Origin of the sequence: Seminibacterium arietis (assembly GCF_042675725.1) — a bacterium.
Lineage (GTDB): Bacteria > Pseudomonadota > Gammaproteobacteria > Enterobacterales > Pasteurellaceae > Seminibacterium > Seminibacterium arietis.
Map to the genome: position 1 here is coordinate 1 of NZ_JBHTJN010000009.1, position 230,686 is coordinate 230,686.

218 protein-coding genes, 4 pseudogenes and 1 riboswitch (1 of these 223 cut by a window edge) are annotated in these 230,686 nt (G+C 35.5%); of the genes and pseudogenes, 95 read left to right on the forward strand and 127 right to left on the reverse strand.

From position 1 onward, the window contains the following. Positions 1-300 precede the first annotated feature (300 nt). The 7 genes and pseudogenes from ACFQ02_RS03930 to ACFQ02_RS03960 form a co-directional block, all read right to left on the reverse strand. Positions 301-2,255, reverse strand: a pseudogene (locus tag ACFQ02_RS03930) (LTA synthase family protein). A 225-nt stretch (positions 2,256-2,480) separates the two neighbouring features. Beyond that, positions 2,481-3,164 (reverse strand): arginine ABC transporter permease ArtM, encoded by a 684-nt coding sequence (artM, locus tag ACFQ02_RS03935; protein ID WP_380819602.1) that lies wholly within the window; start codon positions 3,162-3,164, stop codon positions 2,481-2,483. Then, complete coding sequence (gene artQ, locus ACFQ02_RS03940; protein WP_380819605.1) at positions 3,161-3,838, reverse strand: arginine ABC transporter permease ArtQ; 678 nt, start codon at positions 3,836-3,838, stop codon at positions 3,161-3,163. Before artQ ends, artM begins: the two co-directional genes overlap by 4 nt. Before the next feature lie 5 nt (positions 3,839-3,843). Then, entirely contained in the window at positions 3,844-4,569 is a 726-nt protein-coding gene (locus ACFQ02_RS03945; protein ID WP_380819607.1) for a transporter substrate-binding domain-containing protein, read from the reverse strand. A 9-nt stretch (positions 4,570-4,578) separates the two neighbouring features. After that, the gene (gene artP / locus ACFQ02_RS03950) at positions 4,579-5,316 is read right to left on the reverse strand and encodes an arginine ABC transporter ATP-binding protein ArtP (protein ID WP_380819610.1); all 738 of its coding nucleotides are present in this window, start codon (positions 5,314-5,316) and stop codon (positions 4,579-4,581) included. A 177-nt stretch (positions 5,317-5,493) separates the two neighbouring features. Beyond that, complete coding sequence (locus tag ACFQ02_RS03955) at positions 5,494-6,903, reverse strand: multicopper oxidase domain-containing protein (RefSeq protein WP_380819612.1); 1,410 nt, start codon at positions 6,901-6,903, stop codon at positions 5,494-5,496. Between the two features lie 17 nt (positions 6,904-6,920). After that, complete coding sequence (locus ACFQ02_RS03960; protein WP_380819615.1) at positions 6,921-7,649, reverse strand: 1-acylglycerol-3-phosphate O-acyltransferase; 729 nt, start codon at positions 7,647-7,649, stop codon at positions 6,921-6,923. A 102-nt stretch (positions 7,650-7,751) separates the two neighbouring features. On the opposite strand from ACFQ02_RS03960, the gene lpxH reads away from it, so the two are divergent. After that, positions 7,752-8,459 (forward strand): UDP-2,3-diacylglucosamine diphosphatase, encoded by a 708-nt coding sequence (gene lpxH / locus ACFQ02_RS03965; protein WP_380820163.1) that lies wholly within the window; start codon positions 7,752-7,754, stop codon positions 8,457-8,459. A gap of 58 nt (positions 8,460-8,517) precedes the next feature. Here lpxH and ybgE read toward each other — a convergent pair. The 4 genes and pseudogenes from ybgE to ACFQ02_RS03985 form a co-directional block, all read right to left on the reverse strand. Then, positions 8,518-8,801, reverse strand: a pseudogene (gene ybgE, locus ACFQ02_RS03970) (cyd operon protein YbgE). 4 nt (positions 8,802-8,805) lie between these two features. Further along, entirely contained in the window at positions 8,806-8,904 is a 99-nt protein-coding gene (locus ACFQ02_RS03975) for a cytochrome bd oxidase small subunit, CydX/CbdX family (protein WP_078218325.1), read from the reverse strand. Between the two features lie 11 nt (positions 8,905-8,915). Then, positions 8,916-10,052, reverse strand: coding sequence for a cytochrome d ubiquinol oxidase subunit II (gene cydB, locus ACFQ02_RS03980; RefSeq protein WP_380819621.1), 1,137 nt, complete (start codon positions 10,050-10,052; stop codon positions 8,916-8,918). 14 nt (positions 10,053-10,066) lie between these two features. After that, positions 10,067-11,632: a cytochrome ubiquinol oxidase subunit I gene (locus ACFQ02_RS03985; RefSeq protein WP_380819624.1), complete on the reverse strand. Its 1,566-nt coding sequence runs from the start codon at positions 11,630-11,632 to the stop codon at positions 10,067-10,069. Positions 11,633-12,085: 453 nt separating this feature from the next. Between ACFQ02_RS03985 and ACFQ02_RS03990 the strand changes: the two genes are divergently transcribed. Further along, positions 12,086-12,403 (forward strand): DUF5339 domain-containing protein, encoded by a 318-nt coding sequence (locus tag ACFQ02_RS03990; RefSeq protein ID WP_380820166.1) that lies wholly within the window; start codon positions 12,086-12,088, stop codon positions 12,401-12,403. 205 nt (positions 12,404-12,608) lie between these two features. Here ACFQ02_RS03990 and ACFQ02_RS03995 read toward each other — a convergent pair whose 3' ends face one another. The 22 genes from ACFQ02_RS03995 to ACFQ02_RS04100 all read right to left on the reverse strand — a co-directional run bounded on the left by ACFQ02_RS03995 (position 12,609) and on the right by ACFQ02_RS04100 (position 37,579). Then, positions 12,609-14,141 (reverse strand): pyridoxal phosphate-dependent decarboxylase family protein, encoded by a 1,533-nt coding sequence (locus ACFQ02_RS03995; RefSeq protein ID WP_380819627.1) that lies wholly within the window; start codon positions 14,139-14,141, stop codon positions 12,609-12,611. A gap of 87 nt (positions 14,142-14,228) precedes the next feature. Beyond that, positions 14,229-15,593 (reverse strand): diaminobutyrate--2-oxoglutarate transaminase, encoded by a 1,365-nt coding sequence (locus ACFQ02_RS04000; protein ID WP_380819630.1) that lies wholly within the window; start codon positions 15,591-15,593, stop codon positions 14,229-14,231. A gap of 363 nt (positions 15,594-15,956) precedes the next feature. Then, entirely contained in the window at positions 15,957-16,802 is an 846-nt protein-coding gene (gene rpoH, locus ACFQ02_RS04005; RefSeq protein ID WP_380819632.1) for an RNA polymerase sigma factor RpoH, read from the reverse strand. A 201-nt stretch (positions 16,803-17,003) separates the two neighbouring features. Beyond that, positions 17,004-17,468: a tRNA adenosine(34) deaminase TadA gene (gene tadA / locus ACFQ02_RS04010; RefSeq protein WP_380820168.1), complete on the reverse strand. Its 465-nt coding sequence runs from the start codon at positions 17,466-17,468 to the stop codon at positions 17,004-17,006. An 84-nt stretch (positions 17,469-17,552) separates the two neighbouring features. Beyond that, positions 17,553-18,404 (reverse strand): thymidylate synthase, encoded by an 852-nt coding sequence (locus tag ACFQ02_RS04015; protein ID WP_380819635.1) that lies wholly within the window; start codon positions 18,402-18,404, stop codon positions 17,553-17,555. 14 nt (positions 18,405-18,418) lie between these two features. Beyond that, positions 18,419-19,228 (reverse strand): prolipoprotein diacylglyceryl transferase, encoded by an 810-nt coding sequence (gene lgt / locus ACFQ02_RS04020; protein WP_380819638.1) that lies wholly within the window; start codon positions 19,226-19,228, stop codon positions 18,419-18,421. Between the two features lie 8 nt (positions 19,229-19,236). Further along, positions 19,237-20,028: a sulfite exporter TauE/SafE family protein gene (locus ACFQ02_RS04025; protein ID WP_380819640.1), complete on the reverse strand. Its 792-nt coding sequence runs from the start codon at positions 20,026-20,028 to the stop codon at positions 19,237-19,239. A 2-nt stretch (positions 20,029-20,030) separates the two neighbouring features. Further along, positions 20,031-20,618 (reverse strand): RNA pyrophosphohydrolase, encoded by a 588-nt coding sequence (gene rppH, locus ACFQ02_RS04030; protein ID WP_380819642.1) that lies wholly within the window; start codon positions 20,616-20,618, stop codon positions 20,031-20,033. Between the two features lie 137 nt (positions 20,619-20,755). Then, the gene (purL, locus tag ACFQ02_RS04035) at positions 20,756-24,649 is read right to left on the reverse strand and encodes a phosphoribosylformylglycinamidine synthase (protein ID WP_380819644.1); all 3,894 of its coding nucleotides are present in this window, start codon (positions 24,647-24,649) and stop codon (positions 20,756-20,758) included. A gap of 321 nt (positions 24,650-24,970) precedes the next feature. Next, the gene (gene fis, locus ACFQ02_RS04040) at positions 24,971-25,270 is read right to left on the reverse strand and encodes a DNA-binding transcriptional regulator Fis (protein ID WP_380819646.1); all 300 of its coding nucleotides are present in this window, start codon (positions 25,268-25,270) and stop codon (positions 24,971-24,973) included. Beyond that, the gene (gene dusB, locus ACFQ02_RS04045; protein WP_380819648.1) at positions 25,251-26,246 is read right to left on the reverse strand and encodes a tRNA dihydrouridine synthase DusB; all 996 of its coding nucleotides are present in this window, start codon (positions 26,244-26,246) and stop codon (positions 25,251-25,253) included. The genes fis and dusB overlap by 20 nt, the downstream gene beginning before the upstream one ends. Before the next feature lie 221 nt (positions 26,247-26,467). After that, positions 26,468-27,352, reverse strand: coding sequence for a 50S ribosomal protein L11 methyltransferase (gene prmA / locus ACFQ02_RS04050; protein ID WP_380819651.1), 885 nt, complete (start codon positions 27,350-27,352; stop codon positions 26,468-26,470). Between the two features lie 15 nt (positions 27,353-27,367). After that, positions 27,368-28,801 carry a sodium/pantothenate symporter gene (gene panF, locus ACFQ02_RS04055; protein ID WP_380819654.1) on the reverse strand — a complete coding sequence of 478 codons (1,434 nt, stop codon included), beginning with the start codon at positions 28,799-28,801 and terminating at the stop codon, positions 27,368-27,370. Next, positions 28,801-29,049 (reverse strand): YhdT family protein, encoded by a 249-nt coding sequence (locus tag ACFQ02_RS04060; RefSeq protein WP_380819657.1) that lies wholly within the window; start codon positions 29,047-29,049, stop codon positions 28,801-28,803. The genes panF and ACFQ02_RS04060 overlap by 1 nt, the downstream gene beginning before the upstream one ends. A gap of 70 nt (positions 29,050-29,119) precedes the next feature. Continuing rightward, positions 29,120-30,466, reverse strand: a complete 1,347-nt coding sequence (gene accC / locus ACFQ02_RS04065) for an acetyl-CoA carboxylase biotin carboxylase subunit (protein WP_380819660.1) — start codon at positions 30,464-30,466, stop codon at positions 29,120-29,122. Between the two features lie 50 nt (positions 30,467-30,516). Then, the gene (gene accB / locus ACFQ02_RS04070) at positions 30,517-30,981 is read right to left on the reverse strand and encodes an acetyl-CoA carboxylase biotin carboxyl carrier protein (RefSeq protein ID WP_380819662.1); all 465 of its coding nucleotides are present in this window, start codon (positions 30,979-30,981) and stop codon (positions 30,517-30,519) included. 159 nt (positions 30,982-31,140) lie between these two features. Continuing rightward, entirely contained in the window at positions 31,141-31,587 is a 447-nt protein-coding gene (gene aroQ / locus ACFQ02_RS04075; protein WP_380819665.1) for a type II 3-dehydroquinate dehydratase, read from the reverse strand. Positions 31,588-31,765: 178 nt separating this feature from the next. Then, a complete protein-coding gene (gene menC, locus ACFQ02_RS04080; RefSeq protein WP_380819668.1) occupies positions 31,766-32,761 on the reverse strand; it encodes an o-succinylbenzoate synthase in 996 nt (331 codons plus the stop codon). Continuing rightward, complete coding sequence (locus tag ACFQ02_RS04085) at positions 32,761-32,901, reverse strand: hypothetical protein (protein ID WP_158216623.1); 141 nt, start codon at positions 32,899-32,901, stop codon at positions 32,761-32,763. Before ACFQ02_RS04085 ends, menC begins: the two co-directional genes overlap by 1 nt. Positions 32,902-32,974: 73 nt before the next feature. Further along, complete coding sequence (menB, locus tag ACFQ02_RS04090) at positions 32,975-33,832, reverse strand: 1,4-dihydroxy-2-naphthoyl-CoA synthase (protein ID WP_380819671.1); 858 nt, start codon at positions 33,830-33,832, stop codon at positions 32,975-32,977. Between the two features lie 112 nt (positions 33,833-33,944). Beyond that, entirely contained in the window at positions 33,945-35,258 is a 1,314-nt protein-coding gene (gene brnQ, locus ACFQ02_RS04095; RefSeq protein WP_380819673.1) for a branched-chain amino acid transport system II carrier protein, read from the reverse strand. Positions 35,259-35,272: 14 nt separating this feature from the next. Further along, positions 35,273-37,579, reverse strand: coding sequence for a Tex family protein (locus ACFQ02_RS04100; protein ID WP_380819674.1), 2,307 nt, complete (start codon positions 37,577-37,579; stop codon positions 35,273-35,275). A 147-nt stretch (positions 37,580-37,726) separates the two neighbouring features. On the opposite strand from ACFQ02_RS04100, the gene greB reads away from it, so the two are divergent. The 3 genes from greB (at position 37,727) to ACFQ02_RS04115 (ending at position 42,078) form a co-directional block, all read left to right on the forward strand. Beyond that, on the forward strand, positions 37,727-38,203 hold the full coding sequence (greB, locus tag ACFQ02_RS04105) for a transcription elongation factor GreB (RefSeq protein WP_380819677.1): 477 nt from the start codon (positions 37,727-37,729) through the stop codon (positions 38,201-38,203). Between the two features lie 223 nt (positions 38,204-38,426). Further along, a complete protein-coding gene (gene adhE / locus ACFQ02_RS04110) occupies positions 38,427-41,051 on the forward strand; it encodes a bifunctional acetaldehyde-CoA/alcohol dehydrogenase (RefSeq protein ID WP_380819679.1) in 2,625 nt (874 codons plus the stop codon). A 172-nt stretch (positions 41,052-41,223) separates the two neighbouring features. Beyond that, positions 41,224-42,078: a class II glutamine amidotransferase gene (locus ACFQ02_RS04115; RefSeq protein WP_380819681.1), complete on the forward strand. Its 855-nt coding sequence runs from the start codon at positions 41,224-41,226 to the stop codon at positions 42,076-42,078. Positions 42,079-42,398: 320 nt separating this feature from the next. Here ACFQ02_RS04115 and dnaE read toward each other — a convergent pair whose 3' ends face one another. Both dnaE and ACFQ02_RS04125 read right to left on the reverse strand, forming a co-directional pair. Further along, complete coding sequence (dnaE, locus tag ACFQ02_RS04120) at positions 42,399-45,878, reverse strand: DNA polymerase III subunit alpha (RefSeq protein WP_380819684.1); 3,480 nt, start codon at positions 45,876-45,878, stop codon at positions 42,399-42,401. A gap of 120 nt (positions 45,879-45,998) precedes the next feature. Further along, a complete protein-coding gene (locus ACFQ02_RS04125; RefSeq protein WP_380819686.1) occupies positions 45,999-47,390 on the reverse strand; it encodes a cytochrome-c peroxidase in 1,392 nt (463 codons plus the stop codon). A gap of 262 nt (positions 47,391-47,652) precedes the next feature. Here ACFQ02_RS04125 and lldD point away from each other — a divergent pair, with 262 nt between their 5' ends. Beyond that, the gene (gene lldD, locus ACFQ02_RS04130; RefSeq protein ID WP_380819689.1) at positions 47,653-48,798 is read left to right on the forward strand and encodes an FMN-dependent L-lactate dehydrogenase LldD; all 1,146 of its coding nucleotides are present in this window, start codon (positions 47,653-47,655) and stop codon (positions 48,796-48,798) included. 93 nt (positions 48,799-48,891) lie between these two features. On the opposite strand, the gene ACFQ02_RS04135 is transcribed toward lldD, so the two are convergent. Continuing rightward, the gene (locus tag ACFQ02_RS04135) at positions 48,892-50,343 is read right to left on the reverse strand and encodes a catalase (RefSeq protein WP_380819692.1); all 1,452 of its coding nucleotides are present in this window, start codon (positions 50,341-50,343) and stop codon (positions 48,892-48,894) included. Between the two features lie 237 nt (positions 50,344-50,580). On the opposite strand from ACFQ02_RS04135, the gene ACFQ02_RS04140 reads away from it, so the two are divergent. Beyond that, the gene (locus ACFQ02_RS04140; RefSeq protein ID WP_380819695.1) at positions 50,581-51,297 is read left to right on the forward strand and encodes a CPBP family intramembrane glutamic endopeptidase; all 717 of its coding nucleotides are present in this window, start codon (positions 50,581-50,583) and stop codon (positions 51,295-51,297) included. Between the two features lie 59 nt (positions 51,298-51,356). Here the strand turns inward: ACFQ02_RS04140 and ACFQ02_RS04145 are convergent, their stop codons facing one another. The 3 genes from ACFQ02_RS04145 to ispB all read right to left on the reverse strand — a co-directional run bounded on the left by ACFQ02_RS04145 (position 51,357) and on the right by ispB (position 54,355). Beyond that, the gene (locus ACFQ02_RS04145) at positions 51,357-52,562 is read right to left on the reverse strand and encodes a BaiN/RdsA family NAD(P)/FAD-dependent oxidoreductase (RefSeq protein WP_380819697.1); all 1,206 of its coding nucleotides are present in this window, start codon (positions 52,560-52,562) and stop codon (positions 51,357-51,359) included. 84 nt (positions 52,563-52,646) lie between these two features. Further along, the gene (locus tag ACFQ02_RS04150; protein WP_380819699.1) at positions 52,647-53,369 is read right to left on the reverse strand and encodes an epoxyqueuosine reductase QueH; all 723 of its coding nucleotides are present in this window, start codon (positions 53,367-53,369) and stop codon (positions 52,647-52,649) included. A 14-nt stretch (positions 53,370-53,383) separates the two neighbouring features. Then, positions 53,384-54,355 (reverse strand): octaprenyl diphosphate synthase, encoded by a 972-nt coding sequence (ispB, locus tag ACFQ02_RS04155; RefSeq protein ID WP_380819701.1) that lies wholly within the window; start codon positions 54,353-54,355, stop codon positions 53,384-53,386. 238 nt (positions 54,356-54,593) lie between these two features. On the opposite strand from ispB, the gene rplU reads away from it, so the two are divergent. From rplU to cgtA, 4 genes are all read left to right on the forward strand, one after another. After that, complete coding sequence (gene rplU / locus ACFQ02_RS04160) at positions 54,594-54,905, forward strand: 50S ribosomal protein L21 (RefSeq protein ID WP_380819703.1); 312 nt, start codon at positions 54,594-54,596, stop codon at positions 54,903-54,905. A gap of 20 nt (positions 54,906-54,925) precedes the next feature. Further along, on the forward strand, positions 54,926-55,183 hold the full coding sequence (rpmA, locus tag ACFQ02_RS04165) for a 50S ribosomal protein L27 (protein ID WP_380819705.1): 258 nt from the start codon (positions 54,926-54,928) through the stop codon (positions 55,181-55,183). A gap of 116 nt (positions 55,184-55,299) precedes the next feature. After that, a complete protein-coding gene (locus ACFQ02_RS04170; RefSeq protein WP_380819708.1) occupies positions 55,300-56,223 on the forward strand; it encodes a DMT family transporter in 924 nt (307 codons plus the stop codon). An 8-nt stretch (positions 56,224-56,231) separates the two neighbouring features. Next, entirely contained in the window at positions 56,232-57,410 is a 1,179-nt protein-coding gene (cgtA, locus tag ACFQ02_RS04175; protein ID WP_380819711.1) for an Obg family GTPase CgtA, read from the forward strand. A 57-nt stretch (positions 57,411-57,467) separates the two neighbouring features. Here cgtA and recN read toward each other — a convergent pair whose 3' ends face one another. Beyond that, the gene (recN, locus tag ACFQ02_RS04180) at positions 57,468-59,144 is read right to left on the reverse strand and encodes a DNA repair protein RecN (protein ID WP_380819714.1); all 1,677 of its coding nucleotides are present in this window, start codon (positions 59,142-59,144) and stop codon (positions 57,468-57,470) included. A gap of 72 nt (positions 59,145-59,216) precedes the next feature. Next, positions 59,217-60,134 (reverse strand): NAD(+) kinase, encoded by a 918-nt coding sequence (locus tag ACFQ02_RS04185; RefSeq protein WP_380819716.1) that lies wholly within the window; start codon positions 60,132-60,134, stop codon positions 59,217-59,219. A 155-nt stretch (positions 60,135-60,289) separates the two neighbouring features. On the opposite strand from ACFQ02_RS04185, the gene grpE reads away from it, so the two are divergent. Further along, positions 60,290-60,877 carry a nucleotide exchange factor GrpE gene (gene grpE / locus ACFQ02_RS04190; protein ID WP_380819719.1) on the forward strand — a complete coding sequence of 196 codons (588 nt, stop codon included), beginning with the start codon at positions 60,290-60,292 and terminating at the stop codon, positions 60,875-60,877. Between the two features lie 87 nt (positions 60,878-60,964). Here grpE and purM read toward each other — a convergent pair whose 3' ends face one another. From purM to ACFQ02_RS04220, 6 genes are all read right to left on the reverse strand, one after another. Next, positions 60,965-62,002 (reverse strand): phosphoribosylformylglycinamidine cyclo-ligase, encoded by a 1,038-nt coding sequence (purM, locus tag ACFQ02_RS04195; RefSeq protein ID WP_380819722.1) that lies wholly within the window; start codon positions 62,000-62,002, stop codon positions 60,965-60,967. 139 nt (positions 62,003-62,141) lie between these two features. Next, complete coding sequence (locus ACFQ02_RS04200; RefSeq protein WP_380819725.1) at positions 62,142-62,864, reverse strand: TerC family protein; 723 nt, start codon at positions 62,862-62,864, stop codon at positions 62,142-62,144. A gap of 67 nt (positions 62,865-62,931) precedes the next feature. Next, complete coding sequence (gene mutH / locus ACFQ02_RS04205; RefSeq protein WP_380819728.1) at positions 62,932-63,597, reverse strand: DNA mismatch repair endonuclease MutH; 666 nt, start codon at positions 63,595-63,597, stop codon at positions 62,932-62,934. Further along, positions 63,594-64,145, reverse strand: coding sequence for a methylated-DNA--[protein]-cysteine S-methyltransferase (locus ACFQ02_RS04210; RefSeq protein ID WP_380819731.1), 552 nt, complete (start codon positions 64,143-64,145; stop codon positions 63,594-63,596). The genes mutH and ACFQ02_RS04210 overlap by 4 nt, the downstream gene beginning before the upstream one ends. An 88-nt stretch (positions 64,146-64,233) precedes the next feature. Continuing rightward, entirely contained in the window at positions 64,234-65,760 is a 1,527-nt protein-coding gene (locus ACFQ02_RS04215; protein ID WP_380819733.1) for a porin, read from the reverse strand. 226 nt (positions 65,761-65,986) lie between these two features. Next, positions 65,987-67,645, reverse strand: a complete 1,659-nt coding sequence (locus tag ACFQ02_RS04220; RefSeq protein WP_380819736.1) for a putative transporter — start codon at positions 67,643-67,645, stop codon at positions 65,987-65,989. Positions 67,646-67,838: 193 nt separating this feature from the next. On the opposite strand from ACFQ02_RS04220, the gene ACFQ02_RS04225 reads away from it, so the two are divergent. Then, positions 67,839-69,626: an ABC transporter ATP-binding protein/permease gene (locus ACFQ02_RS04225; protein ID WP_380819737.1), complete on the forward strand. Its 1,788-nt coding sequence runs from the start codon at positions 67,839-67,841 to the stop codon at positions 69,624-69,626. A gap of 69 nt (positions 69,627-69,695) precedes the next feature. Here the strand turns inward: ACFQ02_RS04225 and ilvC are convergent, their stop codons facing one another. Beyond that, on the reverse strand, positions 69,696-71,177 hold the full coding sequence (ilvC, locus tag ACFQ02_RS04230) for a ketol-acid reductoisomerase (RefSeq protein ID WP_380819739.1): 1,482 nt from the start codon (positions 71,175-71,177) through the stop codon (positions 69,696-69,698). A 269-nt stretch (positions 71,178-71,446) separates the two neighbouring features. Here ilvC and torC point away from each other — a divergent pair, with 269 nt between their 5' ends. From torC to trmL, 6 genes are all read left to right on the forward strand, one after another. After that, positions 71,447-72,616, forward strand: a complete 1,170-nt coding sequence (torC, locus tag ACFQ02_RS04235; RefSeq protein WP_380819741.1) for a pentaheme c-type cytochrome TorC — start codon at positions 71,447-71,449, stop codon at positions 72,614-72,616. Positions 72,617-72,634: 18 nt separating this feature from the next. Next, a complete protein-coding gene (torA, locus tag ACFQ02_RS04240) occupies positions 72,635-75,103 on the forward strand; it encodes a trimethylamine-N-oxide reductase TorA (protein WP_380819742.1) in 2,469 nt (822 codons plus the stop codon). Further along, positions 75,100-75,690 (forward strand): molecular chaperone TorD, encoded by a 591-nt coding sequence (gene torD / locus ACFQ02_RS04245; RefSeq protein WP_380819745.1) that lies wholly within the window; start codon positions 75,100-75,102, stop codon positions 75,688-75,690. Before torA ends, torD begins: the two co-directional genes overlap by 4 nt. A 223-nt stretch (positions 75,691-75,913) precedes the next feature. Then, positions 75,914-76,792: an HTH-type transcriptional activator IlvY gene (gene ilvY, locus ACFQ02_RS04250; RefSeq protein WP_380819747.1), complete on the forward strand. Its 879-nt coding sequence runs from the start codon at positions 75,914-75,916 to the stop codon at positions 76,790-76,792. Positions 76,793-76,826: 34 nt separating this feature from the next. Continuing rightward, on the forward strand, positions 76,827-77,711 hold the full coding sequence (rarD, locus tag ACFQ02_RS04255; RefSeq protein WP_380819749.1) for an EamA family transporter RarD: 885 nt from the start codon (positions 76,827-76,829) through the stop codon (positions 77,709-77,711). A gap of 97 nt (positions 77,712-77,808) precedes the next feature. Next, complete coding sequence (trmL, locus tag ACFQ02_RS04260; protein ID WP_380819750.1) at positions 77,809-78,288, forward strand: tRNA (uridine(34)/cytosine(34)/5-carboxymethylaminomethyluridine(34)-2'-O)-methyltransferase TrmL; 480 nt, start codon at positions 77,809-77,811, stop codon at positions 78,286-78,288. A gap of 35 nt (positions 78,289-78,323) precedes the next feature. Here trmL and ACFQ02_RS04265 read toward each other — a convergent pair whose 3' ends face one another. Continuing rightward, a complete protein-coding gene (locus ACFQ02_RS04265) occupies positions 78,324-79,193 on the reverse strand; it encodes a VirK/YbjX family protein (RefSeq protein ID WP_380819752.1) in 870 nt (289 codons plus the stop codon). A gap of 129 nt (positions 79,194-79,322) precedes the next feature. Between ACFQ02_RS04265 and yihA the strand changes: the two genes are divergently transcribed. Continuing rightward, positions 79,323-79,958, forward strand: a complete 636-nt coding sequence (gene yihA, locus ACFQ02_RS04270; protein WP_380819754.1) for a ribosome biogenesis GTP-binding protein YihA/YsxC — start codon at positions 79,323-79,325, stop codon at positions 79,956-79,958. A gap of 117 nt (positions 79,959-80,075) precedes the next feature. Here the strand turns inward: yihA and iolB are convergent, their stop codons facing one another. Beyond that, positions 80,076-80,900, reverse strand: coding sequence for a 5-deoxy-glucuronate isomerase (gene iolB, locus ACFQ02_RS04275; RefSeq protein ID WP_380819756.1), 825 nt, complete (start codon positions 80,898-80,900; stop codon positions 80,076-80,078). 219 nt (positions 80,901-81,119) lie between these two features. Between iolB and ACFQ02_RS04280 the strand changes: the two genes are divergently transcribed. The 5 genes from ACFQ02_RS04280 to ACFQ02_RS04300 all read left to right on the forward strand — a co-directional run bounded on the left by ACFQ02_RS04280 (position 81,120) and on the right by ACFQ02_RS04300 (position 87,712). After that, positions 81,120-82,631 carry a CoA-acylating methylmalonate-semialdehyde dehydrogenase gene (locus ACFQ02_RS04280; protein WP_380819758.1) on the forward strand — a complete coding sequence of 504 codons (1,512 nt, stop codon included), beginning with the start codon at positions 81,120-81,122 and terminating at the stop codon, positions 82,629-82,631. A gap of 302 nt (positions 82,632-82,933) precedes the next feature. Beyond that, positions 82,934-83,872, forward strand: coding sequence for a sugar ABC transporter substrate-binding protein (locus tag ACFQ02_RS04285; RefSeq protein WP_380819761.1), 939 nt, complete (start codon positions 82,934-82,936; stop codon positions 83,870-83,872). Between the two features lie 50 nt (positions 83,873-83,922). Then, positions 83,923-85,467: a sugar ABC transporter ATP-binding protein gene (locus ACFQ02_RS04290; RefSeq protein ID WP_380819764.1), complete on the forward strand. Its 1,545-nt coding sequence runs from the start codon at positions 83,923-83,925 to the stop codon at positions 85,465-85,467. Between the two features lie 11 nt (positions 85,468-85,478). Continuing rightward, on the forward strand, positions 85,479-86,507 hold the full coding sequence (locus ACFQ02_RS04295; RefSeq protein ID WP_380819765.1) for an ABC transporter permease: 1,029 nt from the start codon (positions 85,479-85,481) through the stop codon (positions 86,505-86,507). 71 nt (positions 86,508-86,578) lie between these two features. Beyond that, positions 86,579-87,712 carry a Gfo/Idh/MocA family protein gene (locus tag ACFQ02_RS04300; protein ID WP_380819767.1) on the forward strand — a complete coding sequence of 378 codons (1,134 nt, stop codon included), beginning with the start codon at positions 86,579-86,581 and terminating at the stop codon, positions 87,710-87,712. 108 nt (positions 87,713-87,820) lie between these two features. Here the strand turns inward: ACFQ02_RS04300 and iolG are convergent, their stop codons facing one another. The 3 genes from iolG to iolD all read right to left on the reverse strand — a co-directional run bounded on the left by iolG (position 87,821) and on the right by iolD (position 91,838). Next, positions 87,821-88,831: an inositol 2-dehydrogenase gene (gene iolG, locus ACFQ02_RS04305; protein WP_380819769.1), complete on the reverse strand. Its 1,011-nt coding sequence runs from the start codon at positions 88,829-88,831 to the stop codon at positions 87,821-87,823. A gap of 1 nt (position 88,832) precedes the next feature. Next, on the reverse strand, positions 88,833-89,729 hold the full coding sequence (gene iolE, locus ACFQ02_RS04310; RefSeq protein WP_380819772.1) for a myo-inosose-2 dehydratase: 897 nt from the start codon (positions 89,727-89,729) through the stop codon (positions 88,833-88,835). Positions 89,730-89,903: 174 nt separating this feature from the next. Beyond that, positions 89,904-91,838, reverse strand: a complete 1,935-nt coding sequence (gene iolD / locus ACFQ02_RS04315; RefSeq protein WP_380819775.1) for a 3D-(3,5/4)-trihydroxycyclohexane-1,2-dione acylhydrolase (decyclizing) — start codon at positions 91,836-91,838, stop codon at positions 89,904-89,906. Positions 91,839-92,094: 256 nt separating this feature from the next. On the opposite strand from iolD, the gene ACFQ02_RS04320 reads away from it, so the two are divergent. Both ACFQ02_RS04320 and ACFQ02_RS04325 read left to right on the forward strand, forming a co-directional pair. Beyond that, on the forward strand, positions 92,095-94,011 hold the full coding sequence (locus ACFQ02_RS04320; RefSeq protein ID WP_380819778.1) for a bifunctional 5-dehydro-2-deoxygluconokinase/5-dehydro-2-deoxyphosphogluconate aldolase: 1,917 nt from the start codon (positions 92,095-92,097) through the stop codon (positions 94,009-94,011). Positions 94,012-94,142: 131 nt separating this feature from the next. Then, positions 94,143-94,967: a MurR/RpiR family transcriptional regulator gene (locus tag ACFQ02_RS04325; protein WP_380819781.1), complete on the forward strand. Its 825-nt coding sequence runs from the start codon at positions 94,143-94,145 to the stop codon at positions 94,965-94,967. Between the two features lie 32 nt (positions 94,968-94,999). Here ACFQ02_RS04325 and ACFQ02_RS04330 read toward each other — a convergent pair whose 3' ends face one another. Next, positions 95,000-95,218 (reverse strand): tetratricopeptide repeat protein, encoded by a 219-nt coding sequence (locus ACFQ02_RS04330; RefSeq protein WP_380819784.1) that lies wholly within the window; start codon positions 95,216-95,218, stop codon positions 95,000-95,002. 215 nt (positions 95,219-95,433) lie between these two features. After that, the gene (locus ACFQ02_RS04335) at positions 95,434-95,673 is read right to left on the reverse strand and encodes a glucose PTS transporter subunit EIIB (protein ID WP_380819786.1); all 240 of its coding nucleotides are present in this window, start codon (positions 95,671-95,673) and stop codon (positions 95,434-95,436) included. 189 nt (positions 95,674-95,862) lie between these two features. Here ACFQ02_RS04335 and ACFQ02_RS04340 point away from each other — a divergent pair. Next, positions 95,863-97,404 (forward strand): annotated as a pseudogene (locus ACFQ02_RS04340) (YifB family Mg chelatase-like AAA ATPase). A gap of 15 nt (positions 97,405-97,419) precedes the next feature. Here ACFQ02_RS04340 and ACFQ02_RS04345 read toward each other — a convergent pair. Together ACFQ02_RS04345 and envC are read right to left on the reverse strand one after the other, a co-directional pair. Continuing rightward, the gene (locus tag ACFQ02_RS04345; RefSeq protein ID WP_380819789.1) at positions 97,420-98,259 is read right to left on the reverse strand and encodes a divergent polysaccharide deacetylase family protein; all 840 of its coding nucleotides are present in this window, start codon (positions 98,257-98,259) and stop codon (positions 97,420-97,422) included. Beyond that, positions 98,256-99,479 carry a murein hydrolase activator EnvC gene (gene envC, locus ACFQ02_RS04350; RefSeq protein WP_380819791.1) on the reverse strand — a complete coding sequence of 408 codons (1,224 nt, stop codon included), beginning with the start codon at positions 99,477-99,479 and terminating at the stop codon, positions 98,256-98,258. Before envC ends, ACFQ02_RS04345 begins: the two co-directional genes overlap by 4 nt. 228 nt (positions 99,480-99,707) lie before the next feature. On the opposite strand from envC, the gene ACFQ02_RS04355 reads away from it, so the two are divergent. Then, positions 99,708-100,391 (forward strand): 2,3-diphosphoglycerate-dependent phosphoglycerate mutase, encoded by a 684-nt coding sequence (locus tag ACFQ02_RS04355; protein ID WP_380819794.1) that lies wholly within the window; start codon positions 99,708-99,710, stop codon positions 100,389-100,391. A gap of 58 nt (positions 100,392-100,449) precedes the next feature. On the opposite strand, the gene ACFQ02_RS04360 is transcribed toward ACFQ02_RS04355, so the two are convergent. Beyond that, positions 100,450-101,454 carry a YeiH family protein gene (locus ACFQ02_RS04360; protein WP_380819797.1) on the reverse strand — a complete coding sequence of 335 codons (1,005 nt, stop codon included), beginning with the start codon at positions 101,452-101,454 and terminating at the stop codon, positions 100,450-100,452. Positions 101,455-101,616: 162 nt separating this feature from the next. Here ACFQ02_RS04360 and ispF point away from each other — a divergent pair, with 162 nt between their 5' ends. From ispF to nlpD, 4 genes are read left to right on the forward strand one after another with little or no spacing between them, the layout of a single operon-like run. After that, positions 101,617-102,096: a 2-C-methyl-D-erythritol 2,4-cyclodiphosphate synthase gene (gene ispF, locus ACFQ02_RS04365; protein ID WP_380819800.1), complete on the forward strand. Its 480-nt coding sequence runs from the start codon at positions 101,617-101,619 to the stop codon at positions 102,094-102,096. 59 nt (positions 102,097-102,155) lie between these two features. Further along, on the forward strand, positions 102,156-102,896 hold the full coding sequence (gene surE / locus ACFQ02_RS04370; RefSeq protein WP_380819803.1) for a 5'/3'-nucleotidase SurE: 741 nt from the start codon (positions 102,156-102,158) through the stop codon (positions 102,894-102,896). A gap of 45 nt (positions 102,897-102,941) precedes the next feature. Continuing rightward, a complete protein-coding gene (locus ACFQ02_RS04375) occupies positions 102,942-103,517 on the forward strand; it encodes a YqaA family protein (protein WP_380819806.1) in 576 nt (191 codons plus the stop codon). A gap of 49 nt (positions 103,518-103,566) precedes the next feature. Further along, positions 103,567-104,691: a murein hydrolase activator NlpD gene (gene nlpD / locus ACFQ02_RS04380; protein ID WP_380819809.1), complete on the forward strand. Its 1,125-nt coding sequence runs from the start codon at positions 103,567-103,569 to the stop codon at positions 104,689-104,691. 57 nt (positions 104,692-104,748) lie between these two features. On the opposite strand, the gene ACFQ02_RS04385 is transcribed toward nlpD, so the two are convergent. Both ACFQ02_RS04385 and ACFQ02_RS04390 read right to left on the reverse strand, forming a co-directional pair. Beyond that, entirely contained in the window at positions 104,749-106,017 is a 1,269-nt protein-coding gene (locus tag ACFQ02_RS04385) for an HlyC/CorC family transporter (protein WP_380819811.1), read from the reverse strand. A 45-nt stretch (positions 106,018-106,062) separates the two neighbouring features. Further along, positions 106,063-106,866 carry a cytochrome C assembly family protein gene (locus ACFQ02_RS04390; protein ID WP_380819813.1) on the reverse strand — a complete coding sequence of 268 codons (804 nt, stop codon included), beginning with the start codon at positions 106,864-106,866 and terminating at the stop codon, positions 106,063-106,065. A gap of 140 nt (positions 106,867-107,006) precedes the next feature. On the opposite strand from ACFQ02_RS04390, the gene ffh reads away from it, so the two are divergent. Continuing rightward, positions 107,007-108,383, forward strand: coding sequence for a signal recognition particle protein (ffh, locus tag ACFQ02_RS04395; protein ID WP_380819816.1), 1,377 nt, complete (start codon positions 107,007-107,009; stop codon positions 108,381-108,383). Between the two features lie 44 nt (positions 108,384-108,427). Here the strand turns inward: ffh and ligA are convergent, their stop codons facing one another. Further along, positions 108,428-110,449, reverse strand: coding sequence for an NAD-dependent DNA ligase LigA (gene ligA / locus ACFQ02_RS04400; protein WP_380819819.1), 2,022 nt, complete (start codon positions 110,447-110,449; stop codon positions 108,428-108,430). Positions 110,450-110,525: 76 nt separating this feature from the next. After that, a complete protein-coding gene (gene zipA / locus ACFQ02_RS04405; RefSeq protein WP_380819822.1) occupies positions 110,526-111,524 on the reverse strand; it encodes a cell division protein ZipA in 999 nt (332 codons plus the stop codon). A 148-nt stretch (positions 111,525-111,672) separates the two neighbouring features. Here zipA and cysZ point away from each other — a divergent pair, with 148 nt between their 5' ends. Both cysZ and cysK read left to right on the forward strand, forming a co-directional pair. After that, positions 111,673-112,461, forward strand: coding sequence for a sulfate transporter CysZ (gene cysZ / locus ACFQ02_RS04410; protein ID WP_380819825.1), 789 nt, complete (start codon positions 111,673-111,675; stop codon positions 112,459-112,461). Between the two features lie 93 nt (positions 112,462-112,554). Further along, positions 112,555-113,502 carry a cysteine synthase A gene (gene cysK / locus ACFQ02_RS04415; RefSeq protein WP_380819829.1) on the forward strand — a complete coding sequence of 316 codons (948 nt, stop codon included), beginning with the start codon at positions 112,555-112,557 and terminating at the stop codon, positions 113,500-113,502. Between the two features lie 77 nt (positions 113,503-113,579). On the opposite strand, the gene fucP is transcribed toward cysK, so the two are convergent. From fucP to deoC, 8 genes are all read right to left on the reverse strand, one after another. Continuing rightward, positions 113,580-114,869 carry an L-fucose:H+ symporter permease gene (gene fucP, locus ACFQ02_RS04420; protein WP_380820170.1) on the reverse strand — a complete coding sequence of 430 codons (1,290 nt, stop codon included), beginning with the start codon at positions 114,867-114,869 and terminating at the stop codon, positions 113,580-113,582. 47 nt (positions 114,870-114,916) lie between these two features. Beyond that, positions 114,917-115,567: an L-fuculose-phosphate aldolase gene (gene fucA / locus ACFQ02_RS04425; RefSeq protein WP_380819832.1), complete on the reverse strand. Its 651-nt coding sequence runs from the start codon at positions 115,565-115,567 to the stop codon at positions 114,917-114,919. 23 nt (positions 115,568-115,590) lie between these two features. Then, positions 115,591-116,025 (reverse strand): L-fucose mutarotase, encoded by a 435-nt coding sequence (gene fucU, locus ACFQ02_RS04430; RefSeq protein ID WP_380819835.1) that lies wholly within the window; start codon positions 116,023-116,025, stop codon positions 115,591-115,593. 9 nt (positions 116,026-116,034) lie between these two features. Next, positions 116,035-117,492, reverse strand: coding sequence for an L-fuculokinase (gene fucK / locus ACFQ02_RS04435; RefSeq protein ID WP_380819837.1), 1,458 nt, complete (start codon positions 117,490-117,492; stop codon positions 116,035-116,037). A gap of 67 nt (positions 117,493-117,559) precedes the next feature. Beyond that, entirely contained in the window at positions 117,560-119,323 is a 1,764-nt protein-coding gene (fucI, locus tag ACFQ02_RS04440; protein WP_380819840.1) for an L-fucose isomerase, read from the reverse strand. Positions 119,324-119,526: 203 nt separating this feature from the next. Continuing rightward, positions 119,527-120,279: a DeoR/GlpR family DNA-binding transcription regulator gene (locus ACFQ02_RS04445; RefSeq protein ID WP_380819843.1), complete on the reverse strand. Its 753-nt coding sequence runs from the start codon at positions 120,277-120,279 to the stop codon at positions 119,527-119,529. Positions 120,280-120,375: 96 nt separating this feature from the next. Then, complete coding sequence (deoR, locus tag ACFQ02_RS04450; RefSeq protein ID WP_380820172.1) at positions 120,376-121,128, reverse strand: DNA-binding transcriptional repressor DeoR; 753 nt, start codon at positions 121,126-121,128, stop codon at positions 120,376-120,378. A gap of 21 nt (positions 121,129-121,149) precedes the next feature. Beyond that, positions 121,150-121,821, reverse strand: a complete 672-nt coding sequence (gene deoC, locus ACFQ02_RS04455; protein ID WP_380819846.1) for a deoxyribose-phosphate aldolase — start codon at positions 121,819-121,821, stop codon at positions 121,150-121,152. Positions 121,822-122,163: 342 nt separating this feature from the next. Here deoC and rfaD point away from each other — a divergent pair, with 342 nt between their 5' ends. The 3 genes from rfaD (at position 122,164) to rfaC (ending at position 125,391) form a co-directional block, all read left to right on the forward strand. Beyond that, complete coding sequence (rfaD, locus tag ACFQ02_RS04460) at positions 122,164-123,090, forward strand: ADP-glyceromanno-heptose 6-epimerase (protein ID WP_380819849.1); 927 nt, start codon at positions 122,164-122,166, stop codon at positions 123,088-123,090. A 310-nt stretch (positions 123,091-123,400) separates the two neighbouring features. Then, positions 123,401-124,441, forward strand: a complete 1,041-nt coding sequence (gene waaF, locus ACFQ02_RS04465; protein ID WP_380819852.1) for a lipopolysaccharide heptosyltransferase II — start codon at positions 123,401-123,403, stop codon at positions 124,439-124,441. Beyond that, positions 124,438-125,391 (forward strand): lipopolysaccharide heptosyltransferase RfaC, encoded by a 954-nt coding sequence (gene rfaC / locus ACFQ02_RS04470; RefSeq protein ID WP_380819855.1) that lies wholly within the window; start codon positions 124,438-124,440, stop codon positions 125,389-125,391. Before waaF ends, rfaC begins: the two co-directional genes overlap by 4 nt. A 10-nt stretch (positions 125,392-125,401) precedes the next feature. On the opposite strand, the gene nfuA is transcribed toward rfaC, so the two are convergent. Both nfuA and ACFQ02_RS04480 read right to left on the reverse strand, forming a co-directional pair. Continuing rightward, complete coding sequence (gene nfuA, locus ACFQ02_RS04475; RefSeq protein ID WP_380819858.1) at positions 125,402-125,986, reverse strand: Fe-S biogenesis protein NfuA; 585 nt, start codon at positions 125,984-125,986, stop codon at positions 125,402-125,404. A gap of 110 nt (positions 125,987-126,096) precedes the next feature. Further along, on the reverse strand, positions 126,097-126,783 hold the full coding sequence (locus ACFQ02_RS04480) for a phosphoribosyltransferase family protein (RefSeq protein ID WP_380819861.1): 687 nt from the start codon (positions 126,781-126,783) through the stop codon (positions 126,097-126,099). A 125-nt stretch (positions 126,784-126,908) separates the two neighbouring features. On the opposite strand from ACFQ02_RS04480, the gene ACFQ02_RS04485 reads away from it, so the two are divergent. Further along, positions 126,909-127,721: a Cof-type HAD-IIB family hydrolase gene (locus tag ACFQ02_RS04485; RefSeq protein ID WP_380819864.1), complete on the forward strand. Its 813-nt coding sequence runs from the start codon at positions 126,909-126,911 to the stop codon at positions 127,719-127,721. Here ACFQ02_RS04485 and ACFQ02_RS04490 read toward each other — a convergent pair. Beyond that, complete coding sequence (locus tag ACFQ02_RS04490; RefSeq protein ID WP_380819866.1) at positions 127,718-128,425, reverse strand: tRNA1(Val) (adenine(37)-N6)-methyltransferase; 708 nt, start codon at positions 128,423-128,425, stop codon at positions 127,718-127,720. The two genes, ACFQ02_RS04485 and ACFQ02_RS04490, sit on opposite strands and share 4 nt — an antisense overlap. A gap of 83 nt (positions 128,426-128,508) precedes the next feature. Between ACFQ02_RS04490 and srmB the strand changes: the two genes are divergently transcribed. Continuing rightward, entirely contained in the window at positions 128,509-129,825 is a 1,317-nt protein-coding gene (gene srmB, locus ACFQ02_RS04495; protein ID WP_380819869.1) for an ATP-dependent RNA helicase SrmB, read from the forward strand. Between the two features lie 6 nt (positions 129,826-129,831). On the opposite strand, the gene folB is transcribed toward srmB, so the two are convergent. Beyond that, positions 129,832-130,185 (reverse strand): dihydroneopterin aldolase, encoded by a 354-nt coding sequence (gene folB, locus ACFQ02_RS04500; protein ID WP_380819872.1) that lies wholly within the window; start codon positions 130,183-130,185, stop codon positions 129,832-129,834. Between the two features lie 89 nt (positions 130,186-130,274). Between folB and plsY the strand changes: the two genes are divergently transcribed. The 5 genes from plsY to rplS all read left to right on the forward strand — a co-directional run bounded on the left by plsY (position 130,275) and on the right by rplS (position 133,026). Beyond that, positions 130,275-130,874: a glycerol-3-phosphate 1-O-acyltransferase PlsY gene (gene plsY / locus ACFQ02_RS04505; protein WP_380819875.1), complete on the forward strand. Its 600-nt coding sequence runs from the start codon at positions 130,275-130,277 to the stop codon at positions 130,872-130,874. Positions 130,875-131,022: 148 nt separating this feature from the next. Continuing rightward, on the forward strand, positions 131,023-131,274 hold the full coding sequence (rpsP, locus tag ACFQ02_RS04510; protein WP_380819877.1) for a 30S ribosomal protein S16: 252 nt from the start codon (positions 131,023-131,025) through the stop codon (positions 131,272-131,274). 43 nt (positions 131,275-131,317) lie between these two features. Then, complete coding sequence (gene rimM / locus ACFQ02_RS04515) at positions 131,318-131,845, forward strand: ribosome maturation factor RimM (RefSeq protein WP_380819880.1); 528 nt, start codon at positions 131,318-131,320, stop codon at positions 131,843-131,845. A gap of 57 nt (positions 131,846-131,902) precedes the next feature. After that, the gene (gene trmD / locus ACFQ02_RS04520) at positions 131,903-132,649 is read left to right on the forward strand and encodes a tRNA (guanosine(37)-N1)-methyltransferase TrmD (protein WP_380819883.1); all 747 of its coding nucleotides are present in this window, start codon (positions 131,903-131,905) and stop codon (positions 132,647-132,649) included. Positions 132,650-132,675: 26 nt separating this feature from the next. Next, positions 132,676-133,026: a 50S ribosomal protein L19 gene (gene rplS / locus ACFQ02_RS04525; protein ID WP_380819885.1), complete on the forward strand. Its 351-nt coding sequence runs from the start codon at positions 132,676-132,678 to the stop codon at positions 133,024-133,026. Between the two features lie 79 nt (positions 133,027-133,105). On the opposite strand, the gene pnuC is transcribed toward rplS, so the two are convergent. Continuing rightward, complete coding sequence (gene pnuC, locus ACFQ02_RS04530) at positions 133,106-133,798, reverse strand: nicotinamide riboside transporter PnuC (RefSeq protein ID WP_380819887.1); 693 nt, start codon at positions 133,796-133,798, stop codon at positions 133,106-133,108. 182 nt (positions 133,799-133,980) lie between these two features. Between pnuC and rapA the strand changes: the two genes are divergently transcribed. From rapA to ACFQ02_RS04580, 10 genes are all read left to right on the forward strand, one after another. Beyond that, positions 133,981-136,911: an RNA polymerase-associated protein RapA gene (gene rapA, locus ACFQ02_RS04535; RefSeq protein ID WP_380819889.1), complete on the forward strand. Its 2,931-nt coding sequence runs from the start codon at positions 133,981-133,983 to the stop codon at positions 136,909-136,911. Positions 136,912-136,913: 2 nt separating this feature from the next. Further along, the gene (gene rluA / locus ACFQ02_RS04540; protein WP_380819891.1) at positions 136,914-137,573 is read left to right on the forward strand and encodes a bifunctional tRNA pseudouridine(32) synthase/23S rRNA pseudouridine(746) synthase RluA; all 660 of its coding nucleotides are present in this window, start codon (positions 136,914-136,916) and stop codon (positions 137,571-137,573) included. A 99-nt stretch (positions 137,574-137,672) separates the two neighbouring features. Beyond that, on the forward strand, positions 137,673-138,251 hold the full coding sequence (gene yihI / locus ACFQ02_RS04545) for a Der GTPase-activating protein YihI (RefSeq protein ID WP_380819893.1): 579 nt from the start codon (positions 137,673-137,675) through the stop codon (positions 138,249-138,251). Positions 138,252-138,253: 2 nt separating this feature from the next. Next, entirely contained in the window at positions 138,254-138,688 is a 435-nt protein-coding gene (locus ACFQ02_RS04550) for a DUF2489 domain-containing protein (RefSeq protein WP_380819895.1), read from the forward strand. A gap of 8 nt (positions 138,689-138,696) precedes the next feature. Continuing rightward, positions 138,697-140,064 (forward strand): oxygen-independent coproporphyrinogen III oxidase, encoded by a 1,368-nt coding sequence (gene hemN, locus ACFQ02_RS04555; protein WP_380819897.1) that lies wholly within the window; start codon positions 138,697-138,699, stop codon positions 140,062-140,064. Between the two features lie 168 nt (positions 140,065-140,232). Then, positions 140,233-142,602, forward strand: a complete 2,370-nt coding sequence (hsdR, locus tag ACFQ02_RS04560) for an EcoAI/FtnUII family type I restriction enzme subunit R (protein ID WP_380819899.1) — start codon at positions 140,233-140,235, stop codon at positions 142,600-142,602. Positions 142,603-142,605: 3 nt separating this feature from the next. After that, the gene (locus ACFQ02_RS04565) at positions 142,606-144,078 is read left to right on the forward strand and encodes an RNA-binding domain-containing protein (protein ID WP_380819901.1); all 1,473 of its coding nucleotides are present in this window, start codon (positions 142,606-142,608) and stop codon (positions 144,076-144,078) included. Positions 144,079-144,250: 172 nt separating this feature from the next. Further along, on the forward strand, positions 144,251-145,720 hold the full coding sequence (locus ACFQ02_RS04570; RefSeq protein ID WP_380819903.1) for a class I SAM-dependent DNA methyltransferase: 1,470 nt from the start codon (positions 144,251-144,253) through the stop codon (positions 145,718-145,720). Positions 145,721-145,728: 8 nt separating this feature from the next. Beyond that, positions 145,729-146,724, forward strand: a complete 996-nt coding sequence (locus tag ACFQ02_RS04575; RefSeq protein WP_380819905.1) for a virulence RhuM family protein — start codon at positions 145,729-145,731, stop codon at positions 146,722-146,724. Next, positions 146,721-147,422, forward strand: coding sequence for a restriction endonuclease subunit S (locus tag ACFQ02_RS04580; RefSeq protein WP_380819907.1), 702 nt, complete (start codon positions 146,721-146,723; stop codon positions 147,420-147,422). Before ACFQ02_RS04575 ends, ACFQ02_RS04580 begins: the two co-directional genes overlap by 4 nt. A 42-nt stretch (positions 147,423-147,464) precedes the next feature. On the opposite strand, the gene pgeF is transcribed toward ACFQ02_RS04580, so the two are convergent. Then, positions 147,465-148,199, reverse strand: coding sequence for a peptidoglycan editing factor PgeF (gene pgeF / locus ACFQ02_RS04585; RefSeq protein ID WP_380819910.1), 735 nt, complete (start codon positions 148,197-148,199; stop codon positions 147,465-147,467). A gap of 8 nt (positions 148,200-148,207) precedes the next feature. Further along, a complete protein-coding gene (rluD, locus tag ACFQ02_RS04590) occupies positions 148,208-149,182 on the reverse strand; it encodes a 23S rRNA pseudouridine(1911/1915/1917) synthase RluD (protein ID WP_380819912.1) in 975 nt (324 codons plus the stop codon). 98 nt (positions 149,183-149,280) lie between these two features. Between rluD and ACFQ02_RS04595 the strand changes: the two genes are divergently transcribed. Then, positions 149,281-150,066 (forward strand): outer membrane protein assembly factor BamD, encoded by a 786-nt coding sequence (locus ACFQ02_RS04595; protein WP_380819914.1) that lies wholly within the window; start codon positions 149,281-149,283, stop codon positions 150,064-150,066. 86 nt (positions 150,067-150,152) lie between these two features. Next, positions 150,153-151,208: a glycosyltransferase family 9 protein gene (locus tag ACFQ02_RS04600; RefSeq protein ID WP_380819915.1), complete on the forward strand. Its 1,056-nt coding sequence runs from the start codon at positions 150,153-150,155 to the stop codon at positions 151,206-151,208. A 69-nt stretch (positions 151,209-151,277) separates the two neighbouring features. Here the strand turns inward: ACFQ02_RS04600 and ACFQ02_RS04605 are convergent, their stop codons facing one another. Both ACFQ02_RS04605 and ribB read right to left on the reverse strand, forming a co-directional pair. Continuing rightward, positions 151,278-151,562: a hypothetical protein gene (locus ACFQ02_RS04605; protein WP_380819918.1), complete on the reverse strand. Its 285-nt coding sequence runs from the start codon at positions 151,560-151,562 to the stop codon at positions 151,278-151,280. Between the two features lie 62 nt (positions 151,563-151,624). Continuing rightward, on the reverse strand, positions 151,625-152,269 hold the full coding sequence (gene ribB, locus ACFQ02_RS04610) for a 3,4-dihydroxy-2-butanone-4-phosphate synthase (protein WP_380819920.1): 645 nt from the start codon (positions 152,267-152,269) through the stop codon (positions 151,625-151,627). A 106-nt stretch (positions 152,270-152,375) separates the two neighbouring features. Next, positions 152,376-152,514, reverse strand: a riboswitch (FMN riboswitch). Between the two features lie 94 nt (positions 152,515-152,608). On the opposite strand from ribB, the gene ubiK reads away from it, so the two are divergent. Genes ubiK through dusC form a run of 4 tightly spaced genes read left to right on the forward strand, consistent with a single transcriptional unit; the run spans position 152,609 to position 155,839 of the window. After that, complete coding sequence (gene ubiK, locus ACFQ02_RS04615) at positions 152,609-152,860, forward strand: ubiquinone biosynthesis accessory factor UbiK (RefSeq protein ID WP_380819924.1); 252 nt, start codon at positions 152,609-152,611, stop codon at positions 152,858-152,860. Positions 152,861-152,920: 60 nt separating this feature from the next. Further along, positions 152,921-154,204 (forward strand): multifunctional transcriptional regulator/nicotinamide-nucleotide adenylyltransferase/ribosylnicotinamide kinase NadR, encoded by a 1,284-nt coding sequence (nadR, locus tag ACFQ02_RS04620; RefSeq protein WP_380819925.1) that lies wholly within the window; start codon positions 152,921-152,923, stop codon positions 154,202-154,204. Between the two features lie 6 nt (positions 154,205-154,210). Next, positions 154,211-154,897, forward strand: coding sequence for a metallophosphoesterase family protein (locus tag ACFQ02_RS04625; protein ID WP_380819928.1), 687 nt, complete (start codon positions 154,211-154,213; stop codon positions 154,895-154,897). Between the two features lie 3 nt (positions 154,898-154,900). Beyond that, positions 154,901-155,839: a tRNA dihydrouridine(16) synthase DusC gene (gene dusC / locus ACFQ02_RS04630; RefSeq protein WP_380819931.1), complete on the forward strand. Its 939-nt coding sequence runs from the start codon at positions 154,901-154,903 to the stop codon at positions 155,837-155,839. Here the strand turns inward: dusC and ACFQ02_RS04635 are convergent. From ACFQ02_RS04635 to ACFQ02_RS04650, 4 genes are all read right to left on the reverse strand, one after another. After that, positions 155,831-156,817, reverse strand: coding sequence for an amidohydrolase family protein (locus ACFQ02_RS04635; RefSeq protein ID WP_380819934.1), 987 nt, complete (start codon positions 156,815-156,817; stop codon positions 155,831-155,833). The genes dusC and ACFQ02_RS04635 overlap by 9 nt on opposite strands. Positions 156,818-157,137: 320 nt before the next feature. Further along, on the reverse strand, positions 157,138-159,015 hold the full coding sequence (locus tag ACFQ02_RS04640; protein ID WP_380819936.1) for an acyltransferase family protein: 1,878 nt from the start codon (positions 159,013-159,015) through the stop codon (positions 157,138-157,140). Between the two features lie 111 nt (positions 159,016-159,126). Continuing rightward, positions 159,127-160,878 (reverse strand): DUF3413 domain-containing protein, encoded by a 1,752-nt coding sequence (locus tag ACFQ02_RS04645; protein WP_380819938.1) that lies wholly within the window; start codon positions 160,876-160,878, stop codon positions 159,127-159,129. A gap of 2 nt (positions 160,879-160,880) precedes the next feature. Further along, positions 160,881-161,102 (reverse strand): YejL family protein, encoded by a 222-nt coding sequence (locus tag ACFQ02_RS04650; protein ID WP_380819940.1) that lies wholly within the window; start codon positions 161,100-161,102, stop codon positions 160,881-160,883. Between the two features lie 143 nt (positions 161,103-161,245). Between ACFQ02_RS04650 and yejK the strand changes: the two genes are divergently transcribed. The 5 genes from yejK to uriH all read left to right on the forward strand — a co-directional run bounded on the left by yejK (position 161,246) and on the right by uriH (position 165,952). After that, on the forward strand, positions 161,246-162,259 hold the full coding sequence (gene yejK / locus ACFQ02_RS04655) for a nucleoid-associated protein YejK (RefSeq protein ID WP_380819943.1): 1,014 nt from the start codon (positions 161,246-161,248) through the stop codon (positions 162,257-162,259). A 78-nt stretch (positions 162,260-162,337) separates the two neighbouring features. Next, positions 162,338-162,751: an outer membrane protein assembly factor BamE gene (gene bamE, locus ACFQ02_RS04660; RefSeq protein ID WP_380819945.1), complete on the forward strand. Its 414-nt coding sequence runs from the start codon at positions 162,338-162,340 to the stop codon at positions 162,749-162,751. A gap of 77 nt (positions 162,752-162,828) precedes the next feature. Then, positions 162,829-163,539 (forward strand): response regulator, encoded by a 711-nt coding sequence (locus ACFQ02_RS04665; protein WP_380819946.1) that lies wholly within the window; start codon positions 162,829-162,831, stop codon positions 163,537-163,539. A 65-nt stretch (positions 163,540-163,604) separates the two neighbouring features. Then, positions 163,605-165,005, forward strand: a complete 1,401-nt coding sequence (cpxA, locus tag ACFQ02_RS04670) for an envelope stress sensor histidine kinase CpxA (RefSeq protein ID WP_380819948.1) — start codon at positions 163,605-163,607, stop codon at positions 165,003-165,005. Between the two features lie 14 nt (positions 165,006-165,019). Next, positions 165,020-165,952: a uridine-preferring nucleoside hydrolase UriH gene (gene uriH, locus ACFQ02_RS04675; protein WP_380819950.1), complete on the forward strand. Its 933-nt coding sequence runs from the start codon at positions 165,020-165,022 to the stop codon at positions 165,950-165,952. On the opposite strand, the gene ACFQ02_RS04680 is transcribed toward uriH, so the two are convergent. The 11 genes from ACFQ02_RS04680 to ACFQ02_RS04730 all read right to left on the reverse strand — a co-directional run bounded on the left by ACFQ02_RS04680 (position 165,949) and on the right by ACFQ02_RS04730 (position 176,401). Further along, the gene (locus ACFQ02_RS04680; protein ID WP_380819952.1) at positions 165,949-166,947 is read right to left on the reverse strand and encodes a substrate-binding domain-containing protein; all 999 of its coding nucleotides are present in this window, start codon (positions 166,945-166,947) and stop codon (positions 165,949-165,951) included. The two genes, uriH and ACFQ02_RS04680, sit on opposite strands and share 4 nt — an antisense overlap. 16 nt (positions 166,948-166,963) lie before the next feature. Next, positions 166,964-167,884, reverse strand: coding sequence for a ribokinase (gene rbsK / locus ACFQ02_RS04685; RefSeq protein WP_380819954.1), 921 nt, complete (start codon positions 167,882-167,884; stop codon positions 166,964-166,966). Positions 167,885-167,944: 60 nt separating this feature from the next. After that, the gene (gene rbsB / locus ACFQ02_RS04690; RefSeq protein WP_380819956.1) at positions 167,945-168,823 is read right to left on the reverse strand and encodes a ribose ABC transporter substrate-binding protein RbsB; all 879 of its coding nucleotides are present in this window, start codon (positions 168,821-168,823) and stop codon (positions 167,945-167,947) included. Positions 168,824-168,862: 39 nt separating this feature from the next. Beyond that, positions 168,863-169,834: a ribose ABC transporter permease gene (rbsC, locus tag ACFQ02_RS04695; RefSeq protein WP_380819957.1), complete on the reverse strand. Its 972-nt coding sequence runs from the start codon at positions 169,832-169,834 to the stop codon at positions 168,863-168,865. Between the two features lie 20 nt (positions 169,835-169,854). After that, entirely contained in the window at positions 169,855-171,348 is a 1,494-nt protein-coding gene (rbsA, locus tag ACFQ02_RS04700) for a ribose ABC transporter ATP-binding protein RbsA (RefSeq protein WP_380819960.1), read from the reverse strand. 8 nt (positions 171,349-171,356) lie between these two features. Then, positions 171,357-171,776, reverse strand: coding sequence for a D-ribose pyranase (rbsD, locus tag ACFQ02_RS04705; protein WP_380819962.1), 420 nt, complete (start codon positions 171,774-171,776; stop codon positions 171,357-171,359). Positions 171,777-172,017: 241 nt separating this feature from the next. Beyond that, a complete protein-coding gene (locus ACFQ02_RS04710; protein WP_380819965.1) occupies positions 172,018-172,731 on the reverse strand; it encodes a 7-cyano-7-deazaguanine/7-aminomethyl-7-deazaguanine transporter in 714 nt (237 codons plus the stop codon). A 186-nt stretch (positions 172,732-172,917) separates the two neighbouring features. Then, positions 172,918-173,241 carry a glycosyltransferase family 25 protein gene (locus tag ACFQ02_RS04715; protein WP_380819967.1) on the reverse strand — a complete coding sequence of 108 codons (324 nt, stop codon included), beginning with the start codon at positions 173,239-173,241 and terminating at the stop codon, positions 172,918-172,920. 222 nt (positions 173,242-173,463) lie between these two features. After that, complete coding sequence (locus tag ACFQ02_RS04720; RefSeq protein ID WP_380819970.1) at positions 173,464-174,582, reverse strand: IS1595 family transposase; 1,119 nt, start codon at positions 174,580-174,582, stop codon at positions 173,464-173,466. Between the two features lie 211 nt (positions 174,583-174,793). Next, on the reverse strand, positions 174,794-175,171 hold the full coding sequence (locus ACFQ02_RS04725) for a hypothetical protein (protein WP_380819972.1): 378 nt from the start codon (positions 175,169-175,171) through the stop codon (positions 174,794-174,796). An 861-nt stretch (positions 175,172-176,032) separates the two neighbouring features. Continuing rightward, positions 176,033-176,401 (reverse strand): helix-turn-helix domain-containing protein, encoded by a 369-nt coding sequence (locus tag ACFQ02_RS04730; RefSeq protein ID WP_380819975.1) that lies wholly within the window; start codon positions 176,399-176,401, stop codon positions 176,033-176,035. 125 nt (positions 176,402-176,526) lie between these two features. Between ACFQ02_RS04730 and ACFQ02_RS04735 the strand changes: the two genes are divergently transcribed. Both ACFQ02_RS04735 and ACFQ02_RS04740 read left to right on the forward strand, forming a co-directional pair. Further along, entirely contained in the window at positions 176,527-177,075 is a 549-nt protein-coding gene (locus tag ACFQ02_RS04735) for a DUF4013 domain-containing protein (RefSeq protein WP_380819978.1), read from the forward strand. A gap of 114 nt (positions 177,076-177,189) precedes the next feature. Further along, positions 177,190-177,558, forward strand: a complete 369-nt coding sequence (locus ACFQ02_RS04740; RefSeq protein WP_380820174.1) for a DUF805 domain-containing protein — start codon at positions 177,190-177,192, stop codon at positions 177,556-177,558. A 24-nt stretch (positions 177,559-177,582) separates the two neighbouring features. On the opposite strand, the pseudogene ACFQ02_RS04745 reads toward ACFQ02_RS04740, so the two are convergent. The 6 genes and pseudogenes from ACFQ02_RS04745 to ACFQ02_RS04770 all read right to left on the reverse strand — a co-directional run. Then, positions 177,583-177,771: pseudogene (locus ACFQ02_RS04745) on the reverse strand (transposase); the annotation flags it as partial. Beyond that, on the reverse strand, positions 177,737-178,621 hold the full coding sequence (locus tag ACFQ02_RS04750; protein WP_380820176.1) for a VENN motif pre-toxin domain-containing protein: 885 nt from the start codon (positions 178,619-178,621) through the stop codon (positions 177,737-177,739). The pseudogene ACFQ02_RS04745 and the gene ACFQ02_RS04750, both read right to left, overlap by 35 nt. Before the next feature lie 161 nt (positions 178,622-178,782). Further along, on the reverse strand, positions 178,783-179,289 hold the full coding sequence (locus ACFQ02_RS04755) for an Imm42 family immunity protein (RefSeq protein ID WP_380819979.1): 507 nt from the start codon (positions 179,287-179,289) through the stop codon (positions 178,783-178,785). Next, positions 179,286-181,382: a VENN motif pre-toxin domain-containing protein gene (locus tag ACFQ02_RS04760; RefSeq protein ID WP_380819981.1), complete on the reverse strand. Its 2,097-nt coding sequence runs from the start codon at positions 181,380-181,382 to the stop codon at positions 179,286-179,288. The genes ACFQ02_RS04755 and ACFQ02_RS04760 overlap by 4 nt, the downstream gene beginning before the upstream one ends. Continuing rightward, positions 181,312-181,896: a glycosyltransferase family 2 protein gene (locus ACFQ02_RS04765; RefSeq protein ID WP_380819982.1), complete on the reverse strand. Its 585-nt coding sequence runs from the start codon at positions 181,894-181,896 to the stop codon at positions 181,312-181,314. The genes ACFQ02_RS04760 and ACFQ02_RS04765 overlap by 71 nt, the downstream gene beginning before the upstream one ends. Before the next feature lie 15 nt (positions 181,897-181,911). Continuing rightward, a complete protein-coding gene (locus tag ACFQ02_RS04770) occupies positions 181,912-182,727 on the reverse strand; it encodes a glycosyltransferase family 25 protein (protein ID WP_380819985.1) in 816 nt (271 codons plus the stop codon). 136 nt (positions 182,728-182,863) lie between these two features. Between ACFQ02_RS04770 and ACFQ02_RS04775 the strand changes: the two genes are divergently transcribed. The 4 genes from ACFQ02_RS04775 (at position 182,864) to ACFQ02_RS04790 (ending at position 186,590) form a co-directional block, all read left to right on the forward strand. Further along, the gene (locus tag ACFQ02_RS04775; protein WP_380819987.1) at positions 182,864-183,628 is read left to right on the forward strand and encodes a glycosyltransferase family 25 protein; all 765 of its coding nucleotides are present in this window, start codon (positions 182,864-182,866) and stop codon (positions 183,626-183,628) included. 124 nt (positions 183,629-183,752) lie between these two features. Next, the gene (locus tag ACFQ02_RS04780) at positions 183,753-184,700 is read left to right on the forward strand and encodes an alpha-2,3-sialyltransferase (RefSeq protein ID WP_380819989.1); all 948 of its coding nucleotides are present in this window, start codon (positions 183,753-183,755) and stop codon (positions 184,698-184,700) included. Between the two features lie 79 nt (positions 184,701-184,779). Beyond that, entirely contained in the window at positions 184,780-185,451 is a 672-nt protein-coding gene (locus ACFQ02_RS04785; RefSeq protein ID WP_380819991.1) for an acylneuraminate cytidylyltransferase family protein, read from the forward strand. Between the two features lie 242 nt (positions 185,452-185,693). Next, positions 185,694-186,590 (forward strand): glycosyltransferase family 25 protein, encoded by an 897-nt coding sequence (locus ACFQ02_RS04790; protein ID WP_449329121.1) that lies wholly within the window; start codon positions 185,694-185,696, stop codon positions 186,588-186,590. Positions 186,591-186,617: 27 nt separating this feature from the next. Here the strand turns inward: ACFQ02_RS04790 and recF are convergent, their stop codons facing one another. The 3 genes from recF to dnaA are packed head-to-tail and all read right to left on the reverse strand — an operon-like array spanning position 186,618 to position 190,167. Then, entirely contained in the window at positions 186,618-187,688 is a 1,071-nt protein-coding gene (gene recF, locus ACFQ02_RS04795) for a DNA replication/repair protein RecF (RefSeq protein ID WP_380819996.1), read from the reverse strand. Positions 187,689-187,693: 5 nt separating this feature from the next. After that, positions 187,694-188,794 carry a DNA polymerase III subunit beta gene (gene dnaN / locus ACFQ02_RS04800; protein WP_380819999.1) on the reverse strand — a complete coding sequence of 367 codons (1,101 nt, stop codon included), beginning with the start codon at positions 188,792-188,794 and terminating at the stop codon, positions 187,694-187,696. Positions 188,795-188,805: 11 nt separating this feature from the next. After that, complete coding sequence (gene dnaA, locus ACFQ02_RS04805; RefSeq protein WP_380820001.1) at positions 188,806-190,167, reverse strand: chromosomal replication initiator protein DnaA; 1,362 nt, start codon at positions 190,165-190,167, stop codon at positions 188,806-188,808. A gap of 363 nt (positions 190,168-190,530) precedes the next feature. Here dnaA and rpmH point away from each other — a divergent pair, with 363 nt between their 5' ends. From rpmH to ribF, 6 genes are all read left to right on the forward strand, one after another. Further along, on the forward strand, positions 190,531-190,665 hold the full coding sequence (rpmH, locus tag ACFQ02_RS04810) for a 50S ribosomal protein L34 (RefSeq protein ID WP_005539760.1): 135 nt from the start codon (positions 190,531-190,533) through the stop codon (positions 190,663-190,665). Between the two features lie 21 nt (positions 190,666-190,686). Further along, positions 190,687-191,049: a ribonuclease P protein component gene (gene rnpA / locus ACFQ02_RS04815; protein WP_380820004.1), complete on the forward strand. Its 363-nt coding sequence runs from the start codon at positions 190,687-190,689 to the stop codon at positions 191,047-191,049. Then, positions 191,004-191,264, forward strand: a complete 261-nt coding sequence (gene yidD, locus ACFQ02_RS04820; protein ID WP_380820006.1) for a membrane protein insertion efficiency factor YidD — start codon at positions 191,004-191,006, stop codon at positions 191,262-191,264. Before rnpA ends, yidD begins: the two co-directional genes overlap by 46 nt. After that, on the forward strand, positions 191,264-192,886 hold the full coding sequence (gene yidC / locus ACFQ02_RS04825) for a membrane protein insertase YidC (RefSeq protein ID WP_380820008.1): 1,623 nt from the start codon (positions 191,264-191,266) through the stop codon (positions 192,884-192,886). The genes yidD and yidC overlap by 1 nt, the downstream gene beginning before the upstream one ends. Positions 192,887-192,980: 94 nt before the next feature. Continuing rightward, a complete protein-coding gene (gene mnmE / locus ACFQ02_RS04830; RefSeq protein WP_380820010.1) occupies positions 192,981-194,336 on the forward strand; it encodes a tRNA uridine-5-carboxymethylaminomethyl(34) synthesis GTPase MnmE in 1,356 nt (451 codons plus the stop codon). Positions 194,337-194,363: 27 nt separating this feature from the next. Further along, a complete protein-coding gene (ribF, locus tag ACFQ02_RS04835) occupies positions 194,364-195,296 on the forward strand; it encodes a bifunctional riboflavin kinase/FAD synthetase (RefSeq protein ID WP_380820013.1) in 933 nt (310 codons plus the stop codon). Between the two features lies 1 nt (position 195,297). Here ribF and xerC read toward each other — a convergent pair whose 3' ends face one another. From xerC to ACFQ02_RS04870, 7 genes are all read right to left on the reverse strand, one after another. Further along, positions 195,298-196,185, reverse strand: a complete 888-nt coding sequence (gene xerC, locus ACFQ02_RS04840; RefSeq protein WP_380820016.1) for a tyrosine recombinase XerC — start codon at positions 196,183-196,185, stop codon at positions 195,298-195,300. Positions 196,186-196,221: 36 nt separating this feature from the next. Continuing rightward, positions 196,222-197,046 carry a diaminopimelate epimerase gene (gene dapF / locus ACFQ02_RS04845; protein WP_380820018.1) on the reverse strand — a complete coding sequence of 275 codons (825 nt, stop codon included), beginning with the start codon at positions 197,044-197,046 and terminating at the stop codon, positions 196,222-196,224. Between the two features lie 132 nt (positions 197,047-197,178). Further along, a complete protein-coding gene (gene tusB / locus ACFQ02_RS04850) occupies positions 197,179-197,469 on the reverse strand; it encodes a sulfurtransferase complex subunit TusB (protein ID WP_380820020.1) in 291 nt (96 codons plus the stop codon). Between the two features lie 11 nt (positions 197,470-197,480). Continuing rightward, complete coding sequence (gene tusC, locus ACFQ02_RS04855) at positions 197,481-197,840, reverse strand: sulfurtransferase complex subunit TusC (RefSeq protein ID WP_380820178.1); 360 nt, start codon at positions 197,838-197,840, stop codon at positions 197,481-197,483. Continuing rightward, a complete protein-coding gene (gene tusD, locus ACFQ02_RS04860) occupies positions 197,840-198,220 on the reverse strand; it encodes a sulfurtransferase complex subunit TusD (protein ID WP_380820022.1) in 381 nt (126 codons plus the stop codon). Before tusD ends, tusC begins: the two co-directional genes overlap by 1 nt. Further along, on the reverse strand, positions 198,220-198,894 hold the full coding sequence (locus tag ACFQ02_RS04865; protein ID WP_380820180.1) for a helix-turn-helix transcriptional regulator: 675 nt from the start codon (positions 198,892-198,894) through the stop codon (positions 198,220-198,222). Before ACFQ02_RS04865 ends, tusD begins: the two co-directional genes overlap by 1 nt. Positions 198,895-198,975: 81 nt before the next feature. Next, positions 198,976-199,677 carry an FKBP-type peptidyl-prolyl cis-trans isomerase gene (locus ACFQ02_RS04870; protein WP_380820024.1) on the reverse strand — a complete coding sequence of 234 codons (702 nt, stop codon included), beginning with the start codon at positions 199,675-199,677 and terminating at the stop codon, positions 198,976-198,978. 85 nt (positions 199,678-199,762) lie between these two features. Here ACFQ02_RS04870 and ACFQ02_RS04875 point away from each other — a divergent pair, with 85 nt between their 5' ends. After that, the gene (locus tag ACFQ02_RS04875; RefSeq protein ID WP_380820026.1) at positions 199,763-199,984 is read left to right on the forward strand and encodes a SlyX family protein; all 222 of its coding nucleotides are present in this window, start codon (positions 199,763-199,765) and stop codon (positions 199,982-199,984) included. A 69-nt stretch (positions 199,985-200,053) separates the two neighbouring features. On the opposite strand, the gene ACFQ02_RS04880 is transcribed toward ACFQ02_RS04875, so the two are convergent. Next, positions 200,054-200,782, reverse strand: coding sequence for a glutathione peroxidase (locus ACFQ02_RS04880; protein WP_380820028.1), 729 nt, complete (start codon positions 200,780-200,782; stop codon positions 200,054-200,056). Between the two features lie 136 nt (positions 200,783-200,918). Between ACFQ02_RS04880 and oxyR the strand changes: the two genes are divergently transcribed. Together oxyR and fabR are read left to right on the forward strand one after the other, a co-directional pair. Beyond that, a complete protein-coding gene (gene oxyR / locus ACFQ02_RS04885; RefSeq protein ID WP_380820031.1) occupies positions 200,919-201,815 on the forward strand; it encodes a DNA-binding transcriptional regulator OxyR in 897 nt (298 codons plus the stop codon). Between the two features lie 14 nt (positions 201,816-201,829). Further along, positions 201,830-202,450, forward strand: a complete 621-nt coding sequence (gene fabR, locus ACFQ02_RS04890; RefSeq protein ID WP_380820032.1) for an HTH-type transcriptional repressor FabR — start codon at positions 201,830-201,832, stop codon at positions 202,448-202,450. 32 nt (positions 202,451-202,482) lie between these two features. Here fabR and ACFQ02_RS04895 read toward each other — a convergent pair whose 3' ends face one another. Further along, entirely contained in the window at positions 202,483-203,106 is a 624-nt protein-coding gene (locus ACFQ02_RS04895; RefSeq protein WP_380820034.1) for a pseudouridine synthase, read from the reverse strand. Positions 203,107-203,267: 161 nt separating this feature from the next. Between ACFQ02_RS04895 and icd the strand changes: the two genes are divergently transcribed. Continuing rightward, on the forward strand, positions 203,268-204,527 hold the full coding sequence (gene icd, locus ACFQ02_RS04900; RefSeq protein WP_380820036.1) for an NADP-dependent isocitrate dehydrogenase: 1,260 nt from the start codon (positions 203,268-203,270) through the stop codon (positions 204,525-204,527). 126 nt (positions 204,528-204,653) lie between these two features. On the opposite strand, the gene lysM is transcribed toward icd, so the two are convergent. The 7 genes from lysM to ltnD form a co-directional block, all read right to left on the reverse strand. Continuing rightward, positions 204,654-205,097 (reverse strand): peptidoglycan-binding protein LysM, encoded by a 444-nt coding sequence (gene lysM, locus ACFQ02_RS04905; RefSeq protein ID WP_380820038.1) that lies wholly within the window; start codon positions 205,095-205,097, stop codon positions 204,654-204,656. 144 nt (positions 205,098-205,241) lie between these two features. After that, positions 205,242-206,708: a GntT/GntP/DsdX family permease gene (locus ACFQ02_RS04910; protein WP_380820040.1), complete on the reverse strand. Its 1,467-nt coding sequence runs from the start codon at positions 206,706-206,708 to the stop codon at positions 205,242-205,244. 16 nt (positions 206,709-206,724) lie between these two features. Continuing rightward, positions 206,725-207,672 (reverse strand): D-erythronate dehydrogenase, encoded by a 948-nt coding sequence (gene denD / locus ACFQ02_RS04915; protein ID WP_380820042.1) that lies wholly within the window; start codon positions 207,670-207,672, stop codon positions 206,725-206,727. 13 nt (positions 207,673-207,685) lie between these two features. Further along, positions 207,686-208,462 carry a 2-oxo-tetronate isomerase gene (otnI, locus tag ACFQ02_RS04920; RefSeq protein ID WP_380820044.1) on the reverse strand — a complete coding sequence of 259 codons (777 nt, stop codon included), beginning with the start codon at positions 208,460-208,462 and terminating at the stop codon, positions 207,686-207,688. 1 nt (position 208,463) lies between these two features. Continuing rightward, complete coding sequence (gene otnC, locus ACFQ02_RS04925) at positions 208,464-209,096, reverse strand: 3-oxo-tetronate 4-phosphate decarboxylase (protein WP_380820047.1); 633 nt, start codon at positions 209,094-209,096, stop codon at positions 208,464-208,466. Continuing rightward, positions 209,093-210,334: a 3-oxo-tetronate kinase gene (otnK, locus tag ACFQ02_RS04930; RefSeq protein WP_380820049.1), complete on the reverse strand. Its 1,242-nt coding sequence runs from the start codon at positions 210,332-210,334 to the stop codon at positions 209,093-209,095. Before otnK ends, otnC begins: the two co-directional genes overlap by 4 nt. Beyond that, entirely contained in the window at positions 210,334-211,239 is a 906-nt protein-coding gene (ltnD, locus tag ACFQ02_RS04935; RefSeq protein ID WP_380820052.1) for an L-threonate dehydrogenase, read from the reverse strand. Before ltnD ends, otnK begins: the two co-directional genes overlap by 1 nt. Positions 211,240-211,432: 193 nt before the next feature. On the opposite strand from ltnD, the gene ACFQ02_RS04940 reads away from it, so the two are divergent. Next, positions 211,433-212,191, forward strand: coding sequence for a DeoR family transcriptional regulator (locus ACFQ02_RS04940; protein WP_380820054.1), 759 nt, complete (start codon positions 211,433-211,435; stop codon positions 212,189-212,191). On the opposite strand, the gene mobA is transcribed toward ACFQ02_RS04940, so the two are convergent. After that, positions 212,188-212,781: a molybdenum cofactor guanylyltransferase MobA gene (gene mobA / locus ACFQ02_RS04945; protein WP_380820056.1), complete on the reverse strand. Its 594-nt coding sequence runs from the start codon at positions 212,779-212,781 to the stop codon at positions 212,188-212,190. The genes ACFQ02_RS04940 and mobA overlap by 4 nt on opposite strands. 63 nt (positions 212,782-212,844) lie before the next feature. On the opposite strand from mobA, the gene ACFQ02_RS04950 reads away from it, so the two are divergent. The 5 genes from ACFQ02_RS04950 to ACFQ02_RS04970 all read left to right on the forward strand — a co-directional run bounded on the left by ACFQ02_RS04950 (position 212,845) and on the right by ACFQ02_RS04970 (position 216,085). Further along, positions 212,845-213,111, forward strand: a complete 267-nt coding sequence (locus ACFQ02_RS04950) for a YihD family protein (RefSeq protein WP_380820059.1) — start codon at positions 212,845-212,847, stop codon at positions 213,109-213,111. Positions 213,112-213,124: 13 nt separating this feature from the next. Continuing rightward, positions 213,125-213,757 (forward strand): thiol:disulfide interchange protein DsbA, encoded by a 633-nt coding sequence (gene dsbA / locus ACFQ02_RS04955; RefSeq protein WP_380820060.1) that lies wholly within the window; start codon positions 213,125-213,127, stop codon positions 213,755-213,757. Between the two features lie 73 nt (positions 213,758-213,830). Beyond that, entirely contained in the window at positions 213,831-214,160 is a 330-nt protein-coding gene (locus tag ACFQ02_RS04960) for a DUF413 domain-containing protein (RefSeq protein WP_380820062.1), read from the forward strand. Positions 214,161-214,235: 75 nt separating this feature from the next. After that, positions 214,236-215,330, forward strand: a complete 1,095-nt coding sequence (gene trmA, locus ACFQ02_RS04965) for a tRNA (uridine(54)-C5)-methyltransferase TrmA (protein ID WP_380820064.1) — start codon at positions 214,236-214,238, stop codon at positions 215,328-215,330. Next, positions 215,312-216,085 (forward strand): class I SAM-dependent methyltransferase, encoded by a 774-nt coding sequence (locus ACFQ02_RS04970; RefSeq protein WP_380820066.1) that lies wholly within the window; start codon positions 215,312-215,314, stop codon positions 216,083-216,085. Before trmA ends, ACFQ02_RS04970 begins: the two co-directional genes overlap by 19 nt. 20 nt (positions 216,086-216,105) lie before the next feature. On the opposite strand, the gene lptD is transcribed toward ACFQ02_RS04970, so the two are convergent. Together lptD and ACFQ02_RS04980 are read right to left on the reverse strand one after the other, a co-directional pair. Then, positions 216,106-218,451 carry an LPS assembly protein LptD gene (gene lptD, locus ACFQ02_RS04975; RefSeq protein ID WP_380820069.1) on the reverse strand — a complete coding sequence of 782 codons (2,346 nt, stop codon included), beginning with the start codon at positions 218,449-218,451 and terminating at the stop codon, positions 216,106-216,108. A 70-nt stretch (positions 218,452-218,521) separates the two neighbouring features. Next, entirely contained in the window at positions 218,522-219,079 is a 558-nt protein-coding gene (locus ACFQ02_RS04980; protein ID WP_380820071.1) for a DNA-3-methyladenine glycosylase I, read from the reverse strand. A gap of 177 nt (positions 219,080-219,256) precedes the next feature. Here ACFQ02_RS04980 and tal point away from each other — a divergent pair, with 177 nt between their 5' ends. Further along, positions 219,257-220,210: a transaldolase gene (gene tal, locus ACFQ02_RS04985; RefSeq protein WP_380820073.1), complete on the forward strand. Its 954-nt coding sequence runs from the start codon at positions 219,257-219,259 to the stop codon at positions 220,208-220,210. Positions 220,211-220,303: 93 nt separating this feature from the next. Here tal and djlA read toward each other — a convergent pair whose 3' ends face one another. The 3 genes from djlA to rph form a co-directional block, all read right to left on the reverse strand. Continuing rightward, positions 220,304-221,158, reverse strand: a complete 855-nt coding sequence (djlA, locus tag ACFQ02_RS04990; RefSeq protein WP_380820075.1) for a co-chaperone DjlA — start codon at positions 221,156-221,158, stop codon at positions 220,304-220,306. Between the two features lie 77 nt (positions 221,159-221,235). Beyond that, complete coding sequence (gene pyrE, locus ACFQ02_RS04995) at positions 221,236-221,877, reverse strand: orotate phosphoribosyltransferase (RefSeq protein ID WP_380820077.1); 642 nt, start codon at positions 221,875-221,877, stop codon at positions 221,236-221,238. An 18-nt stretch (positions 221,878-221,895) separates the two neighbouring features. Continuing rightward, the gene (rph, locus tag ACFQ02_RS05000; protein ID WP_380820080.1) at positions 221,896-222,612 is read right to left on the reverse strand and encodes a ribonuclease PH; all 717 of its coding nucleotides are present in this window, start codon (positions 222,610-222,612) and stop codon (positions 221,896-221,898) included. Between the two features lie 156 nt (positions 222,613-222,768). Here rph and ACFQ02_RS05005 point away from each other — a divergent pair, with 156 nt between their 5' ends. Further along, entirely contained in the window at positions 222,769-223,632 is an 864-nt protein-coding gene (locus tag ACFQ02_RS05005) for a YicC/YloC family endoribonuclease (protein WP_380820082.1), read from the forward strand. A 15-nt stretch (positions 223,633-223,647) separates the two neighbouring features. Further along, positions 223,648-224,511 (forward strand): CAF17-like 4Fe-4S cluster assembly/insertion protein YgfZ, encoded by an 864-nt coding sequence (gene ygfZ, locus ACFQ02_RS05010; protein WP_380820083.1) that lies wholly within the window; start codon positions 223,648-223,650, stop codon positions 224,509-224,511. Between the two features lie 96 nt (positions 224,512-224,607). On the opposite strand, the gene ACFQ02_RS05015 is transcribed toward ygfZ, so the two are convergent. Further along, positions 224,608-225,237 carry a response regulator gene (locus ACFQ02_RS05015; protein ID WP_380820085.1) on the reverse strand — a complete coding sequence of 210 codons (630 nt, stop codon included), beginning with the start codon at positions 225,235-225,237 and terminating at the stop codon, positions 224,608-224,610. 11 nt (positions 225,238-225,248) lie between these two features. Then, positions 225,249-227,756, reverse strand: a complete 2,508-nt coding sequence (locus tag ACFQ02_RS05020; RefSeq protein ID WP_380820087.1) for a class I adenylate cyclase — start codon at positions 227,754-227,756, stop codon at positions 225,249-225,251. Positions 227,757-227,982: 226 nt separating this feature from the next. Between ACFQ02_RS05020 and hemC the strand changes: the two genes are divergently transcribed. The 3 genes in view from hemC to ACFQ02_RS05035 are tightly spaced (at most 36 nt apart) and all read left to right on the forward strand, a layout consistent with a single transcriptional unit that may run on beyond the window. Continuing rightward, entirely contained in the window at positions 227,983-228,903 is a 921-nt protein-coding gene (gene hemC / locus ACFQ02_RS05025; protein ID WP_380820089.1) for a hydroxymethylbilane synthase, read from the forward strand. A 20-nt stretch (positions 228,904-228,923) separates the two neighbouring features. Next, positions 228,924-229,670 carry a uroporphyrinogen-III synthase gene (locus ACFQ02_RS05030; protein ID WP_380820091.1) on the forward strand — a complete coding sequence of 249 codons (747 nt, stop codon included), beginning with the start codon at positions 228,924-228,926 and terminating at the stop codon, positions 229,668-229,670. A gap of 36 nt (positions 229,671-229,706) precedes the next feature. Continuing rightward, a protein-coding gene (locus ACFQ02_RS05035; protein WP_380820093.1) for a uroporphyrinogen-III C-methyltransferase crosses the window boundary here: on the forward strand, positions 229,707-230,686 show its 5' portion. 358 nt of this gene lie beyond the right edge of the window; 980 of the gene's 1,338 nt are visible here — the first part of the coding sequence; its start codon is at positions 229,707-229,709; the stop codon falls past the right edge of the window.

Genomic DNA, 230,686 nt, shown 5'->3' on the forward strand with positions numbered 1-230,686 from the left:
AATTCAATATATCAATATACAAAAAAACAAATCTCCAAAGTGCCCACACAGATTGTCTATCAGTTGTTAAAGAACAAAAAAACGACACGGTCATCTACTTACAACGCCGTGTCGTTGTGTGCCCCCCCATTATAGTCAATTCTTAATCCTATGCAACTACTTTTTTACTTTTTTCCAAAAAAAATTACCAATTGACCAAAATAACATCAAAATAACTATTTCATTACCATTTTATGACCATCCCTCTCACTGCATAAAAATCTACACAAAGAACAGAATTCTCTCAAAACTGACCGCTCTTTATTTTGTGGTTGGCTGATTTGCTTCTAACTTGTGTAATTTATATTTATAAGCATAGCTTCCCCATAAGGAATAAGCTAAGGCTTGGCGTTTTATTTCATCGGGAATACTCGCTTTAATCAATTTACCTGATGAATAATCATAACGGAATTCTTGAATTGGCTTACCTTGTTGTAAGACTGCAACTTGATCATTACGCATATAAGCCAGAGTTTTATCAAACTGCATTAATGCCCGATTTGGATCGGCTGATTTTGTTAAATCGTAACCCAACATAGGATTATTGCTATCTACTCCAATAAGAGAGAGTAAAGTTGTTGGCATATCTATCTGACTGACTAAACGAGGATCTCGACGAGGTATAATATCAGCACCTAAAATTAATGCAGGAATGTGGAAATGCTTAATTGGTACTAGCACATCACCATAAACTCTAGAATCATGATCTGCAATAATTAAAAATATGGTATCTTTCCAGTAATCTGCTTGCTTTGCGAGTTTAAAAAAATGACCTAACGCATAATCAGCATACTTTGCTGCGTTATTTCGGGTTTGTTTAGGTTGTTCATATAAATCAATTTTTCCATCTGGAAATTCAAAAGGATCATGGTTACTCGAGCTAAACACTAAGCTAAAAAATGGCTGACCATTTCGATGTAACTGAGTAAAACGCTGATGAGCTTTATCGAACAAATCTTCATCACTCACTCCCCAAGTTGCAGTAAATTTCGGGTCAACGTAGTCTTTTTCATCAATTATTTGTTGAAAACCGTTACCATAAAAAAACTCGCCATATTATCAAAATGTTTTTCTCCACCATAAATAAAAGAAGTGTGATAACCTCGTTGCCCTAATAGCTGTGCAATAGTAAAAAAACCTGATTGACTACCACTCAACTTTACAATAGATCTTGCTGGAGTAGGGGGAAAACCCGCTGTCACAGCTTCAATCCCACGAACAGAACGTGTTCCTGTGGCGTATAAATTTTCAAATAACCAACCTTCTTGTGTTAGCTGGTCAAAATTTGGTGAAATCGGTAAACCACCTAAGACATTGATAAATTGAGCACCTAGACTCTCTTCTAAAATGATTACAAGATTTTTTGGTTTTCCTTGATAAGTTGCGTCATTTTTTGTCAACATAGGCAGTTTAGTAGATATATAGTCAGACTCTGGACGATTTATCGCTTTTTTCAATACTGTTACTACTTCTTCTAATGGCATTTTACCGTAAAGCTCCGCTGCATTTTCCTCATCTTTCATTTGTTGTGCTGCAAATAATAGCGAATATCCTGAATTTAATACTAAAGAATTAACTAAAGGATCTGAAGAAAAAGCAACCATCGAGGGATTAATACCTCTATGCTGAAAAGAACCTCTAGCACCAATAAAAGCAGTTGCCGCAACTACAATAAATAACATTGCTCGCCACTGCCATTTAGGATAATAAAGATTTTTACTTACATGTGTCGCTAATTTCCAAAATAAAATAGCAAAAAGTGCGGTGAGAATTACTGTAAAAGTTAATGCAATTAAATGTCCATTCAATAACATAGTAAAAACTTCTTTTGGACTAACGAGATATTCAATGAATAAACGATTTGGGCGAAAATCATAAGTTTCAATAAAGGCTGGTGTAGCAAGTTCCATAAATACAATGAAAGTACTACCAAAAGTTAGCCAAAGTCTAACAAATCTATTAGCTAACTTACCTAGCGGGTTTTCACTAGCAAAAACACAACTCACAATAATCGCAATAGAATACAACCAGCAAAGTGATGAAATATCAATTCTAATGCTTTGCAAAAAGAGAGTTTGCCATCCATCAACAGCATTAATGCGTTCAAATTGCCACAACGACAGACCTATTCGACTTAGAGATAAAATAACTAAATTGAGGATAAAAAAATACAAAATTGGATAAAGTGGACCAGCAAATTTTTTTGGAAACGACATATTAAAATTTCCTTAGGTAATAGTAACAAAAAGAAACTAAATTACAGTTAGTAACAATTCTTATTTCCAACGAATTTGTTTTGCTACACCGTTATATACGAATGGTCCGATTTCTTAACTTCTTTAATAAAAATATTTCAATATAATTTAAAAAGCGTAAAAATAAAAAATAGGCTTTGCCACTACAGCAAAGCCTATTCATTAATGTTATACGGTCTAACAACATCATAGCCTGTTTTTGTCTAAACGTTCAAAGCACAAAACCCGATTTTCTAATTTACGCAATAATAATGTCGCAATACCAGTAATTACAAGATAGATTACTCCAGCAATACCATAAATAGTCAATGCATCATATTCTGTCCCATAAAGCTGTCGTGCGTAACCCATAATATCCAAAAGTGTTATTGTAGAAGCAAGAGATGTACCTTTAAACACTAATATAATTTCATTGCTATAAGATGGTAATGCTCGTTTTAAAGCGTAGGGAATTAATATTTTAAGTGTTTGCCAACAACTTAATCCTAAAGCTGCACAGCTTTCCCATTGTCCTTTTGGAATCGCCTTAACTGCACCATGAAATAATTGAGTAGAGTAAGCCGCACTATTTAATGCTAAAGTCAACATTGCACAGAACCATGCATTCGATAATAATGACCACAACGGACCACTCACAATCCATTGAAATTGACCTGGCCCATAATAAATCAAGAAGAATTGCACTAATAACGGAGTACCAGTAAAACAAATAAGGAAAATATTTACCGCACTTTTTGCAATTTTATTATCCATAGATAACACAAAAGTCAGGAAAACCGCTAAAACAAAAGCAATTATTAAAGATACAAATGTCAGTACTAAGCTAGTGGGAATACCTTGTGCTATAGTCACAAAATAATCTGAAATCATAATTTTGCCTCCCTGCGTTCAAAATGCGTAAAACGTAATTCTAGTTTACGAATCACAAACTGACTAATAAGCGTAATCGCTAGATACAGTAAAGCAGCTATCCCATACCATGTAAAAGGTTGATGTGTCTGCGTATTAATTAGTTCTGTTTGACGCATTAAATCATCTACACCAATCAATGACACTAGTGCGGTGTCCTTTAGTAAAACAAGCCATTGATTACTCAAACCTGGTAAGGCATGTCGCCACACTTGAGGCATAATAATATTAAAAAAAGTGTAACCACGACTTAAACCGAGTGCAGCTCCTGATTCCCATTGTCCTAAAGGAATTGCTTGAATAGCACCTCTCAAGGACTGTGAAGCATAAGATGCAAAAATAATTGAAAGTGCAATTACACCACATGTAAATGGTCCCAGTTCTGCATAATTACCAGTAATAATTTCAAATATTTCGGGTACACCAAAATAAATGAGGAATACAACTAAAATTTCAGGTAATCCCCGTAACAACGCCACAATCAAGGCAGTAGGTTTGCTGATACTCTGCCATTTCGATTTTTCCATCACAACAAAAATGACAGACAAAATCAGCCCTAAAAATAGAGAACAAACCGCTAACCCAACGGTCATTAAGGTTGCGGTTTTAATTAAAGGGAGATAGTCAAAAAACATTTTGATTATTTAGCCATCCATTTATCATAAATTTTTTGATACTCACCATTTGCTTTAATAGCAGACAGTCCTTTATTCAATTGCTCAACTAAAGCCGTGTTAGATTTTTTCACAGCGATACCTAATCCATTACCAAAATAACGTTTATCTGTCACATTATCGCCAATGAAAGATAATTCTGGATTTTTATCTAACATATCTTTCAATACAGGAGTGTCTCCAAAGATCAAATCGATTCTACCATTTTTCAAGTCAAGAATCGCATCTTGAAGACTTGCGTAAGATTTTTTCTGATATTTTCCTAATTCATTATTAGCATATTGTTGATAAGTTGTTCCATTTTGTACACCAATTACTTTAGCAGTATTTAAATCTTTTTTACCTTTTACGCCAATAAAACTTGCTGAACTATCGTAATAAGAGTCAGTAAACGCTACTTGTTTTGCTCGAGCATCTGTAATATCAATACCTGAAATAGCCGCATCAAAACCTCCGCGACCTTTTATTAAGCTTGGAATTAACGCATCAAAAGCTTGCGATTTATAAGAACAAGTCGCATTAATTTCTTTACAAATCGCATTTGCAATATCCACATCAAATCCAATAATTTGTCCTTTTTCATTAGTTAATTCAAAAGGAGGGTAACTCGGTTCCATTGCAAAAGTAATCTCTTGTGCATTCACGGCGAAGGTAGTACTAGCCAAGATTGTTGCTAATAATAATTTTTTCATATTTGCTCCTTAATGAGAATGATATAAATATTGTTTAAATTGCTCAGTTTGTGGTTTATCAAAAGAAGTAAAGTCACCCTTTTCTATAATCCGACCTTGCTCCATATAAACAACTTTAGTTGCTACTTTTTTTGCCACTGCCACTTCATGTGTAACAATAACTTGTATAATACCTGTTTCTTTTAATTCTTGAATAATTGAAACAATTTGAGCGGTAATTTCAGGATCTAACGCTGCTGTTGGTTCATCGAACAACAATACTTGTGGCTTCATCATTAATGCTCTTGCAATCGCCACACGTTGCTGCTGACCACCAAATAAATGCAGCGGGAAACGATCCTCAAAATCGGCTAAACGTAAACGTTGTAGCAATTCAAGAGCTTGTTGCACAGCACTTTGTTTATCTAGACCTAAAATTTTAACTGGTGCTTCAATTAAATTTTCAAGAACAGTTAAGTGTGGCCATAAGTTATATTGTTGAAAAACCATACCAACATCTTGACGCAATCTACGCATTTGCTTTGGATTCGCTGTTGCGACAGACAAGTCAAATTTATTATTTGCAATGATTAATTCACCAGATTTAGGTACTTCTAGTAAATTTAAAGTACGAATAAGCGTACTTTTTCCTGCTCCACTGGGACCCAATAAAACTAAGACGTCGCCATCTTCTGCTGTTAAATTTATATCAAACAAAGCTTGCGTGGTTCCGTAAAAATAATTTAAGTTTTTAACACTAATAGTCATATTTAAAGTAATCTTGTTTGTTAAAGTGAAATAATATTACATTTTTATGCATAAATATGCAATAAGAAATTTGCATAAATTAAAATCTATGTATCGTATTCACCAAGAAATAGAAAAATTAATATAGTAAATAAAATTGTATTTTCTAACCGCACTTTTAAATACAGAATGTGCTTTTTATTGAACAACAATTAAGCCGATACAGCCTTTATCTGCTAACATTAAATCAGAAGAGCCAAAAAAGAATGGACGATTATTTGAAGATGTATGATCAAATTTAATTAGAATCTGTGCTTTCTTTTTAAATAACAAAGTATCTTTCCATGCAATTTCTTGAACTGTGAGAGCTTGATCATCAATATTTTCAATGATAAATTTTGCTCCCTGAATTCTGAATCCAACAAGCGAAGAAGATGTTAATGTCCAACGTTCTACAGTACCCTTGTTTGGATTAGCGTCAATCCTATGTGGATCAAAACGTTTATTGTTTATTGATGCACTATCTATATCTATGTGAAACTGTCTCTCTCGTGCTACAGGCATTTTTAACATATCAACAGCATCAGTATTAAATTGCCAGCGTGGTTTATTATCAAAGGCTGCAAGCAATCCTTGCGGACGTAATTCAATGACAGTATTATTAACCAGCTGATCGCTGAAACTAAAAAACGAGGTCAATTTACTGAAAAAATTCTGTCTATCGCCAGCAATTAAGGTCGCATTCCCCCCCTTATTTAAATCAACTAATAACTCCAATCGCTCACTAGGTGCCAAAGTGACTTGTTGTACTGTTTTAGCTTCGGATAAAAATCCCTGATCTTGAGCAATAATCTGAAATTGTCTATCGTCATCAAATTTCAATTGATAAATTCGAGAAAGAGAAGCGTTCACTAAACGTAAACGCACCCATCCTCGAGGAACCTCAAAATAGGGAGACACTCGTCCATTGACATAAAGCTGACGACCAAAAAAGTGCGGTTGATTTTTATTAAATAATTGAACTCCCTCTGAATTAACTTCAAGGTCCTGTAAGATCAATGGAATATCATTTATACCATATTTTTCTGGTAATCCTGTTTTACGACTATTCTCATCTTCAATGATCCACATTCCCGCTAACCCGCGATACGTTTGATAAGCTGAAATCGCTGGAGTGCAAGCATGATACCAACAAGTTGCCGCTGGTTGATTAATCGGAACAATGGGAGACCAGCTTGTCTTTGGTAGTAGACAATGCTTTATCCCACCTAGTAGCTCGCCATTGGCTTGTAACCCTTGAATATTAATTGCCATTTTTTGCGATAAATTATTGCGATAATTTAATTTTGCAAACATACCTCGACGAATTTTAATTGTTGGTCCTAAATAATGCCCATTGAATCCCCAAACCTCCGTATGATTTCCATGCATTAACTGCTGTTGTACGGAATCCATGACTAAAAATAAAGGAGTACCACGACTAATATTAACTAAAGGTGGAATATAAAGTAGTTGTCGTTCAGTTGCTAAAGCTGTACTTGGCAAAGCAGAAAAAGCACCTAGCACTAGCGTATCTTTTAAAAACTGTCTCCGAGAATAGTCTTTCATTTTGTTAATATCTAAAATTAGATTTGAGGTTGTCTTGCAATTTCATCATCAAGTTGATTAATACGTTCGCTCATAATTCGTCGGCAATATTCTGCTAATTCACGTACATTTTCTTTTGAATAGCTTGAAGTGTCTACAGGTGGTAACATTTCACAAATTACTTTACCATTTTTCCAGCGATTTAAATCAATTTGATTGTGCGTTGTTGAACAAACAACTGGCACAATGGGTACACCAGCAGAAACAGCAGCATAAAATGCACCTGTTTTAAATGGTAATAATCCCCTTCCTCGACTACGAGTTCCTTCAGGAAACATCCAAATTGATAGATTATCTGAGTTAATTCTATTTGCCAGCTCCGTCATTGTACCGTGTGCTTTAGTGCGATTTTCGCGATCTAAGAAAATATTACCTGTTACCCAGTACAAAATACCAAAAAACGGAATCCAAATTAGACTTTTTTTCCCTACACTAACTGTACGTGGCATAACCATATAAGAAATAGTTACCATGTCATAATTATTTTGGTGATTACCAATATAAATACAACGTCCAATTTTATCTGCTTCTGCAGGGAAACGGTGCTCTACATCTAATCCAAACAGAGGATACAAACGACCAAACCAACGAGCAATTACGCCAACATTACTAGGATTTCTAAAGCGAATTAACGAATAAATTGTTCCTAAAATACAAATTAAAATACAACATAAGGAGACAATAATGACTCTACTAATTTTCAACATAATAAACACTCAAAAAAAATTTCTACAAGTATAACGAAAATCAATAAATAAGTGTAGAAAGAGATAAAAAAATGCTAATCTAAACAAAAACAAGTGAAAGATATTATGACTACTTATTTTATTGCTGATTTACATTTAGCTGAAGATAGACCGCACTTAACACAATTATTTGTGGATTTTATGCAACATAAAGCACCACAAGCAGAACAACTCTATATTTTAGGGGACTTATTTGACTTTTGGATTGGTGACGATGAAAATTCTCTTTTAATTGAGACAGTAAAGACACAAATTCGCAATCTAGTAAAACAAGGAGTACCTTGCTATTTCATTCATGGAAATCGAGATTTTCTAATCGGGAAAAAATTTGCTCAAGATTGCGGTCTGATTTTATTGCCGACTTATCATCTAATTGATTTATATGGACAAAAAACATTACTTTGTCATGGAGATACTCTTTGTACTGACGATGTCAATTACCAACGGTATCGAAAAAAGGTTCATCAGAAATGGAGACAATGGCTGTTTTTACACTTGCCACTAAAAATACGGTTAAAAATTGCAACAAAAATTAGAAAAAAAAGTAAGCAAGATAAATTACAAAAAACTAATGAAATTATGGATGTGACACCTAAAACAGTATTACAAATCTTTCAACAATTTAATGTAAATCAAATAATCCATGGACATACTCATAGACAAAATATTCACAAAATCCCACCGCACTTTACTCGAATTGTTTTGGGTGATTGGGGAGATGACGCTTCTATTTTGGCAGTATCACCCCAAGAAATAAAATTCATTAAATAGAAAATATGACAAAACCGCACGATCACAAAAGTGCGGTTTTATTTTTTAACATTTTTACTCATCTAGCAATCTGGTCAATCAATAATGTAATTACAGTCACATATGCCCAAATAGGATTAAATAATGTTTTCCAAAAAATATGACGAATATCCAAACCAATGCCATGAATCCATAAAATTACTGTACTCCAAATTAACAGCCTCACCCAATAGGCGAAGCTACCCTTAATTGAGATGAAAAATTGTTAATATTTAAAAAGAAGCACAGAGTAAGGATAAGTGCAACAATGAATGAAAGGGTTCTATATGAACCCTTATTAAATAGTTGATACAACAAATTCATTGACTTACTCGTCAAGTTTTCCTGTTTTTTCAAGTCCAATTGTAACAATCGCACTTAACATTACGGCAAACAGCACACCCACGACCCATAACACATAAAACATAATTTATCTCCTTAGTACAATGAGTTGTTGTTATTCTCAATGAAATTGCTGTCAAGACGACCAAACATTTTCACATATGACCAAATAGTATAAGACAATAAGATCACTACGAATATTAGAGCGAAACCTAGCATCAGAGTTAATGTCCATTCGCTTGAGGTTGCATCCCACATTAATAAACTCATTTCAGGATGTGTTATTGATGGCATAACAAATGGAAACATTGCTACACCACAAGTTAAAATAATTCCTGCCATAGTTAATGATGAGAATAAAAATGCCCAACCACAGCGATTTGATTTTGAAGCAACGATATTAAGCAATGCTCCAACAACAGCTAACACTGGGAAGATAAATAAAATTGGGGCATTAAAGTAGTTGTTAAACCATGCTCCCGTTTGCAATACTACTTCTTTACCTAATGGTGATGTTGGTGCATTGTGGTCAATAACGCTTGTTACAACAAAGCCATCAATAAAGTATAACCATACCCCAGCGAGTACAAATGTAATCAAAGTGGCTAGTGCACCAACTTGAGTAATATTTCTTGCTCTCTCACGCAATTCTGCTGTAGTTTTCAATTGCAACCATGCAGCACCTTGTGTAGTAAGCATAAACAAACTTATCAAACCACAGAGCAACGCAAACGGATTCAATAATGCAAAAAATGAACCTGTATAAGTGACTTGCATAATATCATTAAAGTGGAATGGTACACCTTGTAATAAGTTACCGAATGCAACACCAAATACTAATGACGGTACAAAACCACCAACAAATAGTCCCCAATCCCAAGCAGTACGCCATTTCGGATTATCGATCTTAGCACGATATTCCAACCCTACTGGACGGAAGAAAAGTGCGGCTAAAACCAAAATCATAGCAATGTAAAAACCTGAGAATGATGTAGCGTAAACTACAGGCCATGCAGCAAACATTGCACCTCCCGCAGTAAGCAACCAAACTTGGTTTCCATCCCAATGTGGGGCGATAGAGTTGATCATAATGCGTTTTTCTACTTCTTTTTTACCAGCCAAAGGTAATAGAGTTAATACGCCCATATCAAAACCATCAGTGACTGCAAATCCGATAAGCAATACACCAACTAAGACCCACCAAATAAAACGTAGAAATTCATAATCAATCATAGTTAGGCTCCTACTTATCTCGCTGACTGCTCAAAATAATAGCGTCCTGTTTTCAATGAACTTGGACCTAGACGGCTATACTTGAACATTAAATACATTTCCGCAATTAAGAATACTGTATAAAGTGCACAAATTAAGATAATAGATAACCAAAGATCACCTGCTCCTAAATTAGATGCAGCAACGCCCACTGGTAATGTATCGTAAATTGCCCATGGCTGACGTCCATATTCTGCTAAGAACCAGCCACTTTCTGCAGCAATCCACGGAAGTGGAATACCCCATAATAAAAGTTTTAGCAATAAAGGACTACGCCCCACTGTTTTACGAATATTTTGTACAAACGCAGCAATCATTAAGAGTAAAACCAATCCACCAGCAATCATCATTATACGGAATGACCAAAATGTCGGACCTACGTTTGGAATAGTATCTGCAGCAGCCTGTTTTATTTGAGCATCGGTAGCATCAACAACCTTATCAGTATAACGTTTCAATAAAAGACCAAAACCAAGATCCTTTCTAACGGCATTAAATTGAGCTTTTGTTTCTTCTTTTACTTGACCAAGCTCTTTTTTCTCTGCTCTTAACTGTTGGAGTAAATAGTATGCCACCATACCGTTACGTACACGATCTTCATTTACTTTTTGCAAATCATTCACACCTGCAAAAGTTTTATCTAATGAGCGAGTTACGATAATCCCCGCAGCATATGGAATTTGTAAAGCAAAATCATTACGTTTTTCTGCCTCATTAGTTACAACAATTGCATTCCAACTTGCTGGAGCTGGCTGAGTATGCCATTCACCTTCCATCGCAGCCAATTTTACTGGTTGAGTTTGACCAATTTCATATCCTGATTCATCACCCATAATTAATACGGAAACTGTTGCAATGATGCCAAACACAGAAGCAATAGAAAATGAACGTTTAGCAAACCCAATATCACGACCTTTCAGAATATAGTATGAACTAATACCTAGTACAAATAACGAACCTACAACATAGCCCGCAGATAATGTATGTAAAAATTTACTTTGAGCTACTGGATTTAACCATAATTCTAAGAAACTGGTCATTTCCATACGCATAGTTTCGAAGTTGAATTCTGACCCTACTGGATATTGCATCCAACCATTTGCAACTAAAATCCACATTGCAGACAGGTTTGAACCAAACGCAACACAATACGTAGTCAATAAGTGCTTACCTTTTGATAAGCGATCCCAACCAAAGAAGAATAATCCTACAAAGGTTGATTCTAGGAAGAATGCTAATAATGCTTCAACAGCGAGTGGTGCACCAAAAATATCTCCCACATAATGAGAATAATATGACCAGTTTGTACCAAACTGAAATTCCATTGTAATACCTGTGGTAACTCCTAAAGCGAAGTTAATACCAAATAATTTACCCCAGAACTTAGTCATATCCTTGTAAACTTCTTTACCCGTCGCCACATACATGGTTTCCATTATCACAAGGATAAAACTTAAACCTAAGGTCAGTGGTACGAACAAAAAGTGATATAATGCAGTTAACGCAAACTGCAATCGAGAGAGTTCAACAACATCTAACATCTCATCAACTCCTTGCAATGCACAAGTTCTTAATCAAATGATTACCAAGTAATCACCCCATTCTAAAGGCTTTTCCTTTAGTTAAAATACCGAGTTATCTTGACAACTATTGCTAATGTTATTTAAAAATTAATGCAAATTGTATAGCAACGAATCAATCGTTATATAGATAACTCGACTACCTATATTCTACTACTAAAAGTACGGATAAAAAATAGCAAAAATGTTACACAGATCACATTTTTAGATCTAAATCAAAACAAATCAAAATCAATATATTTACATTCATTGATCTAAATCAAATTACATAAATCATTAACATTTAAATAACATTTCAATTAAGCAATTTATTAAATAAATAAAAAACAAACGAAAAGAACTAGACTTTTAAATCATTTTTTGATAATTTCCGATAGGATTGTTTTTAGATTGAAAAATGGAATGAATTATATGATGAGAAAAAATATTCGCTCAATATTGACCGCTCTTTTTATTTTTACTATATCTTATAGTTCGTTATCATTAGCTGAACAACAACCAAAAAATGAACCAAAAGCAGTGTCATTCATTCCTGAACAATGTAAAAAACTCTTTGAAGAAACAGAAAATTTAATTGCTGAAGCAGAAAAGCAGCCTGGTACACACGTACAACTAAGAAAAATAAAAAGTAAGCTCAACCAAAGTAAGCAAAAGATCCTAGAAATGGAACTAGAAACTCAAATAAAGAGTTGTGATATTGGTTTAACAAAATTAAGCTTAAGACAACAATAGTAAATTTATAAAGACCGTAACTACTCGTTGATCTTTGTTATTATCGTTTTTTATTAACAAAGTAAACTCTACTTAAATATTGACTTTCCTCAACATCTAATTAGCAACGTGATTTCAAATCAATATCTTTTCAATAAAAAAACCGCACTTTAGTTTTAGTTAAAGTGCGGTCACTTTTTCGAATTATCTTAAAAAAGATAAAGATCTAATCAATTACTATTTGGTAATTTCCTTCAACTACAGCACCTTTAATTCGATGAGCTTCACTGATTACTTGATTTAATAGAACTTTAACATTATCTAAAGTTGCAATTGGACTCAATGTGGTCATTTTTAAAGCTTGTATTCCGTTAACTTTAGTCACTCCAATATTTGCCTCACCACAAGCAAATAATTCATCCGCTACATGCTGATTTAAGTTATCAATGAATTCTACTGGATAATTTGTTGGCACGACACGAAATAGCACTGAAGCAAATTGTGGCTCAACTAGAAGCTCTAATTCATCATTTTCTTTAATATAATCAGCTACTTCACGAGTCAATTTAATTCCGTGATCGATCATTGAACCATATAATTCCTCACCTAACGCTTCTACTGTAAGCCATAGTTTTAGAGCATCAAAACGACGAGTAGTTTGCAAAGATTTCGATACTAAATTTGGTACGCCATGTTCTTCATCATATTCAGAATTTAAATAATCTGCTTTATAATCAATAAAGCGGAAATTTTTTTCATCTTTTAACAAAAATGCACCACAAGAAATACTTTGAAAGAAATGTTTATGAAAATCTAAAGTAACAGAATCCACTAACTCTAAACCGTCAAGCCAATGGCGATATTCATTAGAAAGCAATAAAGCTCCACCCCAAGCAGCATCAACATGAACCCAAGCTTCGTACTGATCTGCTAACTTGCGAATATCTTTAAGTGAATCAATCGCTCCAGCATCTGTCGTGCCTGCTGTAGAAACAATACAAGCAATCAAATTTCCTTTAGCAGTCAATTCTGTCAACGTTTTTTGTAAAGCGACTATATCCATTTGAGCATTCGCATTACAAGGCACAGTAACTACTGACTGAAAGCCCATTCCCATCATTGCCATATTTTTTTGCACTGAAAAATGAGCATTTTCAGAACAAACTACTTTTACTTTTTTGATCGCATCTGCTGGGATTCCATCTTGCTGAACAGACCACTCTTTGCCTTCAACCGTTTTCCAGTTTTTAGCAATACAAGCATCTCGAGCTAATAATACTCCCATTAGATTAGACTGCGTACCACCTGAAGTAAACACGCCAGCTTGACCTGGTGCAAAACCAACTTTTTGTCGTAACCAGTCAATCAATTGCACTTCCATCAAAGAACCAGCTGGACTTTGATCCCAAGAATCCATAGATTGATTAGTTGCATTAATTAACACTTCTGCAATTTGGCTAGCAACCATCGTTGGGCAATGCAAATGAGCTAAAGAATGTGGGTGATGTACCTTCAAACTCTTGTTTAAAAATAATTCAATTAAACGCTGTAAAGACTTCTCTAGACCAATACCTTGTTTGGAAGGATTAAACGCAATTTCACTGCGTAGTTGTTTAATACTACCACCCGTGTACATTTTTTCATTTTTTAACCATTCTGCAACTGCATTTACTGCAGTTTGCATTAATGTTTTATAATCTGAAATAGATTGAGGATCACGGCATAATAACGCTTGTTGATGTTTAGCAAAATCTACCATATTGTTTCCTTTAATGAAATCGTTAAGTAAGAATACGTTAAACAAAAGTGCGGTAATTTTAACCGCACTTTCCAAAACAGCAATAAGTTAAGCTCGAATGGCTTTGACCGCTTCAGCGACAGATTTGCTGAAACGCTTGATCATCTCTTCACATTCTGTTTGAGTTATAATTAATGGACAAAGAATACGTACTACATTGCCACCACGTCCACCTCTCTCTAGTAATAATTTATTTTCAAAACAAGCTTTTTGAATTGCAGCAGCTAAATCACAATCAGCTGGATACGCACCAATTCGATCTTGAGGTTGACGTTCATCAACAATTTCAATACCAATCATCAGTCCACGACCACGAACATTACCAATACAAGGATAGGTTTCAGACAATTTTTTCAATTCTGTTTGTAAAAATTCACCACAAACTCGAGCATGTTCAGCCAAATTTTGTTCTTTCATCACTTTCAATGTAGCATAACCTGTAGCCATCGCCATTTGATTACCACGAAATGTCCCTGTGTGACCTGCTGGTTTCCACGCATCAAATTCTTTTTTAATTGCTAGCACGGCTAATGGCAAACTACCTCCTACTGCTTTTGACATTACTACTACATCAGGATCAATCCCTGCATGTTCAAATGCAAACATTTTACCTGAACGACAAAAACCAGCTTGAACTTCATCTAAAATTAAAATGATGCCATGTTTTCTTGTTACTTCACGTATTTTTTGCAACCATTTTACAGGAGCGGTCACTACTCCGCCCTCTCCTTGAATAGCTTCAAGAATCACTGCTGCAGGTTTAACAACACCGCTCTCTACATCTTCAATAAAGTTTTCAAAATAATAAGTTAAAGCGTCAACACCCGCTTCTCCACCTAGCCCTAATGGACAACGATATTCATGTGGATAAGGCATAAATTGCACACCAGCCATTAAATTTTGTACAGCATTTTTCGCATTTAAATTGCCAGTCATAGACAACGAACCATGGGTCATTCCATGATAACCACCAGAAAAAGAAATCACGTTACCACGTCCAGTATAAGTTTTCGCTAATTTAATGGCCGCTTCTGTGCCATCTGCCCCAGATGGACCACAAAACTGCAAGCAATACTGATCTTTAGGAAAAAATGACAATAATTCAGCAGTAAAAGCATCTTTTAACGGTGTTGTAATATCTAAAGTGTGTAGCGGTAGACCACTGTCTAAAACGTCTTTAATTGCTTGAATAACCGCAGGGTGATTATGTCCTAATGCTAATGTCCCCGCACCAGCCAAACAATCAAGATATTCATTACCTTCCACATCCGTTACCCAACAACCATGAGCTTTAGCAATAGCTAATGGTAACTTACGAGGATAACTACGAACATTGGATTCCATCTGATCCTGGCGAGTTAAGTAATAGGCATTTGTGGCTTGATTAATTGGATTTACAGGAGTATTTGTCATATCTTAAACGTACCTTCTATTAGAGGTTAAAAAAATAAGTCGGTGCCTTGCGGAAAGCCTAAGCTTTCTTATTTTAAAATAAGAGCCATGGGGCATTTGACTCGCTACTTATTAAAAAAAGCGTTGCAGCTTTTTTATTTCCTGGAATTGGAAAATCTGACTATCAGACGAACTGTCTGATAAGGTCGCACATAGTACACTTTTTTAGCAAAAAATAAAGTATTTTTTAAAATAATTTCACAAAAAATGCTCATACCCCAAAAGAATGCAACAAAAGTGCGGTGTGGCGTTTTACATTTTATGCAAAAAACAGAGGCAAACTTTATAAGTTCGCCCTATCAAAATATTTTAAATTAAAAGGAGTTAAAAATTCACTGCATTTTTTAATTTTTTCAAAGCACTGGCTTCTAGCTGTCTTACACGTTCTGCAGAAATATTGTATTTCACAGCTAAATCCTGCAAAGTAGCCTTATTTTCATCTAACCAGCGAGTTCTAATAATGTCTTGACTACGTTCATCAAGCCCTTCTAAAGCATAAGACAATTGCTCAACAGCTTGATTTTCAAAATTCTCATTTTCTAATTCAGCTGCAAAATTGGAAGACTTATCTTCTAAATATAAAGCGGGTGCATAAGTTTCGTCATCACTATCGTCAGGCAAATCAAAGCCAACGTCAGATCCTGTCATTCGGCTTTCCATTTCGATTACATCCTCTTTAGATACTCCCAACTCTTGAGCGACCATATCTACTTCATTTTCATTAAACCATCCTAAACGTTGTTTCGTTTTTCTTAAATTAAAAAACAATTTGCGTTGAGCTTTAGTAGTAGCAACTTTAACAATTCTCCAATTTCGCAACACATACTCATGAATTTCTGCTTTAATCCAATGCACAGCGAAAGATACTAAGCGTACACCTACCTCAGGATTGAAACGTTTTACTGCTTTCATCAAGCCAATATTACCTTCTTGAATTAAATCTGCTTGCGGTAAACCATAGCCCGAATAACCACGAGCTACATGAATCACGAAACGAAGATGAGATAAAATCAACTTTTTAGCTGCTTCCAAATCTTCTTGATAATACAAACGCTCCGTCAATTCCTTTTCTTCGTCAAGAGTTAGCATTGGATACTCATTCGCTGCACGAATATACCCCTCAAGACTACCTTGTGGAACCAACAACATAGTTTGTGTTTCTCTACTCATCGTTTTCCTTCTTAATTTAAATGGATTAACTGGATAGTTATAGCATAATTTCAGATAAGATCAACTGTTCTCAACAATCTATTCTATCTTCATGCAAACTTAGACATTAACAATTATAAAAAGTTCTTTACAATAAATTACTTTTCTATTACATATTCAATAAAAAGCGAAGTCTCTTTATTAGAAAGGACAATAATATTTCTAATAGGTTGATTTTTCTAGTTTCTTTTGCTCACGTCTTTTTCGAAAAAAATCGCTTAATTTTTGACCACACTCCTGAGCTAAAATACCACTTTCAATTTCAACCGTATGATTCATTTTATAATCATCAAAAAAATGGAAACGAGAGCCAACCGCACCTGTTTTATAATCTGCTGCCCCAAACACTAAACGTTTTATTCTACTATGTAAAATAGCACCCGCACACATTGTACAAGGCTCTAATGTTACGTATAGAGTTGTATTTAATAAACGATAATTTTTTATTTTTTGAGCAGCACGTCTTAAAGCAATAATTTCTGCATGAGCGGTTGGATCTGAATTAGTAATTGATAAATTCCAACCTTCTCCAAGAATATTACCTTTTTCATCAACTAATACCGCACCAACAGGGATTTCCCCTAATCGCTCTGCTTCATCAGCTAAAGACAAAGCTCGTTTCATCATTTTTTCATCAAAATCAAACCGCACTTTAAATGCCTTTTACGTCTTATCCTATACAGCAAATACTATCTTCTTAATTTTTACTCTTTATACAGAAAAAGGATATTTAATAGGTGAATGGCATTGGTAACCAACAACTTTAAAGTCATCTATTGTCACCCATGTTTCTAAATCTTCTAACGTTTTAATATCAGGATTAATTTCAAGTTTAGGCAAAGGTAATGGCTCTCGTTTTAACTGCACATCACGCATTAGCTCAAGTTGATCTTCGTAAATATGAGCATTAACAATTTTATGGAAAGCGTAACCAGGTTTTTTACCTGTGATTTGTGCCATCAAAGCCAAAAAAGTGAAAACTTGAATTTGATTGAAATTCAAACCGAGCGGAACATCACATGAACGCTGATAACTCGTTAAATAGAGCGTATCTCCTAATAGCGAGAATGTATGTGTATGCATACAAGGACGTAAACAACCTAACTCTGTTTCACCTGGATTAAAAAAAGTTATAATTTCACCACGATCATCAATACCATTAGTTAAATTATTCACTACTTTACGTAATTGATCAAATGTGTCGCCATTTGGTTTTCGCCAAGCTCGCCCTTGAACTCCATAAACTCGCCCCATATCATCAACACCTTTACGATGAGGATTATTCAACCAAGCAATGTTATCATTAGCATTAGCATCCCATGTCTTTGTGCCAAGTTTACGGAAATCCGCAGCATTATCATAGCCTCTTATATAGCCTAAAAATTCTGCAATAGCAGCTTTCCAATAACTTTTTCTGGTAGTAATTAATGGAAATTCATTATTAGCTACATTGTAAGTCAAATCTGCATTTACTACAGTGAGACATTTTTTACCAGTACGTTGATTTGCAACCCATGTACCTTGTTCAATAATTCGCTGACATAAATCTAAATATTGATGCATTTGTTACTCTCTTTTTATATAACTTTTTTAACCGCACTTCGACTATATGCATACAACATAATAATTATACCGATAACAATCATCGGTATAGACAAAATTTGCCCCATAGAAATGTGCTGCCCCAAAAACAGTCCCAGTTGTGGATCGGGTTCACGGAAGTATTCAACGATAAAGCGGAAAAATCCGTAACAAACTAAAAACAGCCCCGCAACAGATCCTGTTGGACGTGGTTTGTTAATAAACAAATTTAAAATAATAAATAATACCAATCCTTCCAGAAAGGATTCATAAAGCTGAGAAGGATGACGAGGTAAATAACCACCAGATGGAAACAACACAGCCCAAGAGACATCCGTTACTCGTCCCCATAATTCATCATTGATAAAATTACCAATCCGCCCGATGCCCAAGCCAAATGGAATAAGAGGAGCTACAAAATCGGCTGTTGCCCAAAAACTACGTTTCTGCAATTTAGCAGTAATCAACATAGATAAAATTACTCCAATTAAGCCTCCATGAAAAGACATACCACCTTCCCATACTCGAAATAAATAGCTGGGTTCTTGCAAAAAAGAATCAAATTGATAAAAGAATACATAACCTATTCTTCCACCTAAAAAAACGCCTAAAAAACCATTAAACAATAAATTATCAACTTGTTCGACTGACCAACCACTTTGTGGTTTATTCGCACGGCGAACCGCAAGCCAACGAGCGAAAATAAAACCTAATAAATACATCAGTCCATACCAACGCAAACTAATAGGTCCTAATGAAAAAATGACAGGGTCAAACTGCGGAAAAGTAATAAATTCAGTCTGCATAGTTATCCTTATTTAAGAAACATATCAATAGCAATCGCAATGAGTAATAATGAAAATGCCTTTTTTAATGTTTTTACAGGCAACTTCGTCGTAAGTGTAGCACCGATTTTTGAAGTAAAAAATGAAGTCAAAGTGATACCAAATAATGCAGGAAGATAAACATAGCCAATTGAAAAATCAGGCATATTTTTAGCATTCCAACCACCAATGATAAAACTTAACATACCAGATAAACCCAGTAACATGCCACAAAGTGCAGAGGAGCCTATCGCCTTTTTCATTTCAATACCACGAGAATTTAAGAAAGGGACAATAAAACCACCGCCACCGATACCAGCAGCACTTGAAGCAATACCAATCAAAATACCACCAATTACGGCGGAAAGTGCGGTCAATTTTTTTAGAGTTTCTTTAGGCTTTATAGACAACGCCATTTTAATGGCTAAATAAATAACTAAACAAGCAAAAATTTTACTAGAAACAGTTTTATCTAATTGCCCAATAAATAAACCTGAAATGAACGTGGTTAACATAATAACAGGGGCTAATAATTTAATTTCACGCCACATAACATTACCAAGCTTATGGTGTCGTTGTGCTGAAGAAAATCCAGTAACAACAATAGTAGCGAAAGAAGTTCCCAGAGCCACAGACATCAATAAATGATCAGGTATGCCAACCATCGGTAAAATATACACTAGTGTTGGAACAATAATCATCCCTCCGCCAATACCAAATAAACCAGCTAAAAATCCTGCAATACAACCTAATGCTAAACAGACAAAGAAAAAACTCATCATATTTATTTCCTTAGTTTATTTGTATTAAATAATCGTTTTTGATACTTTCCTGATCCTCCCTTTTTGCTTTGCTGATAAGATTTATTATCATAATGCGTTGCTATAACACTTTCTTTATGAACAAACAATACAGAAGCAAATTCTTTCATCGCCTTACGGTACACCTCTTTTTTAAAAGAAACCACTTGACGAACAGGATACCAAAAACTAACCCAACGCCAGCCATCAAACTCAGGAGATTTATTGTGCTGTACGCTAATATTTTTCTCATCTGAGATAAGCTGTAATAAAAACCATTTTTGTTTCTGACCAATACAAATTGGCTTACTATCATAGCGCAATAGTCTTTTAGGTAATTTGTAACGCAACCATTGTTTTGACGTATAACGGAGTTTGACATCTTTTGGCGTTAATCCTACTTCTTCAAATAACTCACGATACATTGCCTGCTCTGCAGTTTCATTATCGTTAATCCCGCCTTGTGGAAATTGCCATGAATTTTGTCCGTGCCTTTTTGCCCAAAGCACTTGTCCCTGTCGGTTATAAATAACAATTCCTACGTTTGGGCGGTAGCCATCGAAATCGATCACTATCCTTCACCTTGAATTTTTTAAGTAAAATGAATAACCTTGAATTGTTTCATAATCCGACCTGTTTAACAACCCACAATTTCTGATTTTATGCTATAAAAATAAATAGCGTTAACTATTAACACTATTTTTATTAACTATTTAAAAAAAACACGTGCGTTGCGGAATAAACGTAACCAAGCACCATCTTCTTGCCATTGTTCAGGATACCAAGAGTTATTCACTGCACGAAAAACTCGTTCAGGGTGTGGCATCATAATTGCCACTCTACCATTTTGATTACAAAGTGCGGTGATTCCTTCTACAGAACCATTTGGATTAGCTGGGTAAATTTCGGTTGGTTGTAAATTATAATCCACATACTGAGCTACAACTAAATTCTGTGCATGTAAAGCTTGTAATTGTGAATTATGTTTAAATTCGATCCGCCCTTCTCCATGAGATACTGCAATTGGCATATGTGATCCAGCCATACCATCAAACCATGGTGAATTAGTTTGATTAATTCTAACCATAGCAACTCGAGCTTCAAAACGTTCTGATTTATTACGAACAAAACGTCCCCAATTATCTGCACCTGGAATAATTTCGGCTAAATTGGCAATCATTTGACAACCATTACAAATTCCTAAAGCAAGGGTATCTTCTCGTTGAAAAAATTCGGTAAATTGTTCACGAAGTGCGGTATTAAATAAAATAGATTTTGCCCAACCACCACCAGCACCAAGAACATCTCCATAAGAAAAACCACCACAAGCAACTAATGCATTGAAATCATTAAGATTATAATTTTTATTGAGTAAGTCACTCATATGCACATCAATAGCATTAAAACCTGCTCGATCAAAAGCCGCAGCCATTTCATAATGACTATTTACTCCTTGTTCTCGTAGAATTGCGATCTTTGGACGTACGCCTGTGGCAATGTAAGGTGCTGCAATATCTTTATTCACATCATAGCTTAACTGTACAGAAAGTCCTTTATTTTGTGGATCTTTCTTCATCGCAAATTCTTGATCTGCACAATCAGAATTATCACGTAATCGTTGCATTCTATGAGTAAGTTCTGCCCAAATTCCACGTAATTCAGATCTTCTTTCACTTAGCAGTACTTTAGTGCTACGTGTAATTTCAATATGATCATCATTGGTAACGGTACCAAGTTCTTTAGTTATATGAATTAAATTATGTTTAGCTAAAATATCTCGTACTGTATGTAAGTCACCTTCAGCCACTTGAATTACAGCACCCAATTCTTCGCTAAATAAAACACCAAGATCATTATCACCTAACGCACTAATTTCTACAGAAAGCCCACAATTACCAGCAAATGCCATTTCTACAAGGCTAACAATTAAACCACCATCTGAGCGGTCATGGTAAGCAAGTAATTTTTCTTTCTGTACTAATTCTTGCATTGCATTAAAAAAGCCTTTTAGAGTTGACACATTAACTACATCTGCAGGAGTATCACCTAACTGCTTATAAACTTGAGCAAGTGCAGTCGCTCCTAATCGATTTTTACTTTCTCCAAGATCAATCAAAAGTAAACGACTAGCTCCTTTATCTGTCCGTAACTGTGGTGTAACTGTTTTGCGGACATCTTCGACTCGAGCAAAAGCACTAATAATTACTGACATAGGTGCGGTCACTGATTTTTGCTCGCCATTTTCTATCCATGTAGTCTTCATTGACATTGAATCTTTACCTACAGGAATCGTTAAGCCTAACGCTGGGCAAAGCTCTTCACCTACAGCTTTTACCGCTTGATAAAGTCCCGCATCTTCACCACCATGCCCAGCAGCAGCCATCCAATTTGCAGATAATTTAACTCGTTTAATATCACCAATATTAGTAGCAGCAATATTAGTTAAGCTTTCCGCTATAGCTAAGCGTGCTGAAGCGGCAAAATCTAACAATGCAACAGGACTACGTTCCCCAATAGACATTGCTTCGCCATGATAACTATCTAAGCTCGCAGTAGTCACTGCACAATCTGCAACAGGAATCTGCCAAGGTCCTACCATTTGATCTCGAGCTACCATTCCTGTTACTGTTCGATCTCCGATAGTGATCAAAAATGTTTTTTCAGCCACTGCTGGTAAACGTAATACACGATGCAATGCATCTTTAATTAATATCTCGGACTGATCTAGAGGGCTATTATTTACTTGAGAAGATTTTACATTGCGAACCATCTTCGGTGTCTTACCTAATAACACATTCATTGGTAAATCAATCGGATTATTATCAAAATGCGTATCGTGCAAAGTTAAATGCAACTGCTCTGTAGCTTCACCAATGACAGCAAAAGGAGCCCGTTCACGTTCACAAATTGCAGTAAAGTGCGGTAACTTTTCTGTTGAAACCGCTAAAACATAGCGTTCTTGAGATTCATTACACCAAATTTCCAACGGTGACATTTCTCGTTCATCAGTCAAAATTTGACGTAATTCAAATTTACCACCACGTCCACCATCATGTACTAATTCTGGCATTGCATTAGATAATCCACCTGCACCAACATCATGAATAAACAAAATTGGATTTTCCGCTCCTAATTGCCAACAGCGGTCAATCACTTCTTGACAGCGACGTTCCATTTCTGGGTTGTCACGTTGAACAGATGCGAAATCTAAATCTTGTTTTGATTTGCCTGAAGTCATTGAAGAAGCAGCTCCACCGCCTAAACCAATATTCATTGCAGGTCCACCCAAAACTATTAATTTCGCCCCTACAGGTATCTCCTCTTTATTGACATGCTCTGCTCGAATATTACCAATCCCTCCAGCAAGCATAATGGGTTTGTGGTATCCTCGAACTTCTTCTCCATTAAAACTATTCACCTTTTCTTCATAAGTACGGAAATAGCCAAGCAAAGCTGGACGACCAAATTCATTATTAAATGCTGCACCACCAAGCGGTCCTTCAATCATAATATCTAACGCAGATGCAATACGGCTAGGCTTAGAGAGTGGATTCTCCCAAGCTTGAATAAAATTTGGGATACATAAATTAGAAACAGAAAAACCCATTAAGCCCGCTTTAGGCTTAGCTCCCCGACCTGTTGCACCTTCATCTCTAATTTCTCCACCTGAACCTGTTGCAGCTCCAGGGAATGGAGATATTGCCGTTGGATGATTATGAGTTTCTACTTTCATTAAAATATGAGTATCTTCTTGATGATACCGATACTGCCCATCTGAGTCTGGAAAAAATCGTCCCACTCTTGAACCTTCCATTACCGCGGCATTATCCTTATAAGCAGAAAGTACATAATCAGGAGTTTTATCAAAAGTATTTTTTATCATTCTAAACAAGGATTTTTCTTGTTTTTTACCATCAATAATCCAGTCCGCATTAAAAATCTTATGACGACAATGTTCTGAATTAGCTTGCGCAAACATATAAAGTTCTACATCTGTAGGATTACGATCAAGTGCGGTAAAGTTATTGATTAGATAATCGATTTCGTCTTCAGCTAATGCCAAACCTAAGCGACTATTTGCAATCTCTAATGCAACACGTCCGCCTGTTAATATATCAACAGTAGTAAAAGGTTTTGGATCACGTTGTTCAAATAAAATATTAGCTTCTTTCGGGTGATGGATAATGGTTTCCATCATAGGATCATAAATATGAGAAAGTAATTTTTGCTGTTCTTCTAACGTTAAGCTGCGATCAAATTTAAAATAATAACTAATACCACGCTCCAAACGGACTACTTTATCTAAATCACAATTATGTGCAATATCTGTCGCTTTTGATGACCAAGAGGAAATTGTGCCTATACGAGGAATGACAATGAAACATTTTCCATGAGGCTCTTGTGATTCCTGAGCTGGTCCATAATGCAAAAGTTCTTTTAATTTTTCTTTTTCTATATCAGCTAGTGGCTCTATTAAATTAGCAAAATGTAAAAATTCTGCATAACAAGATAGGACTGGCAAATTATCTTGTTCAAAACGAATTGCCAACTGGTTTAAACGAAAATCAGATAACGCAGGAGAACCACGAAAAATTTGTAACATAAAAAAATCCTATCTAAAATAAAAAAACAACTGTATTATAAATGAAATTTGACCAGAACGAAAACGTTTGCCTAAGATAAATAAACAAAATGGATAATAAAAAGCCGATATAACTAAATTCACTATATCGGCTTTATTTTTATGCTAATTTTGAATTTTTTATGTCAATCAAGGATAACTATTTTTTATTACAAAAAATTACAAAGAAAGCACAAATAAAAAATCGGATCTATTCCTAAATCCGATTTTTAACATAAAATGTAATAAAAGTTTGTCTTCAAATGACCGCACTTTTATTTAACAAAAGAATGCTCTCTTTAATCAACCCATTCCGTATTTTTTCAATTTTTTACGTAACGTGCCACGGTTAATACCTAGCATTGTCGCAGCACGAGTTTGATTACCACGTGTATATTGCATAACCATATCCAACATTGGATGTTCAACTTCCGCTAAAACCAATTCATAAAGATCATTCACATCTTGTCCATCTAAATGTGAAAGATAATTTCTCAATGCTTGTTTCACAGAATCACGAAGTGGCTTATTTGTTACTTGAGATTGTGAATTTAATACTGAAACTGTTAATGCTTCAGCAGGATTACGTTGTTGTTCTAACATTTTTTCTATCCAATCGAGTAAAATTTAAAAAATCTTCCAACACATCAAGTTGCTCTGCAGCACTAGATATACTATTGAAAGTCTGTCTAAAATCGGAATTAGGTTGAATTCCCTGTAAATACCACGCTACATGCTTACGAGCGATACGGTATCCTTTTTCTTCCCCATAAAACTGATGAATATCACGGATATGTCGTAATATCACGCTGCATTTTTCATCTAAATCGGGGGCTGAAACTATCGAATCTGACTCCAACAAAGCTTCCATTGATTTAAAAATCCATGGATTCCCTAATGCAGCCCTCCCGATCATTATTGCATCTACTCCAGTATAATCTAACACATCACGTGCTTTCTGCGGTGACGTTATATCACCATTAGCAATGACTGGAATAGAAATTTGTTGTTTTACCGCTTTGATATGCTCATATTCAGCATTACCATCAAACAAACACTGTCGAGTTCGACCATGAATAGTTAATGCTTGAATACCAGCATCTTCAGCGATTTTTGCTATTTCAACACAATTTCGGTTCTTTTGATCCCAACCTGTTCTAATTTTCAAAGTAACAGGAACTGTTACCGCACTCACTACAGCAGTTAAAATGCGTTGCACTAAATCAGGATATTGTAAAAGTGCTGAGCCAGACATTTTACGATTTACTTTTTTAGCTGGACAGCCCATATTAATATCAATAAGCTGTGCACCATACGCAACATTAATCCGTGCAGCTTGAGCCATTTCATCGGGATCAGAACCCGCTATTTGCACTGCATTAATTCCTACATCTTGATGATAGGATAAACGCAATTTTGATTTTTCAGTGTGCCAAACTTGCGGATTAGTAGACATCATTTCAGAAAATGTCAATCCCGCACCATAATCAGAACAAATACGCCTAAAAGGTAAATCTGTAACACCTGCCATAGGTGCCAAAAAAAGACGGTTTTTTAACTTATGATAACCAATCTGCATTTTTTCCCTATAACAAACAATCTGATTAAGATTAAGCACTAACTCCAACTTGCAAGGGGTGCTATCATACGCATTTTTATTGCATTTGAAAAGAATATTTTTTATACAAAATAACTTTTTTTTGCAAAATTTAATCTATATTTAAACCTGATCAAATTTTTTGTACAAATTTGGAACTAAAACTTGACAAAGTTAATTTAAGATAAGTAATTTTATCGCTATTAGAGTTTTAATTTCCCAGTAATTCGGCACCATTCTTCCCGTTCAGTAACGGGATCAAGAAAAAAAGTTTGAGAATAAGTATCACAAACTGACAAAGCTTGACTTTCTAAGATCCCTGATAACCCAAGTAAACCTTGTGGTTTTACTAAACTATCAATTACTGGATATAACTCTTTTAATGGACCAGCTAGAATATTCGCTATTACGATGTCCGCTTTAAGCTCTGGCGGTGTATCTGCAGATAAAAATAGTCGTAAACGTTCGCTTACACCATTTTGTTCCGCATTATTCCGACTTGCTGTGATTGCTTGAGGATCGATGTCAATTCCTACCGCACTTTTTGCACCAAGTTTTAAAGCTGCAATAGCTAAAATTCCAGAACCACAACCAAAATCAATCACTGTTTTTCCTGCTAAATCTAGACTATCAAGCCATTCAAGACAAAGTGCTGTCGTAGGGTGTGTGCCTGTTCCAAAGGCTAATCCAGGATCAAGCAGCACATTCACTGCATTCTTATCAGGGATTTCACGCCAACTTGGACAAATCCACAAACGTTTACCAAATTGCATTGGATGAAAATTATCCATCCATTCTCTTTCCCAGTCCTTATCTTCAATCTGTTCAATTTTATAAGCACTGTCAACGGAAAAATGCCCTTCATTTTTTAGCAAGTTAACAATTTGTTTCATGTCTGTTTTTGCATCAAATAAAGCGATAATATCAGTGTTACCCCATAAACGAGTTTCTCCAGGCAGGGGCTCAAAAATTGGTGTATCTTGGCTATCTACAAAAGTAACAGATACTGCTCCAATTTCTTGTAAATAATCACTAATTTTTTCTGCTTTTTTATCTGTGCTGTTTAGCCGAATTTGTATCCAAGCCATAATTTTTCCTTAATGTTATTTAAAGTGCGGTGAATTTTCACCAAATTTATTACCAATCAAAAAAGCAATTAAACTAATAACTAGCGAAGGAACAATTTGATGGAACTCAAAAATCTTAATACCTGTTACAGTAAAAAATACATATACACCCACTCCAACAATCATTGACGTAATCGCACCATGAGCATTTGCTTTTTCCCAAAACAAGCCTAATACTAAAACCCATAAAAAAGCGGATTCCAAACCTCCAAGTGCGAGCAAATTCAACCAAATTAGCATATCAGGCGGATTATAAGCCATCACTACTACTAGAACAGTTAAAATTAAAGTCATTGCTGTGGAAAAAAGCTTCAATTTTCGCTGATCTTTTATAGCATTTGGATTAATCGATAAATACAAATCTTTGATAAAAATTGAAGACGATTGTAATAAATGTGAATCTAAAGTAGACATAATTGCAGCCATTGGAGTGGCAAGAAAAATACCCGCAACTACAGGATGCAATACATGCAACATCAAAGTTGGAATAACTTTATCAGGTACCGTCAAGTCAGGCAACACTGCTCTCCCTAATGCACCAGCGAGGTGGATTGTCATCATCACTAATGCGACGACTAGAGTACCGATAACAATACCACGATGTAAAGCTTTGCTATCTTTAAAAGCAAAACCGCGGATCGCAGTTTGTGGTAATCCAATAATACCGAAACAAACTAACACCCAAAATGAAGTCATAAAAGTAAAACCGAGTTTATCATTTGGCCCCTGTGGCGTCACTAAATCAGGATCAATTTCTATTAGTTTTGTGACCGCACTTTCTACCCCCCCAGCAGCGTAGATCACTCCTCCTAATAGCAATAATGTACCCAAAATCATTACCGAACCTTGAATAGTATCAGTCAATACAACAGCTCGAAATCCACCGATAAAAGTATAAACACCAACAGTTAATGCAAAGATCAATAATGCTTGTGTATAATTTATACCAATCGTACCTTCTAATAATCTCGCTCCGCCAATAAATTGCACTACCATACCTGCAAATAATGCTGTCAACAGGGACAAACTTGCTACTAATACTAATGTTTTACTTTTATAACGTTGTAACAGCAAATCGCTAATAGTAATTAAATTATGCTCACGAGAAGCTATTGCTAGTTTCTTACCCAATACTCCTAATACAAGTAACAATACTGGCACTTGAATCATGGCAAGTAATACCCAACCAAGTCCATATTTATAAGCTCCACTAGGACCACCGATAATGGAACTCGCCCCAATATAAGTAGCCGCCATTGTCATAGCCAACACAAAACCCTTCATAGTGCGGTTGCCAATGTAGTATTCTGTTAAAAAATCACCCTGTTGACGTTTTGAATAAGCATAAAGTGCGGAGGCAAATACTAAAATTAAATAAATTACAAGAGGAATAATAATACTCAAGTTCATTAGTGCTTCTCCTTATCAAGAGAAATATTCTTATAAATCTTCTTCACTACTAAATAAGTAATAATTACAAAGGCGATTGGTAAATAGATACAAGATAACTCAAACCATAGAGGAAAACCTAACGCACCCATAGTACTGCTTTGCGGTAAATACGCACAAACACACCAACCTATTGCATAAAAAACTGTTAACCAAATTGCCCAACGAGCTTCAATGGCAGTTTGCTTGTAACGCTCATTTACTTTCATTTATTTCCTATCCTAAATAAAAAAACAAAATAAAAGGGTGTATCACAATACAACCCTCTTTAAAAAATAATTAATCGTGCATACCTAGCTTTTTCTCTAAATAATGAATATTTGTGCCTCCATCTTGGAAATTCTCATCTGATAAAATCAAATCATGCAACGGAATGTTCGTTTTTATACCGCTAATAATAGTTTCTGCTAATGCATTTTGCATACGACGAATTGCAACTTCTCGGGTATCGCCATAAGTGATTAACTTAGCGATCATTGAATCGTAATGCGGAGGTACCGTATAGCCCCCATAAATATGAGAATCCCAACGTACTCCTAGTCCACCTGGTGAATGTAAATGATTAACTTTACCTGGCGATGGTAAGAAGGTTTTTGGATCTTCTGCATTGATACGACATTCTATCGCATGACCTCTGACCTTAATATCCTTTTGAGTGCAAGAAAGAGGAAATCCCGCAGCAATTCGTAATTGTTCTTTCACCAAATCAACTCCTGTGATCATCTCAGTAACTGGATGTTCTACCTGAATACGAGTATTCATTTCAATGAAATAAAATTCCCCATTTTCATACAGGAATTCAAATGTTCCTGCTCCACGATAGCCAATTTCTACACATGCTTTTGCACAGCGAGAACCAATGTCATTGCGAACTTTCTCGCTAATTCCTAGTGCTGGAGCTTCTTCTACGACTTTTTGATGGCGTCGTTGCATTGAACAATCTCGCTCAGCAAGATATATCGCATTACCGTGCGTATCTGCAAGCACTTGAATTTCAATATGACGAGGATTTTCCAAATATTTTTCCATATATACCATGTCATTATTAAAAGCAGCTTTAGCTTCAGCTTTAGTCATAGCAATAGATTCAGCGAGGGATTCTTCATCACGAACAACTCTCATACCACGACCACCACCACCTCCTGATGCTTTAATAATAACAGGATAACCTATACGTCTAGCGATTTCTTTATTTTTAGCAATATCTGTTCCGATAGGTCCACCAGATCCTGGTACACAAGGCACGCCTGCTTTTTTCATTGCATCAATCGCTGAAACTTTATCACCCATCAAGCGAATAACTTCCGCAGTTGGACCAATAAAAGTAAAACCTGAACGCTCAACTTGCTCTGCAAAGTCTGCATTTTCTGATAAAAATCCATATCCAGGATGAATAGCATCTGCACCTGTCACTTCTGCAGCAGCAATAATAGCGGGAATATTTAAATAACTTTTAGCAGAAGGTGCTGGACCAATACACACTGTCTGATCTGCTAGTAAGACATGTTTTAATTCACGATCCGCTGTCGAATGAACTGCTACCGTTTTTATGCCTAGCTCCTTACAAGCTCGCAAAATCCGTAATGCAATCTCACCACGGTTAGCAATAACAACTTTTTCTAACATAAGAATGCTCTCTTTAAATAATTGTGAAATGTTCTCACATTGAAAAAAGATTATTCAATAATAATCAATACTTCATCAAATTCTACTGGCTCAGCATTATCAACTAAAATAGCTTTTACTACGCCAGCTTTATCAGACTCAATACGATTCATCATTTTCATTGCTTCTACAATACAAAGAGCATCACCAACTTTTACTGTTTGCCCAACTTCAACAAAAGGTTTTTCATCTGGACTTGGGCTACGATAAAATGTTCCTACCATTGGCGAGCGAACTTTATGCCCACTAATTTCTGCATTCACTATAGGGGTTTCTACTGGAGTTACTGAGGCTGGGGCTGAAGCTGGAACTGCCTGAGCAACTGGAGCAGCTGTTGGTAAACTGTATTGTACAGTTTGAGCAACTGGTGTACCACGATTAATTCGTACAGATTCTTCACCTTCCGAAATTTCAAGCTCCATAATGCCTGACTCTTCAACAAGTTCAATAAGTTTTTTAATTTTACGAATGTCCATAACATTTTCCTAAAGATTAAATTCTAACCACAACTTACCAAAAGTTGCTAAAGTGCGGTAAGTTTGATTCATGTTTTATGTAATCCCGAGAGATTACCTGAAAATATTTCATTTGGCGATAATTTTCTTAAAATTTCGATAAATTAGCGGTTATCTTCTCTATTCTTCTAAATAATTCAATGCAAATTGAAAAGCAAATTCATAACCTTTTGCTCCTAGACCACAAATCACGCCTTCTGCAATATCACTAAAATAGGAGTGATGCCGAAAAGATTCGCGCTTATGGATATTAGATAAGTGAATTTCTACGAAAGGAATAGAGACCGCTAACATTGCATCACGTAAAGCTACGCTAGTATGTGTATAAGCTGCAGGATTAAGTAAAATAAAATCAATCTGCTGAAAACTTTGGTGAATTTTATCAATCAACTTATCTTCGCTATTCGCTTGAAAACAAGTAAGTTTCACATTGTAATGTGTAGCTAACTCTTGCATACGTTGTTCAATATCATTTAAGGATATATGTCCATAATGTTTAGGCTCACGTTTGCCTAACATATTTAAATTTGGACCATTCAACAATAAAATCCGTCTAGATGACAACATAACTTCCTCTTTTAAAATTCGCTTTATTATAACTTTTTTCCTCTACCGCATTGAAAATTACGAAGCTAAGATAATATTTCAACTAATAACACATAAAATATTAGAAAATACTTTATTAAAGTGCGGTCAATTTTTCACAAATTTACTATAGTCTATATTTTTACCTATCGTCTCGAAATTAAAAACTAATTTTGTGAACAAATTCAGAATCTAACCCAAGTAATGGTAATTGAGAACCTTTCCAAGCTCGAAGTAGTTGATAATCCATTAAATTTAACGTATCTAATCCAGGTATCACATTTGGCGTATATTGCTGTGCAATCCGAGCCAGCTGAGTTAAACCTAAGCTACTTTCAATTGAGGAACTAATTACTACTTTTATTCCGTGACGATGAGCTTCTTCAATTAACTGAACACAATATTCAAGCGATCCCATCAAAGTAGGTTTGATGATAATTGCAGCTAAGTGCGGTTCTTTTTGGACAAAAAAATCGAGTTCACGCACAGATTCGTCCCAAGCAATAGCAATATTGTGATGTTCAGCAAAAATTCGACTTTGCTCACGAGTTTTGCAAGGTTCTTCTAAAAATTGAATGCGAGAACGATGTTCAGGCTTTACATATTTGGCAAACAACTGTGCTTTCGACAACGTCCAACTACGATTGGCATCCAAACGTAAATAAAGATCGGGAATTGCTTCTAACAACATATCAGCAATCATACCATCACGATTTGCTTCATACATGCCAACCTTAATTTTAGCTACCTTCTCCCCTGGAATTTGATTTAATACATCATAAAGCTCATCAGGATCGCCGTAACATAACGGGGCGACTTGATAGTTTCCTTCTTGCACCAATTCTCCTTCCATTTCAGCCAAAGCACAACTTAAGCCAAAAGCAACAGACGGATATAGCCCTTGCAATGAAAATTTTTGATTTGCAGATCTTGCCTGCTCCCACTTTTTTAACCATTGAACAGTTTGCTCTTTCGCCTGTTCTAGAGTTTCTTGGCTAAATTCAGGCAACGGGGCAATTTCCCCCCAACCTTCATGCTCACCACATTTTATTTGCACAAACAACCCTTCACGTTTCTTCAAAAAGCGATTGCGCAAAATAAGCTGGCTATCCACAGGAATAGCATATTGGTATAAATGAAAAATTCGATTTGTCATTACTGTTCACATTGTTGTGTATTGTCATTATAACGACCACCATAATCTAAACAGTGATCTTTTGCATCAAAAATAACGAAAGTGGCAAAAATACCTAGCACCACTAAAATCAATAAAAGAAACAAGCATTTTTTCAACATTATTTTCTCCTCAAACAAGACAAAAGTGCGGTCAAATTTTCCACTATTCTTACCACACTTTTACTGATTAAATTTATGGATTTCGCTTAAATTTACTGAAGTCAGGTACACGTTTTTCATTAAACGCATTGCGTCCTTCCTGCCCTTCTTCCGTCATATAAAATAACATAGTTGCATTACCTGCCAGCTCCTGTAAACCTGCTTGACCATCACAGTCCGCATTCAAAGCTGCTTTCAAACAACGCAAGGCAATCGGGCTGTTGCGTAACATTTCACGACACCAACGCACCGTTTCTTTTTCTAAATCAGCGTAAGGTACAACTGTATTGACCAATCCCATTTCCAATGCTTCTTGGGCATTATATTGACGACATAAAAACCAAATTTCACGTGCTTTTTTCTGACCAACTACACGAGCCATGTAAGATGCTCCCCAACCGCCATCAAATGATCCAACTTTTGGTCCTGTTTGACCGAAAATTGCATTATCCGCAGCAACAGTCAAATCACAGAGCATATGCAACACGTGTCCCCCTCCAATTGCATATCCCGCAACCATTGCAACTACTGGCTTAGGACAGCTTCGAATATCCCTTTGAAAATCAAGTACATTTAAATGATGAACTCCTTGCTCATCTTTATAACCACCGTAATCACCACGAACTCGCTGATCCCCTCCTGAACAAAAAGCTTTCTCGCCTTGACCTGTGAGAATAATTACTCCAATTTTTTCATCAAAACGGGCATCAGAAAAAGCGTGGATCATTTCTTTTACTGTCTGTGGACGAAACGCATTTCGAACTTGCGGACGATTAATTGTAATTTTCGCAATTCCATCATTAGATTTATGATATAAAATATCTGTATAACTTTCACTAAAATCAGACCACTCGATTGGGGCGTAAAGTGCCTCATCTTTTGCATTTTGCATATTCTATTCCTTTATTAACAATAAACTGCTTCATTATATATCAATCTATTACTCACTAAAACTACACAAGTAATAAAAAATAAGGGCTTAAAAAAGCCCTTAAATAAAATTATTAGCGAACAATATTTTTCTTCTTGCCTCTAATGCTTTGCAATAAATAACCAATAATTAATCCTATTGCTGCAAATGGCAACCATTCCATCGAATATGATTTCAATGGTAACTGTTCAACAAATTCCATATGCTCTACGCCAAATACAGATAGTATAGAAATGATAGTCACTAATCCTAATGACAAGCGATGAGCAAGTAATGGCAATGGAATAAATAAATTAAGCAATAATAAGAAAATAACTGTCATTGAAATTGGATATAAAATTAATAACACAGGCAATGACATACTGATCACTTGTTTTAAACCTAAATTAGCAAAAACAAAGCTGATAATACAAAATAAAATCACATATGTGCGATAAGAAATTTTTGGATAAACTTCATTGAAATATTCACTAACTGCAACGGCTAATCCAATCGCTGTAGTTAAACACGCTAAAGTAACAATTAACACAAGTAAGCCACGACCGAGTTCACCGAAAGTTAAAAGTGCTGTGTTATTTAAAATGTACGTTCCTAAATCTTGACTATTTTGTTTGATTGTCTCCAATGTAGCACTTTCAATGTGTAAATTATTTCCAATCCAGCCAAGGGCAACATAGATCAAACCTAAAGCAACCGCTGCAATTATAGCTGACAAAATGGTCTGCTTTTTAATCACTGAGCTATCGCTAGTTTTAGATTTTACTGCATTAATTACAATTACAGAGAAAGACAAAGATGCCAATGCATCCATAGTAAAATAGCCTTCAATGATACCATTAAAGAATGCTGAATCTTGAGCTTGATGTGGTTTTATTTCCGCATTACCATTCAATATAAAATAAGCTCGTACAACAAGTGCAATAATAGTAATCAATAGTGCTGGAGTCAAAATAGATCCTACTCGATCAACCATTTTTGATGGATTTAAACTTAACCACAATGAAATGCCAAAGAAAACAAGACTAAAAATTAATTTAGACCAAAATTCAGGCTGTCCAATAAATGGTACAACCGCCATTTCATAAGCTGTAGCTCCCGTGCGAGGTCCAGCAAAAAATGGTCCAATAGATAAATAAATAGCTGCTAAGAAAATTAGCGAAAACCAAGGGTGAATTTGTTTCAGTGCATCTTTATAGCCACCTTTATAAAAAGAACTCACTACAATACCTAACAATGGCAATCCCACACCTGTAGCTACAAATCCTAAAATCGACACCCAAAAATCTGCTCCACTTTCAAACCCTAATTTAGGTGGAAAGATTAAATTTCCTGCGCCAAAAAAGATGGCAAATAGCATAAAGCCAACAACAAAAGTATTTTTAACCATATGATTCCTCTATCTCACTTCTTCCAATTTTTTAATGCATCTGCAAACGCATTTCCCATCACACCTGTCTGTGCTGGACTACATTGTTTTTTCACCGTTTGACCACCAGTTTTTGATGATAAAGTGCGGTGATTTTTTTCTGCATTTCCCAACTGCTCTTCTAAACGCATGGTCAATGCAATTCGCTTACGAGCCACATCAACATCAATCACCTTTACTTTGACGATGTCACCCGTTTTCACGATTTGATGGGGATCCTCAACGAAATTATCTGATAACGCCGAAATATGGACTAAACCATAATGGTGTACACCAATATCGACGAATGCCCCAAAATTAGTAACATTAGCAACTGTTCCTTCTAAAATCATACCTGATTTAAGATCACTAATATCTTCTATACCATCCATAAACACCGCAGTTTTAAATTCACCACGAGGATCTCGACCTGGTTTTTCTAATTCTCTAAAAATATCTTGCACAGTTGGTAAACCAAATTGCTCATCAATAAATTGTGACGCATTTAATTCGCGAATAGCTCGAACATCGCCCATTAAAGTCTGAATAGACTTCTCTGTTGCCTGTAATATTTTCTCTACTACAGGATAAGCTTCAGGATGAACACCTGATGAATCCAACGGATTTGTACCATTTGCAATACGCATAAAACCTGCACATTGCTCAAAAGCTTTTATCCCTAAACGAGGAACTTTTTTAAGTTCCGAACGCGCTTTAAACCGCCCATTCTCATCACGGTAAGTCACAATATTCTGAGCAATTGTTTTACTCATTCCAGCAACTCGAGATAACAGTGCAGATGAAGCTGTATTTAAATCAACACCCACTGCATTTACACAATCCTCCACTACAGCATCGAGTTTACGAGCAAGTTGACTTTGATTAACATCATGTTGATATTGCCCCACTCCAATAGCTTTAGGATCAATTTTAACTAACTCCGCTAAGGGATCTTGTAAACGTCGGGCAATAGATACTGCTCCACGTAAAGATACATCAAGATGAGGAAACTCCAATGCTGCCTGTTCAGAAGCTGAATACACAGATGCTCCTGCCTCACTCACTACTACTGTTTGTGGTTTATTATTAGGCATTTTTTTAATCACTTCTTTGACAAAACGCTCAGTTTCACGAGAAGCTGTACCATTGCCAATAGCAATTAACTCCACATTATGCTTATCAATCAATTGACAGAGAGTAACCATCGCTTTCTCTACTTGACCAGTATGTGGATAAACTGTATCAGTTGACAATAACTTCCCTGTATTATCTACGACAGCAACTTTGACGCCTGTACGTAACCCAGGATCAAGCCCTATCGTTGTTTTCGCACCAGCTGGTGCCGTCATTAAAAGTGCGGTCAAATTACGAGCAAATACATTAATAGACTCTTCTTCTGCTTTTTCACGTAAAGCAGACATTAACTCTGTTTCTAAGTGCAGAGCAACTTTAATCCGCCAAGTCCAACTAATAACTTGCTCACGCCATTTATCTGCTGGCTGACCTGAAAAATGCACATTCAAATATTGACGAATGATTTCTTCACAGTAACTTTGCCGTGTTCCTTCTTGCTCAGGATCAGCATCTAAACTCAATTGCAAAAAGCCTTCTTTACGCCCACGAAACATTGCCAAAGCACGGTGTGACGGTACATTTCGCCATAATTCTCGATGATCAAAATAATCAGCAAATTTTTCGCCTTCTTTTTCTTTACCTTCAATCACTTTCGCAACTATCATCGCATTTTGTTGCAAATAACGGCGAACTTGAGCTAAAAGCTGTGCATCTTCCGCAAATCGCTCCATTAAAATATAACGAGCTGCCTCTAGCACAGATTTAATATCAGTAAACCCTGCATCTTGATTGAGAAATTGCACCGCACTTTGTTCTGGATCTTTCGCTGGGTCTGCCCACAATAAGTCTGCTAACGGTTCAATACCCGCCTCAATAGCAATCTGTCCTTTTGTTCGGCGTTTAGGTTTATAAGGTAAATACAAATCTTCTAATTCAGTTTTACTTTGAGTTTGCTCAATTTTTTCACGTAACTCAGCCGTCAATTTACCTTGCTCTTCAATAGATTTCAGAATACTTTGACGACGATCATCAAGCTCACGCAAATAAATCAAACGAGTTTCAAAGTACCGCAATTGAGTATCATCTAACGCTCCTGTTGCTTCTTTACGATAGCGAGCTATAAATGGAATCGTATTGCCATCATCGAGCAACTGAATAGTCGCAAGAATTTGATTGGACTTAACATTAAGTTCCGTTGCAATAATACTAGCGATTTGTTGATTTAACATTTATCTAACTTTATGACTTAAAAATAAACCCATAGGATACGGTGTTTTATCATAATACTCAAATAATTATTGAATATTTCTTAAATTTCGTAAAAAATAACCGCACTATATTTAAATTTTTGAAAAAGTTATTAAATAAATTAGTCCATGTCTAAATCAAACTATATAACTAGGGCTGGCTGGAAAGCCCTCGATCAAGAACTAAAATATTTATGGAAAAAAGAGCGTCCACAAGTCACTCAAGCAGTCTCTGATGCCGCAGCCTTAGGAGATCGTAGCGAGAATGCAGAATACATTTACGGCAAAAAACGTTTACGTGAGATCGATCGTCGTATTCGTTTTTTATCCAAGCGACTAGATGTACTACAAATTGTAGATTTTCATCCAAAACAGGAAGGCAAAGTATTTTTTGGTGCTTGGGTTGAATTAGAAAATGAAGTTGGAGATATTAATCAATACCGTATTGTCGGGTGTGATGAATTTGATCCAAGTAAAAATTGGATTTCAATTGACAGCCCAGTTGCAAGATCTCTTATCGGTAAACAAGTTGATGATGAAATTCAAGTGATTACCCCATCGGGAAAGGTTCACTTATATATCAATAAAATTTGGTATGAAAAATAACATTTCTTTTAGCAAATTAGCTAATGATGCATTTAACAATTAATACCATCTAATACCATCGTATGACAAATGATGAGAACTTTTGATATAAGTTATTTTCAATTTTGATCCAGATCAGATTTATTACGTTTCTATACAAATTTTCTAGTTTTCCACTACTGCAAATCAGTATAATTCCGCCCAGCGAAATTTTAATTTTTAAAAAACTTTAGGAGAAAATATTATGACTAACACTGTGGAAAATACAGTCAGTGCTGCTCAAGCAGAAGTCAATTCATTAGTTGAAAAAGGCTTAGTAGCATTAGAGCATTTCCGTCATTTAGATCAAAACCAAGTAGATTATATTGTGGCTAAAGCTTCTGTCGCTGCACTTGATCAACATGGCATATTAGCAATGCATGCTTATGAAGAAACTGGTCGAGGCGTATTTGAAGATAAAGCAACTAAAAACTTGTTTGCTTGTGAATATGTCGTCAACAATATGCGAAATCTAAAAACTGTTGGAATAATAAGTGAGGATGAAGTTACTGGTATAACTGAAATAGCCGATCCTGTTGGGGTAATATGTGGTATCACACCAACAACTAACCCAACTTCAACAGCTATCTTTAAATCGCTGATTTCCCTTAAAACTCGTAATCCAATTATTTTTGCTTTTCACCCATCAGCACAACAATCATCTGCTCATGCTGCCCGCATAGTATATGAGGCTGCTGTTGCAGCAGGTGCACCAAAAGACTGTATTCAATGGATTGCTACGCCTTCTATGGAAGGTACATCTGCCTTAATGAAACATCCAGGAATTGCGACTATTCTTGCTACTGGTGGTAATGCTATGGTTGAAGCAGCTCACTCTTGTGGAAAACCTGCTTTAGGTGTAGGCGCTGGTAATGTGCCTGCATATGTAGAAAAAAGTGCGGATATAAAACAAGCTGTTCACGATATTATTATGTCAAAATCTTTTGATAACGGCATGATTTGTGCGTCAGAACAAGCAGTAATTGCTGATAAAGAAATTTATCAAAATTTTGTTGATGAAATGAAATCTTATGGTGCTTACTTCGTTAATAAAAAAGAGAAAGCATTATTAGAAGAATTTATTTTTGGTGTAAAAGCAAGTAGTAATAGCTGTAGTGGAGCAAAGCTTAATCCAAATGTTGTCGGCAAACCTGCTTCATGGATTGCTGAACAAGCAGGTTTCTCTGTTCCTGCAAAAACGAATATTCTAGTAGCGGAATGCAAAGAGGTTGGCGAAAAAGAACCTCTAACTCGTGAAAAACTCTCACCAGTGTTAGCTATTTTAAAATCAAATTCTATAGAAGAAGGTTTTGCTCTTTCTGAAGCAATGGTAAATTTTCATGGTTTAGGTCACTCCGCAGCAATTCATACTAAAGATGAAAAAATTGCTCAAGAATTTGGTGAACGTGTTAAAGCCATTCGTATTATTTGGAATTCACCTTCCACATTCGGTGGAATAGGCGATGTTTACAATGCTTTTCTTCCATCATTAACTTTAGGTTGTGGTTCTTACGGTAAAAACTCTGTAGGTAACAATGTAAGTGCGGTTAATTTATTGAACATAAAACGTGTAGGACGTCGGAGAAATAATATGCAATGGTTTAAAGTTCCTTCAAAAATTTACTTTGAACGTGACTCTATTCAATACTTACAGTCAATGAAAGGAATGGAACGTGTTGTTATTGTTACTGACAGAACAATGGTTGATTTAGGATTTGTCGAAAAGATTGCAAAACAAATTACAGCAAGAGGCAATCATGTCACTTATCAACTCTTTGCTGACGTTGAACCTGATCCTAGCATTGAAACTGTTCGTCGAGGTGTAGAACTCATTCGTAGTTATAAGCCTGACACTATTATTGCTCTAGGTGGAGGTTCTTCAATGGATGCGGCAAAAGTAATGTGGTTATTCTATGAACAGCCAGAAGTCGATTTCCGTGATTTAGTGCAAAAATTTATGGACATCCGCAAACGTGCTTTTAAATTTCCTCAACTTGGACGTAAAGCAAGATTTGTAGGTATTCCAACTACTTCAGGTACAGGGTCTGAAGTCACTCCTTTTGCGGTTATCACTGAAGGTGATAAAAAATATCCAATCGCAGATTATTCTTTGACTCCAACTGTTGCTATTGTTGATCCTGCATTAGTCATGACCGTACCACCACAAGTTGCAGCAGACACAGGGCTTGATGTATTAACTCACGCAACTGAAGCTTATGTTTCAGTACTCGCAAATGATTTTACTGATGGATTAGCATTACAAGCGATCAAACTAGTTTTTGAAAATTTAGTTCAGTCTGTAAAATACAATGATCCACAAGCTCGTGAAAAAATGCATAATGCTTCAACTATTGCTGGCATGGCATTTGCAAATGCATTTTTAGGTATGAATCACTCTCTCGCTCATAAGATTGGAGGACGATTCCATACTCCACATGGTCGTACTAATGCAATCTTAATGCCACACGTTATTCGCTATAATGGTACACGTCCACAAAAAACTGCAACTTGGCCAAAGTATAATTACTACAAAGCTGATATAAAATATCAAGAAATTGCTCGCATGTTAGGATTGCCTTGTGCTACACCAGAAGAGGGCGTCAAAGCTTTTGCTCAAGCCTGCTATGATTTAGCCGTTAGCGTTGGAATTAAAATGAACTTCAAAGATCAACAAATCGACGAAACAACCTGGCTAAATGCTAGACGTGAAATTGCATTACTTGCTTTCGAAGATCAATGTTCTCCTGCGAATCCGCGTTTACCTCTAGTGGAGGATATGGAAACAATTCTTACGAATGCATACTATGGTTATGATGCTAAAAAATATTAATTTCATGTCAAAATAAGCAAAAATATCACCGCACTTCGCTAAAGTGCGGTGTTTATTTTGATATAGCACACAAAATTATTATTTATTACATTTTCTTATAAAATTTATATTGATTTTTTATAAATTACGCTATTAAATTATACTCAATATGTTGTAGATAAATGGGTTTTTTATGTGTCAGCTATTAGGAATGAACTGTAATACGCCAACAGACATTTCTTTTTCTTTTGAAGGGTTTTGTCGTCGTGCTGGATTAACCGATAACCATTCAGACGGTTTTGGTATCGCATTTTTTGAAGGTAAAGGAATTCGAGTATTTCGTGATAATCATGCAGCCTCTTTTTCACCGATGGCGGAGTATGTAAAGAATTACCGTATAAAATCATTTAATGTGATTGCTCATATTCGCAAAGCAACACAAGGCGAAGTAAATATAGAAAATACACATCCTTTTATTCGTGAAGTTTGGGGAGAAAACTGGGTTTTTGCCCATAATGGTAATTTAAAAAAAATTCCAGACTTATCAAATAATTTTTTTCAACCTGTCGGTTCTACTGATTCAGAAGCTGCTTTTTGCTACATGATGAATCGCTTAACACAGAAATTTAAACATAAACCCTCCGAACCAGTGCTTTTTCAGTTTATTCAAGAAATTAGTGCAGAAATCAGCGAGCATGGAACATTTAATTTTATTTTGTCGAATGGTCAATGGATGATCGCACATTGTTCAAGTAACCTTCATTATGTTACTCGAAAAGCACCTTTTGGCAAGGCACAGCGTATTGATGATGATGGAGTAATCGATTTTCGCCAATACACTACCGAAATGGATAAAATAACGATAATTGCAACATTCCCTCTAACAAAAAATGAAAATTGGACAAAAATAGCACATGGCGGTTTTATTTTCTTTAAAGATGGTGAAAAACTCTACGAAATTGAGGGGGTTGAAAAAGAAATAGAGGATGATGGAACATTAGGTGACTGTGGTAATTACGGTAAATACTTTAATACTAAAGTAGCATAATTGCTCGATCATTTCTGTAATTTAATCAATCCAATATAGTTTCTTCTTTACTTCTTAAAGTAAAGAAGATGATTGTAAACTACTCAGATTGAATATCGCTAATACTAATTTCAGCCTCAGTATTTTTTAGTTTGTATCTATAACACTAAGTAGCCATTGTTTGTTTTTTTAGTTTTGTTTTCCCTGTGTTTTATTTCAAAATTCTACGTAAGTTGTAGTAATTAACCTGCTTTAAAACAAGCATTTTACGCTTACAATATTTTATTAAGAGTAAGCCACATTTCCTCAATGACAAAGAAACAAATTAATATATCTGAGCATTATTCGAATTCTAATTCGACCGCACTTGGTCCTAAGATGGTAATGAGTTCATTTAAAACCTCATCTGTAGGGCTTAACGACCACTGCGTATCAAAATTCAACAACGCTCGTCCTTTACTGCTTTGATAATAAGCATGGATTGGCAGTATCCCATTGCAGTAAGGTTGCATAATTTGAGCTAATTGGTGTATAAATAGTGGCGTAATCTGCTCTTCTGTAAGGCTAATTGCTAAGCTTTTAGCATATCGACTACGAGCTTCATCTAATGTCATAATTTCTCTTACAGACATCTTTAAAGCCTGAGAGAAATCGTCAAAACTCACTTGTCCTGTGGCTATAACAATAGTATCTTTTTGAATTTTGTCAGCAAACTTATCTAGTGTCTCACTAAATAAAGTCATTTCTAAACGTCCCGAACGATCATCAATAGTTACAATTCCTAAACGATTGCCTTTTTTAGTAACAACAACTCTAGAATTAATGATCAATCCACAAACTGTACTAGTTTGTCCACGATAATTTGGTACTAAATCTTTTAATCGTAATGAACAGTAATGAGACAATTCTTTTAGATAACGGCTAATTGGATGGCTACTTAAATAAAGCCCTAATGTTTCTCGTTCACCATCAAGAATCTGTTTCTCAGACCAGCGAGGCGTATTAGCATAGGCTTTTTCAACATCTTCAGGAGCTGCCGTTAAAACGCCAAACATATCTACTTGCCCAATAGCGAGATCTTTCGCATGTTGGTCTGAAGCTTTCAACGCATCTTCTAAATTTTTAAATAAACTCGCTCGATGTGGTCCCAATTTATCGAACGCACCTGACATAATTAACCCTTCAAAAGTGCGACGATTAATTTTCTTTAAATCAACTCTCGCACAAAGATCAAACAGGTCAGTAAATATTCCTCCTTTTTCTCTCGCTGCGATTAGGGCTTCAATTGGACCTTCGCCAACACCTTTAATTGCACCAATACCATATACAATTTCACCATTATCATTAACGCTAAAATGGTATCTACCTGTGTTTATATCAGGAGGAGCAACTGTTAATCCCATTCTTAAACATTCGTCATAAAGTCCAACAATTTTATCAGTATTATCCATCTCCGAAGTCATCACCGCTGCCATGAATTCAGCAGGATAATGTGCTTTTAACCAAAGCGTTTGATAAGAAACTAAAGCATAGGCTGCTGAGTGAGACTTATTGAAACCATAACCTGCAAATTTTTCTACTAAGTCAAATATTTTCATAGCTAAGTCGCCGTCAATACCGTTCTTAACAGCACCTTCTTTGAACACTGAACGCTGTTTTGCCATTTCTTCTGGCTTTTTCTTTCCCATTGCTCGACGAAGCAAATCTGCCCCACCTAAAGTATAACCAGCTAGTACTTGAGCTATTTGCATTACTTGCTCTTGATACAAGATAATGCCGTAAGTAGGTTCTAAAATTGGTTTTAAAGAAATATGCTGATACTCTGCATCAGGATAAGAAATTTCTTCTTCACCATGTTTACGGCGAATAAAATTATCTACCATACCTGACTGTAATGGACCAGGACGAAATAATGCTACTAATGCAATAATATCTTCAAAACAGTCTGGTTTTAACCGCTTGATCAGATCTTTCATACCCCGTGACTCTAATTGAAAAACGGCTGTCGTTTCTGCATTAAGCAATACTGCAAAAGAAGCAGGATCATTTAATGGAATGCGATTAATATCAATTAAAGGTTTACCTTCTTTAGCTAAACGGGCATTAATCATATCTAATGCCCATTTAATGATAGTCAGAGTACGCAAACCTAAAAAGTCGAATTTCACTAACCCTGCATATTCCACATCATTCTTATCAAAATGAGTAACGGGGTGTTTCCCTTCGCTGTCGCAATAAAGTGGAGAAAAGTCAGTAATTAGACTTGGTGAAATAACTACACCACCAGCATGCTTTCCTGCATTTCTAGTCACTCCTTCTAGCTTGCGAGCCATATCAATTAATTCTTTTACTTCTTCATCAGATTGATAAACTTCTACAAGTCTTGGCTCTACTTTAAAAGCCTTTTCAAGTGTCATACCAGGATCTGGGGGGATTAATTTTGCAATACGATCAACAAAGCCATAGGGATGTCCTAATACTCTACCCACATCACGAATCACTGCTTTTGCTGCCATAGTACCAAAAGTGATAATTTGCGACACCGCCCCTCTACCATAAGTTTCTGCAACATGCTCAATGACTTGATCTCGACCATCCATACAAAAATCAACATCAAAATCAGGCATAGAGACACGTTCTGGATTTAAGAAACGCTCAAAAAGCAAATCAAATTCCAACGGATCTAAATCAGTAATTTTTAGTGCATAAGCAACTAGTGAACCAGCCCCCGATCCCCGACCTGGTCCAACGGGAATTCCATTGTCTTTTGACCATTGAATAAACTCCATAACAATGAGGAAGTAACCTGGAAAGCCCATCTGATTAATCACATCTAATTCGACCTGTAAACGGTTATCATACTCTGAGCGTTTTTCTAACCGCTCTTTTTCATCGGGAAATAAAAAGTGTAAACGTTCTTCCAACCCTTCACGAGATCTTTTTACTAAATATTCTTCTGTAGTTAAATCACCTGTAGGAAATTTAGGTAAAAAATATTCACCTAAACGAATATTAACATTGCAACGTTGAGCAATTAATACTGAATTCTCAAGTGCGGTTGGAATATCCGCGAATAACTCGCACATTTCCTGTTCTGTTCGAAAATATTGCTGTGGACTATATAGCTTTGGACGTTTTGGATCATCTAAAGTGAAACTATCGTGAATAGCAACTCGAATTTCATGGGCCTCAAAATCATCAATGGATAAAAAGCAAATATCATTAGTTGCGACAACAGGTAATTCATTTTGTGCGGCAAGTTCCAGTGCTGCTTGAATATAATTTTCTTCGTTAATACGCCCTGTTCGTGATAGAGCTAAATAAAAATGATCGGCAAAATATTTTTGATAAAATTGCACCGCACTTTGCACATCAACAAGATTGTTCTTTAGTAATTTCTTACCAATATCTCCATTAGTTCCCCCTGATAAAATAATAATGCCTTCACGATGTTCAACAAGCCACTCTTGATCGATATAGGGCAGATCGGCATAACCTCGCTCATAGGCTTTGGAGAGAAGCAACGTAATATTATGATAACCTTTGTTATTTTTTGCCAACAGCGTTAATTCAAATAATTCATCGCCTAACAATTCACTTTTGACTAATACATCGGCACCAATAATGGGTTTTATACCTGACGATAGTGCTTCACTATAGAAACGGACAAGTCCACAAAAATTAGTAAAATCTGTTAATCCCATTGCAACCATATTATTTTGTGTACAAGTTTTAATTAATGATTTAACTTTCGCTATACCATTGATCATCGAAAAATCACTATGAACACGTAAATGCACAAAACGAGGCTGGGACATCATAAAATACTCACTTGCAAACAAAAAGTGCGGTTATTTTAGCGAGATTTTTTAATGAATTAAAGAATAAAAAACGATCTGCTAAGCAGATCGTTTTTATCTCAGGGTAATTATAAGTTTTAATTATTTTTCAATAGTTAATAATTTGCCATCAAGTTCACCTGTGAGTGATTCCAAGAATGATACTACATCATTAATTTCTTGTTCACTCAAACTTTTACCACTTTGATACACTGCCATAATACGTACAGCTTCTTTTAAGTCTTTTGCTGTAGCATCATGCATATAAGGAGCAGTCAAGGCAACATTACGTAAAGTAGGTACTTTAAACTTATGTTTATCACTTGGATCTTTAGTATGTGAGAAACGACCATCATCTTCAGCTGCTAACGGTTTGTTACGATCTTCAAAATAATTTCCGTATAAACCCATATATTCAAAAGATTGTCCACCCATAGCTATACCAGTATGGCAAGTATCACATTTTGCTGATTGGAAGATCTCATAGCCTCTTTTTTGAGCTGGTGTTAAAGCCTCTTTATCCCCTTTCAAATAGCGGTCAAAAGCACTGTTTGGTGTAATCAAGGTTTTTTCGAACTCTGCAATTGCAGCAGTTAAAGTTTTGTCTGAAATCTCAGGGAATACAGATAAAAACTCTTTTTTAAATTCTTCGTCTTTTTCAAACTTAGCAATGATTTCTTCCCAGTTTTTTGACCCCATTTCAATTGGATTCAACGGTGGTCCTCCAGCTTGATCTGCTAAAGTTTTCGCTCTTCCATCCCAGAATTGCCATGAATTGAATGCAGCATTATAGACAGTTGGTGCATTAATTCCGCCTTTCTGACCAAAAATACCTTCCGAAACAGGTAATCCGTCTACCCCTCCTTTTTTCAATTGATGACAAGTATGACATTGAATCGAGCCATCGCCTGATAAACGTCCATCATGATAAATTTTCCGACCTAATGCTACTTTGCTAGGATCTGTATCTAATTTATCGGGAATCGGTTGGACAAAACGAGTGACATCCGTACCTTCTGTATCTTTTGGTAAAAATGTCGCTCTTTTATTATGAATCCAGTCAATTAATGTTTGTTTTTCTTGATCATCAAGCTTACTTCCCCAATGAAGTGCGGTAAATTTTGCAATTGGCATTTCATCGTTAATAACTACGCGTTCTAATTTAGCTAAATCTGCTTCTGATAATTTAGTAGAATCTTTCAAACTACTGATCATTCTATCAAGACGGAAAAAACGATTACCAACTTCTATATCATTTTCAAGCATATTACTAACAACTGGTACACTTGCATAAAACGGTAATTCTGCATTTGGACTATGACAATATTGACAACCATTGTCATATAAAACTTTCGCTACTTTTTGATCCTCACCTGTTAAGTTAGCTTGAGCTAACAATTTCTCTGATTGTTCTTTGTCAAAAGAATTGACATACCCCACAATCCCCCCAACAGCAATAATTACAATAAGTGCTAATACTGACACTTTTTTCATAAATCCTCCAATATCCAAAAAGACGCTCTAATTATTCCACATAATATGTAGTGTTATTATTGATCTAGAACAATAAATTTAATTTATAAAACCAATGGAATTAATACTTATTTTCTATTAATTATAGTTATTCTCATTTTCTATTAATATAAGTGCAGTATTTTTACAACCAATTTACAACGAAATAATAATAATTATTTTCATTATTTTTTAATTTTGTTAAAATATTGTTCTCACCCATCAGAATAAAAAGAGGTTTATTATGATTATTTCATCTGCAAATGACTATCAAAAAGCCGCTCGTCGCAAAGTTCCCCCATTTATGTTTCACTATGCTGACGGCGGTTCTTATGCAGAGCAAACTCTTCGCCGTAATGTGGCAGATTTAGAAAATATTGCACTTCGTCAGCGTGTATTAAAAGATATGTCCCAATTGGATACTGAAATTGAATTATTTGGTGAAAAATTATCAATGCCCGCAGTGCTTGCACCTGTCGGTGCGTTAGGAATGTATGCTCGGCGTGGAGAAGTACAATCAGCAAAAGCGGCAGAAAACAAAGGAATTCCATTTACACTTTCCACTGTTTCTATTTGTCCAATTGAAGAAGTCACTGCAGCAATCAAACGACCGATGTGGTTTCAATTGTATGTATTAAAAGATCGTGGTTTTATGAAAAACGCCCTTGAAAGAGCAAAAGCTGCGGGCTGTTCAACCCTTGTATTTACTGTAGATATGCCAACACCTGGAGCAAGATATCGTGACATGCACTCAGGAATGAGTGGACCTTATAAAGAAATTCGCCGTGTACTACAAGCAATGTTCCATCCATTTTGGGCATGGGATGTTGGTATTAAAGGTAAACCTCATACGCTTGGTAACGTATCTAAATATTTAGGACGCGAAATAGGTTTAGATGATTATATTGGCTGGCTAACAGAAAATTTCGATCCATCTATTTCATGGAAAGATTTAGAATGGATTCGTGAATTTTGGGATGGTCCAATGGTGATCAAAGGGATCTTAGATCCTGAAGATGCTAAAGATGCCGTTCGTTTTGGAGCTGACGGAATTATCGTTTCTAATCACGGAGGTCGTCAACTTGATGGCGTGTTATCTAGTGCAAGAGCATTACCTCCAATTGCTGACGCAGTAAAAGATGACATTAAAATTTTAGCTGACTCAGGTATTCGTAATGGTTTAGACATAGTAAGAATGATTGCATTAGGGGCTGATGCCTGTATGCTCGGACGTTCTTTTGTGTATGCCTTGGGTGCAGAAGGACAAGCTGGTGTAGAAAATATGCTTGATATTTTCAAGAAAGAAATGCGAGTAGCAATGACGCTGACATCAAACCAAACAATCAAAGACATCAAACCAGATGCTTTAGTTGATTTAACTAAACTTTAATTGTTATTAAACTTAGATAAAAATTAAATAAAAAACCACCGCACTTCAAAAAAGTGCGGTGATTTTTTTACATACTTTGATGTTATTCACCAATTATTTTGCTAATTTTGTACGAACCGCATCAGCTAATTCTTTGCTAATTTTTTCAAAATGAGCAAGCTGTTTTTCTACTGTTTCTTTTGCCGTAACAGCAGATAAACCTGCAGCAAAGTTACCAGCTAAACGATCTTTTTGTTCAGCATCAAACAATGCATAAAGTGCGGCTGGTTGAGAATAATAATCCTCATCATATTCACGGAAATTAAAATGAGCCGCCTCACGTTCAATTTGCATTGATACTTGATCATAAGTTGGTAAATAAGTATCAAAACGATTTGGTGCGTAGTTAGGATGCAATCCACCATTTGTATCAACACGCATAGCACCATCACGATGAGTTGTATGATACGGGCATTTTGGTGCATTTACTGGAATTTGATGATGATTAACGCCTAAACGATAACGCTGTGCATCTTGGTAAGAGAACAAACGACCTTGTAACATACGATCTGGTGAGAAACCAATACCAGGTACATTATTAGACGGTGCGAATGCAGCCTGTTCAACTTCAGCGAAATAATTTTGCGGATTACGGTTTAATTCTAATACACCTAACTCAATCATCGGATAATCTTTATGCGGCCATACTTTGGTTAAATCAAAAGTATAGTTATGATTGTTAGTTTCAGCTTCAGGCATAATTTGAACTTGCACGTTCCAGCGTGGAAATTCGCCTCTTTCAATGGCTTCATATAAATCTTTTTGGCTTGATTCACGATCTTCGCCCACTACTTTTGCCGCTTCTTCATTAGTGAAGAACTTATGACCTTGTTGAGTTTTAAAGTGGAATTTTACCCAAAAACGCTCATTATTTGCATTAACAAAACTATAAGTATGGCTACCATAACCATTCATATGGCGTAATGTTGCTGGAATACCACGATCACTAAATAGAATCATTACTTGGTGTAAAGATTCAGGATGACGAGACCAAAAATCCCAAGCGGCATCAGCATCACGCAAGTTAGTTTGTGGATTACGTTTTTGTGTATGGATAAAATCAGGAAATTTCAATGGATCACGAATAAAAAACACAGGCGTGTTATTACCCACTAAATCCCAGTTACCCTGTTCAGTATAAAATTTTAAAGAAAAACCGCGTACATCACGTTCAGCATCGGCAGCACCACGCTCACCTGCTACAGTAGAAAAACGCAATAACACTTCTGTCTGCTTACCTACTTCGCTAAATAATGCAGCTTTAGTGTACTTAGTTAAGTCATTGGTTACAGTGAATGTACCATAAGCGGCAGAACCTTTAGCATGTACCACACGTTCTGGAATACGTTCACGTGCGAAATGAGCTAATTTTTCTTGAAACCAAACATCTTGTAGTAACAACGGACCTTTCGCACCAGCAGACATTGTATTATCATTATCTGCAACTGGAGATCCTGCTGCATTCGTCAAGGTTTTTGATTGATGATCAAATGGACATTTAGACATAAACACCTCTCTTAAGTAGAATAGAAAGTAATGGGTTCGCTTAGGATTATACGCCTTTTTAAAAAGTTAATACAACACATCAATTTAATCGATATTAACAATCAAAATAAAATAATCAAACACAAATACCTATTAAAAATATTTTTTCTAAGTGGACAGACCTCACACTATGTTTACAATGAAACGCATTTTCTTTACTCTGTATGATATAAACTTAATTTTATAAAAGGAACAATTGTGAAAGCGTTAAAGAAACACCTCACTATGGTCGATTTACTTGTTTTAACTATTATTTTTTGGGGATGGCCAATTACTTCATCAACTTTACATTTTTTTTCACTAGAAGAAGCCCTAGTTGCTACTGCTGATAGTTTTAACTTTGGGGATGATGCTAATATTGGGGGGATTATTGAAGAAATTATTTCTCTTGCTTTAGCTACACTCTACTTACGTTATCGTTACTTCGACTTTAGACAACTTAATTTTTCTATCGATAAAAAAACTATACTATTGACTATAGCAATCATTATTGTTGTCGCTATTTCAACAGAAGTTTTCCTCTACTTTGCATTGCCCACCGATATGTCAATTGAGTTTGCTGAGAATGCAGATATTTCGGAACAATATTCTAGTATTGCCTCAGACTTCTTTGATTCATTGAATTTTTGGTTAGTCGCTTTTTCTTTTTTAAATGGCTTTTTTGAAGAAATTTTCTTTCTAGGACTTATTTTTGCCGTACCCAGAAAATGGCTTATACACGCATTGATTTTTAGCTTACTCGTGCGTTTTTCTTTTCATACCTATCAAGGATTGATTTATGCTGCGAATACTATTTTATTAGGCGTTATATTAATTCTATTTAGATCAAAAATAAAAAGCCTTGTACCTTTCGGACTCGCCCATGCTTTTTTTGATATATTTGGATCTGGCATTCCATTTTGGTTATTTTATTAATTAACACAAAAAAATACCGCACTTTTCGATACAAAAGTGCGGTTAACATCTAACAAATTTTAATATCCATTCACGATACCTTCTGCACAAGCAAAGGCTGAACTCCAAGCCCATTGAAAATTATATCCGCCTAGTTGACCAGTTACATCAACTACCTCACCAATAAAGTACAAACCACGAACTTTTTTACTTTCCATTGTTTTTGATGAAATTTCATTAGTATCCACACCACCAAGCGTTACTTCTGCGGTGCGATAGCCTTCTGTGCCATTAGGGTAAAATTGCCAGTGATGAATAAGATTACTCAAATTTTCTAATTTCACTTTACTTATATTAGCCAGTGTGCCGTCTTGAATAAATTGTTTTTGTAACCAGATTTCGACTAATTTAGTTGGCAGAAATTTCGAAATAGCCGTTTTTAGATGAATTTTAGGTGATTTTTGTTGAAACTTTTGTAAAGTTTCTATGATATTTTGATCAGGCAATAAATCTATTTCAATACTTTCATTAGGTTGCCAATAAGAAGAAATTTGTAGCACTGCGGGACCTGAAATACCGCGATGAGTAAACAATAAATTTCCTTGAAAAGACTTACCACATTTAGCTGTAACAGCAACAGGTAAAGCAATTCCTGAAAGTGCAGTGTAAAATTTATCATTTTCACGCCAAGTAAAAGGCACTAACACTGCTCGTGGAGGGACTACATTTAAACCAAAATTCTCTGCAATTTGATACCCCAAAGGGGTGGCACCTAAAGCAGGCATTGATAATCCACCCGTTGCTACTATCAAATGTTGGCAATGCCAAATTTTTTTATTAATAAGTAAAGAAAATTTTTGCTTTTCAAGCAACTCTATTTTATCAACATGCTGTCGTAAATAAATAGCGGCATTATATTGTTCACATTCATGAGCGAGTAAATTAACAATTTGTTGAGAACCATTATCACAAAATAATTGACCGCACTCTTTTTCGTGATATGTAATGTTATGTTGTGAAATCAAACTGATAAAATCCCATTGGTTGAAACGAGCTAACGCTGATTTCACAAAATGTGGATTCTGACTGAGGTAGTGACTTGCATTGACATCCAAGTTAGTAAAATTACAAAATCCACCACCAGAAATGCGAACTTTACGAGCAATTTGTTTTCCGTTATCGAAAACAGCAACTTGTTTTCCTTTCTTAGCTAGCTGAAATGCACAAAACAAACCCGAAGCACCTGCTCCAATAATAATCACTTCGCAAAAATTACTAGTTGTCATAGTTTGAACCAATCATTGTCGGTTTATATTGATGACTTGATCTTGTTCTCATTAGTCTTAAATTCCGTTCACCTAGTTTATAATTTAATCTAAGCTGTAATATTGTTTACCGATTTCAATCTTATTTCGTCCATTTTCTTGTCGCCATTTATTCACGTCTCGCAAAGAATAAACGCAACCACAATATTCCTGCTTATAGAATTGTTCCTCTTTACGTAATTTATCAGAACGAGCAGAACCACCATTTTTACGCCAATTAAAATCCCAAAATAACACATTGTCATAACGTGCCGCTGCACGGCGACCACAGTCATAAACTTGTTCCATGTTTTTCCATCTTGAAATCCCAAGACTTGTAGCGAATATAGGGAAACCATTTTCATGGGCATAAAGTGCGGTACGTTCTAAACGCATATCAAAGCATATTGTACAACGCTTTCCTCTCTCGGGTTCGTTTTCCATACCCTTTGTCCGCTTAAACCAATCATCTCGATCATAATCTGCATCAATAAATGGAATACCATTTTTATCAGCAAACCGCTTATTTTCATCTTTACGAATTAAATATTCTCGATGAGGATGAATATTTGGATTATAAAAATAAATTGTAAACTCTACATCTGAAGCCATCACAGCCTGAATAATTTCTCCTGAACAGGGAGCACAACAGGTATGTAAAAGAAGCTTTCTATATCCATTTGGTAACTCAAGTTTTGGTCGGATATAAGGAGTATCTACATTACTTTGATCTTTTTTCTGTTTTTTATGCGATAAATTAACCGCACTTTTTTCATTTTCATTAAGCATAAATATCTTACTTATCAATAAGTTCTATTAACAGAAAGAAGTGCTAGAGCGATCAGTGCCTGTTTATAAGGCGTTTCAGGTAAAATTTGAATAGAATCTACTGCTCTTTGAGCTTCTTGTTTTGCTTTATCCATAGCATAGTCTAAAGAGTTACATTCAGACATAATATCTAGAATTTCCTTCAAATTTTCTCGTTTACCACCTTGCTCAATTGAAGTTCTAATCAAATCAGCTTTCTCTGCACTACTTTGCCACATAGCGTGCAACAAAGGCAATGTAGGCTTTCCTTCAGCTAAATCATCACCTACATTTTTTCCTAAAGATTGTGCATTTGCACTGTAATCTAACACATCATCAACGAGTTGAAATACCGTTCCAAGATAACGCCCATAATTTCGTAATGCAAGTTCAATCTCCTGAGAAGCTCCTGCTACTACTGCAGCACATTGCGTTGCTGCCTCAAACAAACGAGCTGTTTTGTTATAAATTACTTGCATGTAGTTTTCTTCTGTAGTATTCGGATCATGAATATTCATGAGCTGTTGCACTTCGCCCTCAGCAATGACATTAGTCGCATCAGACATGATTTTTAGTATTTTCAATGAGTTAGTTTGAGTCATTAATTGAAAAGAACGAGTGTAAATATAATCTCCAACTAATACACTTGCCGCATTACCAAACTTAGTATTTGCTGTTGGTTTTCCTCGTCTCATATCAGACTCATCAACAACATCATCATGTAACAGAGTCGCTGTATGAGTAAACTCAATGAAAGCCGCACAAATAATATGATCATTACCTTGATAACCTAAGGCATTGGCTGCAAGTAATGCGATCATAGGACGAATACGTTTTCCCCCACCTTGCACAATATAATAACCAAGCTGATTAATCAGTGTCACATCAGAATCTAACTGAGCTAAAATTGTCTGATTGACTTTTTGCATATCTTCATCAATTAAAGTTTGAATAGCATTTATATCCATAAGAACTGTCTTTTGTGTCATTGCAAGTGAATATTCAACAAATAAACTAAAATGTGGTTGATTGTAACCGATTTTATCTAATTTCTGAAACTAAACCCCACAATAATCAGATTTTTTGCTTTATTGCAAATAAATTCTTGCTATCAAGTCATTTTTTCCGTAAAATCTGCCACCTATTTAGATGAATTTTAAATGTGCTGAATAAATTATTATGAGCACGATATAAAGCGGAGTATATATGTACGCAGTTTTCCAAAGTGGCGGCAAACAACACCGAGTGAGCGAAGGTCAAGTAGTTCGTTTAGAAAAACTTGAACTTGCAACTGGCGAAAAAGTTGAATTTGACTCAGTGTTAATGGTCGTTAATGGTGAAGATGTTAAAATCGGTGCACCAGTTTTAGCTGGTAGCAAAGTAGTGGCTGAAGTTGTAGCACACGGTCGTGGCGAAAAAATTAAGATCGTTAAATTCCGTCGTCGTAAACATAGCCGTAAACAACAAGGTCATCGTCAGTGGTTTACCGAAGTAAAAATCACTGGGATTCAAGCATAATTTCAGAGGAGATCTAGAAGATGGCAACTAAAAAAGCTGGTGGTTCAACTCGTAACGGTCGTGATTCTGAAGCTAAACGCCTTGGTGTTAAACGTTTCGGTGGTGAATCTGTATTAGCAGGTAGCATTATTGTTCGTCAACGTGGTACAAAATTCCACGCAGGTACGAATGTAGGTATGGGAAGAGATCATACTTTGTTCGCAACTGCCGATGGTAAAGTTAAATTTGAAGTAAAAGGTGATAAAAGCCGTAAATACGTGAGTATTGTTGCTGAATAATTTACTTTGATTGAATAATAGGAGCCTCACTATGCTGTGAGGCTTTTTTTGTGCATTTTGTTTAATAGATATGCTATTATCAATGCTATGTAAGTTGTGAGATCAAAGGAATAAAAATGAAACAACAACCGCTGTTGGGCTTTTTTTTTGCATTGATTACTGCTATGGCATGGGGTTCTTTGTCAATAGCATTAAAACAAGTCCTAACCGCAATGAGTACACAAACAATCGTATGGTATCGCTTTACAATCGCTACTTTAATATTGTTTATTTTATTAGGACTAAGCAAAAAATTACCAAAATTATCGCAATTTAATCGCTACTATATGGGATTGTTAGTATTCGGTGTAATAGGTATGGCATGTAATTTTGCCTTGTTCAATTATTCACTTAAATTTGTGGAACCTTCAGTGACACAAATATTTTCTCATTTATCCTCTTTTGCTATGTTGCTATGTGGCGTAATTATTTTTAAAGAAAAATTAGGGATCCACCAAAAAATTGGCTTGTTGATCGTAATTTTGGGGTTATGCTTGTTCTTCAATGACAATATAGCTGATTTATTGACAGCGGGAAATTACTTGTTTGGTGTAATTTTAAGCATTGGTGCCGCACTAATCTGGGTTGCTTACGGCTTAGCACAGAAATTAATGCTACGTCAATTCAGTTCACAACAAGTGCTATTATTAATGTATTTTTGGTGTGCAGTTGTGTTTACTCCTGTAGCTGATTTTCCACAAATTCAAACTTTAAATGGATTAACATTAATTTGTTTCATTTATTGTTGTTGTAATACATTAATTGGTTATGGAGCTTATGCAGAAGCACTTAATCGTTGGGAAGTTGCAAAAGTCAGTGTGGTAATTACCCTCGTACCATTATTTACAATTATATTCTCACACTTGGCTCATTTTATTCAACCGCACTTTTTTGCTAAACCGCAACTTAATATGATCAGTTACGTGGGAGCAATCATTGTTGTGTTAGGTGCTATTATATCTGCAATTGGACATAAGTTTATAAAGCATAAAAAGATTTAGGAGATGAAATGAAATTTATTGATGAAGCTTTAATCAGAGTTGAAGCAGGTGATGGTGGAAGCGGTTGTATAAGTTTTCGCCGTGAAAAATATATACCGAAAGGTGGACCTGATGGTGGTGATGGTGGCGATGGTGGTGATGTATATTTAGTTGCCGATGAAAACTTAAATACTTTAATTGATTACCGTTTTGAAAAACTATTTACTGCAGAGCGAGGAGAAAATGGTCGAAGCTCAAATTGTACAGGACGACGTGGTAAAGATATTACATTACGAGTACCTGTAGGAACAAGAGCAACAGATAATGATACTAAAGAAATTCTAGGAGATTTAACTAAACATGGTATGAAGATGTTGATTGCAAAAGGTGGCTATCATGGTTTAGGTAATACTAGATTTAAATCCTCTGTAAATCGTGCTCCTCGTCAAAAAACGAATGGAACACCAGGTGAGAAGCGATATCTACAGTTAGAACTAATGTTATTAGCCGATGTTGGAATGCTAGGCTTACCAAATGCGGGGAAATCAACATTTATTCGTGCTGTTTCAGCGGCAAAACCTAAAGTTGCAGATTATCCTTTTACTACTCTTGTCCCTAGTTTAGGCGTAGCGCACATTGACTCAAATCGAAGTTTTGTGTTAGCGGATATACCAGGTCTAATTGAAGGGGCTTCAGAAGGAGCTGGGCTAGGTATTCGTTTTTTAAAACATCTTGAGCGTTGTCGAGTTTTAATTCATTTAGTTGATATTTTTCCTATCGATCAAAGCGATCCAGCAGATAATATTGCTATTATTGAAACAGAATTATTTAAGTATAGTGAAAATCTTGCTAATAAACCACGTTGGTTAGTTTTCAATAAAATTGATACTATGTCTGATGAAGAAGCTCAACAAAGAGCATTAGAAATTGTTGAACGCTTAGGGTATGAAGGTCGTTATTATTTAATTTCAGCAGCAACTAATAAAAATGTTACTGCACTTTGCCGTGATATTATGGATTTTATTGAGCAAAATCCACGTCAGGAAGAACAAGAAGCAGAAACAAAAACTGAGGAAATTAAGTTCAAATGGGATGATTATCACTACCAGCAACTTTCTGAAAATGAATGTAATGAAGAAAAGGATGATGATTGGGAAGATTGGTCCGAAGAAGATGAGGAAGGTATAGAAATTATTTATAAACCTTAGGTTGTAGCTTAAAAATGCTGATAACGACATATCAGCATTTTTTATGGTATTACAAAATCACGCAAGTTGACTTAACATTTCCTGTGCATTTGCAATAGCAGTATCTGTTATTTTACTTCCACCCAGTAACTTAGCTAGAGCGTCAACTCGCCGTTCTTGAGAAAGAGCGGTCATTTTAGTTGTAGTTTTTTCATTTTCAGTGTACTTTTCAACAATAAAATGATGTTCTCCGCAACAAGCTACTTGTGGTAAATGAGTTACACAGATTACTTGGCATTTTTTCCCTAATTTTCTCAATAAGTTACCTACGACACTTGCCGTGGCACCACTAATCCCTACATCAATTTCATCAAAAATCAAAGTAGGTATAGAAGATTTATCTGCTGTTAATGATTGTAATGCTAATGCAATGCGAGATAGTTCTCCTCCTGAAGCGACTTTAACTAAAGGTTGATTTAGTTGTCCTAAATTTGCTTTTAACATGAAAGTAATATTATCAATACCACTGGATGTTACTTTGTTTTGTTCTGATTCTAATATAATAGAAAACTCTGCATTTTCCATTGATAATTTTTTAATAGATTTACTAACCGCTGATGAAAGCCGTTTTGCTCCTTGTTGGCGTCTATCGCTTAAAATCTGTGCTGTCTCTAACATTAAATGATAGGTTTGTTGCTCTTGTTCGATCAATATATCTTCACTTTCAGAAAAATCTATTAACCTCTCAAGTTCCGATTTTAATGTTCTATGCAACTCAACTAATTCGCTTGCTTTAATATGATGTTTTCTCGCCAATTGTAATGCCTGACTCATTCGTTGTTCAATTTCAAACAATAATCCCGAATTTTGTTCTATGTTTGACGACAAAGATTGTATTTCTGAAGTAGCTTCTTGAATTTGAATTAAAGCCTCTTGTAGCATGCTTTGTACTTCTACGTATTTAGGATCAAGTTCACATAATTTATCAACATCTTGATTTGTTTTGTGCAGTAACGAAAATATACTAACATTTTCATCTTCACTCAGTAATCGCAAAGTAGATTGAGAAAGCTCGATCAATTCTTCACTATTAGATAAACGATGATATTCACTTTCCAATTCATTGAATTCTCCTTCTTTCAGATCAAATAGATCCAATTCTTCAATTTGGTATTGCAATAATTGTTTTTTTGCCTCATTTTCTGCACATTTTTTTTGGAAATTAGCTACCTGTTGCTTTAACTTTACCCAAGCATAATAATCTTTATGCATTTTCTTTAGTATTAGATGATTTTCACAAAAATCATCTAATAATTTAAGTTGATAGTCATTCTTTAAAAGCAACTGAGAAGTGTGTTGTCCATTTATTTGAATAAGATACTGTCCGATTTCTTTAAGTTGTGTTACTGAGACAGGTATGCCATTAATAAATGCTTTTGAACGTCCATCTGAATTTATAACGCGACGTAAAATACAATTTTCAGGATTATCTTGATCTTGTAATTCTCGTTGTTCTAACCACTGGTAAGCTGAATTATATTTTTCAATCTGAAATGTTGCACAAACTTCTGTGCGTTCTTTTTCTTCTCTTAGCATACTGATGTCTGCTCGCTGTCCAAGACATAGGTTCAAGGCATCAATAGCAATTGACTTCCCCGCTCCAGTTTCACCAGTAATAACCGTCATTCCTTGAGAAAACTCAATATTTAAACGATGAACAAGCACAAAATTATTAATTCTCAGCTGCTGTAGCATAATAAAACCCAATAAATTGTATATGTATTAGTATACACCTGTTTTTATATACAGTAAAGTTTTTATCGGGATTTATGAACAATTTCTTAACCAACCTAATTTTGCACTTAATACATTATAGTAATTATAATTTTTTAAATGAAGCAAACGTAATCTATGCTTACTTTTATAAACGTGAACTATATCATCGGGAGTAAAAGTAAGAGTAACTTGACTATCACATCCAACCTCTAATTGAGAAGTATTATATTCAGCAAAACGAATTGAAATTTTACTATCACCATCAATCACTAATGGACGAGAAGAAAGTGTGTGTGGGAACATTGGAACTAAAGTAACTGCATTTAACTGAGGGGTAAGAATAGCACCACCAGCAGAAAGTGAATAAGCGGTTGATCCTGTGGGAGTAGAAATAATCAGACCATCTGAACTTTGAGAAAAAGCAAATTTATCATCAATATAAACATGAAAGTCAATCATATGAGCTACTTTAGTTGAGTGAATAATAGCTTCATTTACTGCATTACTACAAGTAATAATCTGACCATCACGCTCAACAGAAGCTTCTAATAAAAACCGCTCTTCTACAAAGAAATCACCATCTTCTAAGCAAGATTCAAGCTGAGCATAAGCATTTTTAGGATCAATGTCAGTTAAAAAACCTAAATGACCACGGTTAATACCAATCAGTGCTATATCATATTTTGCTAAAGCCCTAGCTCTACCTAACATATTTCCATCGCCACCAATCACTATTGCCAACTGAGCTAAATGCCCAATTTCATCAAGATCAGCAAGATAGTGACGAGGGAGTTCTAATTTTTCGCCTATTTCTGTCTCAACTAAAACTTCATAGCCATGTTCAAGAAGCCATTGAAAAATGTTTTTATGCATTTGCAGATTAACATCATTTCTCGGCTTGCCAACTAACCCTATAGTATGGAAAGAAGAGTGTAATATATTACTATCAATTAAATTATGGCTGGACATATTTATTTCGTTAGTATAAAACCGCCTCTATTGAATTTAAAAATAAAATAACCATATTAGAAATGGTGTTATCTTTTATAGTATAGCAGCAAATATATTAATTTTTCTAATTTTTGTTACAATAGGTAAAATCTTTTAATTAAACGGAGTAAAACATGTCAGAAGATCAGAAAGTCGAAAATACAACAGTAGAAACTGAAACTGAATCACAACTACAATCAGAGATCGAAAAAACTATAGAAAAAGACGATAATACGAATGAATTAAAAGAAGCTATAGATCGTATACAAGAGCTTGAAAATCAGCTAACAGAGACAGTGAAAAAAGAACAAGATATTTTGTTAAGAACTCGTGCTGAAATTGATAATATTCGTCGTCGAGCTGAACAAGATGTGGAAAAAGCACATAAATTTGCTTTAGAAAAATTTTCTAAAGACTTGTTAGAGACTATTGACAATTTAGAACGAGCGATCTCAACGCCTGCAAATAAGGAAGATGAAACTGTAAAAGCATTAATTGATGGAGTTGATTTAACGCTAAAAGGTTTATTGGCAACAGTTGCGAGATTCGGTATTGAATCTGTAGGTGAAATTGGGGAGAGCTTTAATCCAGATTTACATCAAGCAATTTCCATGCAACCTACTGAAGGATTTGAAAGCAATCAAATTACTACTGTATTACAAAAGGGCTATTTATTGAATGGCCGAGTAATTCGCCCTGCAATGGTGATGGTTGCAGCTTAAACCAACTCAGATAAAAATAGGTGGATCTCCACCTATTTTTGACAAAAACGAATATGCTGCTATATCTATAATAATTTCAATTTGTTATTAATAAATTACAACTTGATCTTCACCCTCTTGAGCATGCTCAATATGTCCTATCTGCCATACTTCTTCCCCAGCTTGACGTAATAAACCAATTGCTGTTTCTACATCTTCTTGCGGTAGTGCTATCACCATGCCAACACCACAATTAAAAGTGCGGTACATTTCATGCTGTGTTATGTTACCTTTTTCTTGTAACCAACGAAAAATTGGTTGCCATGTCCAGCTTTGTTCTTTAATCACCGCTTTGAGGGAATGAGGTAACACACGTGGAATATTTTCCCAAAAACCACCGCCTGTCAAATGAACAATTCCATGCACATCAGCATGTTTAATTAATTGCAACACGGATTTAACATAAATTTTAGTTGGGGCAAGTACTTGTTCAACAAAGGGTTTTCCTTCTAATTGCATGAGAGAAGGATCAATTCCTGTAATCTCAATTACTTTGCGTATCAGAGAATAGCCATTTGAATGAGGACCACTCGAACCCAATGCTATCAAGGCATCTCCTGCTTTAATCTTTGAACCATCAATAATTTCTGATCTTTCAACTACACCAACACAGAATCCAGCTAGGTCATAATCGCCTAAGTGATACATACCTGGCATTTCTGCTGTTTCGCCGCCAACCAGAGCACAGCCTGCTTGTTCGCAACCATCAGCAATGCCTTTAATGACACTCGCCGCTACATCAACGTTTAATTTTCCAGTCGCATAATAATCAAGGAAAAATAAAGGCTCTGCACCTTGTACAATAAGATCATTTACACACATTGCCACTAAATCTATACCAATAGTGTCATGTTTATTCAAGTCAATAGCAAGACGTAACTTGGTGCCAACTCCATCTGTACCAGATACTAAAATAGGTTCTTTATATTTATTCGGCAACGCACATAACGCCCCAAACCCTCCTAAATTACCAATTACTTCAGGACGATTGGTTCTTTTTACATCAGGTTTGATTCTTTCTACTAACTGATTACCAGCATTGATGTCCACGCCAGCATCTTTATAACTTAATGATTGTTTACTCACCTTTCTTCCTATTTTCTGACAACATTCAATTTCGACATTATACCACTCAAAGCAAACGTTTGCGATTATTTTAACTGTCTATTATTTCTAGTTTGATTATCTTTAACGATATAGAACGAACAGCGATTAAATCGTTCAATTATTTCAGTAAATGTTTTCTCATTTTAATATTGATCATTTCCACTATAACAGAGAATACCATAGCAAAATAAATATACCCTTTAGGGATATGCATATCCATTCCTTCTCCCATTAAAGCAACCCCTACTAAAATTAAAAAAGATAATGCTAACACCTTAAGAGTTGGATGACTTTCAACAAAATCTCCTATAGGTTTTGCTGCCAACATCATAATTAATACAGCAATAATAATAGCAATGACCATTACAGGAACATGACTTGCCATTCCCACAGCAGTAATGACAGAATCCAACGAAAATACAATATCAAGCAAACCTATTTGCACAAGGACGCTGACAAAACTTACTCTTTTCTTTTCGATTTCTTTTCCATTTTCAGTAAACTCTGGTTGCATCGCATGATGAATTTCATGTGTACTTTTAGCGACTAAAAACAGCCCCCCTACTAATAAAATAATATCACGACCAGATATTTCTTGATTAAAGACTGTGAACAGTGGCTCAGTTAACTTCATCATCCATGCCAATGAAATTAATAATAAAATTCGCATTACCATTGCCAAGCTTAGCCCGATAATTATCCCTGGTTGACGTTGTGCGGTAGGCAAACGAGATACTAATATACTAATCAATATAATATTATCTATACCTAATACAATTTCCAAAGCGGTCAGCGTCAACAACGCCACCCACGCTTCAGGATTCATAATCCATTCAAACATAATTTATTTCCTATTAAATAACTGTAATGAAAATATTATCTAGTTATGTAGTAAATTAAAAGAGAAATCAGCCATTTTGCATAAATTGTTGCAAAATTTCGCTGGTAAATTGCTTTCGCAAATAAAACCCCAAAGGCAATGTGTTGATAATTTGACCATTTTTATCAATTCCTTTTGTTAAAGAACGGCTATTTGCTCCTTTAGGACGCAATTGTAGCACTTCACCTAAGTGTGCATTAATTTCCTCAATTTTACCTAACACAATGTAGTCCATTAATTCTTCCCAATCTAATCGCAAGCGTTGCTCTTGATCAGCACTTGGCTGCCATAATATTGGGCAACCGATTCTTCGTTCAGCTAAAGGAATTTGTCGCATACCCTCTACAGGAATCCAAAGCACTTTTGCTAATTTGTGTCTAACATGAGAATTTTCCCAAATAATACCACTATTTTGAGTAAGCGGAGCAAGACTGACAAATGTAGTTTCTAGAGGATAACCTTTTGAATTAATAGGAATCGTTTTTAGTTCTATTCCTAAATGATTGAAATCTTGTTCTGCCTTACTTCCCGCAGTAGCTCCTAATACTGTTTCAATCAACATTCCAACCCACCCCTTATCTCGTTTTAAGTTGGGAGGAATTGCGATATGCCATTGACTGGCTAATTCACTTAACGTCAGCCCTGCGATAGACTCAGCCCTTGCTAACAGTTCTTGTTCATTTTTAGGTCTCATAAAGTGCGGTTAAATTTTATATTTTTTAATGATTTAGGTTTAACAAATTCTACTCTTTTATCAAGGTAAAATATATGCTCAAGATCTAATAGTTGCCTTTTAATAGTCAATCCACCGCCAAATCCCGTTAATGAGCAGTCCTTACCCAATACTCGATGACAAGGAATAATAATGCTAATAGGGTTTCTGCCTACCGCTCCACCCACTGCTTGAAATGCTTTAGGATACCCAATATCCACTGCTAATTTACTATAACTGAAACTCTGTCCATAAGGGATTTTCAATAATGCTTGCCAAACTCGGTGCTGAAAATTTGTCCCATAAGGATTCAATGGAACACCTGAAAAAGTTTCTTTCTCGCCATCAAAATAGCGTTTTAACATCGTTTTCACTTGTAAAAAGAGCGGTAATTCTTCCTTTAAAATCCAATTATCATTAAGTATAGTTTGTTCAGTTTCAAATTTTAGGTAGATCAATTTATTTCGCTGAGCCAACAGCAATAATTTCCCCACTGGGGAATCCTCATAACAATAATAAATGTTCATCATCGTTGATTTTTTTATTTAAATTTAAATTTCTCTTAAACACAAAAAAGCCTGCAATTCGGCAGGCTTATAATACGTAATTTTTTAGTCGTTAGAAACTGTAATTCAGATTCAAACCATAAAGATTAGCTTTTGCTGTTGATTGGTAAGTGGCTTTAATATTAGCAACACCACCAGCGAAAAATTGTTGTTCAATAAAGTTAACTTTCTTACCACGTAAGTGAGCAAACCCTGCATCAACAGATAAATTCGGAGTAATCTTATAAGTTGCCCCTAAACTAAACCAAGTGCGGTCAGTATCTGGAATAGATGCACTTGGATGAGACTCAGCAGCGGCTTCGTCATAAGCAATACCTGCTCGTAATCTTAAATTATCATTAACATCATAACTTACCCCTAATCCTAAACGAGAGTTGTTGCGGTAGTTTTCGTTTTTACTAAATGCTTCTTTGCCATCATCATATTTAGCATGTAATTTCTTGAAACGGTTCCATTGAGTATATTTATAGCTATAACTCACAGCAAACCGATCTGTTAACTGATGAAAACCCGAAATCTCCCAATAAGCAGGTAAATTCAAGGTTAAACCGCCACTACCAATAACAGCGATTCTATGATCTCTTATAAACTCTTCCGTTGTTTTTGTTGCAGAAGGGGCGTAGCTCAGTGCATTTCGATCCCTAAAGTCAATATCAACTTTAGAGTGATATGCTAAACCAACGCGATTTCTTTCATTAAATTCATAAACTAATCCTGCGTTCCAACCAAATCCCCATGCATTTTTATCTTCTAAGCGAGTTACTACATGCTCTTTACCTTGCACTTCTTTAGCTGTATTAATGACGAAGTGTGCGTTCTCAATTCCTTTTTTATATGATTCTAATTGAGCAACCAAGTCTTTTTTACGCTCAACTTCAGTAATCCGATCTAATAATTTAACTTTTTCTTCATACTCTTTTTCAAGTTTTGCTAATTGTTCATATCTTCCATCTCTACCAGCAATTTTTTTATCTTGTAATTTTAATACATCACTCAATATCCCGGCTGTACGTTCTACTTTTGCTCCTGCATATACTGCATTTAAACCTAACCCAAAACTTAATCCCTTGGTAACACGATAGGCTCCACTAATATTAAAATTTACCGTTCCCAATTCAGTTGTACCACCGAATACGCCAGCTGAATAATCTTTCTTATACTCACTTTTTAAACCGAAATTCACGTTCATGCCTGCACCTAATGCAAATCTATCATTAATAGGTGCAACAAAATAGAGATTAGGCACCAATGCTCCAGGTACCACATTATTATTTGAGCCATCTACTTGCATTAGATTTGTGTCAGAGCCTACGCCCAGTTCAACCTTACCTTTCAAATGAATTCTTGAATCAACATAAATGCCACCAACAGAAAATTGCTTATTTTTAAACATGGTCATTAATGCTGGATTTGTCGCGACTACTGAGGCGTTTTCTGCGATAGCTGCTTCCCCTGAGAAAGCTCGACCAAGACCAGAAGAAGACACTTCCGCTAATTGAAATGCTGCTGCACTTGCTCCTCCTGCTACAGAAAACAATGCCGAAGATAAAATTATTTTAGTAAAAATATTGACTTTCATTAGGATACCTTAATTGGGTTGTATAAAATTTATATAAAAATAAAATCGGTGGGAATAGTAAAGAAAGTTACTACATAACACAATGAAATTTAAAAAATAAGTCAAGTGTTCGGACCAGCAACACTTGGCTTTGTGATATTGACGCTACATAATATAAGATTATAAATAAAACTTTACACTATTAAAATATATTAATTACACTCAATTTCGTTCCTATCAATAATCACTATAGAAATGACCAAAGCAAAATTGCAAGCAATTGTGGCGAAATAATCCGTAAAAACATGACTAGAGGATATACTGTCGCATAAGAAAGAGCTGCTGCACCACTATCTTCTTTAATCGCATTAGCAAAAGCTAGTGCTGGTGGGTCAGTCATTGATCCTGCTAACAAGCCACATAGCGTTAAGTAATTCAATTTCAAATATAATCTCGCTATCAACGCAACTAAAATTAACGGAATAAGAGTCATTAAAATTCCATACCCCATCCATTCTAAACCAGGACCATTGACAAGAGTATCCACAAAATGTCCACCTGATTTAAGCCCCACTACAGATAAAAATAGCACAATCCCTATTTCTCGTAGTGCCAAGTTAGCACTTGGTGGCATAAACCAATAAAGTTTGCCAATGCTACCAACTCGAGCCAAAATTAAAGCTATCACCAAAGGACCACCTGCTAACCCTAATTTTAATGCAACAGGAAAACCTGGTACATAAAAAGGGATTGAGCCTAACAGCACGCCTAATCCAATACCAATAAACACAGGTAACATTTGTACTTGCTGAAGCTTTTGTTGCACGTTCCCTAATAAAGCAATAGCATTTCCAATCACATCCTCATGCCCAACAATGTGTAATACGTCACCAAACTGCAAAACAGTATTACCAGTTGGAACAAGCTCTACTCCAGCACGATTTATCCGAGAAATTACTACGCCATATTTTTGGTGAATGCCAAGTGACTTAATACGTTTACCTAATACTTTTTCATTTGTTACAACTATTCGTTCAGAATGCAAATTACCAGTAAAAGTGGATTTTGGTAAATTCATTTCTTCACCAATTATAATTTTCATTTTCCTAACCGCACTTAGCTCACCTACTAAGTGCAATAAATCATTAAGCTGAATGATAGTATCCGCTTGTGGTACAACAACGTCATCTTCTCGACGTAATCGAGAACAAACTATCTCCTCATTATCGAAACCTGGAATATCAATTAAACGCAGTCCTTCTAAATTTTGATTAGTGACTTTAACATCCATTGAATATAGCGTTTCTTTATCTTGACCACTTTCCTTTTGAAAATTACGAGCTTCTTGATCTACTTTTATCTTAAAAAATAACCGCACTAGCCACATAACTAACAAAATACCGCAAATCCCAAAAGGGTATGCTACTGCATATGCCATACCCATATTACTAGTCGTATGTGACATACCTAATTCTGATAGTATCTGTTGACCTGCACCTAAAGCTGGTGTGTTAGTCACTGCACCTGAGTAAATACCGAGTATAATATCTAATGGAATTCCAGAAGTTTTATATAATACAACAACCGTTAATGCCCCTATAAAGACAATTAGCACAGCTAGCCCATTCAATTTTAATCCAGACTCTCTCAAAGATGAGAAAAAACCTGGACCGACTTGAATACCGATAGTATAAACAAATAAAATAAGCCCAAATTCCTGAATAAAATGTAGTGTATGCGAGTCAAGCTGTACGCTGTTTTGTTGCATAAAGTGAGCTACAATAATTCCACCGAATAGTACTCCACCAACACCAAGCCCCACACCACGCACTTTCCAATGACCAATCCACAGACCAATGATAGCTACAATGGCCAAAATTCCAATAGTAATTGCAATATCACTCATAATTGTTTTTCCATAAAAAATTCTCTACTTTTAATTATACCGTCCTAAAAATAAAAAAAATTAACTAAAAACAAAAAGTTGAATATAGATCACATTTTTCTTGATTAATCAGGGATTTTTTTTAACAATATTTGAACAAGATTATTAAATAGTACTACTCAGCAGATAATCTGCTTAATTTGGAATAATAAAAATGAATTGGTTTGAAGAATTACTTGCCTCTCTTTCATGGATTTTTACTAGTTTGCTTATTGCAAGCGTGGCGTTTTCTCTTCTTGTATATATTTTAGCAAGAACAACTCGTTGGGGGCATCAATTTTGGCTGTTAGCACAAGATTACATTTCACCTAAACATAGCATTAAACCTTTGTGTTATTTTTGGGCAATCGTATTGCTTGATTTAGTATCTGTCCGTTTAGACATTTTATTAACTAACTGGCATAGAGCATTGTACAATGCCTTGCAAGAAATGAATGCAACGCATTTTTGGCAACAAATGATCGTTTTTGCTGTTGTTGCAAGTATTCATATTTGTAATGTTCTACTCACTTATTATGTAACTAAGCGGTGTGAAATCCGTTGGCGAACTTGGCTTAATAAACGCATGCTAGATAAATGGACTGCAAACCAAGCTTACTATAAAACACAGTATACAGCTAACCAACTGGATAACCCTGATCAACGAATTCAGCAAGATATTAATTCTTATGTATCTAATTCGCTAAACTTTGCAACAGGAATGATTTCATCGACGGTATCTTTAGTCGCCTTTACTGGTATTCTGTGGAATTTATCAGGACCGATGAATATTATGGGCATTGAAATCCCACATATGATGGTATTTCTCGTCTTTATTTATGTATTAATAACCAGCTTAATTGCATTTAAAATAGGTAAGCCTTTGATTTCTCTTAATTTTGCTAATGAACGACTCAATGCAAACTACCGTTACTCATTAATTCGTCTAAAAGAATATGCAGAGAGTATTGCATTCTACTGCGGTGAAAAAATAGAAAAAAATCTATTATTAAAGCAATTTGATAAAGTCATAAAAAATATTTGGCAAATGGTGTACCGCACTTTGAAATTATCAGGGTTTAATCTTGGTGTAAGTCAAATTTCAATAATTTTCCCTTATTTAATTCAAGCTGGACGGTTTTTTAGTGGTCAAATTAAGTTAGGCGATTTAATCCAAACAGCTTCTGCGTTTGGAAGAGTGCAATCTTCTCTATCTTACTATCGTAATTCATACGACGATTTTGCTGGTTATCGTGCAGTGTTAGATCGTTTAACTGGTTTTCATACTGCTATTAACACTGTTAATGAACCTTCAAAAATACAGATGCAAGATCATGAAGATAAAGTAGAATTCAGCCAATTAGATGTAAACACTCCTAATGGTAAAAATTTGATTAAGGATTTAAATCTTAGTCTAGTTAAAGGTAGTCGACTATTAATACAAGGTCCTTCTGGGATCGGAAAAACTACATTGTTGAGGACTGTTGCTGGATTATGGTCTTACTCAGAGGGTATCGTAACTCGCCCGCAAAATTCTTTGTTTCTCTCACAAAAGCCCTATCTTCCACAGGGGCGTTTAGTTGATGCTATTTACTATCCGCAATCAGTACCTGAAAACGAAGATTTAACTGTAACAAAAGACATTATTAGAAAAGTTAACTTAGGTCATTTAGTAGATAAATTAGAGCAAGAAAATGATTGGACAGCACAACTTTCTTTGGGGGAACAACAGCGTTTGGCATTTGCTCGTTTATTAATATCTAGACCTACTGCGGCTTTTTTAGATGAAGCAACCTCAAGTATGGATGAAGGGTTAGAAGATGCAATGTATCGTTTGTTGGAAAGCGAATTACCAGAAATGACAATTATTAGCGTAGGACATCGTTCCACTCTACTTCAGCATCATAATCAATATTTACAAATTAAGTCCGATCAAAGTTGGGAATTAGTAAAAGCAGCATAGTGAAACAAAAAGAGCGGTCAAAATTTTAAAAAAATTGACCGCTCTTTGCTGATTGGTGATTAAATTCAATTAACCTTGAGATGAAATACGTTTCATGTCTGTCATATAGCCACGCAATTCTTGTCCTACAAGTTCAATAGGATGATTACGAATAGCATCATTTACCTCACGTAATACAATGTTATCAATTTCTATTACTGGGGTTGGTTCACCTAAGTCACCAACTCGAAGACTTGGAATAATTTCTTTAGCTAAAATCGGAGCCGCTACATTGGCAAATAAATAGTTACCGTACTCAGCTGTGTCAGAAATCACTACATTCATTTCATATAAGCGTTTACGTGCAATAGTATTTGCGATTAATGGTAGCTCATGTAACGATTCATAGTATGCTGATTCCTCATAAATACCACTAGCAACCATAGTATCGAAAGCTAATTCAACGCCTGCTTTTACCATAGCAATCATTAGCACACCGTTGTCAAAATATTCCTGTTCAGTGATTTTAATGCCATCGCCTTTAGGTGCATTTTCAAAAGCTGTTTTCCCTGTTGTCTCACGCCAAGTTAATAGATTTACATCATCATTTCCCCAGTCTTCTATCATAATACGTGAAAACTCACCACTAATAATATCATCCATATGTTTTTTAAATAAGAAATCTAATTTTTCTTTAATTTGTTCAGAGAGTTCAAAAGCACGTAACTTTGCACTATTAGACAGACGATCCATCATCAATGTAATACCACCTTGTTTCAATGCTTCAGTTATCACTTCCCAACCATATTGTACTAATTTGGCTGCATACGCAGGTTCTTTACCCTCCGCAACTAATTTATCGTAACAAACGATCGAACCTGCTTGTAACATTCCACAAAGAATCGTCTGTTCTCCCATTAAATCAGATTTCACTTCAGCGACGAAAGAAGACTCCAAGACACCTGCACGATGTCCTCCTGTTGCGGCTGCCCATGCTTTTGCGATAGCTAACCCTTCGCCTTTTGGATCATTTTCAGGGTGAACAGCGATTAGGGTTGGCACGCCGAAACCACGTTTATATTCTTCTCTTACTTCTGTTCCTGGACATTTTGGGGCAACCATTACGACTGTAATATCTTTACGAATTTGTTCTCCCACCTCAACAATATTCAATCCGTGGGAATAACCTAATGCTGCACCTTGTTTCATCAGCCCCATCACATCAGCGATCACTTTGGAATGCTGTTTATCGGGAGTCAAATTAATCACTAAATCTGCCACTGGAATCAATTCTTGGTAAGTTCCAACACTAAATCCATTTTCGCTAGCACGCTTAAATGAGGCTCGTTTTTCAGAAATTGCTTCTGAACGCAGTGCATAGCTAATATCTAGACCAGAATCTCGCATATTTAGCCCTTGATTCAGCCCCTGAGCACCACATCCTATAATCACAATTTTTTTACCTTTCAAAAAATTCGCTTCATCAGCAAATTCATTACGATCCATAAAGCGACAATGCCCTAACTGTTCAAGCTGTTGACGTAAATTTAATGTATTAAAATAATTAGCCATTTTTTTAACCCTCTTTATATAAAAACTATTTTGTTGTATCTGCATTTACTCTAAATTCAATTATACGCCATTTCAATATTGCGTAAATTGATATTATTGGTAATTAATATTGCAATAAATGCAATGATATAAAAAATAAATCTCTTGAATATTTTAACAAATTTGATCTCCAACAAAGATTTTTATCATATTAAAATGTTAAAATGAAAAAATTTGTAGAATATATTTGTTCACGTTAATAAGTTACTTTATTTTCTTTTGGGGGAAAAATGAACATATTCAAAAGCATCAAACGGTTTTTCCTTAAACCATCTGCTAAAATTGGCTTAGGTGTTTTGCTATTCAGTGGAGCTGTAGCTGGCGTTGTTGCTTGGATAGCTTTCAATGCTGTACTAGATCATACGAGCCAAGAAGAGTTTTGTGTTGGCTGTCATTCAATGACTTATCCATTAGAGGAACTAAAACAAACCGCACACTGGTCAAATGAAAAAGGCGTTTCTGCTGGTTGTCCTGATTGCCATTTGCCTCATAGCACAATTCCAAAATATATACGCAAAATTCAAGCCACTAAAGAAATTTGGGTAGAATTAACAGGTGGCATTAAAAATAAATCTGATTTTGAAAAAAAACGCTTAGAAATGGCAGAAAGAGAGTGGGCTAGGATGTCTGCAAATGGTTCAGCCGAATGTAAAGCTTGTCATAGTTATGATCGGATGCAATTTGATAAAATGTCTGAAACAGCTCGTAATGCGATGATGCGTGCAGCTGAAACTGATCAAAGCTGTATTGACTGTCATAAAGGTATTGCTCATCATCTACCAAAATCTTCTAACGAAAATAAAAAGTCAAAAGGTTTATCATCAGATTCTTTAACTGCTGAAAAAACTTACTATACACAAAATAACGTACCGTTTTTCTTCGATGAAGAATTAAAACAAGAAATTGGTTATTTAGAAAGTGGCGTGCCAGTACATTTTGTCAAAACAACACCAAAAGCGGATTTAATTGAGCTAAGAATGTGGCGAAAAGATAAAGGTTTTGGGCGTATTTGGTATAATCAATTTGGTAAAAATATTACAGATGCTGTATTAACTAAAGAATTTATGTCGTTAGACAATGAACCAAAATACCAAGTACTAGAAAGTATTGACGATCCAATCACTGGCTTAACTTGGCAAAAAGTAAAATTACAAGTATGGATTGAGCGTTCACAATTAATTGAGGACATTGATTCGCTTTGGGCGAAAGCTGAAGAAACTTATAAGACTCAATGCAGTACTTGTCATAAACAACCTGATGTTAAACACTTTGATTCTAATACATGGATCGGATTATTCAATGGAATGGTGGGCTTTACTAACATTGATCAACAGACAGGCAAACGTGTATTGCGTTATTTACAAATGCATTCATCTGATTTTGAACCGCATAATCATTAATTAAAAGGGAAATCAAAAATGAAACAATCTCGCCGTCAGTTTTTAAAAAATATGTCTGCTATGGCAGCAACTTTTGCAATGCCAAATTTTTTGATTGCCAAAAGTGCGGTAGCAAAACAAGAAAATTTAACCGAATGGAAAATTTCAGGGTCACATTGGGGAGCAATTCGTGCCAAAGTCATCAATGGACGAGTAGAAGAAATCCGACCGTTTGAATACGACCAATATCCTACTGAAATGATTAAAGGAATCAAAGGGTTAATTTATAGTGAAGCTCGTATACGTTATCCAATGGTACGTTTAGACTGGCTAAAAAATCGTGAAAAAAGCGATAAAACACATCGTGGTGATAATCGTTTTGTACGTGTTACTTGGGATGAAGCTCTTGATCTTTTCTATCAAGAACTTGAACGTATTCAGCAGAACTATGGTCCTTGGGCATTGCACACAGGTAACGTAGGTTGGCGTTCTACAGGTCAATTCCATAGTTGTGGCAATCATATGATTCGAGCAATTGGTATGCACGGACGAAGTGTTAGCACTGCAGGCGACTATTCCACTGGGGCAGGACAAACTATCATGCCTTATGTTTTAGGTTCAACAGAAGTGTATTCTCAAGGCACTTCATGGGAAATCATTCTAAAAGAAAGTGAAAATATTATTTTTTGGGCAAGTGATCCTGTGAAAAATCTACAAGTTGGTTGGAACTGTGAAACTCACGAAGCCTACAAATATTTAGAGCAACTGAAACAAAAAGTGGAGAAAAACGCTATCAATGTAATTAGCGTCGATCCTGTAAAAACTAAAACACAAAATTATTTAGGTTGTAAACATCAATATATTAATCCTCAAACAGACGTACCATTTATGCTAGCAATAGCATATGTACTGTATACTGAAAAACTTTACGATGAAAAATTTATCAAAGTTTATACTGTTGGTTTTGAAAAATTTATCCCTTATTTGTTAGGTAAAACTGAAGATAAAGTCGCAAAAACACCTGAGTGGGCAGAAAAAATTTGTGGTATTTCTGCACAAAAAATCAGTGAATTTGCTCGCATGCTTGCTGGTAAACGTACACAGTTAATTTTCGGTTGGGCAATTCAACGCCAACAACATGGTGAACAACCTTACTGGATGGGTGCAGTTTTAGCAGCAATGCTAGGTCAGATTGGGCTAGCGGGAGGTGGAATTAGCTATGCACACCACTATAGTTCTATTGGTGTGCCTGAATCGGGGGCTGCAATGCCAGGTGCGTTTCCACTCAACGTAGATGAAGGTCAAACACCAAAATACGACAATCATAATTATAACGGTTATAGTGCAATAATTCCTGTGGCAAGAGCTTCAGATTCTTTGCTTCATGCTGGTGAAACCATCAATTTCAATGGTCAAAAAATTGTGTATGCACCTTACAAAATGGCTATTTTTACGGGTTGCAATCAATGGCACCGTCACTCTGAACGCAATAAAATGAAAAAAGCCTTCCAAAAATTAGAAACTATCGTGTCCATCAACTATAGCTGGACTGCAACTTGCCGTTTCTCAGATATAGTATTACCTGCTTGCACCCCTTTTGAACGCAACGATATTGATGCTTACGGTTCATACAGTAACCGAGGGGTAATTGCAATGCAAAAACTAATTGATCCACTATATGACTCCCGTTCTGATTTTGAAATATTCAAAGAACTTTGCCGTCGCTTTGGCAAAGAAAAAGAATATTGTCGTAATATGGACGAAATGGAATGGGTAGAAAAACTTTACGAGGATTGTCGCAAAGAAAATGAAGGTAAATTTGCAATGCCTTCATTCCAAAAATTTTGGCAAATCGGTTATGTACTTTTCCCAGAAGGAAAACCTTGGGTACGCCATGCCGATTTCCGTGATGATCCTGAATTACATGCTCTCGGGACTCCATCAGGCTTCATTGAAATTTATAGTAATAAGATTGCTTCTTTTAACTATGAAAACTGTAAAGGTCACCCTATGTGGTTCGAAAAATCAGAGCGTTCTCACGGTGGTCCTAAATCCGAACAATTCAAATTCTGGCTACAATCTGTTCACCCTGACAAACGCCTACACTCACAACTTTGTGAATCTAAAGAATTGCGTGACACTTACTCTATTCAAGATAGAGAACCGTTGTTTATCAATCCAGACGATGCAAAACAACTTGGCATTGCTCATGGGGATTTAGTTCGTGTTTATAATGACCGTGGTCAAGCTATCGTTGGAGCTCACCTTTCTGATGACTATCCAACAGGTGTAGTTCGTTTACAAGAAGGAGCATGGTATTCCCCATTAGATGAAAAAATTGGCTCAATCGACACTTATGGGGATCCAAACACAATGACGCTAGATATTGGTTCATCTGATTTGGCACAAGCCGTATCAGCTAATACTTGTCTAGTAAACATTGAAAAATTTAATGGCAATGCTCCTAAACCAAATGGTTTTACTGGACCGATAGAAGTCAAAATATGAATTTAAATAGCGAAGAAAAGTGCTTTATTTATGCGTGGCTTAAATCTTTGTTAAGCCACGAATTAACAGCTTGCCAATTAACTTCATATCAAACAGGAGAATTTGATTCTTTATTTGATTTTTTGTCTGAACAAGGATTTGAAGAATCCATTAAACAAATAAGAAGTGAACTGTTGCAACTCAAGCAAATACCTCTTGCTCATTTAGAATTAGCTGCGGATTTTGCTCAACTATTTCTTCTTCATGGCAATAGCAGTGCGTTACCCTATGCTTCCGCCTACTTAGATGAGCATACCATGGCTTCTCATCTTGTTTTTATGGATAATTTACTCGATGAATTTCATTTACAATTGAATTGTCAAATGCATGAACCAAGTGATCATCTTGCTGTTCACCTAGAGTTGTTGATCCAACTTGAAAAAAATGATGAAACTAACCGCATTTTTGATTTTATTCATAACTACTGTCTTATTTGGCTGAAACCTTTTAACCAAAAAGTACAAGGCATTCAAACGAAAACTAAGTTTTATCAAAAAATTACCGAATTACTTGTAAATATCTTAATTGGTCAAAATACTTCAGTGTAGAAAAATCCTACTGAATTAAAGGTGGCATAAAAAATACTCGTTATGTCACTTTTTCTTTTCAACATGTCGTTAACGTGATACTAAATTCTAATACTATTATTTACATTCTCAATTGACGTTAACACTCACATCAAATATAGTATGATTCTATCAATGCTATAATTTAACTTGAAAAATGCTGTTGAAGAAACCACTTGAATAATTATCATCATGATAACAATATATGAATTTCAATGATCTAAAAATATTCACACACCTTGCAGAAAGCAAAAATTTTAGTAAAAGTGCAAGGCAAAATCACATGAGTCCTTCTACTTTCTCTCGACACATTCAACGGCTTGAAGAAGAATTAGGACAAAAGCTATTTTTACGAGATAACCGTCGAGTCACCCTTACTAAGTGCGGTGAAAATTTTCTAGATTTCGCCTATCAAACGCTCAATCAGTGGAAAATATTTCAGCAAACGTTGCAGTCAAACCCAAGAGAATTAACTGGTGAATTAAAGATATTCTGCTCAGTCACTGCTTCATACAGCCATTTACCCCATGTATTAGGCAAATTTCGTAGTCTTTATCCTAACGTGGAAATTCAATTAACTACAGGCGATCCTTCAGCAGCGGTTCATTTAGTGCAAAACCATACTGTAGATATCGCATTAGCTGGGCAACCAACTATTCTACCTAACAATATAATCTTTCATTATATTGATAGTATTTCTCTTTCTCTCATTGCTCCACGTATTACTTGCTTAGCTACACAATTATTACAAAAAAACCCTGTCGATTGGCAAAAAATGCCTTTTATTTTGCCTTTGGAAGGACCTGTACGACAACGTATGGAACAGTGGTTTCGCCAAAAAAATATTAAACACCCAACCATTTATGCTACAGTAGCAGGACATGAAGGGATTGCTTCAATGGTGTCTTTAGGATGTGGATTAGCAATACTGCCAGATGTAGTAATCAAAAATAGTCCAATGAATACACAAATTTCTATCATGGAAGTATCGCCCCCTATTCAACCCTTTGACTTAGGGGTATGTGTACAAAAGAAATCTTTAGAATTACCTTTAGTCCGTGCTTTTTGGGAAATATTAAGGTAAAGTGCGGTATTATTTTTAAAAATTTCGGTGAGCTATGTTAAAAGGTATAGGATTTTCCCTTTTCTCTTCTGTATTATTTGGTTACATTTATTACTTTTCTACTTTTCTTATGCCCTTAAGCGGACAAGATATTTTTGGCTATCGAATTATTTTTACTGTACCTTCTGTATTCCTTGCTATTTTTATATTTAAGCAAAAGCATGTTCTTATATCTCATCTAAAAAGAATATATAGTCAACCTTGGTTTATTTTAATATATCTATTCAATGGATTATTAATGGGATTCCAAATGTGGTTGTTTTTATGGGCACCAAACAATGGTGGAGCATTAAGTGTTTCTTTAGGATATTTGTTACTTCCTTTAGTAATGGTTGCTTTTGGTAAAATCTTTTTTAAAGAATACATTTCCAAAACTAAACTCCTAGCTATTTTCATAGCGGCAGTTGGTGTAGTAATGAATATTATAATTAAAGGTGGGTTATCATGGGAAAGCATCGCTGTAAGCGGATATGCGATTTATTTCACTATACGAAAACATTTTAAAATGACCGATATTGGTGCATTTGCTATTGAAATTATTCTAATTTTGCCAATTTGTATTTACTTCGCAACTCAAGCTAATATAACAGAAGTGCGGTTAGAAAATCATAATATTGTCTGGTTGCTCGTGATTTTAGGCTTACTTAGTGGTATTGCGTTTAATGCCTATATTATTGCGAGCAATCTGCTGCCTGTAAATTTACTTGGATTACTAGGTTATGTCGAACCTATCATGATGTTAATTATATCTCTCTTGATCGGTGAAAATATAGACAAAGAAACTTATCCTTTATTTTTTTGTTTAATCATTGCTATGATCCTCATCATCTTCGATGGAATTAAAAAATCAAAGCAAAAGAAGATTTTACTTAAAAACTAAATACAGTGCTGTTTAAAGTGCGGTTATCCTATAGAATATTTTCTACTTTTTCTATTTTACGGTAAAATCACTAAATTATTTTTAAACTGAAATAACTATGTTAGATATTGTATTGTACGAACCTGAAATCCCACAAAACACAGGGAATATTATCCGTCTATGTGCTAATACTGGATTTCGTTTACATTTAATTGAACCTTTGGGATTTGTATGGGACGATAAGCGTCTACGTCGTTCTGGATTAGATTACCACGAATTTGCTCAAATCAAGAAGCATAAAACATTTACAGATTTCATAGAATCGGAAAAACCATCCCGTTTATTTGCAATGACAACAAAAGGCGGTCCTGCACATAGCGATATTCAATTTGAGTTAGGTGATTACTTAATGTTTGGACCTGAAACTCGTGGTATTCCGCAAGAAATTTTAATGACGTTACCTATCGAGCAAAAAATACGCATACCAATGACAAAAAACAGTCGCAGTATGAATTTATCTAATTCTGTAGCAGTCGCTGTTTACGAAGCGTGGCGTCAACTTGGGTATGAAAATGCTGTAAACCTACAAAAAAAATAATATCTTTCTCATTTTCTAGAGAAAGATATTTATTCTTATTTTTTGAATTTTTCGTGCATTGTTTTTGAGAGTTGCTCTAACATAAAGTATCGTTTTTTATACATCGAACGTTTATTACTCGGAATATCTTCCAACTTTTTGCTTTCGAAGTGTAATGGTAGTTGCCAGTATTCTCCTAGCACTCCAGCACACTCACTAAAAATAGTATCATAGTTAACTACATAACGACTACTTTGCACAAAACGAGATTTATTTTGATATTTTTGTGGAATTCCCAATAACTGTTTATAACCAAGAGCCTGTGTGAGTGCCTTCATTGCTTCTACCATTAGGTATGCAGGTCTCAAACCATGACATTTTTTAGTCAGCAGTTTAACTAATTCTTTAGAACCTTCAATGTTCGGTCCTTGGATCACAGCAATCAACAAAGATTGTTTTATCTTACCAAATGTAAGCAAATAAATAAGCTCATTTGTCTGCTTATAGCGAAGTTCTAATGTCCAATACCCTTCCATTGGCTGATAATTAGTCACGCAAAGACACAACTCAAAATCAGGAATAATTTCACCAAAATTAATTTCTTTTTCCCATAAAGGAGGAAGCCCTAATCTGGTAAGCACTTCAGGTAAAAACAATAAGTTATCACAAATTAAATCAAGCCGTTGCTTCGCATTAAAACGTTTATCTAAAAAACGATGAGCAACAGGATAACTATAATTAGGACGAGCATTTAACAGTTCAATAAGCTGTGGATGCTGGTTAGCAAAATGCTCAAAACCTTTAATGCTACGTTTATGTAAAAAAGAACGTAACTGAAACCGGAAACGTTTTGCTCGATAAGATTTATTTCCACGGTCAGGATAAATAGCAAAAGGACTAGGCCATTGATAAAGTTTACTTGTCATAATTTAAACACTTACTAAAAAATTGCGGTATTGTCGCATAATATAAGAGATTTTGCATTTTTTTATCGATGTGCTTTATTTTATGCTATGCTAGGGCTATTTATTATAGTGAAACAAAAATAGATAGAAATGACTAACACAAAACTTAACTATCATAAAACTCATTTTTTAACTAGTTCGCCTAATATTAAAGCACTACCTGAGGATATAGGTATTGAAATAGCTTTCGCTGGGCGTTCTAATGCTGGAAAATCCACTGCACTTAACGCACTAACGAATCAAAAAAGTTTAGCACGAACGTCTAAAACTCCAGGTCGAACACAATTAATTAATCTCTTTGAAGTCGAACCTAATTGTAAATTAGTTGATTTACCAGGTTATGGTTATGCCGCAGTCCCTGAGCAAATGAAAATTCAATGGCAAAAAGCACTGAGTGAGTATCTACAAAAACGTGAATCTTTGGCAGGATTGGTTGTATTAATGGATATTCGTCATCCACTTAAAGATCTTGATCAACAAATGGTACTATGGGCAGTGTCTGCTAATTTACCAGTTTTAATTTTATTAACTAAGGCGGATAAGCTAAGCCAAAGTGCTAGAAGTAAACAAGTTAAAATGGTAAGAGAAGCCATTTTGCCTTTCCAAGGTGATATTCAAGTCGAGATATTCTCTGCACAAAATAAAATTGGCATTGATCGTTTAGCGACTAAATTAGATATCTGGTTCTCTCCAGCCTTTACTCACATTAATGATCAAGAATCTTAACAAAGTAAAGTGCGGTCAAAATATCAATATCTTTAACCTTTAAACAAGGTTAAAGATATTCCAAAGTCTAGCTAATCAGTCATGACATAAATTAAACTGAAAAATTTTCAAATAATACTATTCAAATTTTTCTTTATAAGATTCGCTATTAATCCAAAAGTGATCTTTCTCCCAAGTGAATTTCCATTTTCTGACAGGTCCTGCCATTACGTTTAAATAATAATTATCATAGCCTGCAATAGTCGCAACTGGATGATAACCTTTTGGTACTTTAACTACATTCTTATCATATACTGGCATGCATTCGTCTAATGAGCGATCATCTGTATAAACTCTTTGAAGTGCAAATCCTTGAGGAGGATTAAAACGATGATAATAAGTTTCCTCCAAATAAGTTTCGTGTTCTGAATTTTTATTATCATGTTTATGACTAGGATAAGAGCTAGTGTTGCCCTCATCAGTAAAAACTTCAACAACTAATAAACTGTCTGCTGGTTCAGTTTCAGGTAAAATATTATGCACTAAACGTTTATTATTACCAAACCCCCGTTTTTCTACTCCTACATCTTCTGGGGTAATTAATCGGACAGGATAGCTTCCCGTAGTACTAGGTGCCTTGCAAACTGCAAGCTCCAACTGCCCATTCGTCTCTACTCTTACTTGTTTATGAGGAGGAATATAAACAGAATAAGGCGGAATTTTCTCAAATGGATTGGTACGATTACCAATATTTTCAAAGCGGTACTCATCAACAAAGACTGAACCTTTGCCCGACACAAATACTAAACAAAGCTCATTATCACCACTATCAAGCTCAACAAATTGATTATTTAGTTGATAAACAGCAAATCCTACATATTCCCAACCTGAATTTTGTGGCGTAATATCTTGAATTAAGCCATTTGGATGTTCAAAATCTGGTTTAGAAAGTAAAAAGCTCATTATATCCCCCTTGTATTTAGCCAATTAAAATATACATGCTTACTATATCGCAGAGTTTATTCTTTTGGGATCAAAAATCTTCAAACTTGTTAGCAAGATCACAAAAATGAAATAAATTTTTCATTTTTATCTTGTTTGTATTGATATTTTCTATTTTTAAGAGTAGCTTATGGGGCATATTTTGTCTATCATCAATTTATCACAGATAAGGAGCTTGCAATGAATCAATTTGTGCAAAATTTTATCAATGGAGCAACAGTTGAAAGCCAAAGCCAACGTATTATCTCCGTATTTAACCCAGCAACAGGTGAAGAAACAAAAAAAGTAAAATTAAGTACGGTTACAGAAGTAGATTCAGCAATTACTGCAGCAGATGTTGCTTTTAAGAGCTGGTCACAACAATCCCCATTACGTCGTGCTAGAATCCTATTCAAATTTAAAGAATTACTTGAAGCTAATTTTGATGAATTAGCTCGTCTAATCAGCACTGAACATGGCAAAGTTTATTCTGATGCTGTAGGTGAGCTAACACGTGGTTTAGAAGTAGTTGAGTTTGCTACTGGCATTCCTCATTTACAAAAAGGTGAGTTTTCATCAAATGCAGGACGGGGGATTGATATTCACTCAATTCAACAGCCACTAGGTGTAGTAGCTGGCATTACTCCATTCAACTTTCCAGCAATGGTTCCGATGTGGATGTTCCCAGTGGCTCTTGCTTGTGGTAATACTTTTGTGTTGAAACCGTCTGAAAAAGATCCAAGTGTGTCTATTCGTTTAGCAGAATTATTAAAAGAGGCAGGATTGCCAGACGGTGTATTCAATGTAGTGCAAGGGGATAAAGAGGCTGTGGATGTCCTTTTAACCGATCCTCGCATTCAAGCAGTCAGTTTCGTCGGTTCAACTGCAATCGCTCAGTATATTTATGAAAAAGGTTCTGCAAACGGTAAAAGAGTTCAAGCATTAGGAGGAGCTAAAAACCATGCTTTAGTTATGCCTGATGCTGATATACAAAATACTGTAAATTCTTTACTTGGAGCTGCATTTGGAGCTGCGGGTGAACGCTGTATGGCTCTCTCTGTAGCGGTTATTATTGGTAATGAACTTGCTGATAAGATTGTCGAACAACTTATCCCTAAAGTGAAAGCATTAAAAATTGGTGCTGGACTATTACCAAAAGAGCAAGTTGAAAATGACATGGGACCTGTCATATCCAAAGAACATAAAGCAAAAATTGAGAATTATATTGAACAAGGTGTGGTACAAGGAGCTAAACTATGTGTAGATGGTCGTGGTTATAAAGTTGAAGGTTATGAGAATGGATATTTCGTTGGCGGAACATTGTTTGATCATGTAACGCCTGAAATGACTATTTGGAAAGATGAAATTTTTGGACCAGTACTCGCTATAGTTCGCGTAAAAAATTATGAAGAAGGAATAGCATTAATTAATAGCCATCAATATGGTAATGGTAGTGCTATTTTTACTAGTGATGGTGACTCTGCTCGTCAATTTTCCCAAGACGTTCAAGCTGGAATGGTTGGTGTAAATATTCCAATTCCAGTACCAATGGCATTCCACTGTTTTGGCGGTTGGAAAGCATCAATTTTTGGTCCACTGAATGTGTACGGTACAGATGGTGTACGTTTTTATACTCGCATGAAAACTATTACAACGCGTTGGCCAAATAGCTCAGTGCGTAGTACTGCAGCATTTAATTTTCCAACTTTATAATCAAATAAAGTATATTCCTTTCATTATGTTAGCGGTGATAAATCACCGCTTTTTTATCCATGAATTACAAACTAACAAACAACAAAAAAATGTATTTACAGCTCAATATAATTCTTCTAAAAATGTGATCTATGTAACAAAAATGAAATAAAGTGTTTGGAGTGAAAAATATAGGGTGTTATATTCTTATTTGAAAAATTTATTTCATTTTAATGAAGGCATGAAATATAGTTTTTCTTTCACAGTTTAAAGTAATAATAGAAATTATTGCCGCCAGTTTCCATCTATCAAGAGGATTTTATATGAAAATGCGTTTTAAATTTGCTTTAAGTGCTTTAACATTAGGATTAGCAATGAATAGTTTTGCAAAAGATGAACTCGTAGTGTTCAGCTTACCTAATTTATCTAGTCCATTTGAAGTCCAACTACAAAAAGTAGCAGTAGAAACTAGTAAGAAATTAGAAATAAAATTACAAGTGTTAGATGGGCAAAGTTCTTCTACTAAACAAGCATCCGATTTAGAAAATGCAATCACTCGCGGTGCAAAAGGCATCATCATTTCGCCAAATGATGTAAATGCAATTTCAGGGGCTGTGGAAGAAATTCTTCAGGAAAAAATTCCAGCCGCAACTCTTGATCGTAAAGTAGAAAGTAGCAAACCTGTACCGCACTTTGGTGCAAATAACTATACTGGCGGTCAAGAAGTAGCAAAAGCAGTAAAAGCTAAATACCCTAATGGTGCTAAAATTATTTTACTCACTGGTCAACCTGGTTCTACCTCTAATATTGAAAGAACTAAAGGTATACGTGATGAATTAGCGGCTGGTGGTGATAAATACAAAATTATAATTGACCAAACTGGTAACTGGTTGCGTTCTGAAGGATTACGCATTATCGAAAGTGTATTACCAACTTTGAAAGAAAAACCAGATGTCATTATCTCAGCAAACGATGATATGGCATTAGGTGCAATTGAAGCATTGCGTAGTCAGGGCTTAAAAGCTGGTGATATTTTAGTGACAGGTTTCGATTCTACACCAGAAGCTCTTGCTAGAGTAAAAGACGGTTGGTTATACCTCACTGCTGATCAACGACCAAGCTTTGCTGTAAGCACGGCATTAGAGCAAGTAATAGGCAATGTTCGCGATAATAAAGAAGTAACAGGTGCAGATTATCCACCAAAAATCATTCTAAAAACTAACCTACAAGAGGCGGAGCGCTTCGCGGAAATTAGTGAATAGTTTTTTGGCCTTCCAGCTAAAATTGGAAGGCTTTTTCTTATGGAGGTTATATGTCAACCCCTTTACTTGAAGTAAAAGATCTGACAAAAAGTTTCTCTGGTGTACTAGCACTAGATAGAGTAACTCTAGCAGTTAGAAAAGGTGAAGTTCATGCTTTGCTAGGAGAAAATGGTGCTGGTAAGTCTACATTACTAAAAGCACTTTCAGGAGCTCAACCACAAACTAGCGGTGAAATTACTTTTAACGGTGAAACTCTGGATATTAATGATTCTCCTTTTGACCGCCAACTCAAAGGTATTGTTACTATTTATCAGGAATTTAATTTACTGCCTAATATGACTGTTGCAGAAAATTTTTTCTTAGGTAGAGAGCCTGTAAAAGGCTTATTTATCAATGAAAAAGCAGTTAATGAAGAAGCACAACTCGTACTAGATAATCTTGGGTTAAATATAAAACCCGATACTCAAGTTTCTCGCCTGAGTGTTGCTCAGCAACAAATGGTGGAGATTGCTAGAGCAATGACTTTAAACGCGAAATTAATCATTATGGATGAACCTTCGGCTGCTCTAAGTGATAAAGAGGTGGAAACTCTACACCAAATTGTTCGAGATTTAAAAAATCGTGGGATAAGTGTTATTTACGTAACTCACCGCTTAAACGAAGTATTTGCTCTATGCGATCGTTTTACTGTATTCCAAGATGGTCGTTATTCTGGTGAAGGTGAAGTGAAAAATGTAACAGTTGATGACATTATTAAAATGATGGTAGGACGTGAAGTTGCTTTTACCCGTCGAGCGGCAGAAGAAACTCACCATACCCATCGACCTATTCGTTTAGCGGTAAAAAATTTACACCGTGAAAAACCTGCCCTCGATCCTCACGGCATCGCATTACATGGTGTCTCTTTTAACATTCATGAAGGTGAAGTATTAGGCATAGCTGGCTTAGTGGGAGCTGGTCGGACTGAAATCGCTAGATGCTTATTTGGAGTAGAAAATTATACAGCAGATGAAATTACTCTAGACGGCAAACCTTATTCAGCAACTTCTCCACTAGATGCTCTAGAAAAAGGCGTAGCTCTAGTTCCAGAAGACCGTAAAAAAGAAGGACTAGTGCTAGGGTTACCAATTAAAACTAATATGACATTACCTATCCTAAGTAACTTATTGAAAGGTAATTTATTTGTCGATAATAAAAAAGAAGATGATTTAATTGAAACCTATCGTCAAGCTTTGAGAATAAAAATGGCAAGTAGTGAGTTAGAAGCTCGCAAACTATCTGGTGGTAATCAACAAAAAGTAATTTTAGCTCGTTGCATGGCATTAAATCCTAAATTATTAATTGTTGATGAGCCAACTAGAGGAATTGATGTAGGTGCTAAATCGGAAGTTCATCAAGTTCTATTTGATATGGCAAAACAAGGTGTTGCTGTATTGGTAATTTCGTCAGATTTACCTGAGATTATGGCGATTTCTGACAGGATTATCACTCTGTCCGAAGGTAGAGTAACTGGTGAAATTCACGGTGATGATGCAACTGAAGAAAAATTAATGTCAATGATGGCTGTGGGCGTTCAACGCAAGCAGATGGAATAAGAGAGGTTTGTATGACAACTCAATTTTTAAAAAATATGGGAATGGTTGATGATAAAGGAAAGATTGATTTTATCGCTTTTTTTGAACGCTTTGGTGTACTTATTTTCTTAATTTTATTAGTGATTTTTTTCACTTTGCAAAATAGTGCATTCTTATCTCAACGCAATATCTATAATGTTTTAACTGAAGTATCAATCTTCGGCATTATGGCTGTTGGTATGACTTTCGTGATTTTAACAGCAGGGATTGATCTTTCTGTCGGATCGATCTTAGCAGTAACAGCCATGTTGGCTGCTTATATAATAAAAGGTGATAATACTGTTACTGTTGAAGTCGGTGCCTGGAATGGAATGAGTTGGCTAATCGGTCTTAGTGTTTGTTTAGGACTAGGAACATTTATTGGCTGGCTACATGGATTAGGAGTAACTAAACTCAAACTTCCTCCTTTTATCATTACACTAGGTGGTATGACAATTTGGCGTGGGGTAACTTTAGTATTAAACAATGGTTCCCCTATCGCTGGTTTTGATCAAGGATACCGTTGGTGGGGACGTGGTGACATCTTCAGTGTTCCTGTACCCGTAGTAATTTTTGCTGTAGTCGCTATTATTGGCTATTTTGCTCTACATAAAACACGGTGGGGACGCTATGTTTACAGTGTAGGAGGAAATCCAGAGGCAGCTAGATTAGCTGGAGTAAATATCAACCGCACTTTAGTTAGTGTTTATGTAGTAATCGGTGCATTATCTGGGTTAGCTGGTTTTATTCTATCTGCTCGGCTTGGCAGTGCTGAATCTGTTGCTGGCGTTGCATTTGAATTACGAGTGATTGCCTCCGTCGTCATCGGAGGTACGTCACTAATGGGTGGATACGGTAGAATCACTGGAACCATTATCGGTTCAATCATTATGGGTGTACTTATTAATGGCTTAGTACTGATGGATGTTTCAGCGTACTATCAACAAATTATTATGGGGTTAATTATTATCCTCGCTGTAGCTTTTGATACTTATGCTAAGAGCCGAAGAGGGGCATTATAACGATACAAGCGGTCTGATTTAGCAAAAAATTTGCAAAAACAGACCGCTCTTTTTTATATAGGGTGCGGACTATGAAAACTATCAAAATTGGCTTAGTTGGTACAGGTTATATTGGACGTTGCCATGCGATTGCCTATGCTCAAACGCCTACACTTTTCCCCCTCAAAGGCAAAATCCAACTGGAATATCTTGCCGAAATTAATCAGGAACTTGCCAACCAAAAAGCCCAAGAGTTTGGTTTTTCCCGTGTGACAGATGATTGGCGAAAATTGGTTTCTGACCCTAATGTGGATGTAGTGGATATTTGTACTCCGAATTTCCTTCACAAAGAAATCGCCCTCGAAGCGATTAAACACGGCAAACACATCTACTCAGAAAAGCCACTTGCTTTAACCGCAGCAGATGCTAAAAAAATGGTTGAAGCGGCCAAAAAAGCAGGGGTAAAAACCTTAGTCGGCTTTAACTACATCAAAAACCCAACCACGCAACTTGCCCGTCAAATTATCCAAAATGGTGAAATTGGCGATATTGTGCATTTTTACGGTACACATAACGAGGACTATCTCGCTAATCCAAACACGCCGATTGATTGGCACTGCTATAAAGATAAAGCGGGCTTGGGGACACTTGGCGATTTAGCCGCTCATATTGTCAGTGTGGCTCATTATCTTGTAGGAGAAGATATTGTCAGCGTGATTGGTGATATGCAAACCGTTATTCCTGAACGTCCAAATCCGAAAAATCCGACTGAAAAAGTCAAGGTAGAAAATGAGGATCAAGCAAGTAGCCTTGTTCATTTTGCCAACGGCATAATGGGAACGATCGAAAGCTCTCGTATTGCCTGCGGTCGCAAAATGGGGCTAACCTATGTAGTTACAGGCACTAAAGGTACGTTGAGTTATACTCAAGAACGAATGGCAGAACTCAAACTCTACCTGCACAATGATGACAAATCCCGTCAGGGCTTCAAAACGATTTTAGTTGGACCTGAACACCCAGATTATGCCGCATTCTGCGTGAGTGCTGGACATGGTATCGGTTTTAATGATCAAAAATCCGTTGAAATCCGAGACTTGATTAACGGCATTGCCGCAGATGAACCAATGTATCCTGATTTTGAAGAAGGCTATAAAATTTCCCGAGTGTTAGAGGCGATAGCTAAGTCAGCAAAAGAGAAAAAATGGGTGGAAGTAGAAGAAATATAGTTGAGATTATCTACTAGTAAAAAGTAATGGTGAGTCCAAATTTAAAATAAACAAGCGGTCGTTTAGAAAAATCCACAATACTGACCGCTTATTCATTCAATAGAAAAATTAAGCCACTTCACTCAATTTCACAGGACGATTTTCTTCCAGAGATTTTTTCGCCGCTAATGCAATCAGAACTGGTTGTAAGCCGTCATTGCCGTTTACCAGTGTTGGTTTGTCGTTTACAACAGAATCGACGAAGCAACTAATTTCATCAGCAAAAGATTGCATATAGCGTTCTAAGAAGAAGTATTTTGGTTTTTCGCCAATCACACCATTTTCACCAGAGAACACCGCAGTTGATCCTGTGTCGTTAGTGATGTGGATAGCCCCTTTTGAACCAAATACTTCTGCTCGTTGGTCATAACCGTAAGCGGCTTTGCGACTGTTATCAATCACGCCAATTGCACCATTTGCTAATTTGAGCGTAATTACCGCAGTATCAATGTCGCCTGCTTTACCAATTTCAGGGTTTACCAGAACGGTACCGACTGCAAATACTTCCTCCACTTCGCTACCTGAAAGGTAACGAATCATATCAAAATCGTGAATAGTCATATCGAAGAACATACCACCAGACACTTTGACATACTCAATTGGTGGTGCTTCTGGATCTCGAGAAGTAACGCGAATTACATGTGGTTGACCAATATCGCCTGCGATAACACGATCTTTGATTGCTTTGAAATTATGATCAAAACGACGGTTAAAGCCCACCTGGAATTTTACACCTGCTTTTTCTACAGCAGCTAATACTTCACGAATTTTTTCAGGGTCCGCATCAACTGGTTTTTCACAGAAAACATGTTTACCTGCTTGGGCTGCTTCAATTGAAATCGGTGCATGAGTATTAGTAGAGGAACATACTAATACAGCATCAATTTCAGGGTCTTGCAGGATCTGTTTGTAATCATCATACACTGTTGGAATATCCATTGATTTTGCCCAAGCGGTCAATTCATCAGTAATTCTGACATCAGAAATCGCTTTGATTTCTGCTCCTTTTACATATTTGCTGATACTTTCGGAGTGAACACGACCTATACGACCCGCACCAATAATACCTACTTTTAACATTTTAAACTCCTGCCACTTCACGGATATATTTTCTGCCTTTTAAGGCGTATTCAAATGGGTTTGCGATTGCTGGATCTTGTTCGGCTTCTACCACCATCCAACCTTTGTAGTCGTATTTTTCGAGAATGTCGAAAATCGGTTTGAAGTCAATTACACCATCACCAGGTACAGTAAACGTGCCTTTTTTCACACCCTCTAGGAAGCTCAAATCTTTTTCTTTCACTTCCGCAACCACCTCATCACGCACATCTTTTAAGTGAACATGAACGATACGGTCAATATATTTTTCCAGTACGCCAAGCATCGCTTTTTGGCAACCTTCAGAATAATAAAGATGACCAGAATCGAACAGTAAATAAACATCATCATTCACTTCTGCCATATAACGATCTACTTCTTCAGGTGTTTGAATACCTGTTCCCATATGGTGATGCAAACAAACTTTCATTCCTTTTTCGGCTGCTATTTTTGCTAGCTCATTATAACCTTCAGCCATTTTCTTCCAATCTTCATCATTAAAAATTGGCTTTTCTTTAAAAATGGATTTAGTTGTACCTTGAATACTACGACTCTGTTCAGAACAGCCAATTACTTTCGCACCCATTGCATATAGAAAGTCTCTATGCTTGATGAATTCTGCGATAGTTTCTTCACGCTTACCATCAACAAAAAAAGTGCTGAACCATGCGTTACAAATTTGGATACCACGCACCTCTAATTTTCGTTTAAGTATTTTTATATCACGCGGATATTTATTACCAACTTCACAGCCTGTGTAGCCTGCTAATGCCATTTCACTAATACACTGCTCAAAAGTATTTTCCGCTCCTAATTCAGGTAGATCATCATTTGTCCAACCAATAGGTGCAATACCAAGCTGAATATTTTCTGCTTTCATAGAAAAACCTCATTTAAATTAGAGATAAATAAATTCATAAACGGTGGGGTTTGCAAAAAATGTTGCAAATCGACCGCTCTTTTTTTTCCCTCTCCTCTAAATCTTCTATCTATTACACGAAATAGATGAATACCTAGTCAGCTTTGAGCTTGTACTCACGGAGAGAAAAAACGATTAATATCGTCTAGCTTTCGCTAATTGTTCTTCTGCTCTTTGTCTCGCTTGTCGAACTCGTTCACTTTCAGATACTTCTGCAACTCCAACATGCCACCAGCTACCATAGCCATGAGCCATTGTTTTAGGTAAAACTTTAACATCAATCAGCGTTGAAACTGTCTGTTGTTTTGCATCTTGCAAAGCGGCTCGTAATTCTGTTTCAGTAGTGACACGATAAGTTTTACAACCATACGCTTCGGCATTTTTTGCGAAATCAATCGGCACTAAACCGCCATTAAGCTGGTTAGCTTCGTTATTACGGAAGCGAAATTCTGTACCAAAGCTGTCCATACCATTGCCAATTTGCAAGTTGTTGATACAACCATTAGCCATATTATCGAACAGTATCACATTAATTTTTTTACTTTCTTGGATTGAAGTAACCAATTCTGAATGAGCCATTAAGTAAGAACCATCACCGAGCAATGCATACACTTCTTGCTCAGGACGAGCAATTTTCACACCAACTGCTGCACTCACTTCGTAGCCCATACAGGAGTAGCCATATTCAAGGTGGTAAGTTTCTTCTCCTTTAGTTAGCCAAGTTCGTTGTAAATCACCTGGTAAACTGCCCGCTGCTGCCACAATAATTCCATCATTTTCAATCAGTTCGTTTACAATCCCTAACACTTGCGATTGAGTAAGCTGTGAGCCTGTCAGTTTAATAAATTCGTTATGTACTGCTTTGTGGTCTAAATCATCGTTGATTTCAGGAGTGAAATTGGCGGTATATTTGATACTGTGCAAGCGTTGAATTTCATCATTAAAATCTGATTTTGCTTGAATAATCTCATTACCCCATTGAGCTTGATAACTACTTGGCAAAGCGTCACTTAATGCTTCTAATGCTGTTTTGGCATCCGCAACCAATTGTACGCCGTCTAATTTATAAGCATCAAAACGAGCAACGTTGATATTTAAAAACTGTACTGTTGGATTTTGGAAAATCCATTTTGACGAAGTAGTGAAATCCGTATATCGAGTCCCAATACCGATCACCAAATCAGCTTCTTTTGCTAAGCGATTTGCAGCCAAACACCCTGTTTCACCGACACCACCGACATTCAATTCATAGTCAGAAATGACCGCACTTTTACCTGCTTGAGTTTCGGCAAACGGAATGCCAAACCGTTTAGCAAACTGCTGTAACATATTGCCAGCCTGTGAATAACGAACTCCACCGCCACAAACAATAAGTGGCTTCTTCTTCGCCTGAATTAACTTCACTGCTTGCTCGATCATTGCCAATGTCGGAGGTGTACGCTCTAAACGATGAACCCGTTTTTGCAGAAAACTATTTGGGAAATCATAGCATTCAGCCTGTACATCCTGTGGTAATGCGATTGTTACCGCACCTGTTTCTGCAGGGTCAGTGAGTACACGAAATGCGTTAATACAGGCACTCATCAATTGTTCTGGACGTTGTATTCTATCCCAATATTTGCTAACTGCTCGAAGGGCATCATTAGTGCTTATACTTAAATCATAAGATTGTTCAATTTGCTGTAACACAGGATCGGGCTGACGAGTTGCAAATACATCACCTGGTAACAATAAAAGCGGAATGCGGTTTGCTGTTGCCGTTGCTGCGGCAGTAACCATATTTGCCGCACCTGGTCCGACAGAAGAAGTACAAGCAATAATTTTTTGACGCAAGTTCTGTTTAGCGAAACCAATAGCTAAATGTGCCATACCCTGCTCATTCCTACCTTGGTAAAGTGTTAATTTACCAGCACATTGTGCTAATGCTTGCCCTACCCCTAATACATTACCATGCCCAAAAATTGCGGCAATACCGTGCACAAATTTAATCTCTTTGCCATCCACTTCTAAGTATTGATTATCTAAAAATTGGACTAGTGCTTGTGCGACAGTTAAACGAGTTGTTTGCATAAAGCCCCCTTGTATGGCAACCACATAAAGCGGTTATATTTTTGTAAAAAAATGCCAAAATGAAAATTTTGTTTCATTATTCTATCAATAAAATTGAAAAAAAGATGTGAACAACCTCACATTTCTATTAATTAATTGCCTTATTTTTCAAAGTGAGAACAAGATCACAGAAATCATAATTTAAAAATTGAAATAAAAATTTCATTTTTGTATGATAGGTTAAGATAAAATTATTTTTCATTGAAAGGAGCATTTTATGGCGACTGTAAATCATCAAGAACGTCCACTTGATCTTATCTGTTTAGGGCGAGTAGCTGTTGATTTCTACGGACAGCAAATCGGTTCTCGTTTAGAAGAAATGACAACATTTTCTAAGTATTTAGGTGGTTCATCAGGGAATGTAGCCTATGGTACAGCAGTACAAGGTTTGCGTTCGTCTATGTTAGCTCGAGTTGGTGATGAACATATGGGACGCTTCCTACGTGAAGAATTAGAAAGTGTCGGTGTGGATACTAGTCACTTGATAACTGACAAGGAACGTTTAACTGCTTTAGTTATTCTAGGCATTAAAGATAAAGAAACTTTTCCATTGATTTTCTACCGTGATAACTGTGCTGACATGGCGATTACTAAAGATGATTTCAGTGAAGATTATATTGCATCTAGTCGTGCATTAGCCATTACAGGTACTCATCTTTCCCATCCTAAAACTCGTGAAGCTGTGTTAACCGCATTAAAATACGCGGGTAGAAATGAAGTGAAACGAGCATTGGATATTGATTATCGCCCAGTGCTTTGGGGCTTAACTTCCCTTGGTGATGGAGAAACTCGTTATATTGATAGTGTAGAAGTAACTAAATCCCTACAAGAAGTATTACATCATTTCGATGTGATTGTCGGCACTGAAGAAGAATTCCATATTGCTGGCGGTTCAACAAATACACTGACCGCATTGAAAAATGTACGAAAAGTATCAAATGCTACATTAGTGTGCAAGCGTGGAGCATTAGGCTGTTCAGTTTTTGAGGGCGAATTACCTGATGATTTAGATGGTGGTTTAAATGTGTATGGCGTGCGTGTTGAAGTGCTAAATGTGCTAGGTGCAGGTGATGCATTTATGTCTGGCTTAATGCGAGGCTACTTAAACAATGAAGGCTGGGAACAAGCTTGTCATTATGCAAATGCTTGTGGTGCATTAGTTGTTTCTCGCCATGGTTGTTCTCCTGCGATGCCAACAAAACGGGAATTGGACGATTATTTAACAAGAGCTAGCAGTGTACCTCGTCCAGATCTAGATGAGCGGTTAAATCATTTACACCGTGTTACAACTCGTAAAAAACAATGGGATAATCTCTGTATTTTTGCATTCGATCACCGTAAACAAATGGTAGAAATGGCAAATAAAGTAGGGGCAAATATCGAACGTTTACCAAAACTTAAACAACTCCTACTAAAAGCGATGGAACAAACTGCCAAATTAGCTGGACTTCCACAAGATCAAGCGGGAATTTTAGCTGACACTACTTTTGGACAAGATGTACTCAATAATATTACAGGTAAACACTATTGGATTGCTCGTCCTATTGAAGAACCGTCGTCCCGACCATTGGAATTGGAATACGGCGATTTAGGTACACAATTATCCTCTTTTCCAAAAGATCACGTGATTAAATGCTTAGCGTTTTATCATCCAGAAGATGACTATAATATAAAATCCGTTCAAGATCGAAAACTTAAAGAAATCTATCAAGCTTGTTGTCGAACAGGTCATGAGCTACTACTAGAAATTATTTTGCCTTCAGATATGCCTCAAAACGAAAAGTTCTATAATCAAGCAATTGAGCACTTCTATCAACTAGGCATTAAACCAGAATGGTGGAAATTACCTAGTGTATCAAATGAACAGTGGCAAATAATCTCCAAAACAATTGACAACTATGATCCTGATTGCCGTGGTATCCTAATATTAGGGCTAGATGCTCCTCTCGATGCCTTTAAAGTCGCTTTTGAGCAGACAAAAGGCTGTGAAAAAGTTAAAGGCTTTGCTGTTGGACGCACTATTTTCGGCAAACCGTCAGAACAATGGCTCGCTGGCAAACTTGATGATCAAGCTCTCATTAAAACTGTGTCAGAAAACTACCGCACTTTAATCGATCTTTGGCAAAATCGTTGATTCATTATTTGTTCCCCCCTCTTAGTCAAGAGGGGTTTATTAAAATTTTGTTGATATGAGCCTATTATTATTAAAAATAGCGTATAATTCAGCACGTTTCCTGTTTTCAAATAAAAATTAAAGAATAAAAAATGAATACACTCACTCAATTAGCTAATTTTCAAGATGAAATCCGAAAGCAGTACAACGGATTAAGCAAACGTCTCAAACAAGTAGCAAAATATATGCTGGATAATGGCAACAATGTTGTCTTTGATACTGTTTCAACTACCGCTGAACGAATTGGTGTCCCTCCTTCCACTTTAATTCGTTTTGCTAACGCTTTTGGGTTTAGTGGTTTTAATGAGATCAAACAACTTTTTCGTCAAGATATGATGGAACGTACTTCCTGTTATACTGAACGCATACAACTTTTCCGACAAATCGAGCATGTTGATGAACAAAGAAGTGAACTGAATCATATTCTGGATCTCTTTATACAAGGCAACACTCAAGCCTTACAACAACTTGCATCACAAGCCAGTCAAGAAAATTTAGATAAAACAATAGAAATTTTAAACCAAGCTAAACGAATTTTTATAGTAGGATTAAAACGCTCATTTAGCATAGCGAACTATCTCAATTATACTTTGCACCATTTAAACTATGATGTATTTATGATCGATGGTTCAGGTGGGATGTTTGATGAGCAGCTCAGTCGCATTCGAGAAAATGATGCTGTCATTGCAATCAGTTTTTCTCCGTACGCAAATGAAACGCTAAACGTTGTAACTGCCACAGCTAAAGCTGGTGTCAAACATATTGCGATTACTGATAGCCAACTTAGCCCATTACTAGCATTCAGTGACGTATCATTTATTGTTAAAGAAGCTCAAGTTAGCGGTTTCCGCTCTCAATGTGCCACGATGACTTTGGCACAGACTATCGCCGTTTACCTAGCGTTAAGTAAAATCTAATAAAAAACCTCAGCATTAGCTGAGGTTTTTTATTAATGTATCATCATTCTCAACATTCCTTGAACTTTAGCATCTCCTTGCTCCGCCGATTTTTGAGACCATTCAAACGCTTGCTGATAATCTTGTTCTACACCTTTTCCATTATAATACATAAGCCCCAACATCCGTTGAGCTTTAGCATCTCCTTGCTCTGCAACTTCTTGATACAATTGAATCATTTGATAATCTGCACTATTTTCATCAAAACACATAATTTATATCTCCTATTACTACCAATATATTGTTTTCCCTGTATCCACAAGATACAGGGAAAATCAAGTATACTTGATTTAAAATTGATGAAATTATAAGCAATTAAACTAATTTTTTTATGAGAATCAAAAAATATAATTGGTGAGTTTAAAGAAAAATTTACAAATGGAAAAACATCAAATAAAAATAGACTTGCTCTTAGCAAGTCTATTTTTTAACTAATTAACGCTTTAATCTGATCACGATATTGTGCTGATTTTATTCCAAAAATAATTTGTTGCGTGTTACTGACTTTTACTACATCAACAGCACCCAGTTTTTTGAGCGTTGATTTATTTAATAATTTATTATCATGTAGTACAACTCTTAAACGAGTTAAACAAGCATCTACTTGATTAATATTTTCTTTACCACCTAACGCATTGATAATATCTAAGATTGTTGTTTCAGACATTTTCCCTCCAATATCAAATTCACTAAACTCTTACATAATAAATTAAAAAGTTTCACGTTTGCTCATTCTACTCTCTTTATCTTGATTAGAAAAATTTTATTTTTACGATAAGGATCGCAAAATAGTGCGGTCAGAATTTTATTTTTTCTGTGTTTTCTTATAGTGAAAGTAAAAATGAAGGAAATAAATATGTCATTAGCTATCGTTTATAGTCGAGCGTCGATGGGCGTTCAAGCTCCTTTAGTCACTATTGAAGTACATTTAAGTAATGGGAAACCAGGCTTTACTCTTGTAGGATTGCCCGAAAAAACTGTAAAAGAAGCACAAGATCGCGTTAGAAGTGCTTTGCTAAATGCTAACTTCAAATATCCTCCTAAACGTATTACTGTCAATCTCGCACCCGCAGATTTACCCAAAGAAGGGGGGAGATTTGATCTTCCTATCGCTATCGGAATATTAGCCGCTTCAGGTCAAATTAATGATAATAAATTAAAGCAATTTGAATTACTTGGCGAACTCGCGTTGACTGAAAATCTACGTGGCGTACATGGCGTTATTCCAGCTATTTTAGCGGCTAAAAAAGCTAAACGTAACCTAATCATAGCCAGTCATAACGCTAATGAGGCAGCTTTAGTTTCTGATCAAACATCTTACTTCGCTGACAATTTACTCAGTGTTGTACAATTTTTAAATGATCAAAAAAATCTTCCTATAGCGACAGTTCTAACTAGAGACAGTACAGTAAATTTTTCCCCTTTCGTACAAAAAGACTTAACTGATATTATTGGGCAACATCATGCAAAACGAGCTTTAATTATTGCCGCTGCTGGGCAACATAATTTATTATTTTTAGGTCCTCCTGGAACGGGGAAAACGATGCTTGCAAGTCGCTTAACTACACTTTTACCTGAAATGTCTGATCAAGAAGCTATTGAAACAGCATGCGTCACAAGTTTAGTGCAAAATGAATTAAATTTTCATAACTGGAAACAACGACCTTTCCGCTCCCCACATCATAGTGCCTCAATGGTAGCATTAGTCGGTGGTGGTACAATTCCTAAACCTGGAGAAATATCCCTTGCTCACAATGGCGTGTTATTTTTAGATGAATTACCTGAATTCGAGCGAAAAGTACTTGACGCTTTACGCCAACCATTAGAAAGCGGTGAAATTATCATTTCAAGGGCAAATGCAAAAATTCGTTTTCCTGCACGTTTTCAGCTAATTGCCGCAATGAACCCAAGTCCTACAGGACACTATACGGGTACGCATAACCGCACTTCACCATAACAAATTATGCGTTATTTAAATCGGTTATCAGGTCCCTTTTTGGATCGCTTTGATCTATCAATTGAGGTACCTTTACTACCTCAAGGAACATTGCAAAATCTCTCTAATTCAGATAATAGGGGCGAAAATTCCGCTCAAGTGCGGTCAAAAATTCTAAAAATTAGAGAAATTCAGTTAGCCAGAGCAGGAAAAATTAACGCTCACTTGAATAGCAAAGAAATTGAACGGGATTGTAAAATCTCAACTCAAAATGCAATTTTCCTAGAAAATACGTTAACTAAATTAGGATTATCTGTACGGGCTTATCATCGTATTTTAAAAGTTTCACGTACTATTGCGGATCTCAATGGGGAAAATCAAATATCTCAACCTCACTTAGCAGAAGCTTTGAGTTATAGAGCAATGGATCGTTTATTGCAAAAATTATCAAAAAATCTGTAAAAAGGATTTTTAATCTTACTTTGGCACGCCCCTTAATAATGGGATTTTTTCAAAAGGAGCCACGGATGTGGATGCAGGTGTATCAGAAAAAGGAATGAGCATAGGTTTCACTGTAGTCATCGTTCCTTTCCATAAACTAGCAATTCCTACTAATTTTATATCTGTAGGTAAATTTTCAATACCATTTTTTAATACATTAAGGGTGTTGCGACGAGGATGCCCTATAACTATAGCGACTCCCTGTTTTCGAGCATAACGAATTGCATTATCGAACTGTGTTCGAATACTATTAACTTGATCACTATTATCTAAAAAAATGTGACGTTCCAGAGTGGGAATTTTATGTTGCCTAGCAATTTTTGCAGCGACAGAACGTCCCGTAGTTTTACTGTCTAAAAATGCTAAATTTTGATCATGAAGTACTACCATTAATTTTTGCATTAAACTAACATCTGAAGTTGCAGCACTCCCCATATGATTATTCATTCCCACAGCATCAGGTAAAATCCTTTTCGCATTAATTACTCGCTGATTCACTTCATTTTGACTTAATCCTAACAGCAAACCACCTTCTTCAATCTTTTGATTATTTATCGGTTGCATTGGCATATGGATTAAAATATCTCGATTTTGCTGCTTGGCTAACTGATTACGTTGTTTGGCGTAAGGTGCTGAAGGGATAATAGCAACTGAGACTTCTCTGGGTAATGAATAAACCTCTGAGTCTAACTTAGCATGATAACCAATATCATCAATAACAATTGATAATTGCCCTGCATTAATAGAAAATGCTTGAAATAAAATCCCTAAAACGAAACTCATTTTTATCAATTTTTGCAAAGTATTCTTTATCATCTCAACCACCCAATAGGATTGACTGCAATGCCTTTACGGCGAATTTCAAAATACAAGTTACTTTGTTGTTGCCCGCCTGACATTCCTACTTCTGCAATTTTTTGCCCCGCTTTAACAAGCTGACCTTCTTTCACCGAAACAGCTTGATTATAACCATAAAGGCTTAAATCATCATTACCATGCTTAATTATAACCATATGTCCATAACCTCGCAGCCAACTAGATAAAATTACTCGTCCATTTGCTATAGCTTTAACTGGTGAACCTGCTTTAGCACTAATTACTATACCTTTCCACTTTATTTCACCAATTTGAGTTGAACCAAACCCATTGAGGATTTTTCCTACAACTGGATAAGCGTATTGTTTCTTAGGATACCCTAAACCCTTTTTACTTACTATCTCTCCTTTCCCTTCAACTTTTGACCGATGAATAGACTGTTCGTGCTGTTGAGATTGTTTTTTCTTATTCGCAAAAACTTCTCGTTCATTTTTTTCTTGTTCACGAGCAAGTTGTTCAGCTTTCGCTATCCGTTTGAGTAATGTATCCTCATTGGCTTTTAAAGTATTCAATTTATCCTGTTCCAGAGATAAATTTTGATTTATACGTTCTAATGTAAGTTGTCGTTCTTTTTGTACTCGTTGAAGTGCTTTTTGTTGGCTTTCTTGATCCTCAAGTTGATCTTGCTGTATTTTCTTTTGTTCTCTTATCCTCTCCTGACTATTCACCAAATTATTCTCTGTTACATTCAGCTCATTAATTAGTGCCAATCTTGTTTGATTTAAATGTTGATAATACGCTTTCATACGCTGTACTTTTTGAGCATCTTGTGAAAATAATTTTTCTAGTAAAGACGGATTAAAATCTAAACGACGTATAAGCTCCAATTGTTTAGCCAACTTGTTTTTTTGTGCTATTTTTTGTTTTCTTAATTGTTTAGTCTGTCTTTCTGTTGCTGAAATATGTTTATTTATTTCTGTCAGATTAGATTTTGTTTCATTTAATTTCCCAATAACTTGACTAATTCTATTCTCTTGATTTTGCAAAGTATCTTGTAGTTTCTTTTGTTCTTGCCTTTTTTCAACGATTTTCTGTTCTTGCTGTTTAATTCGGTTCTGCAATTCAGATAATTCATTTGCATAAGCAAGAAAACTCACGCTTACGTATAAAAAAAGTGCGGTAAGAAATTTGATTTTTTTCAATTTGTGAAATAGCAACATAATTATATTTAGAAGTTTTACACCATTTAACTTAAGGATAAATTTTATACAAAGTATGGTCATTTAAAAATTTACTACTCTAGTATTGCGGTTTATTTTAACTGCACAGTGATGAGTTTACAAAAAATTTGCGAAAAATCAGAAAATCGATGTTTTCCGATTAAAAAAAATAAAATTTTGGTATAAACTATAAAGCAGTTTTTAATAAATTTACTTTAGGAGATAACTATGGAGTTAGTATTTATTCGTCACGGTTTTAGTGAGTGGAATGCAAAAAACCTTTTTACAGGTTGGCGTGATGTAAATTTAACCGAACGTGGTGTTGAAGAAGCAAAAGCTGCAGGTAAAAAATTGCTTGATGCAGGTTATGAATTTGACATTGCTTTTACATCAGTTCTAACTAGAGCCATTAAAACTTGCAACATTGTACTAGAAGAATCAAATCAACTTTGGATTCCACAAGTGAAAAACTGGCGTTTAAATGAACGCCATTATGGAGAATTACAAGGATTAGATAAAAAAGCGACAGCAGAAAAATACGGTGATGAACAAGTCCATATTTGGCGACGTTCTTACGATACATTACCACCACTTTTAGATCCTAAAGATCCGAATTCTGCTCATAATGATCGCCGTTACGCTAATTTACCTGCAGATGTTATTCCAGATGGTGAAAATCTAAAGGTAACGCTAGAACGTGTATTACCATTTTGGGAAGATCAAATCGCACCTGCATTGCTTTCAGGTAAACGTGTGCTAATTACTGCTCATGGTAATTCCTTGCGTGCTTTAGCAAAACACATTATTGGTATTTCTGATGCCGATATTATGGATTTTGAAATTCCTACTGGTCAGCCATTAGTATTGAAGTTAGATGATAAATTAAACTTCGTTGAAAAATTTTATCTTTAATCCAAGCTTAAAATCCACTCATTTGAGTGGATTTTTCACATTTAGTGTTCGTAATACTTTAATTAAAAATTGAGTGAAAAAATAAGTTTATTAAAAATCCTCCCAAAATTAACCAAACACTAACTAACGCACCAAGCAATAATGGCTTTGTACCCGCTTGCTTAATAGACAAAATATTAGTGGTTAAACCTAGAGCTGACATTGACATCATTAATAAAATAGTATCGAGTTCGATTAACCAATCTACTAATTCAGGTTGAATTAAATTAAAAGAATTAACAACCGCAACTAAAATAAAATATAAAGCAAAAAATGGCATTGTTATTTTGCCTTGAGATTCATTTTTATTGACGTAATAAGATAGTGTAAACAGAAATGGAGCCAGCATCATTACACGAATCATTTTAGAAATTACAGCTGTATCAGCTACTGCGGGATTAATCGTACTACCTGCTGCATATACTTGAGCTACTTCATGAATAGTCGAGCCAATATAAATACCAAATTGCTCTGTACCAAGATAATCGATCAGAAACGGATACATCAATGGATATAAGAACATACTGATCGTACCAAAAATTACAATTAATGCTACTGCTACTGATACTTTATAAGGTTGGGCTTTAACTACAGGTTCAGTCGCCATAATTGCTGCAGCACCACAGATACTACATCCAGCTGCTGTCATTTGCACAATTTGTTTATCAATTTTCAACAACTTTATACCAATCCAGCAAGTAACAAAAAAAGTGGCTACTAATAAAACAGCATCAGAAAGCACCGCACTTGCACCAACCTGACCAATATCTTGCAAAGTAATTCGAAAACCATACAAGACAATCCCTGTACGTAATAAAAAGCCTTTTGAAAATGCCACTCCTGATTGAGTATAATGAGATATGTGCTGGTAAAAAGTATTACCACATATAATACCGATTAAAATAGCAATTGTTAAAGCACCGAAATGCCATTGTAACGCAAGTTGTGTTCTGGCTAGAAAAGTCGCCACACCAGCAATAACTAGAGTTAGAATTAGCCCTGGCAAATAGCTTAACTGTTTCATACAAATTCTCAATCCAAATGTAAAAGTTAATAAAATATTTTCTATTATATTACTATATGTTTTCTTTGACATTAAAAATAATTACTAAAATGAAGTGTATTTTTTTAGAAAAATAGTATGGAATGCTATAATCCAACTATAATTAACCAATAAGGAAAAAATATGTTCAAAATAGGTCATGGGTTTGATGTGCATGCTTTTGGTGGTGAAGGTCCAATTATCATTGGCGGAGTAACTATCCCTTATGAACAAGGGTTAGTAGCTCATAGTGACGGAGATGTTGCTCTCCATGCATTAACAGATGCTCTACTTGGTGCAGTGGCATTAGGCGATATTGGTAAATTATTCCCTGATACTGATATGCAATATAAAAATGCTGATAGTCGTGATTTATTGCGTAAAGCTTATTATCAAGTGCAACTAAAAGATTATATAGTAAACAATGTAGATATAACTATTATTGCTCAGGCCCCTAAAATGAGACCATATATTGATAAAATGAGAATGTTAATCGCTCAAGATCTACAGTGCAATATAGAACAAGTCAATGTAAAAGCAACTACAACAGAAAAATTAGGCTTTACTGGGCGTGGCGAAGGCATTGCTTGCGAGGCTGTAGTGTTATTAATTAAAAGTAAATAGAAACAGTACTTATTTACTTACAAATATAAAATTTTTAAATAAATTAACTCGGAGAACTTATGCATATTTTACTTTCCAATGATGACGGCATTCACGCCGAAGGAATTAAAGCATTAGCTGAAGAATTACGCAAAATCGCACAAGTTACTATTGTTGCACCAGATCGAAATCGCAGTGCTGCATCTAGCTCTTTAACCCTAGTAGAGCCTTTACGCCCTATCAAAATTGACAGTGGTGATTATTGCATTAATGGAACACCAGCAGATTGTGTACATTTAGCATTAAATGGTTTTCTATCTGGACGAGTAGACCTTGTAATATCTGGTATTAACGCAGGAGTAAATTTAGGTGATGATGTAATTTATTCTGGTACAGTAGCAGCCGCACTCGAAGGAAGGCATCTTGGCTTACCTGCTATTGCGGTATCTCTAGACGGGCGACAGCACTATGAAACAGCAGCTAAAGTAGTGTGTGAACTAGTGCCAAAATTACATAATCAATTGTTAAAAAGTCGTGAAATTATCAACATTAATGTACCCGATATTCCTTATGAGCAATTAAAAGGTTTCAAAGTCTGTAAATTAGGATACCGTGCAGCCGCATCAGAAATGATTAAACAGCAAGATCCTCGTGGAGAAACGATTTATTGGATCGGTCCATCAGGGTTACCTGAAAATGAAAGTGAAGGAACTGATTTTCATGCCGTAAAAAATGGTTATGTATCAATCACGCCATTACAAGCAGATATGACCGCTTACCACTCGCTCGACGCTTTACAATACTGGTTAAAAAGCGAATAATATGCAACAAATTTTATTTAATTTTTAATAAAAAAGGAAAAAACATTGAATATTTTCGGTGCGATGTACGACAAAACTATGCAATGGTCAAAACATCGATTCGCGGCTTTTTGGCTATCTTTTGTGAGCTTTATTGAAGCTATTTTTTTCCCCATACCGCCAGATGTGATGTTGATTCCAATGTCGATGTCAAAACCTCAAAGTGCAATAAAATTCGCTAGTTATGCGGCTATAGCTTCTGCAATAGGTGGTGTAATTGGATACAGCTTAGGCTACTATGCTTTTGATTTTGTCAAATACTATATTGAACTATGGGGATATCAAGGTCAGTGGCATAAAGCAGTAAGCTGGTTTGAAGAATGGGGAGTATTAGTCGTATTTATTGCGGGATTTTCGCCTATCCCTTATAAGATATTCACTATCTGTGCAGGGGTAATGCAAATGGCATTTTTACCCTTTTTAATTACTGCTCTGATTTCCCGTGCAGCCCGTTTTCTACTTGTAGCTAAATTAGCCGCTTGGGGGGGTGAAAAATTTTCTGCTAAATTACGGCAATCTATTGAGATCATCGGCTGGTCTTCTGTTGGACTAGCGATAGTAGTGTATTTAATTTTGTCTTAATTAACAACTAATTACATAAATTATTTTAAAAGATAACGAGGAAATAGAAATGAATAAATCGTTTTTAATGTTACCCATAGCTACTCTCATAGTGGCTTGTTCTAGTACATCTTTAGCACCTGTTGAAAATGCAGATGGTGTACTATCACCAGGTGTGATGGAACCCGTTGGACAACATAATAATAACCCCACTTGGCAACCACAAATTGAACAACAAAGCATGCCAGAAAATATGCAAGTATCGCCATCTGCGAATATAAACGTTGAACAAAATCGCTCTCAAGCAATTTCCCCAACGACAAAACAAATAAATAATGTTACTACAGAAACAAAACCAAAAGTTTCACAACATTTTGAAATTCCTCGAGATCCGCAAACGAATTATCCTGTTTACAGTAAAATTGATAAAGGCTTTTATAAAGAGGAAACATACCAAGTCCGAAAAGGCGATACTATGTTTTTAATCGCTTATATTGCGGGTATGGATGTAAAAGAACTAGCTGCATTAAACAATTTGAAAGAACCTTATACTCTAAGTGTTGGTCAAGTATTAAAAATTTCTAATAATGCAACCGCACTTACAACAACACCAACAACTCAATCTGCCAAGCAACCAACAGCCACTCAGCCTGCTAAAAGTACTGTGACTTATACTCAAGGTCCAAATGGCACAAAATATGGTTCAGATGGCACAATTATCGGACCCGTTAAATCAACTCAGGGGGCATCTACACCAATTAAACCTGCTAACCCAATGGCAACTCAACCAATATTAAAACCACAACCAACAAATGCAATATCTAATGTTGCTTGGTATTGGCCAACCAACGGCAGTATAGTACAAGGATTTTCTACTTCTGATGGTGGAAATAAAGGAATTGATATTAAAGGCTCTCGTGGTCAAGCAGTTAATGCTGCAGCAAGTGGGCGTGTAGTTTACGCAGGTAATGCATTAAGAGGATACGGTAATTTAATTATTATTAAACACAATGATGATTTTCTGAGTGCATATGCACATAATGAAAGTATCTTAGTAAGAGATCAGCAAGAAGTAAAAGCTGGTCAACAAATCGCAAAAATGGGGAGTTCAGGGACAAATGATGTAAAATTACACTTTGAAGTTCGCTACAAAGGAAAATCTGTCGATCCAATGCGTTATTTGCCAAAACGCTAAATAAAAAAGTGCGGTTATTTTTATTTTAATAACCGCACTTAATAACGTTTATCATCGTTATTTAGTCTGTAACTCTTCAACTTTTGCTTGCTTCACCATATTGTCTGAAACTTCCAAGATCGTAATTTTCAATCCATTAATTTCGCTACTTGTTCCCACTTCAGGAATCTCTTCTAGATGTTCAAGAATTAATCCATTAAAAGTTCTAGCATCTTCCGTATCCAAATTCCAATTAAATAGCTTATTAAGATCACGTAAATTGGCTGAACCATCAATAATAATTGTACCATCAGATTGTTCACTGACTTCTTCATCAATAGAAGGTGACATTGATGTAGTAAATTCACCAACAATCTCCTCTAAAATATCCTCTAATGTGATTAATCCTTTAATATCTCCGTACTCATCGACAACTAATCCAATTCGCTCTTTCTTATTACGAAAGTTCAAAAGCTGAGCATTTAATGCAGTCCCTTCTGGAATAAAATAAACTTCATCAACAGCACGAATAAGTGTTTCTTTATTAAATTCATTTTTATCCATCATTAAACGATAAGCCTCACGCACTCGCAAAATGCCTAAAATATTTTTATCCATATCTTCTTTATATAACACTATCTTGCTATGCGGTGTGTGATTAAGCTGACGCATTATAGATTTCCAATCATCTTCAATATTGATACCGCCAATATCGTTACGAGGCACCATAATGTCATCAACGGTAACTTTTTCTAAATCTAAAATAGAAAGCAACATTTGCTGATGTGCAAAAGGAATAAATTTTGCCGATTGATTGACTACTACTCTTAGCTCTTCAGTACTTAAAGAAGTGGAAGAAACATTACGTTTTACTCCACATAACAACATCAAACTACGAATAATCAAATTCATGATATAAACTAAGGGAGAGCAAATTTTCAACAACAGCTGCAATAAATGACTACTTGCAAAAGCCACTTTTTCGGGGTAAATCGCAGCAATAGATTTAGGAAAGATTTCAGAAAAAATTAACATTACAAACGTTAGCATCCCAGTAGCAATCGCAACGCCTACATCACCGTATAACCGCATACCGATAATAGTTGCTATAGCGGAAGCTAGAATATTGACTAAATTATTACACAGTAAAATTAACACTAAAATTGAGTCCGTTCGTTTTAGCAAGCTTTCTGCTTTCTTTGCTCCTCGATGCCCTTTATCAGCTAAAACTCGCATACGATAACGATTAGAAGAAAGTAACCCTGTTTCCGAACCCGAAAAATAGGCTGATAAAATTAATAAAATAACTAGTGTAATAAACAAGCTAGTAAGAGGAATACTGTTCAAAATTATTATCCTTAAATATAATCAAAACGTTATTCATTTATAAAACTAAACTACTTCAAACATCATTCGACTACCAAAGTAAGCAATTGTTAGTAAAATCATTGCAGAGATAGAGTAAATAATCATTTTTTTACCACGCCAATTAAGTTTCCAGTGACCAGCCAAAGCAAAAGCAAAAACTAACCACGCTAAAAACGAAAAAGTTGCTTTTTGGATATTTTGCTCTTCCATAAAATTAGGGAAATAAATACAACCCGAAATAAGAGCTAAAGTTAATAAAAATTCACCAGTAATCATTAAACGAAAAAAATGTCGTTCAACCGTCATTAATGGTGGAATAACGGGAGAAAAAGATAATTTTTTTCTTTTTAAATTACGATCTAACCAAAACAATTGAATAGCATAAAGCATGGTCATAAAACATAAAGCATAAGCAAATAAAGCTAGCCCAACGTGAATAAATAAACCTATATCTTGCACAAGAAGAGAGTTAATATTAGTAGCTAAAACAGTTTGCAAAATCAGATTAATCACAGCAAAACAGTATACAATAGGGATCAATAGCCAAAGCGTTTTTACTTTAAAATACATCGCCACCGTAGCAAGAAATGCCATAATTAAACTAATCAACGATCCTATTTCTGCAAGACTAAAAGGACTTTCAGTGAATAACTGAGAAAATAGCGAATTTAAACTTAAAAAATGAAAAATAATAGCTATAAGAGCGGTTAAAAAAAATAAATTTTTATTGGTTTTACTTTTTTCATTCAGCTGAGTTTTGAGCAAAATTGGGCTAATACATAAAATACTGCTCAAATATAAAATTATTGCCACAATCGCACACCACATATTATTTACCTCATTAACTGATTATCGTTTTATTCTAGCCTTGCTCACACAAAATCGCTATAAATTTCTTTCAAATGATGAAAATCTAGTAAATTTCAGTATAATTAGGTCAGTTTTATGGATTAAATTTAGGATCAATAATGTTTGAGAATTTATCAGATCGCCTCTCAAAAACCTTACGCAATATCACAGGAAAAGGGCGATTAACAGAAGAAAATATCAAAGAAACTCTACGTGAAGTGCGAATGGCGTTATTAGAAGCAGACGTAGCGTTACCTGTAGTACGAGATTTTATTAATCAAGTTAAAGAGCGGGCTATTGGCGAAGAAGTTAATAAGAGCTTAACCCCTGGACAAGAGTTCCTCAAGATCGTGCAATCTGAGCTTGAAAAGGCAATGGGTGAAGCTAATGAAAGTTTAAATTTAGCTACACAGCCTCCCGCAGTAATTTTAATGGCTGGTTTACAAGGTGCAGGGAAAACAACAAGTGTCGGTAAATTAGCAAAATTTTTACGTGAGCGTCATAAGAAAAAAGTGCTTGTAACATCTGCTGATGTTTATCGACCAGCTGCAATTAAACAACTAGAAACACTAGCTCAAAGTATTCAAGTCGATTTTTTCCCGTCTAATTCACAGCAAAGCCCAGTAGAAATCGCACAAAATTCACTCGCAGAAGCTAAACTAAAATTTTACGATGTGCTAATTGTGGATACGGCTGGACGTTTACACGTGGATACTGAAATGATGACGGAAATTCAGCAAATTCACACCGCTCTTAATCCAATCGAAACTTTATTTACTGTTGATGCAATGACTGGTCAAGATGCAGCGAATACTGCTAAAGCTTTCAATGAAGCTTTACCATTAACAGGTGTTATCTTAACTAAAGTAGATGGTGACGCACGTGGAGGTGCAGCTTTATCTATTCGTAAAATTACAGGAAAGCCAATCAAATTTTTAGGCGTTGGTGAAAAAACCGATGCTCTTGAGCCATTTCACCCTGACCGTATAGCTTCTCGTATTTTAGGAATGGGAGATGTACTTTCTTTAATTGAAGATTTACAACGTTCAGTAGATCAAGAAAAAGCTGAAAAAATGGCTCAGAAATTCAAGAAAGGTGACCAATTCACGCTTGAAGATTTCCGTGAACAGCTTATCGAGATGAAAAAAATGGGTGGCATGATGAGTATGCTTGATAAACTGCCTGGTGCAAAAAATCTACCTGAACATGTAAAAAATAAAGTTGATGATAAAACTTTCATAAAAATGGAAGCTATCATTAATTCGATGACTTTAAAAGAAAGAGCAAATCCAGATATTATCAAAGGATCTCGTCGTCGTCGAATAGCCTTAGGATCTGGCACGCAAGTACAAGACGTTAACAAGCTACTCAAACAGTTCGATGAAATGCAGCGTATGATGAAAAAAATACGAAAAGGCGGAATGGCAAAAATGATGCGAGGAATGCAAGGCATGATGGGAGGGTTAGGTAATCTAGGAAACATGTTCCGACGCTAACCCAAAAGTGCGGTGTTTAAAATATCACCGCACTTTAATATCAATTAACTATAGTGTTCAACTAATTCAAGAAATTCCTTTTCATTCATTACCTTAATACCTAGCTCTTTCGCTTTATTTAATTTTGAACCTGCATTTTCGCCTGCAATAACATAATCCGTTTTTGATGATACACTGCCACTAACTTTACAACCCAGTTGTTGTAAAATAGCTTTTGCTTCATTACGCCCCATTTTAGCTAATGTTCCCGTCAACACAACTGTTTTACTGTTCAATGGATTCTCTGTCACTAAAGTTGGTTGTACATCATCCCAGTGTATACCTTGATTAATTAAGTCTTCTACTACGGATACATTATGAGCTTCACGCCAAAATACTAAGATATGGTTCGCTACAACTTCACCTACATCAGGCACTGCTTGCAATTCTTCCAGTGTTGCCGCCTGAAGTGCGGTCAGATTTCTAAAATGATTTGCTAAATTTAATGCTGTTACTTCACCGACTTCTCGAATCCCTAATGCGAAAATAAAACGTTGCAAACTTGTTTTCTTCGCTTTTTTAATGCCATTGATTACATTTTCAGCTGATTTTTCACCCATTCTTTCCAACCGCATTAGAGTTAATTTATCTAACCTGAATAGATCAGCTGGTGTATGAATATATTCACGATCAACCAATTGTTCAATTAATTTACTTCCTACACCATCGATATCCATTGCTTTGCGGGATACAAAGTGTTTTAAAGATTCTTTTCTCTGTGCGGCACAAATTAGACCACCTGTACAACGTGACACAGCTTCGTCTTTAATACGAGCAATTACCGAATTACAAACAGGGCAGTGAGTTGGAAATATAATTTGTTTAGCATTTTGTGGACGACGTTCTCGTATTACACCAACAATTTGTGGGATAACATCACCTGCTCGCCGAATAATTACTGTATCGCCAATAGCTACATCTAAACGTGCAATTTCGTCGGCATTATGCAGAGTAGCATTACTTACCGTCACACCTGCAACAAAAACAGGTTTTAGCTTCGCAACTGGGGTAATTGCCCCCGTTCTTCCCACTTGAAACTCAACATCATTTAACAAAGTCAACTCTTCTTGTGCTGGAAATTTATAAGCAATTGCCCAGCGAGGAGCCTTAGAAACAAAGCCTAATTTTTGTTGTAAAGCAATATCATTGACTTTTATCACAGTGCCATCAATATCATAGCCTAAAGAACGACGTTTCTCACCCATAGTGCGGTAAAAATCAACTACTTTTTCAATAGTATTGTAAAGTCTAATTTCGTTGTTGATAGGAATACCAATAGACTTTAACCATTGTAAACGTGCAAAATGCGTTTTAGGCAACAATGTTCCTTCAAAAATCCCTATACTATAAGCATTAAAGAGCAAAGGTCTGGTTGCTGTAATTTTAGGATCAAGCTGACGTAAAGATCCAGCTGCTGCATTGCGAGGATTTGCAAAAAGTTTTTCGCCTTTTTCTAAAGAAATACGATTGAGTTGCTCAAAACCGCTATGCGACATAAAGACTTCACCTCGTATTTCTAAACGTGTTGGAGGATTATTAGTCAGTAATTGTAATGGAATGTTACGAATCGTACGAATATTTGCTGTAATATCTTCTCCTGTTGTCCCATCACCACGAGTCGCAGCCTGAGTTAATCGTCCGTTTACATAAAGAATACTCACTGCAAGCCCATCTAACTTAGGTTCACAACAAAAATCTAAAGAATCAGGCATTACTATTAAACGGTCTTGAATACGTTTAACAAACGTCTTCAATTCATCGTTAGAAAAAGCGTTATCTAAAGATAACATCGGCAATTCATGGCGAATTTGGTTAAAACTGGCTAAAGGCTTAGCTCCAACACGCTGAGTGGGTGAATCAGCATCAATTAATTGTGGATATTGCTGTTCTAGTGCTTTTAATTGATGAAATAAACGATCATACTCGGCATCAGGTACGGTAGGCTCATCTAATACATGGTATTGATATTCATATCTACGCAATGTTTCTTTTAATTCATTAATCTGTTTGATAATTTGGTCAATCATTTTGAATCCTTGATCAAAATGACCGCACTTTCACAACAACCAAAAGTGCGGTCAATATTTCATATATTTTAGTCGATTACATTACTCGGTTTAAATAAGCTTGCTCTTCTTCTTCCGTAAAAATGTCTTGTTGTTCCGTCAAAATAACTCCTCCTAATTCACTCGCAATAGTTTTTGCTGCTCGAATCATCATCCGTAAATTTGCTAAATCACTACCATGTGAAGGAAGCTGCATAAATAAAGCAAGACCTACCGTATAAAACTCTGCCATATTATGTTGCTCAAAAGTACCTGGCTTCTCAATATTTGCTACACTAAATAAAATAGGACTGTTGATACTCAAATCTAAATGACGGTGATAAATTTGTTTTTCACCAAAAATAAAACCCAGATCATCCAATACTTGAGCTATCAAAGCTCCGTTAAAATCACGTTGTTCATGAGATACAATGTAAAGAGTAATAAAAGTGGGTTTAACATCGTTTTGTGGTTGTACTGATTTTAAAGTAATGTCTTCAGTTTTTGCTTTAGCATCTTCCTCTTTTAATTCCGTTGTATTCACTGATGACATAACGGGCTTAGAATCTATATTTACTGCGTTAGCTAACTGCTCTCTTAAAAGAACATTAGAAGAATTGATTCCTTTTTGAGTATCAATACTATTTTCTATATCAGCAATAGTAGCACTGCCTATATCAAAAGAAGCCTGAGAAAGAGGTTCTACTGTTGCATTCATTGACTTTGGTGAATTTGGTAAACTAATTTTAATTTGACTCACTGCTTGTTCAATAGTTTGACTATCTTGAACAGAAGAATCTCTACTTTCATCAAAATTTAAAGTTTCTTGACTTAATGCTGATGACAACTTACTATCCTCGCAATCATTAGTCTCCTCAACAGTAAATAAAGATGATTCGCCATTTTCCTGTAGCTCTCTGATTCTTGCCTCTTTAGTGAAAGTGTGAGCATTATGAAAATAACGAGTTTTCTCACGCCGATTTGCCCATAAACCATGAGCGACTAAAATAACTAACGCTGTCACACATAAAACGATCAAAACAGTACTTAATTCCATCATACTCTCCCACTTCTTACGTCTGATAAGACATTATCAACGGTGCTAGCTTAACACATTTTAAGCTTGTAGCGATATGTAGAAATTGATTTTTTTAATCCCATTTTGTATTCTTAAAACTCATTTAATATAAACAAAGTAATTTATGATGTTAAAACAAAATCAACTAAAACAAGGATTCCATTATTTTATTATGGGTTGGCATTTAATTCGTCAAAAAGGGTTAAAGCGTTTCGTCATTATGCCAATACTATTAAATATATTGTTATTGAGTGGGTTATTATGGTTATTTATAAATCAAATCGACTCCATGATCGATATTCTAATTAGTTATATTCCAGACTGGCTAAGCTGGCTCGGTGGCATATTATTAGCATTATCTATATTTATGATAATAATTTTATTCTATTTTATTTTCACCGCACTTTCTGGATTTATCGCGGCACCATTTAATGGGCTATTAGCGGAAAAAGTGGAAAATTTACTTACTGGCAAAAATTTACAAGAAACTAGTGCTATTGATTTCATTAAAGATCTTCCTCGTATGTTAAAACGTGAATGGCAAAAGCTAAAATACTCACTGCCTAAGCTAATTCTTTTGTTTTTACTAGGATTTATTCCTCTTGTTGGACAAACTTTCATTCCTTTTATCACTTTTCTATTTTCCGCCTGGTTGATGGCTATTCAATATTGTGATTACCCTTTTGACAATCACAAAATTTCTTTTCCAGCAATGAAAAGTGCATTAGCTGAAAAATCAACAATCAATCTAACTTTTGGCGTTTTAGTGTCTTGCTGCATGCTTATCCCTGTGATTAATCTTGTCATTATTCCAGTAGCAGTATGCGGAGCAACTGCTATGTGGACAGAACAATATCGAGGGCATTTTCTACCAGAAAATGACGAAAAAAATTCACCTACAACGTTAGTCAAATAATCTTTAATTATAAAATATAGCAAACTGCTATTTTCAATTTTAAAGAAAAACTGTTAAAAATATTTTTATGAACGTAACCAGTAGGAAAGCACTATGACAATTTATGCAGACAACTCTTACTCTATAGGAAATACTCCTTTAGTACAGTTAAAAAACTTTGGCAATAAAAATATTGTCGTAAAAATTGAAGGACGGAATCCAAGTTTTAGTGTGAAATGCCGTATCGGTGCAAACATGATATGGCAAGCAGAAAAAGATGAGCTACTAACTAAAGAAAAAGAAATTATCGATGCAACTAGTGGGAATACAGGAATTGCATTAGCCTATGTTGCTGCGGCAAGAGGATATAAAATCACTTTAACTATGCCAGAAACTATGAGTTTAGAACGTAAACGCTTGTTACGTGGATTAGGCGTCAACTTAGTCTTAACGGAAGGTTCTAAAGGCATGAAAGGAGCTATCGCTAAAGCAGAAGAAATCGCTACAGCTAATCCTAATCGCTATATTATGCTGAAACAATTTGAAAATCCTGCTAATCCAGCTATTCATCAACAAACCACAGGACCAGAAATTTGGCAACACACAGAAGGAAAAATTGACGTACTTGTTGCGGGAGTAGGAACGGGCGGCACAATTACAGGAATCAGTCGCTACATTAAACAAGATCAAGGAAAAGCAATTACATCTGTCGCAGTTGAACCAGCCGAATCTCCTGTAATTAGCCAAACTCTCGCTGGAATAGAAATAAAAACTGCTCCTCATAAAATTCAAGGTATCGGGGCGGGATTTATCCCTAAAAATTTAGATCTGTCTCTAATTGATAAAGTAGAACAAATAGACAGTGAAACCGCAATTGCTACTGCTCGTCGTTTAATGTCGGAAGAAGGTATTCTTGCAGGAATATCCTCAGGTGCTGCTGTGGCTGCGGCTGAACGCATTGCAAAATTACCTGAATTTGCTGATAAATTGATTGTTGTCATTTTGCCTTCCGCTGCTGAACGTTATTTAAGCACCGCACTTTTTGAGGGGATAGAGGGCTAATTTATTAATTGGAAGGGCTATTTTAACTAACAAGTGCGGTAAAAAAATCTATATTTTTTACCGCACTTGTTAATAAGTTATTTAAGTATTCGCCAAGAGCGATAGCCATAAATAGCAATGACTACAAAACAGATCAAAGGTAAAACAAAAGAAATATTTACTGCTGGGAATCCCCATAATTCACCTTGATCAATAATCACCCCCTGTAGTGGTGTCATTAATGCACCTCCTACAATTGCCATCACTAATCCTGCAGCACCAAGTGTTGATTCTTCTTTCAATCCGTAAAGAGCAATACCATAAATAGTTGGAAACATGAGAGACATAAATCCTGAGGTAAGAATTAAACAGTACAATCCCCAAATACCATCAATAAAGATTACACCTAAAATACTCAACAAACCTCCCAAAGCAAATAAATATAACATAAGTTCAGCTTTTAAATATTTCATTAAGCTAGTACTAATAAAACGGCTACAGATAAAAATTGCCATGGCAATGATATTAAAATTTTGTCCTTCAGCCTTCGTAAATCCTAATCGTTCTGCATACTGAATAATGAATGTCCAACACATAATTTGAACACCAACATAAAAGACTTGAGCAACTACACCCTCACGGTATTTTTTATTCATATACAAACGCTTAACTAAACTTTTAAAGTTTATTTGATTGCTCTGCTCTTCTATTTTAGTTGAAGGCATTTTATATAAGCCAATGATCAGCATTACTACTAGCACAACTAAACCAACTACTAAGTAAGGATTACGAATAATTTCTAAATCATGAGTACGGACTATTGACTTCTCAGCTATTGAAAGCGTATCAAAGATCAAATTTCCAGCCTCATCTCGTTTATCAGATACCAAATTAGCTAACACTACATTGGAAGCAATAAACATTCCAGTGATCGATCCTAATGGATTGAAAGCTTGAGCAAAATTCAATCTTCGAGTTGCAGTCTTTGGATCGCCCATAGAAAGTATATAGGGATTAGCTGTTGTTTCAAGAAAAGCTAAACCAAAAGTTAAGATATAAAGAGAAAATAGAAAGAAAGTAAATTCTTCGTATAACGCTGCGGGATAGAATAAAAATGCACCTATAGCATACAATGCCAATCCTAATAATACTCCACTTTTATAACTGAACCGACTAACAAAAAGTGCAGCCGGAATTGCCATTGTTCCATATCCCCCATAAAAAGCAAATTGCACTAATGCAGCTTCAGATGCAGGAATTTCCATAACAGTTTGAAAAACTGCAACCATAGGATTGGTAATATCATTAGCGAATCCCCATAAAGCAAATAAGCTAGTAATTAAAATAAAAGGGATCACAAATTTTTTTTCGAGTACTTTAGCAGACATCATTTTTCTCCTCATAATCGTAGAATAGATACCATTAGGTTATTTCATTATTTTTCCTCAATCCGTAAACCATAGGATTTGAATTTTTCTAATACAGCAACCATGTTTGCTTTAGAAAGTAATGGAATAGGCTGATTTGTTGCTAATAATTTCATATACCATTCAGCTAATATTTCCACTTCATGAGCGAGCCACAATGCTTTATCAAGATTTGTTTCGGCTGCAATTAAACCATGATGAGATAATAATATCGCTTTACTTTCTTTAATTCCTTCTTTGACATATTGAGCTAACTGAGACGTCCCAAACGTAGCGTAAGGAACACAAGGAATATGATCTGTACCGCTAACAGCTATCATATAATGAATAGCAGGAATATCCTTTTCCAGAATAGATACTGCTGCACAATGTTTCGCATGATTATGTATGACTGCATTACAATCAAGTCTAGCTTGATACACAGCAAGATGGAAAAGCCATTCACTTGAAGGCAACTTACCCTTTTCATATACACCATTATTATCTACATAAACGATACTTTCTTCTGTCATTAACTCATAAGGCATACCCGTTGGTGTAATCAACATACCCTCTTTGTAACGAACACTGACATTACCTGCTGTTCCTTGATTTAAACCTAATCTTGTCATTTCCAAACAGGTATTGATAATTTTTCTTGATAACGCTTGTCTAGTCATTTTTTAATCTCTTCTCTAAAAATTTAAAATGAAGGTGTCACACCTTTTTTAAGAATAATATTGCCGTATTTTGCTATTTCACCAGTAATAACAATGGCATAAGCCTGTTTTGCACGTTGATAAAATTCAAAGCGTTCAATTCGTTCTAAATTTGGTAAATCTTTCACCGCACTTTTAATAGCATTTAAATAACGTCTTTCTACTTGAGGATCCAAATCATCGCCTTGTACGGGTTTCATCATTATTAAAGGAGCCTTTACATAATTATCGAATTCAAATAATAAACTGATACCCTGTAATAAATGATCTATAGATACTCCATCAGCACGAATAACTTTTTGCTGTAAACTATGAGCTGGGAAATGTGCATCGCATAAAACTAGCTCATCGCCATGCCCCATCTCTGCTAAAACTTTAAGTAATTCAGGTGAAATTGCAGGATGAATACCTTTTAACATAAATGCTCCTTAATAATTTTGTCGTAATTGTTGATAAAGTGAAGATTGTTCAGAAGGGTAAATACGTCTTTTCACTGGCGACATTACTTGCTGTGCGACAACAATATTCTCATAAACACCAACATGGGTGAAAGCAAACATAGCTGCACCTAATACTGTACATTCAGCTACATCTACAATATCAATAGGAAATCCTAATACATCAGCACGAATCTGATTCCATAGTTTATTTTTTGATCCTCCTCCTACACAAATAAGACTGTCTGTTTGGAATCCACCTTGATGCTGTAATAGATTTAGTCCATTACTAAGTTGCATTGCCATGTACTCCAAAGCTGCTCGATAAATTTCTCCTCTTGTAGATGTTATCGATAATCCTTTAATCTTCCCTGCTCCAACACCGTTTGAAGGCAAAAAACTATTACTAAAAGAAACACCATTCGAGCCAACAGGAATGTTTTCTGCAGCAGAGATCATAGTAGAATAATAGTCTTGACTATCTTTGACATCCGAAAAGAATAATTTACCAATCCATTCCATCACTCCTGAACCTAACCATTGTACAGCTGGGTTGAAGTAACCAAATATTGCATCAAATTCAGTTGTTAACTCTTGTGAAAAATCATGAAAATTAGGAAATGCTTTTTCTGTTCTTACCATCAAAATTTCCCAAGTACCAGAACTCAGCACAGGTTGATGTAACTTAGCACCCGATCCAAACACAGCAAATTGAGTATCATGTCCTGACGAAATAACAGGGACTTGATTTAATCCCCATTTTTTTGCAAGTGTGGCTGATAAATGACCTATTTGATCACCTGCATATACAAATGAAGGGAAATGATTTTCTGTTAAATCTAATGCAGACAATATCTTATGATCCCAGCTACCTCTACGTAAATCTGTCATCATTGATGTTCCTGCCATCGTATGATCCGTACTAAATACACCCGTCAGTCGATGATTTAACATGGATGAAATAAAAACAAACTTGTCCATCCGTTTAAAAATATCAGGTTGATTTTCTTTTAACCAAATAAGTTTAAAGAGAGTATTAAAGCTATGAAGTCCAACCCCATTTCTTTGATAAAGATCATTAATATCAAAATATCGATCAAGATTTTGCATGATCGATATAGTTCGAGGACACTTCCATGAAATAATCGGATAAATTTGTTTTCCAAAACGATCAAAGGCTGTGCCATCGACACCAAATGTTGTTACTGTTATCCCAATCACTTCTGTTAATGGCATTTCTGATTGCTCTAACTGTGCTAAAGTATGTAATACACATTGTTCCAGTTTTTTCCAAATTTCATCAAAATCCCAAATATGATAATCTGGGTTACCTGAATCAACAGATGTGCAGTTAGCAATATGATGAGAAGCAAGAATATTGCCATATTGATCTAATGCAATAGCACGTAAATTTGTCGCTCCACAGTCAAGAACTAAGATAATAGACATAAACACCCCCCAAGTGCGATTAAAATTAACCGCACTCTCATCAAATTGAATTCAATTAAATTAGATATTATTTATATAGTGGACCGAAATTGGCACAAGCTCGGTAATCTTGCCCCTCTTTGTCTTGTCCAAATCCATTCCACGCACTTGGACGGAATATTTGTTGGTCTGGCAAATTATGCATACACACAGGAATCCTCAACATAGAAGCAAGAGTAATTAAATCTGCACCTACATGACCATAGGTTATAACACAATGATTTGCTCCCCAATTCGCCATTACAGAATACACATCAGTAAAGGCACCTTGACCTGTTAAACGAGGAACAAACCAAGTACAAGGCCAAGTTTCATTAGTTCGTTTCATCAATGTATCATGCACCTTTTTAGGTAACTCAATTGACCAACCTTCCGCTATTTGTAACACAGGACCTAAGCCTTTAACAATATTTAAACGGTGCATTGTAAATGGCATATCTCCTTTTGTAGTATATTGAGAGGAATATCCACCGCCACGGAAATATTCATGTACTGCTGGACACCAACGAGTATGCTGAAGACATTTTTGCCCATCTTCTTCTGTTACTTCCCAAATGGGCTTAATTACAGGTTGACCATTTTTACTGTGTTGTCCTGTTCCGTCTAAAGCTGCTGAACCTGAATTAATCAAATGAATAAAACCTGTTTCAGGACTAAATCCTGTTGCTTTCTCAACTGATTCAGGACTCCAATAAGTTCGTACATCAGCAAAAATTTGTGCTTGTCCTGTTAACTGATGACCGAATAGCATATTCACACCGTTTAGTGAGTCATTTTCGGTAGCAAGAAGATAAGGCGGTCGTACACCATTCCAGTCATAACTAGAATTTAGCACTGCCTCCATAAAATCTCCGTTAGGTAAATGATCTGTCCATTGGCGTTGCCCTTGGAACCCAGCGACAATAGCATTATGCCCTAGAGCTTCTTCTCCATAATTAAGCTGAGCTAATTTTGGGTTTCCTACCATTAAATCACGAGTAATAATCGCCATCTTGACGACATTTTCCCATAATTCTGCTCTCTCTTTTGGATTAAGTTGATGTTCAATGCTATTTACGTCAATTCCTTCCTTACAATAGGTACTAACCCAAGATAAAGCCAAATCCACCTCTTCTTGATCATAAATTTTTCGATCTAAACGGCGTTTAATCTCTGTCATATCAACATATTCATTACGCATACCTAAATATTCTTGGAAAAAAGGTTGATTCACAATAGAACCAGCAATTCCCATAGAAACAGAGCCAATCGATAAATATGATTTACCACGAATACGAGCAACTACTAAGCCCGCTCGTGCAAAACGGAGTAGCTTTTCTTTCACATCTTCAGGAATAACATTATCATCTGCCTCTTGCACTTCTGTGCCATAAATTGAAAAAGCTGGCAACCCCATTTGTGAATGTCCTGCAAGAGCAGCTGCTAAATATACTGCTCCAGGTCGCTCTGTACCATTAAATCCCCAAATTGCTTTTGGCATATAAGGATCCATATCAATTGTTTCTGATCCATAACACCAACAAGGGGTTACAGTTATAGTTAATCCTACGTTATTTAGTTTAAATTTTTCTGCACAAGCGGCGGCTTCAACAACACCACCAATACAAGTGTCTGCAATGACACACTCAACAAAATCCCCATCAGGATGACGTAACGTACTTTCAAATAATTGAGCAACTGATTTTGCCATATTCATCGTTTGATCTTCTAGTGATTCACGCACTCCTAAACGGCGACCATCAATAGTAGGACGAATCCCAATTTTTACTGGAGTAAAATTAGATTGTGTCATTTTGTATTCCCTCTCTTGCCTAAGATATTATTGATATAAAGTTATTAATTATTGTTTATTAAAATGAATAGTCTGTTTACTTTTTTCTAGAAGTTGTATTATTTTTGTGAGATCGATCACAAAATTTAACTGTTAAGACATGATTTTTATGCCCATTTAATAAAATAATAAATAAAAACGGACATTTCAGGCATGAAACCTAATTAAATATAAGAAATAAAAATGTCTTTATCCTGACAATAGTTTTGAAAAGTATCGTTTGGAAGTTTATCCGTAAACAAAATATCAACTTGTGATAACTCACCTAATTTAATTAAATTTTTACGCTCAAATTTAGAACTATCTGCTAACAAAAATTTTTTTTCAGATGTATCTAATAATTTACGTTTTGTTGAAGCATTCACCTCATTTGATTCCCAAATTGCTCCACTACTATCTAATCCAGAACAAGAAAAAATACAAATATCAATATGTAAACGAAGTAATAACTGCTCAGAAAGAGGTCCATAAAATGCATCATATTTAGCAGAATAAACGCCACCCGTTGCAATTGTTCTTACATTAGGTCTATTAGCAAGTGTAACAATGTTACGCATTGAATTTGTTACAATCGTACAAGGAATATTTGGGATAAGTTGTGCAAAATGCCAACTAGTAGAACTCGCATCTAAGCCAATAACTGAGTTTTCAAACACGTACTCCACTGCACTTTCAGCAATTTGCTTTTTTGTTTCATAGTTTGCCCTCAAGCGAGACTGAAAAGAATGTCCAACATCTTTCGTTCGACAACTTACAGCACCGCCATGCACTCTATGCAACAACCCTTTTTGACTTAATTTAGCTAAATCACGTCGTATTGTTTCTACCGATACTTCAAACTGGACTGCTAATTCATTTACATTCACTTTTCCGATAGAATCAAGCAAATGTAAAATTAGCTCTTCTCTTGATTGCATAATTTTCCCCTAAACAGTCAAAACGGTCAGGTAAAATTATATGCTTTTAACTCAAAATAACAATATTTCAATTTATTCAAGGGATAAACGATTGAACTAATACACCAAACTAGGAATATTATCGCCAAATTCTGGTGGCAGGGGCTGATCTGAAATAAGTAAATCAAATTGATTTAAATCAGCAATATAAGACTGATGTACTTGGTTTATTTTACTGTGATCAAACACGAGAATACGCTGTTTTGTTTTTGATATTGCCTTTGTTTTCAGTTTTGCTTCATTGAAATTAAAACAAGTCACACCTTGCAACAAATCCACTCCAGCTGCAGAAATAAATGCTTTTGTGGTACAAATGTGGTCTACTTCTGAAGTCAAATGAATCGGTGTGAAAGATGAATTATGACGAGAGTAATTACCACCACACAAAATCAGTTCGCAATTAGGTTTATCTTGTAATACAACAAAAGTATTTAACGAACAGCAAAGTGCGGTGAAATTTATCGAATTATCAATTTGTGACGCAATAAATGGTATCGTGGAGCCACAATCAAAAAAAACAACATCACCATTTTTAATTAACCTCGCGGCTAACTTGCCAACGTGCATTTTTTCAGCAACATTTCTATTCTGATGTTCCGCAATAAAATAATTATTTTCATAATTTTGCTTTGCATTATCAACAAGGTAGCCGCCAAGTAACGAGATTTTCCCTGCACTGTTATTAAGATCTCGACGAATTGTCATTTCTGATACTTGCAAAAATTTTGCTGCATCACGTAAATGCAGTTTATCGTTTTGCTTTAATAAGAAGAGCAGTTGTTCAACACGCGAAGATATTTTTTTCTCAATCATCAGTGCAGTTCCATTCAATTAATAATTGCTTTCTTTATCAACTAAGCCATTGATGATTGCAATACCAGCACTTGCACCAATACGAGTAGCCCCCGCCTTAATCATTGCGATTGCAGTTGCTGTATCACGCACACCACCCGATGCTTTAACACCAATTTCACCTACAGTTTGTTTCATCAAGGCAACGTCCTCTACAGTGGCTCCGCCCTTATTAAAACCTGTTGACGTTTTTACAAAAGCAACATTTAATTCTCGGCAAATTTCACAAGCCTTAATAATTTCTGCTTTACTCAATAAACACGTTTCTAAAATAACTTTCAACGGAACGCCTGCACAAGCGGTTAATACTGCTTTAATATCTTCTTTAACAAGATCCCAACATTCAGACTTAATCCACCCAACATTAATTACCATATCAATTTCATTAGCACCTGCTTTAATCGCTTCTTGCGTTTCAAACGCTTTTACAGCTGTTAAATTTGCACCAAGTGGAAATCCGACTACTGTACAAATTTTAACATCGCTATTTTTCAACCGCTCTTTTGCCAAAGGAATATATCCCGAATTGATACACACAGAATAAAATCCGTTTTCGAGAGCTTCATCACATAGTTGAAGAATATCTTTTTCATTTTTTTCTGCCGTAAGTGCGGTGTGGTCGATATATTTTGCAATATCTTTTGCTTTCATTTGATTCACCTCATTTTGTTAATAAGAAAACTAGGTCTGATTCTATAGTTAGAAATTGGAAATATGAAAAATGTTATATTTTTAACATAATTCTCATTATAAACTATAAAAATAAATTTTTGTTAACTATATAACAATCAATAGCAAATTGATAGTCTTTTGTATTTTTGTAAGGTTTGATGTTGTATTGCTGTGGCTTTTAGTTTACTTATTACAGAAAAACTGAGACATAATTTAATTTTTGACGAAAACAAACCGCACTTCATAGACTATTTTTTAAGTACACAATCTACTTAAAATCCTTTAGAATAAATATAATTTTTACGATTGAAGGATAACATTATGATTATTGTCACTGGCGGTGCAGGGTTTATTGGAAGTAATATTGTTAAGGCTCTAAACGATATAGGTCGAAAAGATATTTTAGTAGTAGATAATCTAACGGATGGTACAAAATTTAGTAATTTAGTCGATTTAGATATTGCAGACTATTGTGATAAAGAAGATTTCATTGCTTCTATTATTGCTGGTGATGACTTTGGAAAAGTCGATGCCGTATTCCATGAAGGTGCATGTTCAGCAACTACTGAATGGAATGGAAAATATATGATGCAAAATAATTATGAATACTCTAAAGAATTATTACATTATTGTATAGATCGACAAATCCCATTTTATTATGCTTCAAGTGCAGCAACTTATGGTGACAAAACAGATTTTATCGAAGATCGTCAATTTGAAGTTCCACTCAACGTGTATGGCTATTCTAAATTCTTATTTGACGAATATGTACGAAAAATTTTACCTACGGTTCAATCCCCTGTTTGTGGATTTAAATATTTCAACGTTTACGGTCCAAGAGAGCAACATAAAGGAAGCATGGCGAGTGTAGCGTTTCATTTGAACAATCAAATTTTAAAAGGTGAAAATCCAAAATTATTTGCAGGTAGCGAACACTTTTTACGTGATTTTATCTACGTGGGTGATGTTGCAAAAGTCAATATTTGGTGCTGGCAACAAGGTATATCAGGCATTTATAACTGTGGTACAGGAAAAGCTGAAAGCTTTGCAGAAGTAGCAAAAGCGGTAATAGCTTTCCATCGTAAAGGACAAATTGAAACTATTGCGTTCCCTGAACATTTGAAAAGCCGTTATCAAGAGTACACTCAAGCAGATCTAACAAAACTTCGTGCAACAGGTTATGACCAACCTTTCAAAACTGTTGCCGAAGGTGTAGCTGAATATATGGCGTGGTTAAATCGAAAATAACTTTATTATCCATAAAGTGCGGTGGAGTTTAAGAAATTTTCACCGCAATATCTTATTTTCGAATGAGGTAACATACTCAAAAAATAAAGATATAATAAACTGAATGCGGTATATTTTTCATTGCATTAACAACTAGCTAATTTAATTCCGTTTATAGCAAACGCTGAAAAATATCTGATAAAAAACGACCGCACTTTTAGTGATAAATCGAATAAAAACTCGCCTTAATATGAGCAACAATATGTTAAACAAAGAACTCAATGCTAACAACACCAAATAGCTTAGTTGCACAAAAAGCAACGGAGGAAATATGAATATTTTAGTGATTGGACCTTCTTGGGTTGGTGATATGATGATGTCACATAGCCTATATCAAACCCTGAAAGTACAATACCCAAATTGCATAATTGATGTGCTTGCTTCGAATTGGTGTAAACCACTTTTAGATAGAATGCCCGAAGTAAGACAATCATTAGAAATGCCACTCGGACATGGGGATTTTTCATTAAGAGAACGCTATAAAATTGGAAAATCACTAAGAGATCAATACGATATGGCGATTATCTTACCTAACTCCTTAAAATCGGCATTTATTCCTTTCTTTGCTAAAATTCCGATCCGCAGGGGATGGAAAGGCGAAAGTCGTTACATATTCTTAAATGATTTACGACACAATAAAAAAGACTATCCAATGATGGTGCAACGTTATGTCGCTCTAGGCTACGAAAAAAATTCGATACCAACAGCAAAAAATTTACTATGTCCAACACCCTATTTGACAGTAAATCAAGATGATATTTTTGAAACTAAGCAATATTTCGCCTCGCAATTATCATCAGAAGAAGGGCGTTTAGCTATCGGTTTCTGTCCTGGTGCAGAATTTGGTCCCGCCAAACGTTGGCCCCATTATCATTACGCTAATCTCGCAAAAGCGTTAATTAAGCAAAATTTTGCGATTAGATTATTTGGTTCAAAAAAAGATCATACAATAAGTGAGGATATCCGCTTAAGTTTACCTGAAAATTTACGACCATTTTGTACAAACTTAGCAGGAAAAACTTCTCTTAGTCAGGCAGTAGATCTCATTGCGGATTGTCGAGCAATTGTTACAAATGATAGTGGTTTAATGCACGTAGCTGCAGCAGTGAACTGTCCTCTACTTGCACTTTATGGACCAACTAGTCCACAATATACGCCTCCTTTATCAGAAAAAGCGGTAATAATCCGTTTAATTAAAGGAGATTTAATTAAAATTCGTAAAGGAACAGATAGTGCTGAAGGTTATCATCAAAGCTTGATCGATATTCAACCGCACTTGGTGATTGAAAAATTAAGTGACTTGCTAAAATGAAAATTTGTTTAATAAAGACTTCGTCAATGGGCGATATAATCCACACATTACCAGCGTTAACTGATGCACAACATGCGATCGAAAATTTAGAAGTAGATTGGGTACTCGAAGAGGATTTTGCTGAAATTCCACGATGGCATTCAGCAATACGCAATATTTTACCTGTCGCTATTCGTCGCTGGAGAAAAAACTTATTTTCTAGTGTTACATGGCATGAGTGGCAAAGTTGTCGCATTTTTTTGCAAAGTGATTATTATGATGCTGTCATTGATGCTCAAGGCTTAATTAAGAGTGCCGCACTAATTACATATTTTACTAACGGCATTAAATATGGTTATGACAAGCAGTGTGCAAGAGAACCTATCGCAAGTTATTTTTATGATAAAAAGTTTTTCATTGATTATCAACAACATGCTGTTGAACGTATTCGCCAACTGTTTGCTCAGAGTCTAGGGTATCCCTATCCACAAACACTTCCTGATTACGCTATAGCTACGCATTTCATAAAAACAAGATTTGAAGAACCGTACATTTTATTTTTTCACGCAACTACTAGATCAGATAAATTTTGGCTTATTGAAGAATGGCGAAATTTAGCACAAAAATTAACCGCACTTGGATATCAAATTCGTTTACCTTGGAATAATGAAAAAGAAAGACGACAAGCTGAGCAAATTACTAAAAACTTAAAAAATTGCATAATTTTACCAAAATTGAACTTGACGGAATTAGCAACCGAAATCATCAACTCTATTGCTGTTGTATCTGTGGATACTGGCTTGGCTCATTTAACGGCTGCTTTAGATAAAACGAATGTAACTCTTTACGGAGCCACTGACCCAAAACTCATTGGTACTTATGGTAAAAATCAGTTTCATTTACAAGGGCAAAATATGGCTGAAATCAAGGCAGAAGAAGTATTCCGCCTACTAATGAAGATACTACCTTAAAACAAGGTGGTTAGAAGTAAGAATGATCACCACGACGATGTTCAGTAACGTCTTTTGCACCTTTTAATTCATTTGGAAATAGGCTAATTAGTTGTTTCTCAATACCATCTTTTAAAGTAACATCAACCATTGAACAACCATTACAGCCTCCACCAAATTGTAGAATTGCTTCACCTTCGTCTGTGATTTCAATTAACGTAATATGTCCACCATGCCCTGCTAATTGAGGATTTATTTGAGTTTGGATTACATACTCTACTCGTTCAATCAAAGGGGCATCATCAGCTACTTTTCGCATTTTAGCATTAGGTGCTTTTAAGGTTAGCTGAGCATTCACATCTTCTTTTACATAATCAATTTCCGCATCTTCCAAAAATGGCAGACTAATTTCATCGACAAAAGCGGAAAAAGTATCATATTTCATTTCTGTATCATTGGCTTCTACGGAATTTGGAGGGCAATACGATACTCCACATTCTGCACTTGGCGTACCTGGATTGACAACAAAAATACGAATATTCGTGCCATCTTCTTGTTGATCAAGCAATTTACGAAAATGAGCTTGAGCAGCATCAGAAATCATAATTTTCTGCATAAAAAATCCTAACTAAAATACTTGAGTTAAAAACTCGGAAATAATACCGCTAGATTGCGTTTTTTTCCAGCGTTATTTTACTATCATTGTAATTAGCAAGTTATGTTATTTTATGCTCGAGCCAACCCCCATACTTGAATATGAGAAATACCTTGTTGACGAAGTAGTTTAGCGATTTCATTAAGTGTGCTACCTGTAGTAATCACATCATCAACTAAAGCCACCGAAGAATAACTATAATTTTTTAATTTTTCACTGATTTTAAATGCATTTTTAAGATTTTTACGCCGTTCTGTTGAGTTCAATCCTCGCTGTGTTGGCGTATTTTTATTTCGTTTAATAAGATCATTTCGTATAGGAATATTTAACCACTTAGCAATTGGTCTAGCTAATAATTCGGCTTGATTATACCCTCTTTTCCATTGTCTAAAATGGTGTAAAGGAACGGGTAAAATAACATCAGGGAGCTTCAATTGATGTGTTCGTCTTGCTTGATAAATAGCAATTAATAGCAATCGAGCTAAAGTGCGGTCAAGCCAAAATTGATTTTGAAATTTAAAGCGGTGGATAAGCATAGAGAGCGGTTCATTATAAGATCCTATAATCACCATTTGATTCCACATAGGATCATTTTGTAAACAATAACCGCACTTGCTGTTATTTTTTGTCAATTTTGAACCGCAACATCCACAATAAGGATAACGCACAATACTTTTATTACATAAACTGCATATTCCATGCGAACTTATCGCCAATTTTTTACCACAATTGATACAACAAAATCCTAATAGATTCATTTTATTTTGCCCTTCAAATAAATAAATTAAGATTAATAAATTTTTAATTCTTCTAGGGGCTAATTTTGTCGATCTTGATCGCAAAAATGCTAAAATACTGCTCAAATATACTAAAAGGAAAAATAATGACTATTCCAAATTTTCGTGATCAAATTAAAATCGTCTTCTTTGATATTGATGATACATTATTCGTTAGAAGCAAAGATTTACTGGTTAAAAGTGTACAACCTGCAATTCAAAAGCTACACGCAAATGGCATTAAAACAGTAATTGCAACAGGACGAAGTCGATGTTCTTTTCCACAAAAATTAAATCAGATGTTAATAGAAGAACAAATGGACACTTTTGTCACTATCAATGGTCAATTTACTTACCACAAAGATCACATTTTAACTCACTATCCAATTGATACAGGAAAATTACAAAAGTTGACGGAATTCTTTGAGCAACAAGATATTGCCTACGGTTTTGTAGGACATCAGCAAATAGCAGTTTCTGCAAAAACAACCATGCTTCAGGGGGCATTAAATAGTGTAACAACAAATTATATCGTAGATAAAAACTTCTTTAAAAACAATGTAGTATATCAAATGCTACCTTTTTATAATTTACAGCAAGAGCCTACTGTGCTAGCCGCTAATTTATTAGATGGTTTGAAAACTGTACGTTGGCATGAAAACTCTGTTGATATATTGGATGCAGATGGCTCAAAAGCGAGAGGTATTAATGCGGTATTACAACACTTTGGGTTACAAATAGAAAATGCAATGGCATTTGGTGATGGTTTAAATGACGTAGAAATGTTCCAAACTGTCGGTGTGGGTGTCGCAATGGGTAATGCACATGATACACTGAAAGAAAAAGCGGATTACATTACAGACCATGTAGAAGAGCATGGAGTATATAATTTTTTACAAAAGTCTGGTCTAATTGATTAAAATTTCAGATAAAAGTCTTTTGTTAGTGCGACAAAATCTTTACTATACTGGTTTTGTTCATTATAAATTGTCAAATTAGTTTTCTTAATTGGTTGAAAAATTTTGCTAAAAGTCAATAACATACGTTGTGGTTGCTTACCACTTTTAGTAGTGACATCACAACGTTCAACACAATAAAGTGCGGTTTGTTTTTGTAAAATTTCCCCCGTTAGATAGGGTAGTACAAAACAAATACGACCTTTTGGTGCAAGGCAACTCTCCGCCATATTTAACCAATCTAAATGCGAATAACTTTGTATGTAGCGTGCTTGCTCACGAGCTAAACTACTACAAGCTACTCCTTTTGAAAAATAAGGAGGATTTGCAACAATCAAATCAAATTTTTCACCGCACTTTTGCGTAAAGTCTGCGATGTCTTGGTGATAGATATTAATTTTTTCAGCCCAAGGAGATCGCTGAATATTTTCTCTAGCTTGTAAAAAAGCACCTTCATCAATTTCTACCGCACTTATTTTACAATTTTTCACACGTTGGGCTAACATTAATGCGAGTAAAGCAGTACCAGTACCTAGATCAAGGATATTTTTTACATTATGCACATTCACCCATGCTCCCAGCAATACGCCATCTGTTCCTACTTTCATCGCACATCGTTCCTGACTAATAGCAAATTGCTTAAAACAAAAGTCTTTGTTACTCAACATACTCTATTTCCTAAAAATATCCACATACATAATTCACAAAGTGCGGTATAATTTTACCAGTTTTAACGATTTTCTGACTCATTATGATAATATCACAATTTGAACACTTCGATCTCGCACCTGAATTACTAAAAGCGATAGCAAAGAAAGGGTATAAACAGCCCACTACCATTCAGCAAAATACCATTCCCGTTGCAATGGATCAAAAAGATGTTCTAGGTTCAGCTCCAACTGGCACAGGAAAAACAGTAGCATTTTTACTGCCTGCATTGCAACACTTGTTAGATTACCCTCGTCGTAAACCTGGTCCACCACGTGTATTAATTCTAACACCAACGAGAGAATTAGCACTCCAAGTGAGCGAACAAGCTCAAGACTTAGCTATATTTACGCCATTAAAAGTTGCCACAATTACAGGTGGAGTCGCATATCAAAATCATGGTGAAGTGTTTAATTCCAATCAAGGTCTAGTAGTAGCAACACCAGGACGGCTATTGCAATACATTAAAGAAGAAAATTTTGATTGTCGTGCAGTTGAAATTTTGATTTTTGATGAAGCAGATCGCATGCTACAAATGGGATTTGGACAAGATGCTGAAAAAATTGCTGCTGAAACTCGTTGGAGAAAGCAAACTATGCTATTTTCAGCTACGCTAGAAGGCGAGTTTTTTGAAGATTTTGCAAACCGCCTACTGGATAATCCTGTTCAAATTAACGCAGAACCTAGCCGCCGTGAACGCAAAAAAATTCACCAGTGGTATTACCATTGCGATAGCCAAGAACATAAAATAAAACTACTTGCTCGTTTTATTGAAAAAGAACAGGTTCAGCGTGGTATTGTCTTTGTACGCCATCGCGAGCAAGTGCGGTCACTTTCAGAGATATTACGCAAACGAGGTATTCGCAGTACTTGTCTAGAGGGAGAAATGTCGCAAACTCAACGTAATACAGCAATTTCTCGATTAAAAAATAATGTTGTAACAGTTCTAGTTTCAACTGATCTCGCCGCTCGTGGCATTGATATTGATGATATTAGCCATGTTATTAATTTTGATCTACCTTTTAGTGCAGATACTTATTTACACCGTATTGGTCGTACAGCAAGAGCAGGCAAAAAAGGCTCGGCAATTTCTTTTGTTGAAGCTCATGATTATAAATATCTTGGTAAAATTAAACGTTACACTGGCGAGCCACTAAAACCTCGCATTATTGAAGGGTTAGCACCTCGAACAAAAGCACCTAAAGATGGTGAGGTAAAAACTCTCAGCAAAAAACAAAAAGCTCGCATAAAAGAAAAAGCTTTAGAAAAGAAAAAAGTCGAACAAAAGAAAAAAATAAAGTTACGCCATAAAGATAGTAAAAATGTGGGTAAACGAAGAAAACCAACTAACGCTAAGTAAATTTGATTAACGCTCTCTTGTAATAATCACGCCAACGCTATTAGCTTGAGCAACTGCACTCGGCTTACTTAACTTAAGCTTTATCCAATCAATATGGAAATACCGTTGCAGTTGTTCAGCTACTTCATTAGCAACTCGCTCAATCAATAAAAAGGGTTTAGATTGCACATAATTAATAATAAACTCGCTTACTTCTGCATAATTCAAGCAAAAAGCAACATCATCTGTCCGCCCTGCTTTCCGTGTATCCCAAGCCATTTCGATGTCAAAAATCAGTTTTTGCTTAATTTGTTGCTCCCAATCATACACCCCTATTTGAGCAAAAACGGTTAATCCTTCGATAAAAACAAAATCTCGCATGAGCCCTCCTAAAATTCTGTTAGAGTATATTATCAACTTTATGTACAATAGACGAACAAAATTTTCCTTTTCGTTATCAGGTTAAGAAAATGAGCATTTTCGCCCTTTTTTATATGCTACTTGCCTATTTGTTAGGTTCAATTTCTAGTGCAATTTTATTATGTCAAATGTTGGGGTTGCCTGATCCTCGCAAGAACGGTTCAAATAATCCTGGTGCGACCAATGTATTGCGTATTGGAGGACGTTGGGCTGCTTTATCCGTACTCATTTTTGATATTTTAAAAGGCATGCTACCTGTATGGGCAGGTTATTATTTAGGTTTAACTCAATTTGAACTAGGAATGACCGCACTTGGTGCTTGTTTAGGGCATATATTCCCTATTTTCTTTAAATTCAAAGGCGGAAAAGGTGTTGCAACAGCATTTGGTTCAATTGCCCCCATTTCGTGGGGAGTTGCTGGTACAATGCTTGGTTGTTGGTTGCTAGTCTTTTTACTTACAGGCTATTCATCGCTAAGTGCGGTAATTTCTGCCATTATTATTCCTTTCGTCGTATGGTGGATTAAGCCTGAATTTACTTTCCCTGTGGCGATGGTTTGCTGTCTATTAATTTATCGTCATCATGACAATATTCAGCGACTGTGGCGACATCAAGAAGGCAAAGTTTGGGACAAATTTAAGAAGAAATAAGTATAAAATAAACACAATTTTGCTTGATTTATCTGCAAAAAAGAGTAAAATCCACAGGCTTTTTGTCTATATATACAGAGAAAAAAGTAAGCATTCTTGCATGTTAAATGTAGGTTTTCTTTTAGAAATAATGACTTAGAGGAAAATTATGGTAGTCATTCGTTTATCTCGTGGCGGAGCTAAAAAACGCCCATTTTATCAAATCGTTGCGGCTGATAGCCGTAGTCCGCGTGACGGTCGCTTTATTCAACGTGTTGGTTTCTTTAACCCACTAGCAACTGGTAAAGCTGAACGTTTAAGAATCGATCTAGATCTTGTTGATGCTTGGATAAGTAAAGGTGCGACTTTATCTGATCGTGTAGCTTCATTAGTAAAAGAAGCAAGAAAAGCAAACGCTTAATTTTATTTTAAATCGATGCGTTAAGTTTTAAAAGGTGAGTAAAATGGAACAACAAAGAATTGGTATCGTTGGCAAATTAGGTTCAACATATGGCATTCGCGGTTGGTTGCGTGTTTATTCATCAACAGAACAAGCTGAAAGTATTTTTGACTATCAACCTTGGTTTTTAAAAATCAAAGGTAAGTGGCAACCTACTGAATTAGAAAGTTGGAAACATCATAATCACGAATTAATTGTAAAATTAAAGCAAGTCAATGACCGTGAAACTGCTCAAACTCTCACTAATGTTGAAATTGGTGTAGATTTGAGTGTACTTCCAATACTAGAAGACGGTGATTATTACTGGCATGACTTAATTGGTTGTGAAGTAATTAATCAACAAGGCTATGTAATGGGAAAAGTATCTGAAATGATGGAAACAGGCTCTAATGATGTATTAGTTGTACGAGCAAGTAGCAAAGATGCCTTTGGTAAACAAGAACGACTAATACCGTTTTTGTATGGACAAGTAGTTAAAAGAGTCGATCCCTCCGCTAAAATTATAGAAGTGGATTGGGATGCTGGTTTCTAATCTCAGGTATGACGTAAGCTTTTGCTATTTAGGCAAACAACAATTAGGAGTATAACAATGTGGGTAGGTATCGTTTCATTGTTTCCTGAAATGTTTAAAGCTATTACGGAATACGGTGTAACAGGACGAGCGGTTAGACAAAATCTTTTGCAAGTGCGGTGCTGGAATCCGAGAGATTTCGCTGTTGATAAGCATAAAACTGTGGATGACCGTCCCTATGGTGGCGGACCAGGTATGCTAATGATGGTGCAACCTTTACGTGATGCTATTCGAGCAGCTAAAGCAGAAGCAGGAGATGGAGTAAAGGTAATTTACCTTTCTCCACAAGGACGAAAATTAGATCAATCTGGCGTACAAAATTTGTCACAAAATCAAAAACTAATTTTGGTTTGCGGACGATACGAAGGTATTGATGAACGCCTAATCGAAACAGAAATCGATGAAGAATGGTCTATCGGTGATTATGTACTGACTGGTGGAGAATTAGCCGCAATGGCGTTAGTTGACGCTGTTGCAAGGTTTGTTCCCGGTGTGTTAGGAAAACAAGCCTCAGCATTAGAAGATTCTTTTGCTGAAGGGTTATTAGATTGCCCACACTACACACGTCCAGAAGTATTAGAAGGTTTAGCTGTACCACCTGTACTTATGTCAGGCAATCACGAAGAAATCCGTAAATGGAGATTAAAACAATCGCTAACAAGAACTTGGTTACGCCGAGCTGAGCTATTGGAAAGCCTAGCTCTGACTGACGAACAACGTAAGCTGTTAAATCAGATAAAATCTGAATACAGTAATTTCAGTTAATACTAGGAAAAATAGGATTATTAAAAATGAGTAACATCATTAAACAAATTGAACAAGAACAATTAAAACAAAACGTGCCGAGCTTCCGCCCTGGTGATACTTTGGAAGTTAAAGTATGGGTAGTAGAAGGTAGCAAACGCCGTTTGCAAGCTTTCGAAGGCGTAGTTATTGCTATTCGTAATCGTGGCTTACACAGTGCTTTCACATTGCGTAAAATTTCTAATGGCGTAGGTGTTGAGCGTGTATTCCAAACTCATTCACCAGTTTTAGATAGCATTACTGTAAAACGTAAAGGTGCGGTTCGTAAAGCGAAACTTTACTACTTACGTGAACGTTCAGGTAAATCTGCACGTATTAAAGAACGTCTTGGTGATTAATTTTTATATCACTATAAATAGCAAAAGGCTTGGAAATCCAAGCCTTTTTTACATACCCTTAACAAAGATCGGTTTATTTTTATACAATTTCTAGTTTTGCTTTTGCTAATTTTGACCAGTTGTAATAACCATATAGGGAATTAAGTAAATAAGCTCCAAACATCAAGTACATAGCTGGTGTTTCAGCCCACAATACAATAGAAAGAATATTAATAATAATCCACAAAATCCATTGTTCACGATAACGTAAGATCATTAATAACTGAGCCGCAACTACTAATACAGTAGTTACACCATCTAAACCGATAGAATTTCCATCAGTAAAACTCAATGTGTAAATAAATGCGACTGAACCAATAACCACCGCACTTATTAATCCTAACCAACCTTTTACTGTTAAAATTTTTGCAACTACAGCTTCTGTTTCTCCCTCAGCCTTAGTCATGTTAGCTTTCCATAAGAAATAACCAATAAATTGAGCGGGGATATAAACATATAATGTCGTGTTCATCTCACCATAGAATTTATTGCCTAACGCAACATAAAAATAAGTATAAGCAAAAATCAACCCAAATAAATAATTACTGATTTTCCCTTTACCTACAAACACAACGCAAATTATCCCTGCAATGCCAGAAATCATTGCTAAAATTGAGTCGGGAGAAACAACATAAGCGTAAATTTGTGCAATCAAAAAAATAGCTAACCAAATCACCTCAAACGGTTTCCAACCACCAAACAATTCTTTCTTAATCATATCAGCGTAATTCATACAATTTCCTTTAAATATAAACACTTTCTTGATTTTTACACCTTGTTTTTTTAAATGTCAAGGACTAATTAGTTGATCTTATTAACAACAATTTCGCAATAAATTGATATATTTTTCATTTATTTTTATGATAAAGATAGTTAGAATAGCGCCCTTTTTACAATCAAATACAGAGAAACATTATGTCTTTTGCTATCGGTCAACGTTGGATCAGTGAAAGTGAAAGTAGTCTAGGTTTAGGCATTATCACTGCTCTTGATTTACGTAAAGTTACCATTTCTTTTCCTGCTACGGAAGAAGTAAGAATCTACGCCATTGAAAATGCCCCACTCGCTCGAGTACGCTTTCAACAAGGCGATAAAATCTGCCATAAAACAGGCTGGCAAGGAGAAGTAAAAGAAATAATGGAGCAAAAATCATTGCTATTTTACTTAGTTGAAAATGTTCAATTAGGAGAGCAAATCCCTGTTTGTGAAACAGAGTTAGCTCATCATATTTCATTTAGTAAACCACAAGAAAGATTATTTTCCGCACAAATCGATCGTTCAGATCATTTTGCTTTACGTTATCAAGCATTGAAACATCAGCAAGCTCAATTCCAGTCACCGCTACGTGGATTACGAGGAACACGTGCAGGATTAATTCCCCACCAATTACATATAGCCAAAGAAGTTGGACAACGTGTTGCACCTCGTGTACTACTTGCTGACGAAGTAGGATTAGGTAAAACTATTGAAGCAGGAATGATTCTCCAACAGCAAATTTTCTCTGAAAAAGTACAACGAGCGGTGATTATCGTACCTGAAAGCCTACAGCATCAATGGCTAGTAGAAATGCTCAGACGGTTTAATTTGCACTTTGCTTTGTTTGACGAGGAACGCTGTAGCGATTTTGATAGTCAAAATGAAAGTGCGGTAGAAATTCAAAAAATTAATCCATTTGATACTGAAAACTTCATTCTCTGTTCTCTAGACTGGTTAATATCAAAACCAAATCGAGCCAATCAACTGCACCAATGCGATTTTGATTTATTGATTGTTGATGAGGCTCATCACTTACAGTGGTCGCCTCAACAAGCAAGTCCTGAATACGCTTTTATCAAAAGCCTTGCTCATAAAATTCCAGCTGTATTGCTATTAACCGCAACACCAGAGCAACTAGGCATGGAAAGTCATTTTGCTCGATTACATTTACTTGATCCTGACCGTTTTTATGATTATGCAGCTTTCATAGAAGAACAAAAACATTATCGACCTGTAGCAAATGCTGTGCAAACTTTATTAACTGATAAATGGTTGAATAATGATGAACAAAATCAACTAACTGAATTATTATCAGAACAAAACATTGAACCAATGCTAAAAGCAATCAACTCGGATGCTTATCAAGAGCAAAGAGATCTTGCTCGACAAGAGTTGATTGATAATTTACTTGATCGACATGGAACAAGCCGAATTCTGTTTCGTAATACTAGACAAGGAGTAAAAGGATTTCCACGCCGCACTTATCATCAAATCAATTTAAATTTGCCTGATCAATATCAAAATGCGGCAAAAGTACTAAATATGTTTGGCGATCATCAGCCGATGGATCTCTTTTATCCAGAAAAAATGTTCCAAAAAGTTAATCAAGATGCTAGCTGGTGGGATTTTGATCCTCGTGTAGAATGGCTCATTACTTTTTTAAGAAATCATACAGATGAAAAAGTCCTAGTAATTTGTCATCAGGCAACGACAGCTATTCAACTGGAGCAAGCATTACGTGAAAAAGAGGGAATTCGTAGTGCAGTATTCCATGAAAAAATGACTATTGTAGAACGAGATAGAGCTTCGGCTTACTTTGCACAACAAGAAAATGGTGCTCAAATTTTGCTTACATCAAGTATTGGATCAGAGGGACGAAATTTCCAATTTGCTTGTCATTTAGTGTTATTTAATTTACCTGACAATGTTGATTTATTGGAACAATGTATTGGTCGTTTAGATCGTATTGGTCAACGTCGAGATATTGAGATCCATGTTCCTTGTTTTACAAATACACCGCAAATATTGCTTGCTCGCTGGTACCATGAAGGGCTTAATGCTTTTGAAGAAACTTGCCCAATGGGAGCCACTTTATTTGCTAAATTAGGAAATGAGCTACAACAATTTTTACAAAATGCAACCGCACTTTGTGAATCTAAGCAACAAGATTTCAAAGCCTTCATCGAACGTACCGCAAAAGATCGCCTTATGTTAAAAACTGAATTAGAACAAGGGCGAGATCGTTTATTAGAATTAAACTCTAATGGCGGAGAACAAGCACAGCAATTGGCCGAAAAAATTTCAGTTGAAGATGGCAATGATGAACTGATCAATTTTACATTAAATTTATTTGACATTATCGGTGTTGAACAAGAAGATCTTGGTGAAAAATCTATTGTCATTCACCCTACGGGTACTATGCTTGTACCTGATTTCCCTGGATTAAAAGAAGAAGGCATCACTCTTACTTTTGATCGACAACTGGCATTAGCTCGAGAGGAATTAGAATTTTTTACTTGGGATCACCCAATGATTCGCAATGGAATTGATCTCATTACTTCAGGCGACATTGGCAAAAGTGCGGTAGCATTGCTAACAAATAACAATTTACCAGCGGGAACTGTATTGCTTGAGCTAATTTTTGTAGTAGAAACTCAAGCTCCACACGGTTTACATTTAACTCGCTTCTTACCGCCAACACCAGTACGTTTGCTACTAGATGCAAAAGGTAATAACTTAGCCGAACAAGTATCCTTCGCTAAATTACAACGTCAGTTAAAACCTATTGGTAAAAATATGGCAAACAAAGTTGTAAAAATGTTACGTCCATCTATTGAGCAATTATTGCTTAAAGCAGAAGGGCAAGCAAAAAGTTCAGCCCAACAGGTTATTTTACAAGCCCAAGCGTTGGCTGATCAGCAACTCAATGCAGAAATAAATCGATTGATAGCATTACGAGCGCTGAATAAAAATATTCGTCAAACTGAAATTGATACGTTAGAAAACCAGCTAAGCTTATCTTTACAACAAATCACACAGGCAACTTGGCGGTTAGATAGTTTACGACTGATTATAAGTAATAAAGAATAAAAATGGCATTAATTGAATACAATCCCCCAACAGATCCTTGGCTTGATATAGTTTATCACGACAATCATTTGCTTGCGGTAAATAAACCGAGTGGCTTGCTTTCCGTTCCTGGTAATAAACCGCAATACTACGACAGTGCAATGTCAAGAGTAAAAGACAAATACGGCTTTTGTGAGCCTGCTCATCGATTAGATATGGCAACCAGTGGCATTTTACTATTTGCCATGAGTAAATTGGCAGACCGTGAACTAAAACGCCAATTCCGTGAAAGAGAACCTCAAAAACATTATCAAACTTTAGTGTGGGGACATGTTGAACAGGACTGTGGAAAAGTTGAGTTGCCATTAATTTGCGATTGGGAAAATAGACCTCGTCAGAAAATTTGCTTTCAGCAAGGCAAAAGAGCGGTCACTTTTTACCAAGTTTTAGAACGACTAAGTGATAATAAAACTCGCATCAAATTAACACCAATTACAGGGCGTTCGCACCAATTGCGATTACATATGCTCGCTTTAGGACACCCTATCTTAGGCGACAAATTTTATGCTCACCCGCAAGCAAGAGCAATGTCGCAAAGGTTATGCTTACATGCTGAAAGCTTACAAATCCGCCACCCGTTAACAAAGGAAATTTTACATTTTCAAGCAAAATCACCTTTTTAACGTGAGTAAGGCAATATCTTTCAAAACAAAAGGTGAGAATTTTGTATTTGAATGTTACAATTTAATCAATTTTCTCAAAAATGAAACAGAGATGAAATTATGAGTCGTCAGAAAAAAACTCGCCGATTAACAGATGTGATGCCAACACGCAAAAAAGATGACCGCACTTCAAGTGCAAGTACGGTAAAACCTCGTGCAGGGCGTAAACTCACTCGATATGAACTTGACATGAAAGCTCGAGAAGAAAAACGTAAGCGTAAACATAAAGGCATGGTGGCAGGATCTCGTCATAGTTCAGGCGAAAATTCACAACATAATGTATCAATAGAAACAAAAGATCCTCGCATTGGTAGCACCAAAAAAGTACCATTAATAGTAGAGTTTGTTAATAAACCTGAAAAAGGGAAAACTATTCCGCCCGTAAAAGTCGAGGAAAAAACAACCGCACTTGATCCAATGCATGAATTAGAACAGCTCGAAAATAATGAATGTCTGAATCAATTACTAGATGATTTAGAAGCAGGTAAAACGCTAAACGCAAAAGATCAACAATTTGTTGACGAATGCTTAGATCGCATCGCTGAACTAATGGAGCAACTTGGTATTAGTGATGATGAAGAAAACGGCGAAGATTTATACCGCACTTTTGAAAAAATTAATCTTAATCAATTTAAATAATTATGTGGTTATTTTTTGTTTTAGCCATAGCAGGCTTAATTGTTATCTCCATGTTTGGCTACTCTCTTTATTTGTTGTTTGCCTTACAAAAGCAAAAAAAAGCGTTTCGCAACGCTTATTCTGCTCGTAAAATTCGCTTAAAAGAAAGCATAGTCATTATTATTAAAGCGATGAAAACAGGCGATTGTAATCATTCTGAAGGCGTTATCCGACTGAAAATGCTACTTGAACCAATGGGAGCCAGTTTAAAAAACTACGCAACGATGTATCAACTCTATGAAATAGTGATGGATATGCCTACTCATGAAGCAAGACGAAGTTTAAAACGGAATGAACGAATGCGATTAGATCTGCAACGTGAACGTGCGGAAACTGATTTACAAGAAAAAATTATGTTGGAATTAGATCAGCTGTTAGCTGATGTAGAAAAAATCTAGGAAATACAATGTCAGAAATTCAATGGGACTTAGCTTTAATTCAAAAATATAACCAATCAGGACCACGTTATACGTCCTACCCTACTGCACTTGAGTTTAACGAAAATTACACTGAAACCGATTTTCAACAAGCGACTACACGTTATCCTAATCGCCCACTTTCACTGTATGTGCATATTCCTTTTTGTCATAAACTCTGTTATTTCTGTGCTTGTAACAAAACTATCACACGTCATCGTCATAAAGCAGATATTTATTTAGATTACTTAGAAAAAGAAGCTAAAACTCGTTCTGTCCTTTTTCGTAATCGCATAGCAACACAAGTACATTGGGGTGGCGGCACACCTACTTATCTAACAGAACAACAATCTGCTCGTTTAATGCAAATTCTACGTGATAATTTCAACATTGCCGATGATGCCGAAATTAGTATTGAAATGGATCCGCGAGAGATTGAACTATCGATGTTGGAGCATTTACGCAAGATTGGCTTCAATCGTATCAGCATGGGTGTGCAAGATTTCAATAAAGACGTACAAAAAGCGATCAACCGTGAACAAGATGAACACTTTATTCAAGCTTTATTACAAAAAGCACACGAACTCGGATTTCAATCCACTAATCTTGATTTGATCTACGGATTACCACTACAAACCGTAGACAGCTTTATGTTTACGTTACAAAAAGTCATTGAATTAAATCCTCATCGTTTAAGCGTATTTAATTATGCACATTTGCCGAGTCGTTTTGCAGGACAAGCGAAGATCAAAGATCACCAATTGCCTGCACCTGAAACAAAATTAACAATCTTACAAAAAACAATTGAAACGCTAACTTCATCAGGCTATCAATTTATTGGCATGGATCATTTTTCTAAACCTGATGATGAATTAGCTCTAGCACAAAAGAGCGGTGTATTACATCGCAATTTTCAAGGCTACACCACTCAAGAAGAATGTGATTTATTGGGATTAGGAGTATCCGCAATCAGTTTACTTGGCGATACTTACGCTCAAAATCAAAAAGAGTTAAAACGCTATTATACGGAAGTAGAAAACACAGGTATCGCTCTACATAAAGGGCTAGTGCTAACCGAAGAAGATTGCTTGCGTCGTGATGTAATCAAACAATTAATTTGTAATTTTAAATTAGACTATAAAACGATTGAACAACAATATCATATTGATTTTAAAACTCATTTTGCAGAAGATTTAGCATTATTAGCACCTTTGGTAGAAGATAACTTAGTCAAAATTGATGACAATCGCATTACTGTATCTCCTAAAGGGCGGTTACTTATTCGCAATATTTGCTTGTGTTTTGATACCTATTCAAGACAACTTGCCAAACGCCAACAATTTTCACGAATTATTTAGCACTTAAAAGCGTGATGCAGACACGATAGCAAATCGCTATCGTGCTGCAAAACATTTTGTTTCTCTTCTCAGTTTTAGCTTAAACGCTTTTTCTTTCTGATTAAATATCAATTTTTAGCCACTTTTTTGCTATACTTCCTCGGTATATCTCTTGTAGTAAGGAAAACTATGTATACGCGTCAAGAATTGAAACAAATGAATGAGCAGGAAATTCGTTCTCGATTAATTTCACCCGCAATAAAAAAAGCGGGCTGGTCAGATAGACAGATTGGCGAAGAGTACAGCTTCAAAGCAAATACGAAATTTACTGATGGACAAATAATCGTAGATCCAAAAACCACTCAAACTAAACGCCTAAAAGCAAAACGAGTTGATTATTTACTCTACACTTCAACCAATCGTAAAATTGCTGTTATTGAAGCGAAAGATAATAATCACACTGCTCAACACGGTTTACAACAAGCAATGGAGTATGCTCGCTTACTTGATGTGCCTTTTGCTTATAGTTCAAATGGTTCAGAATTTGTTGAACACGATTTTTCAACGGGCGTTCAACGTACATTGCCAATGTCTCAATTTCCGACACCTCATGAACTGCACCAACGCTGGGCAAAACAATACACCGCCGAAGAGTTAAAAATTATTCAACAACCTTACTACACCAGTGCTACTGATCATTTTAAAGAACCTCGTTACTATCAAGAAATTGCCATTAACCGTACAGTAGAAGCGGTAGCAAAAGGTCAGCAACGCATTTTATTAGTCATGGCAACTGGCACAGGCAAAACTTATACTGCATTTCAAATTATTCATCGATTAAAAGCCAGCGGTGCTAAAAAGAAAATTCTCTTTTTGGCTGACCGCAACGTTCTTGTCGATCAGCCAATGACTCAAGACTTCAAGCCTTTCAAAAGTAACATGGTGAAAGTTAGCAATAGAAAGATAGACAGTGCCTATGAAATTTATTTAGCACTCTATCAACAACTTGACGGAGAAGCTGATAACGAGCTATTCAAACAATTTCAACCTTCTTTCTTTGATCTCATCGTAATTGACGAATGTCATCGAGGTTCTGCAAAAGAAGATTCCAACTGGCGAACCATTCTAGAATATTTTAGTGAAGCGACTCATATTGGTATGACGGCAACACCAAAAGAAACTAACGATGCCAGTAACATTACTTACTTTGGCGAACCAATTTATACATACAGTTTAAAACAAGGGATTGAAGACGGCTTCCTTGCACCTTATCGAGTAATTCGTGTTGATTTAGATTGCGATTTAACGGGTTGGCGACCAACTAAAGGGCTAAAAGATAAGTACGGCAATGAAATTAAAGATCGACAATATACTGTTAAAGATTTTGATTACAACATTATTCTTAACGACCGCACTCGCCTTGTTGCTAAACGTATTAACGAATTTTTAACTAAAACTGACCGCCTACAGAAAACGATAGTATTTTGTGCCAATATTAACCACGCAGAACGAATGACCGCCGAACTTTCTCGATTAAATGCGGATATGATGAAACAAAATTCAAAATACGTTTGCCAAATCACAGGGGATCAATCCGATAAAAATGCGGATTTAGAAGAGTTTTGCGATATTAGCAATGAAAGCAAAGATTATCCTGTCATTGCCGTCACCTCTAAACTGATGACAACGGGCGTAGATAGCAAAACGTGCAAATTAGTAGTATTGGACGCCAACATTCAATCAATGACTGAATTTAAACAAATTATTGGACGTGGCACACGTCTTCGCCCTGATGTCGGCAAAGAATTTTTTACTATTTTAGATTTTCGTGGTGTGACTCGTTTATTCGCCGATCCCACTTTTGACGGTGAACCTGTCGTCATTTTAGATGTGCCAGAAAGTGCCCCCATTATCGAGCCTGTAACAGAGCAACCTAATATTAGCGATAGTTCAAATACGGAAAATATTGTGAGGGAACCTGAACCAAAACCTTACAAAGAAATAGTAATTATTGATTATGGCAAGCTAGCATTACGTATTTTAGACGAAAAAGTGCAATACCTAAACGAACAAGGCGAACTCGTCAGCGAAGACATCAGCACGTTCTCGCAACGGGAAATGCAAAAAGAATTTGGCGACCATCACAACTTCCAACACGAATGGACAAACAACGACGAAATTGCCTCTAAATTTTACACTGATCCAAAATGGCTGGCGGCTTTGCGTAAAAAATGTGATTTCAGCGATGAAATTGAAGATTTTGACGTATTAAGTCATATTTCATTTGGCAAAAAACCACTAACCAAAACGGAAAGAGCAGAAAAAGTAAAACAAAGTGGTTACGTTGAACAATATCCACCTGAAAATCAACAAGTTTTAGGATTATTGCTTGATGAATATGTCAAATCAGGCAAACAAGATTTAACCAAAACAGAAATTCTACAAAATCCACAATTCAGCCCACTTGGCGGTTTAGTCTCCATCGTCAAAAAATTTGGTGGCAAAGCACTCTACCAAAAAGCAGTAAAAGGTTTAGAAAAGATGATTTATTCGGAATAATCTATGAAAACAGAAGAATTGCAACAATTACTAAAGTCCTTAGTAAATCAACCGAATGAAAGTGAGTGGCTAGAATTTAAACTCAATTACCATTCAGATGCTGAAATCGGTCAACGAATTTCTGCACTTTCTAATGCAGCTTGCATTCATCAACAAAATTATGCTTATTTAGTTTTTGGTGTTGAAGATAAAACACATAATATTATAGGCACTCATTTTAAGCCTAAATCTGCCAAAGCTAAGGGAGAAAAGAGGAAGGACAGTAAGGAAGAACTTGAAAATTGGTTAGCCCAAAGACTGAATCCACGAGTTGATTTCACTATTGAAGAATTTGAATATGAAGATAAACCTATCTCCTTATTTAAAATTCCTGCTACTTATAATCAACCCGTTGAGTTTTCACACACTGCTTATATTCGAGTTGGTTCATATACTCGTAAACTGAATGAATTTCCAGAAAAAGCAAGAAAAATTTGGAAAAACAGTACTAATAACATCTTTGAAGAACGCATTGCTCAAGAAAATTTACAACCAGATCAGATTATTGAATTACTTGATACGCAATCATATTTTGAGCTGATGAAAATCCCATACCCAAGTAATAGAAAAGGGGTATTAGAAAAATTCTGCTCCGAAAAATTTATTCTTTTAAATACAGATGGTCGTTATAACATCACTAATCTTGGTGCGTTATTGTTTGCTAAAGATCTTAACTATTTTGAACAATTAAAACGAAAAGCAGTTCGCGTAATTGTTTATGAAAGTAAGAATAAATTAAATACTGTTCGAGAAGTAATAGAAAATAAAGGATATGCCGTTGGCTTTAAAAATCTCATCGCTTGGATAAATGGTCAGCTTCCTTCCAATGAAATCATTGGTCAAGCACTGCGAGAAGAAATCAGAATGTACCCTGAAATTGCTATTCGTGAATTAATCGCAAACGCCTTAATCCATCAAGATTTTAATGAAAAAGGTTTCCCAATGGTTGAGATTTTTAGCGATCGTATTGAAATCTCAAATGCAGGTTTACCACTTATTGTGCCAGATCGTTTCATTGATGAATATCAATCAAGGAACGAAAAACTTGCTGATGTACTTCGCCGAGCAAGAATTTGTGAAGAAAAAGGTAGTGGTATTGATAAAGTAATCTCTTGGGTAGAAGCATTTCAATTACCTGCTCCTAATTTCATTGTACAAAACAAACATACTAAAACGATCTTATATGCTCACCAAGCATTAAATAGAATGAGCAAGAAAGATAAAATCCGAGCAACATATCAGCACTGTTGCTTGTGTTATGTCAATAATGAAAAAATGACGAATCAATCTCTACGAGAGCGTTTTAAAATTGATGACCGTAATTCTGCAATTGTATCCCGAATCATTAGTGAAACGCTATCTGAGAACCTTATTAAAAATGATGATCCTGATGCAAAATCAAAAAAATACGCCAAATATATTCCATATTGGGCATAATTTATTTGATTAAAAGTAATATCATCACTAGAAAAATATCATAATATATTGATTTATAATACGTTTCTTATTTGATGGTTATTTGATTAATAGAACAAAAAACAAACAGGGCAATATCTTTTGTTTGATGGTTAGTTGATAACAACAATAGAAAACAAAACAAGGACACTAAATGAGTCTCAACAACATAGTAAAACGCCTGCAAGATGTAATGCGTAATGATGCAGGGATCAACGGTGATGCACAGCGAATTGAACAAATCGTGTGGATTTTATTTTTAAAAATTTACGATGCAAAAGAGCAAGAATGGGAATTAATTGACGATGATTATCGTTCCATTCTACCTAATTCTTTACGTTGGCAAAACTGGGCGGAAGACAAAAAAGACGGCAAAGCGATGACAGGTGATGAATTGCTTTCTTTCGTCAATAACACACTTTTCCCTACATTGAAAAACCTCACTATTTCGCCAGACACACCCATGAACCAGCGGATTATTCGTTCTGCTTTTGAAGATAACAACAACTACATGAAAAACGGCGTATTGTTGCGTCAAGTGATCAACATCATCAACGAAATTGATTTTTCTCACTATCAAGAACGCCACGCCTTTGGTGATATTTATGAAAATATCTTGAAAAGCTTACAAAGTGCGGGAAATGCAGGGGAATTTTATACGCCCCGTGCCGTAACAGATTTCATGGTAGAAGCAGTTAAGCCAAAATTGGGTGAACGAATTGCTGATTTTGCTTGTGGCACTGGCGGTTTTTTAACTTCCGCACTGAAAGCGTTGGAAAGTCAAATTCAAACGGTTTCTGACCGCACTTTATTCAATAATTCCGTTTACGGCATCGAAAAAAAAGCCCTACCGCATTTACTGTGCATTACTAATTTATTGTTACACGATATTGACAACCCAAATATTCATCACGACAACGCCCTTGAAAAATCGGTGAAAGAATACACTGAAAAAGACAAATTTGATCTCATTTTAATGAACCCGCCTTATGGTGGTTCAGAAATTGAACAAATTAAAAAGCATTTTCCAACCGCATTACGCAGTAGCGAAACGGCGGATTTATTTATGTCGGTGATAATGTATCGGTTAAAACAGAACGGACGAGCGGCGGTGGTGCTGCCTGACGGCTTCCTCTTTGGTACAGATAACGCCAAAATAGCAATCAAGAAAAAACTGCTAGAGGAATTTAATTTACACACTATCATTCGCTTACCGCATAGCGTGTTTGCCCCTTACACGTCTATCACAACTAACATTTTGTTTTTTGATAAAACTGAGCCAACCCGTGAAACTTGGGTATATCGCCTTGATATGCCACAAGGTTATAAAAATTTCTCAAAAACAAAACCAATGAAATTAGCACACTTTCACGAAGTAATAGAATGGTGGGAAAATCGTCAAGCGATTGAAATTGACGGTTTTGATAAAGCAAAATGTTTTAGCGTACAAGAGATTATCGAACGTCAATACAATCTTGATTTATGCGGATTTCCCCATGAAGAAGAGGAAATTTTACCGCCAGATCAACTGATTACCGATTATCAACAAAAACGCACTGCTTACAATGCGGATATTGATCAGATTTTAGCGGAAATTAGCAATATGCTAGGGATTAAACTGTAGGAGAAAAAATGTCCAATTTAATCATTTACAATACCGAAGACGGCAAAAGCAAAGTGTCACTTTTTGCCGTAGATGGCGATGTATGGCTTACACAACATCAGCTTGCAGAACTTTTTGACACCTCAGCTCAAAATATAGGCTTACATATAAAAAATATATTACAGGACAATGAGTTAGATAAAAATTCAGTTATAAAGGATTTCTTTATAACTGCCACTGATGGTAAAAATTACAATGTAAAACATTATTCACTTGCAATGATTTTAGCCCTTGGATTCCGTGTGCGTAGCCCACGGGGATCGCAATTTCGTCGTTGGGCAAACACCAGTCTAAAAAACTATCTTGAAAAGGGTTTTTTAATGGACGATGAACGGCTAAAAAACCCAAACGGACGAGTGGATCATTTCGATGAACTTCTCGAACGAATACGGGATATTCGAGCCAGTGAAATGCGTTTTTATCAAAAAGTGCGAGAATTATTTAAGCTATCTAGTGATTACGATAAGACGGATAAAGCCACGGAAATGTTTTTTGCTGAAGCTCAAAATAAATTGATTTATGCAGTAACACATCGAACCGCCGCAGAACTTATTTGTCAACGAGCAGATGCTCAGAAACCGAATATGGGCTTAACTAGCTGGAGCGGTGAAAAAGTATTAAAAGCGGATATTATAATTGCTAAAAATTATTTGAATAAAGATGAAATTGATACTCTTAACCGATTAACAGTTATTTTCCTTGAAAGTGCCGAACTTCGAGCGAAAAATCGCCAAGATTTAACCTTAACTTTTTGGCGTAACCGCATTGATAGCATTATTGAAGACGCTGGCTTTCAAGTATTGGCAAATAAAGGAAATCGAACACGAAAACAAATGTTGCAATTTACCCACGAACAATATGAACACTTCGTACAAAAACGCCGAAAACAGTTAGCTGAACAAGCAGAAAATGACGATTTAGTTTTAATTGAACAATTAAATCAACAGGTTAAGAATAAAAAATGAAAGCACAACAATTAAAAAATGCGATTTTACAGCTTGCGATTCAAGGCAAGTTGGTGGCACAAGATCCGAATGATGAGCCTGCGAGTGTGTTGCTTGAACGCATTCAAAAGGAAAAAGTGCGGTTAATTGCTGAGGGGAAAATTAAAAAAAGCAAAAAAACGGCTACCGCTTCTGCGTTCGAACCCCCTTTTGAAATTCCAGAAAGTTGGGTGTGGGTGAGGTTGGGGGATATTATTCTAGAAAATATTGGAGGAGGAACCCCAAGCAAATCTAATCCTAATTTTTGGAATGGCAGTGTCCCTTGGGCTAGTGTAAAAGATCTTGATAAAGACAATATATATTTCTCATCAACAATAGATAGCATTTCCACTGAAGGATTAAATAATAGCTCATCAAATCTTATTCCTAAAAATAATGTGATTATTTGCACTAGAATGGGATTGGGGAAAATAGCAATTAATAAAATTGATGTAGCAATTAACCAAGATCTAAGAGCCATTATTCTTCCTAATGATATTGAAAAATTATATTTAATTTATTTTTTCAAAACTCTAAATCTACAAGGTCAAGGATTAACTGTAAAAGGATTACCTATCGAAGAGCTTAACAGCACTTATTTCCCTCTACCACCGACCGCCGAACAACACCGCATTGTGCAAAAAATTGAGGCGGTGTTTGCGGAAATTGAGAAATTATAAAAAAGTGAATAAATGCACCGCACTTATGTGCGGTGAATATCGTTAGCGAAACCAAATAAGCGATGCCATTCGCCCTGTGATTCTGTTGCGACGGTAAGAGAAAAAGCGATCGCTTTCAAAATAAGTGCAATGGTCGCCACCGTAAATGTCGGTGACGCCTAGCCGATTTAGCCGTTGGCGAGCGATGAGATATAAATTGCCTAAATATTTGCTTGAGTGTTCAGGATCTTGCTTAAATGCTGCTCGAGAGGCGTAATCTTGTGCAACAAATTGATCGATTACATCATCGCTAACTTGGAATGCATTCGGACCAATCGCGGGTCCTAGCCAAGCGATGATGTCGCTCACGTCGCAACGAAAACGTTGTACCGTTTCTTCCAACACGCCGTCACACAACCCTTTCCAACCCGCGTGAGCGGCGGCAACTTCATTGCCTCGTCGGTTAGTAAACAACACAGGCAAGCAATCCGCTGTCATCACCGCACAAACTTGGTTGAGCTGGTTGGTGTAAACGGCGTCAGCTTCAAAATCTTTGCCTCGATACGGCAGGCGGATCACTTTTGTGCTGTGCGTTTGTTTTAAAAACAATGGCATTTGTGGCAGCTCAAATTGTTGCACCAACAAAGTGCGGTTGGTTTTGACCGCACTTTCATCATCGCCAACGTGATCGCCTAAATTAAAACTATCATAAGGCGGTAAGCTCACTCCGCCCGTTCGTAAAGTGGTAAATGCAGTAACGTTATTTGCCACTGTCCAATTCGCTTTTAGTGCTTTCATCATGTCACCTAATAATCTAATTCACTTTTATGTAAGTTGTAATCTTCTTTCAATGCGTTGATTAAATTAACAAAATCTTCTGGCAAGGGGGCATACCATTCCATTAACTCGCCAGTTATCGGGTGATGTAACCGCAACATGACGGCGTGCAATGCTTGCCGTTTAAATTGATTAAGTGCGGTTAAAAATTGTTCTGATGCATTTTTAGGTGGACGTGGACGACCGCCGTAAGTTTGATCACCAAGTAAAGGGTGGGCAATGTGTGCCATATGCACACGAATTTGGTGCGTTCGTCCCGTTTCTAAGCGTAACCGCAATCGGGTGTAATTACGAAAACGCTCCATGATGCGATAGTGCGTTACCGCAGGTTTGCCCAGCGGATGTACCGCCATGTGAGTGCGTTTTGTCGGGTGGCGTGACATTGGTTCGTCCACCGTGCCGCCTTGTGTCATAATGCCGTATGCAACGGCTTCATATTCACGGGTAATTTTACGTTTTTGTAAATCTCGCACTAATTTCGTTTGGGCTGGGATCGTTTTTGCTACTACCATTAAACCCGTGGTGTCTTTATCTAAACGGTGAACAATACCCGCTCTCGGCACTTCCGCAATGGTCTGATAATGAAACAGCAACGCATTGAGCAAGGTGCCACTGCCATTGCCCGCACCAGGGTGAACGACAAAATCTTTCGGTTTGTTAATCACTAAAATGTGTTCGTCTTCATAAACGATATTCAGTGGCAAATTTTCAGGTTGAAAACGTGTTTCATCTTCAATGTCGACGTTAATTTCAATGCTTTCGTTACCGTAAATTTTGCTACGAGGAATAGATTGAATTTGACCGTTGACTTTCACTAGCTCACTTTCAATCCAGGTTTTCAAGCGAGAACGTGAGTAGTCAGGGAACAATTCCGCTAAAGTTTGGTCTAAACGTTGACCCGCTTGATGAGGTTGCACATCAGCAGATAAGGTAATCAATGCCATAAATAAAATCCGTTAACACTTTGCTTATTTAACAATGTTCTAATAAAATAAGGCACATTGTAACCGATTTATCATTACTCGTAAAAAAGGATTAATCAATGCGTAAATTTAAATCATTTGGTTTAGCTATTATGACCGCACTTTTTATTGCTGGTTGTTCAAGCTCTGAAAATAAAATCGAACAAAGCTCTGTTCAACAGTTGTATAAAACTGCTCAAGACTATTTACAAGACGGTAGCTATTCACAAGCTATTCGTTATTTAGAAACGTTACATAATCGTTTTCCTGCTTCTAATTACGGCGAACAAGCTCAATTAAATTTAATTTACGCTTATTATAAAGCTCAAGATTACACAAAAGCATTAGTGGCAGCGGATCGCTTCATTAAGTTGTTCCCAAATAGTCGTCATCTTGATTATGTCATTTATATGGCTGGTTTAACTAATTTCGTTTCAGGTGAAAATTTATTCCAAAATTTATTTAAAGTAGATCGTGCAACTCGTGAAACGGTTTCAATGAAAGCGGCGTTCGCTAATTTTCAAACTTTAGTGCAACATTTCCCTAACAGCCCTTATGCACAAGACGCTGTCGCTCGTATGGCTTACATTAAAGCGGGGCTTGCTCGTCATGAATTAGAAATTGCTAAATTTTATGCAAAACGTAACGCCCATGTGGCAGTGGCAAACCGTGTAGTAAGTATGTTACATCAATATCCAGACACTCAAGCCACTTTAGAAGCGTTGCCACTGATGAAAACTGCTTATGAAAAAATGAATTTAACAAAATTAGCCAAACAAGCTGATGTGTTAATTCAAGCAAATAAAGATAAACAATTTGGTGAAGTGGAAAAACCAGAAGAACCTAATTTAGCATTACCGCAGTAATGATGAGTGAAAACAGGATATTACCTGTTTTCGCTGTTTAAAAGTGCGGTTAAAATTTGTGATTGTTGTTTATCTTAAGGTGTTATATGCAAAAGTTGCTCGTTATTCGCAATGATAAATTAGGGGATTTTGTGCTTGCTTTCCCTGCGTTGGCTTTGTTGAAAAAATCAAATCCGTCGCTAAAAATCACCGCACTTGTGCCACAATATACGGCTCCGTTAGCAGAAATTTGCCCTTATATCGATGATATTATTATTGACGCTTCCAATAAAGAAGATAAAGCGGCGTTTAAACAAGTGTTGGCTCAAATAAAAAATGCTCATTTTGAGGCAGTGATTAGTTTTGTTTCCACTTGGTATAACGCAAAACTCACTTCGCAAAGTGGGATTAACTATCGCTTAGCACCTGCAACTAAACTCTTTCAGTTTTTATATAATCATCGCTTGGCTCAACGCCGTTCTCGTTCTGAAAAACCTGAATTTGTTTATAACATGGATTTGGCTCGCAAATTTTTATGCGATCATGATATGCCAATTAGTGAACCTTCACCACCCTATCTTTCTTTGTCACCCAGTGCGGTAGTAAAACAAAAAGAGATGTTATGCCAACAACTTGGTATTACTGATAAGAAAAAGTGGGTTTTTGTTCATAGTGGTTCAGGGGGGTCGGCAAATAATTTGTCGCTACAACAATATGCTGAACTGATCAAAGGATTACTCACACAATTTGATTGCTATGTTGTCTTGACAGCTGGACCAAATGAAAGCGAGAAAGCAACTGAATTAGCGAATTTAGTTCGATCCGATTTAATCGATAAAAGTGCGGTCGTTATTTATGATAAAAATGCGGGTTTAGTGGATTTTACTCATTCGCTTGCCTGTGCTGATTTATTTATTGCTGGCTCAACAGGTCCGTTGCATTTAAGTGCTGCATTGAATGTGCCAACTATCGGTTTTTATCCAAGCCGTCTTTCAGCAATTCCGCGACGTTGGCAACCTATCAACGATACGCAACGTCATCTTGCTTTTTGTCCGCCATCAGATAAAGCCGTGCAAATGGATTTATCTGTTATATCCATCTCAAGCTGTTTAGAAAAAATTGTCCCTTTTGTAGAAAACTGTTGGAAAGAAAACGAGAAGTAGAAAAAAAAGGGAAAGAAAAAATAAAACTGAAAGAGAAAGAACGTAAAAATTCTTTCTCTTTCGTTAGCGTTAGTTATACGGTTTACAAATAATATCTTTTTCTTGGCAAAACATTTCGTTGTGATTCGCTAAACACTGTTTTTGCACATCTAATTTAGCTAAACCACGACTAGGATGTTCACTGCGATACTCTCGTGTAAATGGTTTAATGCGACAAACAAAAATAGGGGTGTTTAATAAAGTGCCATCGTTATGTACAATGACGGGTACAACTGTTCCTAATTGTGGATTAGGTACATGTACCGCACACCCCGTTAATAATAAAATTAAAGTTCCTAAAATACGCTTTTTCATACTTACTTTCCTACTAAAATTTAAAAACTGAGTCAGTTTAACTCAATGAGTTAACAGCTATCTCAGACATCATATTTTAAACGATAGTTCACAAGATCTTCAATGGTCATCACTGGATAACCAAATTTTTTTGAAAATTCAATAATTTCCAATGCTCTTGCCATCGTTCCATCATCGTTAGTAATTTCACAAATGACGCTCGCTGATTTATAACCTGCTAAGCGAGCTAAATCAACGGAAGCTTCTGTATGCCCCCGTCGTGTTAATACACCGCCATCCATCGCTCTTAATGGAAAAACATGACCTGGACGATGTAAATCATCTGGTTTGGCATCATCGGCAACTACCGCTTTAATTGTTGTAACTCGATCAGAAGCGGAAACACCTGTAGAAACGCCTTGTGCGGCTTCAATAGAAACAGTGAATGCCGTTTTGTTGACACTAGTATTATCTTCCACCATCGGCGGTAGATCTAATTTTTGGCAAAAATCTTCTGTAATAGATAAACAAACAATACCGCTACCGTAACGGATTAATGTTGCCATTTGCGAAAGTGTAATAGTTTGTGCTGGGAAAATTAAATCGCCTTCATTTTCTCTATCTTCATCATCTAAAACTAACACGCCATTACCTTGTTTAAAGGCTTCTATCGCATTTAAGACTCGCTCCTCTGATGTACCAAATGGAGCTAAAATTGACTGATTCATAGTAAAATCCTCTTAATAATCAAATAGATACTTGAATCAGGGCATAAGGAAAGGTTATTGCCTCGTTAGGGAAAACAACAAATAACATATCGGTTAGTAAAAACCTGTTTCTTCTCTTCCATCCAGACTTTGACTGTCGGCTTTGGATTTTCACCAAATCTGCTGACTTTGTTAAAAACAAACGCTCGCGGGCTTACTTAACGATTACCGCCGGTAGGGAATTTCACCCTGCCCTGAGAATGTTTGCATAGTATAACGTAAACTTAATATAGAAAAAATGTTTTTATTTGCACTAAGATTTCATACAATAACGCTAAACAGTTACATTATGAGGTTATTATGCTTAATCCAAAAAAACTTGAACAAGTTATTCAGCAGTTTCAAGATGCTGTACCACAAGGCGTTAAAGATTTAGGGCAAGATGTTGAAGCAAAATTAAAACAAATTTTTCAATCACAATTGGCTAAACTAGATTTAGTCACTCGAGAAGAATTTGATGCTCAAACTCAAGTGTTGATCAGAACTAGAGAGAAATTAACTGAGCTAGAAAAACAATTTGAGCAATTACTATCACAGCAAGAGCATAAATAACTTGTTATGGCATCTAAAGTGCGGTGTGTTTTGAGATAACTATTAATAAGAGATCAAATTATGTCAGCTTTTTCCTATTTACAGCAAAAACGCAAACAATTGAATTTAAAAGTTAATGAAGTTTGTGAGCGAGCTAACATCACGAGAGCTTATTTTAATCAATTGGTTAGCGGTAAAATTAAAAATCCAAGTGCATCTAAATTAACAGCTTTACATAAAGCGTTACAAATTACTGAGCCACCTAATAAAAAAGTGGGCGTAATTTTTGGTAAATTCTATCCTGTTCACACAGGGCATATTAATATGATCTATGAAGCTTTCAGTAAAGTAGATGAAGTTCATGTCATTGTTTGTAGTGATACTGAGCGAGATTTAAAACTTTATCATGATAGCAAAATGAAACGAATGCCAACCGTACAAGACCGTTTACGTTGGATGCAACAAATCTTTAAATACCAAAAAAATCAAATTTTTATTCACCATTTAGTAGAAGACGGTATTCCAAGTTATCCAAATGGCTGGGAAGGCTGGGCTGCTCGAGTAAAAAAGCTATTTGATAAAAAACATATCATTCCAAATATTGTGTTTAGTAGCGAAGCACAAGATAAAGAGCCTTACGAAAAATATTTGAATTTAGAAGTTAAATTAGTTGATCCTGAAAGACAATTTTTTAATGTTTCAGCAACTAAAATACGTAATAACCCGTTCCAATATTGGAAATTTATTCCGAAAGAAGTTCGTCCATTTTTTGCAAAAACAATTGCAATTTTAGGCGGTGAAAGTAGCGGAAAAACAGTGTTAGTCAATAAACTCGCTACTGTGTTTAATACAACTTCAGCTTGGGAATATGGACGTGAGTTTGTGTTTGAAAAACTAGGTGGTGATGAGCAGGCAATGCAATATTCTGATTATCCTAAAATGGCATTAGGTCATCAGCATTATATTGATTATGCCGTTCGACATGCTCATAAAGTAGCTATTATTGATACTGATTTTATTACTACGCAGGCTTTTTGTATTCAATATGAGGGGAAAGCACATCCATTTTTAGATTCAATGATTAGAGAGTATCCTTTCGATATTACTATTTTGCTCGATAATAACACAGAGTGGGTAAATGATGGATTACGTAGTTTAGGAAATCAGAAACAGCGTCAACATTTTCATCAATTATTGAAAAAATTACTCGAAAAATATGAAGTGCCTTATATTGAGATTGAATCACCAAGTTATTTAGAACGCTATAATCAAGTAAAATCAATTGTAGAAAAAATTCTCAATGAAGAAGAATTAACAGAACTTAATTTAAATCAACATTCTGACTTTCACGACAAAGGGAAATAAAATACCATGATTTTATTCGCGGGCGATCCCCATGGTAGTTTTTTACATCTTTATCCTTTCATAAAGTGCGGTGAAAAAATATCACTGATCATTTTAGGGGATCTACAGCTAAAATCACCGCAAGAACTCGAAGATTTAGCTCAATTTTGTGATCTTTGGTTTATTCATGGTAATCACGATAGTAAAACGATTTCTGCGTTCGAATCTATTTGGGGATCACAGTGGCAACAGCGTAATTTACATGGCAAAGTAGTACAAATTGAAGATAAACGAATTGCGGGAATAGGTGGCGTTTTCCGTGGTCAAATTTGGCTACCACCAAATAAACCACTTTTTTTCGATCCTATTCATTATTGTCAATATTGTCCGCCTGAAAAACTTTGGCGAGGTGGAATTCCACTTCGTCATCGTACATCCATTTTTCCGTCAGACTTTGAAACGCTAGAGACACAACAAGCGGACATTTTGATAAGTCATGAAGCACCCAAACCGCATCCTTTAGGTTTTGAAGTGATCAATAAACTAGCTGTTAGCATGGGAGTAAATCACATTTTTCATGGGCATCATCATGATAATTTTCAATATAATATAAATCACAATCGCCCTTATAAAATCACTAATGTTGGATTTCGTAGTCTATGTAATGTAAATGGTGAATACCTTTTGATTGGTATTGATGATAGAGAAAAATAGTCGATGCGTGTCATTTTAGCACCGATGCAAGGTGTGCTTGATCCTTTAGTGCGGTCACTTTTAACTGAAATTAATGACTATGATTTATGTATCACTGAATTTGTACGTATAGTTGACCAACTTTTACCAGCTAAAGTATTTTATCGACTTTGCCCTGAATTGTTGCAACAAGGGTTAACACCTAGTGGCACGCCTGTGCGAGTGCAACTATTAGGTCAATATCCACAATGGTTAGCAGAAAATGCAATTCGTGCTGTAGAGTTAGGATCAAAAGGGATAGATTTAAATTGTGGCTGTCCATCAAAAACAGTGAATGGTAGCAATGGTGGAGCCTCGCTGTTGAAGCAACCTGAATTAATTTATCAAGCAACTAAAGCTATTCGTCAAGCAGTACCTGAGCATTTAGCTGTCAGTGTAAAGGTGAGATTAGGTTGGGATTGCGATAACCAAATTTTTGAAATTGCTGATGCGGTACAACAAGGTGGAGCGACTGAAATTGCTATTCACGGTCGAACTAAAATAGATGGCTATAAAGCAAGTTGTATCAACTGGCAGAAAATTGGTGAAGTGCGGTCAAAATTACACATTCCTGTAATTGCTAACGGTGAAATTTGGAATTGGCAAGATAGTGAACGGTGTCGCAAAATCACTGGCTGTGATGATTTAATGATTGGACGGGGTGCATTAAATATTCCAAATTTAAGTAAGGTCATCAAGTACAAAGCGGAAAAATCCCTTTGGCATAATGAAGTTATGCCACTACTGCAAAAGTATGCTCATATGGAGAATGAACACGATAGTGGCTTCTATCATGTTGCTCGTATCAAACAGTGGCTACAGTATTTGAGAAAAGTATATCCCGAAGCAAATATGCTTTTTGCCTACATTAAAACTTGCCAAAGTGCGGTTGATTTACGAGAAAAATTACAAGATTTAGTCTAATCCTAATACTTTTCTACCATTGACACTGGCAATATTGATCATTGCATCAAGATCAGGAAAGCGACAACCTGCCGCTAGCAAACTGAGTTCTTGCCACATATCACCCTCACAAAGTGGCACCATGTAATCACAAATATTGTCTGTACCAATTGCTACTGTAATTCCTTCTGGGATCATTTCATCTGCAGGAGTTAATGCATTATGAAATGGCATTAAATCTTCTTTACGATTGCTATCAATCCATGCCATAGGACAGGCTATCATCATCATTTGAGCTTGTCTCATTTTTTCATAAAGTTTATAACGATAATCTTTAGAGTGAGCTCCAATAGAAATACCATGAATCGCGACTACTTGCCCTTGCATACCATGTTCAATCGTTTTATCGCATAGCTGTTCCGTTTCTTTTTCTTTTGGCGTGTTAAATTGATCCACATGAACGTGACACATAATGCCAAGCGATTTTGCTTTATCTAACAAAATATCCATAGCCTCTAAGCCTCGGCCATAATCTAATTCATCACGGTAAGGCAAGCCACCAATCATATCAACCATTTCGGCACCAATATCAAACCATTTCCGAGCAGTAGGTTCAATCACGCCTTTCAAGGTTTGATTCGCAAATTTCAGTGTAATATCGTGTTTATATACATCTCTTGCTTTGTGTGCGGCAATAATTGCTCGATCTTCGCAAATTGGGTCAATATCAACAAATGTACCAAATGCTGTTACCCCTTGTGAAATCATTAATTCAATAGATTGACAAAAACGTGCATAATAATCATCTACTGAAGAAGTTCGTTTCACTTCATCAACTAAATCCCACTTTTGTTGCAAATTACTGTTGTGATAGATGCCAATTTTTTCAGGCGTCATGGTAAAAGCACGGTCAGCATGAGCATGGGCATTAACCCAGCCACCTTTTTTGATAATTTCATCACGAATATAGGTTTTAAAACTGCGGACATGGTTTTTCATTGTAACTCCATAATAATGATTCTGATAAAGACTGTGCTTCAGATACAAAAAAATCCCATAAAAGGGATCTTGTTATTAAGAGAAAACCAAATTGAGTTCAACCAAATTAAGTTGATTTCAATGTTATGAAAAATTCTCAGATTTTTCTTTAATAACATCATATCCAATCTTACTTACACTGGGCGAACAGTATAGAAGTTTATTAGTCAAAAAGATAATTGATTTTAACTATCAGTTTTTAAAATCTTTACTTGATCTATCCCACCCTACAGGTTAAATAATCACCTGACATAAGGGTGGAATATTATTTTAAGTAAAAATTACTGATAAAGTGCTTTTACTTCTTCTGTTGTTAGAATACGTTCATGTTTATTGAACTCTATCCCCATATATTGCGAGCCAAAAGAAGTAAAATGATCTTGATCACTCAACAAAGGTATATCATTAATATAAATTTGATTATGTAAGTATTTTTGAGCATCAATCCATTTTACGCTAGGGACCTGCTGCTGAATAAATGCCCATAATTGTGCATTAGTTTTATTTACATCGCCAAACACTTCTATCGGTTTTAAAAATTTGTCTATACCGTAGTGCTTCAAAATTAGTGCTGATATTGGTGAACGAGTTACACTAAAATTATCAGCCATAACATACACTTTTTTAGTTTTAGAAACTTCTTTTAGCGTATTAATAAATTCAATTTTAAAGTTTTCCTGTGATTTATCTTGTCCAACAGGACGAGCAACAGGTACATCACCAATTTTTAGATTATAGTAAAACGAATAAATAATAATTGGATACTCTTCTATTTTCTTTCTTAGTGCTACACACTCTGGCGTGTTTTTAAACTGATTATGACTATCAACAATAAAATCGCACCCCATATCATTTGATGGCCAAATATCTGCTCTCCAGCCTTCTTTATGACCGACGTATTTCATAAATTCGTCTAAATGTCCTGCATGAGAGTCACCAATTAACAATACTTTTGTAGGTAAGGAAAGATCGCTTTCAACATTCATAACCAATGTTTGTTTTAATTGGTTCTCTCGTTTAGTGATATAAGACTTAGTTAATAGATTAAAACTGATTAAAGCTAAGGATGGAAGTAAATACAAATAAATAAAAGAACGTTTAAACGTTAATTTTGAACGTCTTATTGGATTTTCTAAACAATAATAGCTCAAACAAGAACAAACAAAACTGAATATAGCAACAATAGCAATCACTGAATTTGATAGCTGTTTTTCATTTGTAAGATAATATACAAAAGCAATAAATAACCAGTGAAACAAATATAATGAATAAGAAATTTTACCAATAAACACCATCGGTTTAGTTGATAAAAAGATGTTTACCCAATTTTTTGTATTCGTACTATAAATAAGTAATGCAGTAAAAATACAAGGTAATAATACTGTAATACCAGGAATTTGAGGTAAATCATGATGATAAAAGTATAAACAGAACAATAAACCAAATAAGCTAATAATAGAAATTAAGCTATTTTTGTTTATTTTTTGAACTTTTGAGAGGGGGGGGGGTAATAACGCTAAAAAAGAACCTAAAAGCAACTCAGGAAAACGCAAATGTGAGAGATAATAAGGAGTGTACAAGCGATTATCCAAATAGACTTGATGAGGAATAAACATTGTTGCTACAAAGGCAAAAAACAAAGCTATTACTGTAATATAAAATGCTTTTCGATTTTGCCATTTTTTATAGGCAAATACTAATAACAGCGGAAAGAAAATATAATATTGTTCTTCTACAGCAAGTGACCAAATATGAACGATTGGATTTTGATTAACGCTCAGATCAAAATATCCTTGCTTATGCGAAAGATAAATATTAGAAAAGAAAACGACTGCGAGTTCAATTGTTTTCCGTAGATTTTCAGCGTAATTACGAGTAAAAAACAATAAACTAAAAATAGAAGCTAACGTTAATATAAAAATAAAAACAGGGTAAATTCGTTTAATTCGACGATTATAAAATGCAGCAAAACTAAACGTATTTTGCTCAATTTCTTTTGTGATAATTTTAGTTATAAGAAAACCAGAAATTACAAAGAAAATATCTACGCCAAGAAAACCACCTGGCAACCAAGCAGGGTTAAGATGAAAAATCATCACAGATAAAATAGCAACTGCACGTAACCCATCAATTTCAGGGCGATAAATTAATTTTGACATAATAAATCCAGTTAAAAAAAGAGTTGGCTAGTTTAGCATTTAGTGACATAAATTCAAATAAAAATAAAAGTCTTCCGTTCTAGTTACATTTTAATTTTTTGTTTTATTAGATTATTTTTCAAAGAACATTCCATGTTGATTAAATACGTCTAAAAATAGACCTAAAGGAGGAGAATTTGATGACTGTTTTTCATAAGTGCGGTCATATTTTTGATAATTTCCATGGCGATCTAAATGATACTGTGTACCATCTGTAGTGATAATTACATTCCAACGATAGTTACCTGCTAACACCCAACTACGATTTCCATTTAGATCAAATAGATCTGTCCCCTGAGCATAATCAGAAACAGGATTTTGCACATTAAAAACATGTGTCATCAATGCTGGCAGTAAATCCGTATGACTCGTCAATTTTTCTATTTTTCCTATAGGAAGTGCATGCCAACGTACAATCATTGGGACTTGAATAATATCTTTAGCAAAATAACTGCGATATTGTCGTTCATTTAATTCATCAAAATAATAACCTTTTGCCGCAGTTAGAATTAACAATGTATTTTCTGAATCAACTTGTTGCCACAATTTTGATAATAAATCATCTAATTTATTTAATGCTAAAGCATAACCTGTTGGATTTAATCCTTCTTCAATATGAAGATCTAGATAGCCAAAATAAGCTTTATTTTGCAACGCCATTGTTGAATGCCATTGTAAAAAGTCATCTACTGTAGTTGCTGACGTTTTTTTCTTACGACTTAACTTATGTTGTGAAAAGATTGATTGGCGGAACAAACTTGGTTTGAAGCCGTTATCAGAAAATACGCCTATTTGATAGTTAGTCGCCTTATCTGATAACCTTTCAATTAAGACCGATGGTGTTTGGTTAGTCAATAAGCTTTCGGTGTAATTTGCATTCAAACCATAAAATATTCCTGTCAACCCATTATTATCCTGATTTCCCGTACTGTAGTGGTTAAGATATTGCGTTGAATGTTCTGCAAGTGCGGTTAATTTTGGCATTTTTTCTACACTAATTGAATCATAACGTAAACCTGATACTGTAACTAAAACGATGTTAGGCTTGACCGCACTTTTTGCAAAAACGAGTTCATGCTGTGGATAATCGACTTTTAATGCATCTAAACGCCCTTCTTGTTCTAAGGTACGACTATATTGATTTTTATCCAAGAAACCGTGGCTTTCTAGAAAAGATCTTGCTGTCATTGGGTAAGAGAGAGGAAAATTAGATTTTTGCATTGTAATTGGACGATAAATAAACGCATCAGACCACGCATAAACTAAATGAGTAGCAGTAAACGCACAGACAAAAAATACGCCCACAAACTTAAGCCATCTTTGTCGTTCGAGGCTACGTAATTTTTCCCATGACCAACGTGAAAACAGCATCTGAGCTAGCAAAATAATTGGCATTGGTGCAAAAAAGATCTGCCATGTTCGAGATAATTCTCCTTTTTCGGGATTGACCAACAAATTCCATACCACAGAAGACAAATGCAAATGAAAACGTGAAAAAACTTCTGTATCAACTAATAATAAAGTACACCCAATAGTCGCTAAAATGACCGAGATTCCACGAAAAGTACGGTGATTTTTTACGACAAAACTTAATGGAAAAATGAGCAACAAATAAATCGCAAAAATAATAAAACTAAAATGCCCAAATAAACTTATAAAAAAGTAAAGTTTTCCACTCAAGGTATGTGGCCAGTCAATAATAAAGGCATAGCGACTACCGATAGCAATCGCCCATAAAATATTAAAAAAGGCAAACCAGTGTCCCCATGAAATTTTACGGGAAGTTTCATCTCGATATTGTTTGCCGTTTTTAATTTGAAACATAATCAGTTACTGTTTTTTATTGAGTTCAATAAAGCATCAGAGAAAGTTTTTGCTAAAATCTCACGCTGATTCACTCCAACGCTCGACACTAATAAATTAGTTACCATATTTCCCAATACAACAAGGGATAAATCCACTGGTGACTTATGTTTTTCAAATACTGCAATTAACTCTTGTGTAATAGTATCAATTTGTTTATCTGGATATTTGGACAATTTTGCCATGTGATCACCTAAAATGATTATAGTTCTATTTGGTTAGCATTTGCTCTAGTGAATAGCATAGTAACGAATATGCTAGCACATTTTTATAAAAAGTGCGGTTATAATATCGTACAAATTGATTTTTATAAATAATGGAACAAAAAATGAGCATCAGCGTTACACAAATTGTTTTGCACCAATTAATTAAAAATACTCAAGAAGACGGAATTTGCAAGCTAGAAACTCAATTGCGAGAAAATTTACTCACTGTTACACCTGAATTAGAACAAATGATGTTACGGTTGCATCAAAGTTATCAAAATAAAGCAAAAGGTTATGGTGTATTTCAAAACACTTCTAAATTCGCTCAATTCTTAAACCGTTTTCAAGAACATGAAGTTGATTTTCTTACTTTTAGTCATCAATCGACCGCACTTTTGGCAAGCGAATTAGAAAAATATACTTTTTCTGGTAGTGGCACCTTAATCCTTTGTCAATATCAATTCTTAGCAACAGAATATCTTTTTATTGCATTATTAGATAGCCGCACCAGTATGCTAGTTGATGAACACTTAGATATTCGCCGAACTGAATATTTGGATATAACCCAATTTGATGTTGCGGCTCGAATTAACTTAACAGATTTACAAACAGATGCTCATTCCAACCGCTATTTAACTTTTATTAAAGGGCGAGTTGGTCGAAAAATTGGCGATTTTTTCATGGATTTTCTTGGGGCTGAAGAAGGATTAAATCCTCAATTACAAAATCAATGCTTATTACAAGCAGTCAGCGACTATTGCGTACAAGGTGAATTAGATACTAACCAATCTCAAGTAGTAAAAAAACAAGTTTTTGACTACTGTAAAGAGCAAATCAATAATGGTGAAGAAATAAAATTAACCGCACTTTCTGACAATATTCCAACGCTAAAAGAGCAGCCCTTTGCTGATTTTGCCACTGAACAAAACTATGGATTACAAGAAAGCATTCCGCCTGTTCGAGCAACACTTAAGGGACTAACTAAATTTTCTGGTTCAGGTAAAGGCGTGACGCTTAGTTTTGATGCAGAATTAATTAATCAACGTATCTTCTGGGATGAAACTGCGGACACTTTAACAATTAAAGGATTGCCACCTAACTTGCGTGATCAATTACAAAGACAGCTAAAAGGATAGAATTAATTTGGCAAATTGGCTAAATTTAGTTATCATCAAGCGTTATCTGAAGAATAACTATATGAAAGGATAAAAAACATGCAATTCAAATCAGTAATAGTAGCAACTGTTTTCGCTTTAAGTTTAACAGCTTGCTCAACTGTCAATAAAATAGTCTATCGTATTGACGTTCCTCAAGGCAATTATTTGGAGGCTGCCACACTATCACAAGTTAAAGTAGGTATGAATGCCCAACAAGTTCAATATTTACTTGGCACACCCGTTTTAATTGATCCTTTCAATAACAACTCTTGGTACTATATTTTCCTACAACAAAAAGCCTACCAAGAACCTGAACAACACAGTGCAATAATCACATTTGATAAACATGGTATTGTCACTAAAATTGATTTAGATAAACCATTGCCTGATGATATAAAACCCAAAATCAACAATGTAATCATTGAAAAATCTACTAAACATCAAAAAAATTTTTGGCAATTTTGGAAATAATTAACTAATGCACAGTATTGTGCATTAGTTAACCCACATATTATTAATAATTATAAATAAAAAAATAGGAATAACCCATGGCAAAGCTCTTACTAGTTGATGATGATATTGAACTCGTTGAATTATTAGTAGAATTGCTCACTTTGGAAGGATACGAGGTCGATGTTGCTAATAATGGGCAACAAGCATTAGAGAAACATAAGAATTATGATTTGATCTTGCTTGACATCATGTTACCTGTTCTAAACGGTTTTGAGACACTAAAACAGATTAGAGCAAAATATAACACTCCTGTTATGATGCTGACCGCAAGACGCAATGAAATAGATCGTGTTTTAGGATTGGAGTTAGGAGCTGATGATTATTTGTCCAAACCTTTTAATGATCGTGAATTAGTAGCTAGAATTAAAGCAATTTTACGCCGAACTGGCTGCAATCGAAATAGCACAGAACTACCTCATCAGTGGGAAGATGTAGAACATGCTACTTTGAAATTCTGCGGACTAACACTTTACCCTGGTCGTCAGCAAGCTATCTTTAATGAGCAAGATTTGAAACTCACAGGAACAGAATTTGCACTCTTACGCGTCCTTATCTGCCATCCTGGACAAGTACTTTCTAGAGAATATTTAAGTTTAAACGGTCTTGGTAAAGTTTTATCACCTTTTGATCGAACAATTGATATGCACATGTCCAATTTGCGTAAGAAGTTACCACCAAGAAGCGATAATACATCTTGGTTCAAAACATTAAGGTGCAAAGGATATTTATTAGTTGCAGAAAAATAATCAACTGAAAAATAAAGTCTGTTTTTTTAACAGACTATTTTCTACTTTTGAAGTTACATGATCCTATGAAGTCAAAATCCTCTTTCTTAAATACACTACCATTTCATATTTTCTTTGCTATTTTTGGCTTATCTGTCGCTTTGTTATTTGCATTAACAATGATATATCCCTATCTTGATACTTGTTTTTGTGCAGAGTTGGACGATCAAGAATTCTCTGATTATGAAAATAAAATTTCTACATTAATAACGAATGATCATCTCAATCAAATTTTGTCAGGAAATAAAATTTCTGTTGAAGGCTTTGAAAACCAACAACTCATATTAATTGATGAAGATGGCAAAATTTTTGGTGCTAAACATAACGAACATGCCTTTATTCGTGAATTTATATATTATCATCCACTTGAGTCAAAACCATTCCGAAAAAATTTATATAATGTGCAAATAGTCGGTGGTTTTTCTGTCGATTTCGCAACAAATATAGAAAAACAAATAACTCCTTATAAGCTTTATTTTATAACTAGAGTAAATCCGCAAGAGAAAATGTTATCTTACATTTTTACTCATCCACGGCTTGTGATTTTGATATTAATGCTTATTTCAGTTCCATTATTATGTTGGTATTCTTTCAATATAACTACTCCATTAAAAAATTTACAAATTGCAGCAAATACCGTTACGTTAACAAACTTTAATCCTGATCCTAAATTAGAAACAAAAGGAATAATTGAATTGCGACGAGTAGGAAAAAGTTTCAATCACATGATAAGTTCACTCAAAAGTCATATTTCTAATCAACAATCACTATTGTCATCAATTTCTCACGAATTAAGAACTCCTTTGACTAGATTACAACTAGCTCTAGCTTTATTACGTCGACGAGTTGGTGAAAATGCAGAAATTATTCGTATTGAAAAAGAAGCTAACCGATTAAATGAAATGATTCAAGAGTTATTACTGTTATCTAGCCAAAAATTAAATTGTCACGTAAATCATGAAATTTTTCCTATAACAGAAATTTGGGGCGATATTATCAAAGACGCTAAGTTTGAATCTGAACAGCGACATTTGATATTCAACGTAAAACAATTTATTGGAAAACCACAAGAACGTCATATAAAAGGTAACAAAGTTTTATTACGTAGAGCGGTAGAAAATATCGTTAGAAATGCAATGAAATATGCTAAATCAGAAGTTCAGATGTCTATCTTCATGAAGGACAAATATTTTTGCATTACTATCGACGATAATGGCATGGGTGTTCCTGACGATGAATATGAAAATATTTTTAAGCCGTTTTACCGTATTGATGAAGCAAGAACTCGAGAAACTGGTGGAGTAGGTTTGGGGCTATCCATCGTAGAAAATGTCATTAAAGCACACTTTGGACACGTATGGGCAATGCAAAGTCCTTTAGGTGGGCTACGATTAACAATCTGCTTACCATTATGGATAACTATTTAATATTGGAGAATAAAATGAAAAATAAAATTATTTTAGATTGTGATCCTGGTCATGATGACGCAATTGCAATGATGTTAGCCTATGGTAATCCTAATATTGATTTGTTAGCTGTAACTACTGTAGTGGGTAATCAAACTCTTGAGAAAGTCTCACGCAATGCACTAGCAGTAGCTGAAATTGCGAAAATTAAAGGTATTCCTTTTGCAAAAGGAGCGGATCGTCCTCTGATTCGAGAAATTGAAGTAGCACCAAGTATTCATGGTGATTCGGGTCTTGATGGTCCAATTCTTCCAACACCAAGTCAATCTTTTTCTGAAAAGCATGCAGTGCAATTAATCATTGATTTAATAATGTCACACCCTGAAAAAACTATTACTCTTGTACCGACAGGAGGACTAACTAATATCGCTCTTGCCGCACGTCTTGAACCTAGAATTATTGACCGAGTCAAACAAGTGGTACTAATGGGAGGTGGCTATCATGTAGGTAATTGGAGTGCAGTAGCTGAATTTAATATTAAGATTGATCCTGAAGCCGCTCATATCGTTTTTAATGCTGGCTGGAAAGTGGTAATGGTCGGTCTAGATCTTACTCATCAAGCACTTGCAACGCCAGAAATTGTGAAACGCATTGCTGCTCTCGACACAAAACCCGCCCAATTTGTTGTAGAATTACTCGAGTTTTTTGGCAAAATGTACAAACAGTCTCAAGGGTTCAACTACCCTCCTGTTCATGATCCCTGTGCTGTTGCTTATGTGATCGATCCAACTATCATTGAAACAAAACAAGTACCTGTAAATATCGAATTAACTGGCACACACACTTTGGGAATGACAGTAGCTGATTTTCGCTATCCACCAAAACCTTGCAACACTTATGTTGCTACAAAACTTGATCACAAACGTTTTTGGGATTTAGTCATTGAGGCGATTAGAAACTTGAATTAATCACTTAATTTTTTTACTGACTGTCTAATGACTAATGTCGGATTTAACCTTAAAGTGCGGTAATTTTCTGCAGGGTTTTTAATGCGATGCAATAATTGAGTTACCGCTACTTTAGCAAGGGTTGCTTTGGGTTGATGAATTGTTGTTAATGGTGGGGCAATATATTGAGCAAGTTTTATATCATCATAACCAATAATAGAAATATCTTGTGGTATTGACAATCCTTGCTGCCAAGCCACTTGATACGCTCCAACAGCAATAGTATCGCTACAAGCAAAAACGGCTGTAGGTCTTTCTCTCAGTTTGAGCAATTTCTCCATTCCAGCAATGCCACCATCAAAATTGAAATGACTTTCTATAATCCATTCATCTCGAACGGTTAAATTATATTCCAACAGTGCTTTTTTATAACCATTCAACCTGTTCTGTGCAAGCGGTTTGTTTAAATCACCAGTGATTATAGCAATATCTTTATGATTGTATTCAATCAATGTTTTTGTTGCGATATAGCCTCCGAGTTCTGAATTTTCAAAAATTCTATCCGCACTTAACTCTGCTGGCCACCAGTCCATAATCACACAGGGAATTGTTAGTTTAAAAAGTTTGGCTTGAAAATGACTTTCTGTACACATTAACAACAACCCGTCAACTTGCTTTTGCATTAATGTCTGAACACATTGTTCTAAACGTTGAGGATCATCATTTGTGTTACATAAAAATAAATTATAATGATGTTGATTACAATAATGTTCTACATTTGCTACAATTTCAGCAAAAAAAGGATTGTCGCTTGTAGTAACTAACATTCCTATGGTTTTAGTCTCTTTCATTTTTAAACTGCGTGCAAGAGCAGAAGACTTATAGTCTAACTGCTTTACGACAGCTAGCACTTTTTCTCGAATTTCATCACTCACAAAACGAGAATTATTTACTACATGTGATACTGTCGATGTGGAAACCTTTGCAATGCGAGCTATATCTTTCATCGTTGCCATTTTCTACGCCTTTTTCTCAATGTGCGGTCAGAAAATCTAAAGTTTCTTGTAAAGTTGGAATAGACGGCTGTGCCCCTTTACGAGTAACGCTAATCGCCGCTGCTGCATGAGCAAAGCGAATCGCTTGATCCATAGGTTTATCATCTAACAATGCTGCAACTAATGCTCCATTAAAAGTATCACCTGCTGCCGTAGTATCTACCGCTTTTACTTTAAATCCAGTGATGATATTTCCTTTACCACGTTCACTAAAATAGACACCTTTTGAACCAAGCGTAATCAACACTGATTGGATACCTTTATGGTGAAAAAATTCAGCAGCTTGCACCGCACTTTGTTGATCACAAACTTTTATCCCAGTTAGAATTTCGGCTTCTGTTTCATTTGGTGTGATCATATCCACACAAGCTAAGAGTTCATCAGGCAAGAACTGTGCAGGAGCAGGGTTTAATACTACTTTAGTTTGATTATCTTTTGCCAGTTTTGCTGCTTTAATAACCGCACTTAAAGGCGTTTCTAATTGCACCAGCAAACAATCTGCTTGAATAATTTCTGATTGAAATTGTGCTACTTTTTCTTTATCTAGATAAGCATTTGCCCCTGCCGCGATCACTATGCTATTTTCGCCACTATCTGCTACTTGAATCATTGCAATTCCTGTCATTTGGTGTTTGATTTGACTAATAGCGTGAGTATGAATGCCATCTTTGATAAAAGCATTTTTCATAGCTTGACCAATTTCATCATCACCAATACAAGCAATAAAACTCACCTCAGCACCTAATCGAGCTGCAGCAACAGCTTGATTTGCCCCTTTGCCTCCATAGGCAACATGGTATCGATGTCCAAGTAAAGTTTCCCCAGCTTTTGGAAAGTGCGGTACAAAAATAACATGATCCGCATTGATACTACCTAAAACGGTTAATTTCTTTGCCATAAATCCTCTGCATCTGTTAAAACAACGAGAGGCGAGTAAACTCACCCCTATAATGTATCATTATTGAGTAATTACTTTTAAATCCACTGGGATTTTTTCTTTTACTTTTTCTCCTTTCAAAACTTTCACTGCTGTTTCAACGCCAAAACGACCAATAAGCTCTGGTTGTTGTGCGATAGTTGCCGCTAGTTTACCACTTTTTACTGCTTTGATACCGTCATCAGTACCATCAAACCCCACTAATAATACATTTTTATTAGCTGATTTAATAGCTCTTAATGCACCTAATGCCATTTCATCATTTTGAGCAAATACCGCTTGTACATCGCCCTTACTTGCAAGTAAATTTTCCATCACATTCAACCCTTTAGTTCGATCAAAATCAGCTGGTTGGCTTGCTAGAAGATCAAATTTATGAGCTGTAACAGATTGTTTAAACCCTTCTCCACGTTCACGAGCTGCTGATGTGCCAGCAATCCCTTCGAGTTGTATCACTTTTGCTCCATCACCTAATTTTTCAGCAATAAAATCTCCAGCCATTTTTCCTCCTGCAACATTATCAGAAGCGATATGACTGACGACTTTACCTTTATTTGAACCTCGATCTAGCGTGATCACAGGGATGTTATTACGATTTGCAATTGCTACCGCATTACCCACTGCCTCACTATCTGTTGGATTAATTAAAAGTATTTTTGCTCCACGTACTATTAAATCTTCCACATTGGCTAACTCTTTAGCTGGGTCATTTTGTGAATCTAATATCACTAGTTTATAACCTAATTCATCAGCCTTTTCCTGAGCACCATCTCGCAATGAAACAAAAAAAGGATTGTCCAAAGTAGAAATGGTTAAAGCAATAGTATCCTGTGCCGATACAATATTACTTAATCCTAATGTAAGTACCGCTACTGAAGCTAACATTTTAAATTTATTCATAATGTGTTCTCCTATTAAATATAAATTAATGAGTTAGTATTACGCTTTTTTACTACCTAAATAATTATCTGCTAGTACTGCGACAAGAATCACTAATGCTTTCGCAATCATTTGATAATAAGAAGAAATATCGAGCAAATTCAACGCATTATTTAAGAACCCAATAATTAATGCGCCAATCAAGGTTCCCATCACTCTACCTTTTCCACCCATCAAACTTGTGCCGCCCACCACTACAGCTGCAATCGCATCAAGCTCATAAGATACTCCTGCTGTTGGCTGAGCTGATGAAAGACGAGAAGTAACAATCAATCCAGCGAGTGATGATAAAAATCCACTCACTGCAAATACAAAAATTTTGACTTTAGTTACATTAATACCCGAAAGTTGAGTTGCTGTTTCATTACCACCTAGAGCATAAATATAACGTCCAATTTGCGTATGTTTTAATACATACCACGCTATTGTAAATACAATGGCAGTTAACCAAATTGGAAAAGGAATACCAAATAAATAACCTGTACCTAAATAGGAAAAACTATCTGCCGTGTTAGAGAAACCTGTACTAATTGGACGACCATCGGTATAAACCATTGTCATACCTCGTAATAATGTCATCGTCACTAATGTCGCAATAAATGCTTGCACTTTACCTTTTGCCACAATTACGCCACTAACAGCCCCCAACAACACGCCAATCAATAAAGTTACTGGTATAACCAATAAAATTGACAGTTCAGCACTCACCATTGAAGCAGCAATCGCACCCGTTAAAGCTAAAATTGAACCTACCGATAAATCAATACCAGCAATCAAGATCACAAAAGTCATTCCAACGGCAATCACGGCATTAACTGAAGTTTGACGTAAAATATTTAACATATTATCCACAGTGAAAAAATTTGGATTAATCAACGACACCACTGTGATTAAAACCAACAATGCAATAATTGAGCGTTGTTCCAATAAAAATTTAGTTAAATTAAAAGTTAATCTATTGTTTGAAGTCATAAAAATTTCCTTCTTCATCATTACGCAACTTTACCAATTGAAGCCGCAAGCAATTTTTCTTGAGTAGCTTCATCGCGTTCAAATTCAGCATTAATTTTACCTTCGTGCATAACTAAAATACGATCACTCATTCCTAATACCTCAGGCATTTCAGAAGAGACTAAAATAATACTCAACCCCTCTTGCTTGAATTTATTAATCAACTGATAAATTTCTTTTTTAGCCCCCACATCCACCCCACGCGTTGGTTCGTCTAAAATCAGCACTTCTGGTCTTGTCATCAAACCTTTTGCTATCGCTACTTTCTGTTGATTTCCACCAGAAAGCAGGCTAATTTGCTGGTTAAGTGATGGCGTTTTAATATTAAAAAGTTCAATAAAATCATTTACAACCATTCTTTCAGCTGTATGATTAATCCTACCTAATTTAGAAAAATGATGAAGAGCCGTCAGCGACATATTTTCTTTCACTGACATTCCTAGAACTAAGCCATCACCTTTTCGATCTTCAGAAATGTATACAATGCCTTGATCTAATCCATCTTGTGGGCTTTTTACATGAATTTCTTTACGATTTAACCGCACTTTACCCCGTGTTTTTGGTAATGCACCATAAAGCATTTTCATCAATTCTGTACGCCCTGCTCCCATGAGTCCAGAAATACCTAAAATTTCGCCATGATGTAATTGGAAACTCACATTTTGCACGCCACTACCAGTTAAATTTTCTACAGACAAGCAAACATCACCTTTTTTCTGCTCAATATGAGGATATTGTTCATCTAACTTACGCCCCACCATCATTTCAATTAAATATTCTTCCGTTAAATCAGCTGCCGCACTTTCGCCAATAAATTGACCATCACGCAATACAGTTACATCATCACAAATTTGAAAAATTTCTTTAATCCGATGTGAAATATAAACAATGCCACACTGTTGGGATTTTAATTCATTAATAACTTTAAATAGGGCTTCTGTTTCTGTATCAGTTAAAGCATCTGTTGGTTCATCCATAATAATCACTTTCGAATTAAAACTTAATGCTTTAGCTATTTCCACCATTTGCTGTTCACCAACTGACAATTCACTGCAAAGTAGATGACTACTATGCGATACATTTAATCTAGAAAGCAATTTATCTGCTTCTTGATACATTTTTTTCCAATCGATTGCCCCCCACGGAGTCGTAAATTCACGTCCTAGAAAAATATTTTCTGCAATCGTTAAATTTCCCACTAAATTTAATTCTTGATGAATAATAGCAATACCTGCTTCTTGAGAATCTTTTGTTCCTTTGAAGTTTACTTCTCGCCCTAAATATTTAATGCTACCTCGATCCTTACTATAAATCCCAGTAAGTACCTTCATGAGCGTTGATTTTCCTGCACCATTTTCTCCCATTAATGCCATCACTCGCCCTGAATAAACAGACAAGCAAGCATTACTTAACGCTTTAACGCCAGGAAAAGATTTCTCAATAGCCGAAATTTTTAACAACGTTTCATTCCGCATAAATCCTCCTAAAATGGCACGCCTGAATACAAAATTACATTGGCATAGGGTGAAAATTCGCCTGTTCGCACAACCGCTTTACTGGAATGCGTCAGCAACTTAAAATCCTTATGATTAACAAACTCCACCGCAATGTTATTGTTTTGTTTTTTTTCCAACTGCTTAATTCTCTGCAAAAGTGCAGTTAGAATTTGAGGATTTTTCTGCTTAATTTCTTCCGCGATCACTGCTCTTTCGACAAACATCTCACTCACCACTGCATCAATAGTCTGCAAAAAAGTAGGAATATTTTTCGTCAAAGCTAAATCAATACGAGGGCATTGCATTGGAATTGGCAAGCCTGCATCACTAATCGTTAAACAATCTGTATGACCAAGACTAGCAATTGTATGAGAAAGAGAAGGATTTAAAATAATTGTTTTTTTCATCTTTACGCCTTCTAAACAAAACTAAACTTTAACCGAATAGCTAAACAACCGAACACTCATCGAAACGTTTCGATGAAATTCGAAAACAGTTTAAGAGAAAAATGATGGAAAGAAAAACACTCATTTTTAAATTTGTGATCAAGATCTCAGAAAATCGAACTCAAAAAATTTATATAAAAAGAGCGGTAAGAATTTTAAACATTCTTACCGCTCTTTCAAAAAACAAAAAGTAACGCTAAATTCAAGCCATTTCTACTACAGAAGATGAAGTCAAAGCATCAATTTTACGTAAAATCGCTTTAAGTACCATACCATAAGCGGGTACAAAGAATAAAAGACCAATAAATAATTTAAATAAATAATCAACAAAACCTAATGAAAACCAGTGTTCCGCCATAAAAGGATCACTGCTTGCATAAAATGCAACGGAAAAGAACAAAAATGTATCTGCAAGCGATCCAAATACCATTGAACAAGTCGGAGCAATCCACCAAGTTTTTAATTTACGAAGACGATTAAACACTAATACATCTAATAATTGACCAAATACATAGGCAGAAAAACTTGCAATTGCAATACGAAATACGAATATACTAAATTCATTTAGAGCTGCCAACCCTTGATATTGACCTTCAAAAAATAAAATAGAAATAACATAACTCACGATTAAAGCTGGAAACATTACGATAAAAATAATCCATCTAGCTTCTTTTGCACCGAAAACTCGAACAGTTAAATCTGTCGCCAAGAAGACAAATGGAAAAGTTAGCGTTCCCCAAGTACTATGAAAAGAAAAATCCTCCATTGCATCCATTTTTGACAATGGCAAATAAATTTCAAAGGGAATTTGTACTAAATAGTTACTCGCTGTAATAATAAAAATGTGGAAAAAACTAAGTAAAATCAATGCTCTTAATTTTTGTTGATCATTAAAGATCGAAAATGTATTTTTCATAATATACCTTTTTATTTAATAAATTGGGGTTAGGGAACCCAAGAGGTTAAAAATTAGGGGCGGAATAATACCGAATGAAAAAACAGAATTCAAGCAAAAAGTAAAAATCACACTTATAAACTTTAAATTAAAAAGATCAAAGTGCAGTTAAAATTGGAGCGGTCTATTTTTTTGTACTGTCTATTATTATCGACTGAATGTCCAGTAAATAAAACGCTTAATACGATCAACTATTGCAAAATATTCACGTCTAATTTTAGTCATAAAACGACGGTTATTTTTATTCATCGTAATCTGACTTTGTTTTGTATAATCTGGTTTAACACAAGGTGGAGTAATACCAAGTAAAGCGACATGCGTTTCATAAAAACGATCCATGCCAATATCTACGTTATATACCCATTCTTGAAAGTAATCCAAAAACTTCTGTGCTGCTTGTGGAGTAAGATAGTAACCTGTTGCATTACTATAACCAAAATAATGTTGTTCTAGTTTTGAACCATCTGACAAAATATGAACTAATTTTGTTTTAATTTTTTACTATTAGATAAAATTTCTGATGCCCTTAACTCCCAAAACATAGTTAAGGGCATTTCTTTTGCTTAATTCTAACTTATTTTCCCACACATTCGACAAAATTTCCTTACCGCAGACGTAACCAATCCGCTCAACCTTGTAAAAGGTAAGCAATTTTCCCTGATGCAAATCGGGATGTGATTTTGCAATTAAAAGTTAAGCTGCAAGTAATTCCTGTTCATACTTCATCATCTCATTGAGATTTTTGAAGTAGGTTTGGGAGATTTCTTCAGGACTGAAAGCGGTTATACCAATAAGCTCTTGGGTTCGATGATTACCTTGCCAATAGCCGACCCATTCTCTTAATGGCAATACCCATAAACAGCGTTTAAGAATATCATTGAACAGCTCACCATTAGACTTTTGACGGTTATCCGACATAAAGGCAGCTTGATTGGCGTAATGTAGGGCGTATTTATTATCACATTTATGATGTACGCCACGATGTAAATCACGAAAGCGAGCATTGAAGGATTCAGCAAGATTATTGTTGATGCCTTGATAGTTATACGCTTCTTGGTGATTGACTGACCAGACGTTGTAATGGAAATCTAACTGCTTATAAGCAGGATTTTCATCGCAGAAAATATCGCTACCTTGTTTTACAAAGCGTTTGTTCATTGCAAAAATGGTATCAGCGTTTTCGGTATAATCCATCGCAACGATAGTGCGGTTTGAGCTTTGTAATTCATCATTGGAAGCACGCTGCACCAGACTGATGATACAACGTTTTGTCGGGCGGAATTTGGGATAGCCTGTTTTCTTTTCTCTCTGTTTGGCTCGATTATTGTGGAAATTGGCTTTACGCTGACGAAAGTTAATCCACATGCCGTCCTGATGAATTTCACCTTGCAAAGGTGATAAATTGCGTGTTTTAAACAGAGCCTCACGCAGTTTTTGGCAAAGCACATAAGCTGTTTTATAACTAACACCCAAATGACGGCTCATCGTAATCGCCGATATGCCTTTGACTTCATTCACAAATAAGGTGATGGCTGCGAGTAAATCGACAAGTTCCAGTTTATGAAAGACAAAAATAGTATTAGTCGTAATATAGAAATGGCGAGAGCAATGTTTGCACTTCCAACGTTTACGAGACGATAAGAAATAGGCGTGATGTCGGATATTGCAGTGCGGGCAGCAGACATCATTCAGATTGTCAGGATTGCCCCAGCGAGTGCCTTTCATTAGGCGGAATACTTCCCATTCAGATAGGCGGTAAATGGTTTTCAGTTTGAGTGTACGAGATTGGGGAGAAAGCAAGAAGTGTTGCATCGTGAAACCCTTGTTTTATTACATAGCTTCCCACTGCATAAATCCGTAGGGATATGCAGTAGCCGTAGTAATAAAACCCAAAGGGTGTGACGGCTTTAACGTGCGGTATAAAATCCGCTGATTTTTTGTCTCAAACAAAAGACACCTCGTTAGACTATGCCTAACGAGATGTCTAATTTATCAAAAAATGAGCAATTTGTCAATCCGAAGGCTAATTTATAAGCTCGAATTTTCGTTGATAAACCTCGTATCTTTCCAGTAAATAATTTTCCACATCATCGTAAAACCATTCAAGAAAGCTATCAAGCTCTTCAATATATTTTTCTGCTTTCAACCTTGCATAAGCTCGTGTATCGTTTGGGAAGATTTGATGATAAAATGGCTTCCGCTCATCATAGCAGCACCATTCATCATCAGTAGGTTTAGCACTTGTTTCTATTTCATCCCAACCAATTATCTCCTCTTCATAGGGGATTGAAGCAGGCTTATTATATAAAATACGGATAAGGTGCTTTTCTTCTTCTGAGGGAAAAATGGTGTTAAACCAAACCTCAGAAAACAAGATCCGCTTAAAAATAAAAGACTTCATTCTTTATCCTCTAAGCGGAAATAATCTTCCCAATATTCCTCTCGTTTGGCTCGATTTTTTGCTGAAAAAAATCCAGTTTTTTGAGACAAAACAATACATTGGCATTTCTTGTAGGTAGGTTTTTCGGGATGTAAACAGATCGCTTAAGTAGGGAATTAGTTGGAGCTCCATAATCAATACCTCCATACTGCACACTAGCCAGCTTAACTCCCCATATTCTTGCCAGAAGATAGAATCTGTTTTTGTTAACCATAATGATAAGCCGATTAGTATGCACATAAAAATAAGATAGTAACTTGGCTTTAAGGCTAAAGCATTACGACAAATTAACATCAAGAGTGGAATAGTAACAAGTTCAAAGAGAAATGAGTTCATGATGATTTCCTTCTGTGAGTTGAAAAATATTCGGGATGAAGGGACTTTTCTCTGTGGGCAAAAAGGTATTATTTTATAGGGTGCTTGTCAAGCACTTTCTTTTGTCAAGCATTTTTTGAAAATTTTGGTATTTTTGAAACTATCCAGTTGGAGAAAGGGCTAGATTATGTCAAGAGAAATTTTTTGATAAGTTTAATTGCTGATATTTTGAACATTCTTTGATATGACAGTCATAAATCAATCATCCCATAATTTGAGCATACTATTCCTAAATGAAATGCTATATGGAAATCCCAAATTTTATTACATAACTTCCCACTACATATTCAATACTAGTATGCAGCAGATACAGTAATAAAACCCAAAGGGGCTGCTTTAAAGTGCGGTATAAAATTCGCTGATTTTCTTTTATATCAAATAAAGAAAACTCGCTAGACTATGCCTAACGAGTTTTCTAATGTGTCAAAAAATGAGCAATTTGTTAAGTTATCGTTGCAACGTGTCTAAAAAGACCAACAATCCTCTGCGTTCATCTGCATTTAAGTTATCTAAGTGATGAGCTAAACGGGTGCGTATTTCATCTTCCGCCACAGGAATAAACTTGCGTGATGTTTTCGGTTCATCCGAAAGGCAATCCAAAAAGAACCAAACAATTTCCGTATCAAGAGCTACGGCAATTTCGACAAGGTGCGATACATTGATTTTGTTATCGCCACGCTCATAGCGTGAAAGCTGTTGCTGTGCAATGCCTATCTGCTCAGAAAGGATAGATGTTGTCAGCCCCAACTCTTTGCGACGCTGTTGGATCCGCTTCCCAATCAATCTATCCACTTCTGTTACAGACAATTTCGACATAACAACCTCACTTATCTTTTATTGTTATTTTTGTCGATTATTTACCTATAAATGAATATCTGATAAAAGTACATATTAGCCTTTTATATGAGTAAAGGCGTAATCAAAACAACACAAAGGAAACTATGAGTATCTTTAACCGCCTAGCGAATGAGTATCGGGAGAGTTATACCTATCTTTTTACTGATAAATCATTCTATAAAAAGCTGTGGGTTCTCCCATTGCTCTTACTATTCCCTTTTATTAAGTACCCTTTTGGCATAATCTTTATCAAAGGTTGGCAAGTGCAAATAGTGACGGATTTGGCGAGAAATAAACCTCTACAGTCACTGCATTTTGGAAACATCTTTCTGAAAGGTCTGCAAGTTACGGCCGTTACCTTACTGTATTTTTCGGTTCCCACCATCCTATGTTATGCACTCGGATTGAAGGGCATTATTGGATTTTTCTTAGATATTTGGGAGTTGATCACTGGTGGACTTGAAGGATATTTAACCGATTATATTCAGGACTACATTTTAAGTTTCGTCATCTACGGCATTTGGGGCTTAATTTGTAATCCATTGATCCAATGCGGCATTATTCGCTATGCTATTTTTAGCCCCTTTTCTATTAGTCCTTTATTACGGATCAGTTTCTCACGAATTAGGGCATTTAGCTCAGAAATTCTGTGATGAAAGATATGAGCCTGAATTATCACTAGAAGTTAAAGAATCTGCTAAACCAATTCTTTTAATCGACACAAATAAGGAGTCCACTATGGCAACTGAAATCTCACTGTTTACTTTATTGAAGGTTATACTAAAAATTACGTCAATTTTAACGGACGAGCGAGAAAACGAGAGTATTGGGGATTTACTCTTTTTAATACTCTCATTTCGATTATATTGATTATGGCTGGTGTTACTGGCGTTGGAACAATTCCTGCATTGATTATTGCACTTGCTATGATGCCACCTTCTATTGCAATTAGCGTCAGACGATTGCATGATGCAAATAAATCAGGTTGGTTTGCATTAGGCTTTTTAATTATGCTTATCCCTGTTATTGGAGAGATTATTGGTATGATTCTCACTGTTGTTATAGGCGTTCTTGAAGGTACTAAAGGGGAAAATCAGTATGGGGAAGATCCTTTAAAACAGAACACGCTAGAATAAATAAGGGGCTGAAGTAGATTAGCCCTAAATTTTACACCATTTTCGCAAGGTTTTAAGCTGTATTTTAGGTGTCCCAACGTTAAACCGAAATTCACATTCCTTCAAGAATAAAGGAAAGTTTTTTCGGTTTATTCCATTATATTTTCGAAGCACTCGCTTGGCTTGGCTCCAAAAATTTTCAATCCCATTGATGTGATTTTCTCGCTCGGCAAATATCTCGCCAAACTCCTCCAATCCATTGAACCGTTTTCCCTCCCAATGAAAGCGTTGCAACACCACCTACATTCGCCCATATCGCTTTACCAACATCTTCACCTGTTGCAGAAGTCATTGATAATAACTGGCGTTCAATTGAGTGAGCAGGAATATCTTGAGCAAAAAACTCTTTTGGCAAACTAATCACTGCCTCACCAACTTTAATTGCATCCTTACCGATTTGCGTTACAGGTGTTTTAATTATGTAGTCCGCCGTATTACCTAGGAATTTAACTGTACCATCTGCTCCCGATACAATACCCAAGGCAAATGATTTTGCTTGTTTACCCTCATAAGAACGATTCCAAAAGTATTCATTATGTGCTAAATAATTTGATAGTTTAGAATCATCACGTTTTATTGTTTTGCTAAAATCCCAGTTATATAAATTCTCTATTGGAATATTATAAGAATGAGCTATTTTTGTTAATTCAGTATGCAGATAATCTCTTTGAACTGAATTTAATTTATTGGGGTCTTCTTGATATAACTTAATTAGATGATCAATATAGCTACTCTTTATTAGGAGTTCTGATGTTCTTGCTTTTCGTTTTTCATTTAATGAATTATTTTTATTAAATAACTCGCTACTTTCCAAAACGTATTCATCATCTTCTTGAGCTAATAAATTATTCTCTACCGCCCGTTTTGCAATATTTCCCCCTAAAGCCACCGCTTGTGTGCTGTCTCCCATTAAACCACTTGCCAGTCCACCAGCTAATTGGCTTAAGAAGGTGATGTTTTTCTTTTCCGCTTCGGTCAGTTGGTTTGGCTTTTTGTTTGGGTAAAGGGTATGGGTGATGAACATTGCTGCCGCTTCGCCACCTGCCCCTGCTGCTGCACCTGCCAATGCATTGTTACCTGTGGCTATCGCCTCAATGCCACCTAATATAGCGTGAGCAATTAAGTTCGCTTTTTTGTTACTATCTAACCGTTGCTAAAAATTTCACCATCTGTAATAAGAGAATCTCAGTCTACCCTTTTGGATATAGCTACATCGGAGTTATCGGGGATAATTGAACCATTAAAGTCAAGTTTAGAAAATTCTTGAAAAACATTTATGACATCACCAAAGTAAAAATTAAATAACTCTATATTGCTACCATTCTGAACAATTATATAATCATACATTTTATCAGCCATATAAAATATTTTTAGACCATGATCATTCATATCACTACTTTCTAGAGAAAATAAAAATTTATTCTCTAACAGAAATAAAGTGTATTCATCATCATTAATATTCTTTAAAAAATGATTAACTACCTGCCTATCTACAAATTTCATATCTTTAATAAGGTTATAGAATAAGTATTTTAGATTTGTATTAAATTCTGTAACATATAATTTATCTGGGTATTTAACACCATATATATATATATCATATATACCATTTATCCAAGGCGTACTATCTTCATTCCATTCCTTTATTAAGTTAAATCCTATAGCAAACTTAAATGGATCACCAATTATCATTTTGAACCTCTCAACTTTTTCTTAACTTCATTAGGTATATGATTTTCATTTAATGGATTAGAAATATCATTTGTGCTGCCACTCCAATGAAATTCTAAAGTATTTTTATCACCAAAAAACCTATGAATATTTCCCTTTGAATCAACAGAATATCTTACATCTTTTTTAGCATCATATTTAGTACTAGGAACTGAGTTTTTAAATAACTCTATTACATTATTAGGTTCTAAACCTGCATTAGGATCTTTACCATTTACATGTTTAATATTTGAACTATAAGACAGAACCCTTCCATCCAAAGTTTTAATATTTTTTTCTGATACTACCTTAGCCGTAGGTTTTGCTATAGGAGCTGAATATTTAACTTTCTTCGCAAAATTAGCCTGAGCCCGATCCGTAGCAAAAGATCTTCCTGCATTCTTAGCCTCATACATCTCCTGACCAACTTCAATAGCCATTAATGCCAATTGAATCATTGTTGGAGAACCATCTACTAATTCAATACTATGACGAGCTGCCTCATTTCTAATAAAATCCAGTGCTTGAGCTTGAATATCAGGAGGAAGAGGATGAAAATTCTTATAACCCTCTGCCGATTTTACACCTGCATCCATTGCCATTAATGTACCAACATAACACATTAAACCTTGCTGATTACACGCTTGAAGATCTTTTTCAAATTCAGCTTGGCTTATTGCTTTATATTTCTCATTGATTTCATTTAGTGATTTTCCTTGAGCTATCGCATCACTTAGCTCTTTTAAGTAATCGACAGATTGGCTTGCATCTAGAGCATTATTCTCCACCGCCCTTTTTGCAATATCTCCCCCTAAAGCCACCGCTTGTGTGCTGTCTCCCACTAAACCACTTGCCAGTCCACCAGCTAATTGGCTTAAGAAGGTGATGTTTTGCTTTTCCGCTTCGGTCAGTTGGTTTGGCTTTTTGTTTGGGTAAAGGGTGTGGGTGATGAACATTGCTGCCGCTTCGCCACCTGCCCCGGCTGCTGCACCTGCTAGGGCATTGTTACCTGTGATGGTGGCTTCTACCGCCCCTAAGATGGCGTGCGCCAGTAAATTCGCTTCCGTATTCACCGAACCATCTGCATTTTCTGTGTGGCGTTTGATTTGCTCATTTAAATACGGTGAAGCAAGTCCTGCGATTGCTTGCCCTGCATCTTTCGCCGCTAAGCCTTGTAATGCAGCTGTAACCGCCTCCACTGCACGCTTGGTTGTACTGCCTGTGCCGTATGCTTTGTCGTAAGCTTTCTGTAAATCGTTTAGCTGTTGGGTTAATTCATTCACCTTCTCTTTAGTAGCGTTTGCTGCCTTGGCTTTGCCTAATGCCAGCTTCGCTTGTTCGATTTCTTCCCGCTCACTGTGGGTGTAAATCTGCATCGCCTTGTCTGCGATTTCACCTATCCCTTTGACCAGTTCTTGGGTTTCTTTTACCTCTGTGAGGTCGTGCTTCGTCACCTTCTGATTCGCATTTTCCGTATCTCGATTCAGCTGTTTGAGCGTAATCTCTGCATTCGGGTCTTCTGTGAGTGTGATGCCAATGTTTTCGCCTACCGCTGAATGTGTTGTGCTTTGGCTACTTTCGTTTTTATTCCCCAGTAAACTTAACGCTGACATTGGGTTGATGCCACCTGAGCCTCCGCTGATTGCCACGCTTTTCGTTTTTAACTCGCTGTGGTTTTGGATGTCCTTTGTTGTTAGGGTGCCTGTTTGGAAACGGTTGTCCGCTTTATCTGCTTGGCTGCTGATAACCGCGCCTTCAAGGTGGGTGTTGCCTTTCACAACGACATCCATTCCCCCTTTGCCCACGTCAACACTTGTTTGGTTTTCTACCTGTGCTGTATTGAGCTTCGCTGAGTTATAGGCAGCATTAAAGTTAGCCCCTCCGCCCGAACCGTAAGTGACCGATACACTTCCTCCCGCTTGGGCATGTTCGCTTTTGTATTTCATCACATCTTGTCGGCTGATGAGCTCAAGGTTTTGTACATCCCCCTCCCAACGTTCGGCTTTAACATTGTTTATAATCTTCTGCATGAGGATATAATTCATCATAATGTAGATGATATTTATTAAAAACATCACTCTTTATAATCATAGTATTGTGATGCATTACATTATTAAATGGAAGTCCTCTTATAATTTCATTATGATTTAAACAACTTTTGAATATCTGCCCATTATGAGTGTAATTTCCAAGATGCCCAAGTTGATTATCACTATGCCATACAGTAATAAATCCTCCAACAGCAAGTAAATCTGGCTCTTTTTCCATTTTTTCTATTATAGTTTGAATCCAAAATGGTTCAGTAACATCATCTGCATCTGTTCTCGCAATATACTTTCCCTTACAATATGTTAAGCCTTTGTTTAGGGATTTAATGAACCCTATGTTATTTTTATTTTCGATAATAATAATTCTAGTATCTTTATTGGATAACTGAGTAAGAATTTTTCCTGTGTTATCAGTAGAACCATCATTTACTATAATTATTTCAATATGATGATATGATTGGAGCATAACAGAACGGATAGATTGTTCTATAAATTTTTCTGCATTATAAGCTGAAATTAACACAGAAACTAAGTTACTCATATTAAGATACCTTTTCTATAAAAATTTTACAATTTGATATTCTTTTTGTTTTTTTATTAATTTTTCTTGCTTTCTTATTTTATAACGCCATATTTCTCGTTTTATTTTTTGCCAAAGATTACGTTTTATTTTTTTAGAATTCATTATTTTTCTGCGATCGGGTTCAATGTCGCTTTTTAAATGACTTTTTTCTTTATATAATGTTAATTCTTGAATTAAAATTGCTGGATTTAATTGATAAATTTGATACTGATTGTCAGATAGTAATTGATTAAAAATGATTTGATCAATAGGATGAATATCATTTACAGTCATTTTTTTAAATTGAGCCAGTAAATTTTTTGCCATAGGTTGTGAAATAATATATCCAGCTGTTCCCCAATGCGATGATTTTAATTGGTTAAATTTACGGTTTTTAAATGTTTTTATGAGTGTGTTACGATCCTCTTCTACTTCCATTAAAAATGTTTCTAGACGGATAATAAAATTATTTTCTAATTTAAACCGCTCTTTTAGCCAATCATAATTTTTAATAAAAAAATGTGCTTCATTACTTAGTAAAATATCGTCTTCAAAAATGCTAATAAAAGGAAGATTATCATCAATACATTTCTTCCACAATAATAAGTGGCTAATTAAACAGCCTTTTTCTCCATTAGTTAATTCTGTTTTATTTAAATTAGGTACTAAGTTTAGTATAATATTATCGTTTGCTTCATTGGGTTGAAATGCATTAGAAAATGTGAAAGGAATGTTTTGTTCTTTGAATTCTTTTTCAATATGTAAACGGCGATCAATTGCTGTTTCTAAACTAATAACATGATTAAACATAAAGTTCTCATAGACATAACTTATAGTAATTATATATTTATAGCATTTAGAGAAAAATGAAGCAAATAAAAATAATTGACTTTATTTAAAAAAATTTTTAGGATAAATTTATTTTTTGTTGCATTTCGGATAGATTATGTCAATCAATCAATTAACACCTATTTTTGTAATAAATTTAGAAAAAGCAGCTGAAAGAAAGGCTTTTATTTCCCAGCAATTTAATAAACTTCAACAACAGAATCCTAATATTGTAATAAATTATCATTTCTTTAAAGGTGTAAATGGGAATGACGAGCCAAACCATCCACTATTTGCTAAGTATAATCGAGAGAAACGTTATAAACGTAAAGGAAATGAAATAACGTTAAGTCAATTAGGTTGTTATGCCAGCCATTATTTGATGTGGGAAAAATGTGTGCAATTGCAACAACCCATTATTGTGTTAGAGGACGATGCAATTTTGCAGCCTAATTTTTTAACTGTATATCAATTTTGTCATTCAACTGAAAATCAATTTGATTTTTTTTGGTTAACTCATTCTAATAGTAAAAAAATCAAAACAAAATTAGTTCATATTTTGTCAGATAATTCAAAATTAGAACAACATTATTTTGGTTATAGTAATGCAACAGGTTACTATCTTACTCCACAAGTGGCACAAAAATTCTTACATTACTCACAAGAATGGATACATAACGTAGATATTGGCATGGATCGTTTTTATGAAACGCATGTCGCTTTACTTGGTATTACTCCACCTTGTGTTAAACCAGATTATACAAAACAAAGTCAGATTACGATGAATAAAAATAACCGTCGTTTTATGACTAAAATTAGACGTGAATATTTTGCAATAGTTGATCGTATTAAGCGTTTTATTTACTGGACATTTAGTCGATAATCACGCACGAAAGGATAATATAGTTATTTTTAATAATTAAATTTTAATTGTCCAATTATTGTATTGGTAACAATAAATAATCTTTCAGGCTACCTGAACAATATTTTTTAATGAGGTTTATTATATGAACGATGTAAATAAAAATAAACAGTCTCAATTTCCTAAATGCAAAGCCGCCTTAATTGCTGGTAATGGTCCGAGTTTGGCACAAATTGATTACAACCGTTTACCTGATGAAATTGACGTATTCCGCTGTAATCAATTTTATTTAGAAGAGCAATATTATGTGGGCAAGCAAATTAAAGTTGCATTTTTTCATAATGCGTTATTCATTGAACAACAAGCTACCATGTCAGAGTTACATAAAAATAACGAATATCAATGCGAGCAAATTGCGTATTCTGACTTTGAGAGTCGGCTTCTTTATTCACAAAAAGCTGAAGATTTACTCAATTGGTTTCCTGACACATTAAATGCTTTCATTTTATATCGTGAAAAACTACCCGAATTGGCAAAACATACTCTGCATTTAGCTTTATTTCATAATAAAGTGGTAACTTCTGGTGTTATTATGGCACTAACAGCGGTAGCGATGGGATACAAAAAACTGTATTTTACAGGGATAGATTTGTATGAATCAACAAAGCAAACTTATGCTTTCGATAGCAAAAAAACTAATCTTATTAAACTTCAACCTAGATTTAAGTCTAACTTAATAGAAATGAATAAAACGTGGCATTCTGCTGAGACAGACTTATCTATTTTGCATTTGCTACAAGAACTTTATGGTATAGAAATCTATTCTGTTTCACCCATTTCACCATTAAGCAAACATTTGCCACTTGCTCCTAAAACAGGGTTAGAAGAAGTTAATCGTAATAAGATGTATTTTGCTAAGCCAAAAGATTGTCTAAAAGATATTAAAGTACCTAGTTCGGCTTTTTACCGCTATTTCCGTAAGAAATATCATCCACAAAAACTAAAAAACAATTTAATCTACCGATTGATTTTTGATTTACTACACCTACCTAGCCATATTCGAAAATACTTGCACCACAAAAAGAAATTATGAAAAAAGACAAAAATCCTATGTTTCACAGGTATCCATGCCTATTAATACTGATACAAAAAACCCTTTATGAGATTTTCTTATGAACACTGCTATTATTACTGCTCGAGCCAACTCCAAAGGCATACTACACAAAAACCTACAAACCGTTGGTGGAATATCCCTTTTAGCACACGCTATTTTAGCAGCAAAGCAATCAAGGCTATTCGAACGTATTATTGTTAGTACAGATGGTAAAGAGTTGGCACAGCACGCTTTGAAGTATGAAGCCGAAGTCATTATTCGTCCAGCTGAACTAGCTAATGACACCGCTCGATCTATTGATGCTGTTTGCTATACTCTGCAACAAGCTGGCATTTGTACAGGCACTACGACTTTATTACAACCTACATCTCCTTTGCGTCGAACTCATCATATTCAAGAAGCCTTTCAATTATATGATCCGATTGAAAAGGGTTCTGTCATTTCTGTTTGTGTTGCAGAACATCACCCCTATAAAACATTATTATGTGAAAATGGTAACTATTATGCTGTGCGGCGAATTGAAGACTTAGAAAGCCCACGCCAAGCATTACCTATTGCGTACCGCCCCAATGGTGCAATTTATATCAACGACACCACAAAATTACTACAATATCGCCGTTTTTTTCTAGATCCTATACAATTATATGTAATGAATAAAAACGACTCATTAGATATTGATAACACAGCAGATTTGGATCACGCTAACTATTTATTTCAGCAGGGTCTATAAATACAAATCATGAAAAAGATAGAAAATTGCAAAAATAAATACATCGAATTACTATATCAAAATATCCTAGAATGCTATTTTTACTAACAATGTTAAAATCCAATTTATTTAATAATTTATATCCACAACTTGAAAATCCGCCAAAACAGTGAAAAATGAGAATGTCTCGTTAAAATATAAGCTGAAACGTCATTACAAAGATCTCAAACATAAATTTAAATATGGAATTTATTAAAATGAAAATGGAGAAGTACAATGATAAACAAACAAACAAACAAACAAACAAACAAACAAACAAACAAACAAACAAACAAACAAACAAACAAACAAACAAACAAACAAACAAACAAACAAACAAACAAACAANATCCGCAACAGAGCGTAGAGAACATATCGAAAAAGAGTTTTCTAGAAAAGGTATTTCATTCAAGTTTTTTGATGCCTTGTATCCATCTCAAACGCTTGATGTTGCTATGAAAAAATTTTTCTCTAAATTATATTCAACTAAAGCACTAAGTACTACTGAAAAGGGATGTTTTATGAGTCATTTAGCCTTATGGCAAAAATGTCTCAATGAAAACATGCCTTTTATCTGTATTTTTGAAGACGATGTTTATTTAGGAGAAAATACAAATCTATTTTTAAATCAATTTAATTGGATTGAAGATAGATTTAATACAAATGAATCTTTTATTATAAAATTAGACACTAATCTTATACCTTCAAAATATAGTAATGCAGACAAGGCTAACTATTATAATAGGACTTTTTTAAATTTAAAAAGTGGACATTATGGAGCTGGGGGATATATTATTTCAAAAGTAGCAATTAAACGTTGCCTAAACTTGTTATCAAATCTTTCTATTAATGAATTTAAACCCTTAGACATTCTGTTTTTTGAGTTATTTTTATCGGATAAAAACTATTCTGTTTACCATTTATCACCTGCTTTATGTATTCAAGATTCTATTTTAAATCTATCAAACCATAATTTAATTAGCTATTTAGATATTGAAAAAACTTTAATAGAGAAAAGTACACAACTAGAAAATAAGAATAAGGGATTATGGATAAAACTAATCCGAAAATATTTTAGTTTTTACAAAAACTTATTTTATAAAAGAGTCAAATTTAATTAATGTAAAAATAGATTTTAGTTATTATATTCAATCAATTCTACCTTCTTTAACATAAAAAGTGCGGTGATTTTTTGGTTGCATTTGAATAAGTTGGTCATTTGTAATTGCGGTGATAAAAACCTGTGATTGACTTTGCTGTAAACGGTGGGCTAGCAATTCTCGTTTACTAGGATCTAGCTCAGAAGCAAAATCATCAATTAAAAATATACAATGTCTGTTTTTTTGAGTCATTAAATGCTCTCCTTGAGCTAGCCGCAGAGCACACATCAGTAATTTTAATTGTCCTCGTGAAAGCACATCTTCTGCTGGTAGTCCATTACATCTGAAACGTAAGTCTGCTTTTTGAGTACCAGACATAGTATAGCCAACGGCTTTGTCTCGTTGAAAATTACGTTTTAAAATATCGCCATAATTTGTTTCTTTTTCCCATCCTTGATAAAAAGTCAAACTGATGTGTAACTCAGGTAAAAATAAAGCACAAGTTCGTTCAATTTCACTACGTAAAGATTCTACATATTCCGCTCGCCAAGAAGTTACTTGATGTGCGATTTTTACTAGTTCTTTATCCCAAATCAGGAGCTGGTTATAGTCGCTAACTTGCTGTAAGGCAGCATTGCGTTGCTTAAGTAATCGATTTAGATTACTCCATGCTGGATAAAACGCATTATTATGATGAAAAAGCCCCCAATCTAAAAAAGCTCGTCGATAAATAGGACCGCCATTCAACAAATTTAATCCTTCTGGAGTAATAATTTGCATCGGTAATAAATGAGTAAGTTGAGAGAGTTTATTAGCTTCTTCTCCGTTAATTTTAAATATCGTATTGCCTTGTCTAAATTTTTGTAAACCAATAGACCATTGATGCTGATATTCTTGTACTTTACAGTGCAATAAAAAGTGCGGTTGCTCATAAGAAATTATTCTATTGGACACCGCACTCTTAAAAGAACGTCCATGTGCTAAATAATAAACTGCTTCTAATAAACTAGTTTTTCCACTGCCATTATTACCTACAATGAAATTAAACTTAGACTCAAATTCTAAATCCGTTTGAGCAATATTACGAAAGTTTTGAACTAACAGTCGGGAAATTGCCATAATCACTATAGACGCATCGGCATGATTACATATTCTGCACTAGCATCATCTACATCTTCAATCAAGCAACTTGATAAAGCATCTGTTAACCTCATGCGGACTTGCTCACACTTCAACGCATTCAGTACATCAAGAACGTAGCTAACGTTAAATCCAACGTCCATATCTTCACCAACATAATTTACATCAACAACTTCTTCGGCCACTTCTTGTTCTGAGTTAGTCGCAGTAATAGTTAATTGATTTTCTGCCAGCTGTAAACGTACTGTACGTACTCTATCATTAGACAAAATAGCAGCTCTGGCAAACGCTTGTTTTAATTCTTCCCAATTTCCCGTCATAATACGTTGCGCATTACGTGGTAATACTCGGCGATAATCAGGGAAACGTCCATCAATTAATTTAGACGTAAAAATAATATTTCCCAAATCAATTCGCAGATTATTAGTGCCTATTTGCAAACGTGCTGGTTGCTCTGTGGTCTCAAGTAAACGTACTAATTCTAAAACACCTTTTCTTGGCAAGATCACAGCATGAGACTGTAATTCTTGCTCTAATGCAATAGTACAAACTGCAAGACGATGACCATCTGTAGCAACTGTTCTCAATAAATTTCCTTCCGTTTCAAATTTCATACCGTTTAAGAAATAACGAGCATCTTGATTCGCCATAGAAAATTGAGTTGCTTCAATCAAGCGTTTTAATGTTGCCTGTTCAATAGAAAAATCTACTTCTGATGCCCAGTTAGTTAAATTAGGATATTCTTCTGCAGGCAACGTAGATAAATTAAATTTACTGCGTCCACAACGGATAATCGCCCTATCTTCTACAAACTCTACAATAATGTCCATATCACTAGCAAAACTACGACAAATATCTAAAAATTTCTTTGCGGGAATAGTAAAACGTCCATCTTGTTGTGCATAATTAAGCTGTACTTGAGTAGAAAGTTCAACTTCTAAATCAGTTCCTGTGATTTTTAAGGAGGTTCCTTCAATTTCTAATAATGCATTATTTAAAATAGGAATATTTGGGCGACTACTCAATACACCACAAACTTGTTGCAATGGTTTAAGCAAATTTTCTCTTAAAACTGTAAATTGCATGGTTCAACCTCTTATGCTGATAATGTGCGAATCAAATTTGACCAATCTTCTTGAATATTGTTATCTTCTTCACGTAATTTTGCAATAGTTTTGCAAGCATGAAGAACTGTTGTATGGTCTCTATCTCCAAAGCCTCGACCAATCTCAGGTAAACTGCGGTTTGTTAATTCTTTTGCCAATGCCATTGCTAATTGGCGAGGACGTGCAACAGAACGAGCTCTGCTTTTAGATTTTAAATCTGCAACTTTAATACGATAATATTCTGCGACAACTCTTTGTATGTTCTCTACTGTCACTAATTTATCTTGTAATGCTAACATATCCTTCAAAGCATCACGTACAAAATCTATAGTAATAGCTTTACCAGTAAATTCAGCGTAAGCATGCACTCGATTTAATGCTCCTTCTAACTCACGCACATTTGTTCGTAATTTTTGTCCTATAAAAAAAGCAACTTCTTCTGGTAACAACATATTCTTCTCTTCTGCTTTTTTTAATAAAATTGCGACTCTAGTTTCCAAATCTGGTGGTTCAATACCAATACTTAACCCCCAACCAAAACGAGATTTCAAACGATCCTCAATCTTTTCAATTTCTTTTGGGTAACGATCTGAAGTTAAAATAATTTGTCGTCCACTTTCAAAAAGGGAATTAAAAATATGAAAAAACTCTTCCTGAGTACCATCTTTTCCTGCAAAGAACTGAATATCATCAATCAACAAAGCATCTAAAGTGCGGTAGAGTTTTTTAAAATTTTCCATCCGATCAGATTTTAGTGCTTTTACATATTCCTGCATAAAACGTTCTGCATGAATATAAACAACACGAGCATTTGCTTTTTGGCTTAAAATACTGTTACCTACAGCATGTAATAAATGGGTTTTCCCCAACCCTGTACCGCCATAAAGAAACAATGGATTAGAACTCTGCTCGCCTGGACTTTTTGCTACTTTTTCCGCAGCTGCTCGTGCTAATCGGTTAGATTTTCCTTCTACAAAATTATCAAAAATATGCTTAGAATTTAAATTTGATGCATGGGGTGATTGGACTTCTGGCATAATAACAATGTCAGTAGCTACGGATTCCACTTGAATTGAAACAGGAGCTTTTTTTTCTGGTTTTATTCCCTCTAGTATTTTAACAACAAAATCTGCATTTTGAGTGAGTTGCTGAGCCAGTTTAGTAATTTGAACCAAATAATGACTTTCAACCCAATCTTTGACAAACCTATTTGAAGCATACAGCACTAACATATTTTCGTCAGCAACATCTGCCTGCAATGGACGTAACCACGTAGTAAAATGTGTCGAAGATATTTGATCTTGTAGCTGTGAAAGGCAATCTTGCCAAAGAGAAGATAAATGTGTTTTCATTGGTTTTGTTATCACTATAAATCAAAATATTGGGTTATTTCCGCTAAAATAAAACGAGCGAAGAAAAATAAGATCCTATTTTACTATAAACCTGCTTAAAGATCTTTAGAAAAAGATCAAAAATAGAAAAAGCCTACAGCAAACTTGAGATTTTTTTTAAAAAACGTATAATGCCCTCGCATTTATGATTTCATCAAAAAATGAACAGTTATTGTCAAATTTTAGGGATTCTGATTTGACGAACCGTAAATTTACGATTAAAATCTCATCCCTTAATTTTGTAACTTTTGTTTCAAATGTCCGTATTTTGGTTGTTATCCAAAATAGTGATAAACATATTTTTAATTTAGGTAAATAAGAATTATGAAACGCACATTTCAACCTTCTGTATTAAAACGTAGCCGTACTCATGGTTTCCGTGCTCGTATGGCAACTAAAAATGGTCGTCAGGTACTTGCCCGTCGTCGTGCTAAAGGTCGTAAAAGTTTATCTGCATAATTTAGTGCTAACAGTGTAATTATGCTGAACTTTTCTAGGGAGTTACGATTGTTAACTCCCAGCCAATTCAAATACGTATTCCAAGATCCGCTACGAGCGAGTACGCCAGAGATAACTATTCTTGCCCGTCCAAATTATCAATCTCATTGCCGTTTGGGTTTAACTGTGGCAAAAAAGCATTTAAAGCGTGCCTGTGACCGTAATAGGATAAAGCGTATTTGTCGTGAAAGTTTTCGGTTGTCGCAACATCAACTACCTGCGTATGATTTTATCATTGTGGCAAAAAAAGGAGTTAATGCATTAGATAACCGCACTTTATTTCAATATTTGGATAAATTATGGCAACGTCATATTCGTTTGGCTCGAAAATCCTCATTGTCTTGATTCGCTTTTATCAGATAGCAATCAGCCCATTGATTGGACCGAGATGCCGTTTCACTCCAACTTGCTCTGCTTACGGTATTGAAGCTTTAAAAAATTATGGAGCATTAAAAGGTTGTTGGCTTACGGCTAAACGTGTATTAAAATGTCATCCTTTAAACAAAGGTGGATACGATCCTGTTCCACCAAAGATTACTAACAAGAAAGAGAACAAATAATGGACTCAAGACGTAGCCTATTAGTGCTAGCACTACTCTTTATTTCTTTTCTAGTTTACCAGCAATGGCAAGTGGATTATCATTCGCCAAAACCTGTTGTAGCTGAACAAACTCAAATTTCCGATGTTCCAGCCAATTCTACATCGTCATTACCAACCATTACTAATGATACTTTATCAACAAGTAAAGTTATTACATTAGAAAATGATGTATTTAGATTAAAAATAAATACGTTGGGTGGAGATATTATTAGCTCAGAACTCCTTCAATATGATTCAGAACTTCATTCTGACACTCCGTTTGCATTGCTACAAAATACTTCAGATCATATTTATATTGCTCAAAGCGGTTTAATTGGGAAAGACGGTATCGACAGTAAATCTGGGCGTGCAGACTACCATGTCGAAAATGACTATTTCAAATTAGCCGAAGGGCAAGACCAATTAGTTGTGCCTTTAACTTTTGAAAAAGATGGTGTAATTTATCGCAAGATTTTTGTGTTAAAGCGTGGTGCTTATGATGTTGCAGTAAATTTTGAAATTAATAATCAAACGGCTCGCACAATCGAAGTGGAACCATATGCACAATTAAAGCATACTTTGGTCGAAAACTCAGGCAGCATGGCTATGCCAACTTATACAGGGGGAGCTTACTCATCTTCTGACACTAATTACAAAAAATATAGTTTTGAAGATATGACAAAAGCAGATTTATCCATCAAAACAAAAACAGGCTGGGTAGCAATTTTACAGCATTACTTTGTTTCTGCTTGGATTCCAGATCAAAATACAAATAATCTACTCTATACAATAACTGATAAAGATAATAATGTTGGTTCTATTGGCTATCGTAGTAGTGTTGTCAGCATTCCAGCTAATACAGTGACAACGATTAACAGCAAACTATGGACTGGACCTAAACTTCAAAATCAAATGGCTAATGTAGCAGATCATTTAGATTTAACTGTCGATTATGGTTGGGCATGGTTTATTGCTAAACCACTGTTTAAATTACTCACATTCATTCAAAGTCTTGTGCATAACTGGGGACTAGCAATTATTGGTGTAACTTTAATTGTTAAAGCAATACTATACCCACTTACTAAAGCACAATATACGTCTATGGCAAAAATGCGTATGTTACAACCGAAATTGCAAGAAATGAGAGAACGTTTTGGTGAAGATCGTCAGCGTATGAGCCAAGAAATGATGAAACTTTATAAAGAAGAGAAAGTAAATCCATTAGGTGGATGCTTGCCAATTCTGTTGCAAATGCCAATTTTTATCGCCTTGTATTGGACATTTATGGAAGCGGTAGAATTACGCCATGCTCCATTCTTTGGCTGGATTCAAGACTTATCTGCTCAAGATCCGTATTTTATTTTGCCAATCTTGATGGGGGCTTCTATGTATCTGTTACAAAAAATGTCTCCAACACCTGTTGCTGATCCAATGCAACAAAAAGTCATGAATTTTATGCCATTAATTTTCATGGTGTTTTTCTTATTCTTCCCTGCTGGTTTAGTGTTATATTGGTTAGTATCAAACTTAATTACTATTGCACAACAGCAGCTTATTTATCGTGGACTTGAGAAAAAAGGATTACATTCTCGCTCCAAATAATAACTTGAAAAGATAAAAGGTATCTCAGGATACCTTTTATTTTATAATGTAAAAAACTTGAAAATACACCGCACTTTTAACTGTGAACATAAAAATGAAAGAAACTATTGTTGCTCAAGCAACCCCCATTGGTAAAGGGGGGATTGGTATTTTACGTGTCTCAGGACCACTTGCTCAAACAGTGGCACAAGAACTGCTCGGAAAATGCCCTAAACCTCGAATTGCCGACTATGTACCTTTTAAGGACATTGATGGTTCTGTTTTAGATCAGGGTATTGCTTTATTTTTTAAATCCCCACATTCTTTTACTGGTGAAGATGTACTAGAATTGCAAGGGCATGGTGGGCAAGTTATTTTAGATCTATTACTAAAAAGAATTCTACAAATCAAAGGGATCCGCCTCGCCCGTCCAGGTGAATTCTCTGAACAAGCATTTTTAAATGACAAATTGGATCTCGCACAAGCAGAAGCAATAGCGGATCTTATCGATGCAAGTTCAGAGCAAGCTGCTCGTTCAGCATTAAGATCACTTCAAGGAGAGTTTTCAAATAAAATCAATAAGTTAGTTGATTCTGTAATTTATTTACGAACTTACGTAGAAGCGGCTATTGATTTTCCAGATGAAGAAATTGATTTCTTAGCAGATGGCAAAATCGAAAACCTGTTACGTGATATTATTTCGCAGTTAGATTTTGTCCAAAAAGAAGCGAGACAAGGATCTATTTTACGTGAAGGTATGAAAGTTGTTATTTCAGGTCGTCCAAATGCGGGAAAATCAAGCTTACTCAATGCATTAGCAGGACGAGATGCTGCAATTGTTACTGACATTGCTGGCACAACCAGAGATGTACTAAGAGAACATATTCATATTGATGGAATGCCATTACATATCATTGATACTGCAGGTTTGCGAGAAGCTACAGACGAAGTAGAACGCATTGGTATTAATCGTGCATGGTCAGAAATCAAACAGGCAGATCGCATATTATTAATGCTAGACAGTACGGATGCTACTCAAAACTTAGAACAAGCACAATCAGAATTTATAACCAAACTGCCATTGCATATCCCCATTACTATTATTCGAAACAAAGCGGATTTGAGCGGTGAAATAGAGCAAATCACGCAAGATCAAGGTTATGATGTAATTTCATTATCAACTAAAACATCGTTTGGTATAGATTTATTACGTGAACATTTAAAGCAGGCTATGGGTTATCAAACAAGCACTGAAGGTGGTTTTATTGCTCGACGTCGCCACTTAGAAGCTATTGAACAAGCCTCTAACCATCTACAATTAGGGCTTATACAATTAACCGAATTTCGCGCTGGTGAGTTGCTAGCAGAAGAATTACGTTTAGTACAAAAATATCTTGGTGAAATCACAGGACAATTTACGTCTGATGATTTATTAAGCAATATTTTTAGTTCTTTTTGTATTGGTAAATAGCAAGTGCGGTAACTTTTCGGCGGATTTATGCAACTTATACGGAACATTTACAATCTACCACAAAATTTAATTAAACGAGGCTGTGCTTTAACTATTGGTAATTTTGACGGTGTTCATTTAGGTCATCAAGCAGTGTTAAAACATCTTTGTGAAAAAGCTAATTCGCTAAATTTACCAACTTTAGTTATGTTATTTGAACCCCAAGCAAACGAATATTTTATGGGTGAAAATGCTCCTGCCCGTTTAATGAGATTGCGTGATAAATTAAATGCACTCGCTCAACATGAGATTGACTATGTATTTTGCGTAAAATTTAACCGCACTTTTGCTAAACAATCTGCAGAACAATTTGTTGATGATTGGTTAGTACAAAAACTAAAAGTTAAGTTTTTAAGTATTGGTGATGATTTTCGTTTTGGTGCAAACCGTTGCGGTGATTTTGCTTTACTACAACGCAAAGCGACCCAATTTGGCTTTCAAGTGGAGAACAATCATAGTTTTCAATTAAATGAACAACGTATAAGTAGTACTGCTATTCGTAAAGCGTTGGCTGAAGATAATCTTATCCTAGCAAAACAATTACTTGGTAAACCTTACTGTATTCATGGTAAAGTCATACATGGAAATAAATTAGGGCGAACTATTGGCTTTCCTACAGCAAATATTCGCTTACAAAGACAAGTTAATCCAATTAGAGGCGTGTACATAGTAAAAGTCAAATTGGAAGATAATACTTTCTTTAATGGTGTAGCTAATATAGGTAAACGTCCAACGCTCAATGGTATAAAACAACTACTCGAAGTCCATTTATTTGATTTTAATGAAGATCTATACGGTCAAACATTACAAATTGAATTTTGTCAGAAAATTCGTGATGAGATAAAATTTCCTTCTTTCGATCATTTGAAAAAGCAAATTGAACAAGATGTAAAAATAGCAAAGGATTATTTTTCGGTATAATCTATTTTTTCCGTTTTGCCCTCGGATGTGCTAAATCATAAACTTTAGCTAGATGTTGAAAGTCTAAATGAGTGTATATTTGAGTAGTTGAAAGGTTACTATGCCCTAATAACTCTTGTACCGCTCTAAGATCGGAGCTATTTTCTAACATATGTGTAGCAAAGGAGTGCCGTAATTTATGTGGATTAAGATGAGAGTTTAGTCCTTGTCGAACACCCCATACTTCTAAGCGTTTTTGAATACTACGAGCAGCCATTCGATTACCTAGCTGACTCACAAACAAAGCTTCATCTTTTGGATTAAATAACAAACGAACTTTCAACCATTGCTGAATAGCCTGTGATGCATATCGTCCAAAAGGTACAACTCGTTCTTTATTTCCTTTACCTAAAACCCTTAGCTCACGACTACGAAAATTTAAGCTGTTAATATTTAGCCCTTGTAGTTCTGATAATCGCAAGCCCGAACTATAAAACAATTCCATTATTGCTTTGTCTCGTAAATCAATAGGTTCTTTGCTATCGTTAGCAAGCAATAATTGCACCTGTTCAATGTCCATATTTTTAGGTAAACGTTTTTGTTGTTTAGGAGGAGAAATTCCTACCGCAGGATTCACTTTTAGCTCACCTTGCTGAACTAAATAGCTCAAGAATCGTCTCAGTGCAGATAGTCGCAATGCTAAACTTTTCTCGTGCAGCCCCTCTTTACTACTTTCTGCTAATAAAAAACGTACTGTACTTGGTGTTATTCCCTGCCAATTAGAAATGCCATTTCGCTGAAAAATCAAACAAATCTTATCCAATTGGTGCTGATAATTAAGCAATGTATATGGGCTGACCTGTCGCTCAATTTTTAAATAATCCCAATACTTTTGTAACCATGATTGCATAAACACTCCTAAAAGTGCGGTAAGTTTTAGTAAAATTTATAATTTGATTACACCATCATAAACATGAGTTGCTTCACCTGTCATAAACAATGGATGTCCTATACCCTGCCATTCAATCCACAGGCTACCACCTGATAAATCCACCTGCACTTTAGAATCCAACATATTCTGCATAATACCAACAGCTACAGCTGCACAAGCACCGCTACCACAGGCTTTCGTTTCACCTACCCCTCGCTCATACACTCGCAATTTAATATGTCCACGATTAAGTACTTGCATAAATCCTACATTGACTTTATCTGGAAAACGCTCATGTTGCTCTAAAAGTGGACCTAATTCTGCCACATTCGCTGTATTCGTATCATCTACTTGCACTACACAATGAGGATTTCCCATTGATACCGCTCCACAAAGTACAGTTTGTATTGGTGTACGTAAAATATAATTTTTTTCAAATTTATTAGCAGAAAAAGGAATTTTTGCAGGCTCCCAAATTGGTTCTCCCATGTTGACACGAACCATACTATCATCTTGCACAGTTAAAATCATTTTCCCTTTTGCAGTACTTACTGCAATATTTTTCTTATTAGTTAATCCTTTTAATGTAACAAAACGAGCAAAACATCTTGCACCATTACCACATTGTGCTACCTCACTACCGTCAGCATTGAAAATTCGATAATGAAAATCCAATTCAGGATCATAAGGAGGCTCAACTACAAGAAGTTGGTCAAAACCAATACCATAATGGCGATCTGATAGTTTCTTAATAACTTCTGTAGGAAAATAAACATTTTGCGTTATTGCGTCAACTACCACAAAATCATTTCCTAAACCGTGCATTTTTGAAAATTGCATTCTTTATCCTTAAAAACATCTAATAACTAAATTAAAAAGATTATATCAATAAATTAAGTAGGAAAAGAATTATAAAATGTTTTACTAATACTACAGCATGAAATACTTTATATTGTTCAAATTAAGATAAAATTATAATGCAAGTTGAGGGTAGTATTGTTCTGTTAGTTTAACAAATTTAGCCATAGAAATAGATTGCACTTGTGGGCAAAACTGCTTTATTAATTTTTGTAGATGACGAGCAGCAATATCCTGCTCTAAAACATAGCAATTACATTTTACTTGAGTAAATAATTGAGGGTATTTCAGTGCTAATAATACTCCATCTTGCCATAATACAACGCAGTCTTGTTCAAATAAGAATGAAAAATAATTCTCTAGTGTGGAAAGAGGGTAATCACTTTGAGAAAAGCAATAAAGCATAATTGCTCCTATTAAAACGTAATAATTTTTTTAGCTTTTTGCAATTTATCTACTAGTAAAGTGCGGTTTATTTGATGACAAGAAATAATCAAATCTTGTTCACTTAGCTCAAATTGTTGCAAAGACTGTTCACAAATATAGCGTTGTTCAATATCACACAAATCCAATAACTTAAACATATTACTAAAATTTTTCTGCAAAATAAGTTCAGGTTTTTGATCTGACAGTAAATTTAGCACTCCATCATCTATAAAAAAGACTGCGAGTTCATTTTCATTACAAAATGCCGTTGCCGCTAACAAAGCATCCATTCCTTCTCGACTTATCGCACTTCCATTAGGAGGGCGACGAAAAACAAATGCAAATTTAATCATAATGTTATTAACCTATCAGCTTCTAACACTGCTTTAGTAAATTCCCCCAATCCTGCCAATACAAATCCTTCGGCTAAATTATTATGCTGCAATAAACGTGCCGTTTGATTATCTACTACTCCACGTCGTTGTGCCGCTGAAATACACAAATGTAATGGAATATTATATTGACGACTAAAATTCAACCATGCTTTTTGTAGATCAAACTCATCATTTGCAGGATTAATATAAGCATTACCATTTGTTACGCCAGCTTGAAAAAAGAAAACTTGAACAATATGATGATGTTGCTTAATTAAGGCTTGTGCAAACTGATACGCTAAAAACGCACCCTGTGAACCATAAACAGGATGATTCACTGCTATCACGTAACGCATTATTTATCCTCTAATTGTTCTTGCTTAATTTGGCGAATGTATAAATAAACTGTATGACGAGAAATATCCAACCGCTCTGCCACAGAATTTATCGCATCTTTAATATCAAAAATACCTTTTTCATACAAAGAAATAACAATTTGACGATTTTTATTATGATTAGAAACTAAGCGATCTGCTGTAACTTCTTCTATCGTTTGTTCAACTGTTTGAGAAACTAAGTCTTCTACTGAACTTGCGAAATTAACTATAGGTTCATCATTTTGTTCACCTGTTGTTGGCATTAATGCTTGCAAAAAACGTGATACAGGTACATCTAAATTAATGTTAATACAAAGTAATCCAATAATACGATTGGTTTTATTACGAATTGCAATAGTGACAGACTTCATTAATCCATTACTTTTAGCTCTTGTAAAATAAGGCTTAGACACACTTTCAGTCTGCATACGATGTAAGGATTTCAATGCAAAATCTGTAATAGGTGATCCTACTTTCCGATTAGTATTGTGTCCATTTGCAATACAAATAGCCGAATGTTTTAAGTCTTCTAATGAATGTAGTACAATTTCACAGTGTTCGCCAATTAACGCACTGACGCCTTCTACAACCGCAATATAGGAATTGAGGATAGCCCGATCTTCATCACTAAAAGGTCTTCTATCGCTTAGCATGATTTCACTCTCACATGACATTTAAAATCTACCGCACTTCATATGAAACGCCAAAAGTGCGGTTCTTTTCTACTATTATTTTTAATTTTTCTCAGCTGTAACATCTAATACTTCGATGTGGAAATATAACATTGCGTTTGGTGGAATTGGACCAGCACCTTGCTCACCATAAGCTAATTCAGATGGGATAGCTAACTCTATTTCACCACCCTTTTTAAGCAATTGAAGACCTTCCGTCCAACCTTTAATTACTTGATCTAATTTAAACTCTGCGGGTGTTCCACGCTCTGTTGAACTATCAAATACAGTGCCATCTGCTAATTTTCCTGTATAGTGGACTTTCACCATATCACTTGGTTTGATCAAATCACCTTTACCTAATTTCGCAATTCGATACATCAATCCTGATTTAGTTTTCTTAGCACCTTCTTTTTTCATAAATTCTGTTGTGAATTTTTCATTTTCAGCTTTAACTTTAATTTGTCTAGCCTCATCTAATTTATCACCTATGGCTTGCAAATGTTTTTGAATATCCACATCAGTTAATACTACTTTACCTTCTAATGCATCTTTTACACCTTCTAAGATACGAGCATTATCATAATGAATAATATCCTTTTGATCATCAATCATTTTTTTCAAAAATTGCTGACCTGTAGCGTATCCTATCACATAGGAAGAGTCGGCATTGAACTTAGTCTCTAGTTGATTTGCAAAAACATGAGCAGAAACAACCGCACTTACCACTAAACTAAGAAACGATAATTTTTTTATTTTTAGCATAATTAATCCTTTATAATAAGCGTTAAATTCATCAGATAGGTTAAATTGTATTGAAGAAATTCACAACCTTTTTTAAGGATTATATATGCAAATTCAACAAAATTTAGAAAAACGACTCGCAGAATTGGAAATGAAAGCTATATTTCAGGAAAAACTAGTAGAAGAACTGAACCAAGCGTTAATTGATCAACAATTTCTTCTAAATAAAATGCAACGTCAATTACGTTATTTAGCAGATAAATTAAAGGAAACTCCAACTTCAATGATCGCTAGTCAAGCTGAAGAAACACCGCCGCCTCATTACTAAATTTAATAACATGCTAAGCTAAAAAAAACTAAGGGAGAAAATAATTCTCCCTTAAATCAATACGAATATTTATTCGGACAAATATTTTTCTAAGTCATCACTGCCACCAATGTATTCACCTCCAATAAATACTTGTGGAACACTGGTTTTACCAGTAATAGCTCGAATTGAAATAGTACTTGCATCACGTCCCAATACAATTTCCTCAAAGGAGTATCCCTCTAGTTTCAGTAGAGCTTTTGCTTTTGCACAGTATGGGCAACCTGGTTTAGTAAAAATTGAAACTGAAGGTTTTGGTGTCCAATTCGGTTTCAAATATTTAAGCATAGTATCTGCATCAGAAACTTTAAAAGGATCGCCTGGTTCATTTGGTTCAACAAACATTTTTTCAATTACACCATTTCTTACTAACATAGAGTAACGCCATGAACGTTTACCAAACCCAATATCTTCTTTACCTACTAGCATCCCCATGCCCGCAGTAAAATCACCATTACCATCTGGAATAACAATAATATTTTCAGCTTCCTGATCTGCTTTCCATGCATTCATAACGAAAGCATCATTGACAGACACACAAATAATATCGTCAACGCCTAATTTTTTGAATTCACAAGCAAGTTCATTATAACGAGGTAAGTGAGTTGATGAGCAGGTTGGGGTAAACGCTCCTGGTAATGAAAAAACTACAACTGTTTTATTATCAAACAATTCTGCTGTAGTAATATCAACCCATTGGTCATTTTGACGAGTATGGAATGTGACTGTCGGAATTTTTTTCCCTTCCATCGTTGCCATAATATCCTCCTATGTTTATTAGTAAATTTAAGTTTGCAATCTTTATATTTTAGTCCCAATTATGATATAGTCACAAACAATTAATGTCTATATTTTTAATTGATTTATTCTATAGTTTTTATAGTAAGAGGAAAACATGAATATCCGTGATTTAGAATATTTAGTCGCACTCGCTGAGCATAAACATTTTCGCAGAGCTGCTGATGCTTGCCATGTTAGCCAACCAACTTTAAGCGGTCAAATTCGTAAGTTAGAAGATGAATTAGGCATCATCTTACTAGAAAGAACAAGCCGCAAAGTATTATTCACTCAATCTGGACTGTTATTAGTTGATCAAGCTAAAACAGTATTAAGAGAAGTAAAACTACTTAAAGAAATGGCGAGTAATCAAGGGAAAGAAATGACTGGACCGCTACATGTTGGTGTCATTCCAACAATAGGACCTTATTTATTACCTTATGTTGTACCAACGCTAAAACAAGAATTTCCTGATTTAGAGCTATTCTTATATGAAGCACAAACGCGTCAATTAGTTGATCAACTTGAAACAGGGCAATTAGATTGTGCGATCTTAGCATCAGTAGCAGAAACGGAAGCTTTTATTGAAGTTCCATTATTTAATGAAAAAATGATGCTAGCCGTGTCAGAAAATCATCCTTGGGCAGGCAAAGAATCGATAAAAATGGACACTTTAAAAGGTTGTGAGATGTTAATGCTTGATGACGGTCACTGTTTAAGAGGGCAAACTTTAGGATACTGTTTCACAGCTGGAGCAAAAGAAAATCAACATTTTCAGGCTACTAGCTTAGAAACTTTACGAAATATGGTGGCAGCTAATGCGGGCATGACATTAATGCCTGAACTTGCTGTATTAAACGAGGGAGCTAGAACAGGAGTAAAATATATTCTTTGTTTTAATCCAGAACCATCTCGTACAATTGTACTCATCTATCGACCTGGTTCACCCCTTAGAAATCGATATGAAAGAGTTGCAACTGCAATAAGTCAAGCAATTAAATCTATTCTTAGTTAATTTTGAGATTAAATATGGCAGGCATTCGAGCAATTCAAAAGGAAAATACTCGCAGAGCATTGGTTCAAGCTGCATTTAACCAACTAAGTGCGGAAAAAAGCTTTTCTAATTTAAGTCTAAGAGAAGTAGCAAGAGAAGCTGGCATAGCACCGACGTCATTTTACCGTCATTTCCGAGACATGGACGAACTCGGTTTAGAAATGGTAGATGAAGCAGGATTAATTTTACGTCAATTGATGCGACAAGCTCGCAAACGAACAGAAAATGGTGGCAGTGTCATTGTGATTTCTGTAGAAACATTTTTTGAATTTATTAGTAATAATTCAAATGTTTTCCGCTTGCTATTAAGAGAAGGCTCGGGTACATCTCAAACTTTCCGTACCGCAGCCGCAAGAGAAGTTAAGCATTTTATTGATGAACTTGCGGAATATATTGCTTATCGCCACAATTATCCTCAACATATTGCTTATACTCAAGCAGAAGGAGTAGTGACTATTGTATTTACCGCAGGTGGGAACGCTCTTGATATGAATAAAGAAGAACGCAACCAGTTGAAAGAGCGAGTTATTTTACAATTAAGAATGTTAGCTAAAGGGGCTGATTACGCTGTACAAAAAGAAAAAACGAAACACTGATCTAAAAAGTGCGGTCTTTTTTTGATTTAAAATTAATACCGCACTTCTAATCCCAGCTGCTTGTAAAGCAACAATAATTCATTTCTATTTAGTTCTCGATAACTACCAACGGGGAGATTTTGCACTGTAAAATTACCAATTTTCCAACGTACTAGACGCAACGTAGGATAACCAATGTGTGCTGTCATTCTGCGAACTTGACGATTACGACCTTCATTAATCGAAATTTCCAACCAACTAGTAGGTACCGTTTTACGTTCACGAATAGGTGGGTTACGTTGCCATAAATTTTTAGGTTCAGAAATTAACCGCACTTTAGCGGGTTTTGTTAGACCGTCGTTTAACTCAACGCCTTTTCGCAATAAATCTAATTTTTCCTCTGATGGCGTACCTTCTACTTGTACTAAATAAGTTTTTACTGTTTTATACTTCGGATTTGAAAGCATGTGCTGAATTTTTCCATTGTTAGTCAACAATAATAAACCTTCGCTATCTCGATCCAAACGACCAGCTGAGTAAATATTAGGCAACGAAATAAAATCTTTCAACGTAGTGCGGTTATTTTCATCTGTAAATTGAGTTAACACATCAAAAGGTTTATTAAATAAAATTACCTGCGTCTGTGCAAAATTTAAAGATGCTTTTTGCAATTTCATTTTTTTTATCGTATTTTTTCTCTTTAAATTTAACATTTTTTTAATGTCTTCTTGCAAGAATTTTTTAGTTGATATATGTTACCTAGTATAAATTAATTTCATTTAAAAAATAACGCTGTTATCTATACTAACACAACAGTTAATCACAGGGGAAATTCCTTATGCAAGCATTTCAATCAAAAGTCGTTGTACCAAAAGGCAATAAAATTCAATTAGATAGTAAAGGTTCACTAATTGTCCCAGACAATCCTATCATTCCTTTTATTGAGGGTGATGGTATTGGTATTGATGTAACGCCCGCAATGAGATTTGTCATTGATGCAGCAGTAGAAAAAGCCTATAAAGGACAACGTAAAATTGAATGGATGGAAATTTATGCAGGGAGTAAAGCGAATCAAATATATGGTAAGAACACGTGGTTACCAGCTGAAACGTTAGACTTTATCCGTGAATATCATGTTGCAATTAAAGGACCATTAATGACACCTGTCGGCGGTGGAATTCGCTCCTTAAATGTCGCAATGCGTCAAAGTTTAGATCTGTACAATTGCTTGCGTCCAATTCGTTATTATCAAGGCACACCAAGCCCTGTAAAGCATCCTGAGCTAGTGAATATGGTTATTTTTCGTGAAAATTCCGAAGATATTTATGCAGGTGTAGAATGGAAAGCGGGATCAACTGAGGCTGATAAAGTAATCAAGTTCTTACAAACAGAGATGGGCGTAACCAAAATTCGCTTTCCACAAGACTGCGGCATTGGAATCAAACCAGTATCTAAACAAGGGACTCAACGTTTAGTACGAGCTGCTTTACAATATGTAATAGATAATGACCGCACTTCACTTACCCTCGTACATAAGGGTAATATTATGAAATTTACTGAAGGTGCATTTAAAGAATGGGGTTACGACGTTGCAAAAGAATTTGGTGCGGAATTGTTTGATAACGGTCCATGGCATAAGTTAAAAAATCCAAAAACAGGACGTGAAATTATCATTAAAGACTGCATTGCGGATGCATTTTTACAAGAGGTATTACTGCATCCAACTGATTATGATGTAATCGCAACTTTAAACTTAAATGGCGATTATATTTCTGACGCACTAGCCGCTCAGGTCGGTGGAATTGGTATTTCTCCAGGTGCAAATATCGGTTTTGATGCTGCAATTTTTGAAGCGACCCATGGCACCGCACCTAAAATTGCTGGACAGGATAAAGGTAATCCAGGCTCATTGATATTAAGTGGAGAAATGATGTTACGCCATCTTGGTTGGATAGAGGCAGCTGATTTAGTAGTGAAAGCAGTATCACAAACTATCGCTAATAAAACAGTCACTTTTGACTTTGCAGAAATGTTAAAAGACGCAAAATTGCGTTCAACTACTGAATTCGCTCGTGATATTGTCGCTAATATGGAATAGACATCAGTTGTGATTTCCCTCTGATAACGAAAAAGAAAGGCTAAGTGAAAATTAGCCTTTCTTTATTATCTAAAAATTATTAAAAACTTTACCGCACTTTTACTGACTTAATGCCATTAAAATTAACTATAATGATTTAGGAATGCGAATTTTCTGTCCTGGGAAAATTTTATCCGCATCTTTAATAACTTCTTTATTCGCTGCGACAATAGCAGTATATTTTGCTCCACTACCGTAAGCTTTCTCTGCGATTTTCCATAAAGTATCGCCTTTTTGAATTACATAAAATTGATCATCACTCGCAAGAGCTTCACCATTTGTAACAGTAACTGAATCAACATTAACAGAATTAATTCCTTCAATATTACCTGCCATTAGAATAGCCTTCTCTAGTGCTTCAGCTGATACCGCATTCCCTTGAATTTTTGCAACTCCATCTTCTACAGTGACAGAAACATTCTCTACTCCAGGGTTGTCTTCAGCAATATGTTTAGTAACTGCTTCTGATGCTTCTTCCTGCTTAGAAAAAAGTTTTTTACCTATATTGCTAACAAAATCAAATAAGCCCATATTTTTCTCCTTTATTGTTTATGAATAGTGTCATAACAACCTTACTGAAATAATGCCCATAAGTCTATAGTAATAATTAAATTTCACAAAAATTTACATAAATTGAGAATTATATAAAGTAAGCTATCGCATTTATTCATTAAACTACTTACTTAAATTCTTATTTTGCACTTTGATATAAATCACAATAATCGCTATCACTCCTAGGGGAAATGTAAGATCAAATATTGAACCATCATTACCCCAAATGAGATTAGCTAAAATCACACTGATACCGCCGATACCCCATGCAATAGTAGTTGGTACAGACCACACAATCATCTGTTTTTTCACATCATTAATTCCCATCATACGGTTCACAACCCAGAATAAGCTGTCATTGAAGTAACCGAAGAAGAGTGAACCCATGGTTGCTGCTTGAGCAGCCAATAACATATTCACACCTGGAATTTGAGCTAAGATTGGGGCAGAAATAGATGCGGCTGTAATCATTGCAACCGTTCCTGAACCTTGAATAAAGCGAACTACTATAGAAACAATAAATGGAATTAAGATTGACGAAATTGGTAATTGAGCAATTTGTTCTGCTAATTGCTTACCTGCTCCACTATCACGCAATACCGCACCTAATGCACCACCAGCTCCCGTTACTAATAAGATAATACCTGCCGTTTTTACCCCCTCTTCAAGATGAAGTGCGGTCGTATTTTTATCTATATTTGGAAGAAGCGTGTAAACAGCAACTAATACACTTAATGCCAGTGCGATCATTGGATGTCCCACAAAAGCAACAAATTGATAAACACTTGATTGACTTAGCTCTACGCTCCCTGATAAATCAAACATTGCTTTAATGAAGATTAGAACGATAGGTAACACAATTGGCAATAGCGATAGACCTAAAGTTGGTAAATTTTTCTTCTCACGGCTTTCGATGTAATCATCAAATTTTTGTTTTAACTCTTCTTGAGTGAAAACTTGTTGGTTAAAGTCAGGATATTTTTTATCTAACCATTTAGCATAAAGCACGATACCAATTACAGGTAAAATCGCCATAACCATACCTACTAAGAGCATTAAGCCGAGATCAACATTAAATAAGCCAGCAACGCCTAATGGACCAGGTGTTGGTGGTACAGTATGATGTGTTACCACTAAGCCACCTGCAAGAGCAACCCCTAAAGTTAAAAGCGAGCGTTTACCATTTTTTGCTAAGGCTTTTGCTACAGGATAAAGAATCACGAAAGCAGAATCTACGAAGATTGGAATACTCACCACATAGCCTGTGATCGCTAATGCCCACTCTTCCTTTTTCTTGCCTAACATTTTGATAAAGCTGTATGCCATTTTTTCTGCTGCACCAGAAACTTCAAGCACGCTTCCCATCATAACACCTAAGCCGATAACAATACCGATACCACCTAATGTGCCACCAAAACCTTTACTGATTGCACCTAACGTATCGTTTACAGACATTCCACCAATAAGACCAGCAATAGCAGATGCTGTTAACATAGCGATAAATGCGTGAACACGTGTTTTTAATACTAAATAGGCTAAGACAAAAACAGCAATCAATAGCCCAACAATCGGAATAGGTAAGCCAAACATAAAAAGTTGCTCCTAATTACATATCATATTGAATAAATTGTTGAATGACTTCTTTGAAGTTGTTATCAGCCGTAAAACCCAGTTTGAGAGCGGTAGTCTTATCTATCTCCACGGGCCAGCTGGCAACGATGTTGTTAATATTTTCATCAAACTTAAATTGGATTTTGTCTAAAATTCGCTCTCCTTTTATTGAAGCTAAATCAGATAGCATTTGCTCTACGCTTACTTTGAAACCTGGTAAATTAATCACGTGCCAACTGCGTGGCGGTAAGCTAGGTAAAGTTAATGCGTGGATAAAGTTATTGATTACAGTATTCGGGCTAGAAAGCCATAAATCCAACGAGCCTGACACAGGGCAAATAGACCCTTCGCCGTGTAGAGGTTCACGGATAATACTACTGACAAAAGAGGATGCTGCTCTATTTGGTTTACCTGGACGAATACAAATTGTTGGTAAACGAAGCACAATGCCATCAACAAATCCCTTGCGAGAATAGTCATTGATGAGCAATTCACACATTGCTTTTTGTGATCCATAAGTTGATTGTGGTGTAACCGCTGTACTATCAGTAATCACTTCTGGAAGTTCGCCACCGAATACCGCTAACGAGCTGGAGAAAATAAAGCGAATATTCGGGTTATTTTTACGGCAAATTTCAAGTAAATTACGAGTTGCTAAAAAATTGATATCATAACCTAAATCAGGATCCTCCTCAGCATGGCTACTTACAATTGCTGCTAAGTGGAAAAGTGCGGTTGTTTTTTCGCTAATTATTTCATCCAAGCCTTGCGGATTTCTCAAATCCATTTCCAAACAACGTACACGGGGCTCATTATTTGGTGCTATTGGTTTTATGACATCAACTAATACTAATTCTTCAATTTTGTCCGAATGCTGAGTTAATAAAGTTTTCGCAAGGCGTTGTCCTAAAAAGCCTGCACCACCTGTAATGACTATATTCATTTTATTTATCCCTCTATTTATACTTCTCAAACCAACCTAATCCTAAGATCGTCTCTGCTCTTGGTTTATACTCACAACCCACATAGCCGTCATAACCGATTTCATCGAGCTTGTTGAAAATGTATTCGTAGTTAATTTCGCCTTCGTCAGGTTCGTGTCTATCTGGCACAGACGCAATTTGAATATAAGCAAATTTGCCGTTTAATTTATCGGTTAAACGAGAAAGGTTGCCGTCCACATTCTGTGCGTGGAAGTAGTCAAGCTGAACAAAGACATTGTCTCGATTAACCGCTTCAACAATTTCCAACGTATCAAACTGGCTTTTTAACAGATAGTTTGGTTTTACTTCTGGGCTTAGTGCTTCGAGTAATACCTTAATGCCGTGTGGTTTGAATTTGTCTGCGGCATACTGCACATTTTTGATGAAAGTCTGTTTATAGACTTCACGATCTTCGCCTTCTGGCACAACCGCTGCCATAACGTGTACATTTTCACAACCTAATGTGAGGGCATATTCCAACGCTAAATCAATATCACGATGGCTGTCTGCTTCTCTATTTGGAATGGCAGAAACTCCCCATTCGCCATTTGAAACATCGCCTGCTGCGGTATTAAATAGCACTTGTTTTAAGCCATATTTTTCTAGCTTGGCTTTAAGTTCTTCAGCGGGATAGTCATAAGGCCACAGGTATTCAACAGCCTTAAAACCTGCTTTTGCTGCCGCTTCAAAACGATCTAAAAACGGCACTTCGTTAAACATCATTGTGAGATTTGCTGCAAATTTAGGCATTTTATTTTCCTCTGTTTTTCAGGTCATTCACTTCATCATCAGTGAGATAGCGAACTTTCTGACTCTGTAGAATAAAATGAAGTTTGGCGGTTTCTTCCAGCTCTTCAGTGTTATCCACCGCATCAACTAAATCTGAACCAGTTACCACAACACCGTGATTTGCCAGTAAAAACGCTTTACCGTCTAAGGCTCTTTCGCCTAACTCTCGGGCAATATTGCTATCGCCTGGTCGGTAGTAAGGAATGACGGGCAGTTTACCCACTCGCATTACATAGTATGGCGTGAAGGCTTTTATTGCATTGTCTGTGTCTAGATTTTCCAAGCACGAAAGTGCGGTTAAATAAGTAGAGTGAAGATGTACAATCGCTTTACAGTTCGGATTTTTTTGGTACATCGCCAAATGAAAAATCGATTCCTTAGAAGGTTTATCACCCTCAAGGACATTTCCTTCCATATCAAGGACTGAAAGGCGATCTGCCTGTAGTCGCCCAAGCGATGAACCTGTTGGCGTAACTAAAATGCGATTTTCATCTAAACGGACAGAAAGATTGCCTGCTCCGCCTACGGTATAGCCTCGCTCAAATAAAGAGCGAGCGAGGTTTACCATTTCAATTTTTTGTTCTTGTTCGGTCATTGGTACATTCCTTGTGCATAAGAGAAGAAATCTTCTTTTCCGAAATTTCCTGATTTCAATGCAAGAAAAATTGGTTTTTCGACCGCTCGTAACCACGGCACACCTGGTGCAATTTGCTTACCGATGTGAAAACCGCTAAATCCAAGCTGTTGAACTACAATGCTAGAGGTTTCTCCACCAGCGGTAATAAAGTTAGTTACGCCTGCTGCTTGCAATTTTTCCGCTAATTTAGCGAAAGTGCCTTCAATGGCGTGGCTAGCTTTATCGCTACCAAATTGAGTTTGAATTTCTTTGAGTTTTTCTGGTGGCACTGTGGCATAAACTATAGGAGCCAAGTCGCCGTCTAAATTTTCAATCACCCATTGGTAGATCTCTTCTACATAGTTCGGATTGTTAATTGCTTTTTCTGCTTCTAAGAAATAGCTTGGAGCTTGTTGTTTATAAGCGTTCACTTGGCTGTTCGTCATTACTGAGCAAGAACCTGAAAGCACAACAGTTTTGCCTTTGCTTGGTACAAAGGCATTTGTACCTTTCTGACCACCTGAACGGTAAGCCGCCATATAAGCCCCTAAGCCAGAGCCACCTGTGACTAATTTGAAATCAGCCACTGCTTCGGCAAGCACCGTAAGTTGTGCATTGTCTACGGCATCAACAACAGCATATTTGTAGCCCTGTGTTTTTAATTCTGCAAAGCGAGCTTTCACACGTTCAGCCCCTTGGATGACATCAGCATAGGCAACTAATCCTGTTTTGCCTTGAGATTGAGCGTCCATTAAACGCACTAAGTTAGCATCTTTCATTGGGATAATTGGGTGGTTACGCATACCTGATTCGCTTAATAGCACATCGCCGACGAATAAGTAGCCGTTAAAGATCGTGCGACCATTGATAGGCAATGCTGGTGTTACTACGGTGAAATCAGTCTCTAATGCTGACATTAACGCATCGGTAACTGGGCCAATATTACCTTTTTCGGTACTGTCGAAAGTTGAGCAGTATTTGAAATAGAATTGCGTGCAACCGTTCTGTTTTAACCATTCAAGAGCAGATAGAGAGTGTGCAATCGCTTCATCAACGGGGTTTGAGCGAGATTTCAAGCTAATTACAATCGCATCAACTTCATCATTTAAAGCCGATTTAGGTACACCGTTCATCTGTATAGTGCGTAAACCATTTTCCACTAAGAAACTGGCAATATCGCTCGCACCAGTAAAATCGTCTGCAATAATGCCTAGCATTAGTTGCCTCCTTTTTTCGGTAGCTCAATACCGCTGAAAATTTTGATTACTGCACTGTCATCTTCTTTGCCGTAACCTGCGTTACTTGCTTCGGTAAACATTGAGTACGCTGTGCTTGCTAAATGAAGTGGGAAGCGTAACGATTTTGCCGTGTCACTTACTAAACCTAAATCTTTTACGAAAATATCCACCATTGAAAGTGGTGTGTAGTCGCCATCAACAACGTGTTTCATGCGGTTTTCAAACATCCAAGAGTTACCTGCCGCGTTAGTTACTACGTCGTACATCAGGTCTAGTGGAATACCTGCACGGGCAGCTAACGCCATTGCTTCTGCCCCTGCAGCAATATGCACGCCAGCTAATAATTGGTGGATAATTTTCACCGTTGCACCTAAGCCAATTTCTTCGCCGATGTTATAGACTTTGCCTGCAACCGCATCTAAAACAGGTTTTAATTTTTCAAAGGCTTCAGCAGAACCTGACGCCATTACCGTCATTTCGCCTTGTGCAGCTTTAGCTGCACCACCTGAAACAGGAGCATCTAACACAATTAAGCCAAGACCTGTTAATTTATGTGAAATATCTTTCGCATCTTGTGCAGAAATGGTTGAGGAGATCATCACTGCTGTACCTTTATTTAAATGTTTTGCCAAGCCATTTTCACCGAATAACACCGCATTCACTTGGTTGGCATTCACAACTAATAACAAGACTGCATCCAATTCTTTAGCAAAATCCACCGCCCTTGTAGCAACTGCTTTTGCTCCCATAGCTTTTAAAGCATCTAAGTAGGTCTGATTTAAATCTACGCCGTAAGTATCTAAACCAGCTGCGATACAAGATTTTGCCGCTCCCATACCCATTGCTCCTAATCCAATCACAGCAACAGAAAAAATTTTTTTCATAAACTCACCCTTTCACAGTCAATTATTTAGCATAACTTGCTTTTTATTCTACCAACTTATAAACAAAAAACTGTGACATTACTCACAAAAATTAACAATAAAAAATATTTTTGTGATTTTTTGTTAATTTAAAACACATGATTTTTAGTGAAAAATCTTTATAATGAGTGGAAGAAATTTTGGAGGTAATATAATGATTCCCGCAGAAAGACAAAAACGATTACTGAACTTGATTAATCAAAATACAATAATCAGCATTAGTAGCTTAGTAGATATTTTAGGCGTATCACATATGACAATCCGACGTGATATTCAAAAACTGGAACAAGAAGGAAAAGTTGCTTCTGTATCTGGTGGTGTTAAATCATTAGAACACTTATCAACGGAGCCAACTCGTAACGATAAATATCTACTCTTCCCTGCAGAAAAAGCAAATATCGGTAGCCAAGCTGCTAAGCTTATCCCGCATAACACAACTATTTATTTAGATGCTGGCACAACTACGTTGGAAATAGCTCGTCAAATCACGGAAAGAGAAGATCTACAAGTTATAACTAATGATTTTGTCATTACAAACTTCTTAATTGATAAAGGAAAATGTGGCTTAATCCATTCAGGTGGAACGGTAAATAAATCCAATCAGTCTTCAGTTGGTCAACTCACGGCGGAATTTCTCCAAAAAATATCAGTGGATATCGCTTTTATTTCTACTTCTTCTTGGAATTTAAAGGGGTTAACAACACCTGATGAAAATAAATTACCAGTAAAAAAAACTATCATTGAATCAAGCCAAACACGTATTTTAGTTTCTGACTCATCGAAATACGGTAAAAACGCTATTTTTCATATTTGTCCGCTAAATTTATTTAATACGATTATCAGTGATCGAAATTTACCAATTAACACTCAAGAGGCTATTCGTGAAATGGGAGTAGAATTGATGCTAGTCTAACTTTGTTTAGGCGAAGATAAATTTAAGGTTTGCAATTTATCCATTGTATTAATATTAGTAAAGTTTGCTTCTTTTCCAAAGCACACTGCTACAGCTCTGTTTTTTTGCATAAATTTTAATAACTTGCGTTCTCCTGTTTGCAGATATTGTTCTAATTGTCCTTGCAATGTAGTTGAAATCAAACAAAACGTCGGATGTTCACGTGTTAAATCTGTAGCATAAGCTATTAAAACTTGCTCTTTTTCCACCGCACTTTTTAATTTTTCTAATAGATTATCAGGGAAATAAGGGCTATCACAAGGAACAAAAAGCACAAAATCCGTTTTTGCACTTTTCAACCCTGTTAGCATTCCGCTTAAAGGTCCTTGAAACCCATCTAAACAATCAGAGAATACTGCTAATCCACTTTGACTATACAAATTTTGGTTTCGATTTGCATTAATGGAAACTTGTGAGACCTGTGATTTTAGCTTTTCATAAATATGCATAAATAGTGGCTTCCCTTTTAATAATTGAAGACCTTTATCAACGCCCCCCATTCTTCTTGCCAAACCACCAGCTAAAATAACTGCACTAATTGTTTTTTTCATATTTTCTTATTAACTTAATTGAAGTATGATTAACCGCACTTTATATATGATAAGGAAAGCCACATGAAATGTCATCGTTTGAATGAAGTTTTGGAACTTTTGCAACCATATTGGTCTAATGAGCCTGAATTAAATTTAATTCAAGTCTTGCAAAAAATTGCAATGGAAACAGGGTTTGAAAAACCATTATCAGAATTAAGCGATGAAATAATTATTTATCATCTAAAAATGTATGGTATGGGAAAATACGACACTATTCCTGGCTTAAAAAAAGATTATGAAGAAGATTTTAAAACCGCACTTTTAAAAGCACGCGGTATTATTAAGTAATATAAGGAGTTTTATGAAGAAATTAATTTTTACAATATTTTCTTTTTTCTTAGCAATTAACTTACAAGCTACTGATTTAACTGAAGGTAAACAATATATTCGGCTAGATACCGTTCGCTCTTTACAGCCAGAAATAATAGAGTTTTTCTCTTTTTACTGTCCGCACTGCCGCTCTTTTGAGGAAGAATATAAGATTCCACAAAAAATTAAAGAAAAATTGCCTGAAGGAACAAAATTCAAACAATATCACGTCAATTTTTTAGGTTTACAATCTGAAAATCTTACACGTGCATGGGCATTAGCAATGGCATTAGGCGTAGAAGAAAAAGTAAAACCTGCATTATTTGATGTCGCCCAAAAAGCAGCAATGAAAGGAGATACAAACTCATTTTCAATGGAAAATATTCGTACTATTTTCTTGCAACAAGGCATTACTGCAGAACAATTTGATGGCGGAATAAACAGTTTTGCAGTTAACAGCTTAGTGAACAAGCAGATCAAAGCTGCCGAACAAATGAAAGTGAGAGGTGTACCAGATTTTTATATTAATGGGAAATACCGTATTAATCCAGAGGGACTATCACGAACACGCGATGGATTTATCAGAGATTATATAGAGACCACAATTAAATTGTTGGATAAATAATAAAAAAATTGCAAAACTAATAAAAAATTGGTTTAATGCGAGCCAATTTTTACTATTGATTATTGAGGATATTATGACAGAAAGCTTTAGCGTTACCCGTCGTTTTTTTGATGATAAAAATTATCCACGTGGCTTTGCTCGACATGGTGACTATACTATTAAAGAGTCACAGGTATTAGAGCAATATGGACAAGCATTCAAGGCCTTAGATTTAGGTGAGCGTCAACCTGTCAGCCAAGAGGAGAAAAATTTTATCGAGTTTTGTAGAGGACAGCGTCCAGCAGAAACTTTCTTTGAAAAAACATGGCAGAAATATTGTTCATTAATTGCAACTAAAAAACGTGTTTATACTTTATCTGGTGCTGTAGGTACAGATAATCTAGATGATTTTACTGCCGAATAAAAAATACTAAGGGCTTGAATAATCAAGCCTTTTACTTTTGTAAAATACAGTTTTGATAATAACCATATATTTTTTATGATAGAAACATCCATTATTGAGCAATACGATGAATTGCTGCTGAAAAAACAACAAAAACTGACCGCACTTTTATCTCCATTTAATGCTCCTAAATTGCAAGTTTTCTCTTCACCTACACAGCATTATCGCATGCGAGCCGAATTTCGCATTTGGCATGATAATGATGACTTCTATCACATTATGTTTGATCAACAAACGCATCAACGTTACAGAGTAGATCATTTTCCTGTCGCTAGTAAGTTAATTAATCAAATGATGGAAGTAATTTTACCTCTGTTAAAACAATATCCTGTGCTACATCAACGACTTTTTCAAATTGATTATCTCAGTACTCTCAGTAATAAAATCATAGTTAGCTTACTGTATCACAAATTTCTAGATAACGAATGGCAGCAAGCTGCTGAACAATTGCTGAAACAGCTTCGACAGGCTTTCGATGTTCAACTCATTGGCAGAGCAAATAAACAAAAAATTTGCTTAACACAAGATTTTGTTGATGAAGTGTTGAAAATCAACGATGAAAATTATACCTATAGACAAGTAGAAAATAGTTTTACTCAGCCTAACGCAGTAATAAATCAAGAAATGTTACAGTGGGCGATAGAATGTACTAAAAACAGTCAAGGCGATCTACTCGAACTTTATTGTGGCAATGGTAATTTTTCTATAGCACTAGCACAAAATTTTCGTAAAGTTCTTGCGACAGAAGTTTCTAAATCATCGGTTGCTACTGCACAATTTAATATTCAAGCAAATAAAATAGAAAATTTGCAAATTGTTCGAATGTCTGCCGAAGATTTTACTAAAGCGATAAATGGTGTGCGTCAATTTAATCGACTAAAAGGCATCGATCTTAAAAGCTATAATTGCCAGACTATTTTAGTTGATCCTCCTAGAGCAGGACTTGATCCTGATACAGTCAAATTAGTACAAAATTATGATCGTATTTTGTATATTTCCTGTAATCCTTATACACTTTGCCAAAATTTAGCTGTACTTTCAAATACTCATCGTATTGAAAAAGCAGCATTGTTTGATCAATTCCCTTATACTGAACATGTAGAAACAGGTTTATGGTTAATCAGAAAATAGCAATTCAATTACTTTGCGAAAGCGGTGATGCAGAGAAATTTATTACTCTTTGCGAAAATGAAGGGTTAAAACACGATTCATCTTCTTCTTTTGGTTTAATTCAAACCGAATTTAACGGTCAAGTGCGGTTAGAATTAAGAAAGTTAAGTGATCCTAAATTAGGTGCTGTCTTTGTTGACTTTATTAGTGGTAAAATGGCCCACCGTCGCAAATTTGGAGGTGGACGAGGCGAGGCTATTGCAAAAGCAGTCGGTATAAAAAAAGATTATTTGCCCAATGTAATTGATGCTACAGCTGGGTTAGGTCGAGATGCCTTTGTATTAGCCGCAATTGGATGTCAGATCAAATTAGTCGAACGTCATCCAGTCGTACGCTTATTACTTCAAGATGGCTTACAGCGTGCTTATGCAGATCAAGAAATTGGTGAAATGATGAAAAAAAATATGATCTTATTGCCAATAAATCATATTACAGAATTAGATCCAATAGCTAATGCTTGTGACGTAGTTTATCTAGATCCTATGTATCCCCATAAAATAAAATCTGCATTAGTAAAAAAAGAAATGCAATTATTTCAACAATTAATTGGCTCTGATGCTGATGCGGACAACTTCCTAGAGCCAGCCCTTAAGCTTGCTCAAAAACGGGTCATAGTGAAACGCCCTGATTATGCACCATTTATTGCTAAAAAAGCACCGCACTTCAGTCGAGAAACTAAAAACCACCGTTTCGATGTTTATTTAACATCTTTATAGAAAATGCGGTTTCAAGCTATTTAATACAAACTAAACGCTTTAATATAAGATAATTTTCCTTTTCGTAGCATGTCATCAATACCACTACGGTGATCATTACCCAAACCACGTAACTCAAAGTTAATAGCAACACTATTATCATAATGTAGTTTATTATCTTGTTGATACGGTCTTGCTGTTACATTACGCTTAGCTCCTAAGCCAACAGACCAACAACAAGAGTTATAACGGATTCCTAAGTATTGATCTACTGGTTTTTTTAACGCTAGATCCTGATAATGATGAGCTACTACAGACCAATTATCAGTAAGATCCCAAGCTACTGTAACGCCAAGTTGTTTAATATCTTGATTATAGCGATTAACTCCCAATGTCAAATTTTGGTCAATATAAGATTGGCTAGCATAACGGAAATTAAGCTGTACAAGATTATTTCCTTGAGGATTAAACTCTAGGGTTGTATTTGCTAATGATGTTTCTTTTAAACGAGTATCATATTGATAACTTCCTCGCCAGTTCCATTGAGGGTTAATTCGCCAATTAGATTCTAACGCCCAAGAAGATGAAGAACCATGAGTACTGTTAGCATCGCTTTCGTCAATACGAGAATCACGAATATAATAAATTTGCCCTAAAGATAAGTTGAATCGCTCATTTGACTGATTGTCATAAAAACGAGTCGTTCCTCCTAAAGTAAACTGATTTGCTGATGCAATTCTATCTAAACCACTATAGCGACGATCTCGAAATAATGAGAAGTAGTCTTGTTGTAACAATGCTGAATCATAACCAAATCCTAGATAATCTGTATTACGTCTAGAACCAATATTACTCTGATTACGATAAGGACGATATAAATATTGAACTCGAGGTTCTAAAGTTTGTGTATAGCCTTCGATAAAAGTATTATTACTCGCTAAAAGTGTCTGCAAATCAATCTTAATTTGCGGTAAAACACGATTAATCGTCTTTTGCACATTTTCGGCCTCTGTACTATTTCCTTTGATTTGATTGTAATGAGTTGCATAAAGCTTAGCTTCAATATTCACATTACCATAGCGGTTAGTAAGAGGTAACCCAACTGTCGGCTCAAAATGAAATCGCCAAGCTCTCGGCATCAATGAGCTTTTATTTTCAAAATGGGCTACTTGTGCAAATACACTAAAATCTAATGGAGTTGTTACTAATCCATTCTTATTATAGTTAAAATCAATTTGTGGTAATACTCGGTAAGGACCTATTACGGCTGAATCAAATATTTGGAACTGCTTTGCTGAAATAGCAACATAGTAATTAGGCTGATAATAAGCAATACGAAAATTCTGATCCGCATAACCGTCTGTACTATTACCATAACTTGAGCTGAGATCAGTAAAATAACTTTTATCACTAACTCTAGTATAATCAATGTTTAAACGCCAGTTTTGTAAAAAATTAGAATTATGCTTCCAATGTATTAAATAACGGCTACGATCTGAACTAGTAAATTTGTCATAGCGATCATTATGCAAATATTCTCCCGCAATTTTACCTTCACCAATTTGAGTTAAATAACGAAATTCATTATCTAATTGCCAACCACGTAGAGACATATATTTTGGTGTAATAGTCGCATCAAAATTGGGAGCGATATTCCAATAAAAAGGTTGGGAGAACCAATAACCATCTCGACTTGAACCTCCTAAATCAGGAATCAGCAAACCAGTTCGACGGCGATCTCCTATAGGCAATTGAAAATAAGGAGTATAAAATACTGGCACGCCATATATTTTAAAACGAGCATGCCACATCTCTGCGTATTCTTCTTTGATATATTGCTTCATTTCTGCCGCTTCGATTTGCCAAGCATCATCACTTTGCAAACAAGACGTAAAGCTAGCATTTTTCATTAAACGATAATTTTCGCGTAATTCTAACTGTTCTGCTTTTCCTCTACCTTGCCGATCAACAAAATGATAACTCACATTGGCAATATCTGCATTTTTAGTATTTAAATGTAACTTCCCATTATCACCAGAAAGATTAATCAAATCATCGCTATAATGAAATCCTCCCGCAACGTAAGCATATCGTTGCACACCTTCGCCTATACCTGTTTGCTTTATATCTGCGATTTCAGTTTTTAAATGACGATTACCTTGTTTAATATCCACATTTCCTTCATAACGTGCATATTTTGGCTGATTCAGCTCTGCACTATCAGCTTCAATATATATGGGTAAAGAATTAGGATCTCCTGAAACTTTTTCTCCAATAAAGTGAGGAACACCAAATAAACACTGATGTTTCAATTCTGCTGAACTAGACACACTGTAAAGTGCGGTCAAAATAGACAAAGAAAGAAGTGTATAATAATTTTTTTTCATTAGTTACCGTCTAATTTACTGCGAAATGAAATTGACTTGAATTATAAATAAAATCCTATGAAAAAGCATTTTATTTATACTTACTAATACAATCATTTAAATGATCATTAACTAATCCCGTCGCTTGCATGAAAGCATAACAAATTTTTTCACCTATGAAAGCAAATCCTCGCTTTTTTAAAGCATCAGACATTAATAGTGCAGTAGATGTCGTTATCGGTATCTCATCTTTCGTCTTCACATCCCGAATATAAGGTGTATGATTTACAAAAGACCAAATAAAATCACTGAAATTTTCACCGCACTTTTCCATCAATAAATATGCTTGTGCATTCTTAACAATAGCTTGCAATTTTTGGCGATGACGAACAAGACCAGCATCACTCATTAAAATATTAATATCTTGTGCTGTCATTTTAGCAACTTTAACAGGGTCAAAATAATAAAATGCTTTCCTATAATTCTCACGTTTTTTCAAAACAGTAATCCAAGATAAACCTGCCTGCTGGATTTCTAAACAGAGTTGCTCAAACAATTTAATGCTATCATATTGTGGCTTACTCCATTCATTATCATGATAATCAATATAAATTGGTGAATTATTAACCCAATGACAACGTACAGTCATATTTATCCTCTCAATACTGTGAACAAGATCACAGTTATTTTTTACAATAGTATTAATATATAGCACTTGAAATCTACCTATTACAACTAAAGTTAAAATTATTGTTCTATTACAATGAAGTTATGCTATTGTAGTAAAACAATTGAAGTAATCCATAATAAATTTTAGAGGAAAATTATGACCACACAATTAGATTCATTACGTGAGATGACTGTTGTTGTTGCTGATACTGGCGATATAGAAGCAATCAAAAAATATCAACCACAAGATGCAACAACAAATCCTTCTTTGATTTTAAGTGCTTCGGCTTTACCTCAATACGCACCTTTAATTGACGAAGCAATTGCTTATGCAAAACAAAAAAGTGCGGACAAAAAACAGCAACTAATTGATGCTGAAGATAAATTAGCAGTAAACATTGGCTTGGAAATTTTAAAAATTGTACCTGGACGGATTTCGACTGAAGTAGATGCTCGCTATTCTTATGATACTCATGCTACTGTTGAAAAAGCTCGAAAACTTATTTCGCTTTATAACCAAGCTGGCATTTCAAATGATCGCATTTTAATAAAAATTGCGTCTACTTGGCAAGGAATCCGTGCTGCAGAAATTCTTGAAAAAGAAGGTATTAACTGTAATTTAACTCTACTTTTCTCTGAAGCACAAGCTAGAGCCTGTGCAGAAGCTGGCGTATATTTAATTTCACCTTTTGTTGGGCGTATTCTTGACTGGTATAAAGCCAATAGTGATAAAAAAGACTATATGCCATCTGAAGATCCTGGCGTAATTTCTGTTACTAAAATTTACAATTACTACAAACAATATGGCTATAAAACTGTTGTAATGGGAGCCAGTTTCCGTAATGTTGGTGAAATTACAGAATTAGCTGGTTGCGATCGTTTAACTATTGCACCAGCTCTCCTAAAAGAATTACAGGAAAATTCGAATACACTTTTACGAAAACTCAGTTTCAGCGGAGAAGTTAAAGCTAAACCTCAGCCATTAACTGAAAGTGAATTTTACTGGCAACACAACTCAGATCCAATGGCTGTTGAAAAACTAGCTGACGGCATCCGTAAGTTCGCTGCTGATCAAGAAAAATTAGAAGCTATGTTATTAGCGAAATTTTAATTTTTAGCTAAATTTACTAAAAAATCGGGAATATGATTTCCCGATTTTTATAAATAACACAAACAAATTAATGATCTAAAACTGTGAATACTACTATTTCCAATTTCGATATTTACAAATTAAATCATAAGCCGCTTGAATCTGCTGGGCTTTTTCTTTAGCCATTTCTAACATTTCTTTCGGCAAACCTTTAGAAATCAGTTTATCAGGATGATGTTCATTCATCAAACGTCTATAAGCTCGCTTTACTGCATTACGATCATCATTTTCCGTTACTCCCAACACTTTGTATGCATCATCAAGAGTTGGTCCTGAATTTTGTTGATACTCACTATAATTTTGCTGTTGATATTGGTCTTGTTGCCCTGAATACTGATAATAGAATCCACCTCGAGTAAAATGACGAGCAGCAATTTCAGCCATGATCATTTGTTCAAATTGAAAACGTGAAAGCCCTAATTCTTCAGCAACAACAAACAGCACATCTTTTTCATTTTCATGCAAATGATCATCAGCAAATGCTGCTTTGAATTGCACACTGAAAAACATACGAATCAAATCCGCACGTTGTCCACAACCAAGACGAAATTCTCGCAGTACTTGTCGGATTGGAAAATCAGCTTCTTTACCACGACTAAAGGCTTGCTGTGCTAATTTACGAGAGTTTTCGTCAAGATTCATTTGTTGCATTAAACTAGTTGCTAATGCGATATCATGTTCCGTTACACGACCTTTTGCTTTACTCAAATGCCCCAATACTGCGAAAGTAGTTTGCATAAAAAGGGCTTGGCGAGTCATTTTACCGTTAAAAAACGTCGATCGAACACTACCTAATTCATATAGTTTTTTATCAGCAATATGCCCAAGAAATACACCAACCATTGCCCCAAAAAAGCCACCGAGCTTCCAACCAACAAAAAGACCTAATAATTTTCCAATAAAACTCATCCAATTCTCCAACTCACTCAAAGTTCAATGAAATTTTAAATTCCTACTAAAACCACTATTTTCTTTCAATCGCTTTTTTACACACCATACTGTTGTCGATAATCTTGCATTGCAGGTAAAAATTCACGATATTTTTTTTCTTGTTCAATAAATTGCATAAGGTCATCAAACTCAATAATTGAACAAACTTTGCACTGATAATCTCTTTCCACCTCTTGAATTGCAGATAATTCTCCCCTACCACGTTCTTTACGATTTAGTGCAATAACTACCGCACTTAATTGAGCTTGATTCGCTTGAATTAAATCCATAGCATCACGAATTGCTGTACCCGCCGTAATCACGTCATCAACTAAAAGCACATTACCCTGCATCTTACTTCCAATCAAATAACCACCTTCGCCGTGATCTTTCAGTTCTTTACGATTAAAACACACTGGCTTATTTAGTTGAAATTGATTAAACAAAGCGATAGACACTGAGGTAGCAATTGGAATACCTTTATAGGCTGGACCGAAAATCACATCGTAATCCAACTTTTCTGCTTGAATAGCAAAAGCATAAAACTGCCCTAAGAGAGCTAAATCTTCACCACAATTAAATAACCCTGCGTTGAAAAAATAAGGACTTTTTCTGCCCGATTTCAACACAAACTCTCCGAATTTTAATACATTCCGACTTAATGCGAACTTAATAAATTGTTGTTTATAATCCTGCATTTTGTATCCATATCTGTTTTATTGTGCTAATGCGTTACGTTGTGCTTGAAAAATTTGCTCACAGCCTTGCTTAGCAAGGTCCAATAACTGCAATAATTCTTCGTGGCTAAATGGTTCACCTTCCGCTGTACCCTGTACTTCCACCATGCGACCATCATCTGTCATAACGACATTCATATCTGTTTCTGCTGAGCTATCTTCTACATATTCCAAATCGCACACGCTCTCTCCATTAACAATTCCCACAGAGACTGCTGCAACTAGACCTTTAATAGGATTTTTAAGTAGCGTACCATTTTTAATTAACTCATTCACTGCATCAATTAAAGCAACACAAGAGCCCGTAATCGCCGCTGTACGAGTACCGCCGTCAGCCTGAATAACATCACAATCAAGCGTAATAGAACGTTCGCCAAGAACTGTCAAATCAACCACCGCTCTCAAAGAGCGAGCGATTAAACGTTGGATTTCCATCGTACGACCACTTTGCTTACCTTTAGCTGATTCGCGTTGCATTCGGCTATGAGTTGAACGTGGTAACATGCCATATTCAGCAGTTACCCAGCCTTTATTTTGCCCTTTAAGAAAACGAGGTACAGTTTCTTCTACTGTAGCTGTACAAATCACTTTAGTATCTCCAAACTCCACTAACACTGAACCCTCCGCATGCTTAGTGTAATGGCGAGTAATTTTAATTGGTCGTGGTTGGTTTAATGCTCGTTCATTAGGACGCATAAAAATTCCTTGTTTAATTATAAAAGTGCGGTCATTTTAACACGCAAACTGACAGAAGCGAAATTTAACGGTAAAATGTGCCAAATAAATGATTTTAAAAATTCACTTAATACCTAATGATAAGTATTTTTTAAAAATTTAACATAAGGATAAACTATGATTCACAGTATGACTGCCTTTGCCCGCCAAGAAATAAAAAAAGATTGGGGGGATGCGGTGTGGGAAATACGCTCCGTAAACCAACGTTATTTGGAAACTGTTTTTCGCTTACCTGAACAATTTCGAGGCCTAGAAAATACTCTACGTGAAAAATTACGGCAACAGCTCGCTCGTGGAAAAATAGAGTGTACTTTACGTATAGATAATAAAAACCAAGCAACAGATAAACTTAATTTAAATAAAGAATTAGCACTTAAAGTTATTGAGTCTCTGCAATGGATCAAACAGCAAACTAATGAAGGAGAAATAAGTCTTGTTGATATTTTACGCTATCCTGGCATAGTCGAAACACCAGAACAAGACTTAGATCAAATTAGTCAAGACTTACTTACTGGATTTAACCAGCTATTACAAGATTTTATTGAAATGCGTGAACGAGAAGGGAAAAAACTACAAGATCTAATCAAACAGCGTTTACAGGGAGTTATCGTACAAGTAGAAAAAGTGCGGTCACAAATGCCAAATATTATTCAATGGCAACGTGAACGTTTATATCAACGTTTTGAAGAACTACAACTGCAAGCAGATCCTCAACGTTTAGAACAAGAAATGGTTCTTTTTGCTCAGCGAATTGATGTTGCCGAAGAACTTGATCGTTTACAACTACATGTTAAAGAAACACAATCTATTTTAGCAAGAGGCGGTGCTGTGGGGCGTAAATTAGATTTTATGATGCAAGAGCTAAACCGTGAGAGTAATACTCTCGCTTCAAAATCCATAAATGCAGAAGTAACTAATTCAGCAGTTGAATTAAAAGTGTTAATTGAGCAGATGCGTGAGCAAATTCAAAATATTGAATAAACAATAAGGGAAATCATGTTAATAACCAATTTGAGCCAATATCGTTTAGTTTCTGTACAAGGTGATGATGCGGAAAAATTTCTGCAAGGACAACTAACTTGCGATGTATCAAAATTACAAAATGGTGAATCAACCATAACTTCACATTGTAATCCAATGGGAAAAATAACCGCACTTTTCCGAATAATTCGCATTGAAGAGAAGCAGTTTCATTTATTAATAGAAGAAGACATTTTAACTTTTGCTATTAATCAATTGAAAAAATATGCTGTTTTTTCTAAAGTCGAATTTCACTTTTTAGATTGGCAAATTACAGGATTAGTCAGCGAAAATATTAATGAAAACTGCAATATGATTTCCGCTCAAATTAAAATATTTCTAGAAGGAAAACCTCAACGCTATATTTTGATAAACTCAACGCCAATAAATTTAAACTATAATCTAGAACCTGTACATTGGACCATATTAGAAATACAAAATGGTATTCCACAGTTTTCTGCACAAAGTTTAGCTGAATTTATTCCGCAAGCCGTTAATTTACAGCAAATCGAAAAAGCAATCTCTTTTCAAAAAGGCTGCTATATTGGTCAAGAAACTATCGCTAGAGCAAAATATAGGGGAATAAATAAGCGGGCAATGCTAACTTTTCAGGCTGATGCAACAACACTAAATTACACGCCATCTTTAGGTTCTGAAATTGAAGTTAAGCTACAAAATGGTTGGCGAAAAACAGGATATATACTAAGTGCGGTAGTATTTGACAAAATTTTGTGGCTACAAGTAATTGTAAATCAAGATCTACAAACAGAAACTGCTTTTAGACTACCTAAACAACACATTGGACTAAAAATTTATCCTCTACCTTATTCTCTTTCTTAGCTACACTCAAACTAAAAGGACTAATTTCCGTACTAACTAGAAATTAGTCCTTAATTATTAACAAATTAGCTAGACTTACCACACAACAAAGAATTATTACATGCCTTTATATTGGAAATATAACACTGTTGCGGCTACTCTAGAATGTACATTTAGTTTACGTAATACATTACGAATATGGACTTTAACTGTTTCTTCCGAAATAAATAACTGCAAAGCAATTTGTTTATTAGAAAGTCCTGTTGCGACTAATTGTAAAACGTCCATTTCACGCTCAGTTAATTGATTTAAAGGTTCTACTTCTGTTTGGCGTTCCAATAATAAATCTTTTATTGAATCACTCAAAATAACCTCACCTTGTGCAATACGTTTTATTTGAGTAACTAGTGTATCTGGCTCTGTATCTTTCAATAGATAACCATCAGCACCAGCATCAATTAACGTAAATACATCATTTTTAGCATCAGATACTGTTAAAATGACAATTCGTGCATCAATACCTTCTCCACGTAGAGCCTTTAATGTATCTAACCCAGATAACCCTTTCATATTTAGATCTAAAATTATTAGATCAGGTTGAGTACGTAATGCTAGATTAATGCCATCCATTCCGTTTCCAGCGTCCCCTACTACTTCAAAAAGCTCTTCCAACTCAAGGAGCTGTTTAATCCCCGTACGCATCAACGGGTGATCATCAATAATGATAACTTTCATCTTCTCAAACATTTTTTCCTCAATTATGACGATACCAAACGACTGTAAAACGGAACAATTCTAACCCCATTTTCTACAGGTAACAATTGATAAAACTGTGGATAATTAAAATTTCTCTGCACAATTTTATATGGATTATCGCTTCCATCCAACCCAGCAGATTGATAAATATGATTAATTTCTCGAATTTTCTGCTCTTTCTCTCCTTCACAATTACGATAAATTTCAATACGATTAGATTCATCTAAAATATAAACATTAAATAATTTATTCGAATTATCTTCAAAAAAGAATTGCAAAAATCCTTCACTTGCAAAAGCATCTATCTCATAAGGATATTGCTTTTTATTGTTTAGTAATACTGTCTCTTTTTCTTCAATAGTATCTTTTAAAACTGCTCCAAAATCTTCACTACTAACAAATTGAGGATTATGAATTTCTTGTAAGCTAATTCCCCGATCTTCAAAGAAGAATCGCCAGTTTTTTCCAGCTACTCGTAGTAAATTATTTTGTGGTACATCTGTGGTTCCGACTTGAATACTGATGCATTTATTTACTAATGCTGTAACGATATTACGCAATGTTTTCTTATAATATTGACTATAACAAAATACATTAACTGATCGAGGTGGCGTTGCACCACGGTAAATTTTATTGGATAACACTTTTAATGCTAATAAAATTGCATTAGATCCTTCGAAATGTAAAGTGCGGATCTCATTCCATAAATTTCGATAAGTCAAATCAATACTACCCACTAAACTTTCCTCTTTTGGCCCAAAGCTAAACAAGTCACTTGGTACGATAGTTTGTTTTGTTTGCAATAAGTCTTTAGTAGGATCCGCAATCAGATTAATCGCAATAACAAGATCTCTAATTTCACAATTATGATTTAATTCTTCGTTACTCGCACTAGGAGTAACCGCAGGTAGAGATAAACGCAAGTCAGTGAAGAAACAACGTAATTTATATTGATCTACATTTGGGCTATAAACATATAACTCTGTGCTTGGCGTTAATAAACGGTTAAAGTATGCCCAAGAAACTAATTTATTCAAGTGTTCACCGTATTCAATATGACGAGACTGACCAAATCCCTCAATTGTCGGTGATTGATTTACTAAATACCAGCCATCTTTAAATAATTTATTGTTTCGAACCTCAATGAAAGTAAGATGCTTTTCTGATAAATCTGAGGAAATCATTGAGTTCAATAACGTAATTTTACCAGGTAACTCTTCAAAAGCAGTGTAAAGTTTACGAGTTAGTATGCTAATATCTTGTGGCATTATGCTAGAATCCACTTTATATTTACGTGCGAATTCTACTAAATGACGATAACTAAACATTAAAAACTTAATTAAATTATTGTGACTTTCTTTAACTCGTTTTATTTTCCAATGAGTACGTTGATTTAATTCTTTTACTAAATTTTCTGACCAATCCCATTCTTTCACGAGCTGACTTAATTTATATAATCGCCAGTTGTTTAATTTTGTTCCAACATGATATTCATTTGCTTTCATATAAAAACTACGGCGTAAAAAGTCCAATCTCTTTACATCATTTAAATCCATCAAGTATTTTGTGGCACGTTCCAACATAGTAAGATAAGGATCAAAATGGTGAGTAAAATCACCTTGTAGTAGGTGTTTTTTAAACTCTTGTGCAATTAAATAAGTATTTGGATATTCTTGAGAATATGTCTCTAGTAAAATGATTTTTAATACAGATTTATAAGGAGCATCAATTCCTTTATAGAGTTGCCATAAACTTGCACCAAAATATTCATTAGCAGAAAATGCCCCTAATCCACCAAAATCTACCCAATCATTTGGATCAATTACACCTTCAGCAATTAAGCGTCCAACTTCACTTTCATACTCTTTTTCTTGTTCAACATCTAGATGCAACCATAATAGTGGCTTGCCCGCTAATCGAATAACTGAGCGATAAAATTCATCTAATAACAACATATATTGTGCTGAACCACAATTCTCTGCTGTCAGTGGTTCAGCATAACGAAAACTACGAAAACGATTTTGATCCATAAGATAGAGATTAATTTCAATCCCTATCTGCAATGCCCATTTTTGTAATGATTCAGATTTTTTAGCTAAAAGATACCGCTCTTTTATGCTTAAGTCTTCACGATGACAAACCCAAATATCTAAATCTGAGCTAGGCGTTTGACTAATAGAAGCTATACTCCCCATAACATATACCCCTAAAATAGGACAACAAGTACGATCAGAAAAAGCTTCGATCTCTAGTTTAAGAGTACAAAATTGAGTATCATCAAGACGTTTTATGAGATAATGTTGTTGATAATCAGACAGTTGAAAATCAGCAATACCTACCACAGCATTTTCAATATAGCCAGGCAGATCGCTATGATTAACATGTAACAGCAAGGTTATCAGTTCAAATACGTGATTAAACTGTGTGGAAGATCCTGATAATGCACGTTCAAAACGTAACTTATCTAAATACTTGACTCGTTCCCTTGCTCTATTAAGATCGTAATTCAAACAACACCTAAAAAGAAGAGTAACCGCATACTAAACGAAAAACAGCCCACTTCATTGAGATACTATCATTTCGCTCAATGAAACAAGCTTTATCGTTAATTCTAACGTTCTCTACTCTATCACTTAGCTTAAATTAAAGCAAAATTTTTAAATCAAAATTGGTATTTTTTCATAACAATGATAGGATATTCACTATGATATAATTTATATAACTATTTCTATATTCATGAAAAATACGCTAAAAATCGCCACGCGTCAAAGTCCGCTTGCACTATGGCAAGCAAATTATATAAAAACTCAATTAAATACACTTTATCCTAAATTGGAAATTCAACTAGTTCCAATGGTTACAAAAGGTGATGTTATTTTAGATACACCGCTCGCTAAAATTGGCGGTAAAGGATTATTTGTCAAAGAATTAGAGCACGCATTACTACAAAATATCGCAGATATTGCGGTACATTCCATGAAAGATGTACCCATGCAATTTCCCGAAGGGCTAGATTTAGCAGTAATTTGTAAGCGAGAGGATCCTCGTGATGCTTTTGTTTCAAATAATTACCGCACTTTATCTGAACTTCCCCAAGGGGCAATAGTAGGTACGTCTAGCTTACGTCGCCAATGTCAGCTAAAAAATTTACGTCCCGATTTAGATATTCGATCATTACGTGGAAATGTAGGAACACGATTAAGTAAATTAGATAATAACGAATATGATGCAATTATTTTAGCTTCAGCGGGATTGATTAGACTAAATATGACTAATCGCATTAGCTCTTTTATTGATACTGATACTTCTCTACCCGCGGTAGGACAAGGGGCTGTAGGTATTGAATGTCGAATTAATGACATGGAAGTACAAGAATTACTTAGACCTTTAGCTGATTCAGCTACTACACATTGTGTCATAGCAGAACGTGCCATGAATAAACACTTGCAAGGGGGCTGTCAAGTACCTATAGGTGGCTATGCTGTCATAACGAAAGATGAAAAATTACATTTAAAAGCCCTTGTTGGTGCCTTAGATGGTTCTAAAATTATCCGAGCCGACGGTAAAAGCACTTTACAGCACGCCGAACAATTGGGTATAGAAATCGCTGAAAAGCTATTAGAGCAAGGTGCTAATGAAATTTTACAAAAAATATAATAAAGATAGTGGGGACAAAAATGGCAGTATTAGTCACTCGCTCCGATGAAAGAGGGGGGCAACTAGTAAATATGCTAAATAAAGCGGGTATCGTTGCAATCCACTTGCCATTGTTTTCTATTGAACCTGGTCGTGAAATAAACGAATTACCAAATAAATATAAACAATTAAAATCGGGCGATTATATTTTTGCAGTTTCAAAAAATGCCGTAAATTATGCTGTGCAAACTCTTAAAAATACAGGCTTTCATTGGCGTTCAGATTTAAACTATTTTACAGTAGGACAACGTACAGCAGAATACTTTGCTAGTCAAACAGGGCAAGTAATTCTCTATCCTTGGCAACAAGAAAATAGTGAGGGCGTATTATCTTTACCAGCTATGCAAAAGTTAAACGATAAAAGAATCTTGATTTTACGCGGTAATGGTGGCAGAGAATTATTCCCTCATAAAGCTCATGAAAGAGGTGCCGAAGTTGATATTGTGGAATGCTATCAACGTGTTCCTGTTAACTACAACAATGAAGAACAATCAAGTGTATGTAAACGTGCTGGCGTGAATACTATTATAGTAACAAGTGTAGAGATTTTAACTTATCTTATGGATTTTGTGCCTAAAACCGATCATAATTGGTTGAAAAATTGCCGCTTGATTACTATTAGTCGTCGAATAAAACAATTTGCATTGCATTTTGGTTGGAAAAATATTGTTATTTCACCAAGAGCAGACAATCAGAGTTTGCTACAAACTCTGCTACAATCAGAATAACATATCACTTTCAATGTATTGATTAAGGAATAGAAAATGGCTAAACAGAAAAACAACACCAATACTGACAATATTGATGAGTTAGAGGTAATAGAAGTATTAGATACTTCAACAATTGATGAAGAAAGTAAGAGCGTTGACAAAAAAGTTCTAGAAAACGAAGTGAATACTTCATCTATTGAACCTCAACCTGAGAAAGTAATAGTAAAAAAAAGTGGTACTGCATTATCCTTATTAGCAATTTTAATTGCACTTAGCTTAGGTTTTATAGGTTATTATGGGTATCAATACACTCAAGGTCAAATGACAGATATTGAACAAAAATTAGCTTCACTTAAGCAAAAAACCGAAAATTCAGTTAATTTTGAATCCTCCTCTCAACTCAACGCAACATTAAAACAAGATAAGGAACAACTAGAAAAATTAACTATTGCTTTTAAAGAACATAGTGAAAAAATTACTGAACTTCAACGTGAAATATCAATAAAAGATCAATCTATCAATGCCCTTCAAACTCAAATTAACCGTTTAGATTCAAAAACTAGAGCTGAGCAACCTAATGATTGGTTACTTTCAGAGGCTGACTTTTTATTAAACAATGCATTAAGAAAATTAGTTTTAGATAACGACATAGATACTGCGGTATCTTTACTCAAAATTGCTGATGAAACTCTCGCAAAAGTATCCAATCCAAATACTGCAAATATTCGAGTAGCAATAAACGAAGATTTAAAACTATTACTTTCTCTCAATAACATTGATCAAAATGCGATTATGCAACGCCTATCACTATTAGCCAATACCGTTGATGAGCTATCTGTATTAGACGTAAATTTTGAGCAACCTAAAAATGATACAACATTAAGTGATTCAGTAACTGACTGGAAAGAAAATGCTGGAAAAAGTGCGGTCTCTTTTTTAAATCATTTTATCCGTATTACACCTAGAAATAATGATAGCAAACCCCTTTTAGCACCAAATCAAGATATTTATTTAAGAGAAAATATCCGCTTACG

What these genes read in the sequence shown, in the direction of transcription:
- djlA (WP_380820075.1), bottom strand. Translation starts at nt 221,158, where the DNA reads ATGAGTTTTATTGGAAAATTATTAGGTCTTTTTGTTGGTTGGAAGCTC.
- yidC (WP_380820008.1), top strand. Translation starts at nt 191,264, where the DNA reads ATGGACTCAAGACGTAGCCTATTAGTGCTAGCACTACTCTTTATTTCT.
- hemN (WP_380819897.1), top strand. Translation starts at nt 138,697, where the DNA reads ATGTCAGAAATTCAATGGGACTTAGCTTTAATTCAAAAATATAACCAA.
- ACFQ02_RS04265 (WP_380819752.1), bottom strand. Translation starts at nt 79,193, where the DNA reads ATGACAAGTAAACTTTATCAATGGCCTAGTCCTTTTGCTATTTATCCT.
- zipA (WP_380819822.1), bottom strand. Translation starts at nt 111,524, where the DNA reads ATGGAATTAAGTACTGTTTTGATCGTTTTATGTGTGACAGCGTTAGTT.
- rplU (WP_380819703.1), top strand. Translation starts at nt 54,594, where the DNA reads ATGTACGCAGTTTTCCAAAGTGGCGGCAAACAACACCGAGTGAGCGAA.
- artM (WP_380819602.1), bottom strand. Translation starts at nt 3,164, where the DNA reads ATGATTTCAGATTATTTTGTGACTATAGCACAAGGTATTCCCACTAGC.
- ACFQ02_RS04135 (WP_380819692.1), bottom strand. Translation starts at nt 50,343, where the DNA reads ATGTCTAAATGTCCATTTGATCATCAATCAAAAACCTTGACGAATGCA.
- ACFQ02_RS04330 (WP_380819784.1), bottom strand. Translation starts at nt 95,218, where the DNA reads ATGTGTTTTGATGAAAATAGTGCAGATTATCAAATGATTCAATTGTAT.
- iolD (WP_380819775.1), bottom strand. Translation starts at nt 91,838, where the DNA reads ATGCAAACAACTCGTTTAACTGTCGCACAAGCACTAGTCCAATTTTTA.
- srmB (WP_380819869.1), top strand. Translation starts at nt 128,509, where the DNA reads ATGATAATATCACAATTTGAACACTTCGATCTCGCACCTGAATTACTA.
- rpmA (WP_380819705.1), top strand. Translation starts at nt 54,926, where the DNA reads ATGGCAACTAAAAAAGCTGGTGGTTCAACTCGTAACGGTCGTGATTCT.
- ACFQ02_RS04720 (WP_380819970.1), bottom strand. Translation starts at nt 174,582, where the DNA reads ATGCAACACTTCTTGCTTTCTCCCCAATCTCGTACACTCAAACTGAAA.
- rpmH (WP_005539760.1), top strand. Translation starts at nt 190,531, where the DNA reads ATGAAACGCACATTTCAACCTTCTGTATTAAAACGTAGCCGTACTCAT.
- aroQ (WP_380819665.1), bottom strand. Translation starts at nt 31,587, where the DNA reads ATGTTGTCATCTAGACGGATTTTATTGTTGAATGGTCCAAATTTAAAT.
- ACFQ02_RS04730 (WP_380819975.1), bottom strand. Translation starts at nt 176,401, where the DNA reads ATGTCGAAATTGTCTGTAACAGAAGTGGATAGATTGATTGGGAAGCGG.
- ACFQ02_RS04335 (WP_380819786.1), bottom strand. Translation starts at nt 95,673, where the DNA reads ATGTCTGAAACAACAATCTTAGATATTATCAATGCGTTAGGTGGTAAA.
- fucI (WP_380819840.1), bottom strand. Translation starts at nt 119,323, where the DNA reads ATGACACAATCTAATTTTACTCCAGTAAAAATTGGGATTCGTCCTACT.
- iolG (WP_380819769.1), bottom strand. Translation starts at nt 88,831, where the DNA reads ATGTTAAAAGTAGGTATTATTGGTGCGGGTCGTATAGGTCGTGTTCAC.
- rapA (WP_380819889.1), top strand. Translation starts at nt 133,981, where the DNA reads ATGTCTTTTGCTATCGGTCAACGTTGGATCAGTGAAAGTGAAAGTAGT.
- ACFQ02_RS04115 (WP_380819681.1), top strand. Translation starts at nt 41,224, where the DNA reads ATGTGTCAGCTATTAGGAATGAACTGTAATACGCCAACAGACATTTCT.
- ACFQ02_RS04895 (WP_380820034.1), bottom strand. Translation starts at nt 203,106, where the DNA reads ATGAAATTGCAAAAAGCATCTTTAAATTTTGCACAGACGCAGGTAATT.
- yidD (WP_380820006.1), top strand. Translation starts at nt 191,004, where the DNA reads ATGGCAACGTCATATTCGTTTGGCTCGAAAATCCTCATTGTCTTGATT.
- ACFQ02_RS04750 (WP_380820176.1), bottom strand. Translation starts at nt 178,621, where the DNA reads ATGTTCATCACCCATACCCTTTACCCAAACAAAAAGCCAAACCAACTG.
- otnC (WP_380820047.1), bottom strand. Translation starts at nt 209,096, where the DNA reads ATGACCGAACAAGAACAAAAAATTGAAATGGTAAACCTCGCTCGCTCT.
- ligA (WP_380819819.1), bottom strand. Translation starts at nt 110,449, where the DNA reads ATGATTGACCAAATTATCAAACAGATTAATGAATTAAAAGAAACATTG.
- ACFQ02_RS04775 (WP_380819987.1), top strand. Translation starts at nt 182,864, where the DNA reads ATGTCAATCAATCAATTAACACCTATTTTTGTAATAAATTTAGAAAAA.
- ACFQ02_RS04225 (WP_380819737.1), top strand. Translation starts at nt 67,839, where the DNA reads ATGAATTGGTTTGAAGAATTACTTGCCTCTCTTTCATGGATTTTTACT.
- nadR (WP_380819925.1), top strand. Translation starts at nt 152,921, where the DNA reads ATGTCAGCTTTTTCCTATTTACAGCAAAAACGCAAACAATTGAATTTA.
- ACFQ02_RS04580 (WP_380819907.1), top strand. Translation starts at nt 146,721, where the DNA reads ATGAAAGCACAACAATTAAAAAATGCGATTTTACAGCTTGCGATTCAA.
- ACFQ02_RS04320 (WP_380819778.1), top strand. Translation starts at nt 92,095, where the DNA reads ATGGCGACTGTAAATCATCAAGAACGTCCACTTGATCTTATCTGTTTA.
- ACFQ02_RS04910 (WP_380820040.1), bottom strand. Translation starts at nt 206,708, where the DNA reads ATGTTTGGCTTACCTATTCCGATTGTTGGGCTATTGATTGCTGTTTTT.
- rpsP (WP_380819877.1), top strand. Translation starts at nt 131,023, where the DNA reads ATGGTAGTCATTCGTTTATCTCGTGGCGGAGCTAAAAAACGCCCATTT.
- ilvY (WP_380819747.1), top strand. Translation starts at nt 75,914, where the DNA reads ATGAATTTCAATGATCTAAAAATATTCACACACCTTGCAGAAAGCAAA.
- ACFQ02_RS04490 (WP_380819866.1), bottom strand. Translation starts at nt 128,425, where the DNA reads ATGTTGAGTAACAAAGACTTTTGTTTTAAGCAATTTGCTATTAGTCAG.
- rluD (WP_380819912.1), bottom strand. Translation starts at nt 149,182, where the DNA reads ATGGCATTGATTACCTTATCTGCTGATGTGCAACCTCATCAAGCGGGT.
- uriH (WP_380819950.1), top strand. Translation starts at nt 165,020, where the DNA reads ATGAAAAATAAAATTATTTTAGATTGTGATCCTGGTCATGATGACGCA.
- cysZ (WP_380819825.1), top strand. Translation starts at nt 111,673, where the DNA reads ATGTTAAAACAAAATCAACTAAAACAAGGATTCCATTATTTTATTATG.
- ACFQ02_RS04725 (WP_380819972.1), bottom strand. Translation starts at nt 175,171, where the DNA reads ATGAAGTCTTTTATTTTTAAGCGGATCTTGTTTTCTGAGGTTTGGTTT.
- rfaD (WP_380819849.1), top strand. Translation starts at nt 122,164, where the DNA reads ATGATTATTGTCACTGGCGGTGCAGGGTTTATTGGAAGTAATATTGTT.
- ACFQ02_RS04645 (WP_380819938.1), bottom strand. Translation starts at nt 160,878, where the DNA reads ATGTTTCAAATTAAAAACGGCAAACAATATCGAGATGAAACTTCCCGT.
- ACFQ02_RS04485 (WP_380819864.1), top strand. Translation starts at nt 126,909, where the DNA reads ATGACTATTCCAAATTTTCGTGATCAAATTAAAATCGTCTTCTTTGAT.
- ACFQ02_RS04000 (WP_380819630.1), bottom strand. Translation starts at nt 15,593, where the DNA reads ATGACAAATACTCCTGTAAATCCAATTAATCAAGCCACAAATGCCTAT.
- ACFQ02_RS03975 (WP_078218325.1), bottom strand. Translation starts at nt 8,904, where the DNA reads ATGTTTTATGTGTTATGGGTCGTGGGTGTGCTGTTTGCCGTAATGTTA.
- ACFQ02_RS04875 (WP_380820026.1), top strand. Translation starts at nt 199,763, where the DNA reads ATGCAAATTCAACAAAATTTAGAAAAACGACTCGCAGAATTGGAAATG.
- dnaE (WP_380819684.1), bottom strand. Translation starts at nt 45,878, where the DNA reads ATGATGTCCCAGCCTCGTTTTGTGCATTTACGTGTTCATAGTGATTTT.
- brnQ (WP_380819673.1), bottom strand. Translation starts at nt 35,258, where the DNA reads ATGGTTAAAAATACTTTTGTTGTTGGCTTTATGCTATTTGCCATCTTT.
- ACFQ02_RS04760 (WP_380819981.1), bottom strand. Translation starts at nt 181,382, where the DNA reads ATGTTTTTAATAAATATCATCTACATTATGATGAATTATATCCTCATG.
- pyrE (WP_380820077.1), bottom strand. Translation starts at nt 221,877, where the DNA reads ATGCAGGATTATAAACAACAATTTATTAAGTTCGCATTAAGTCGGAAT.
- iolE (WP_380819772.1), bottom strand. Translation starts at nt 89,729, where the DNA reads ATGAAAGCAGAAAATATTCAGCTTGGTATTGCACCTATTGGTTGGACA.
- rnpA (WP_380820004.1), top strand. Translation starts at nt 190,687, where the DNA reads ATGCTGAACTTTTCTAGGGAGTTACGATTGTTAACTCCCAGCCAATTC.
- ACFQ02_RS04150 (WP_380819699.1), bottom strand. Translation starts at nt 53,369, where the DNA reads ATGCTTAATGAAAATGAAAAAAGTGCGGTTAATTTATCGCATAAAAAA.
- ACFQ02_RS04185 (WP_380819716.1), bottom strand. Translation starts at nt 60,134, where the DNA reads ATGTCCAGCCATAATTTAATTGATAGTAATATATTACACTCTTCTTTC.
- ACFQ02_RS04285 (WP_380819761.1), top strand. Translation starts at nt 82,934, where the DNA reads ATGAAAATGCGTTTTAAATTTGCTTTAAGTGCTTTAACATTAGGATTA.
- trmD (WP_380819883.1), top strand. Translation starts at nt 131,903, where the DNA reads ATGTGGGTAGGTATCGTTTCATTGTTTCCTGAAATGTTTAAAGCTATT.
- folB (WP_380819872.1), bottom strand. Translation starts at nt 130,185, where the DNA reads ATGCGAGATTTTGTTTTTATCGAAGGATTAACCGTTTTTGCTCAAATA.
- ACFQ02_RS04325 (WP_380819781.1), top strand. Translation starts at nt 94,143, where the DNA reads ATGAATACACTCACTCAATTAGCTAATTTTCAAGATGAAATCCGAAAG.
- ACFQ02_RS04780 (WP_380819989.1), top strand. Translation starts at nt 183,753, where the DNA reads ATGAACGATGTAAATAAAAATAAACAGTCTCAATTTCCTAAATGCAAA.
- hsdR (WP_380819899.1), top strand. Translation starts at nt 140,233, where the DNA reads ATGTATACGCGTCAAGAATTGAAACAAATGAATGAGCAGGAAATTCGT.
- ACFQ02_RS04765 (WP_380819982.1), bottom strand. Translation starts at nt 181,896, where the DNA reads ATGAGTAACTTAGTTTCTGTGTTAATTTCAGCTTATAATGCAGAAAAA.
- ispF (WP_380819800.1), top strand. Translation starts at nt 101,617, where the DNA reads ATGTTCAAAATAGGTCATGGGTTTGATGTGCATGCTTTTGGTGGTGAA.
- nfuA (WP_380819858.1), bottom strand. Translation starts at nt 125,986, where the DNA reads ATGCAGAAAATTATGATTTCTGATGCTGCTCAAGCTCATTTTCGTAAA.
- purL (WP_380819644.1), bottom strand. Translation starts at nt 24,649, where the DNA reads ATGTTACAAATTTTTCGTGGTTCTCCTGCGTTATCTGATTTTCGTTTA.
- lldD (WP_380819689.1), top strand. Translation starts at nt 47,653, where the DNA reads ATGATTATTTCATCTGCAAATGACTATCAAAAAGCCGCTCGTCGCAAA.
- ilvC (WP_380819739.1), bottom strand. Translation starts at nt 71,177, where the DNA reads ATGGCTAATTATTTTAATACATTAAATTTACGTCAACAGCTTGAACAG.
- oxyR (WP_380820031.1), top strand. Translation starts at nt 200,919, where the DNA reads ATGAATATCCGTGATTTAGAATATTTAGTCGCACTCGCTGAGCATAAA.
- ACFQ02_RS04290 (WP_380819764.1), top strand. Translation starts at nt 83,923, where the DNA reads ATGTCAACCCCTTTACTTGAAGTAAAAGATCTGACAAAAAGTTTCTCT.
- ACFQ02_RS04575 (WP_380819905.1), top strand. Translation starts at nt 145,729, where the DNA reads ATGTCCAATTTAATCATTTACAATACCGAAGACGGCAAAAGCAAAGTG.
- ribF (WP_380820013.1), top strand. Translation starts at nt 194,364, where the DNA reads ATGCAACTTATACGGAACATTTACAATCTACCACAAAATTTAATTAAA.
- denD (WP_380820042.1), bottom strand. Translation starts at nt 207,672, where the DNA reads ATGAATATAGTCATTACAGGTGGTGCAGGCTTTTTAGGACAACGCCTT.
- ACFQ02_RS04650 (WP_380819940.1), bottom strand. Translation starts at nt 161,102, where the DNA reads ATGGCAAAATTGTCCAAATATCCAGATAAACAAATTGATACTATTACA.
- ACFQ02_RS04280 (WP_380819758.1), top strand. Translation starts at nt 81,120, where the DNA reads ATGAATCAATTTGTGCAAAATTTTATCAATGGAGCAACAGTTGAAAGC.
- grpE (WP_380819719.1), top strand. Translation starts at nt 60,290, where the DNA reads ATGTCAGAAGATCAGAAAGTCGAAAATACAACAGTAGAAACTGAAACT.
- dnaN (WP_380819999.1), bottom strand. Translation starts at nt 188,794, where the DNA reads ATGCAATTTACAGTTTTAAGAGAAAATTTGCTTAAACCATTGCAACAA.
- lysM (WP_380820038.1), bottom strand. Translation starts at nt 205,097, where the DNA reads ATGGGCTTATTTGATTTTGTTAGCAATATAGGTAAAAAACTTTTTTCT.
- rbsC (WP_380819957.1), bottom strand. Translation starts at nt 169,834, where the DNA reads ATGACTTCAAACAATAGATTAACTTTTAATTTAACTAAATTTTTATTG.
- rph (WP_380820080.1), bottom strand. Translation starts at nt 222,612, where the DNA reads ATGCGTCCTAATGAACGAGCATTAAACCAACCACGACCAATTAAAATT.
- menC (WP_380819668.1), bottom strand. Translation starts at nt 32,761, where the DNA reads ATGACAAATCGAATTTTTCATTTATACCAATATGCTATTCCTGTGGAT.
- otnI (WP_380820044.1), bottom strand. Translation starts at nt 208,462, where the DNA reads ATGCCTAAATTTGCAGCAAATCTCACAATGATGTTTAACGAAGTGCCG.
- fabR (WP_380820032.1), top strand. Translation starts at nt 201,830, where the DNA reads ATGGCAGGCATTCGAGCAATTCAAAAGGAAAATACTCGCAGAGCATTG.
- ACFQ02_RS04360 (WP_380819797.1), bottom strand. Translation starts at nt 101,454, where the DNA reads ATGAAACAGTTAAGCTATTTGCCAGGGCTAATTCTAACTCTAGTTATT.
- ACFQ02_RS03945 (WP_380819607.1), bottom strand. Translation starts at nt 4,569, where the DNA reads ATGAAAAAATTATTATTAGCAACAATCTTGGCTAGTACTACCTTCGCC.
- ACFQ02_RS04870 (WP_380820024.1), bottom strand. Translation starts at nt 199,677, where the DNA reads ATGCTAAAAATAAAAAAATTATCGTTTCTTAGTTTAGTGGTAAGTGCG.
- ACFQ02_RS04550 (WP_380819895.1), top strand. Translation starts at nt 138,254, where the DNA reads ATGTGGTTATTTTTTGTTTTAGCCATAGCAGGCTTAATTGTTATCTCC.
- trmL (WP_380819750.1), top strand. Translation starts at nt 77,809, where the DNA reads ATGTTAGATATTGTATTGTACGAACCTGAAATCCCACAAAACACAGGG.
- ACFQ02_RS03960 (WP_380819615.1), bottom strand. Translation starts at nt 7,649, where the DNA reads ATGTTGAAAATTAGTAGAGTCATTATTGTCTCCTTATGTTGTATTTTA.
- ACFQ02_RS04100 (WP_380819674.1), bottom strand. Translation starts at nt 37,579, where the DNA reads ATGTTAAATCAACAAATCGCTAGTATTATTGCAACGGAACTTAATGTT.
- accB (WP_380819662.1), bottom strand. Translation starts at nt 30,981, where the DNA reads ATGGACATTCGTAAAATTAAAAAACTTATTGAACTTGTTGAAGAGTCA.
- greB (WP_380819677.1), top strand. Translation starts at nt 37,727, where the DNA reads ATGTCTAAATCAAACTATATAACTAGGGCTGGCTGGAAAGCCCTCGAT.
- ACFQ02_RS04980 (WP_380820071.1), bottom strand. Translation starts at nt 219,079, where the DNA reads ATGACTGTACGTTGTCATTGGGTTAATAATTCACCAATTTATATTGAT.
- ACFQ02_RS04565 (WP_380819901.1), top strand. Translation starts at nt 142,606, where the DNA reads ATGAAAACAGAAGAATTGCAACAATTACTAAAGTCCTTAGTAAATCAA.
- ACFQ02_RS04940 (WP_380820054.1), top strand. Translation starts at nt 211,433, where the DNA reads ATGATTCCCGCAGAAAGACAAAAACGATTACTGAACTTGATTAATCAA.
- dsbA (WP_380820060.1), top strand. Translation starts at nt 213,125, where the DNA reads ATGAAGAAATTAATTTTTACAATATTTTCTTTTTTCTTAGCAATTAAC.
- ACFQ02_RS04210 (WP_380819731.1), bottom strand. Translation starts at nt 64,145, where the DNA reads ATGATGAACATTTATTATTGTTATGAGGATTCCCCAGTGGGGAAATTA.
- pgeF (WP_380819910.1), bottom strand. Translation starts at nt 148,199, where the DNA reads ATGAAAGCACTAAAAGCGAATTGGACAGTGGCAAATAACGTTACTGCA.
- ACFQ02_RS04865 (WP_380820180.1), bottom strand. Translation starts at nt 198,894, where the DNA reads ATGCTAAGCGATAGAAGACCTTTTAGTGATGAAGATCGGGCTATCCTC.
- ACFQ02_RS04635 (WP_380819934.1), bottom strand. Translation starts at nt 156,817, where the DNA reads ATGAAAAACCATGTCCGCAGTTTTAAAACCTATATTCGTGATGAAATT.
- ACFQ02_RS03990 (WP_380820166.1), top strand. Translation starts at nt 12,086, where the DNA reads ATGAGAAAAAATATTCGCTCAATATTGACCGCTCTTTTTATTTTTACT.
- ACFQ02_RS04770 (WP_380819985.1), bottom strand. Translation starts at nt 182,727, where the DNA reads ATGTTTAATCATGTTATTAGTTTAGAAACAGCAATTGATCGCCGTTTA.
- ACFQ02_RS04060 (WP_380819657.1), bottom strand. Translation starts at nt 29,049, where the DNA reads ATGAAAGTAAATGAGCGTTACAAGCAAACTGCCATTGAAGCTCGTTGG.
- ACFQ02_RS04300 (WP_380819767.1), top strand. Translation starts at nt 86,579, where the DNA reads ATGAAAACTATCAAAATTGGCTTAGTTGGTACAGGTTATATTGGACGT.
- ACFQ02_RS04170 (WP_380819708.1), top strand. Translation starts at nt 55,300, where the DNA reads ATGAAACAACAACCGCTGTTGGGCTTTTTTTTTGCATTGATTACTGCT.
- ACFQ02_RS03985 (WP_380819624.1), bottom strand. Translation starts at nt 11,632, where the DNA reads ATGTTAGATGTTGTTGAACTCTCTCGATTGCAGTTTGCGTTAACTGCA.
- ACFQ02_RS04960 (WP_380820062.1), top strand. Translation starts at nt 213,831, where the DNA reads ATGACAGAAAGCTTTAGCGTTACCCGTCGTTTTTTTGATGATAAAAAT.
- ACFQ02_RS05015 (WP_380820085.1), bottom strand. Translation starts at nt 225,237, where the DNA reads ATGTTTGAGAAGATGAAAGTTATCATTATTGATGATCACCCGTTGATG.
- ACFQ02_RS04665 (WP_380819946.1), top strand. Translation starts at nt 162,829, where the DNA reads ATGGCAAAGCTCTTACTAGTTGATGATGATATTGAACTCGTTGAATTA.
- ACFQ02_RS04215 (WP_380819733.1), bottom strand. Translation starts at nt 65,760, where the DNA reads ATGAAAGTCAATATTTTTACTAAAATAATTTTATCTTCGGCATTGTTT.
- trmA (WP_380820064.1), top strand. Translation starts at nt 214,236, where the DNA reads ATGATAGAAACATCCATTATTGAGCAATACGATGAATTGCTGCTGAAA.
- dusC (WP_380819931.1), top strand. Translation starts at nt 154,901, where the DNA reads ATGCGTGTCATTTTAGCACCGATGCAAGGTGTGCTTGATCCTTTAGTG.
- cpxA (WP_380819948.1), top strand. Translation starts at nt 163,605, where the DNA reads ATGAAGTCAAAATCCTCTTTCTTAAATACACTACCATTTCATATTTTC.
- ACFQ02_RS04445 (WP_380819843.1), bottom strand. Translation starts at nt 120,279, where the DNA reads ATGCAATCAAGAGAAGAGCTAATTTTACATTTGCTTGATTCTATCGGA.
- adhE (WP_380819679.1), top strand. Translation starts at nt 38,427, where the DNA reads ATGACTAACACTGTGGAAAATACAGTCAGTGCTGCTCAAGCAGAAGTC.
- ACFQ02_RS04025 (WP_380819640.1), bottom strand. Translation starts at nt 20,028, where the DNA reads ATGATGAGTTTTTTCTTTGTCTGTTTAGCATTAGGTTGTATTGCAGGA.
- fucU (WP_380819835.1), bottom strand. Translation starts at nt 116,025, where the DNA reads ATGTTAAAAGGTATTCATCCTGCAATTTCACCTGAATTACTTAAAGTT.
- ACFQ02_RS04755 (WP_380819979.1), bottom strand. Translation starts at nt 179,289, where the DNA reads ATGATAATTGGTGATCCATTTAAGTTTGCTATAGGATTTAACTTAATA.
- ACFQ02_RS04220 (WP_380819736.1), bottom strand. Translation starts at nt 67,645, where the DNA reads ATGAGTGATATTGCAATTACTATTGGAATTTTGGCCATTGTAGCTATC.
- yihI (WP_380819893.1), top strand. Translation starts at nt 137,673, where the DNA reads ATGAGTCGTCAGAAAAAAACTCGCCGATTAACAGATGTGATGCCAACA.
- ACFQ02_RS04480 (WP_380819861.1), bottom strand. Translation starts at nt 126,783, where the DNA reads ATGAATCTATTAGGATTTTGTTGTATCAATTGTGGTAAAAAATTGGCG.
- ACFQ02_RS03995 (WP_380819627.1), bottom strand. Translation starts at nt 14,141, where the DNA reads ATGGTAGATTTTGCTAAACATCAACAAGCGTTATTATGCCGTGATCCT.
- plsY (WP_380819875.1), top strand. Translation starts at nt 130,275, where the DNA reads ATGAGCATTTTCGCCCTTTTTTATATGCTACTTGCCTATTTGTTAGGT.
- ACFQ02_RS04880 (WP_380820028.1), bottom strand. Translation starts at nt 200,782, where the DNA reads ATGGCAACGATGGAAGGGAAAAAAATTCCGACAGTCACATTCCATACT.
- rarD (WP_380819749.1), top strand. Translation starts at nt 76,827, where the DNA reads ATGTTAAAAGGTATAGGATTTTCCCTTTTCTCTTCTGTATTATTTGGT.
- ACFQ02_RS04145 (WP_380819697.1), bottom strand. Translation starts at nt 52,562, where the DNA reads ATGACAACTAGTAATTTTTGCGAAGTGATTATTATTGGAGCAGGTGCT.
- waaF (WP_380819852.1), top strand. Translation starts at nt 123,401, where the DNA reads ATGAATATTTTAGTGATTGGACCTTCTTGGGTTGGTGATATGATGATG.
- ACFQ02_RS04125 (WP_380819686.1), bottom strand. Translation starts at nt 47,390, where the DNA reads ATGAAAAAAGTGTCAGTATTAGCACTTATTGTAATTATTGCTGTTGGG.
- ygfZ (WP_380820083.1), top strand. Translation starts at nt 223,648, where the DNA reads ATGTTAATAACCAATTTGAGCCAATATCGTTTAGTTTCTGTACAAGGT.
- ACFQ02_RS04680 (WP_380819952.1), bottom strand. Translation starts at nt 166,947, where the DNA reads ATGGCAACGATGAAAGATATAGCTCGCATTGCAAAGGTTTCCACATCG.
- dusB (WP_380819648.1), bottom strand. Translation starts at nt 26,246, where the DNA reads ATGCAGATTGGTTATCATAAGTTAAAAAACCGTCTTTTTTTGGCACCT.
- otnK (WP_380820049.1), bottom strand. Translation starts at nt 210,334, where the DNA reads ATGCTAGGCATTATTGCAGACGATTTTACTGGTGCGAGCGATATTGCC.
- envC (WP_380819791.1), bottom strand. Translation starts at nt 99,479, where the DNA reads ATGTTGCTATTTCACAAATTGAAAAAAATCAAATTTCTTACCGCACTT.
- fis (WP_380819646.1), bottom strand. Translation starts at nt 25,270, where the DNA reads ATGTTAGAACAACAACGTAATCCTGCTGAAGCATTAACAGTTTCAGTA.
- rpoH (WP_380819632.1), bottom strand. Translation starts at nt 16,802, where the DNA reads ATGAGTAGAGAAACACAAACTATGTTGTTGGTTCCACAAGGTAGTCTT.
- ACFQ02_RS04970 (WP_380820066.1), top strand. Translation starts at nt 215,312, where the DNA reads ATGGTTAATCAGAAAATAGCAATTCAATTACTTTGCGAAAGCGGTGAT.
- fucA (WP_380819832.1), bottom strand. Translation starts at nt 115,567, where the DNA reads ATGACTAGACAAGCGTTATCAAGAAAAATTATCAATACCTGTTTGGAA.
- yihA (WP_380819754.1), top strand. Translation starts at nt 79,323, where the DNA reads ATGACTAACACAAAACTTAACTATCATAAAACTCATTTTTTAACTAGT.
- ltnD (WP_380820052.1), bottom strand. Translation starts at nt 211,239, where the DNA reads ATGAAAAAAATTTTTTCTGTTGCTGTGATTGGATTAGGAGCAATGGGT.
- mobA (WP_380820056.1), bottom strand. Translation starts at nt 212,781, where the DNA reads ATGAAAAAAACAATTAGTGCAGTTATTTTAGCTGGTGGTTTGGCAAGA.
- torA (WP_380819742.1), top strand. Translation starts at nt 72,635, where the DNA reads ATGAAACAATCTCGCCGTCAGTTTTTAAAAAATATGTCTGCTATGGCA.
- fucK (WP_380819837.1), bottom strand. Translation starts at nt 117,492, where the DNA reads ATGTCTATTATCTTAGTTCTTGACTGTGGAGCGACAAATTTACGTGCT.
- ACFQ02_RS04200 (WP_380819725.1), bottom strand. Translation starts at nt 62,864, where the DNA reads ATGTTTGAATGGATTATGAATCCTGAAGCGTGGGTGGCGTTGTTGACG.
- rbsD (WP_380819962.1), bottom strand. Translation starts at nt 171,776, where the DNA reads ATGAAAAAAACAATTATTTTAAATCCTTCTCTTTCTCATACAATTGCT.
- artQ (WP_380819605.1), bottom strand. Translation starts at nt 3,838, where the DNA reads ATGTTTTTTGACTATCTCCCTTTAATTAAAACCGCAACCTTAATGACC.
- cgtA (WP_380819711.1), top strand. Translation starts at nt 56,232, where the DNA reads ATGAAATTTATTGATGAAGCTTTAATCAGAGTTGAAGCAGGTGATGGT.
- ACFQ02_RS04355 (WP_380819794.1), top strand. Translation starts at nt 99,708, where the DNA reads ATGGAGTTAGTATTTATTCGTCACGGTTTTAGTGAGTGGAATGCAAAA.
- tusB (WP_380820020.1), bottom strand. Translation starts at nt 197,469, where the DNA reads ATGCTTTATTGCTTTTCTCAAAGTGATTACCCTCTTTCCACACTAGAG.
- recF (WP_380819996.1), bottom strand. Translation starts at nt 187,688, where the DNA reads ATGGCAATTTCCCGACTGTTAGTTCAAAACTTTCGTAATATTGCTCAA.
- dapF (WP_380820018.1), bottom strand. Translation starts at nt 197,046, where the DNA reads ATGCAATTTTCAAAAATGCACGGTTTAGGAAATGATTTTGTGGTAGTT.
- accC (WP_380819660.1), bottom strand. Translation starts at nt 30,466, where the DNA reads ATGTTAGAAAAAGTTGTTATTGCTAACCGTGGTGAGATTGCATTACGG.
- ACFQ02_RS04600 (WP_380819915.1), top strand. Translation starts at nt 150,153, where the DNA reads ATGCAAAAGTTGCTCGTTATTCGCAATGATAAATTAGGGGATTTTGTG.
- ACFQ02_RS04295 (WP_380819765.1), top strand. Translation starts at nt 85,479, where the DNA reads ATGACAACTCAATTTTTAAAAAATATGGGAATGGTTGATGATAAAGGA.
- prmA (WP_380819651.1), bottom strand. Translation starts at nt 27,352, where the DNA reads ATGGCTTGGATACAAATTCGGCTAAACAGCACAGATAAAAAAGCAGAA.
- artP (WP_380819610.1), bottom strand. Translation starts at nt 5,316, where the DNA reads ATGACTATTAGTGTTAAAAACTTAAATTATTTTTACGGAACCACGCAA.
- ACFQ02_RS04735 (WP_380819978.1), top strand. Translation starts at nt 176,527, where the DNA reads ATGAGTATCTTTAACCGCCTAGCGAATGAGTATCGGGAGAGTTATACC.
- yejK (WP_380819943.1), top strand. Translation starts at nt 161,246, where the DNA reads ATGAGCATCAGCGTTACACAAATTGTTTTGCACCAATTAATTAAAAAT.
- ACFQ02_RS03955 (WP_380819612.1), bottom strand. Translation starts at nt 6,903, where the DNA reads ATGAAAGACTATTCTCGGAGACAGTTTTTAAAAGATACGCTAGTGCTA.
- hemC (WP_380820089.1), top strand. Translation starts at nt 227,983, where the DNA reads ATGAAAAATACGCTAAAAATCGCCACGCGTCAAAGTCCGCTTGCACTA.
- lptD (WP_380820069.1), bottom strand. Translation starts at nt 218,451, where the DNA reads ATGAAAAAAAATTATTATACACTTCTTTCTTTGTCTATTTTGACCGCA.
- ACFQ02_RS04605 (WP_380819918.1), bottom strand. Translation starts at nt 151,562, where the DNA reads ATGAAAAAGCGTATTTTAGGAACTTTAATTTTATTATTAACGGGGTGT.
- deoC (WP_380819846.1), bottom strand. Translation starts at nt 121,821, where the DNA reads ATGAAAGCAAAAGATATTGCAAAATATATCGACCACACCGCACTTACG.
- xerC (WP_380820016.1), bottom strand. Translation starts at nt 196,185, where the DNA reads ATGCAATCATGGTTACAAAAGTATTGGGATTATTTAAAAATTGAGCGA.
- menB (WP_380819671.1), bottom strand. Translation starts at nt 33,832, where the DNA reads ATGCAAAATGCAAAAGATGAGGCACTTTACGCCCCAATCGAGTGGTCT.
- ACFQ02_RS04595 (WP_380819914.1), top strand. Translation starts at nt 149,281, where the DNA reads ATGCGTAAATTTAAATCATTTGGTTTAGCTATTATGACCGCACTTTTT.
- ACFQ02_RS04015 (WP_380819635.1), bottom strand. Translation starts at nt 18,404, where the DNA reads ATGCATCAATATTTAGATTTATGTCAGCGAATTATTGAACAAGGTACA.
- panF (WP_380819654.1), bottom strand. Translation starts at nt 28,801, where the DNA reads ATGAACTTGAGTATTATTATTCCTCTTGTAATTTATTTAATTTTAGTA.
- nlpD (WP_380819809.1), top strand. Translation starts at nt 103,567, where the DNA reads ATGAATAAATCGTTTTTAATGTTACCCATAGCTACTCTCATAGTGGCT.
- mnmE (WP_380820010.1), top strand. Translation starts at nt 192,981, where the DNA reads ATGAAAGAAACTATTGTTGCTCAAGCAACCCCCATTGGTAAAGGGGGG.
- torC (WP_380819741.1), top strand. Translation starts at nt 71,447, where the DNA reads ATGAACATATTCAAAAGCATCAAACGGTTTTTCCTTAAACCATCTGCT.
- ACFQ02_RS04950 (WP_380820059.1), top strand. Translation starts at nt 212,845, where the DNA reads ATGAAATGTCATCGTTTGAATGAAGTTTTGGAACTTTTGCAACCATAT.
- icd (WP_380820036.1), top strand. Translation starts at nt 203,268, where the DNA reads ATGCAAGCATTTCAATCAAAAGTCGTTGTACCAAAAGGCAATAAAATT.
- ubiK (WP_380819924.1), top strand. Translation starts at nt 152,609, where the DNA reads ATGCTTAATCCAAAAAAACTTGAACAAGTTATTCAGCAGTTTCAAGAT.
- ACFQ02_RS04570 (WP_380819903.1), top strand. Translation starts at nt 144,251, where the DNA reads ATGAGTCTCAACAACATAGTAAAACGCCTGCAAGATGTAATGCGTAAT.
- ACFQ02_RS05005 (WP_380820082.1), top strand. Translation starts at nt 222,769, where the DNA reads ATGATTCACAGTATGACTGCCTTTGCCCGCCAAGAAATAAAAAAAGAT.
- cysK (WP_380819829.1), top strand. Translation starts at nt 112,555, where the DNA reads ATGACAATTTATGCAGACAACTCTTACTCTATAGGAAATACTCCTTTA.
- rbsK (WP_380819954.1), bottom strand. Translation starts at nt 167,884, where the DNA reads ATGGCAAAGAAATTAACCGTTTTAGGTAGTATCAATGCGGATCATGTT.
- bamE (WP_380819945.1), top strand. Translation starts at nt 162,338, where the DNA reads ATGCAATTCAAATCAGTAATAGTAGCAACTGTTTTCGCTTTAAGTTTA.
- rplS (WP_380819885.1), top strand. Translation starts at nt 132,676, where the DNA reads ATGAGTAACATCATTAAACAAATTGAACAAGAACAATTAAAACAAAAC.
- ACFQ02_RS04640 (WP_380819936.1), bottom strand. Translation starts at nt 159,015, where the DNA reads ATGTCAAAATTAATTTATCGCCCTGAAATTGATGGGTTACGTGCAGTT.
- rbsB (WP_380819956.1), bottom strand. Translation starts at nt 168,823, where the DNA reads ATGAATAAATTTAAAATGTTAGCTTCAGTAGCGGTACTTACATTAGGA.
- mutH (WP_380819728.1), bottom strand. Translation starts at nt 63,597, where the DNA reads ATGAGACCTAAAAATGAACAAGAACTGTTAGCAAGGGCTGAGTCTATC.
- ACFQ02_RS04625 (WP_380819928.1), top strand. Translation starts at nt 154,211, where the DNA reads ATGATTTTATTCGCGGGCGATCCCCATGGTAGTTTTTTACATCTTTAT.
- rfaC (WP_380819855.1), top strand. Translation starts at nt 124,438, where the DNA reads ATGAAAATTTGTTTAATAAAGACTTCGTCAATGGGCGATATAATCCAC.
- tusD (WP_380820022.1), bottom strand. Translation starts at nt 198,220, where the DNA reads ATGCGTTACGTGATAGCAGTGAATCATCCTGTTTATGGTTCACAGGGT.
- tadA (WP_380820168.1), bottom strand. Translation starts at nt 17,468, where the DNA reads ATGATGAAACGAGCTTTGTCTTTAGCTGATGAAGCAGAGCGATTAGGG.
- ffh (WP_380819816.1), top strand. Translation starts at nt 107,007, where the DNA reads ATGTTTGAGAATTTATCAGATCGCCTCTCAAAAACCTTACGCAATATC.
- rimM (WP_380819880.1), top strand. Translation starts at nt 131,318, where the DNA reads ATGGAACAACAAAGAATTGGTATCGTTGGCAAATTAGGTTCAACATAT.
- ACFQ02_RS04085 (WP_158216623.1), bottom strand. Translation starts at nt 32,901, where the DNA reads ATGTTGAAAAAATGCTTGTTTCTTTTATTGATTTTAGTGGTGCTAGGT.
- ACFQ02_RS04785 (WP_380819991.1), top strand. Translation starts at nt 184,780, where the DNA reads ATGAACACTGCTATTATTACTGCTCGAGCCAACTCCAAAGGCATACTA.
- recN (WP_380819714.1), bottom strand. Translation starts at nt 59,144, where the DNA reads ATGCTACAGCAGCTGAGAATTAATAATTTTGTGCTTGTTCATCGTTTA.
- ispB (WP_380819701.1), bottom strand. Translation starts at nt 54,355, where the DNA reads ATGGATATAAATGCTATTCAAACTTTAATTGATGAAGATATGCAAAAA.
- dnaA (WP_380820001.1), bottom strand. Translation starts at nt 190,167, where the DNA reads ATGAAAACACATTTATCTTCTCTTTGGCAAGATTGCCTTTCACAGCTA.
- rluA (WP_380819891.1), top strand. Translation starts at nt 136,914, where the DNA reads ATGGCATTAATTGAATACAATCCCCCAACAGATCCTTGGCTTGATATA.
- ACFQ02_RS04710 (WP_380819965.1), bottom strand. Translation starts at nt 172,731, where the DNA reads ATGAAAAATACATTTTCGATCTTTAATGATCAACAAAAATTAAGAGCA.
- fucP (WP_380820170.1), bottom strand. Translation starts at nt 114,869, where the DNA reads ATGTCTGCTAAAGTACTCGAAAAAAAATTTGTGATCCCTTTTATTTTA.
- rbsA (WP_380819960.1), bottom strand. Translation starts at nt 171,348, where the DNA reads ATGCGGAATGAAACGTTGTTAAAAATTTCGGCTATTGAGAAATCTTTT.
- ACFQ02_RS04345 (WP_380819789.1), bottom strand. Translation starts at nt 98,259, where the DNA reads ATGATAAAGAATACTTTGCAAAAATTGATAAAAATGAGTTTCGTTTTA.
- ACFQ02_RS04390 (WP_380819813.1), bottom strand. Translation starts at nt 106,866, where the DNA reads ATGTGGTGTGCGATTGTGGCAATAATTTTATATTTGAGCAGTATTTTA.
- iolB (WP_380819756.1), bottom strand. Translation starts at nt 80,900, where the DNA reads ATGAGCTTTTTACTTTCTAAACCAGATTTTGAACATCCAAATGGCTTA.
- lgt (WP_380819638.1), bottom strand. Translation starts at nt 19,228, where the DNA reads ATGCAGACTGAATTTATTACTTTTCCGCAGTTTGACCCTGTCATTTTT.
- ribB (WP_380819920.1), bottom strand. Translation starts at nt 152,269, where the DNA reads ATGAATCAGTCAATTTTAGCTCCATTTGGTACATCAGAGGAGCGAGTC.
- cydB (WP_380819621.1), bottom strand. Translation starts at nt 10,052, where the DNA reads ATGATTGATTATGAATTTCTACGTTTTATTTGGTGGGTCTTAGTTGGT.
- tal (WP_380820073.1), top strand. Translation starts at nt 219,257, where the DNA reads ATGACCACACAATTAGATTCATTACGTGAGATGACTGTTGTTGTTGCT.
- ACFQ02_RS05030 (WP_380820091.1), top strand. Translation starts at nt 228,924, where the DNA reads ATGGCAGTATTAGTCACTCGCTCCGATGAAAGAGGGGGGCAACTAGTA.
- surE (WP_380819803.1), top strand. Translation starts at nt 102,156, where the DNA reads ATGCATATTTTACTTTCCAATGATGACGGCATTCACGCCGAAGGAATT.
- torD (WP_380819745.1), top strand. Translation starts at nt 75,100, where the DNA reads ATGAATTTAAATAGCGAAGAAAAGTGCTTTATTTATGCGTGGCTTAAA.
- pnuC (WP_380819887.1), bottom strand. Translation starts at nt 133,798, where the DNA reads ATGAATTACGCTGATATGATTAAGAAAGAATTGTTTGGTGGTTGGAAA.